Source organism: Hydrogenophaga sp. T2, from assembly GCF_049843535.1.
GTDB classification, from domain to species: Bacteria; Pseudomonadota; Gammaproteobacteria; order Burkholderiales; family Burkholderiaceae_C; genus Hydrogenophaga; species Hydrogenophaga crocea.
The window spans coordinates 1-224,132 of record NZ_JBBHZJ010000002.1; the positions used below are offsets into that span (position 1 = coordinate 1).

The window sequence follows — 224,132 nt, forward strand, 5'->3', positions numbered from 1 at the left end:
CCCTCGGGCGACACCGCGCAGCTGGGCCGGGCGGCCGCCGCCCGACCCAACTGTGCTCCCCCGGAAGCCCCCATGAATTTCCAGCAACTGCGTTCGGTTCGCGAGGCGGTGCGTTGCGGCTTCAACCTCACCGAGGTGGCCGCCATGCTCTACACCTCACAGCCGGGCGTGAGCCGGCAGATCCGCGAGCTCGAGGACGAGCTCGGCATCACCATCTTCGCGCGCGCCGGCAAACGGCTCACCGGCCTGACCGAGCCGGGCCGGGTGCTCATGCCCATCGTGGAGCGGCTGCTGCAAGAGGCCGACAACCTGCGGGTGGTGGGGCGCGAGTTCGTCGACCGCGCCGAGGGCACGCTCTCGATCGCGGCCACGCACTCGCAGGCGCGTTACGCGCTGCCGCACGCGGTGAGGGACTTCCGCCAGCACTACCCCCAGGTCACGCTTAACCTGCACCAGGGCTCGCCCAAGCAGGTGGCCGAGATGCTGCTCGGCGGCGAGGCCGACATCGGCATCGCCACCGAGGCGCTCGCGGGCTACCCGCAACTCGTGACCCTGCCCTGCTACCGCTGGACGCACAGCATCGTGGTGCCGCACGACCACCCGCTGCTGCAGGACGGGCCGCCGAGCCTGGAGCGGCTGGCCGCCTTCCCCATCATCACCTACGACCGCGGCTACACCGGCCGCTCGCACATCGACGACGCGTTCGCGCGCGCGGGCCTGCGGCCCGACGTGGTCATCACCGCCATGGACGCCGACGTGATCAAGACCTATGTGGAGCTGGGCATGGGGGTGGGCATCGTGGCCTCGATCGCGGTCGATCCCGAGCGCGACCGCCCCTTGCAGGCGATCGATGCGCGCCACTTGTTCGAGATCAACGTGACCCGGCTCGCGGTGCGCCGCGGCAGCCTGCTGCGCGGCTACGCATTCGCCTTCATCGAAAACTTCGCGCCCAGCCTCACCCGCGCGGTGATCGAGGACGCGCTGGCGCTGGCGACCACCAGCGCCGAAGCCCTGGCCGAGGCCTGAGACGCCGGGCCGCCGAGGCCGGCGCCCCGCATCCGATCAGAGGGCGTGGGCGCGCTGCAAGGCCCCAAACACCTGGGCGCGCACCGCCGAGAGCGACGGGTCGGCGCGATCGCGCGGCCGGTCCACCCCGACCCCGATCGTTTCGCGCAAGGTGCCGGGGTTGGCCTCGAGCACCAGCACCCGATCGCTCAGGAAGACCGCCTCGTCGATGTCGTGCGTGACCAGCAGCAAGGTGATGCCGTGCAGCCGGGCCACCTGGATCAGCAGTTCCTGCAGCTTCATGCGGGTGAACGCGTCCACCGCCGAGAAGGGTTCGTCGAGCAGCAGCACGCGCGGGCGCCGGAACAGGCCGCGCGCAATGGCCACGCGCTGCGCCTGGCCCCCCGAGAGCTGCTTGGGCAAGGCGTCCTCCAGGCCACTCAGACCCACCTCTTGCAACAGGCCCAAGGCGCGTTCGCGCGCCGCGGGCGTGGGATGTTCGATGCCGAAGGACACGTTGTGCGCCACCGTCAACCAGGGGAACAGCCGGGGCTCCTGGAAGATGAAGCCCACCTCCTGGCGCAGGCCCGTGACGCGCTGACCGTCCAGCACGATCTCGCCCTGGTAGTCGCGCTCCAGGCCGGCCAGGATGCGCAGCAAGGTGCTTTTGCCGCAGCCGCTGGCCCCCACCAGGCTCACGACCTCGCCGGCCTCCAGGGCCAGGTGGATTGGGGCGAGCACGTGCTTGTCGCCGAAATGTTTCGATCGGATGCTGGCGTCGAGAACGGTCGTCATGCGAAGGCTCAGGTCAAAGGGGTTCAGTGGCGGCTGTCGAGGGTGTCGCGCCAGCGCAGCAGGCGCGTCTCGAGCCACCGCATGCCGGTGTCGCTGATCTGCCCCAGCACCGCCAGCAGCACGATCGCGGCCAGCACGATGTCGGCGCGGCCGGTCTCGCGGCCGTCGGTCAGCAGGTAGCCCAGCCCCTTGGTCGCGGCGATCAGCTCGGCCGCCACCATGAACATCCAGGCCAGGCTGAGGCCGTTTCTGAGGCCGGTCATCACGGGCGGCAAGGCGGCCGGAAAGAGCACCCGCCGAACCAGCGCCACCGGGCGCAGGCCCGCGATCTGCCCGACCTCGACCAGCTTGCGGTCGACGTCGCGAAAGCCGCTCGAGACGCCCATGTACACCGGAAAGAAAGCGCCGATGGCGATGAGCGTCACCTTGGAGGCCTCGTCGATGCCCAGCCACAGCAGCAACAGCGGCACCCAGGCCAGCGAAGGAATGGCGCGCAGGGCCTGAAAACTCGGGTCGATCAAGGCCTCGACGTGCCGGGACAGCCCGACCGCCGCCCCCGCGACGAGCCCCAGCCCGGCGCCCAGGGCAAAGCCCAGCCCCACCCGACCGCTGCTGGCCAGCACATGGCGGGTCAGCCCCTCGGCCCCGAACTCGACCAAGGTTCGCGCCACGTCGCTGGGCGCGGGCAGCAGGTTCGGGCTGACCCAGCCGGCGCGCACAGCGAGTTCACCCAGCGCCAGCAGCAGGACCGGTGGAATCAGCCCGAGCCAGCGGCGCCAGGCGATCGGCTTTGGCGGGACGACCGGCTGGCCCGCCGACCAATCGTCGAGCGGGTCCAGCCGATTGGGGCGTGCGAGGGATGGCGGCGTTGCCGACATGCCGGTCTCAGCCCTGGGCGGCCGCCGTGAGGCCTTGCGCGAACCGGGTGTTCACCAGGCCGTTGATGGCCTGCGACAGGTCGGTGCCGGGGCGCACCAGCGCCTCTTCGCGCAGGATGGGGGCTGCCGCCTGCAGCGCCTTGATGTGCTCCTGGGACGGCTGGGGCCGGCTCAGGTCGGTGCGCAGCTTCAGCTGCAACAAGGCCACCTGGAGGCTCACCTTGGCCTCTTCGGACACGATGCGCGCGGCCTCGGTGGTGTTGGCCAGGATCCACTTGCGTGCGCGCTCATAGCCGGCAATGACGCGCCGGGTTTCGTTCGGTCGCGTGGCCAGGAAGTCCTCGCGGACGTTGAGAAAGCCGTAGGTGTTGAACGCGACATTGCGGTAGAGCAGGCGCGCCCCGCTGTCGAGTTCGGCCGACGCCATGATGGGGTCCAGGCCCGCCCAGGCATCGACGCGGCCTTGCTCGAGTGCGGCCCGTCCATCGGCGTGCTGCAGGGCCACGTGCTCGATGTCGGTCCGCTTCAGGCCCACGGTCTGCAAGGCACGCAGCAAGAAGAGGTAGGGGTCGGTGCCCTTGGTCGCGGCGATCTTCTTGCCCTTGAGGTCGGCCAGGGTCTTGATCGGCGAGTCCTTGGGAACGACCAGGGCGGTCCATTCCGGGCGCGAGAAGATGTAGGGCGCGGTGATCGGGTTGCCGTTGGCTTTGGCCAGCAGGGCCGCGAGACCGGCGGACGACCCGATGTCGATGCTGTTGCCGTTGAGGTACTCGAGTGCGCGGTTGCTGCCCGCGCTGAAGACCCACTTGACCGCCACCCCGTCTTTCTTGAAGTCCTCCTCCAGCCAGCCAAAGCGGCGCAGCACCAGGCTCGACGGCGAGTAGTAGGCGTAGTCCAGGCGCAGCTCCTTGAGCGGATCGGCCGCGCGGGCCAGGGGTGGCAGCATCCAGGCGGAGCCGGCCGCGGCCGATGCCTTCATGAGGGTTCTGCGGTTGAGGGTCATGAGACGTCCGATGGAAAGAAGTGGAGATCGGTAGCGTCCTTCAACCGCCGCGCCGTCACAAGGAAGCGATTCGCATAAACAAAATCGCCAACGCGAAGACGCGAAGGCGCGCGCCTCAGAACAGGCCCGAGGTGGGCGGTTCGGCGCCGGTCAGCTGGTGCGCGCCCACCACCGCCCCCTTCCAGTGGCGCGGGTTGTGGTTGGCCACGGTGCGCGCGTTGCGCCAATGCCGGTCCAGGTTGTGCTCGCGCGACGTGGCCGACGCGCTCCCGAGGTCGAACACCAGTTCGCCCGCCTTCAGCGCGGCCGCGATGGCGCCAACCTGGGCCTGCGCCACATCGATCGAGGCCTGGGTAAGGCGCTCGGCGGACAGCCCATCGGCCCAGGCCTCGTCGATGCTGCGCGCCGCCGCCATCACCACCGCATCGGCTGTGTAGGCCTGCGCCGCGATCTCGCCGATGGTCCATTGCACGTAGGGGTCGTCGACCGAACGGGCCGCCGAGCTGTGCCGGATCGGACGCGCATGGTGCTGCACGAACCGCGTGCCGTCCTGGAGCGCGTTGTGCGCAATGCCCGCTTCGATCGCCGCGAGGTAGAGCTGGTAGAACGGGGGAATCGGCGAGCGGCGGTCGCGGTGCATCGGCAGGTGCCGGCGCTCGCCGTCCTCCACCCGCACGTCGCTGTAGCGGGTCGTGCCACTGGCCGTCAGGCGCTGCCCCATGGCATCGAAATCGTCCACCAGGTCGAGCCCCTCGCGATCGCGCGGCACCACGAACGCCACCTCGACACCCGCCTCGTCGAGGGCGAAGGTCGACACCCAGTCGGCGTACAGCGCGCCCGTGCTGTAGTACTTGGTGCCGTTGGCAATCCAGTGGTCGCCCGACCGGCGAAGGGTGGCCTTGACCTCCCCGTTGGGACCGCCGCGCTCCCAGCCCGCGTTGCCCACCAGATCGCCCGCGAGCACGCGCGGGTACCAGCGCGCATGTTCGTCGGCCGCGGGGCTCAGGCGCAGCGTTTCCACGAAACCGAAGGCCGGCCGCAGCGCCTGGGCGATGTTCGAATCCACCGACGCCAGGTCGATCACGAACCGGATGACCTCGGCAACGGACGCGCCGGGGCCCCCATGCTCGCGCGGCACCCGCCAGGTGAGCAGGCCGGCCTCGGCCAGCTGGCGAATCTGCAGAAAGGGCAGTTGCCGCTCGCGTTCCCGCCGGGCCGAGCCCTCGCCGATCGCGGGCAGCACATCCAGGGCCCGTTGCCGCAGCGAGGCCGGGTCGCTCGCCGGCGTGGCCGCTTGCCGGGCGGGCACGAACGCGGGCCAGTCACGCGGTGAGTTCATGGGCCACCTCCTCGTCGATTTGCAGCGCCTCGCTGAACCGGTTGAAGAACCCGCAGAGGGTGATCCTCAGCGTGAGCTCGACGATCTGCGCCTCGCTGAAGACCGCCCGCAGCGCCACGAAGAGCCGCTCGGGCACCCGCTGGGGACGCTCCCAGGCCTCCACCGCATAGGCCACCACCAGCTTGTCCACCTCGTCCAGTTCGGGGTGGTCGGCAAACGCGGGCAGCCGGTCGACACCGTCCGCGCTCAGGCCCTCGACGATCAGGAACGGCTTGTGGTGCCCGACGCAGTAGTGGCAGGCGTTGAGCTTCGAGACCGTGACGATGGCCAACTCGAGGTAGCGCTTGGGCAGCGTGGCCGCCGCGCGCAACTCCATCAGCATCGGCATGAGGTGTCGCAGCGCCGCGGGCACGTGGGCGATCACCGCCACCTGGTTGGCGAACGGACCGTAGTCGCGCGCGTACTGGGTGTAGATGGATCGAAGGTCGGACGGAAGTTCGTCGGGGAGGATGTTCTTGACGCGTGCCATGGGGGGGGGTTCCGGTGGGTTCAGGCGGCCATCGCCTCGTCGGGCACCGCCATCGACGGCACGGCCGCCAACAAGGTGCGGGTGTAGGGGTGCTGGGGCGCGCTCCAGATGCGGTGCCGGTCGCCCGACTCCACGATCTGACCGGCCTGCATCACCAGCACGCGGTCGGCCAGAAAGCGCACCACCGACAGGTCGTGGGAAATAAGCAGGTAGGCGAGGCCGAGCTCGCTTTGCAGATCGACCAGCAGGTTCAGGATCTGGGCCTGCACCGACACATCCAGCGCCGACACCGGCTCGTCGCAGACCACCAGGGCGGGCTCGAGCACCAGGGCCCGCGCGATGGCGATGCGCTGGCGCTGCCCGCCCGAGAACTGGTGCGGATGGCGCTGCAGCGCGGCGCGGGGCAGCCCGACCTGATCGAGGATGGTGAGCACCCGCTGGATGCGGCGGTGCGCGTGGTGCTCGCCGTGGATGACCAGCGCCGACTCGAGGATCTGCTGCACCGTGTGGCGCGGATTGAGCGATGCGTACGGGTCCTGGAAGACCATCTGGATGCGCCGGCGTCTGGGCCGCAACGCGGCGCGGTCCAGGTGGGCGATGTCCTCGTTGTCCAGCAGGATGCGGCCCGCGGTGGGCTCGAGCAGGCGCACCAGGGTTTTGGACAAGGTCGACTTGCCGCAACCCGACTCGCCGACCAGGCCCAGGGTTTCGCCCGCGTGGATGTCGAAGGACACCCCGCGCACCGCGTGCACCGGCCCTTCCCGGCTGTCGTGCACCGTGTGCAGGTCTTGCACCGACAGCAGCGGCCCGGCGGCTGGCGCGTTGCGCGGCTTCCAGGGCCGCGCCGTGGCCTCGCGCAGGCTGAAGACCGGCTGGCCATCGGCGTCCACGCCGTGCCGGATCTCGGGCAGGGTGTGGGTGCGCCCGGACAGCACCTGATCGATCTGCAGCGAGGCCCCCATCAGGCCCCGGGTGTAGTCGTGCTGCGGGTGGCGAAACAGCTGCCGGACCGGCGCCTGCTCCACCGCACGACCAGCGAACATCACGGCGACGCGGTCGGCCCATTGCGCCACCAGCCCCAGGTCGTGGGTGATCAGCAGCATCCCCATGTGGAACTCGCGCTGCAGGTCACCCAGCAGCGCCAGGATCTCGGCCTGGATGGTCACATCCAGCGCGGTGGTGGGTTCGTCCGCGATCAGCAGCTTGGGCTGCCCGGCCACGGCCATGGCGATCATGACGCGCTGGCGCTGCCCGCCGCTGAGCTGGTGGGGATGGTCGCGCATGCGCCGACGCGGCTCGGGCAGCCGGACCAGCGCCAGCAGCGCTTCGGCGCGCGCGGTGGCGGCCTTGCGCGACAGCGGTTGGTGGAGCCGTATCGCTTCGACCAGCTGCTCCCCCACGGTGAGAACCGGGTTGAGCGAGGTCATCGGCTCCTGAAAGACCATGGCGGCCGCGCCGCCGCGAACCCGCTGCAGCGCGGGCTCCGGCAACGCCAGCAGGTTCTGGCCATCCAGCCACACCTCGCCGCTCAAGCGGGCCGAGGGCGGCAGCAAACGCAGCAGCGACAGCGCGGTGGTGGACTTGCCGCACCCCGATTCGCCGACCAGCGCCAGCGTTTCGCCGGCGTCGATCGTCAGGGAGAGCCCGTCGACCGCGCGCTGATCGCCGAACGACACATGGAGGTCCCGGACCTCGAGCAGGTGCCCCATGGTGTGCCCCTCCTCAGCGCTGGGCGCGGGGGTCGAGCAAGTCGCCCAGCCCATCGCCCAGCAGGTTCAGTCCGAGCACGGTCAGCACGATCGCAATGCCCGGCACCGTCGCCACGTACCAATCGGTGCGCAATACCTCGCGGCCGGCACCCACCAGGTTGCCCCAGCTCGCCACGTTCGGATCGCCCAGGCCCAGGAAGGCCAGGCTGGATTCGGTCAGGATCGCGGTGGCCACCATCAGCGAGCTGCTCACCAGGACGGGCGTGAGCACGTTCGGCAGGATCTCGCGGAACACGATCCGGGCATCGCTGGCGCCCAGCGCCACGGCCGCCTGCACCATTTCGCTGTGCCGGAGCTTGAGCACCTCCGCCCGAACCAGGCGCGCCAGGCCAGGCCAGGACGTGATGCCGATGGCCAGGGCGATGTGGGTCAGCGTGGGTTGAAGCACCGCCACGATCGCCAGCGCGAAAAGGAACGAGGGCACGGTCTGGAAGAACTCGGTGAGCCGCATCAGCACGGCGTCGATCCAGCCGCCGTGGTAGCCGCCGATCACGCCGCCGAGCACCCCGAGCGCCACCGCGATCGCGGTGGCCACCAGGGCCACGACCAGCGACGCCCGCGCACCGTGAAAGATGCCAGCCGCCAGATCGCGGCCCAGCATGTCGGTGCCCAGCGGATGCGCCGCATCGGTGAACGGCCGCAGAAAAGGCGTGCCCACCATGTCGAGCGGATCGCCAGGAAACAAGGCGCCGGCGCTGAGCGCCATCAGTGTGATCAGGGCGAGCAGCACGGCGCCCGCCAGGGCCGAGGGCGACCGCACGCGCCAGGTGGGGGGAGAGCGATGAACAAGCGCTTGCAAGGAACTCATGAACGTGTCCGGATCCGCGGATCCAGCCGGGTGTAGAGAAAATCGACCAGCGCGTTGGTGGCGATGACCACCACCGAACTGCACAACAGAATGCCCAGCAGCAGGTTGAAGTCGCGCTGGGCCAGCGACTCGAAGGCCAGGCGCCCGAGGCCCGGCCAAGAGAACACGGTTTCCACCAGCACCGCGCCGCCCACGACCGAGCCGATCTGCACGCCCAGCACGGTCAGCACGGGCAGCAGCGCGTTGCGCAGCACGTGGTTCAACAGCACCCGCGTCGGGCCCGCGCCTTTGGCCACGGCCGTGCGAACGAAGTCCTGCCGCCGCACGTCGATCAGGCTGGCGCGCGTCAGGCGCACATACACGGCCATGTAGAACAGCCCCAGCGTCACGGCGGGCAACACCAGGTGGTGCGCCACGTCCAGCACGTGGGCCCAACCGGTGTGCTGCTCGCCCAGGCTCACCATGCCGCCCACGGGAAACCACCCGAGCACGACCGAGAAGACCACGATCAGCATGAGCCCGATCCAGAACAGGGGCGTGGCAAAGAAAAGCAGCGCCAATCCGGATATGAGGGCGTCCGGCCAGCGGCCAGCCCGGTGGGCCGCCAGCACACCGAGCACCACGCCCGACACCAGTGCAAAACCGATCGCGGCCCCCATGAGCAGCAAGGTGGCGGGCAGGCGCTGGGCGATCAGGTCCAGCACCGGCAGGCCGTGCCGAAACGAATGCCCCAGGTTGAGTTGTGCCAGGTTCAGCAGGTAGGCACCGAACTGGTGGAGCAGGGGCTGATCAAGCCCGAACTGCTCGCGCAGCGCCGCGATGTACGCCGGCGAGGCCGAGCCGGCCTCGCTGGCGATCACCTGGGCCACGTCACCCGGTGCCAGCCTCAGCAGAAAGAAGTTGAGGACCGCCAGGCCCAGCACCGTGCCCGCCAGGCGGGCCAAGTGCCGCGGGAACGCCCTCATGGCTGTTTGTCGAACCAGGCGTTCTTGAGCGTGCCGTAGCTCTGGTCCACGCTGGCCACGGCGCCCTTGAGGTTGGCGGCGTGCACGGTGAAGAATTCGATCTCGATCAGGGGAATCGAGGGCAGCTCGGTCTGCACCTTGGCCTGCAGTTCCTTGAAGAGGCGAACGCGTTCGGCCGGATCGCCCGAGCTTTGTGCCTGCTCGATCAGCTTGCGGGCGGCGGGATCGCGGTAGCCCGAGGCGTTGGTCCAGGGAATGCTCTTGCCGATCAGGTCCGGCCAGTAGGCGCGGGTCACGCCGACCGAGGGATCGGCGAAGCCCGCGAACCAGACGATCGAAATGTCGAAGTCGCGGTCACCGTACACGCGCTTGGTGTAGGTGGCGGTGTCCTGCGAGCGCACGTTGGCCTCAATGCCCACGCGCTTGAGCGCCTGCTTGAAGTACTCGGCGGTGCGCTTGTAGTCGTCGCCGTAGGGCAGATAGTCGATGTCGATGCGCAGCCGCACGCCGTCGCTGCCCCGCTTGAGGCCGGCGGCGTCGAGCAGGGCCTCGGCCTTCTTCGGGTCGTGCGCGTACTGCGGCACCGCCGGGTTGTGAAAGGCCGTCAAAGTCGAGCTCACCGGGCTGATGGCGGGCTTGCCGAAGCCGTACCAGACCACCTTGCTGATGGTGTTGCGGTCGATCGCGTGCGCAATCGCCTGGCGCACCCGGACGTCCTTGAAATGCGGCTTGTCGATGTTGAGGTCGGCGAACAGCCAGGGCGACAGCCACGCGTAGCCGCGGCGCTCGATCTTCAGGTTGGGCAGCTTGCCCAGGCGCTCGGCGTCGCGCAGCGGCACCGGCGAGAAAGGCCCGTACTGGACCTCACCGCTTTCCAGGGCCGCAGCGCGCGCACCCGCGTCGGGGATCACCTTGAAGATGATGCGATCGAGATAGGGCTTGCCCTTGTCCCAATAGTCCGGATTGCGCTCGACGGTGATGTAGTTGCCCTTGCTCCACTCCTTGAACACAAACGCCCCGGTGCCCACCGGCTTGTTGTTGTAGGGGTTCGTGAGCACGTCGGTGCCCTCGTAGAGGTGCTTGGGCAGCACCTGGGCACCATTGCTGTTAAGCGAGCTCAGGATGGCCAGCGACGGCTCGGAAAAGCGCAGGACAACGGTGTGCGCGTCCGGCGTTTCCACGGCCGTGATCTTCTGATACAGGATCTGGTTGCGCGCGTGGATCTTCTGCCACACGTTCTCGACGGTCCATTTCACGTCCGCCGAGGTGAACGGCTTGCCGTCGTGCCATTTCACGCCTTCACGCAGCTTCAGCGTGATGGTCTTGCCGTCGGCCGACACATCCCAGCGCGTTGCGAGCGCGGGCTTGAGCTTGAAGTCGTTGTCGTACTCGATCAGGCCATCGAACACGTTGGCGCTGAAGAAGCCGGTGGGTGCGGCGGTGTTCAACGCCGACGTCAAGACCACCGGCTCCGGTTGAATGATCGACGTGAGCGTGCCCCCGGCGACCTGCGCCGCGGCCGGGTGGGCCAGCGCCGCCAGGGTCCAACCGATCAGGGCGATCCGGGAAAGGAGTTTGGTTTGCATGGAAGAACGTGCCACGAAAGCGGTGTTGGAAAGGCCGCGAATCTAGGTGGCGCTCCCCGCCGGCCCAACGAAGATTTCTGCATATCCAAACCCGAACTGGGCGCTTCGCGCTACGCCGCCGCATCCCCAGCATTCGGGGTGCCGGCAGCGTCGCGCACCGCTGCGAGCACCGCCACCGCGTTTCGCGACACCGCGGCTTTTTGTCCCCCGCCCCGCCCCCATGCCGTCCCCGAAGAAACACATCCTGCTCAACGCGTTCAACATGAACTGCGTGGGCCACATCAACCACGGCCTGTGGACGCATCCGCGCGACCGCTCGGCCGAGTACCACACGCTCGCCTACTGGACCGATCTGGCCAAGACGCTCGAGCGCGGCCTGTTCGACGGCCTGTTCATCGCCGACATCGTGGGCGTCTACGACGTCTACCAGGACAACGTGGACACAACGCTGCGCGAGTCCATTCAGTTGCCGGTGAACGACCCGCTGATGCTCGTCTCGGCCATGGCGGCGGTCACCCGGCACCTGGGCTTTGGCGTGACGGTGAACCTCACCTACGAGCAGCCCTACCTGCTCGCCCGCCGCTTCTCCACGCTCGACCACCTGACGCAGGGCCGCATCGGCTGGAACATCGTCACCGGCTACCTGGACAGCGCGGCGCGCGCCATGGGCCTGTCGCAGCAACTGCCGCACGACGAGCGCTACGACCGTGCCGACGAATACCTGGAGGTGCTCTACAAGCTGTGGGAAGGGGGCTGGGACGACGGCGCGGCGCGGCGCGACAAGCAGGCGCGCGTGTTCGTCGACCCCGAGCGCGTGCGCAAGATCGTGCACCACGGCCGCCACTACCACGTGGAGGGCTACCACCTGGCCGAGCCCTCGCCGCAGCGCACGCCGGTGCTGTTCCAGGCCGGCAGTTCGGGCCGGGGCCAGCGCTTCGCCGCGCGGCACGCCGAATGCGTGTTCATCTCGCCGCCCAACAAGGAGGCCGCGCGCAAGTCCGTCGCCGCGCTGCGCGAGCAGCTGGTGCAGGCGGGCCGCCGGCCAGACGATGTCAAGGTCTTCGTCGGCGCGGCCGTCGTGCCCGGACGCACCCAGGCCGAGGCCCGGGAGAAGTACGCCGACTACCGCCAGTACGCCAGCCGCGAAGCGGGCCTGGCGCACTTCGCGGCCAGCACCGGCGTCGACTTCGGGCGGTACGACCTGGATGCGCCGGTGGACTACTCGCCCGGCAACGCCATCGAATCGGCCTCGAAGACCGCGCAGCAGCACGGCTGGACCCGGCGCAAGCTGCTCGACCTGTTCGAACTGGGCGGCCGCTACCCGGCCATCGTGGGCGATGCGCAACAGGTCGCCGACGAACTGCAGTCGTGGATCACCGAAACCGGCGTCGACGGTTTCAACCTGAGCCGCACCGTGGTGCCCGAGAGCTACGAGGACTTCATCGACCTGGTGATCCCCGAGCTGCAGGACCGCGGTCTCTACAAGACCGCCCACCCCGAGGGCACGCTGCGCCAGCGGCTGTTCGGCGAAGGCGATCGGCTGCCCGCGCGCCACGCCGGGGCGCGGTTCCGCCCCGCGCCCGACCCGCACCCGCTGGCGCCCGCGGGCGGGCGGGCTTAACGCCCCGCCGACGGCCCTTATTCGCTTTCTGCACAAGCAAGCGCAAGAACGGTCGTTGGCCAGCGCCCCCGGTGGCCCAACACTCGGCGCATGTTTCTTGTCGAGCTTCCCCCCGAGTCCGAGGCCTTCGATGTCCGCCCCCTGAGCCCCGCGCTGGGCGCCGAGGTGGTGGGCCTTGATCTCGCGCAGCCCCTGTCCGACGCCGCGTTCGCGCGGCTGCACCGGGCCCACCTTGATCACCACGTGCTGGTGTTCCGCGATCAGCGCATCACGCCCGCGCAGCAGGTGGCCTTCAGCGCGCGCTGGGGCCCGCTGCAGCGGCACGTGCTGCACCAGTTCGCCCTGCCCGAGCAGCCCGAGGTGCTGATCGTCTCCAACATCAAGGAGAACGGCCGCCCCATCGGCCTGGGCGACGCGGGCGTGTTCTGGCATTCCGACCTGTCCTACAAGGAGCGGCCCAGCCTGGGCTCGTTCCTGCACGCGCAGGAGCTGCCCGCGGAAGGCGGCGACACGCTGTTCGCCAACCAGCACCGCGCCTTCGAGGCGCTGCCCGCCGACCTCCGCGAGCAGGTGCTGGGCCGGCGCGCCGAGCACAGCTACCTCAAGCAATACAAGGCCTTGCAGGCGCGAAGCCCCTGGCGGCCCGACCTGTCGGCCGAGCAGGTGGCGGCCGTGCCGCCCGCGGTGCACCCCATCGTTCGCACGCACCCCGAATCGCGGCGGCCCGCGCTGTTCGTCAGCGAGCACTTCACCACGCGCGTGGTGGGCCTGCCCGACAGCGAAAGCGAGGCCCTGTTGCAGCGCCTGTACGCGCACAGCACCCAGGAACGCTTCGTGTACCGCCACCAATGGCGCGACGGCGACCTGGTGTTCTGGGACAACCGCTCGGTGCTGCACCTGGCCGCGGGCTGCCCCGAGCACCTGCGCCGGCGGCTCTACCGCACCACGATCGAGGGCGACGTGCCCGTTTGATGAAGAACCTGTGTCCTTACCCTGGAGTTGATGGCATGTCCCGTTTCACCTGGTCCCGCTGGATCACCGCCACCGGCCTTGCGCTGGCCGCCACCCTGCCCTTGTCGGCCCACGCCGAGGGCCGCATCCGCATCGCGCAGCAGTTCGGTGTGGTCTACCTGTTGCTCAACGTGGCGCAAGAGCAGAAGTTCATCGAGAAGGCCGGCGAGAAGCTCGGCCAGCCGGTGCAGGTCGAGTTCGTTCGCCTGTCGGGCGGCAGCGCCGTGAACGACGCGCTGCTGTCGGGCCAGATCGACATCGCCGGCGCCGGCGTGGGCCCGCTGCTCACCATCTGGGACCGCACCAAGGACCGCCAGAACGTCAAGGGCGTGGCCTCGCTGGGCAATTTCCCGTACTACCTGGTGTCGAACAACCCGGCCGTCAAGACCATCGCCGACTTCACCGACAAGGACCGCATCGCGCTGCCCGCGGTCGGCGTGTCGGTGCAGTCGCGGGTGCTGCAGCTGGCCTCGGCCCAGCGCTGGGGCGCCGAGCACTACAACCGCCTCGACAAGCTGCAGGTCGCGGTGCCGCACCCCGACGCCACCGCCGCGATCATCAAGGGCGGCACCGAGATCACCGGCCACTTCGGCAACCCGCCGTTCCAGGAACAGTCGCTCGCGGCCAACCCGAACGCGCGCATCGTGCTCAAGAGCTACGACGTGCTCGGCGGCCCGTCGTCGGCCACGGTGCTCTACGCCACCGAGAAGTTCCGCAAGGACAACCCCAAGACCTACCGCGCCTTCACCGACGCGCTGGCCGAGTCGGCGCGCTTCATCCAGGCCAACCCCGAGGCCGCGGCCGACATCTACCTGCGCGTGAACCAGGGCCAGCTCGACCGCAATCTGTTGCTGTCCATCATCAAGAGCCCCGAGGTGCAGTTCCAGCTCGCGCCGCAGAACACCTACAAGCTCGCCGAGTTCATGCACCAGGTGGGCGCGATCAAGAACAAGCCCGCGTCGGCGCGCGAGTACTTCTTCGACGATCCGCACAACGCGGCCGCCAACTGAAGGACCCGGGTCATGGTTGCGCCCCACGCCACGCACGCCTTCTTCGGCACCCCGGTGCAGGAGCTGCTGCGCGAACCGGTGGTCGCGCCGCGACCCGCCAGTGTCACGCGGCCGGGCACCCCGGCCCCGGCGCTGCTCGGCGTCGATGGGGTGTCGCTCGAATACACCACCGGCCGCCACGTGGTGCGCGCCACGCACCGGGTCAGCCTTTCGGTGCACGAGGGTGAGCGCTACGTGCTGCTCGGGCCCTCGGGTTGCGGCAAGAGCACACTGCTCAAGGCCGCGGCCGGTTTCATCGCACCGCGTGAAGGCTGCATCACGCTCGACGGCGTGCCGGTGCGCGGGCCCGGTCCCGACCGCATCGTGGTGTTCCAGGAGTTCGACCAGCTGCCCCCCTGGAAGACCGTGCTCGACAACGTGCTGTTCCCGCTGCAGGTGAGCCGGCGCCTGCCGGCCGAAGCCGCGCGCGAGCGCGCGCTGTCGGTGCTGCGCCGCGTGGGCCTGGGCGATTTCCTGCACGCCTTCCCGCACCAGCTTTCGGGCGGCATGAAGCAGCGCGTCGCCATCGCGCGCGCGCTCGCCATGCAGCCCCGGGTGCTGCTCATGGACGAGCCCTTCGCCTCGCTGGACGCACTCACCCGCCGGCGCATGCAAGAAGAGCTGCTGGCCCTGTGGGAAGAAATCCGCTTCACCCTGCTGTTCGTCACGCACTCGATCGAGGAGGCGCTGGTGATCGGCAGCCGCGTGGGGGTGCTGACCCCGCACCCAGGCCGGCTGCGCGCCGAGGTGCAGGCCCAGGCCTTCGGCCTGGACAGCGCGGGCAGCCCGGCATTCCAGGAAACCGTGCAGCACATCCATGGGCTGCTGTTCGACGAATCGGCCCCATGACCACCACCCTGCACGCCCTGCCCCCGCTGACCGACACGCCGGCCGAGCGCCCCCTGCCCTGGACAACTCGCCTCTGGGGCCAGGGCTGGCTGCGCAAAGGCCTGGTGCTGATCGCGCTCGCGCTGCTGTGGGAAACCCTCGCGCGCTGGCAGGACAACGACCTGCTGTTGCCCACCTTTACCCAGACCGTGCGTGCCTTCGCCGACGGGCTGGCGAGTGGCGAGCTGTTGTTGCGCGCTCGGCTGTCTTTGAGTGTGCTGCTGCAAGGCTATGCGCTGGGCGTGGTCGCGGCATTCGTCCTGAGCTCGCTGGCGGTCTCCACGCAGATCGGGCGCGACCTGCTGGGCACCCTCACCGCGATGTTCAACCCCCTGCCCGCCATTGCCCTGCTGCCGCTGGCCCTGCTGTGGTTCGGGCTGGGCAATGGCAGCCTGGTGTTCGTGCTGGTGCACTCGGTGCTGTGGCCGCTGGCGCTGGCCACCTACTCGGGCTTCGAGGCAGTGCCGCAGACGCTGCGCATGGCCGGGCGCAACTATGGTTTGCGCGGACCGCGATATGTGTGGCACATCCTCGTGCCCTCGGCACTGCCCGCCATCCTGTCGGGCCTGAAGATCGGTTGGGCCTTTGCCTGGCGCACCCTGATCGCGGCCGAGCTGGTGTTCGGCGTCTCCTCGGGCCGCGGCGGCCTGGGCTGGTACGTGTTCCAGAACCGCAACGAGCTCTACACCGACAAGGTCTTTGCCGGCCTGGCCATGGTGGTGCTGATCGGCCTGCTGGTCGAGAACGTGGTGTTCCAGACCGTTGAACGGCTCACGGTGCGGCGCTGGGGCATCCTGCGCTGACACCGGCCAGCGCCGTTGTTCGGCGGGCTCTCATATGCATAGGCGAATGCCTTCGTTGGCCGGCGCCCGTCGCGACCCTAGCATGGCTTGACCCGAGGCGTGTTGAGCGTCGGGTCCGGCCGGTGCCGATGGAACGGGCCCTGGTGGTCTCCTGGGGTGGGGTGGCACCGGCCGGCTTTTTTTTGGCTCATATCTTTCTTTCATGAGATCAGGAAAAAACGGTGGTTCGTGAAAGTGAGCCGCGCTTCTACAGTGCCCCGCGAGGCATGAACGCTCTAACCCCAACCAGGACGACCCCATGACAACCGACGTCGAATCTCCGCTCGAAACCCTGCAGCACATCCACGCCCAGGCCCGCGCCCAGGGTCTGCCGCACGCCGGTGGCGTGCCTCCCGCCCTGGCCTGGGACCTGCACCAGGCCGGCCATGCCCTGCTGGTGGATGTGCGCAGTGGCGAAGAACGCCACTTCGTGGGCCACGTGCCCGGCAGCCTGCACGTGGCCTGGGCCACCGGCACCGCGCTCACCCGCAACCCGCGGTTCCTGCGCGAGCTCGAAACCAAGGCCGGTCGCAAGCAGCAGCCGCTGCTCTTGCTGTGTCGCAGCGGCAAGCGCTCGGCCGCCGCCGCCCAAGCGGCCACCCAGGCCGGTTTCACGCAGGTCTACAACGTGCTCGAGGGCTTCGAGGGCGAGATCGACGCGCAGCAGCAGCGCGGCCACCAGGACGGCTGGCGCCACCACGGCCTGCCCTGGGTCCAGGACTGACCGGGGACCGCACCATGGGCGCAACACCCCCGATCCCTTTCGACGCCACCGACGCCTTCGACCTCGGCACGGTGGTCGGTGACCTCGCGGAAGCGCGCCGCCGCTGGCGCGTGGCGCGCGGCCGGCCGCTTGAGCCCGGGGGACGCGAGCTGCCCTCGCGCGACGAGCTCGCGCGTGTCGTCGGGCAACTGCGCGGCGCGCTGTTTCCGATGCGGCTGGGCCCGCCCGACCTGCGCCAGGAAAGCGAAGACTTCTACGTCGGCCACACCCTCGACGTGGCGCTGCACGCGCTGCAAGGCCAGGTGCTGCTGGCGTTGCAACACCAGGACCGCGAGCAGCGGCCCGACGAGACCGCCTTGCGCGCCCGCGCCACCGCGCTGGTGCGCGATTTCGCGCATGACCTGCCGGCCATCCGAACCCTGCTCGACAGCGACGTGGTGGCCGCGTTCGAGGGCGACCCCGCGGCGCGCTCGGTCGACGAGGTGCTGCTGTGCTACCCGGGCGTGCACGCCATGATCCACCACCGCATCGCGCACCGCCTGCACGTGCTGGGCGTGCCGCTGATCGCGCGCATCGTGGCCGAGATCGCGCACGGCGAGACGGGCATCGACATCCACCCGGGCGCGCGCATCGGCGCGGGTTTCTTCATCGACCACGGCACCGGCGTGGTGATTGGCGAGACCGCGGTCATCGGCCAGCGCGTGCGCGTCTACCAGGCCGTCACACTGGGCGCCAAGCGCTTCCCGGTGGAGGCCAACGGCCACCTCGCCAAGGGTCTTGCGCGCCACCCGGTGGTCGAAGACGACGTGGTCATCTACGCCGGCGCCACCGTGCTTGGCCGCGTGACCATCGGCCGCGGCGCCACCATCGGCGGCAACCTCTGGGTCACGCACGACGTGGCCCCAGGCTCCCACCTCACCCAGGCCCGCTCGCGCGAAAACGGCGCGGCCGGCTGACGGCCCTCCTTCCGATCCCTTCCCTGTCCACACGGAGCCTTCATGTCCGACACGCACGCATCCGCCCAGCTGGCGCTGGGCGACAACGCCGCACGCCAACTCGCCAACGCCACCAAGACCGCGCCCACGCTGGCAACCATCAGCCCGCGCTGGCTCACCCTGCTGCTGCAGTGGCTGCCGGTTGAGGCGGGCATCTACCGCCTCAACCAGGTGAAGAACCCGCAGGACGTGCAGGTGCTGTGCGCGCAGCGCGACGAAAGCGAGCTGCCCACCACCTTCGTGGACTACGACGAGAAGCCGCGCGAGTACTTCCTCAACGCGGTGTCCACCGTGCTCGATGTGCACACCCGCGTGAGCGACCTCTACAGCAGCCCGCACGACCAGATCAAGGAGCAGCTGCGCCTGACGATCGAAACGATCAAGGAGAAGCAGGAAAGCGAGCTCATCAACAACCCCGACTACGGCCTGCTCGCCAGCGTGCACCCCGATCAGATCGTGTACCCGCTGACCGGTGCGCCCACGCCCGATGACCTCGACGAACTGCTGACCAAGGTGTGGAAGGAGCCGGCGTTCTTCCTGACCCACCCGCTGGTGATCGCGGCCTTCGGCCGCGAGTGCACGCGCCGCGGCGTGCCGCCGCCCACCGTGAGCCTCTTCGGCTCGCAGTTCCTCACCTGGCGCGGCGTGCCGCTGATTCCCAGCGACAAGGTGCCCGTGGCCGATGGCAAGAGCAAGATCCTGCTGCTGCGCGTGGGCGAGAAGCGCCAGGGCGTCGTGGGCCTGTACCAGCCTGGTCTGCCGGGCGAACAGAGCCCGGGCCTGTCGGTGCGCTTCATGGGCATCAACCGCAACGCGATCGCCTCGTACCTGATTTCGCTCTACTGCTCGCTCGCGGTCCAGACGCCCGACGCGCTCGCGGTGCTCGACGAGGTGGAGATCGGCAAGTACCACGACTACCCCAACACCTACAAATGAGGCGCGCCTGAGCCATGGCCCTGCCGAAAACCCCCGTGCCCACGCCACCGCCCGGCCTGCCCGATCCGGCCACGCTGGCGCAACTGGCCAATGCCTTCTTCCGCTCCACGCCCGGCCAGCAGGCCGCGCCCGACTCGCCCAGCGCGCCCGCCAACGCCGCGGCCTCGGCACCCAAGCTGGTGCCGCACGCCCAGGCACCGAATGGCCTGCCCGACCACGCGCTGACCGCTGCGCCGGGCGTCGACGGCCGGCTCGGCGGGCACGCGCTGGGCATTCCCGAGGTGCCCCGGGCCGTGCCCACGGCCCATCCACCGGTCACCGCGCCAGCGCCCGCGGGCGGCTACTACTTTCTTGAGGCCACGCCCAAGCCCACGACCACGCCGGTGCCCGCCGCCGGCTTCTACTTCCTCGACCTCCCCGCGCACGAACCGCGGTCGGCCACCGGACCGGCTTTCGAGCGCACGTCGTTCGACGTGCACGCGGTGCGTCGCGACTTTTCCATCCTGCAAGAGCGGGTGAACGGCCGGCCCCTGGTGTGGTTCGACAACGCCGCCACCACGCACAAGCCGCAGGCTGTCATCGACCGCATCGCCCACTTCTACCGGCACGAGAACTCCAACATCCACCGCGCCGCGCACGAGCTTGCCGCACGCGCCACCGACGCCTACGAAGAGGCGCGCGAAACCGTGCGCCGCTTCATCGGCGCGGCCTCCGCCGATGAGGTGGTGTTCGTTCGCGGCACCACCGAGGCCATCAACCTGGTGGCCAAGAGCTGGGGCGTGCGGCACGTGGGGGCGGGCGACGAGATCGTGGTCTCGCACCTCGAGCACCACGCCAACATCGTGCCCTGGCAACAGCTGGCGGCCCAGGTCGGCGCGCGGCTGCGGGTGATTCCGGTGGACGACACCGGCCAGGTGATCCTGGAAGCGTACGAACGCCTGCTGGGGCCACGCACCCGCCTGGTGGCGGTTACGCAAGTGAGCAACGCGCTGGGCACGGTGGTGCCGGTGCAGGCGATCGTGGCGCTGGCCAAGGCGCGCGGCATCACCACGCTGGTCGACGGCGCGCAATCGGTGAGCCACCTGCGCGTGGACGTGCGCACGCTGGGCGCCGACTTCTTCGTGTTTTCGGGCCACAAGGTCTTTGGCCCCACCGGCATCGGCGCGCTGTACGGGCGGCGCGAGGTGCTCGACAGCATGCCGCCCTGGCAGGGCGGCGGCAACATGATCGCCGACGTCACCTTTGAGAAGACCGTGTACCACGGCCCGCCCACGCGTTTCGAGGCCGGCACCGGCAACATCGCCGACGCGGTGGGCCTGGGCGCCGCGCTGCGCTACGTGGAGCGCATTGGCATCGAAGCCATCGGCGCCTACGAACACGCGCTGCTGGACTACGCCACCGAGCAGCTCCGGCCCATCCCGGGCGTGCGCCTGGTGGGCACGGCGGCGCACAAGGCCAGTGTGCTGTCCTTCGTGCTCGCGGGGCACAGCACCGAAGAGGTGGGCTGCGCGCTCAATGCCGAGGGCATTGCCGTGCGCACCGGTCACCACTGCGCGCAACCCATCCTGCGCCGCTTCGGGCTCGAGGCCACGGTGCGGCCATCGCTGGCGTTCTACAACACCACCGAAGAGGTCGACCGCTTCATCGCGGTGGTGCGCCGGCTCGCGGGTCAAGGCCCGCGCTGAACGCGGCACGGGCTCAGCCCGTGTCGCCGTCCAGCAGCTCCTCGCCCAGCTCGGCCAACAGCCGTTCGATCAGGGCGGGCGCACGCGGCAGGGCGGCCGGCAACCGCTGGCCGGTGGCGCGCGGGAACCAGCCGCGGCCGCCCGCGGTGAATCGGCGCACCTCGATCGGCCCCGGGCCGCTGGCGTCCACCGCGTGGGGCACACCGGCCGGCAGGTACAGGCCGTCGCCCGCCTCGAGCAGCAGGCCCGCCGGGCCTTCGGGCGCGCACAACCACACCAGCACCACGCCGTGGTGCACCAGCAGGCCACCCGCTTCTTCGCTCACGATCTCGCGGCGGGCCACGTCGGGCAGGCGCGGCACCAGCCGCTGCATCTCCTCGCTGCTGCCGACGCCCAGCCAGCGGCGCAGCAGCGCCGGCTTCACCTGCGGCCCCCAACGCACGCCGCGCGCCTCGGCCACGGCGCAGGCCTGATCGGTGCAAGAAGACAGGCCGAGCAATCGGCCCTGCGGATCGAAGGTGGCGATGGCGGACATGGTGGGCCTCCCGGCGGTTGTTGGACTGTCAGGCGCCCTCGGCCGCGGCCGCGGCCGCGGCCTGGCCGCTCCAGCGGGCGTGCAAGGCGCGCGCCAGCCAGTCGAGCGCAAATCCCAGGGCACCGATGACCACGATCGCGGCCATCAGCTCGTCGTAGGCGAGGCGGTCGCGCGTGTCGAGCACGAAATAGCCCAGCCCCGCGGACACGCCCAGCATCTCGGCCGGCACCAGCACGATCCAGATCACGCCGATGGCCAGCCGCACACCGGTGAGGATGTCGGCCGTGATGCCGGGCAGCACCACGCGCCACACCGTTTCGCTGCGCGTGGCCGACAGGCTGCGCGCCAGCAGCAACCAGTGCGGATCGAGCAGGGCCACACCGCTTGCGGTGTTGAGCATGACGGGCCAGACCGCGGCGAACGCCAGCAGAAAGTACACCGGCGCATCGCCCACGCCCAGCACCATCACCGCGATCGGCATCCAGCTCAGGGGCGAGACCATGCGCAGGAACTGGAACAGCGCCGAGGTCCCGCGCGCGAAGCGCCGCGACAGGCCCACCAGCACCCCCAGCGGCACGCCGCAGACCAGCGCCAGCGCCAAGCCCACCGCCACGCGCTTGAGGCTATGCAGCACATGCCAGCCCAGCTGCGAATCGCCCGCCAGGCGCCACAGCGCCTGCGCGGTGGCATCGGGCGCGAAGGCCGACGCGATGGGCGTGCGCAATTGCAGCCAGGCCGTGGCCGCCCACCACAGGGGCAGCACCAGCAGCAGGCCGGCCAGCGGCAGCCCCAAGCGCTTCATGCGCCGAACACCTCGCGCCGCTGCAGGTCGGCGGGCAGGCCGAACACCTGTGGGCCACCCACGGCCTGGATCGCCCGGCGCACGAAGCGGTCATCGACCAGGTCGCCGGCCACAAAGCGCGGCTCGAGCGCCTGCAGGAAACCGGTGTCGCCCTCCACGCGCGTTTCGCGGACCGCCCGGACCAGCGCCTCGGTGTAGCTGGGGAATGGGTAGGGCTGAAAGTCGATGCGCCGCTGGCGCCAATCCTTGTGGCGCACCACGCCGCTCGCTTCGTAACCCGCGTAGTCGGACGCGGCCAGCACCTTGATGAGGGTTTGCAGTGGGTGCGGCGTGTAGCGCTGCTCGCTCGCGTTGGACAACAGGCGCGCGGTGTCGAGCTGGTTCTGGCGCGTGTGCAGCTGGGCCTTGACGATGGCGTTGGTCACGCGCTGGGCCCACTCGGGCCGCTCGCTGGTGTCGCGCTCGGCAAGGAAGGTGATGCAGCACGCGTGGTTCTTCCACAGATCGCCCGAGAAACGCAGCACCCGGCCCACGCCCGCGATCTCGGCCGCGGCGTTGAACGGATCGGCCACGATGAAGCCCGCGATGGCCTGCGTGGCCAGGGCCGAGACCATTTCGGCCGGCGGCAGCACGATCAGGTTGACCTGGCGGGCCGCGATGCTGCTGCCGCGCGGGCGCGTCACCGGCTCCAGCCCCGCGTCGCGCAACAGGCGCTGCACCAGGATGTTGTGGATCGAGTACCAGAACGGCACCGCCACGGTCTGCCCGCCGAGGTCTTCGACGCGCCGGATCGCCGGCGCCACCGTGAGCGCCGAACCGTTCACGTGGTTCCAGGCCACGATCTTGGCGGGGAACTTCGAGCCGTAGCGCACCCAGAGCGCCGCGGGCGTGAGCAGGTGGATGACGTTCACCTGGCCCGACACGAACGCCTCCACGATTTGCGCCCAGCTGCGGAACATGCGCGGGGCCTCGGCCTTCAGCCCCTCGGCCTCGAACAGCTGGCGCCCATGCGCCACCAGCAGCGGCGTCGCGTCGGTGATGGGCAGGTAGCCGATGCGCACCGGCTGGTCGTCGCCCTTGAAGGCCTGGGCCCGCGCATCGCCGGCGGCCAGCAGCGGCGCGGCCAGACCCGCGGTGCTCAGAGCCGAAAGGCGAAGCAGGTCGCGCCGGGTGAAGCCGCAACCGCAAGCGGGGGTGGCGCACAGGTGGGTGTAGCGTAGGGTGTCGTTCATGGGTCGATCGGCCAGCGGCGTCAAGGGATCAGGGCGGGCGCATGCCCGTGGTGGAGCGCGGCAAGGATGTCGTCCCGCAGGGCGGCGGTGGCGGCGCCATCGCGCCCAGAGCCGCGCGGGTGAGGGGCACGCACCTGCCACTCGCGCAGCAGCCGTGCCGGCTCGCCGGGCGCGGGCGGGCCCATAAGCAGGATGCGGTCGGCCACACGAATTGCTTCGTCGATGTCGTGGGTGACCAGCAGCGCCGCGGTGTGCCAGCGGTGCACGAGCTCGACCAGCAGCGCCTGCATCTGGGTTCGGGTGACGGCGTCGAGCGCCGAGAACGGTTCATCGGCCAGCAGCAGCACGGGTTCGCGCGCGAGCGCCCGCGCCAGCGCCACGCGCTGCGCCATGCCACCCGACAGTTGCGATGGCCACAGCGACTGGCGTTGCCCGAGGCCGACCGCGTCGAGCGCCGCGTCCACACGCGCGCGGCGCACCGCCTGGGGCAGGTGCGGCTGGTGGCGGAAGTCCAGCCCGAAGCCCACGTTGCGGGCCACGTCCAGCCACGGCAGCAGGCCAGGCTGCTGAAACAGCACCGCCGATCGCGGGTGTGGCGCAAGCAGCGGTTCGCCCAGGAAGCGAACCGCGCCGGTGGTGGGCGGCGCCAGGCCGGCGAGCGCACGCAGCAGGGTGGACTTGCCGCAACCGCTGCTGCCCAGCAGCACCACGATCTCGCGCGCCCGCACGCCCAGCGACACGCCCTCGAACACCGACGCCTGCGCTCCGTAGGCGTGCCCAAGTGCCTCGCCCTGCAGCACCAGCGGGGCCGCAGCGCCGGCAGGCGCGGTGGACAGCGTGAGTCTCATGCGCCACTGATCTCCGCCGGCACCGCGGCGCGGTCGCGGGCCAGGGCGGCGGCGCGCTTGTCGAGCTCGGCCTGCAATTGGGTCAGGCTGGGCGTGACGATGGGCAGGAACGCGGCCTCGCGCCAGCGCCGCGCAAAGCCCAGCGGCGCATCGCTGTGGTAGGCGCGCCCGCCACTGGCCTGTAGCTCGAGCTGCACCGCGGCCAGCGCCAGGTGCGCCAGTGCGATGCGGTGCTCGAAAAGCGGCACCGGCTGGGCGGCGAACTGGCCGGTCTGCAGGCCCTGCTTGAGCCCGGCAACGGCCTCGGCGAGGCCGTGCTCGACGCGCGCCAGCGGCTCGCGCAGCACCGAGCGCGCAGGACCGCCTTGCGCGCGCGCCGCCGCGAGCGAGGCGCGCGCCAGGCCCACGGACAAACCGCATTGCAGCGCCAGGAACGCCGGGCGCACGGCGGGCAGCCACGCGCGTGCGTCGGGCGCGATCAGGTCGGCCTCGCCCAAGGTCAGCCGCGTGAGGCGCACCGAAGCGGTGTTGCTGCCGCGCAGCGCGATGAGGTCCAGATCGTCGCTGCGTTGCAGGCCCGCGCGGTCCGACGGCAGGGCCGCAATAAAGGCTGGACCGCTGTCGCGTCGCTCCACCGCCACCGCAAGGAGGAAGCCCTGGGGCCGCAGGTTGGTGGCCCAGGGCACCTGACCATCGAGCCGGTGCAAGGCTGCGCCCGTGGGCTGCGGCTCCGGCGTGGCCTGCACCTGCAGGGCCTCGAGGCCCGAGAGGAACTTCATGGCATTGGACAGACCGGTGGCCCCGGCCACCTCGCCCGCCAGCAAGCGGGGCAGCCACAAGGCGCGCAGCGCGGCGTTGGGGCTTTGCAGCAGGTACTCGATGCTGGCGCGCTGGCCCCAGAACACGAAGGCCGCGGTGAGCGAATGCGCGGCCACCGAGGCGATGGCCTCCATCGCGTCGCCGGTGGTGCCCCCATCACCACCGTGTTCGCGCGGCACCCCCACCCGCAACACGCCGCTGCGGCCCAACGCAGGCACCACCTGAGCGGCCAGCGAGGCGTCGTGGTCCAGCACGTCGGCCTGCGCCAGTAACGGCAGCAGGGCCTCAGGCGGCGTGGGGTTCATCGCTGTGCTCCGCGCGCAGCACGCCGGCTCGGTAGGCCTGCAGTTGCGGGTTCACCGGGCTCTGGGCCAGACTGTTGGCAAAGTTGCACAAGCTGGCCAGGCTCACGCCCAGCACCACCTCGAGCGCCTGCTCTTGGTCAAAACCCACGGACAGGAAGGCCTGCAAGGCCCCGTCGGGCACCGCGCCACGGTGTTCGATCACCGCCTGCGTGAAGGCCTGCACCGCGTCCAGCCGCGCATTGCCCGTGGCCGCCACACGCTGCAAGGCCACCACCGACGCAGCGTCCAGACCGGCCTTGCGCAAGGCCACCGCGCTGTGGCCGGCGACGCAGAAGTCGCAACCGTGCAGCTGCGCGGCGGTGATCTGCACCACCTCGCGCTCGGCCAGCGTGAGGCTGGCGCGCGCGTTGATCGCACCGAGCGTGAAGTAGGCCTCGAGCGCGAGCGGCGCGTTCGCGAGAACCCCGATCAGGTTGGGCAGGTAGCCGTTGTGGCGAACGGATTGCTCGATCCAGGGTTGGCTGGCGGGGGGGGCGGATTCGGCGGTGTGCAGGGTGAGTCGGGTCATGGTGTCGGTCGATCCGACCCGTGCGGGGGATCGGACGCCGCCCCGCACCTTAGGCAGGTCGACGCCTTAACCCAAGCGAGAAATCCGCATATGCAAATTTGACGGGGGATGCACGATGAGCTTTGACAACCATGCTGCCGCGCAACTGCAGGGCTGGACCCGTCGCGCGACAGGAAACTGAATGGTCGCCACTCAGGCCGCCCCACCGCGGGCCCTTACCCTCCGGACAAGAGCGGGGAGCGAGATATGGGTACCTGCTAGCGACTGCGAAAGCTGAATCAGCACTATTCAGCGGCAAGTGCCCCCTGCGGTTCCCCCCTGCGGTTCCCCTATCGGGAACCGCAGGGCCCAACAACGACAAGCCGTCGACTCAGACCAAGACTAGGAAAGCACAACGCAGGCAGCCAAAGGCGACACGACCCATGGCGAACGCGCGGATCCTCGCTGCCGGCACAACGAGCACGGCCAAACCAGCTGGCTGCCTCATACCTCATCAAAGTTGCATCCGAGCCCACTTCCGATGAGCCATCCATCAGTTCATCGGTGGCCGTACTCTGATGGGGTACGCCTGGGCACCCGACTACCCGGCTATCGCTACGCAAGGCCAGTGGACCTGCTTGCCAACTGCCACCGCGATACCTCCTCTCTAAAACGCGCGTGCGCGCGTGCGCGCGCGCTTTTTTTTAAAGGCTGGCGAAAAGCGAGTGCTCAATTGCTACCACAGCGAAATTCTCGATGCATCACAACCAGCGACTCGAGTGTGCACATGCCCCTGAGACGGGTTCGGCGTAGCCTAGGACCACCGCCAGCGAGTCTGGAGCCCCTGCAGTGCAGGGGCTTTTTGTTGGGCGAACGCTAGGCGTGGTGCGGGGTTGCGAGGGGCTGGGAGATCTCTCTCGGCTCTCAAAAGTACCGGGAGTGGCCCTCTTGGGCGGGCCACGAGAGGTTTTCTCTCAAATCCGGGATTCGGCCGATCCCAATAGGTCCGGATCGACAGGTCTGCCAACGATGTGAACTCGCCCGAGTCAAGGCTGGTTCGACCGCGCAACCAAGCATCGGTCAGCCCAACGCATCCGTTTCCTTGGGCCACGGGACGCGCCAGCATGCTGAAGCTAAGGCAGCGCGCCATAGTCCGCACTGCAGCGGTTGCTGCCGGTCGATAGTCAGCTCTAAGTGGGCGCCAAGTACCCCGTTGCAGTCGTTCTTCCACGAAACGACTAGAGCGAAATCTTGCCGGGGGCTGGGGTGTGGCTAGACTGCCGCTATCGGCCAGGAGCAGGCGGTGGGGTACTTCCGGAGCGGACGCTCAACGTTTGAGCTGAGGGGCCGGCACCTGGATGGCGCTTGGCCCGCCAATCGGATGACGATATCGAGCGCTTCGAGGGCCGAGTGCCATTCCGGTGGAGGTCCCGCTCCAGCGAAGGGTTAGGCGTCGCCTCACGGGAGTGAGCGAATCCAGCTTCGTAAGTGCGCCACGGACTTCCACCAGCTCTCTGGGCTGCTGCCGGTTTCACAGAGACCTTGTTAAGGTGACTGCGACTTGAGTACCAAGCGTCCTAGGCGTCAAGCACCAGAACACTAGATCTGCATCGAGAGACGCAGATCATCATGGATTTGTTCGCCGCACGTTCGCTTTCGGTAAGGATGCTGTCGAGGTGTTCCACTTCGCCCGCAAGAACGCGCGTTTCGCAAGCGCCGCAAAGCCCCTCGCGGCAACTGTGATCGGGCGATAGTCCTGCCTCCAGCATGGCGTCCAGCACCGAGCAGTCGGCACGTACCTCAATACGCCGCGTGCTGCGACGCAATTCCAGGGTGAAGGTCGTGGGCTCGGTCGACGCGGTCAGTGTCGGCACAGCCGCGAAGCGTTCGATATGCGCGTTAGGCAACTCCAGCACTTCGCAAGCCGACAGGAAGGCGTCCAACATCGGACCGGGTCCGCAGGCGTAGAAGTGGCTGTGTTTGGCAAACGGACGCAGCCGTTCGCGCAGGTCCGGGGGCCCACCCGCCTCGTCGTCGAAATGCCAGTGCACGCGCAGCGTGGGCGAGGCTAGCTCGTTCAGGCGCTCTAGGAAGGCCGCATCTGCGCGCGAGCGCGCGCAGTAAACAAGGTCAGCCGAACGCCCTGAGGCAGACAGGCGGTCGAGCATGCACAGGATGGGCGTGATGCCGATTCCGCCGGCCACGAACACCGAATGCGCGGCCGAATCGTGCAGAGGAAAGTTGTTGCGCGGTGCCGAGATCGTTAGCAGTTGCCCCACGCGCAACTGCTCATGCACGAAAACTGAACCGCCGCGGCTCTTGCGGTCCTTGAGCACGCCGACCACGTAACGCCCGGTCTCACCGGCCGGGTTCAGCAGCGAGTAACTGCGCACTAGGCCGTTGTCCAGGTGTAGGTCGATGTGCGCACCAGGCGCGTGCGGCGGGAACACCACCCCCGCGTGCTCGGGGCGCAGTTCGACGCTCACCACGTCGCGCGCCTCGTAACGCAGGCAATGGACGCGGGCCTTGAGGGTGGCAGTCGTCATCGCCTATCCCTCACATGATGTGAAGGCCGCCATCCACCATCAGCGTGGTGCCGGTGATGAAGGAACCCTCGCCTGAGGCGAGCCACAGGATCGGCCAGGCAATCTCCTCAGGGCGCGCCCAGCGTCCTATGAGCGAGGTGTCCTTGCGTTCGGTGCTGAGCTGTTCCACGCTCTTGCCCGCCGCCGAAGCGCGGCCCACGTGAAAATCGGTCAACGTGGATCCCGGGCATACCGCATTGACGCGCACACCGTGCGCCGATTCCTCGAACGCCAAGGTGCGTGTGAAGGCCAGTTGTGCGGCCTTGGTGGCGTCGTACAGCGCCATGCCCCTGCGGCCGGTGACAGCGTAGCAGGAGGACACGTTGACGATGGCGCCCGCGCCCGAGCGGCGCAGCGCCGGCAGCGCGGCCTGGCAGTAGTTGGACATGCCCGCCAGGTTCACCGACACGATGGCCTGCCAGTCGGCGGGCGACACCTCGGCCGCCGGCAGGTAGTTGCGCATGGCGGCGTTGTTCACCAGCACGTCCAGCGCGCCCCAATCGTCCAGGCAGTGGGCCACTGCGGCCTGCGCTCGCGCCGGGTCCGACACGTCGGCCGCGACACACAACAGGCGCGCCTCGGGCTGCGCTTCGAGGATCGCCGCGCGCGTGCGCTCCAGCGCCTGCGCGTCAGCGTCCACCATCGCCACCGCCGCGCCCTCGCGGCAGAACAGGGCGGAGGCGGCCGCGCCGATGCCGGCGCCCCCGCCCGTGATCATGGCCACGCGGCCGGCCAGTCGCAACGATGCCATGCCTGTCCTCAATCCAGCTTGATGCCGTTGTCCTTGATGACCTTGCCCCAGCGCGTGATCTCAGACGAGATCCAGGCGCTGAACTCGCGCGGCGTGCCGGCCACCACCTCGAACTCCATCTCGTGCAGGCGGGCCAGGATGTCGGGCGACTTCAGGATCTTCACCATCTCTTCGTTGTAGCGCTTGATGATGTGCGGCGGCGTACCCGCCGGCGCGAGGAAGCCGATCCACGAAGTGGCCTCGAAGTCCTTCAGACCCGACTCCGCCAGCGTGGGCACATCGGGCGTGCTGGGGAATCGCTTCAGGCCAGTGCTGGCCAGCAAGCGCAGCTTGCCTTCCTTGACGAAGCCCTGCACGTTGCCCGGCACGAAGAAGCCGGTCTGCACCATGCCGGCCACCAGGTCGGACACCGCGGGTGCGGCGCCCCGGTAGGGGATGTGCGTGATGTTGAAGCCGGCCTCCGACTTCATCATCTCCATCGTCAGGTGCGAGGCGCTGCCCACCGAGACCGAGCCGTAGTTCAACTTCTGCGGGTTCGTCTTGGCGGTTGCGATGAATTCCTTGACGCTGGTGATGCCCGTGGCCGGGTTCACCACCAGATACTGGGGCGACTTCACCGCCAGCGTGATGGGCGCCAGGTCCTTCATCGGGTCGTAGGGCATCTTGTTGAAGAGGCTCACGTTGATGGCCAGCGGCCCGTTGTAGCCCACCAGCAGGTGGTGGCCGTCGGGCGCGGAGCGCACGATGTCCAGCGCGCCGATGTTGCCGCCCGCGCCACCCTTGTTCTCCACCACGAAGGGCTGGCCGAACACCTCCTGCAGCTTGGGCGCCACCAGGCGGGCGAGCACGTCGTTGGTGCTGCCCACGATGGGCACCATGATGCGCACCGGCTTGATGGGCTTCCAGTCGGCCGCGCTCTGAGCCCACGAGGGGCTGGCGGCGGCCACACCCAGCAGGGCGGCGGCGAGAAGGGATCGGCGTGGGAACATGTCTTGTCTCCTATGGTTGGTGTGTGTGGCCGGCTCAGGCCCTTACAGAGTGAAAACCGGCTTCTCGATGCTGTTGGCCAGATGCTCTTTGGCCCACTCGACGGGGTTCTGCTCCTTGGGCAGCAGGACGCCGGCGGGCCGCACCCGCTGCTGGCTGGCGTCCAGCGCAGGAGGAGTGATCCCCTGTTCAATTCCCGTTGCGGCTTCTGCCAGCATGCGACGCGCCATCACGATGGCCTTGTCGGTGGGCAGCAGTTGCTCGGCCTCGTGGTTCTGGATCGGGCCCATGCTTTCCTGCAGGGAGTAGTCCTGCGCGGAGAAGCCGAACACGCCGCTGTACGAACGCTTCTCGCGCTGCGCCACACGGTCCATCAGGTAGTCGTTGTCGCGATTGGCCTTGGGGACGAAACTACCCGGGGCCTCGTACTCCACGTGGATGCCCTGACCTGCCTCCATGGCCGAACGCTCTTCGTCGGTCAGCGGACGGAAGGGCTGCCAGTTGATGCTCCACGCCCAGCAATGGTGGTCGTCGATGGGGACCCACACGTGGCCACCCAGTGCGTGCTCGCCGAAAGGCGCGATCAGCGTGAACCAGGGGAACAGCCACTGCGTGACGCGCCAGTAGTAGGAGTCGGGCTCGCCATTGCGACGGCCGAACAGACCCAGGCCGTATGGCGTTTTTTCGATCTCGAACACCACGTTGCCATCGGCCTTGATGTAGTCGAGCGCCTTCACGCCCTGGTGCATCGGGTCGGTGTCCACCTCGTAGCGGTGCACGTAGGACACGTGCGCGGTGTCGATGCCACCTTCCATCGCCTGCAGCCAGTTGCTGTATTGCAGCCGCTTGGACACGTACACGTGGCTCTCGGGCAGTGTGCACCACTCGATTTCGGGCGGGGCGGGCTGGTGCTCGGCTGGACCCATGTACGCCCAGACAATGCCGCCGCGCTCCACGCAGGGATAGCCCTTGATGTGCATGCGCGCGCACGACTGGGGCGAAGACGGGACGTCCACGCACTTGCCGTCGCCGTCGAATTTGACGCCGTGGTACGCGCAACGAATGCCGTTTTCTTCGTTGCGACCGAAGTACAGCGATACGCCACGGTGCGAGCAGAACTCACTGATCAGGCAGGCGCGGCCCTCCGTGTTGCGAAAGGCCAGCAGCTTTTCGCCCAGCAGTTGCACGCGTACCTGCGGTCCGTCGGCTTCGGCGATTTCCCTCGATGCGAGCGCGGGCACCCAGTAACGGCGCAGCAGTTCGCCCATGCGGGTGCCAGGACCCACGCGGGTCAGGGTCTCCGACATTTCCTTGTTCATTGCTTGTGTCTCCACATGAAATATGTCCTCCTGATGGACAGTTGATTCATTATGTGGACACACTTGATCTATGTCAACAGCCAGACATCATGTCCATCAGATGGACATATCGATTCCGTAAGATCGACAATCGCCGGTTGTCAGGAGCACAAAGCATGGAAACGGCTGAAAAAGCAGGGGAAGGTGTCCGCGCGGTGGACAGGGCGCTGGACATCCTGATGGCATTCACGGCAACCGACCACCGGCTAACGGCTGGGGAACTGGCCCGGCGCGTGAACCTGAGTCGCCCCACGCTGTACCGACTGCTGCGCACGCTGGAGCACAAGGGCTTCATCGTCTCGTCGGGTGAGCCGCAGCGATTCGAGCTCGGCCCATCGGTGGCCAATCTGGCGCACGTGTGGGGAGCGGGCTTGGACATCGCCAGCGTGGCGCAGCCCATGATGCGCCGGCTTTGGGAAGCAACGGGTGAGACGGTATCTCTATTGGTCCATCAAGGCCGCAGCCGCACTTGTGTTGCCGAGTTGCCAAGTGCGCAGCCTTTGAGTTTCAAGCGCGGAGTTGGGTACAGCACAGACGTGACCCTGGGCGCCAGCGGCCGCGTGATCCTAGCGCACACAGCCTTGCCCGAGGTGTATCTGGAGGACAAGGGTGCAACCCAGTTTGACGTTGCGAGCTATCTCAAGCAGCTCGCGGCCATACGAGAACGGGGATACGAGATAAGTCGTGATGAACTGATACAGGGTGCCGTGGCCGTCGCTGTGCCCTATTTCGACAGCAACGGACGTGTAAAAGGGTCTCTTGCCGTCTTTGGCCCCAGCGTTCGAATGGACGCACAGCGCGTCGATGCTTGTGTGACCTTGCTGAAGGAGGAAGGTGCGAAACTTTCTGCGGCCCTGGGCTACGCTGACAAAGTGCCAATCAGACGGCAAGGCTGATCGAAGCGGCCAACAGTGCGAGTTGCGACACCTGCGACCACTCGAACAGACTGCTTCTCCCCTAGATTCACGACAGTCCCACCATCAATGCACAACTGCTCGCGAACATCGGCAGCCGCCGCCAACCGTGCTGGCGGGACTACACGCTGATGCGGCCGATTAGCGCCTGACGGTCGCCTGGATCGGCTGATTTACCCTCGGCGACCACTTGACCACGTTCGATCAGATAGTGCCGCGTAGTCAGGTTCAACGCGCGATGCACGTTCTGCTCGACAAGCACTATTGGTGTCCCTTCATGGGCCAGCTTGCCGATCAGCTCGAATATCTCGTCGACGATCATCGGCGCTAGCCCCTCTGTGGGTTCGTCGATAAGCAGGAGGCGCGGAGCGCCCGCCAGCACACGCGCGATCGCCAGCATCTGCTGCTCGCCACCTGACAAGGTGGTACCCATCTGGCGCCGCCGTTCGGCCAGCCGGGGGAATCGCTGGTAGGTGTCGTCGAGGCGCCGACGGGATTCGGCCCGGCTGCGCGATGGGCACTGCATCTGGCCCAGTCGCAGGTTCTCTTCCACGGTGAGTCCGGGAAAGATGCGCCGGTCCTCGGGCACCAGGCCGATACCGCGGCGGCAGATCTGATCGGCACTGACGCCGTCGAGACGCTCGCCATCGAACAGCACCTGTCCGCTCGACGGAGAAAGCCAACCCGCAATGGTCTTGATCACGGTGGTCTTGCCCACGCCGTTGCGTCCGAACAGGCCGATCACCTCGCCCTTGCCCACGCGCAGGTCAATGCCTTGCAGCACGTGGCTCAGACCGTAGTGGGTATGAACGCCTTTGAGTTCGAGCATCAGTGCTTCTCCCCGAAGTAGGCGGCCTGCACCGCCGGATTGGCGCGCACCTCGGCCGGTGGGCCCTCGGCCAGCTTCTGACCCTGGTGCATCACGACCACGTGGTCCGACAACTGCATCACCAGATCGACGTCGTGTTCGACGAGCAGGATGGACAGCCCGTGGTCACGCGACAGGCCCCGGATCAGGGACTCGGTTTCGCGGGTGTCGGTGTGGCTCATGCCCTGGGTGGGCTCGTCGAGCAGCAGCATGCGCGGTCGCGAGGCCAACGACACCGCGATCTCCAGACGTCTTTGTTCGCCATGCGACAGGTAGCCGGCCAGCTCGTCGGCCTTGGCGCGCAGCTCGAACTGACCGAGAAGCTCGTCGACCCGGTGCGAGGCGATGGTGCTGCGCACCAGTGGCCGGAACAGGCCGCGGCCACGCTCCAGAAACTGTGCGGCCAGGCGAAGGTTCTCGCGAACCGTCAGATCGAAGAACAGGTTGGTGATCTGGAAAGAACGCGACAGCCCGTTGGCCAGTAGCTGGTGCGGTGCCTGGCTGGTGACGTCCCGGCCATCGAAGCGCACGCTGCCGGCCGTGGGGCGGATGGCACCGCTGATGAGGTTGAACAGGCTGCTTTTGCCTGCCCCGTTGGGCCCGATGACCGCGGTGATGCGGCCGGGCTGGGCCTCGAAGCTCACGTCGTGCACGGCCTTCAAAGCGCCGAACTGCACGCTCAGGCCCTGAACCGAGAGGATGGCGCTCATGGGCGGATCTCCTTGCGCGGGTGGCGGCGGTCCAGCCAGCGCTGCAGTGCCGGCGTGGCATAGCCGATCAAGCCGCGTGGCATCACGATGACGACGATCACGAACATCACGCCAATGACGATGTGGTGATGCGCGGTGAAGGACCCCACCACCGAGCGCAGACCGGTGAGGATGGCCGAGCCGTAGAGCGGCCCAATCAAGGTTCCGGTCCCACCGACGATGACGTTGATGACCGCATTGCCCGAGACCTGGAAGAACATCAGTTCGGGCGAAACGAACCCGCGCAGCATGGGGTAGAGCGCGCCGCTCGTACCCGCGATGCAGGCGGCCCCCACGAAGGCGCCCAACTTGTAGCGCCAGGGGTCGACCCCGAGAAAGCCCACGCGGTGCTCGTTGGTGCGGATGGCATCGAGCTGGCGGCCCGCTGGGGTGTCCATCAGGTAACGCAGTCCGATGTAGATCGCGCCGATGAACGCCAGCACCAGCAGGAAGAATCCTTCGGGCGTGCCCGAGTTCAGGCCGGGGATCACCGTGGCTGCGGGCACGCCGATGATGCCGTCGGAGGCCCCAAGCTCGCGCATGTTGTAGATCACCTTGGACAGCACCTGCGCCATGCCGAAGCTGATGAGCGCGAAATAGACCCCCTTGGAACGTATGGCAATCAGGCCACCGATGAGGCCGGCCACCATGCTGAACGCCAGCGCGCTGGCCATGGCCAGCCACAGGGAGTCGCTCCAATGCTTGAGCACCAGTGCCGACACGTACGCGCCCAGGCCGAAGAACAAGGCTTGTCCCAGCGGGAGCAATCCGACGCGACCCAGCAGCAGGTCCACCGACAGCGCCAGACCACCAAAGATCAGGGCCTCCGTGGCCAGGCGCAGGTAGAACACGTCGTCCAGGGCGAGCGCGGTGGCGCCGAACACCAGGGCCCCGGCAAAGAACAGGATGGCCAGCCATGACGCGGCGGAGCGTCGCCGTGCCGGGGGAGCCAGGGCGTCCATGGCCTTGCGCCCCGAGGCGATCGCGGAAGGAGATGCGGGTGTGGTCATCTCAAGCGCTCCCGAGTTTTCCGAACAGCCCTTGCGGACGCCACATCAGCACCAGCACCATGATCCCGAACAGCAGCGGATCGCTCCACACCGGCGAGATGTAGAGGCTGGAGATGGACTGCACCTGCGTGAGCAGCAGACCGGCCAGCACAGCGCCCTTGATGGAGCCCATGCCGCCGATGATCACCACGCTGAAGGCGATGAGTACGAAGTCGCGCCCCATGGTGGGGAACACCGAATAGATCGGCGCGAGCAGCACGCCCGCAATGCCCGCCAGCGCCACACCGAAGGCAAAGGTCGCGGCATAGACGCGGTGCACCGGCACGCCGAGCGAAGCGCTCATGTGACGGTCGTACGCGGCAGCTCTCACCACCGCGCCCACCGACGTGCGGAACACCAGCAGCCAGACGGCGGCGATCAGCGCGCCGCCGAACAGCATCACGAACAGGCGGTAGTTGGGAAAGAACAAACCCACCATCTCGGTGGCGCCGCTGATGGGCGCCTCCATGCGCAGCGGGTTGGCGCCGAAGACGATCTTGAGCGCGTCTTCGAGCACCACCGCCACGCCGAAAGTAAGCAGCAGGGTCAGCGTGTGGCGGTCCTTGCTGTGGAACACGCGCTGGATCAGGCCACGTTCGGTGGCGTAACCCAACACTGCCATCAGCAGCGGCGTGAGGGCAAGCGCCCACCAGAACGACAGCCCTAGGCCCAACAGGGCCACGGCCAGGTAGGCACCGATGGCGTAGAACTCGCCGTGCGCCATGTTGATGACATCCAGCAATCCGAAAATGATCGTCAGGCCCAGGGCCATCAACGCCACGGCCACGCCGATGGAAAGGCCATTGATCATCTGCGGTGCCAGCACGAACTGCAGCCACTCCAGGGCGTTGCTCATGGTGTTGGGCTCCAGGCGTTGATCAGAAGCGGTTGCAGACGTCGGGACCGATCGCCGCGTCCGCCTTGACCTGCCCCACGAGTTCGAACTTGCCGCCATTCACACGCATGGCATACATGTCCTGCATGGCCTGGTGGTCGCCGGCGCGCATCGTCTTGGTGCCCTGCGGCGTGCTCCATTGCAGGCCCCGCATCGCGGTGCGGACCTTGTCGGTGTCGGTGCTGCCGGCTTTTTCGACCGCGGCCTTGTAGAAGAACAGCACGCCGTAGCTGTCGGCGCCGTACAGGTCGGGCGCAGACTTGTTGGCCGCTTCGAAGTCGGCCACGAACTTGCGGTTCTCGGGTGAGTCGATGCTGGTGGCATAGCCGACGCCGGTCACGAAGCCGTCAGCGGCCTTGCCGATGGCGGGCAGGTTCTGCGAGGTCACCGTGCCAGAGGCGCCCACCACCTGCACGTTGCGGCTGATGCCGAACTCGGCCATCTGCGAAAACAGGCGCACCGTGTCGTTGCCCGCCACCGACGTGTAGATGACCGCCGGACGGGCCGAGCGCATCTGGCCGAAGAAGGGTGAGTAGTCCTTGTTGTCGAGCGGTGCGAACACCTCGCCGACCGACTTCGATCCCTTGGCCTCGGCGGCAGACTTGAAGGCGGCCACCGTGCTGCGACCCATCTCGTAGTCCGGTCCGAGGTAGAACACGTTGGCGTTGGGTTTGGTGCCCGCGACCCAGTCGGCCAGCGCGGCCGATTGCATGCCCGCCCTCGCGTTGACGCGGAACACATTGGGCGAGCACTTGTCGCCGGTGATCGAGTCCGCGAACGACACGGTGGTCGCGATCAGGCGGCCGTTGCGCTCGGCGAGCTGGCCCACGGCCAGGGTGGATCCGCTGTTCACGGTGCCGGTGAGGAAGTCGACCTTGTTCACCTGGAACAGCTTCTCGGCTTTCTGCACGGCCACGGCGGGGTTGGCCTCCTCGTCTTCGTAGATCAGTTCCAGCGGACGCCCGGCCACGCCACCGGCGGCGTTGATCTGGCGCGCGGCCAGGTCCAGCCCCCACTTCACCTGCTGGCCGATGCCGGCGTAGGTGCCCGACAGCGGCGTGACCACGCCGATGCGGATGGGCTGCGCCTGTGCCAGGGTGTTGCCGGCAAAACCGGCCAGGGCGAGCGCCAGCGGAAGGGATGCGGTGCGAAGGGTGGTGGTGTTCATGTCTGTCTCCTCAGGTGGGGTGGTGGTGGCGGCGGGGAAATCAGGTGCCGTTGAAACGAGGGCGGCGCTTGTCGTGGAAGGCTTCCACGCCTTCACGGAAGTCGTTCGAGCTGCGCAGGCGCGAGTAGCAATGCCCTTCGAGCTCGATGGCGATCGACAGGGGCGAGTCCTCGGTGTCGTTGAGCAGCTTCTTGGCGGTACGCTGGGCCAGCGGCGAGAAGCCGCGCAGTTCGTCGACCAGCGCGTCGGTGGCGGCCTCGAGTTCGGCGTCGGGCACGCACTCGGTGGCCACGCCCCAGTCGCAGGCCTGGGGACCGGCGATGCGGCGGCTGCGCATCACGATGTCCTTGGTGCGCGTGATGCCGACCATCTTCTGCAGCCGGGCCGAGCCGCCCGAACCGGGGATCTGCCCCAGCTTCTGTTCCGGCAGCGCGTACAGCGTGGTCGGCGTGACCAGGCGGAAATCGCAGGCCAGGGAGATCTCGAAACCGACGCCGAAGCAATAGCCGCGTGCGGCAGCGATCACCGGTTTGCTGCAGCGGGCTGGTGCGGCCACGTTCCAGGCCAGCTTGCTCACGTGCTCGGGCGAGGCCTCGAGAAAGCCCTTGATGTTGCCGCCGCTGGAGAAGTGTTCGCCTTCGGCTCGCAGCACGATCACGCGCACGTCGTCGTTGGCGTCCAGGGCTTCGAAGGTAATGCGCAACTGCTCGCGCTGCGTCATCGAGATGACGTTGAACGGCGGTCGACAGAGCACGATGTCGGCGCGCTGGCGCGCGGGGTCGATCTCGACGCGGTAGCCGTCGAACGCAGCACTCAGGGTGAGCGCGGGGTGTTTCAGGTCATTGAGTTGCATGGCGTCCTTGCGGGGGGTGGGAGAAACGAAAGGGAGGCAGCCGTCAGGCCGGTGGCACGGCGGGCAGCGGTGGGGGCGCGGCGTCGAACTCGCCGGCCACCAGCTTGCGGCGCAGCACCTTGCCCACGGGCGACTTGGGGATCTCGCGCACGAACACGTACTCGCGCGGGCGCTTGAAGTTCACGAGGTCGGAGGCGCGGCAATGCGCGTCCAGCGATTCGGCGGCCACGTTGTCGCGCGCCTTCACGAAGGCCACCACACGTTGGCCCCAGCGCTCGTCCTTGAGTCCGGCCACCGCCACTTCATCCACCGACGGGTGCAGCGAAAGCACGGATTCGATGTCGACGGGCGAGATGTTCTCGCCGCCGCTGATGATCATGTCGTCCACACGGCCGGTGACGAACAAATCGCCTTCTTCGTCGACATAGCCGGTGTCACCGGTGAAGTACCAGCCGTCGCGCAGGCTGCGCGCATTGGCCTCGGGGCGGTTGTGGTAGCCCTCGAATGCTTCGTCGCTGAGCAGGTCGGCCACGATCTGGCCCTCCTCGAGCGGTGCAGCCACATGCTGCGGGTTCTTCGAGTCGAGCTTGATCACCCGCAGGCGGGTGTTGATGCCCGCGCGGCCGGCCGACCCGGGCTTGCCCACGGCGTTCTGGTTGATCGAGAAGGTGTAGATCTCGCTGCTGCCGTAGTGATTCACGAACAGCTCTGGCTGGAAGGCCTGCTGCAGGCGCAGCAGCAACGCGTCGTGCATGGGCGCGCCGGCGAAACCGAGCTTGCGCACCGATTGCGTGTCGGTGCGCTTGAAATCGGGGTGCGAGAGCAGGTCGTGATAGAGCGTGGGGACGAGGTAGAGATGGCTCACGCGCTCGGCTTCGATCGCGCGCAGCGCGGCCGCGGCGTCGAAGCGGGGCATGCAGACGAAACGGCCATCCACCAGTGCCATGGTGAGCAGCGACCGCACGCCCATGGTGTGGTAGAGCGGCATGACGCCAAGCGTGCGTTCGCCGTAGCCATAGCGGTTCTGCGCCACGTGCGCCAGGGCGGCCACGCGCTCCGCGCGCTGCCGGCGCGGCACGCCCTTGGGCGCTCCGGTCGTACCCGACGTGTACAGCATGAGGGATAGGTCTTCGGCCCGCGCCAAGGGCGTCGGATCGGCAAGCTCGGCGAAGGCTTGTGCAAAGCGGGGGTCGTCGCCGGCCACATCCCCAACGGTGATGCGCACCACGGCCCGTGCCAGCAGCGACTGCGAGACCGCCTCCTGCGACACCGCTTCGTACACCAGCAGTTTCGCGCCCGAGTCGCCCAGCGCGTAATCGATCTCCTCCGGCTTGGCGCGCCAGTTGAGTGGCGTCATCACCAGGCCGGCAAACTGGCAGGCCCAGTGCAGCGTGGCGGCCTCGTGCCGGTTCTGCAGCACCCCGAGGACGTGATCTCCCGGGCGCAGGCCCAAGGCCGCCAGACCGCGTTGCACGCCACCGATGGCACGCGCCCATTCAAACCAACTCAGGCGCAGGGCGCCATCGACCAGTGCGGTGGCTGCGGCCGCGCGGTCCACGCTTTGCAGGAAGGTGCGTCCGAGATCAAGCACGGGCCACCTCCATCACGGCGTTGACGATCGGCGTGTAGCCGGTGCAGCGGCACAGGTGCCCGCTGAGCATGTCGCGCACCGCGGCCTCGTCGGGCACCTGGCCGTTGGCGCGCTGGCGCTGCAGCCAGTCGGCGCTGGACATGAGGATGCCCGCGGTGCAGAAGCCGCACTGCAGCGCATGGTGGCGCTTGAAGGCGGCCTTGAGTGCGTCCAGCACCGCGTCGTTGCCGCCGGGGTTCTCCACGGTGTCGACCTGGCGTCCGTCCACCTGGACCGCCAGCGTCAGGCAGGCACGGGCGGCCACGCCGTCGATGCGCACCGTGCAGGCGCCGCAGACACCGTGCTCGCAGCCCACGTGGGTGCCGGTGGCACCGAGTTCATGGCGCAGGAAATCGCTGAGCAGCAGCCGCGGTCGGGCCTGACCGCTGCGCGTGCGGCCATTGAGGGTGAGGCGCACCGTGTGCAAGGCCTCGCGCTCGAGAACGGGGTGGTTCATGCAGGTCTCCGTGCTTGCTGGATGGCCTGTCGCGCCAGACGGCGCAGCAGGTGGCGGCGCGTGGCCGCGCTGGCGTGGGCGTCATCACGAACGTCGAGCGACCACGCGAGTTCGTTCAGGGCATCGTCGAGCGCGTCATCGGCCAACGGCGGCAATTCGACGGCGTGCGGCCGGTCACCCAGGCCGCCCACCGCCACCCGCATGCCTTGTGCATGGGCGATCGCCGCGACCGCGCACAGCGCGAAATCGCCGTGGCGGCGGGCGTGCTCCGCAAACCCGAAGGACTGACCTGCGGCGGGGCGCGGGAAACTCACCGCTTCGATGAGTTCGTCGGCCCGGCGCACGGTGCTCAGCAGGCCGGTGAAGAAGTCGTTGGCAGCCACTTGGCGGCGGCCGCGTGCGCTTCGCAGGTGCACCGTGCCCTGCAAGGCCACCAGGCACAGCGGCAGCTCGGCCGACGGGTCGGCGTGCGCGATAGAGCCGCACACCGTACCGCGGTTGCGGATCTGGACGTGCGAGATGTGCGGGATCGCCAGCGCCAGTAGCGGTGGCACATCGGGATGGGCCTGCAACTGCGCTTGCGTGACGGCCGCGCCGATGCGCAATACGCCGGGCTCCACCGCGATGGACGCCAGCTCGGCGCTACGCGAGATGTCGATCAACAGCGCGGGCTGGGCCAGCCGCATGTTGAGCACGGCCATCAAGGACTGACCTCCGGCCAGGATGCGTGCGCCTTCGCCATGGCGCTGCAGCAGCTCGGCGGCGACGGCAGCGCTGTCGGCGCGCACGTAGTCGAACGCCGCGGGCTTCATGCCTTGACTCCCAGGCGCTGCAGCAAGCGGCGCCACCAGGCCACCGGCGCGGCATCGCCGCCCGCGGCCTGACGCCCTAGCGATTCGAAGAGCTGCGCCACGATCACGCGCGCCGCGCCCTCCAGCATGCGGCTGCCCACCATGGCCACCTTGCCACCCACCTGGGCGCGGTAGTCGTAGTGCAGCAAGGTGCCACCGGCCGTGGCTTCCAGCCGCACCAGGCCATCGCCCGCTCCCGTGCCCAGGCTGGAGCTGCCGCTGCCGGCCAGCCGCAGCCGGTGCGGCGCCTCGATGTCGGAGAGCGTGATGCGCGCTTCGTAGCGCGCCTTGATCAGCCCGATGCCCACCGTCACATCGGCCCGGTAGCGGTTCTCGCCATCGGCCTGCAGTGCGTGGCAACCCGGGATGACGCGGGCCAGCGCCGCGGGGTCGAGCAGCACGGCAAAGACGCGCTCGGGCGGTGCGGCAATGGCCACCGTGCCTTGCGCGGCAAGCGACAGACCGTCGCCCGCCGCAACCGACGCGGGGACAGGCGCCTTCGGGTGGCGCGGCGCGGGGTCGGCCGTCTGCAAGTGACGGAGCACGCGATCGGGCGTGAGCGGCAGTCGGATGTCGGCGACGTCGCGCAGCGGACGCAGCGCGTCCGCGAAGGCATTGGCGACGCAGGGCGGCGTGCTCATGTTGTTGCCTTCGCCCAGGCCTTTCGCGCCCAACGGCGTGAAGGGGCTCGGTGTCTCCAGGTGCACGATCACCGGATCGGGTGTCTCGCACGTGGTGGGCATCAGGTAATCCGCCAGCGTGCCGCTCTGGAAGCTGCCGTCGGCGCCGTAGCGGATCTCCTCAAGCAGGGCGGCGCCCAGTCCCTGCGCAAAGGCACCGCGGATCTGGCCGTCGGCCAGCGCCGGGTTGAGCAGACGCCCGGCGTCGTGCGCCGTGATGTAGCGGTCCACACGCACCGCCCCGGTGTCGGGGTCGATCTCCAGGCCGCAGACGTCGAACACGAACCCATAGGCGGCCGAGGTGTTGACGCGGTCCTGGGAGTCGGGCGCGCGCAGGGTCTCGGGCGTCCAGAAGGCGGTCTCGCGCAGACCCGGTGTCTCGCCCGCCGGCAGCAGCGCAGGGGCCCAGTGCGGACTGGCAGCCAGTCGCGTGAACGACTGGGTTTGCGCTGGCTGTCGGCGGTTGAACACCTTGCCGCCCTCGAAGCCGATGTCGGCGCAGTCGCAACCCCAACCCGCGGCGGCGATGCGCGCCAGCTTGTCGCGCAGGCGCTGCGCGGCCAGGTGCACCGTGCCGGCCACGGCGCCGGCGAAGCGGCTGCTGTAGTTGCCCGCGGCCACGCTCCAGGCGTCCTTGGCGGTGTCGAACTCCACGTTGACGACCACCTGGGTCGGGTGCAGGCCCAACACGTCCGCCACCACCTGGGCGCACACCGTCATGTGGCCCTGGCCTGCGGGGGCGGAGGCGATGGTCACGTTGACGCCACCCAGCAGGTCGATGGCGACGGTGGCGCTGGCGATGGCGCCGTTCTTGGGCCCGGCCTTGGCGCGCTGTTCGGCCGTCAGCACGGTGCTGATGTAGCCCATGTTCGACACCGACGGTTCGACGATGGCGGCCACGCCGATGCCGTAGAGCCGGCCCGCGGCCCGCGCCGCGCGCTGACGCTCGCCGAGTTGCCGGGCATGGGCTTCGGCCATGGCCATGTGGGTCAGGCGCGCGTAGTCGCCGGAGTCGAGCACCGCGCCGGCGGCCGCGGTGTAGGGAAAGGCGTCGGCCGGCACGTAGTTGCGCAGGCGCAGCTGCACTGGGTCGATGGCCAGTTCGACCGCGATGCGGTCCATCAGCCGCTCCAGCGCGTAGTACACCTGTGGCCCACCGAAGCCACGCACCAGGCCGGTGGGGGTCTTGTTGGTCACGACCACGCGGTTGCGGACCGCCAAGTGCTCGATGGCGTAGGCGCCGGTGAGCGCGCCGTGCATGCGGTAGAAGGTGGCGGGTTCGGGTGCGCGCAGGTAGGCGCCCACCTCGTCGGCCTGGTCGTAGCGCAGCGCCAGCAAGCGGCCCTCGGGCGTGACGGCGGCCTCGATGGTGGTCAGCCTCGCGGTGGCAGAGGTGGCCGCGCTCAGGTGCTCCAGGCGGTCCTCGACCCACTTCACCGGCGCACCCGCCTTGCGAGAGGCCAGGCACATCAGCACCACGTACGGGAACACCGCCTGCTTGACGCCGAAGCTGCCCCCCGAATCGCGGGGCACGCGATGGCGCAGCTTGTTGCCAGGCACCTTCAGGGCCATAGCCATCACCGCGTGCAGCGAGAACGGCCCCATGAAGTTCGAGAGCACGTCGTAGCCCTCGTCGCCAGGCAGGTGCTCGGCGATCACCACACCGCATTCGATGGGCGGGCAGCTGTTGCGCGGGTAGTGCACGGTGGTGCGAACGGTGCGCACGCCGGGTTGGGCAAAGGCCGACCCGGGGTCGCCGTAACAGAACTCCCGGTCCGACACCACGTTGCTGCCCACCGCCTCGTGCAGCGGCAAAGCGCCGTCCTGCAACGCACGTTCGATGTCCATCACCACCGGCAGGGGCTCGTACTCGACACGCAGCAGATCGAGCGCGTCCTCGGCGATGTAGCGGTCCTCGGCCACCACCACGGCGACCGGTTCGCCCACGTGGCGCACGCGGTCCACAGCGAGGGCCCAGTGCTGCATTGGCTGCTTGACACCCACCACGAAGGGCTGGGCCCAGGCCTGCACGTCGGCGCCGGTGAGCACGGCGCGCACGCCGTGCAGGGCGAGTGCCGCTTGCGTGTGGATGCCGAGCAGCCGGGCGTGCGGATGGGGAGAACGCAGGACCGCCGCGTGCAGCGTGCCCGGGCGTGTGCCCAGGTCATCGGCGTAGGCGCCGCGACCGTTCAGCAGGGCATCGTCTTCCAGCCGCTCCATGCGCTGGCCGACCCAGGCCTGCCGGGCGGCACCCACCAGTGAAGGTTCTGCGTGCAAGCTTGTCTCCTGTGCCGACGTAGCGGCTGCAGTTCATGTGCAGCGCCAGTGTCAGGAGGCAGGAGGTGCGCGCGTTATCGCCAGCGTCGGGCGAATGACCGGCCGATCTGCCGGCTGTCCAAAAAGTCTGGTGACTTTGCGGACACGCTCAGATCACGTGCGAGCGTGGGCCGGCCGGCGGCTCGAACAGGTTGACCTTGCGGCGGTAGTCACTGGGCGTGATACCCAGGTGCGCGCGAAAGAAGCGCGAGAAATGGCTGGGCGCGGAGAAGCCGAGTTCGTGCGAGACATCGCCCACCGGTTCCTGGCTGCGGGTGAGCCGCTGCACCGCCGCCTCGAAACGCAGCACATTGGCGTAGACCAGCGGCGTCACGCGCGTGTCGCGCTGGAACAGCGTGAAGAAGTGGGCGCGCGACAGACCGGTGGCGGCGGCCAGTCCGTCGACGTCGAGTTCGCGCGCCACATCCTGGCGCATGAGGGCGATGGCGTGGCGGATGCGGGGGTCCATGGCCACCGGCGGTTTGCTGCGCAGCAGGCTGGCCAGATCGCGCCAGCCCGAATAGCTCTCGACCACGGCGATGATGAGATTGAACAGCAGATCCTCCAGGCGTCCGGGAGAGACCTCATCGTCCCACCAGAGTTCGAGCACGAACTCCTCCACCATCTTGCGGGTGGCTTCGGTGAGTCGTACGCAGGGTTCGGGAAAGAAGCGCGGATGGCCGGACAGTGCCAATGAGCGCTGCAGCTCGGCCAGCCAGCCGGGCTCGATGTAGAGCGCCAGGATCAGCGTGCGCGCACCGGGAGGCGCTTCGTGTTCGTAGGCGTGGTGTTCCCAGGCGTTGACGAGCACGGCGGTGTCGTCCGTGAGCGGTGCGCGCTCTCCCCGCACGCTGAAGGCGCTGTCGGCACCGCCCGCCTTGATCAGGATGTGGCAATGATGATGGGCGTGCCCCACCAGCGGTGCGTCCATGTCTAGTAGAGCAACCCTGCCGAAACGCCCCTGGAAGATCTTGATGGCTGAGGACAAGTTCGAACTCCTGGACCGAACGATACCGGGATCTCTGGTCACTGAACAGGTGCCGTCGACAGGGACATCCGGGTGGTTTCCCAGGGTGAGCGACCCCGGTAAGCGCAATGCAGGAACTTGTACATGTGCTCCACCGAACGGGGCTGATTGCGAGGCCCTGAGCGAAGCGCGCTATGCGCCCACCCCATTGTTGAAGTCCCCTCGAATTCCTGAGCCAGTCAGAAGTAGAGGTTGGGGAACAGTTTGACACGGTACTCGACCGGTGGGATTCGGCCGAGGGACTCATGGGGGCGCTGGTGGTTGTAGCGATGCAGCCAATCGACCGTCATGTCACGTACTTCCTGCAGTGACTCGAAGACGTAGCAATCGAGCACCTCGGTGCGGTAGGTCTTGTTGAATCGCTCGACGTAGGCATTCTGCGTGGGTTTGCCGGGTTGGATGTGCTGCATGGCGATGCCCTTGCTCTGAGCCCACTGGGCCAAGGCATTGGCGATGAACTCCGTGAACCGCCCCGGGATTTGAGAAGGCTCATTTCTCCGAGAGGATTGGGCCATGAACAAGAAGTCGAACAAGTTCTCACCCGAAGTGCGCGAGCGCGCGGTGCGCGTGGTGCAGTAGCACCGTGGCGGGTACACGTCGCTGTGGGCGGCCACTGAATCGGCTCTTCCTCATGGGCTCCTCGCAGGTTGGGAGCCATCTTCCTGGAAACTGTTGGACTGAAGAAACCGGGCAGGTCACCCTCTCCGGTTCCTGCACCGGGAACCGCAGAGGCCCAACAACGACAGGCGATCGCTTTGGACCAAGAAAGGGAAATGCACAACGCAGATGACCAAAGGCTGCACGTACCCACGCACGCACAACCGCGTCAGCCGCAACCCAGAAAGGAGCAGCCCCGGCAACCAAACCGCTGCGAACAACTTGGAGCAGAAATTCGGCCTTTCCCGTGCAAGACGCGCGCGTGCGCGCGCGCACTTCTTTGAAGGGTTTCCAGCATTCGCACTGGAGTTGCCATCGACACCCAAACCGCTGAGAACGGTTCGCTCCGACCTACCCCCACCGCCAGCGAGTCTGGAGCCCCTGCGTTGCAGGGGCTTTTTCATTGGGCGATCCAGGCGGCGCACATGCCGGCCTCGACCTGCGTGACCGCCCCTCGGCGCACCGACGAATCGGATGCTGCGTCACATTCACGCCGTCCCTTACATTCGCGCCGATGAAGGTCCTGCTGATCGATGATCATCCGCTCTTTGGCTTCGGGTTTGCCCAGGCCTTGAGCCAAGGCGCGTCCGGCATCGAAGTGCTCACGGCGCCGACCATCCAGGACGGTCTGGTCCAGGCTGCGGCACAGCCGGACCTCGACATCGTGCTGATCGACTACCGCCTGGGCGACACCGACGGCCTTGCCGGGCTGCGGCACTTCGGTGATCGCTTTCCCCTGGTTGCGCGCGTGCTGATCTCCGGCGATGAAGACCCTGTGCTGGCGCAGCGCGCGCGGGCGGCCGGCGCCAGCGGCTTCCTGGGCAAGTCCAGTTCCCTACAGGGGCTGCTGGCGGCGTTGCAGCGCGTGGCCGACGGCGAGGCCGTGTTCGACAACGACACCCGGCGCGCCACCGCCGGGGCCGGGCCCACCGCGCGGCAGATGGAGGTGCTGGCCCTGCTGGCCCAAGGCCAGCCCAACAAACGCATTGCACTGGAGCTGGGCATTGCCGAGCGCACGGTGAAGCTGCACGTCACGGCGCTGCTGGAGACCTTGGGGGCGCGCAACCGAACCCACCTGCTGGTGCGGGCACGCGAGCAGGGGCTGTTGTAGATGCTGTGGCCGCGCGTGCGTGTCTGGCTCGAGGGGCTCGAGAGCGAGCAGATCGACCATCTGTTTCGATTCACCTCCCTGACCTCGTTGATGACGACCTTGGGGGCCCTGATCCTGTACGGGGCGTTCCGAAGCGGTGAAGGGTTCGACGCGGCCGATGGCTGGATGCTCGCTTTCGTGTTCGTCGGCGTGGCGCGCATGGCCGGCGCACGCCGCTACCACCGGCTGCGGCCGGCGCGCGATCGCCTCCACCGCTGGGCCGCCTGGGCGTTCGGCACCATCCTGCTGCAGGGCGTGTTGCTCGGTTCCTTGAGCCTGATCTGGTTGCAGCCGGCGACGCCGGAGGTCGAGTCGCTGTTGCACATCGTCGCGGCAACGATCGTCATCGGCGCGACGGTGCCCCTGCCGCCGTTCTACCCGGTGCTGGTCGCGTTCGTGGTCTGCGTGATGGGGCCCTTGGCCTTGCGCGATTTGTGGATTGCTGGCACGTACCACCTCACGCTGGCCGCGCTGGTGGTGGCCACCAGCCTGTACACCTTGCAGGGCGGGCGCCAGCAGGCCCGGGCGCTGGCTCAAGCGCAGGCCGAACGGCGCAAGAACGCCGCGTTGATCGAGGCCTTGCGGCGGGAGAACCAGCGCGCCGAGCAGGCCCAGGACGCGAAGACGCGCTTTTTCGCCGCGGCCAACCACGACCTGCGGCAGCCCCTGCATGCCATGGGTTTGCTCGCGCACACGCTGAACGAGAACGGTGCAGCAGCGCGCTCCGAAGACGTGCCCGCGCGCCTGGTGGAATGCGTGGACAGCATGGCGCAGATCGTGGACGAATTGATCGAACTGGCGCAGGTGGATGCCGCCGCCGTGGTGCCCCGGCTCGAAGCGTTCGCGCTCGATGCGCTGCTGCGCGAGGTGGCGCGCACCCATGCGCTGCAGGCCACGCACAAAGGCCTGCAGCTGCAAGTCGACAGCAGTGCCCTGACGGTGCGCAGCGACCGCCGCCTGGTCGCCCGCGTGCTGGCCAATCTGCTGTCCAACGCCTTGCGCTACACGCCACAGGGCATGGTGCGCCTGGCCTCGCGGGTGCAGGGCGATCGCGTCGAGGTCATCGTGCAGGACAGCGGTATCGGCATTGCCGAGCACGAACTGTCGCGCATCTTTGAAGAGTTCTACCAGGTGGGTAATCCGGCGCGAGACCGGCGGCTGGGCGTGGGGCTGGGTCTGGCCACGGTCAAGCGCCTGAGCGATCTGCTCGATCTGCGCGTGCAGGTGCAGTCCACGCCCGGGCAGGGCAGCGTGTTCCGCATCACGCTGCCGCTGTGCGATGCAACGCCATCCCCCATCGCCGCGCCGGCCATGCCGCAGGACACCCCGCTGACGCGGCGCCGTGTGCTGGTGGTTGAAGACGACGCCGACTCGCGCGCGGCCTTGACGGGCCTGCTCTCTGCCTGGGGTTGCGATGTGCGTTCGGCACAAGACGTGGCCCGCACACGGCAGCACCTGGCCGATGGCTTCCAGCCCGAAGCGGTGCTGGCCGACCTGCGGCTCGCGGGCGGCGACAGCGGCGTCGATGCGGTGATCGCGGTGCGTGCCTGGCTCGGCAAGGAATTGCCTGCGCTGGTGCTTACCGGCGACAGGGGCGACAGGGGCGACGCGCAAGCACAACGCGCCGAAGCCGCAGGCGTGAGGCTGTTGGCCAAGCCCGTCAAAGCGGTGCAGTTGCGCGCCTTCCTGGGCCAGGTCTTCGGCGCCTAGCGGCAGCGCCGGGCACCTGCCCTTTTGGGCTATTCAAGCGGGGTTGCCCGCTGCCTAACATCGAGCCGATCCCCGCAACAACCACAGGTGACGACCCGAATGGCTCAAATCACATCCCTCGCATTGGCATTGGTCATGCTCACGTCGCTGAGCGGCTGCGGCAGCATCGCTGCCTCGACCAACAGCCTTTCCGACGAACGCCTGAAGTCTGAAGCGGCGGGCGTGCTCGCCATGTCGCCCGACCAACTGGCGCTGCTCGACCGCCGCACGGAAGGCACCAACACCTTCTACGCCGTCAAGGCGCGCGATGGCAAGGAATACACCTGCATCATCAACGGCGGCAACCTGCTGAGCTTCGGCATGACGAATCCGCCCAATTGCAAACGCAAGGGCAGCTGAGCCCGCAAGGCGGCACAAGCCTGGCCGAGGAGCAAGCCATGCCAGAACGCGCGCAAGCCCGCACCGAGCCATCCTTCGAACGCATGGCCCGTGCCGCCCGCCGGGCTGGCGGCATGCTCGGCGCGCTGGTGCTGACCTGCCTCGCAGGCAGCGCCCTTGCTGCGTCGGATCCGGCATTGCCCGAGGGCAACACCAAGGTGGTCACCAAGTCGCGCCTGGGTGTGTGGATGCTGCGTGAAGACCCTGCCCAGCCGCGCATGAACTGTTCGGTGAAGTTCGTTTCATCGAGCAAGAACCCACCGGGGCTCACCATACTGGGGCCGACGCAGAAGTCGGCCCATGCCGTGATCCTCTTCAGCGGAAGCGACATCCCCGTGTCCAGCGCGGTGCAAGACGTGCAGGTCGAACTGGTGCAGCAAGACCTGCCACCCACGCGCCTGCCGGCCAAGCAGTTTCCGCGGCAAGCGGGTTCGCCGGACGGCGTGCTGGCCGTCCCCGTGGGCGACATCCGGCAAACCCTGAAGTCGATGCGGGACCGCGAAAACAACATGCAACTGCGCATGGAGAGCACCTCGGTCTTTTCCCTGGACTACGACGGTCTGGCATTGGCCCGCAACGCCATGCTCGACTGCATGGAGGGCCGGACATTCGCAGGACAGTCGCTCAAGGAAGCGACGGCGGAGATCCGCCCGCTGGGCACGTCCGTCATCAAAGGGCAGGCTTACTTCAAGGGTGCTTTGCTGGCCGCCAAGAAGTACCCACCCAAGGGCAGCCAGGCGGTGGGCCTGATCTGGATGACCGACGAATTCAAGGCCTGGTACGAGCAGGTCAAGCGCGATCAGAAAATGCCCAAGCAGATTCCCCAGGCCATCCTGAAGCATTTCATGCGCACCAAAATCCTGGACGACAAGGGCAGCTTCGTGTTCACCAACATGCCGCCCGGGGAATACCTGCTGATCACCGACTTCTCCTACGAGCGCACCCGCAACCAGGAAGAAGTGATCGGCCGCACGGACGTGTACACCGCGGGCGGCCGCTACATCGGCTCGAACAACCAGATCACGGTCAACACCTATGCCTTCCAGGAAGGCGTGACTTTCGAGAAGCGCGTCGTCGTGCCCGCCGATGGCCAGACGATCGAAGTGTCGCTGGACAAGTCCTGCCTCATGGGCTGTTGAACCGCGCGTCGCGCGCTGGCGCCTGCGGCGAGGCCCGCACGGCCCCGATACCCGATCAGCGCCCGGGGTGATCCCGCGCGCCACATCCACTCCGTCTCCCGGCGCGTATCCCGTGGGCCGAGCCCGGCACCCACAAACCAGGAGACAGCCATGACACTCAAGCCCGCATCCCTTGCGAAAGGATGCCTGTTGATGGCGGTGGCCAGCGCCGCCATCGCATCGAGCCACCGAGAGGCCCCGTTCATCACCACCAGCCCGAAGGTGGACGGCACCGACTTCTACATGTTCCGCAGCTACGAAGGCGTGGCCGCGGACGGCACCGGCGGTCGATCCGATTACGTGACCATGATCGCGAACTACCAGCCCCTGCAAGGCCCGTACGGCGGGCCCAACTACTTCTCGATGGACCCGAACGCGCTGTACGAGATCCACATCGACAACAACGGCGACGCGCGCGAAGACATCACCTTCCAGTTCCGCTTCAAGAACAACCTCAAGGGCACGCCGCTGTCCATCGGCAACACCTCGGTGCCGATCCCGCTGATCCAGTCGGGCACGGTCGCGGCCGTCAACGACGCCAGCCTCAACCTCGCCGAGACCTACAGCCTCACGGTGGTGCGCGGCGACCGTCGCAAGGGCGCTGCCCAGGTGGTGGCCGCGTCGCTGCCCAAGCCGGTCGACTACATCGGCCAGAAAACGCTGGGCGATGCCGCGGCCTACAAGGCCTACGCCGACAAGCACATCCACACCGTCACCATCCCCGGTTGCGCCATGCCGGCGCGGGTGTTCGTGGGCCAGCGGCAAGAGGGCTTCGCGGTCAACCTCGGCCGCATCTTCGACCTCGTCGATGCCCCGGCCGAGGTGCTGCTCAACCCCGCGCTCAAGGACGCCGAGGGCGCCAACGGCAACCACTACATCCAGAAGCAGAACGTGACCTCGCTCGCCCTCGAGGTGCACCGCAGCTGCCTCACCGCGGGCGGTGAAACGGTCATCGGCGGCTGGACCACGGCCAGCCTGCGCCAGGCCCGATTGCTCAATGGCGCGCCGCCCTCGGGCCACCAGGCCAGCGAGAAGGCCGGTGGCGCCTGGACCCAGGTTTCGCGCCTGGGCAACCCGCTGGTCAATGAGGTGGTGATCGGCCTGCCGGACAAGGACAAGTTCAACGCCTCGGCGCCCAAGGACGACGGCCAGTTCCTGGCCTACGTGAGCAACCCCACGCTGCCCGCGCTGCTCGGCCAGGTGCTGGTAGGCAACCCCGCCGGCGTGGCCCCCACCAACCTGCCGCGCACCGACCTGCTCACCACCTTCCTCACCGGCATCACCGGTGTGAACAAGCCGGCCACCGTGGCGCCGTCGGAAATGCTGCGGCTCAACACCGCCGTGCCGCCGGTGCCGTTCGCCAACCAGAACCGCCTGGGCGTGGCCGGCAATGCGCTCAACACCGACCCCAACAAGGTGAACGACAACGCCGGCTTCCCCAACGGCCGCCGGCCCAAGGACGACGTGGTCGACATCGCGCTGGTGGCCATGCTCGGCGGCCTGTGCGTGATCAACGGCGACAACAACGCGCTGGGGCTCAACGGCGTGCCGGGTGTGCCGTCGCTGGTCTCGGCCTGCCGGCCGTCGAGCGTGCCGCTGGGCGCGCAATCGGCCAACGTGCACGACGCGGTGGACCAGGCGGTGGTGCCCTTCCTGCCCGGCTTCCCGTACCTCAACACGCCCAACCCGGGCTCGATGAAGCTGCAGTGAGCGCGGCGGCACACCAAGGAAGTTCCATGCGACACATTCCCTTGAAACCCGCGCTCGGCCTCGTGCTGGCCGGTGCCCTGCTGAGCGGCTGCGGTGGCGGCGGTGGCGACGCCCCGCCCGCTGCGCCGCCGGCGCAGGCCGCCATGCCCTTCATGGGCAACTCGGTGCAGTCCCTGCTGCAGTACATGAACCGCCTGATCGCCCAGACCAGCGAAACCAGCACGCCCGAGCCGGTGGACAACCAGCCGCTGCCGGTGGACGACACCGTCTGAGCGGCGCCCGGTCCGTCAACCCCACGGGGACCGGCGCGGCCACGCGCCGGTCCCCCCTTCACATGAAACCGCTGCTCATCACCGCGGCCCTGCTCTGGGCGCACACGGCCTTCGCGCACGAGTTCTGGCTGATGCCCGAGCGCTTCTCGCCCGCGCCGCGCGCGCCGGTCGAGGTGGCGCTTCGGGTGGGCGAACACTTCGTGGGCGATCCGGTGGGTTTCGGGCGCCCCATCGCCGAGGCGCTGCGCGTCTTCGGCGCCGGCACCGAACAGGTGCTCACGCCGCTGTTGCCCGCCGATCTCGGCCAGGACCGCGTGGCCCTGGCCTTCGAGAAGCCGGGCACCCAGCTGATCGCGCTCGACACCCAGGCGTTCAGCGTCACCCTGGCGCCCGACACCTTCAACGCCTACCTGCGCGAGGAGGGGCTGGACCACGTGCTCGCGCAACGCCAGGCCAGGCCCGCCGACGCCTCACCGGTGCGCGAGCGCTACCGCCGCCACGTCAAGACGCTGCTGCGCGTGGGCGGCCGCAGCGACGACACCCACCGGCGCACCATCGGCCAGACCCTGGAGATCGTGCCGATCGCCAACCCGCTCACGCTGGCGCCCGGCCAGGCGCTTTCGATGCAGGTCCTGTTCGAGGGGCGGCCGCTCGGGCAGGCGCTGCTCAGGGCCTGGCACCAGCGCGGCGGGCAACTGACGGTGCTGCGCACCCGCACGGACACCCGCGGCCAGGCATCGCTGGCCTTGCCCTGGCGCGGCGTGTGGATGGTCAGCGTCGTGCACATGGTGCCGTCCACCGACCCCGCGCGGTTCGATTGGGACAGCCACTGGGGCAACCTGACCTTCGAGACCGCGCCGCCGGCCCGCCCCCGGGGCCCGGGCGGTCCTGCCCGATAGGGCCGCGATCGCTCAAGCCTTGGCCCGCGGCTTCATGCGAAAGCCGATGCCCATGCGGTTGATGGCGTTCATGGCGGCGATGGTGAGGGTCAGGTCCACCAGGTCCTTCTCGCCGAACACGGCCAGTGCGGCCGCGTACGCGTCGTCGCTGGCATGCGTCTCGGCGATGCGCGTCACCGCCTCGGACCACGCCAAGGCCGCGCGCTCCTGCGCCGAAAAGAGGTATTGCGCCTCGTGCCAGACCGGCACGAGCACCAGCTTGTCCACGGACATGCCTTCGGCGAGCAGGTCACGGGTGTGGATGTCGATGCAATGCGCACAGCCGTTGATCTGCGACACCCGAAGGAAGACCAGATGCGTCAGTGCACTCGGCAGGCGGGTGCCCCGGGTGACGAAGTGGTGCAGCGCGCCAACCGCTTTTGCACTTTCGGGAGACGATTGGAACCAGACAGCGCGATCCATGAAACAGCGTCCTTTGAAGTCGTTGATGGGCAGAGGTCGTTTCGGCCTCTGCCCACAAGACGTTTGACGCGCAAGCCCTGTGACACGAGCGGGCAACCCGCTCTCGACACACAGCCGTTCAGCGCAGCGCCAGGGCCTTGCCGATCTCGGTGACCAGGCCAGCGGCCGTCACCTCATCCAGTCCTGCGGCGAGCACATGGGCCTTCCCCGCGGCCTCCACCTCCACCCGGTACGCGACCTCGGCCAGCGCGCGCCGGCCCGCGAGCCCCATCGCCACACCGGTGGGCAGGCCGCGCGCGGCGTCGTAGACGATCTCGGCGCCGCCCGCGAACTTGTTCCTGATGCGCAGGCGGTGGATGTCGTCCTTGCGCAAGAGAGCGCCCTCCGTCTCGATGCCTTGCGGACCCACGCGCAGGCTGCGCGGGCCCGCGGGCTTGCCCCCCCGGTGGTCCTTGAGCAAGGTGAGCCAGGCCAGCGCTGCGAACACCCAACCCACCACCCACAGGTAGGCCACGCCACTGCCCACCACGCCGGCACCCAGCACGATCGAGAGACCCGCGGGAAACCACAGCGTCGGGGGCGCTGCGGGCAACACCGTGAGCCGCGTCCACTCGCCGTCGGCCTGCATGAGGTACTCGGCCGTCTTCTTCGAAGCGGCGCGCAAGCGCCTGTAGGCCGACCACAGCAGGATGGCGGCGAACGCGTACTTCACGGCCGCTTCACCGGCGGACCGCGGGCTGGACAGCAGCAGAAACCACAGGCCCGCCAGACCGAGCACGAAGCCAGCGATGCGATTCATGGCGATCCTTCTCGTCGGTGGTGATCCTCATCCGGCACAGGGCGGCACCCGCGGGTCATCGCCGGCACAGCTTCACCGGCCCCAGCCCCTGGCAACCGCGGCGCTGCGTTTCCACGCTGCACAGCAGGTCGTAGGCCGCCCCCTTCCATGCCCACACCGGTTCGCAAAACCCCGCGGTGCCGATGCGAAGGTCCTGCCATCCCTGGCTGCGCGTGGGCAAGGGCGTGACGCTCGCGCCCGGAAAGCCGAGCTGCTGCGTGTAGCGCCCCTGCGCGTTCTTGACGAACAGGAACACCGATGAACCGGTGTGGCCCGAGGTGCAGCCATTGCCCGCGATCACCAGCACCTCGGGCACGCCGTCGCTGTTGAGGTCGAGCACCTGGGTCTCGTGCGCGATCTCGCCGCAATCGGGCGCCACCAGGGCCTTGCCGCCCGGGGCCACGCGGTAGTCGAGCAGTCGGAAGATGGCCTGCTGGTCGGCCGCGGGCAGGCGCTCGGCCACGCCGGCGAACAGCAGGCGCGGCCCCGCGGCGGGTTGGGCCCACACCGCCACCGCGGCGACGAGGCAGCCCAGGGCCAGCCAGCACGAACGCGCGTTCATGGCCGCTCAGAGCTTGGGCGCGGCGCCGCGCGACAACCGGGCCTTCACGGCCTCCTGCCGCTGCTGCTCCACCCAGTCACGGGCCTTCTGGTGCGTGCCGGCCCAGGCACCGTAGTCCACCAGCCGCACCATGAGGCCGTGCACCGGGTCACCGGACAGGCTCGCGGCCGCGGCCAGCCCGCAGGTGGACGGATCGCGCGGCACATAACCCTTCGCCTGACCGCGCTGGAGGCTGCTCAGGATGTCCGACGCCTCGCCCACGCCGATCACCGTGGTGTTGGGCGTACCGCGCCAGCACATGGGTTTGCCGGGCTCGCCCCACACCTGGTTGAGGGTGCTGTTGCTCTTGCCGCTGGTGGTGGGCGGGCCGTAGCGCTGCGCCAGCTGGGCACCGAGCTGGGCCTGCGTGGGCGGGGCCTTGAGGCTCATCTGCCGCGTCATGCCCAGCACGCGCGACGCGCTGGGCGGCGGCGCGAAATAGAGCCGGAAATCCTCGCGGCCCTGGGCGTCGTCGAAGGTCACCCACAGCTCGTACAGGTAGGGCTCGGTGTTGAGTTGCTGCACACCATCGCTGTAGCTGTAGGTCATGTTGCGCTTCTGCACGCGCATGCCGGGCCGGTGGGCCTTGAGCACGGCCATGGCCTCGGCTTCGGTCATGCCCGGGCGCAGGCCCACGATGTCGAACGATGGCTGGGCGGCGGCGGGCTGGCTCAGCGCGGCGGCCAGGGCCAGCAGCGCGGCCGACGCCGCCCGGGTGGCGGTGTGACGCATATCGACTCCCCTCGGATGTGGTGCGCGCATGCTAGGCCGCGCGCCGGCGCGCGGCACCTCCCAAATGGGAGGTGGTCCCTCGGCCTCAGTGCGGATGCAGCGGCGTGGCCAGTTCGCGCTGGAGCCGCGCAATCAGCTCGGCCTGCCGGTGCACGCCGGTCTTGACGAACACCCCTTTGAGCCGCGTGCGCGCACTGCCGTAGGTGAGACCCAGGCGGTCAGCGGCATCGCGCAGGCTGAGGCCATCGAGCAGCGCTTCCGCCAGTCGGGCTTCGGCGGGCGTGAGCCCATGGGCGTGCCGCAGCCAGTCGGCGCGCGAGGGCGGCGGGTCGTGGTCGGTGCCCGACAGCGCCAGCAGCACGCAAGGCCGGGCCGCGTGGTCCGACGACAGCGGCAAGGCCAGCCCGGCGGCCTGCACGCGCAGGGGCAATCCGCCACCGGTGCGCGGGAGCACCAGGGTGTCGGGGGACAGGGTCGGTGCGCCAGGCCGCGGTGCCTGCCCCTGCAACAGCGCGGCAAACACCGCCCGCGCGGCGGGGTGGGCTGGCACCACGCGACCCTGCCGGTACCCCAGGGCGTCGCCCCGCGCCAGGACCTGCAGGGCGGCCCGGTTGCCATGCACCAACGTGCCATCCGGCGTCACGATCAGCACGCCGCCTTGAAGGCTGTCGAGCGCACCCGCGAGCTGATCGCGGCGCAGGGCCGCCGCACCCAGCCGCTCGCGGATGCGCAGCGCGCGCACGAAGTGCGCGCTGAGGCGTTCGAACAGGCGCACCTCGCGCGCATCGAACGTGGGCAGGTCCGGTGCGCGCAGCAGCGTCACGTTGGCTATGCCGCTGCGTTCGGTGGTGAGGGTGTTGCCCAGGCTGTAGCGAAAGCCCTGCGGTCGCATCCACTCGTGGTAGTAGGCGGATCGGTACAACACGCCGCGCTCGCGGGTGTAGGCGTCGAGCCGCTCGTTGGTGCGCACCATGCCGAGCCGGTGCAGCGCCTCGGAGTGCACGTTCCAGGGGTTGTCGGGCGCGAAGTACAAGCCGTCGAAGCAGGCCATCCAGTGCGGCGTGATGCCCGCGAGATGCGCCTGCGTGAGCCGGCGGGTGTCGAAATCGAGCACATAGAAGGTCTCGGCTTCGGTGCGGAAACAGACCTTGAGCTGCGCGAGCACCGAAGGCCAATGCAGCGGGTCGAGCGCGGCGTCGTAGATGGCCGAGGTGAGGGCGTCAACCGCGGGCGGGTTCATGGCGTCGGTGCAGTCGCGTCGGGTGGGTCCGCAGCAGCCGGGCCGAACACCCCGCGCCCGGGTTCACGCAACAGGCTGAAGTGGCGCACCCACCCCTCGCCTACCCAGGGGGCGACGCCCATGGTGTGCGCCCGCCGATCGCGGCAGTACAGGGCTTTGGTGCCCCGGTGCATGAGGGCAGCGGGTCGGGTCATTGTGGGGATCGGATCGATTCCGGAGCAGGGCTCAGTTTTCCACACGGCAACGACAGAGGCAATCCGCATCGCCGCGGGCATCCGGGCGACACACGTCTGTTCGCAAGCGCACAGACCCCGGGCCTGCGCGGCCGTAGAAATGGGCCACAGGAGCAAGACCGGCGGCGTCGCGCTCTGCTTTCGCCAGGAGACCCGCATGAATCCGCCTGCCACGCGTTCGCCCACCTGGGCCACCACATCTTCTTGCGAGCCCTCCGAGTCCCTGCCCATGGAGCTGGAGGGCCTGGGCGAGCACATTCATCAATGCACGGCGCTGTTCCGCCCTTGGCAGACCTTGCTCAGCGCAGCACGCTCGATGCGGGGCGCCGTGGCTGCGCGCGCGATCACCGTGATCTGCGTGATCGCCGCCGCGGGCGCAATCGGGTGGGTTTTCATTTGACCGACCCCATGGCGCGCTGGCGTCAACCCTGGATGCCTGCCGGGCTGTTGCGTGTGCTGGAGATCGACCCCGGGCCGCCGCTGGCGCCCTTGCGCATGGAGATCTTCGGCGCCGAACGGCTGCGCCAGCACGCGGCAAGCCTGGGGCAGGTGCACCGCCTTCAATCCTCTGGCGCCGCCAGGGGCAGTTTTCATCCCAGACTGCACAACAACGTGCGCGCGCTGCGCGCGGCGCACGCCTACCTGAGCGCCCAGACCCGCGACGGCCAGGACCAGGGGCCGGTGGCCGAGTGGATGCTGGACAACTTCCACCTCATCGAGGCCCAGATGGAGGTCATCCGCGAGGGCCTTCCCGCGCACTTTTACCGGTCTTTGCCGTTGCTGTGCGACGCGCCGCTGGCCGGGTTGCCCCGCATCTACAGCCTTGCCTGGTCGTTCGTGGGCCACACCGACAGCGCCTTCGACGAGGGCCTGCTGCTGACGTTCCTGCAGGCCTATCAGGATGTGCGCGAACTCGGCCAAGGCGAACTCTGGGCCTTGCCCACCACACTGCGCATCGTGATGCTGGAGAACCTGCGGCGCCTGAGCGATCGCATGGTCGGCCACCTGGCCGCGCGTGAAATGGCCTCGCACTGCGCCCAGCGCCTGCAGGGGCTGACCTTGCCCGTGGTGCAGCAACTGGCTGCACGCATGGCTTCGCGCGGCGTGGGCCGCGTGTTCCAGATGCACCTGCTGCAGCGCCTGGCGGGCCAGCCGCTCGCCGCGGAGCCCGAGCGCGTGCGGGAATGGTTGGTGCTGGCCTTGCCCGATCTGCCGACGCTGCTGGATCAAGTGCACGCCGAGCAGGCGGCAGACCTGCTGAGCGTTGGCAACGCGGTGTCTGCCCTGCGCCTCATCGGCGCAGCCGACTGGTCCGATCTGGTGGCCCGCAGCAGCCGCGTGATGGCGTTGTTGATGACCGCGCCGGTGTTTGCCGCCGAAGACGAGGCCACGCGCAACACCACCCTGCACGGCATCGAGCGGCTGGCCGTCGCCAGTGGCGAACCCGAGTCTGTGGTGGCGCGAGTGCTGTTGCTCGCCATGGAGCGCGCCCCCGGCGATGCCGATGACCCCCGGCACCTGGCCGTGCACTGGTTGCATGGCGACGGACAGATCGAACTGCGCAAGTCGCTCGGCCTGCCGGCGGGCTTGCGCGCGCGTTGGCGCCGCCTGCCACGGCCGTCGGCAACGCAGGTGTACCTGGTTGCGCTGGCTGCGGGCACGCTGGCGCTGACCAGCTGGCTGCTGCACCGCTGGGCGGCGGTGGACGCGGTGGCGCTGATCGGATGGAACGCCGTGCTGCTTGGCTTGCCCGCTTCCGAGGTCGTGTCGGTCGTGTTGAGCCGGCTGGTGAGCGAATCGGTCAAGCCGGCGCATGTGCCGCGCCTTGGCCTGCCCGACGGCATCCCCGCGCAGGCGCGTGTGCTGGTGGCCATCCCCGCCATGCTCAGCGATGTCGCAACCATCGACGGCCTCGCGCATCGCCTGCGCCTGCACTACCTGGCGAATCCGGAAGCCTGCGCGCAGTTCGCGCTGCTGAGTGACTGGAACGATGCCGCCACCGCAAGCGCGCCTGGCGACCGGGAACTGCTTCAACACGCGCAGGACCGCGTGGCCGCGCTCAACCGTGAACACCCGGCCATCGAAGGCGATGTGCCGCGCTTCCTGCTGCTGCATCGGGACCGCTGCTGGAGCGACACGCAGCGCTGCTGGCTGGGCCACGAGCGCAAGCGCGGCAAGTTGCAGGCGCTCGTGGCCAGGCTGGCCACCGGCGGACCGGGGCCATTCCTGCCACTGGGTGATCTCTCGCGAACGGCGCCGCACACGCGCTACCTGCTCACGCTCGACAGCGACACCTGGCTGCCCCCCGGGCGCCTGCGCGCGCTCGTGGGCGTGGCGGAGCACCCCGCCAACCGGCCGCAGCTCGACGCCGATCGGCGCCGGGTATGCCGAGGCTACGGGATCATCCAGCCACGTCTCGTGGCACCGCTGCCCAGCGCCCGGCACAACAGCTTCTGGCAATGGCTTGGCCAGGCACGGCAGGGGCTCGACCCCTACAGCGCCATGGCGTCGGACCTCTACCAGGACGTGTGGGGCGAAGGCAGCTTCACCGGCAAGGGCTTGCTGCACGTGGCCACGGTGCATGCGGTGCTGGGCGATCGCCTGCCCGGCGAGGCGGTGCTCAGCCACGATCTGCTCGAGGGGGCGCTGGTGCGTTGCGCGGTGGTGAGCGACATCGTGCTGCTCGAGCCCGAACCCGAACACGCCGATGCCGCGTCCGCGCGCCTGCACCGCTGGATGCGCGGCGACTGGCAACTGCTGCCCATGCTGCTGGCGCCACGCGCCTGGCCGATGGCGGGCATCAGCCGCTGGAAACTCGCCGACAACCTGCGTCGAACGCTGGTGGCACCGGCCTCGCTCGCGCTGCTGCTGCTCGCGATGACCGGTCAGGGTCTGAGCCTGCCCGTTGCGCTGGCGCTGGTGCTGGCGGCACACAGCGCCGGCCCCGCCATGGCCGCGCTGTCGGCCTGGGTTCCCCATCGGCTGGATCGCTTCAACATCCGCTTCGTGACGCTGGCGACAGCGGACCTGTGGCGCACGGCGCTGGCCGGCCTGTGGGCGCTGTCGCAGTTGCCGGCGCAGGCGCTCAGCGCGGCCGACGCCGCGTTGCGCACCGTGTACCGGCTCACGGCGAGCCGGCGGCACCTTCTCGAGTGGTCCACCAGCGCCGCCCACCAGTCGGGCCTGCACAGCGGGATGCGCGGCACGCTGAGACGCCAGCGCATGCCACTGGCCCTGGCGCTGTTGATGGCAGCCGGTGTGGTGGGAATCGCACCCGGGTCCGGCCTGTTGGCACTGGCCCTGGCGGGGCTCTGGGTCGCCGCGCCGCTGCTGTCGTGGCTGGCGCACCGGCCCTGGCCGCTGCGCCCGGCCTTGAAGGCCGACGACCGGGCTTTCCTGCTCGGCGTGGCGCGCGACACCTGGGCGCTGTTCGAGCACAGCGTGGATGCGCGCAACCACCACCTGCCGCCCGACAACCTGCAGACGGATCCGGTCGAGACGGTGGCGCACCGCACTTCGCCCACCAACATCGGCCTGTACCTGTTGAGCGTGTGCTGCGCCCGCGCCTTCGGCTGGATCGGCACCCAGGAACTGATCGACCGCATGCAGGCGACGCTGACCACCCTGCACCGCATGGAGCGCCACCGCGGCCACTTCCTGAACTGGTACGACACCGAGACACTGCAGCCGCTGCTGCCACGCTACGTGTCCACCGTGGACAGCGGCAACCTGAGCGCGCACCTGCTCGCGGTGGCACGGGCCTGCCTGGAGCGTGCCGACGATCCGGCCAGGGACGTGGCGGACGGTCCGGTCGATCCCGCCACCGGCATCGCGCCGCCCGCTGCATCACCGGCGGGCTGGCGCGATCGCCTGCGCGAGCTGGCTGGCGAATGCCAGCGGCTGGCCTGGGCCCCCGCCTTCGGCTTCCTCCACCATCCGCGGCGGCGCCTGCTGCACATCGGCTATCGCGTCGACGACGGTGCGCTGGACCCCTCGCTGTACGACTTGCTGGCCTCCGAGGCGCGCACCACCAGCCTGCTGGCCATTGCCCGGGGCGATGTGCCGCTGCGGCACTGGGCTGCGCTGGGCCGCCCCTGGTTCGCGTCGGGCCGGCATGCGGTGCTGAGCTCGTGGTCGGGCTCGATGTTCGAGTACCTCATGCCGTTGCTGGTGAACGAGCCGCCAAGGGGCAGCGCCTTGCACGAGGCCTTTGCCTCGGCGGTGCGCGAGCAGCGCGCCTTCGCGCGCGGCCTGGGTCTGGCCTGGGGCATGTCGGAATGCGCGCACGCCGGGCGCGACACGACGCTGGCCTACCAGTACGCGCCGCAGGGGGTGCCGCACCTGGCCTTGCGCCGCACACCCGCCAACGAATGCGTGGTGGCACCCTACGCCAGTGTGCTGGCGGCGCAGGTCGACGCCGCCTCGGCCTGCCGCAACCTGCGCGCGCTGGCCGCACTCGGCGCCCGCGGACGATTCGGATTCATCGAGGCGGTGGACCACACGCCCGCGCGCCAGGTGCACGGCAGTGCCTTCACCCTGGTGAGCACGTTCATGGCCCACCACCAGGGCATGAGCCTGGCCGCGCTGGCCAACGTCCTGCTCGACGGTGCGGTGCAGCGCTGGGGCATGGCCGAGCCAAGGCTGCAGGCTTTGTCGGCGCTTCTTCACGAACAGGCACCGCGGGAAATGCACGCGGGCGGGCCGGCGCGCGCTGCGACCTCGCCGCGCAGCCTGCGCAGCGCCGAGCACAGCCGCCCCATCACCCCGGGGGGTCGGGCCATACCGCCCACGCACCTGCTGGGCAACGGCCGCTACACCGTGGCCCTGCGCCCCAACGGCGCCGGCTGGAGCCGCTGGAGCACGATCGGCATTTCACGCTGGCGCGATGACGCCCTGCGCGACGAACACGGCAGCTTCCTCTACCTGCGCGCCAGCGCCGATGCCGTGCCGGTCTCGCTCACCAGCCATCCCGCGCCTGACGATGCCGCGCGCTACACCTGCGAGTTCCACGCCGACCGCGTGGGCTTCAGCGCCGAATGGCCGGGCCTGCACGCGCACACCACGGTGTGGGTCAGCCCGGAAGACGACGTCGAGCTGCGCAAGGTGGTGCTCTCCAATCCGGGCGGGCAGGCGCAGGAGGTCGAGCTGATCTCGGCACTGGAGATCGCGCTGGCCGATCCCGCCGCCGACGAGGCCCATCCGGCATTCTCCAACCTGTTCGTGCGCGCCGACTGGTTGCCCGCGCAACAGGCGGTGCGTTTCGAGCGCACACCGCGGCGCGACGCCGAGCCCGGCGCACTGGCGGCGCACTTCGTGGCCAGCGTTCAGGGCGAGCTGCTGCAATTGCGCTGCCAGAGCGACCGCCTGCACTGGCGCGGACGCCTGCACCCCGCCAGCCACCCCCTGGCGCACCTGCGTCCGGCACCCGCTGATGCCTGCGCGCTCGACACCGGGCTCGACCCGGTGGCCGCGCTCGGGCTCACGCTGCGCCTGCCACCGGGCGGCCACGCCTGCGTGGTGTTTGCCACCGCCGCCAGCGACGCAGCCAGCACGCTCGCCGCGCTGATCGACAAGTACCGCGAGCCGGGCTACGTGGCGCGCTCCTCGGTGATGTCGGCCACGCTCGCGGCCATCGCAAGCCCTCCGCACCGGCCCCATGCGGACTACCTGCCGGCGATGCAGGCGCTCACCACCGCGCTGGTGCTCACGCTGGCGCCGACGCGGGCCCCGCCGGGTCAGGCCCATGTGATCGATCGCCGCGCCTTGTGGCCGCTGGGGCTGTCTGGCGAACGGCCGATCGTGCTGGTGGATGCGGCCACGCGCCAGGGCCTGGGCCTGTTGCGCCTGCTGGCCGGCATGCTGGGCACGTGGGCCCGTGCCGGTGTGGGCTGCGATCTGGTGGTGATCAGCCTGGAGGCCCACTCCTATGACATGCCCTTGCAGCGCGAACTCTTGCGCCTGCGCGAGCAGCACCTGCAGGCCCCGGCGCAACACGTCGGGGCGCAGGGCACGGGCCTGCATGTCTGGCGGGCCGACGAACTCTTGCCCGCGCAGCGGGCCACGCTGCGCGCATTGGCACGGGTGGTGCTGCTGGCCGATGGTCAGCCGCTGCTGCACCAGGTGCGCGACTGGTGCCTCGCACACGAACCCGAGGCGACCCCGGGCTGGCGCGACGGGAACGGCGAGCCGACGCCTTTGGCCGTGCGGTGGCTGGCGCGCGCACCCCGCCAGGCAGCGGGCGGCTTCGATGCGGATGGCCGTCGCTACCGCATCGAGCTCGACAACGCGGCACACACGCCGCGCCCGTGGGTCAACGTGCTGGCCAACCCGGGGTTCGGCACGCTGGTGTCCGAAAGCGGGGGCGGCAACACCTGGGCACGCAACAGCCGGCTGCACCAGTTGACGGTGTGGGCCAACGACCCGGTGGCCGACACGCCATCGGAATGGTTCTGGCTGCAGGACCGCCAGAGCCGGGCGGCGTGGAGCCTGACGCCCTCGGCCTGGGGTCACGGGAAGGCCCCGTACCGCGTGACCCACACCCAGGGCCTGACCACCATGGAGCACGCCGCCGACGGGCTGCGGGTGACGATGCACTGCTGCGTGGACCGCGACAGCGCCATCAAGCAGGTGCGCGTCACCGTCACCAACCAGGGGCCGCGCAAACGCCACCTGCGCTTGCTGGTGATGGTGGAGTGGCTGCTGGGCGAGCGGCGTGCCGACCGCGCCACGCTGCACACGGGTGCCCACCACGGCGAGGGGCCGGGCACACCACTGCTGGGGTTGTTCTGCACACAACAACGGGTGGACAACACGCAAGCGCATGCACAGGGCGGGCCCAGCGCTTTCCTGGCCGAGGTGCCTCACGGCCAGCACGAAGGTTCCACGCATGACGACGGCCTCGACTGGACCTGCGACCGCCGCGCCTTCTTCGACAGTGCCGGCCGCATCGCGCTGCCGCGCCACCTGGGTCGAGCGCACGGCAGTGTCGACCCGTGCGCCGCGCACGCGCGGCTTCTCACGGTGCGCCCCGGCGCCACGCTGCAGCAGACCTATCTGATCGGCCATGCCGAGCACATGGATGCGGCCCTGGCCTTGCTGGGCGAGGCGCGCGCCGTTGACCCGCTGCGGCGTGAACAGGCGGTGCGCGAGCGCTGGGACGTGCTGCTCGGCGCCAGCGAAGTGCACACCCCCGACCCCTTGTTCGACGCACTCGTCAACCGCTGGCTGCTCTACCAGACCGTGTCCTCGCGCCTGTGGGCCAAGGCCGGCTTCTACCAGGCCGGGGGCGCCACCGGCTTTCGTGACCAGTTGCAGGACACCATGGCCCTGGCGTGGGCCGAGCCAGCCTTGCTGCGCGAGCAGATCTTGCGCTGTGCAGCGCACCAGTTCGAAGCCGGCGACGTGCAGCACTGGTGGCACGAACCCGGTGGGGCGGGTGTTCGCACGCACTTCTCGGATGACCGGCTCTGGCTGCCCTGGGCCTGCGCGCACCACCTGCGCACCACGGGCGACAGCAGCGTGCTCGATGAGCCAGTGCCGTTCCTGGTGGCGCCCGAGCTGCCCCTGGAGGCGGAAGACGCCTACGACACGCCGCGCGTGAGCGCGCAGCAGGCCAGCGTGTACGAGCACGCCGCCCGAGCCATCGACCACAGCCTGCGCACCGGCATGCACGGTCTGCCGCTCATGGGGACGGGCGACTGGAACGACGGCATGAACCGCGTCGGCCACGGCGGGCGTGGCGAATCGGTGTGGCTGGCCTGGTTCCTGTGTGCCATCACCGAGCCCTGGATCGCGCTGGCGCGCAAACACGGCGACAACGAACGCGCACAGCGCTGGGCGCTGGCCCGCGCCGGCTGGGCCGAGGCGCTGCAGGGCCCGGCCTGGGATGGCGCCTGGTACCGGCGCGCCTTCTTCGACGACGGCAGCCCGCTGGGCGCGCAGGGCATGCCCGAGGCGCGCATCGATCTCATTGCGCAGGCCTGGGCGGTGCTGTCGGGCCAGGCGCCGCCCGAGCGCCAGCGCCTGGCGATGGCGGCCGCGCGGGCCCAATTGCACGATGCGCCGGCCGGCTTGATGCGCCTGCTCACGCCGCCACTGCGGCACGCGGCGCCATCGGCCGGCTACATCCAGGCCTACCCGCCCGGTGTGCGCGAAAACGGTGGCCAGTACGCGCACGCCGCGGTGTGGGCGCTGATGGCGTCCGCCCGGCTGGTGCATGAAGGCGAAGGCCCCATCGACCCGACCACGCCGCCGGGCGGCCCCGACCTGCATGGCCAGACGGCGCGCGATCGCGTCTATGCGGACTTCTGCGAACTCAGCCCGGCGCACCGCGCAGCCCATCCGGTGTGGGGGCCGCTGTACGGCCTGGAGCCCTACGCGATGGCGGCAGACGTCTACAGCGAAGCGCCTTGGCGGGGCCGCGGTGGATGGAGTTGGTACACCGGGGCGGCCGGGTGGATGCACCGCGCAGCCATCGAGTCGATCTTCGGACTGCAAATCGCCGGTGACGAACTCTGGTTCGAGCCCTGCCTGCCCGGCGCGTGGCCGCGGGCGCGGCTCACGCTGCGGCGCGGGCAACGCCGCCTGCACTTTCTGCTGCACCGGGGCGATGCCACCACCACCGATGGCCCGGCCATGGGCATCGGCGCGCGGCTGCGCTGGCGCGACCTCCCCGATGGGATCGAATCGCGGTTCAGCATCCGGCTCGACTGAACGGCGGTGCGGTGCGCCCGTGCCGCGCGCGGGGTGTCAACGGGTGCCGGTGACGTCCACCTCCACGCGGCGGTCGGGCTGCAGACAGGCGATGCGCTGCGCCCGCGCCAGTGCGTCCGGGCAGGCGCCGGACGCCGTCACGGGCTGACGCTCGCCCATGCCGCGGGCCCCCACGCGGGCCGGGTCGAGGCCGAGCCCGTCGACCAGGTAGGACTTGACGCGCTCCGCACGCCGGCTCGACAGCGCCTGGTTGTGGTCGTTCGAGCCCATGCGGTCGGTGTGTCCGATCACCCGGACCGATTCATAGGCCGTGCCTTTGAGTTCACGGCCGAAGTCGTCGAGCGCGGTCTTGCCTTCGGGGCGCAGGGCCGCAGCGCCGAAGCCGAACAGCGTCTCGGCGGCGAAGCGCGTGCGCTGTGGCGCGGGGGGTGGGGTCGGTGCCGGTTCGGGCGGCGCCAGCACCGGCGCGGGGGCCGGAGCCGGTGCCGGGGCTTGGGCCACCACCAGCGGCATCGGGGCCGCCGGTGCTGCGGCAGCCGCCCGCATCGGCGCGTAGCGGCCGAACGGGAACACGACGCTGATCGTCGCCGTGTCCATGTCGCGCCCGTGGCCGGCCAGGGTGCCTGCAGGCGCGGTGTTCGCGCTGAAGTCGGTCTCGCCGAGGTTGAAGTAGCCCCCTTCCAGGGCCAGGTTGCGGTTGAACTGGTGGCCGCCGAAGAGCTTGTACGACCGGTCACTGTTGTCGCGGGAGACGCCCGTGGTGCTCACGCCAGGCGTGCGATCGGGACGCGCGCCTGGGCCGGTGGTGGGGTGCGGGTGTGTGACAGCGAATGACGGGGGTTCATGGAATGTCTTGTGGGGATGAGGGGTGCGGCGCTGCGGTTGCAGCCATGCCCTTGTAGGCACTGCGGCGATCGCAGTCGGTGCGCTGGCAGACAAAAGAACAGGCCCAAAAGAACAGGCCCGCCCCCACCGATCCGGTGGCTGTGTGCGCTGGGGCACAGACCGGCGCCTTGGCATCGGCCACGCTGCGCCTTCCCTCAACACGGACACAGGAACCCGCCATGAACTACCAGGACCAGGATACATACGGCATGTACAACGCGCAGAAGGAAGACGGCCCCGGGCCACAGCTCATGGGCGCCAACACGCTCAACGGCAATGAGGTGCGCAACCGCCGCGGGGAAGACCTGGGCGACATCAAGGAAATCATGCTGGACATGCACAACGGCAGCGTGGCCTATGCCGTGCTCTCGTTCGGCGGCTTCATGGGCGTGGGCAACAAGCTTTTCGCCGTTCCCTGGAGCGCGCTCAAGCTGGACACCAGCAACAAATGCTTCGTGCTCGATGTCGAGAAGGACAAGCTCGGCAATGCGCCCGGCTTCGACAAGGACCATTGGCCCGACATGGCCGATGCCACCTGGGCGCAGGGCATCAACCGCTTCTATGGCCAGACGCCACGCTCGGCGCAGCACCGCTGAGACGGGCTGTGTGCGCTGTCGTACAGACGGGCACGTGCAGCCTTCGCAGAATGCTTTCGTGCTCCGCCGATTCCGGCGTCGACATCACCGAAAGGCCCCCATGAAAACCCATCACCGTTTCTCGGCCCTGCTGCTGCTGGCCATCGCATTTGGCGGACTGACGGCCTGCGGCTCCACCCCGACGAGCTCCAGCACCGGCCAATACCTGGACGACACCGCCATCACCGCCAAAGTCAAGACAGCGATCTTCAACGACGCGAGCCTGAAGTCGGCAGAGATCAACGTCGAGACGTTCAAGGGCACCGTGCAGCTCAGCGGATTTGTCGGCACACAGGCCGACATCAGCCACGCGGTCAAGCTCGCGCAGGGCATCGAAGGCGTGCGCGCCGTCAAGAACGACATGCGCCTGAAGTAACCCCCGCACAGGCCCCTTGCGGGGCTGGACAACGCCCCACCCTCACCGGCAACCCGATCGAACGCAGGACGCGGTGCACGCGGCCTCGTCCCTCCACCCCCCATGAAAGCCCCCCATGAAGCCCTACTCCTCTGAACCCTCTCGCGATCCGACGCTCCCGCCCGTCACCGAGTTCGCACAAGCCGCCCCCGAGCCGTCATTGCCCAACGGCGCTGCCCGCTTGGCCAGCGATGTCAAGGATGTCGGCCTTCAGGGCGGACAGGCCATCCAGCGCCTGGTGCACGACACCGGCGACCTGGCCGCTCAAGGGGCCAAGAGCGTGCGCAGCAGCGCCCACGAATTGCGCGAGCGGTCGATGCAGCTTCGCGAGGCGGCCGCTTCGTACGTGCGGCATGAACCGGTGAAGTCCGTGCTCTTGGCCGCTGCCGCCGGCGCCGCCCTCATGGGTCTGGTGACCCTGCTCGGTCGCGCCATCGCACGCTGAGCAAAGCGCCGCCCGGCTGTGTGACGTCCATCAAGGAACCGCAATGCTCTACACCGTCGCCGTCGTTCTGTTGCTGCTGTGGGTGCTGGGTCTGGTCACGGCCACCACCCTGGGCGGCTTCATCCACATCCTGCTGGTGGTTGCCATCGTCATGGTCCTGCTGCGCGTGATCAGCGGCCGCGGCCCCTTCTGAACCCGCCCCGATCGGCGTGACGGTTCGATCCCGCACATACCGAGACGGCACAAGGGCGTAAGCTGCGCATTTGCCAGATTCCGGACACCGCAGGAGCACGACATGGAAAGTGCCGTGGATCGATATGCCAGCGACCTGCTGGCCGCCTTGCCGTTTGCCGAGTGGGAGCGCCTGTCGCCGTTCCTTGAGCCCGTGGACCTCCCGCTGGGTGCGGTGCTTTACGAGTCGGGTGTGTCCATGAGCCACGTCTACTTTCCCACCTCTGCGATCGTGTCGTTGCTCTACGTGCTGGAAGACGGTTCCTCGGCCGAGATCGCGGTGGTGGGCCGTGAGGGTGTGGTGGGCGTGGCGCTCTTCATGGGCGGCGAGACCACGCCCAGCCGGGCGGTGGTGCAAAGCGCGGGCGCTGGGTACCGGTTGCGGGCACCGATCATCAAGGAGGCCTTCGGCCGCGCCGGGCCGGTGATGCACTTGCTGCTTCGGTACACGCAGGCCCTGATCACGCAGATGGCGCAAACGGCCGTGTGCAACCGCCACCACTCGCTCGATCAGCAGCTGTGCCGCTGGTTGCTGCTCAGCCTGGACTGCCTGAAGACGAACGACCTGGTGATGACGCAGGAGCTCATTGCCAACATGCTCGGCGTGCGGCGCGAGGGCGTCACCGAGGCCGCACTCAAGCTGCAGCGTGGCGGCTTCATCAGCTACGCGCGTGGGCATATCAAGGTGCTTGACCGCCCTGGCCTGGAGCAGCGCGTGTGCGAGTGTTACGGGGTGGTCAAGCGCGAATACGACCGCTTGCTGCCCCACCGCATGGGCATTTGACCATGCCCCTCATCGACAACCAGATCGCCATGCGCTTGCTTCCGAGCACGCGCTTTCGGTTACAGGAACGCTGTGAGCGTGTCGAGATGTCTGCCTCGGCCCCGCAGGGCGAGCGCGGCCGCGCCTTGCAGCACGCCATCTTTCTCGCCTCGGGATTCGTCGCCCTGGTGATTGAGTCCAGCGGGCATCCGGCGCTGGAGGTGGGCATGGTCGGCCGCGAGGGGGTGATCGGCGCGGAGTTGGTGCTGGGGACCATGAGGGCGCCATGGCGCGTCAAGGTTATTGGCGCAGGCGAAGGGTGGCGCATCGATGCGGTGGCGCTTCGCGAGGTCAGCGCCACCCACCCGGACCTGCAGCGCTTGTTGCATGGCACCGTGCTGGTCCGCTTGCACCAGCAGGCCCTGTGGTTGGCCTGCGACCGTTTCCACTCGACCGCGTCCCGCGTGGCGCGTTGGATGCTGATGACGCTGGATCGCGTGCAAGGCGGGCATTTCCACATGACGCACGAGTTCCTGGCGCAGATGCTCGGCGTGCGGCGCGTGAGTGTCACGCTGGCGGCCAACGGGCTTCAGCGCGATGGTGTGATCACCTACCGCCGGGGTGATGTCCGCGTGCTGGACCGCGAGCGGCTGCTGGCGTGTGCATGCAGCTGCTACGAGACCGATCGTCGCCTGCTGCGCACGATGGTGCGCGACTATGTTCGCCAGCCAACAGACCGGCCGGCCTGAACCGCGCACATTGCGAGGGTGGACCTGCATCGCGCACATCTGAACAGGTTTCGATTCACCGCAAGAGCCCGCGAACCAGGCCCACCCCACACCGCTCGGTCGCCCTTTTGGAAGCACGCCCATGACCCCATTGCCCCCCCCGTTGGACATCGTCGCTGTACGCAAGCAGGCTCGGCTCCACCCCGAAAGCGGTGCGGTCACCGTGGGCTACGGCGCCGATCGCAATCGCGTGCTGGAGATGCTGAGCGATGCGCTGGCCACCGAGCTGGTCTGCATGCTTCGTTATCGGCGCCATCACTTCATGGCCCAGGGCATTCAGGCCGCCGAACTCTCGCGCGAGTTCCTCGCGCATTCGAACGAAGAGCTCAGGCACGCGGACCTGCTGGCCTCGCGCATCGTGCAGCTGGGCGGCGAGCCCGACTTCTCGCCCGAATTCCTGCTGCACCGAAGCCACGCCGAGTATGTGCACGTCGCCCGCTTGCCCGACATGGTGCTCGAGAACCTCGTGGCAGAGCGCATTGCTATCGACGCCTACCGCCACTTCATCGCCTGCCTGGGCAACGACGACCCGACCACACGGGGCTTGCTCGAATCGATCCTGGCGGTGGAAGAACAACACGCCGACGAGTTGGCCAGCCAGCACCAGAGCCTGGCCTCGCGAGGCATGTCCATGCGCCGGCAGTCCAACGAAGTGTGCGAGACGTGAGGCCCATGCGCGCGGCCGCGCGGCCGCGTGCATGGGATCACCAGCGCAGCAGCCGCGGCCCCAGCAGCGCCCCGAGCGCGCCGCTGAGCAGCATGCCCAGCGTGTACCAGAGCGCGACGAAGGGCAGCGCGAGTTCGGTGCACGACAGCGCATAGCCCAGCGCCCCGAGGCTGCCCGCGAACAGGCCGGCGGCCGCGCCGGCCAGCACCGGTCGCGTCGGCGCGAGCCCGCGCAGGGCCCAGAAGGCCGCGGCCAGGGCCGGCAGCGACAAGGCCATCACGTTGAGCGAGCAGCGCGTCCACGAATGCCCCAGCAGGCCCGGCAGGCGGCTCGCCGCCGGGCTCGCGAGCCAGCCCGCGAGGCCCACGAGCACGGCCGCCGCGAGCACGGCCGCCACCGCCAGCAGTGGCCCGCGCCAGCGGGGCACGGGCCGGCTCAGGCGCATCACCAGCCAGCCGGTGCTCACACCCATGGCGCCCGCGTAGACGATCTTGAACCAGGGGGCGACCTCGCGGTACAGGCCGGCCGGGATCAGGCCCAGCAGCCAGGCCGCGAGCGCGCTGCTGGCCAGCAGACCGAGCACCGCGCCGGGCCACAGGCGGCGCCAGGCCTGCGCCCGCGGCGCCGGGCCCGCGCCTTGCGCGAGCAGAAGAATCAGGTCATCGGTTTTCATGGGCGTTGGTTTCCGGTGTCGTCGGCGCGTTCACGATCGGCGCACCCGATCGGCCAGCCGCTTGAGGCCACGGTGCACCTGCACCTTGATCGCCGATTCGCTGGCGCCCGTGCGCACCGACACCTCGGCGACCGACAAGCCTTCGATCTTCGTCAGCACGATGGCCTCGCGCTGCGCCGCCGGCAGGTCGGCCAGCAACTGGCCCAGGTCGCGCTGCGCGCCTTCGTCGTGCGTGGCGGCCACGAGCTGCGCACCGTCCACATCGTCGATCGGGTCGTGCAAGGCGTCCTGCCGGCCGCGCCGGCGCCAGAGGTCGATCAGCTTGTGGCGCGCGATCGCGAGCATCCAGGCCGTCACGGGCACCTGCGGATCGTAGGAGCCGCGCTGCAGGTGCAGCGCGAGCAGGGTTTCCTGCACCAGGTCCTCGAGTTCGTCGGGCAGCGACACCATGCGCCGGCGCAGGTGCTGGCGCAGCCGCGTGGCCATGCGCTGCAGGGCTTCGCGGTAGGCCGCTTCGTCACCGGCCTGGGCGCGCAGCCACAGCGGGCGCAGCGCGTTCTCGAATTCGTCGGGGGCGGCACTCAATCGGGGGCGGGCGTGGCAGGGGGCCGGCGCATTGTCGGGCGGCGGCGCCGGCCAGGCAAATGCGGCCACGCGGGCCGAGGTCTCAAACGCCATGGTCGCGCACCGCCCGGGCCAGCACGTGGTCGACCGAGCACCGCCCCGGCCCGCGCAGCACCAGCATGAGCAGCACCGCGGCCCACAGCCCGTGGATCGGCCAGGCCCCCGGGTAGACCAGCAGCTGGATCACCGCCGTCATGCCCAGCAGCCCGAGCGCCGACAGGCGCGTGGCCAAGCCGAGCAGCAGCGCGACCGGCAGCAGGTGCTCGGCCCACGCGGCCATCAGCGCGGCCGCCTCGGGCGGCAGCAGCGGCAGCGCGTACTCGTCGCGGAACAGACCGACGGCCTGCGGCGCCAGGTGCGGCCAGCCCCACTCGAACACGCCGTCCACCAGGTCGACCGCAAAGCCCTCGACCTTGGTCTGGCCCGAACGCCAGAACGTCGCGGCGATCGAGATCCGCGCCAGCAGCGCGAGCAGATCGCCAGGCCAGCGCGCCGCTTCGGCGCGCGCCTGCCAGCGCCCGGTGAACACGAACAGGCGATGGGTCAGCGTCGGCTTCATGGAAGGTCTCCGGGCGGTGCATGCCCCGCGATGGCGCGGTGGCGGATCAACAGGGCGAGGCAGGCCGCGAGGTCGACGCCCGCGGCCGGCGCGGCCACCGCGGCCTCACCCAATGTCTGTCCCTGGGCCAGCCGCTCGACGAAGGCGGCCGCGGGTGCGTCCAGGCGCAGCACCAGCACCGCGCCGTCCTGCGCGTCGTCGCGCAACACCAGCGCGGCGTCGGCCTGCTCATGCACGGCCAGGTCCGCGGGCGGCCCGGCGCCCTGGTGGGCGGCCCACAGGTCCACCACGGCCCAGCCGAAGCGCAGCACCTGGCACGACGGGTGCAACGTGAAGCGCGTCCGCGCCAGCCGCTCGGGCTGCGCGCACAGCGCTGCGAATTCAAGCGCATCCGACGCAGGCGCATCGGCCGCGGTCCAGGCGATCGCGCGGGCGCGCTCGAGCCGCGCGAGATCGGCCAGCCAGGGCCAGGCCGAGCGGGCGTGCGGGTGCGCGCGCACCCAGGCATCGAAGCCCTGGCCCCATTGCGACAGCACCGGCGAGCGCGGCGGGTCGTCGTTCACATAGGCTTTGGCGAGGGCATCGAAGGCCTCGGCGCCCAGCGCCTGGCGGCACACGGGCAGCGTGTCGCCCAGCGCCTGCACCAGGCCCGCCACAAAGGTGTTGCGGTGCACGTTGAAGCGGGTCCGCACGTCGGAGCCGTTCCACGCGCACAGGCCCGGTGGCGGCGGCCCCCCGGGCGCGCGCAGCGCGGCGGCAAAGGCCGACAGCAGCGCGCTCACGGCGTCACCCCGTCGGGCACAGGCAGCGCCGCCATCAGCGCCTGGGCCCGACCGGCCTCGGCGCTCAGGCGCGCCAGCGGGGGCACGTCCTGGTCGCGTTCAATCAGCGTGGGCACCGGGCCCAGCAGCGCGATGGCCTGCCGGTAGAGCGACCAGACCGCTTCGGCCACGGGCGCGCCGTGGCTGTCGATCAGCAGCGGCGCGCCCTGCGCATCGGCATCCACCGCATGGCCCGCGAGATGGATCTCGCCCACCGCGCCCGCGGGCAGGGCGCGGACCAGCCGCTCGATGAAATCCGCCGCGTCCTGCCCCTGGTTGACGGCGCTCACGTGGGCGTTGTTCACGTCGAGCAGCACGCCGCAGCCGGTGCGCCGCACGACCTCGGCCAGGAAACCGGCCTCGTCCATCGTGGAACGCGCATAGGCCAGGTAGGTGCTCGGGTTCTCGAGCAGCAGCGGGCGCCGCAGGCGCGTCTGCACCCGGTCGATGTGCGCGCAGACGCGGTGCAGCGTGGGCCGGTCGTAGGGCAGCGGCAGCAGGTCGTTGAACCAGAGACCGCCGTGGCCCGACCAGGCCAGGTGCTCGGAGAACCAGCGCGGCTCGTGGCGCTGCAGCACGCGCGCGAGCCGGTCCAGGTGCTGTTCGCAGGGCGGCTGCGCGCCGCCGATGGACAGGCCCACGCCGTGCACCGACAGCGGCAGCCGCTCGCGCAAGCGGTCGAGCCGGCTCAGGCGCGGCCCGCCGTCGACCATGAGGTTCTCGGCGTGCACCTCGACGAAGCCCACAGCCGCCGCGCCGGCCTCACCCTGCAGCAAGGGCAGCACGTGCTCGTCCTTCAGGCCGATGCCGGCCAGCGGCTGCGCGTTCATGGGCGTGTCGCGGCGTGCGGGGCGCGCGGCCTCAGGCCTTCTTCTCTTTGAACGCCTCGAGTTGACCGAAGCCCGTGGGCGAGGTCTTGGACACGGTCTTGGTGCAGGTGCCCTTGGCCACCTTGGACCAGGCATTGCCCTGGTGGTCCATGCGCGAGGTGCCCGCGCAGGTGGTGCCGGGGCCGGCGGCGCAGTCGTTCTTGCCTTTGAGGGCGACGCCGAAGCACTTCTCGGTGTCGGCGGCGGCCTGGGCATGGGCCGCGGGCGCGGCCGCGATCAGCAGGGCGGTGCCGAGCGCCAGGGCAAGGCCGGACGCGATCGTGGAGGTGACGGGGGTGGTCATGGGACGGGCTCCTGAAGGTGGCCAAGATCGGCCGTTGGGGGCGTCGGGCCGCGTGCCAGGGGCGGCGCGGGCCGGACGTAGAGCCAGTCGCTGGGGCGCGCGCAAAGGTTACAGGCCCGACCAAAAAAAACCGCAGGCGACACCGCGGCGCGTGCGATGCGGTGCGATGCCGCAATTGGGCCGTGTTTCTCATGCTTTTCGCGTTTTGCATCGCGCGCTATGCAAACGATAGTGCTCGCTCCCATCCACCACTGCCACCCCACCCATGCGCGCTCCCGCCGCACCCCTGTTCCGTCCGCTCCGCCACGCCCTCTCGTTCCTGGCCCTGGGCAGCAGCCTGCTGCTCGCGGCCTGCGGCTCGGGCGGCTCCACACCCGATGCCGGCAGCGCCGGCAACAGCGCCCCGCCCGCGCCCACGTTCAGCGTGGCCGGCCGCGTCAGCGGCCTCACGGGCGCGGGCCTCATGCTTTCGCTCAATGGCGGCGCGCCGCTGGCCCTGTCGGCCGACGGCGGCTTCAGCTTTCCCACCGAGGTGAACGCGCGCTACGCCGTCACCGTGGCCGCGCAGCCCGCGGGCCAGACCTGCACCGTGAGCAACGCCACCGGCGCCAGCCGCGACACCGACGTGGCCCAGGTGCGCGTGAACTGCTCGGCCACCACCCACACCGTGGGCGGCAGCGTGAGCGGTCTCGCGGGCGGGCGATCGCTGGTGCTGCGCAACAACGGAGCCGACCCGATCACCGTCTCGGCCAACGGCGCCTACGCCTTCGCCACCCGCGTGGCGCGCAATGGCGGCTACGCGGTGTCGGTGGACACCCAGCCCACCGGCCAGACCTGCACCGTGAGCAACGCCACCGGCGACGGCGTGCTCGCCAACGTGGGCAACGTGAACGTGTTGTGCGCGGCCAGCAGCCATGGCGTGGGCGGCAGCGTGGCCGGCCTGGCCGCGGGCGCCACGGTCACGCTGCTCAACAACGGCAGCGACGCCACCGTGGTCGCGGCCAACGGCCCCTACGCCTTCGCCACGCGCGTGGCCGACCAGGGCGGCTACGCCGTCACCGTGGGCACGCAGCCCGCGGGCCAGACCTGCACCGTGGCCAACGCCCAGGGCAGCGGCCTCGCGGCCGACGTGGGCAACGTGAACGTGCAGTGCAGCGCCACGGTGCACACCATCGGCGGCACGCTCAGCGGCCTGCTCGCGAACCAGCAGGTCACGCTCTACAACAACGGCGCCGACCCGCTCACGCTCACCGCCAACGGCGCGTTCCAGTTCGCCACGCCGATCGCCGCGCAGACCGGGTACGCGGTGACGCAGGGCGCGGCCAGCCGGGGCGTGGGCTGCACGGTGGGCAACGGCAGCGGCAGCAACGCCACGGCCGACGTGGGCAACGTGGCCGTAGCCTGCACGACCACGGCGCTGTCCTTCGTCTACGTCACCGACTACAACAACGACCGCATCCTGGGCTACAGCATGGACCGCCTCACCGGCGCGCGCACCGCCCTGCCGGGCTCGCCGTACGCGGCGGGCGACAACAACCGCTGGCTCACGCTGCACCCCAACCAGGCCTTCTTCTACAGCGCCAACCTGGGCAGCAGCAACGTCTCGGCCTACACGGTCAACGCCAGCACCGGCGCGCTCACGCCGGTGGCGGGCAGCCCCTTCGCGTCGGGCAGCCAGCCCACGTCGATCCAGGTCACGCCCGACGGCCGCTTCGCCTACACCGCCAACAGCCAGGGCGGCAACGTGAGCGGCTTCCGCATCGACCAGACCACCGGCGCCCTCACGCCGTTGCCGGGCAGCCCCTACGCGGCCGGCAACATCCCGACCAAGATCGCGATCACGCCCAACAGCCGCTTCCTGTACGTGACCAACCAGAACGGGCAGAACCTCTCGGCCTACCGCATCGACGCCACCACCGGCGCGCTCACCGAGGTGGCGGGCAGCCCCTACCCGCTGGCCGGCCAGCCCTACGGCATCGGCGTGCACCCCTCGGGCAACTTCGTCTACCCGGTGGTCTACCAGGCCAAGCTGCACGCCTTGCGCATCGACCCCACCACGGGCGAACTCACCGACCTGCAGCCCGGCGGCTATGGCAGCAGCGGCTCCGACTGGGAGTGGCTGTCGTTCACCACCAACGGCGCGGGCACCGTGGGCTACGTGGCGACCAACCAGGGCATCCGCGCCTTCGACATCGACACCACCACGGGAGCGCTCACGGCCCGCGCCGGCTTCGCGCACGCGGGCCGCTACGAGTACCTGACCACCAACCCCGAAGGCGACCACCTGTACGCGGCCGACTTCCACGCGATCTACACGCACATGCTCGACATCGATCCCGCCAACGGCAACCTCACGCCCTTCAGCGGCAGCGCGGTGCCGGTCGATGCGCGGCCCTACAACCTGGTCGTGATCGAGCGCTGAGGCGGGGGGCGCGCGCACCGCGCGCGCCCGGGCTGTGCGACCATTGCGCGCGGTGCGCTGCGCATCGGCCCGTCACATCCCGCCATGACCTACCTGCTCGCCCTCGACCAGGGCACCTCCAGCTCCCGCAGCATCCTGTTCCACCGCGACGGCCACGCCGTGGCCATGGCCCAGCGCGAGCTGCCGCAGATCTTTCCGCGCCCCGGCTGGGTCGAGCACGACCCGATGGAGATCTGGAACGCGCAGCTCGCCACCGCGCGCGAGGCACTGGCCAAGGCCGGTGTCGACGCCGCGCAGGTGCAGGCCATCGGCATCACCAACCAGCGCGAAACCACGCTGCTGTGGGACCGCCGCACGGGGCGCCCGCTGCACCACGCCCTGGTCTGGCAGGACCGGCGCAGCGAGCCGCTGTGCGCCCGGCTGCGCGATGAAGGCCACGCCCCGACGATCCAGGCCAAGACCGGCCTGGTGGTCGACGCCTACTTCTCGGCCACCAAACTGCGCTGGCTGCTCGACCACGTGGACGGCGCGCGCGCCGCCGCCGAGCGCGGCGAGCTCGCCTTCGGCACCGTGGACAGCTGGCTCATCTGGCAGCTCACGGGCGGCCGCGTGCACGCCACCGACGTGAGCAACGCCTCGCGCACCATGCTGTTCAACGTGCACGACAACACCTGGGACGCCGAGCTGCTGCAACTGCTGCAGATCCCGCCCTCGCTGCTGCCGCGCGTGCAGCCCTCGAGCAGCGCCTTTGCCGAGACCGACCCCGCGCTCTTCGGCCGCGCGCTGCCGATCTGCGGCGTGGCGGGCGACCAGCAATCGGCCCTGTTCGGCCAGGCCTGCTTCTCGGCCGGCATGGCCAAGAACACCTACGGCACGGGCTGCTTCCTGCTCATGCACACGGGCGAGCGCTTCCAGCCCTCGCACAACGGGCTGGTGGTGACCAGCGCGGCGCAGACCTCGGCCACGCCGCAGTACGCCATGGAGGGCAGCGTGTTCGTGGGCGGCGCGGTGGTGCAGTGGCTGCGCGACGGTCTCAAAGCCATCGAGGGCAGCGCGCAGGTGCAGGCCCTGGCCGAGAGCGTGCCCGACGCCGGCGGCGTGATGCTGGTGCCGGCCTTCACCGGCCTGGGCGCGCCCTACTGGAACGCCGACGCCCGGGGCACCATCACCGGCCTCACGCGCGGCACCACGCTGGCCCACATCGCGCGCGCCGCCCTGGAGAGCATCGCCTTCCAGAGCGCCGCCCTGCTCACGGCCATGAGCCGCGACGTGCAGGCCGCGGGCGGCGCGCCCGTGGCCGAACTGCGCGTGGACGGGGGCGCGGCCGTGAACGACCTGCTGATGCAGTTCCAGGCCGATCTGCTGGGCATTCCCGTGGTGCGCCCCGCCGTCACCGAAACCACGGCCCTGGGCGCGGCCTACCTCGCGGGCCTGGCCTGCGGCGTGTACGCCGGCACCGACGAACTCTCGGCCCAGTGGCGCGCCGAGCGCCGCTTCGAGCCCGCCATGGACCGCGCCCGCGCCGCCGAGGCCATGGCGCGCTGGGAACGCGCGGTGCGGCAGACGGTGCAGGACTGAGCGGCGCGCGCGCCGTCAGCGCCCTCAGCGCCGTCAGCGCCGCAGGTCACGCGCGCAGCGAAAGCCGATGTAGACCACCGCCGTGTCGGCCGGCTTGGTCTGCACGAGGCTGTCGCGCATCGGCTCGGCGCCGTACCACCACGAGCCGCCGCGCGTGCGCTGTTCGGGCCCGCGGCCGCTGTCCACCCACTCCCACACGTTGCCGCCCATGTCGTACAGGCCGTTCACGCCCAGGGCCGAGGTGGCCACCGGCGCGTGCCCGCGACCGCGCGAGGTGACGGCGTTGCCCACGCTCGCGGTCGGCCCGCAGTCGCCCAGGCAGTTGGCGCCCAGCGGGCGCTCGCCCGTGGGATAGGGGTAGGTGCGCCCGGTGCTGAAGCCCGGCGGCGGGCTGGCGCGGCGCTCGGTGTAGGCGGCCTCGCCCCACTCGGCGTCGGTGGGCAGGCGCTTGCCGGCCCAGCGGCAGTAGGCGGCCGCTTCGGCGTGCGTGACATGCACCGCGGGCTCGTTGGGCTGCGCGGGCGTGCCGAAGGGGGCGCGCCAGGTCCAGCCCGCGCGCTGCTGCCAGCCGCCTTCGTAGGTGCTGCCGCCGCCCGCGCGCTCGGCCGCGGTCACGGTGCCCGTGGCCTCGGCGAAGGCGCGGAACTGGCCCACGGTCACTTCGGTGCGGTCGATCTCGAAGCGGCCCACGGGCTGCATGGGAGCGGTCGGGGTCTGCGCCTGGGCCTGGGCCGCCAGCAGCAGCGCGGGCCCGAGCAGCCGGAAAAAACGGTTCATGGCGGTGCGGGTTCGGCCGGGAAACGGCGCGCATGGTGCCACAGCCGCACAAGCAATTCCGTTGATTCAAAAGGGTTTTGAAAAAATTTGTTCAAGACAAACCGGCTTTGTCCGACATCCCAGGACACCCCCCCTTCAGGAGACCTCGATGCGACAGAACCTGCCGGTGACGCAGCGCGAATTCCCCTTCCCCGCGGACGCCACCCTGCTGTCCACCACGGACGAGCACAGCCACGTGCGTTACGCCAACGAGTCCTTCCTGGCCGTGAGCGGCTTCACGCGCGAAGAGCTCATGGGCCAGCCGCACAACGTGGTGCGCCACCCCGACATGCCGCGCGAGGCCTTCGCCGACATGTGGGCCACGCTCAAGGCGGGGCAAAGCTGGACCGCGCTGGTGAAGAACCGGCGCAAGGACGGCGACCATTACTGGGTGCGCGCCAACGCCACGCCCATCGTGCGCAACGGCCAGCTCGCGGGTTACATGTCGGTGCGCACCAAGCCCGAGCCGGCCGAGGTGAAGGCCGCCGAAGCGGTGTACGCACGCTTCGTGGCGGGCACGCAGGGCCGGCTGGCCTTTCGCAAGGGCCTCATCGTGCACCGGGGCCTGATGGCCTGGCGCTCCTGGGGCCAGGTGGCCTCGCTGCGCACCCGGGTCTACGGCCCCATGGCCTTGATCGCGCTGTTCGCGGTCGCCGAGGCGGTCTGGAACGGCGATGGCATGGCGGGTCAGGTCTCGGCCGGCCTGATCGCCCTGGGCTTCGCGGCGCTCGCCGGCTGGATCGAGGCGCAGGTGGTTCGGCCCTTGCGCGCGGTGGTGCAGCAGGCCCAGGCGGTGGCCGCGGGCCAGCCCACGCGCAGCGCCGCGCTCGACCGCGTCGACGAGATCGGCCTGCTGCAGCGCACGGTGAACCAGGCGGGCCTGAACCTGCGCGCGCTGCTCGACGACGTGTCGGCCCAAGTGGGCGGCATGACGGCGGTGAGCCGCGAGATCGCCAGCGGCAACCAGGACCTGAGCGGGCGCACCGAGCAGGCCGCGTCCAGCCTGCAGCAAACCGCGGCCTCCATGGAGCAGATGACCGGCACGGTCAACAACACCAGCCAGACCGCGCACGAAGCGGCGCGCAAGGCGGCCAGCGCCAGCGAGGCGGCCAGCGAAGGCGGCCGCATCGTGGGCGACGTGGTGGGCACCATGGGCGAGATCAGCGCCAGCGCGCGCCGCATCAGCGACATCATCGGCGTGATCGACGGCATCGCCTTCCAGACCAACATCCTCGCGCTCAACGCGGCGGTGGAAGCGGCACGCGCCGGTGAACAGGGCCGCGGCTTCGCCGTGGTGGCGGGCGAGGTGCGCAACCTCGCGCAGCGCAGCGCCACGGCGGCCAAGGAAATCAAGCAGCTCATCACCGAGAGCACCGACCGCGTCGACGGCGGCGCCGCGCTCGCCGAGCGCGCGGGCCAGGCCATGGAATCCATCCTGCGCGAGACGCGCACGGTGGCCCAGATGATCGAGGCCATCAGCCGCGCGGCCGGCGAGCAGACCAGCGGCATCGGCCAGGTGAGCAGCGCGGTGAGCCAGCTCGACCAGATGACGCAGCAGAACGCCGCGCTGGTGGAGCAGTCGCGCAGTGCCTCGGCCTCGCTGAGCCAGCGCGCCGAGCGCCTGGCCGAAGCCATCGGCGTGTTCCGCTGAAGCGGGCCCGCGCCCAATAGCCGAGCGCCGGCAGGCGCGGTGCGCCTTGCTTACCATGCCGCCGCGCCGCACCGTGCGCGCCTGCACACCGCCCCATGAACACCCCGTCCGACAAGCTCCCCGTTGCCGTGTCCTGGCTCGGCCACGGCGGCCTGCTGCCCTTCGTGGCGCTGGCCCTGGCCGCCTGGCTGCTGCCCGTGTGGCGCGCGCCCGCGCTGCACGCGCTGCTGGCCTACGGCGCGGTGATCCTGAGCTTCGTGGGGGCGCTGCACTGGGGCCTGGCCATGGCCCAGCCCGGGCTCGACGGGCGCTGGCGCCAGCGCGCTTTCGTCTGGAGCGTGGTGCCCTCGCTGATCGGCTGGGCCGCGATCGCCTGGCCCGCGCTGCCGGCCGCCGCGGGCGCGATCGTGCTCGCGGGCGGCTTTCTCCTGCACCTGCAGCAAGACCATGCCCTGGCGCGCGCCACCGCCCTGCCCGGCTGGTACCTGCCCTTGCGCCGCCGGCTCACGCTGATCGCGGTGGCCAGCCTCGCCGCGGGCGCGCTCGCGGCCCAGGCCGCGGGCTGAGCGCGCCGGACCGGCTCAGGGCTTCTGCGGCGCGGGCGTGGCCGGGGCGGGTGCGGCCGCCGTCACCGGCGAGCCCGCGGCCGCGGCGCGCGCCATGGCCTCGCCCAGCGGCCCGGCCAGCTCGGGGTGGGCCTTGAGCATGGGCGCGCCGTAGAGCGGCTTGTACGCGCCCTGGTGGCAGGTCGCGCAGTTGAGCTTGGCCACGTCGCCGTTCACGCCGCGCCGCTCGATCGGGAAGGTGTCGGTGAGCGGCTCGAGGTACTTCGTGTTGAGCGACTGCGCCATGCGGATGCCGTGCCACGCGGTCTGGCGCGGCGGCGTGCTCTCGGACCACTCGCCGAAGGCGCGGCTGTTGTGGCAGTAGGTGCAGTTCACGCCCAGCGAGGCCGACATGTGCATCATCAGGCTGTAGGTGTGCTCGGCCTGCTTGGTGGAGCTGCGGTTGCCGTGGGGCAAGGCGGTGGTGCCCGCCACGCGGATCGGCTGCTGCTGCAGCAGGTAAGGCGAGAGCGCATCACCGGGCAGCGAGGCCAGGCCGACCTGCGGCGCCGGCTGGTTCTGCCCGGCGCTGCTGCCGGCCATGCGCGCGGCCTGCTTGTCGGCCGGGGGCGTGAACCACACCTGCGCCGGCACCGGCTGGCCGCGGTGGCAGGTGTAGCAGGTCACGCCGGTCTCGGCCACGTGCGACTTCCAGTTGGCGTTGATGTCCTGCGTCATCTGCAGCATGCGCCGCGCCACCACCTTGGTGTACTTCGCGTCGGAGGCGAAGTTGCCGTCGTTCGAATGGCAGTAGTTGCAGCCGCCCTCGGGTGCGACCCAGCCGGTCATGGCCACCATGAGCCGGGTGAAGTTGCCCACATCGAGGTCGCCCAGCACCTTCACGTTCTGGTACACCGCGCCCGCCAGCGGCGCGCCCGGCACCGCGGGCACCGCAGGCGCATCGGCCGGTGGCTGGTTGGCCGGGATCTGCGCGGCCAGCGTGCGCGGGTTGTAGACCTGCACCATGCCGGTCCCGCGCGCGCCGCGCTGCACGGTGTCGATGGGGGGGCGTTCGCAGGCCGCCAGCAGCAGGGCCACCAGCACCAGGCAGGTCACGCCGGCACGGCGCCCCAGGGTTCGCAGCGACGGGCTCATGGCTTGACTCCTTGCAACAGGGCGGGATCGGCCACCGCCGGGAAGGCCGCCGGGTAGCCCGGCGCCACGCCGTGCTTGACGGCCCAGAGGAACCAGTTGTCCACCACGGTGCCGGTGAGCAGGATGCCGATGCCCCCGCACAGCGGGCACAGCACCGCGAACCACCAGGCCCAGCGGTGGATGGATTCCATGGTGGCGTTGAAACCCATGGTCCAGCGCCAGAACAGGGCCGCGCGTTCGCTGGCGGTGCCGCGGTCCACGATCTGTTCGATCTCGCGCTCGCCGCCGAAGCGGCTCACCGCGAGGATGGTCGCGCCGTGCATGGCGAACAGCAGCGTCGCGCCGTACAGGAAGGCGATCGACAGCATGTGGAAGGGGTTGTAGAACAGGTTGCCGTAGCGGATCGAGAAGGCCGCGGTCCAGTCCAGGTGCGGGAAGATGCCGAAGGGCACGGCCTCGCCCCAGCTGCCCATGAGCAGCGGGCGGATGAAGCCCAGCACCAGGTAGAGCCAGATCGCCGCGGCGAAGGCCCAGGCCACGTGCGTGCCCATGCCGAGCGCGCGCGCGCGGCGGTACATGCGCACCCACCACAGCAGCACCGACAGCGTGAGGAAGAAGCCCGCCATCAGCCACCACCCGCCCTCGTTGAGCGGTGGTATCGACAGGCCGTAGGCCGGCGATGGCGGCTCCAGCGCCAGCCAGGGCAGGCGGCGCACGAACTCGATCGGGTCCCAGTTGACCGAGGCCCACATGTTCAGGCCGATGATCTCCAGCGCGATGAAGCCGCAGATCAGCGAGGCCAGGCCGAACCAGCCCAGGTAGATCGGGCCGAGCTGCGCATCGCCGAGGCGGCCCAGCAGGTGCACGTGGATCGGCGGACCTTCGCGCTCGGCCTGCCCCCGGTCCACCGGAATGCCCGGGTACGAGGGCGCATCGACCTGCACGCGCGTGAAGAGGTTGAGGTACTCGGTGGCCATGCTCGTCTCCTCGGGTTGTCGTTGTTCAGCGCCACACCGGCAGGTTCAGCCACCAGGTCCACCACTCGGGCCAGCCACGGCTCCAGAACGGTCCGCTGATGACGATGCACACCGCGCTCCAGAAGCCCGCCGACAGCGCGAGGAACAGGCCCAGGCGGTGAACGCCGAGCGTGCCGATCGAGTAGCCGATGGTGTCGCGGAAGAAGGTGTTCTCGTGCTCCGGCGTCTTCACCGGTTCACCGGGCGCGGGGTTGGTGGCCGAGAGGATCAGCGCCCCGTGCAGCGACAGCGCGAAGGTGGTGGCGAAGAAGAAGCTCACCGCCAGCATGTGCGCCGGGTTGTAGTGGAAGTGCAGGTACTGATAGCCCGTGTTCGAGACCCAGTCGAGGTGGCTCATGATCCCGTAGGGAAAGCCGTGGCCCCAGGCGCCGAGCAGCACCGGGCGCACCACCACCAGCGTGAAGTACGCGAGGATGGCGAACGAAAACGCCACGGGCACGTGCAGCCCCATGCCGAGTTTTCGGCAGATCTCGACCTCGCGCAGCGCCCATGAGCCGAAGGCGCCGAGCGCACACACGGTGATGAGCTGCCACAGCCCGCCCTCCATGAGCGGGGCCATGCCCAGGCCGTACTTGAGGTCGGGCGGGGCGATGTTGATCTGCCACAGGTTCCAGGTGGGACCCTGCGAGGCGCCCCACACGATCAGCAGCGTGCCGACGACGCTGAAGAAGATCGTGGTGACACCGAAGAAGCCGACGTAGAACGGACCGACCCAGAAGTCGAACAGGTCACCCCCGAGCAAGGTGCCACCGCGCACGCGGTACTTTCTTTCAAAGCTGAGCATGGACATGGTCGCTCTCCATTCGCGAACCGGGCAGCCGCCCGTGCCGGCGGGGAAACCGGGCGGGCGGGCCGGGCACAAGGCACCGGACACCGCCCACCCGCGGTGGCGCTTACTTCGAAGCGGTGGCCGCCCCCGGCATCGGGGCGTTCTGCGACACCGTGGTCTTCTTGGCCGGCCCTTCGAGCCAGTTGAAGCGGTCGGTGCTGAGCAGGATGAAGTGAATCACCAGGGCCAGCGCGAACAGGAACGTGAACAGGGCCACGAGGGTTCTGCGCGGGTCGAACAGGGTCCAGAGTCGCCACATGACGTGTCTCCTCAGGCGCTGATGGCCACGGCCGTGTAGGCGGCGGCCACGTTCTTGATGTCTTCGAACAGCATCGCATAGCCGTTCACGCTCGGCAGCCAGGGCCGCCACTGCCACGCCAGGAAGTGCGCGACGATGGCAACCAGCGTGAAGACGATGAAGCTGGTGACGAAGATGCCATGGAACTCTCTGGCCTCACTGTCCGTGAGTCCGGACAGCGAACCACCTCTGCTATCAGACATATAACGTTCTCCTTGAATGCCTTTCGGCCTTGACCGCGAACCGCCCCCGCGGAAGAGGGTCGCCGCCCCGGATGGCGCGACTGAGGGGGCAACCGGCGGCGCCGGTTGCACAGACGGAGGGGCGGTGCGCGTTCATGCACCGGCCCCTGTGAGCAAGGCCGCACGCGAGCGCTGCACGCGCTCGGCGGTGATGCTGGGTTCGCTGGCCTTCTGGGCGTCGGCCTCGCAGCGGTCGCGCAGGCGTTTGGCGGCCGAGATCTGCACCAGCATGGGTTCCTGGCGCACCAGGCGTTCGAGCAGCGCGCGCGCCTCGTCGTCCCAGGGCCGCGCTTCGGCCGCGGCGCGCGCGGGCGTGGGCTCGCCGGCGTCGAGCGTGGAGCCCAGCGGCAGGATGTGGAACAGCGCGTCGAACAGCGCGTTGCACACCTCCTGCAGCACGTAGGTGGCGCCCGCATAGCCCATGAAGGGCGTGCCCGTGGCACGGCGCACGATGGGCAGCGGGAACGAGGCCGGCACGAAGCTCGCGCGCATCATGGCGCCGCTGTTCTCGGCCAGGTAGATGCGCTCGTTGTAGCTGCCGAACACGATCAGCGGCGAGCGCTCGGCGAGCAGCCTGCGCACCTCGGCGTTGTCGGTCTTGCTGCCGGGCTGGCGCGACACCTGGAAGCGGCACGGCAGGCCGAGCTCGCCCTCGAGGTAGTGGCGCAGGCCGCGCGCGTAGGTCTCGCCGGCCACCACCGCGAAGCCCGCGGTGGCGAAGAAGTCCTGCGTCACCGAGCGCCACAGGTCCCACACCGGCTTGACCGTGCTGTGCTTCTCGCGCTCGATGAAGGGCTCGGGGTCCAGGCCCAGCAATTCGCCCAGCTTGCGCAGGAACTGCGTGGTGCTGTGCAGGCCGATGGGCGCCTGCAGGTAGGGCCGGCCCAGCGCTTCGCACAGCATGCGGCCGAACTCGCGGTACAGGCAGATGTTCACGTCGGCATCGGCCAGGTTCTGCACGTCGGCCAGGTGGCTGCCGAGCGGGAACACCATGTTGATCTCGGCGCCGATGCCTTCGACCAGGCGGCGGATCTCGGCCAGGTCGCTGGGCATGTTGAAGGCGCCGTAGCAGGGGCCGATGAGGTTCACGCGCGGCTTCACGCCGGGCGCGCGCTCGGCGGGCGAAGGCCGCTCGGGCACGTGGCGCAGGCCGTACTCGCTCCAGAGCCAGAACATGGCGCGGTTGGCGCACTGCCATTGGTCTTCATCGATGGTGCGCGGCAGAAAGCGCAGCAGGTTGGTGCCCTGCGGCGTCACGCCGCCACCGATCATCTCGGCGATCGAACCCGTGACCACCACCGCGGGCAGCTCGGGGTCGAGCGCGGCGTGCGCGCGGCGCATCGCACCCTCCGTGCCTTCGCGCCCGAGCTGTTCCTCGGCCAGGCCGGTGACCACGATGGGCAGCTCGTGCGGCGGCAGCGCGTCGGTGTAGTGCAGCACGCTGGTCACGGGCAGGTTCTCGCAGCCCACGGGCCCGTCGATGACGACCTGCAGGCCCTTGATCGCGGTGAACACGTACACGGCGCCCCAGTAGCCGCCGGCACGGTCGTGGTCGAGCACCAGCATCAGATCATCTCCTCGGCCTTGCGGCGGCGTTCGGCCTTGGCCATCAGCCGGCGCTGCTCGGCCTTGAACTCGGGCCGTTCGCGCGGCACGCCCTGCGCGGCTTCCCACACACCGGCCGCGTGGCCGCTGCCGGCCTCGCCGAAGAAGGCCTTCATGCGGTCGAAGCGCGCGCGGCTGGCCACCGCGGCGTTGATCACCTCGGCCAGCGCGCCCGCGCCTGCGGGGCCCAGCAGCGGCCGGGCCGAGATCAGGTTGGTGAAGTACAGCGCGGGCACGCAGGCCTGCTTGGCCGCCTGCACCACGGGCGTGGTGCCGATGGCCAGGTCGGGCTGCCATTCGCGCAGCGCGGCCAGGTCCTGTTCGAGCGAGGCGCGGAACTGCACGTGCACGCCGCGCGCCTGCAGCCACTCGGCATCGGCCGCGTTCCAGGGCGTGCGCGGGCAGGCCGTGCCCACGTAGCGCAGGTCGGCGCCGCTGTCGGCCAGCAGCCGGCCCACGATGAGTTCAGAGCCTTCGTAGCCGCTGAGCGTGATGCGCGCGCGCACCGGGTTGGCCGCGAGCACACCACGCATGGCGCCCAGCATGGCATTGCGCGCCGCGGCGATGCGCTCGGGCGCCACGTTGGCGGCCTCGCCCACCGCGCGCAGCCAGTCCTGCGTGCCGTCCAGGCCCACCGGGGCCGAGCCCACCACGGGCCGGCCCGCGGCCTCGAACTCGCGCACGCTCGCGGTGTAAAAGGGGTGGATCGCGGCCACCACGGTGGCGTCGAGCGCGGCGTAGAGCTCGCGCCATTCGCGCGTGGGCACCACCGGCCCCACGGCCAGGCCCATGGGTTCGAGCATGCGCCCCACCACCATGGGGTCGGCCGGAAACATCTCGCCCAGCAGCGCCACCGTGGGCAGCGCGCCGCGGCCGCCGCGCGGCGCCGCCACCGGGCCGGCCTCGGCCTCGCTGCGCGCGTAGCGCAGCATGGCGCCGGCCAGCACGTCCTTGGCCTCGGCGTGGGTGGGCACGCCAAAGCCCGGCACGTCGATGCCGATCACGCGCACGCCGTTGATCTCCTTGGGCAGCAACTGCAGCGGCACACCGCTGGCGGTGGGCACGCAGAGGTTGATGACCACGATGGCGTCGAGCTTGGCCGGGTCGGCCAGGCCGTGCACCGCCTCGCGGATGTCCTCGAACAGCTTGCCGGTCACCAGCGTCTCGCTGTTGAACGGCACATAGCCCACGCTGCGGCGCGCGCCGTAGAAGTGCGAGGTGAAGGTAAGGCCGTAGACGCAGCATGCCGAGCCGCTGAGCACGGTGGCGGTGCGGCGCATGCGCAGGCCCACGCGCAGCGAACCGAAGGCCGGGCACATGCTCTGCGGCTGGTCGTGCGGGCCGGCGTCGGGCGCCTTGGGGTAGTCGGCCGCGTAGCGCGCGAGCGTCTCGCCCTTGCCGGCGGCGTGGGCCGCGGCCTGCATCTGCTCGCGGCCGTTGTGGCAGCCCGCGCCGTCGCCCGCGAGCGGCGCGGGCGCATCGGCCGGCACGGACCGGATCGGGATGGTGCGGGCGGGGCCGCCGGGCTGGGCGTTGCTCATGGGGCGCTCAGCTTTCGTCGTAGACCACTTCGAGGCTGGGGCGCACCAGGTCCTGGCGGCCGCACATGTCGACGCTGGTGGCGGGTTCGAGCACCACGTCGCGGCCCACGCTGTCGGCGCTGAAGAGGCCAAGCAACTCGTCCTGCGTCTGCGGCTTCGGGCGCCGCGGCGGCGCCTCGGCCACGTTGCGCGCGAGCTCCTCGAACAGCGGGCCCCAGGTGCCGCCGGGCTTGCCGATGATGTCGTAGGCCGCGCTCTTGCGGCGGATGTCGTCGTGCGCGGGAATCGAGGCCAGCACCGGAATGCCGGCGTTCTGCGCGAAGGCCTGGGCCTGGCCGGTCCCGTCGTCCTTGTTGATGACCATGCCGGCCACGCCCACGTTGCCGCCGAGCTTGCGGAAGTACTCGACCGCGCTGCACACGTTGTTGGCCACGTAAAGGCTTTGCAGGTCGTTGCTGCCGACCACGATCACCTTCTGGCACATGTCGCGCGCGATCGGCAGGCCGAAGCCGCCGCACACCACGTCGCCCAGGAAGTCGAGCAGCACGTAGTCGAAGCCCCAGTCGTGAAAGCCCAGCTTCTCCAGCGTCTCGAAGCCGTGGATGATCCCGCGACCGCCGCAGCCGCGGCCCACCTCGGGGCCGCCGAGCTCCATCGCGAACACGCCGTCGCGCTTGAAGCACACGTCGCCGATGGCCACCGCCTCGCCCGCGAGCTTCTTCTTCGAACTGGTCTCGATGATGGTCGGGCAGGCCTTGCCGCCGAACAGCAGGCTGGTGGTGTCGCTCTTGGGGTCGCAGCCGATCAGCAGCACCTTCTTGCCCTGCTGCGCCATCATGTAGCTGAGGTTGGCGAGCGTGAAGCTCTTGCCGATGCCGCCCTTGCCGTAGATCGCGATGATCTGCGTCTCCTTGGTCACCGCGCCGGTGGCCACGGGGTCGGGCTCGATCGCGGCCTCGGCGCGCAGGGCCTCGCGCGGGTGGAACTGCAGCGGCGCCTCACGCGGTGCGGCCAGGGTGCTGACGGAATTCATGGGCAAGCCCTCCAATCGAGAACCATCTTGAGACAGTCCGGGTCACCGAACGCGGTGGCGTAGGCCTGGGGCGCCTCGCCCGCTGCGCGCTGGTGGGTGATCAAGCCGTCGAGATCGAGCCGGCCGCTGTCGACCAGCGCGCGCACCGCGGCCAGGTCGTCGGGCTGCCACTGCGCGGCCACGCGCAGGCGCAGCTCGCGCATGAAGGCCGGCGCGAACTGGAACGACAACGGCTGTTCGTAGAAGCCCGCGAGCACCAGGCCGCCGCCGGGCGCGAGGCGCGCGATCAGCGCGTCGAGCAGACCGGCGTCGCCACTGGCGTCGATCACCGAGCGCAGGCCGCGGCGTTCGTCGGTGGCGGGGTCGACCACCGCGTAGCCCGGCGCGCCGCCGCGCCGCTTCGGATCGGTTTCCCACACCACGGGCTGTGCGCCCTCGAGCAGCGCCAGCCGCGCCAGCAGGCGGCCCAGCGTGCCGTGGCCCACGATCAGGTCCACCGGCTCGGCGCAGGCGCGCAGCGCGTGCAGCGCGGTGGCCGCGAGCGCGAACAGCACGCCGCGCTCGCGCAGGGCGGGGTCGATGCGCAGCGCGCGCGCCGCCGGCAGCACCACGCGCCGCGACGCGCCGCCGAACAGGCCGCGCACGCTGCCGAAGCAGTTGCTGCCCGGCACGAACACCGAGTCGCCCACGCGCAGGCCGGCCTCGGGGCCGGCGTGCACCACCTCGCCCACCGATTCGTAGCCCGGCACCAGCGGGTAGCCCATGCCGGGGAAGGCGGGCATGCGGCCATCCCACAGCAGGCGTTCGGTGCCGGTGCTGATGCCGCTCCAGGCCACCTGCACCGCCACGTCGGCCGCGCCCGGGGCGCACACCCGCAGCGGGTCCAGCCGCAGCGTTCGGGGCTGGTGCAGGACGACGGCAAGGGTGTCGAGTTCGGAGATCACGACGTCATCGTAAGCTGACATTTGTAAATGTCAACTTCTCTTTACACCGACCTCTGAACGGTCGGTCCGAAGGATCGGCTTGTGCGCCCGCAGAACGCGCGCCTGCAGCGGCAGCGCGGTCGGGCATTCGCGCACCGCCTCGAAGCCCGCGGCCGCCAGCAGCTCGCCGATGCGCGCGGCGCTGCGCGTGGCGCCCTGCCCCATGGCCCAGAGGTAGAGATCGAGGTAGGCGTCGGCCATGCCGGCCGCGCCCGCGGTGCCGGCCATGGGCTCGGCCACCAGCAGCACGCCGCCCGGCGCCAGCGCCGCGTGCACGCGGCGCAGCAGCGCGAGCGCCTCGGGGTCGTCGTGGTCGTGCAGCACGCGCACCAGGGTCGCGGTGTCCATGCCTGGGGGCAGCGGATCGCGCAGAAAGTCGCCACCGTGCAGGCGCACGCGCTCGGCCAGGCCGGCCGCGGCCAGCCCGGGCGCGGCGCGCGCCACCACGGCGGGCAGGTCGAACAGGTGCAGCTCGAGAGCGGGCGCGCGTTGCGCCGCGGCCATCAGGAAACGGCCCGAGCCGCCGCCCACGTCGAGCAGCCGTTGCGCCCGCTCGAAAGGGTGGCTGTCGAGCAGCAGCTGCGCCACCAGCGGCTGCGAGGCCGCCATGAGCTCGGTGTAGGCGGACACGCTTGCGCCGTCGAGCGCCTGCGGCTGCGCGTGGCCCGCGTAAGGCCATTGCGCGGCCACGCGCCCGCCGCCGGGCGCGCGCCGCAACAGCGCCAGCGGCTCGGCCAGGTCGGCGTAGAAGGCGCCGTGGTGGCGCACCAGCGCGAGCACCGCGGCATTGCCCACCAGCGGCGCGCCCAGCGGGCCCAGGGCCAGCCGGCCATCGCCGGTGTGCTCGAACAGGCCGATGGCCACGCCCGCGCCGAGCAGGCGCTGCAAGGCGGCGGGGTCGAGCCCGGTCTCGACCGCGAGGCGCCCGGCCGACACCGGGCCCGCGCGCAGCCGCTCGAACAGGTCGAGCTCCACACAGGCGCTCAGCACCTGCGAGTAGACGAAGCCGGCCACCACGTCGAACAGGCGCGCCGCGCTGCGCCGCGCCGCGCGCCGGCCCCACCACGAGGCCATGGCGCGCTCGCGGAACGCGGGGTCGCTCAGGCGCTGGTTGCGCCAACGCCGCCAGGCGTCGCGCCAGCGGAACATGGGCGCGGCGCTCAGGCCGACACGATGGCGCTGAGCGCGGCGCGCTGGCGCAGGGCCTCGGCCATGGATGCGGGGATCAGCCGCTCGGACTCGCCGAGCACGAGCCGGCGCAGGCCCTCGCCGCCCTCGCAGGGGGGGATGGCCTCGGCCGCCTGCGCGATCAGGCCGCGAAAGTGCGCGAGCGCGCCTTCGAGCCCGAGCTGGGTGACCGCGCTCGGCCGGCCCAGGGCCACGTCGCGGCCCACGGGCTTGCCGATCAGCGCCGGGTCGGCCGCGGCGTCGCGGATGTCGTCGGCCACCTGGTAGGCCAGGCCCAGGCCGTCGCCCAGCGCGCGCCAGGGTTCGGGGTCGGCGCCCGCGGCCTGGGCACCGCCCATGGTGGCGGCCACGAACAAGGCCCCGGTCTTGGCGCGCTGGTAATCGGCCAGCACCACGCGCGATTCGGACTCCCAGGCCTGGCCGGCCACGATGCCGCCCGGCGTGCCCACGCCCGCGCCCACGGTGGCCATCAGCCCGGGCAGGCGCAGCGGCGAATGGCAGGCGCCCATGGCCAGGGTCTGGAAGGCGCGCACGATCAGCGCATCGCCCGCGAGCACGGCCAGCGCCGGGCCGTAGGCCCACTGCACCGAGGCGCGGCCGCGGCGCATGTCGGCGTTGTCGAAGCACGGCAGGTCGTCGTGCGCGAGCGAGGCGCAGTGCAGCAGTTCGAGCGCGATGGCGGTCGCGTCGGCCAGCAGCGGGTCGTCCTCGCCGCAGGCCTGCGCCACCGCGAGGCAGATCTGCGGCCGGATGCGCGCGCCGCCCGGGAACACCGCGTGGTGGATCGCGCCCGCGAGCCGCGGCGGACAGCTGCCGTCCTCGCCCAGGGCAATGGCGGCCGCCAGGGACTGCTCGATGCGGGTGATGGCTTTCATGGGGTGCTCCTGGGTTGGTTGTCACGCTTACGTGACACATAATGTGTCATGCAATGTAGACATTCAGGGCCTATCGGTCAATCGATCCAGTCGCCCCGCTCGACCCGCCCGCCCCGCGTCGCGGTGGTGGGTGCGGGCGTGGGCGGCCTCGCGGCGGCGCTGCACCTGGCCGCCAGCGGCGCCGAGGTCTGCGTGCTCGAAGCCGCCGACGCGCCGGGCGGCAAGCTGCAACCGGTGCGCCTGGGCGAACACCTGCTCGACGCCGGGCCCACGGTGCTCACCATGCGCTGGGTGTTCGACGAACTCGCCGCGCTCGCGGGCCAGTCGCTCGAAGACGCCACCGGCCTCACGCGGCTGCCGGTGCTCGCGCGCCACCACTGGCCCGACGGCAGCCGCTTCGACCTGCCCGCCGACCCGGCGGCCGCGCTCGACGCCATCGGCGATTTCGCGGGCGCGGCCGAGGCGCACCGCTACCGCGCCTTCTGCGAGCGCATCCGCGGCGTGCACGACACACTGCTGCACAGCTTCATGGCGGCGCAGCGGCCCACGCCCTGGTCGCTGGCCTGGCGTGTGGCGCGCCAGGGGCCGCACGGGCTGGCGCGCATCGCGCCCTTTCACAGCCTCTGGCACGAACTCGGCCGCCATTTCCACGACCCGCGCCTGCGCCAGCTGTTCGGCCGCTACGCCACTTACTGCGGCGGCTCGCCCCAGCTCGCGCCCGCCACGCTGATGGTGGTGGCGCACGTGGAGCAGCAGGGCGTGTGGTCGCTGCCCGGCGGGCTGTACCGGCTCGCGCAGGTGCTGGTGGGCTGGCTGCGTGCGCGCGCGGTGCCGCTGCGCTGCGGCTGCGCGGTGCGCGCGCTGCACTGGCGCGGCGCGCGTGTGGCCGGTGTGGTGCTCGCGGGCGGCGAGGTGGTGGCCGCCGACCACGTGGTGTTCAACGGCGACGTGTCGGCGCTGCCGGCCGGCCTGCTCGGCGATGGCGCGCGGGGCGCGGCGGCCCCGGTGGCGGCGCACGCGCGTTCGCTCTCGGCCCTCACCTGGACCGCGGTGGTGCCGCGCCAGGCGGCCGATCTGCTGCGCCACAACGTGTACTTCGCGCACGACGGCCCGCGCGAGTTTCAGCAGCTGTTCGGCGAGCGGCGCCTGCCGGCCGACCCCACGATCTACCTCTGCGCGCAGGACCGCGAGGCCGCCACCGGCACGGCCGCGCCGCACGACCGCCTGCTGTGTCTGGTGAACGCGCCCGCGCTCGGCCACGGCGGGCAGGGCCAGCCCGATGCGGCCGCCTTGCGCGCCTGCGAACGCCAGGTGCAGCAGCGCCTGGCCGACGCGGGGCTGGCGATCGCGCTGGGCGGGCCGCGCGAGGGCCTGCTGCGCCGCGGGCCGGCCGAGTTCGCGGCGCGCTACCCCGGCAGCGGCGGCGCGCTCTACGGCCGCGCCCCGCACGGCTGGCGGTCGAGCTTCGCGCGCGCGGCCGCGCGCAGCGCCGTGCCTGGCCTGAGCCTGGCCGGCGGCAGCGTGCACCCGGGCCCGGGCCTGCCCATGGCCGCGCTCTCGGGTCGGCTGGCGGCGCAACGCGCCTGCGAGGCCCTGGGCCTGCCGATGGCGCCAGCGTGATGGGCAGCGATCCCCTCGCCTTCGACGCGCCCGTGCCCGACGGCGGCTACGCCTGGTGGTACCTCGACGCGCTCAGTGAAGACGGCCGCCACGGCCTCACCGCCATCGTCTTCATCGGCAGCGTGTTCTCGCCCTACTACGCCTGGGCGCAGCAGCGCGGGCGCGGCCGGGCGCTGGACCACTGCGCGGTCAACCTCGCGCTCTATGCCGGCCCCGACGCGGGCGCGCCGCGCGGCTGGACCATGACCGAGCGCGGCGCGGGCGCGGTGCGCCAGGGCCGCGATGCGCTGGTCATCGGCCCGAGCGAGATCGCCTGGGACGGGGAGTGGCTGTGCCTGCGCGTGCGCGAGCGCACCGCGCCCTGGGGCCGGCGCATCGAGGGCGAGATCCGCGTGCGGCCGCAGGCCTTGCACGCCACCGACTACCCGCTCGACGCGGCGGGCCGGCACCGCTGGACGCCCATCGCACCCGTGGCGCGCGTGCAGGTGGCGCTGGATGCGCCCGCGCTGCGCTGGCAGGGCCGCGCCTACCTGGACAGCAACCGCGGCGATCGGCCCATCGCGCAGGACCTGCAGCGCTGGGACTGGTCGCGCGCGGCGATCGGCCGCGAGGGCTGCGCGGTGTTCTACGACGCCACGCGGCGCGACGGCAGCCACGCGCAGTGGGCCTTGCGTTTCGGGGGCACGGGTGCCGTGCATCGCGTGGCCGAGCCGCCCCCCATGAGCGGCCTGCCGCGCAGCGCCTGGGGCCTGCGTCGCCGCGCGCGCGCCGACGCCGGCGCGCCGCTGCGCCTGCACCAGCCGCTCGAGGACGGGCCCTTCTACGCCCGCTCAGTGCTGCGCACGCGCCTGCTGGGCTGGCCCGCCGACGCCATCCACGAAACCGTGGACCTGGACCGCTGGCAGCGCCCGCTGGTGCAGGCCATGCTGCCCTTTCGCATGCCGCGCCGCGCCTGAGGCCGGCCCGGTCTCATCGCGGCGGCTCGTCGCCGGGGCGGTCCTCGGCGTCCGCGCGCGCCTGCCGATCGCGTTCGCGCCACTGGCGCAGCTTCCAGAGCTCGTACACGCCCCAGCCCACGGCCACCAGCAGCACGCCGGCCATTTCGAGCGCGATCAGCAGGCCCGAGCTCATGGCGACACCCGCCGTGCCGCGCGCGCCGGCAGGGTCCGCAAGCCCTCGCGGCGCTCGCCGCGTTCGAGCCGCTCGAACAGCAGCAGCAGGCGCTCGGCGCCCGCGGGCGGCTCGCGCGCGGGCAGCGCCACCGCGTCCACCAGACCGCGCACGGCCGGCAGCGGCGCGGCATCGAGCGCGGCCGCCGAGGGCAGCAGCCGCCAGCAGGCCTCGCCGAGCAGCCAGCCCTGGCGCCAGCGCGGCACCACGGCGCGCTGCAGCGCGGCGCGCGGCTCGCGGCGCAGCACCTCGTGGCCAATGGCCGCGTAGAGCAGGCGCGCGGCGTTGATGCCCGGCCGGCAATCGAGCGGCAGCTGCGACACACCGGCCGCCGCGCGCGCGTACAGGCCGTCGGCCACGGCGAGCAGGCGCGCCACCACCGCGTGCAGCGCCGGCCCCGCGTGCGGCGCGCGCAGCCACGCGTCGGGCGCAATGCCCGCCTCGCGCAGCCAGTCCTGCGGCAGGTAGAGCCGGCCCAGGGCCGCGTCCTCGGCCACGTCGCGCGCGATGTTCGACAGCTGCATGGCCACGCCGAGCTCGCAAGCGCGCGCCAGCGCGGCGCGGCTGCGCACGCCCATGAGCAGGGCCATCATCGCACCCACGGTGCCGGCCACGCGCGCGGCGTAGTCGCACAGCGCCTCCAGGCTGTCGTAGCGGCGGCCCTGGGCGTCCCATTCGAAACCCTCGATCAGCGCCTCGGGCAGCGCGCGCGGAATGCCGTGGCGGTGCACCACCGCGGCGAGCGCGCGCTCGGGCAGGGCCATGCCCTCGGTGCCGCGCTGCGGCGCGTCGTAGACGCGGCCCAGGCGGGCGCGCAGCGCGGCCACGGCGCGCGCGGGGTCATCGCCCTGGTCCACCGCGTCGTCGGCCGCGCGGCAGAACGCGTAGAGCGCGCTGGCCGGCGCGCGCACGCGTGCGGGCAGCACCAGCGAGGCCAGGTGGAACGAGCGCGAGCCCGTGCGCAGCGCGGCGCGGCAGGCCGCGAGCGTCGCGCTGTCCCAGTCTTCTTGCGCCGGCGCGCCGGCCCCGCGCACGCGGTTCATGCGGGCGGCACCACGGTGTCGAGCACGCGCGCCGACGACAGCACGCCCGGCAGGCCCGCGCCCGGGTGCGTGCCCGCGCCCACCAGGTACAGGCCATTCACCTCTTCGCTGCGGTTGTGCGGGCGGAACCAGGCGCTTTGCGTGAGCACGGGTTCGAGCCCGAAGGCCGCACCGCGGAACGAGCCCAGGCGGTCCTGGAAATCGAGCGGCGTCATCACGCGCGAGGTCACCACGTTGCGGCTCAGGTCGGGCAGCAGCGTGGCCTCCAGCCGCGCCTGCACACGCTGGCGGAACGGCTCGGCGGCCTGCGTCCAGTCGGTGCCGCTGGCCAGGTGCGGCACCGGCGCGAGGGCGTAGAAGGCCTCGCAGTCCTCCGGGGCCATCGAGGGGTCGGTGGCCGTGGGGCGGTGGAGGTAGATGCTGAAGTCGTCGGCCAGGTGGTGGTGGGTGAAGATGTCGTCGAGCAGGCCGCGGTAGCGCGGGCCGAGCGCGATGGTGTGGTGCGCCACCTCGGGGTAGCGCCGCCGCGTGCCGAAGTACCACACGAACAGGCTCATGGAGTAGCGCGAGCGCTCGATGCGGCGGTCGGTCCAGCGGCGCCGGTGCTCGGGCGCCACGAGTTCGCGGTAGGTGGTGGCCGAATCGGCGTTGGACACCACCACGTCGGCGTGCAGGGTCTCGCCGTCGGCCAGGCGCACGCCGGTGGCGCGCCCGCGCTCCACGCAGATGCGCGCCACCGGCGCCCGGCAGCGCACGCGGTTGCCCTGCCCTTCGATCAGCCGCACCAGGCCCTTCACGAGCTGGCCCGTGCCGCCGAGCGCGTAGTGCACGCCCCAGCGCCGTTCCAGGAAGGCAATGAGGCAATACACCGAGGTGGTGGCGAAGGGGTTGCCGCCCACCAGCAGCGACTGGAAGGTGAGCACCGTGCGCAGCCGCTCATCGCGCACGTAGCGGCTGGCCAGGCCGTGCACCGTGCGGTGGCCCTGCAGCCGCAGCAGCGCAGGCAGCACACGCGCCATGTCGCCGATGCGGTCGAAGGGCACGTGCGCGAGCTGCTCGAAGCCGACGCGGAAGATCGATTCGCTCACGCGCAGGAAGCGCTCGTAGCCGGCCACGTCGGCGGGCGCGAGCCGCGCCACCTCCGCGCGCATGGCCTCGGCGTCGCCTCGGTAGTTGAACACCGTGCCGTCGTCGAAGCGGATGCGGTAGAAGGGATCGACCGGGCGCAGCTGCACGTCGTCGGCCATGCGCTTGCCGCACAGCGCCCACAGCTCCTCGAACAGGAAGGGCGCGGTGATCACCGTGGGCCCGGCGTCGAAGGTGAAGCCCTGCTGGCGGTGCACCAGCGCGCGCCCGCCGGGTTCGTCGAGCCGTTCGAGCACGGTCACGCGGTAGCCGCGCGCGCCCAGCCGCACCGCGGCGGCCAGGCCGCCGAAGCCGCTGCCGATCACGATCGCATGGGGTCGGGTGTCGCCAGGCGGGGCATGAGCGGCGGGGGCGGTGGGTTCCATCGGCATGCGGCCCATGATATAAGTGTCAACACAAACTGACAAACAAGTTTTCAACTTATCGTCCAGTTTGATTGACGCCCAAGTCGACACCCCTGTCGGCCCGGCGTGCCGCCAGGAGACCGTGCATGCCCGCCTTGCTGGAACTGGAGCGACTCGCTTGCGAACGCGGCGGCCGGCGCCTGTTCGGCGGGCTTTCGCTGGTGCTGCACGCGGGCGACCTGCTGCGTGTGCACGGCGCCAACGGCAGCGGCAAGACATCGCTGCTGCGCCTGCTCTGCGGCCTGCAGACGCCCAGCGAAGGCACGGTGCGCTGGCGCGGCCGGCCGCTGCCGCAGGCCCGCGAGCAGATCGGCCAGGAGCAGATCTACCTCGCGCACCGCGCCGCGCTCGCCGACGAACTGAGCCCGCTGGAGAACCTGCGCTGGGCCCAGGCCCTGAGCGGCCAGACCGTGACCAACGAAGCCCTGCGGCAGGCGCTCGACGCCACCGGCGTGCGCGCGCTCGCAGACCGGCCGGTGCGCGCACTTTCCGAAGGTCAGCGCCAGCGCTGCGCGCTCGCGCGCCTGGCCCTGCCGCCGCCGCGCGCGCTGTGGCTGCTCGACGAACCCTTCAACGCGCTCGACGCCGAGGCCAACGGCTGGCTGCGCGAGCGCATCGCGGCGCAGCGGCGCGCGGGCGGCGTGGTGGTGCTCAGCGACCACCAGGGCCTGCCGCACGACGGCGCGCCAGCCATCGAGGTGCGGCTGTGAAACCCAATACCTGGTCCATGGCCCGGCCCACGTCTGCGCCCACGTGTGCGCCCGTGCCCGCGCCCGTGCCGCCCGCCCCCGCCGACAGCCTGGCCGCGCTGCGGCCCATGGCGCTGGCGCTGTGGCGGCGCGAATGGCGGATCGCGCTGCGCCGCCGCAGCGACGTGCTCGGCGTGCCGGTGTTCTTCGCGCTCGTGGCCAGCCTGCTGCCGCTGGCCCTGGGCCCCGCGCCCGCGCTGCTCGAACGCCTGGGCCCGGGCCTGGCCTGGGTGGCGGCGCTGCTCGCGGCCATGCTCTCGCTGCAGCAGCTGTTCGCAAGCGACCACCGCGACGGCACGCTCGACCTGCTGCTGCTCGCGCCCCAGTCGCTGCCGCTGCTGGTGCTGGTGAAGGCGCTCGCGCACTGGACCACCTCGGGCCTGCTGCTCACGGGGGTGGCGCCGCTGCTGGCGCTGCAGTTCGGGCTGTCGCTGCCGGTCACCGGCGTGCTGTGCCTGTCGCTGCTGATCGGCACGCCGCTGCTGAGCCTGATCGGCGCGGTGGGCGCGGCGCTCACCGTGGGCCTGCGCGGCGCGGGCACGCTGGTCACGCTGCTGGTGCTGCCGCTGTGCGTGCCGGTGCTGGTGTTCGGGGCCGGCGCGGCCGAGGCGGCGCAGGCCGGCCTGGACCCCACGGCCCACCTCTCGGTGCTGGGCGCGCTGCTGCTGCTCGGGCTCGCCGGCTGCCCCTGGGCCGCAGCGCAGGCGCTGCGCATCGCCAACGAATGAAGGGAGACCCCATGGCCACCACCCTGCCCTCGGGCACGCCCGCCACCCCGCTCTGGTGGCGCTACGCCTCGCCGCCCGCGGCCTACCGCTTCGCGGGCCGCTGGTGGGCCTTCTTCGCGCTGAGCGCCGTGCTGCTCGCGGGCGCGGGCCTGTACATGGGCTTCGTGGTCGCGCCCACCGACGCGCAGCAGGGCGAGGCCTACCGCATCATCTACGTGCACGTGCCCGCGGCCTGGATGTCCATGCTGATCTACCTCGCGATGGCCGCGTGGTCGGGCCTGGGCCTGGTGCTCAACGCGCGGCTGTCGGCCACCATGGCGCACGCGCTCGCGCCCACCGGCGCGGTCATGACCCTGCTCGCGCTCGTGACCGGTTCGCTCTGGGGCAAACCCACCTGGGGCACCTGGTGGGTGTGGGACGCGCGGCTCACCTCGGAGCTGGTGCTGCTGTTCCTCTACCTGGGGGTGATGTCGCTGCACGCGGCCATCGACGACCCGCGCCGCGCCGACCGCGCGAGCGCCCTGCTCACGCTGGTGGGGGTGGTGAACATCCCCATCATCTATTTCTCGGTGCGCTGGTGGAACACGCTGCACCAGGGCGCGAGCGTGAGCCTGGACAAGCCGCCCAGCATCGCCACACCCATGCTGCTGGGCATGCTGCTGATGGTGGCCGCGTTCTGGTGCTATGCGATCGCGGTGGCGCTGCTGCGCCTGCGCGTGCTGCTGCTCGAACGCGAAGGCCACGCGGCCTGGGCCCAGGCCGACCGGAGGCATTCATGAACACGCTGCACCAGCTCTGGCTGCTCGACGGGCGCGGCCCCTACGTGTGGGGCGCGCTGCTGGCCTGCGCGCTGGCGTTCGCGCTCGAACTGTGGGGCCTGCAACGCCGCCGCCAGGCGCTGGGCCCCGGGCCCGACGCGGGGGACGCGCCATGACGCGGCGCAGCCAACGCCTGATCGTGCTGCTGCTCGGCCTGGGCGCGCTGGGCAGCGCGAGCGCGCTGGTGCTGCGCGCCTTCGGCAGCAACCTGGTGTTTTTCTACAGCCCCACGCAGGTGGCGCAGCGCGCCGCACCGCAGGACCGCGCGTTCCGCATCGGCGGCCTGGTGCAGCAGGGCAGCGTGCAGCGCGAGGGCGGCGCCAGCCTGCTGTTGCGCTTCGAGGTGACCGATGGCGCGCACCGCGTGCCGGTGCGCTACCACGGCCTGCTGCCCGATCTGTTCCAGGAGGGCAAGGGGGTGGTGGCCCAGGGCCGCCTCGGCGCCGACGGCCTGTTCGTGGCCGACCAGGTGCTGGCCAAGCACGACGAGAACTACATGCCGCCCGAAGCGGCCGCCGCGCTCAAGGAGGCGCAGGCGCGATGACCGCCGAGCTCGGCCACTACGCGCTTGCGCTGGCCCTGGCCCTGGCGCTGCTGCAGGGCGTGGCACCGCTGCTGGGCGCGGCGCGCGAACGCCACGCGGCCTGGATGGCATTGGCCGTGCCCGCGGCCTGGCTGCAACTGGCCGCGCTCGCGCTGGCCTACGCCTGCCTCACGCAGGCCTTCATCGACACCGATTTCAGCGTGAAGCTGGTGGCCGAGCACGCGCACACCAGCCTGCCCCTCGTCTACCGCATCACCGCGGTCTGGGGCAACCACGAGGGCTCGATCCTGCTGTGGGCGCTGATCCTCGCGGGCTGGGGCGCGGCCGTGGCCTGGCGCACGCACGCGCTCGACGAAGCGACCCGCGCGCGCGTGCTCGGCGTGATGGGCCTGGTGGGCGCGGGCTTCCTGCTGTTCGTGCTGTTCACCTCCAACCCCTTCGCGCGCCTGGCCGACGCGCCGCTGCAGGGGCGCGACCTGAACCCGCTGCTGCAGGACCCGGGCATGGTGATCCACCCGCCGCTGCTCTACATGGGCTACGTGGGCCTGGTGGTGCCGTTCGCGTTCGCGCTCGCGGCGCTCATGGCGGGCCGGCTCGACGCCGCCTGGGCGCGCGCCTCGCGGCCCTGGACGCTGTGCGCCTGGGCTTTTCTCACGCTGGGCATCGCGCTCGGCAGCTTCTGGGCCTACTACGAGCTCGGCTGGGGTGGCTGGTGGTTCTGGGACCCGGTGGAAAACGCCTCGTTCATGCCCTGGCTGCTGGCCACGGCGCTGCTGCACTCGCTGGCGGTGAGCGAGAAGCGCGGCGCCTTTCGCGCCTGGACCGTGCTGTTGGCCATCGGCGGCTTTTCGCTCTCGCTGCTGGGCACCTTCATCGTGCGCTCGGGCGTGCTGAGCTCGGTGCACGCCTTCGCCACCGACGCCACGCGCGGCCTGTTCATCCTCGCGCTGCTGGCCACGGTCACGGGCGGCTCGCTGGCGCTGTTCGCGGCGCGCTTTCCGGCCGCCGCGCGCGGCGGGCCGGTGGCGCCGCTCTCGCGCGAGGCGCTGCTGCTGGTGAACAACCTGCTGCTGGTGGTGGCCACGGCCGCGGTGCTGCTGGGCACGCTCTACCCGCTGGTGATCGACGCGCTGGGCCTGGGCAAGCTCTCGGTGGGGCCGCCCTACTTCAATGCCGTGTTCCTGCCGCTCATGATGCCGGCGCTGCTGCTCATGGGCGTGGGCCCGCTGGTGCGCTGGCAGCGCGACCGCCTGCCGCGCCTGGCGCAGGCGCTGCGCGGCGTGGTGCTGCTCGCGCTGGCCGCGGCGGCGCTGCTGCCGCTGGCGCTGGCGCGCGTCGAACCCGGCCTGCTGGTGGGCCTCACGCTGGCGCTGTGGATCGCGCTGGCCACGGCCTGGCAGGCCCTGCAGCGCTGGCGCCAGGCGCCGCAGCACGGCGCCTGGGCGCGCCTGCGCGCGCTGCCGGGCGGCCAGCACGCCATGGTGCTGGCCCACCTGGGCGTGGCGGTGTTCGTGGCCGGGGCGACGCTGGTCACGCACGGCCAGCAGGAACGCGACGTGCGCCTGTTGCCCGGCCAGTCGCTCGACCTGGGCGGGCACCGCTACACGCTGAGCGAGGTGGCGGCGCTGCGCGGCCCCAACTACCGCGCCGTGCAGGCCACGGTGGCCGTGACGCGCGCGGGCGAGCCCGTGGCCACGCTGCGGCCGCAGCGCCGCGTGTACGACAGCCTGCGCATGCCCATGACCGAGGTCGCCATCCACCGCCGGCTCTCGCGCGACCTGTACGTGACGCTGGGCGAGCCGCTGGGCGACGGCAGCTGGGCGCTGCGCGTGCACCACAAGCCCTGGGTGAACCTGATCTGGCTCGGCGCCGCGCTGATGGCGCTGGGCGGCGGGGTGGCCGCGGCGGCGCGGCGCGACCGGCGCGCACGCGCCGTGGCCGCCGACCTGCCCGCGCTGCCCGCGCCGGGGGTGGCGCCATGAAGCGCGCCTGGTGGCCGCTGGCCGGCTTCGTGCTGCTGCTGGCGCTGCTCGGTGCGGGCCTGGGCCTGAAGCCGCGCGAGGTGCCGTCGCCGCTGATCGGCCGGCCCGTGCCCGCGTTCGCGCTCGCCACGCTCGAAGACCCCGCGCGCACGCTCGGCCCGGGCGACCTGCCACGCCAGCCGCACCTGATCAACGTCTGGGCCTCGTGGTGCGTGGCCTGCCAGTCCGAGCACCCGCTGCTGGTGGCCTTCGCGCGCGACACCGGCGTGCCCGTGATCGGCCTGAACCACAAGGACGAACCCCAGGCCGCGCGCCGCTGGCTGCAGCGCCACGGCAACCCCTACCGCATGAGCCTGCTCGACCCCCAGGGCGGCTTCGGCATCGACCTGGGCGTGTACGGCGTGCCCGAGACCTACGTGGTCGACGCGCGCGGCGTGATCGTGCACAAGCACGTGGGCATGCTCACGCCCGAGGTGCTGCGCGACACCATCGCACCGCTGCTGGTGCACCCCGACGGCTGAGGGCCTTGCCATGACACACCACCCCACCCTGTCCCGCCCCCTGCTCCCCGCCCTGCGCCGCGCCACCGCCGCGGCCGCGCTGTGCGCCGCCGGCCTCGCGGCCGCGGCCGACCCGGGCTCGATCGAGGCGCGCGCCCAGGCCGTGGCCGAGGAGCTGCGCTGCCTGGTCTGCCAGAACGAAACCGTGGCCGGCTCGACCGCGCCGCTCGCGCTCGATCTGCGCGCCCAGATCCACCAGCAGCTCGCCGCGGGCCGCAGCGAGCGCGAGGTGATGGACTACATGACCGCGCGCTACGGCGACTTCGTGCGCTACCGCCCGCCGGTGGACGCGCGCACCTGGCTGCTCTGGTGGGGCCCGTTCGCGCTGCTCGCGCTCGGCGGCCTGGGGCTGTGGCGGCGGCTGCGCACGGCCGGCGCGGGCGCGCCGGAGGGTGAGGCATGAACGCCCCGGTTGCGCTTGCGCTGCTGGTGCTGGGCCTGAGCGCGGCCGCGCTCACGGCGCTGCTGCTGTGGCCGCTGTGGCAGGCGCGCGTGGCCGCGGCTGCGCGGCCCTCAGCGCTGTGGGCGGTGCCGCTGGTGGCCGTGCTGGTGTACACGATCACGGGCGACCCGCAGGCCGTGGCACGCGCGCCCGGCGACGGCGAGCGCGAGGCGCGCCGCGAAACCGAAGCGCTGGTGGCGCAGCTCAGCGCCACGCTGCAGGGCGAGACGCCCGCGGGCGCGGCCGCGGCCGGCGCGCCCGAGGCCTGGGTCTGGCTGGCCGGCCTGCAGGCCGAACTGCAGCGCTTCGCCGAAGCCGAAGCCGCCTACGGCCGCGCCCTCGCGCTGCGGCCCGACATGCCGCAGTGGCTGGTCGACCGCGCCGATCTGTACCTGGTGGCACACGGCGCGGCCGATGGCGAGGCCGAGCGCCTGGTGTCGCGCGCGCTCGCGCTCGCGCCCGACCACCCCAAGGCGCTCGCGATCGCGGGCGGCCTGGCGCACGACCGCGGCGACACCGCGCAGGCACGCCGGCTCTGGGCGCTCGCGCGCACGCAGGTGCCCGACGACAGCGCCTTCGCGGCCGAGCTCGACCGCAGCCTGGGCGCGACACCCGCCACCGCGGCCGCCGCGGGCGCGCCCACCGCGGTCAGCGGCTCGGTGCGGCTCGCGCCCGACCTGCTCGCGCAGGCGCAGCGCGCCGGCCCGCAGGCGCGCGTGTTCGTGGTGCTGCGCGCCGCGGGCGCGGGCCCGCGCGTGCCGCTCGCGGTGGGCCGGCACGAGGCCGGCGCGCTGCCGCTGCCGTTCTCGCTCGACACCGCCGACGCGATGGCGCCGGGCGGCGGCTGGCAGCCCGGGCAGCGGCTCGAACTGCAGGCCGTGCTGTCACCCAGCGGCGACGCGCGCCCGCAGCCGGGCGACCTCGTGTCGGCACCGCTCGAGGTGCTGGCCGGCACGGGCCCGGTGGCGCTGGTGCTCGACCGCCAGCGGCCCTGAGCGCAGCGGGCCCTGCGCTCAGCGGGTCTTGATTTCAGCGGGCCTTGATTTCAACGGGCCGTGCACTCAGCGGCCTGTGGCGGGCCAGCGCAGCGAGCCCGCGCGCGCGGGCTCGTGCAGCAGCGCGTCCACCGCGGCCACCACGGCCCCGGGGTCTTCCTCGTGCGCGAGGTGGCCGAGCCCGGGCAGCGCGATCAGTGGCAGGCGCACGCCCAGCGGCAGCCGGTGCCACAGGTGGCGCGACTGCCAGGGCGGCACGGTGCGGTCGCCCTCGCCCACCAGCAGCTGCAGCGGCGTGCGCAGCGCCGGCAGGCGCGCCAGCAGCGGCGGCAGCTCCCAGTGGGCCATCATGGCCAGCGTGCTGGCCACGTGCGCGGGCGAGCGCACCAGCCGCGCGTACAGCGCCTGGCCCTCGGCATCGAGCCGCGAGCCTGTGCCCTCGATCAGTTGCCGCACCAGCGCCGGTTGCTGCGCGCGCCGCGCCAGGCCGCGCGTGATCCATTCGCGGCCCGCGATCCAGCGCGCCGACGAGGCCATCACCGGCCACAGCGGCCCGCCCATGGGCAGCAGCGCCGCGTTCAGGCCCAGCACCGCACGCGGCCGCACCGAGGTGTCGAGCGCCATCTGCAGCGCCAGCGCCGCGCCCGCCGAATGGCCCACGATCAGCGCCGGCCGCTGGCCCAGCGTGGCCAGCAGCGCGGCCACCGCGCGCGCCATGCTGGGCAGCGTGAACACCGCGGCGCGGCGCTCGGGTGCGGGCGCGCTGGTGAAGCCGTGGCCCGGCAGGTCGAGCGCGACCACCTCGGCCCGGGGCGCGAGCCGCGGCGCCAGGGCGCGCCACGAATGGGCGGACGCGCCGGTGCCGTGCAGCAGCACCACGCAGGGCGCGCCGCTGTGCGCTGGCGCGGGCCAGTGCTGCACGTGCCAGCGCAGGCCGGCCGCGTCGACGAAGCGGCTGTGCGCGCGGTGCGGCCAGGCCGCCCCGTCGCGCGCCCAGTCGAGTGCGGCCTCGCCCATGGCCGTGCTCAGGCCAGGGCCGCGGCGGCCGGGCGCGCCCGGCGCACCGCGCGCGAGAGCTCGCCCGCGCCCGCGTGCGGCAGTGGCAGGTAGTGCGCGCCCATGGCATCGGCCACGCCGCGCGCGTGTGGGTGCGGCATGGGCGAGGTGTCGATGAGCAGCGCCGCCGCGCCGCAGCCGCGCAGGCGGCGCGCGGCGCACAGGGCGTCGCTGCCCGCCCGCTCGCGGCCCGGCGAACCGTCGGCGGCGATGTTGGCGCGGCCGTCGGTGAGCAGCACGAGCTGCGGCGTTTCACCGCGGCGCTGCAGCGCGCCCAGCAGCTCGCCGGCCTGCGCGAGTGCGGTGGCCAGCGGTGTGCCGCCGCCGCCGGGCAGGCCCGCGAGGCTGCGCTTGGCGCGCGCGAGCGAGCGCGTGGGCGGCAGCAGCAGCTCGGCCCCGGTGCCGCGGAACGCGAGCAGGGCCACGCGGTCGCGCCGCACATAACAGTCGGCCAGCAGCAGCTCGACCGCGCCCTTGGCCTCGGCCAGCCGGTGCAGGGCCGACGAGCCCGAGGCATCGACCACGAACAGCGTGGTGGCCTGCGGCGTCTGGCGGCGGCGGGTCACGTGCAGGTCGTCGGGGCGCACGTGCACGCGCGGACCGGCGGCCGCCGCTGGCGCCTCGCGGCGGCGCAGCGCCTGCCAGGGCGCGGCCGCGCGCAGCGTGTCGATCAGGCTCAGGCGCTGCTGGCCGTCGGGCCGGCCGCGCCGCGCGCCCAGCGGCCGGCCGCGCGCCGACAGGCGCTGCGCGGGGCCGCCCCGGCCCGTGGCGCTGCGCGCGCCGCCGCGGCCGGGCGCGGGGGCCAGGCGCTGCGCGAGCGCGGCGAGCAGGCCCGGGGGCAGGCTGGCGCGCGCGGCGTCGAGCAGGGCCTCGGCCGGAGCGGGGGCGGTGGGATCGGTGGGATCGTCGGCTGCGAGCTCGGGGCTGTCGTGGGGCGAAGCGTTCGCGGGCTCTCGCGCGCCGGCTTCGGGCGCGTGGGGCTCGGGCGATGGCGCCTGCGCCGCTTCGGTCTTGGTCTCGGCTTCGGGCGCGGTCTCGGCCTCGGGCGCGGGCCATTGCGTGGCGCGCGGCAGCAGCACCCAGGCGAGGGCGAGCGCGGCGTGGCGCGTGTGCACCACCGCGGCCCCGTCGAGCGCGGCGGCCGCGCGCGCCACGCGCAGCGCCTGCAGCGGCGCGCGCAGCGAGGCCACGCCCAGCGCCTGCGCGCTCGCGCAGAGTTCGCGCAGCAGCGCCTCGGGCACGGCCACCGTGGGCAGGCGCTCGCGCGCCGCGGCCACGGTCTCGGGTGGCCAGGGCGTGCCGGCGGGCAGGCCGGCGGCGCCGAGTTCGATGTGCAGCGCGAGCCGTTCGGCGAGGCCGGGCGCGCACGCGCCTGCGTGCGGGTCTTCGTCTTCGGTGCGGTCGTCGAGCGCCACCACGGCCAACGACAGCGAGCGCGCGCCCGAATGGCCTTCGCGTTCGAGCGGCAGCTCGCCGGTGTCGAGCACGCGGTGCAGGTGCGCGAGCACGTGCGGGGCCTGGCGCTGCACCGAGGGCAGCAGCAGCACCCCGCCGTGCGCCGCCAGCAGCAGGCCGTCGCGCGCGATCGCGCGGCCCTCGCGCAACGAGGCCGTGAGGTCGAGGCCGCCGAGCAGTTCGGCGTCGCGGATGTGCAGCGGCACGCGGCGCCAGGCGCGGCCCGCGGGCAGCCCGCCGCGCAGCTGGGCGAGCCAGTCGTCGCGATCGGGGCCGGCCGCGGCGCGCAGCCACACGCCGCCCAGGCCCAGCGGGTCCACCGCCATCAGCGCGGCGGCGGTGGCCGCATCGGCCGCGGCGTTCACCTCAGGCCACCGCCAGTTGTTCGTCCACGGCGCGCTGCACGCGCGCGGTGGAGCCCGAGTCGTCCAGCGGGTTGCGGCGCAGCCGGTGGCGCAGGGCCGCGGGCGCCATGCGGCGCAGGTGTTGGCAGGCCACCGCGGCGTCGCCTTCGAGCGCGGCCAGCGCGCGCGCGGCGCGGATCAGCGTGAGGTCGCCGCGCAGGCCGTCGGCGCCGAGCGCCATGCACAGGCGCGAGGCGCTCTGGCGCACCGCGTCGGGCACGTCCACGCCGGCCAGCCGCTCGCGGCCGCGCTGGATGCGCCGGCGCAGCGCCTCGTCTTCGCGCCGCCAGTGGTCGTGGAAGGCCTGCGGGTCGCGCTCGAAGGCATCGCGGCGCTTCACCACCTCCACGCGCGTGTCGAGATCGGTGGGCGTGGTGACCTCGACCGCGAGGCCGAAGCGGTCGAGCAGCTGGGGGCGCAGCTCGCCCTCTTCGGGGTTGCCGCTGCCCACCAGCACGAAGCGCGCGGGGTGGCGCACCGAGAGGCCTTCGCGCTCCACCACGTTCTCGCCCGAGGCGGCCACGTCGATCAGCAGGTCGACCAGGTGGTCGTCGAGCAGGTTCACCTCGTCGATGTAGAGGAAGCCGCGGTGGGCGCGCGCCAGCAGCCCGGGCTCGAAGGCCTTGACGCCCTGCGCGAGCGCGCGCTCGAGGTCGAGCGCGCCGACCACGCGGTCTTCGGTCGCACCCAGCGGCAGGTCGACCACCGGCACGGCCACGCGCGCCACGCGCGGGCGGCCGCTGGCGCGGCGCGCGCTGCATTCATCGCACTGGTGGCGCGGGTCGTCGGGGTCGCAGGCGTAGCGGCAGCCGCTGAGCGCCTTCATGGGCGGCAGCAGCGCGGCGAGCGCGCGCACCGCGGTGGACTTGCCGGTGCCGCGGTCGCCGAGCACCAGCAGACCGCCCAGGCTGGGGTCGATCACGGTGATCAGGATCGCCAGCTTCATTTCGTCCTGCGCGACGATGGCCGAGAAGGGATAGGCGTTGGCCATGCGGTTCACCTAGTGTCAGTTCGATTGGACGATTCTGAACTGTCAATTCAGCTTGTCAACCGGATTCGTCGCCGCCGGTGCGCGAGCGCAGGCCCCAGGCCCACAGGCCGTCGGACGGGATGGGCAGCACCATGAAGACGTGTTCGAGCACCGCGAGCGTGAGCAGCATGGCCGCAAAGGTGTATGAGCTGGCCTCGAAGGGCCCGGTTCCCGGGTGCAGGGCCTGCCACCACAGCGCCACCGCGCCCAGGCCGCCGAGCAGCAGGGAGCCGTGCATGAAGCGATTGCCGCCGCGGCGGAAATAGCTCTGCAGGTAGGCCAGGTGCGGCGGCAGGAACGACTCGGCGAGGTTGCGCACCCCGAGGAACAGGTTGATCTTGGCGCTCTGGCGCATCACGTAGAGCACGCCGTAGGTCCACCAGCCGCTGGGGTTGGGCGCGCCCCAGGTGAGCAGCAGCACGCCCGCGCCCAGCAGCAGCAGGGCGAGCTCGTGGTGCCACACGGTGCGCCAGGCCAGCACCACGCGGCGCCAGCCCCGCGCGCCCGCGGGCAGCGGCTGGCGCCGCGAGCCCGTGACCGCGCCGAGCACGAAGGCCACCTCCTGCCAGGCCCAGACCAGCAGCGCGCCGGTGAAGCCGAGGTAGGCGCCGGTGATGCGCAGGTCGTCGCGCGAGGCGTAGAGGCAGACGAAGCCCAGGAACAGGAAGAAGCTCGCGCCGATCAGCGTCCACTTGAAGGTCCAGCGCGGCAGGCCGTTGAGGTAGAGGATCAGCCCGGTGCTGAACCACCACAGCAGCAGCACGTAGAGCACGGGGTAGACGTGCTGGGTCATGGCAGGGCTCCGGCGCGGCGCGCGCGCTCACCAGGTGGGCGACACGCGCATCTGCTGCGGCAGGGTGTTGGGCACCGTGGGCAGCAGATACAGGCGCGCGAACACCGCGGCCGCGGCCACGCCGCAGCCGGCGCGCACCAGCGCACCGGCCAGGCCGCCGCGCTCGCGCGCGGCCTCGGCGCGCGCGCCCAGGCGGCGCAGCCGCTCCATGCCGGCGCGGAACGCGGGGTGGTCGATGTCGAGCATCAGCGGGAACACCTGGCGCGTGATCTCGGAGGTGATGCGGAACACCTGGTGGTCGTAGGCGGTGGGGTCGAGGCCGAGCGCCTGGTGCAGCGCGGGCCGCGTGTGGTCGCGCACGTACATGGTGGCGAACACCGCGAGCAGGAAGAAGCGGATCCAGCCCTTGTTGAGGCCGCCGAGCAGGCCGGGCTGGGCGCGCATGATCAGCGCGAAGGCCTCGCCGTGGCGGAATTCGTCGTTGCACCAGCGCTCGAACCAGCGAAAGATCGGGTGGAAGCACAGCTCGGGGTGGCGCTCGATCTGGCGGTAGATGGTGATGTAGCGCGCGTAGCCGATCTTCTCGGACAGGTAGGTGGCGTAGAAGATGTACTTGGGCTTGAAGAAGGTCGCCTTCTTGGCCTTGGCCAGGTGGGCCAGGTCGACGCCGATGCCGAAGTCCTTGAGCCACTGGTTGATGAAGCCCGCGTGGCGGCTTTCGTCGCGCGCCATCAGCGCCATCAGCTCCTTGATGTCGCGGTTGGCCACGCGGCGGCGGATCTCGGCGTAGAGCAGGCAGCCCGAGAACTCCGAGGTGCACGAGCTGATGAGGAAGTCGAGGAATTCCTTGTGCAGCTCGGGGTCGAGCGGCACGTGGTTGCCCGCCATGTCCGCGGGACGCTGGAAGTGGTCGGTGTTCGAGTCGGCGCGGAACTCGTCCATCATCGCGTCCCACTCGGCGCGCACGGGCGTCATGTCCAGCCGTTCGAGGGCCTCGAAATCGGTGGTGTAGAAGCGCGGCGTGAGCACCGTGTTCTGCAGCGCGCTGCGCGTGGCTTCGTTGGGGGTGCGGGTGTCGGCGTCCATGCGGTTCTCCTCGTCGCTCATTGCGGGGGCAGCAGCGGCGCGAAGGCCGCGGCGTTGGTGGGCCCGAAGGCCTTGAGGTCGGCGCGCCAGCCGGTGGCCGGGTCGTCGAGCCAGAGTCGGCCGTCGGCGTGCGCCACCAGGTGCACCGCCCGCTCGGGGCCGATGCCGCGGCGCTTGCGCTCGCGCGCCATGCCGCGCAGCGTGCCGCGCAGGAAGCCGTTGCTCTGCGCGGGCACGGTGTGCACGAGCGCGGCGTCGGGCACGCGGCGCACGTCGATGGCGCCGTCGGCGCGGTCGTGGAAGGTGTAGGCGAGCACGGTCGGCGCCGCGGCATCGCGCGCCGCGGGGGGCGCGGGCGCGCGCTCGCTCCAGCGCGACACCGCCACCGCGGCCACCGTGAGCAGCAGCAGAGCACCCAGCGCGAGCAGCGGCCAGGCCGCCAGGCGCGGGGCCGCGATCGCGGGCGGGGCGGCGGGTCGGGCGGACATGGCGGCTCGCTCAGGCCAGGGCGGTGTCGGGTCGGGCGGCGGGCCGCGCCACCGCGGCCGGCGCGGCCGCCAGCGGCGCGAGCGGGCGTTCGGCCAGCGCCTGCGACAGCAGCGCGCCCACGCGCGCGGCGTCGGGGATGCAGCGCAGCGCGGGCTCGGGCCGGCGCACGCACCAGGGCCGCGCATGCGGCCACAGGTGCAGCCAGCCGATGCGCTCGCCCGGCGCGAGCTGCAGCGCGAGGTCGCCGTGGCCGTTCGCGCGCGGCCGCAGGGCCACGCCGTCGACCTGGCGGTGCGGCAGGTTGAAGGTGACGCTGAGCACGATGCCCACGCGCATCACGGTGCGGCGTGTGGTGACGGTGTAGACCGCCGTGCGCGCGCTGAGCCAGGCCAGCACGCCCAGCAGGCCCAGCGCGAGCGCGGCCAGCGGCGTGAGCCAGAGCAGCGCGATCAGGGCCTGCCCCGGGCCGCCGCCGGCCAGGCCGACGTCGAGCGCGCGCCAGCCCAGCAGCAGCGCGAAGTACACCAGCACCTCGCGCACGTGGAACACGTGCCAGGCCAGCGAACGCCAGTCGGGTGCGCCCTGCCACAGCAGCCGCTCGCCCGCGGGCAGCGCCTCGGGCAGGCCGTGCGCGGCCTCGAACTCGTGTTCGTGCTGGCCCGGCGGGGTGTGGCGGTGGCTCACAGCAGCGGCCCCATGCGCTCGGGCGTGGCGTAGAGCGTGCCGGCGCCGTAGTAGGCAACGATGCGCTCCTCTTCGAGCAGGGTGACCGCATCGGGTTTGGCGGTGCCGGGCACGTCCATGAACTGCTCGCCCAGGATGGACTTCACGCGCACGCGGTCGTTGCCGATGCGCGTGAAGTTGATCGGCAGCAGCACGCGGCGCGCGTCGGGCAGCTCGAGCTCGAGGTAGCGGAACAGCATCTCGGCGCGGTCGACCCACAGGTCCACCACATGCCCGCCCACCGCGCCGTCGGCGCCCTGCACCGGCATGCCGCGCGGGTCGGGGTCGTGGCCCGAGACGCCGAAGGCCGCATCGGCGCGCAGCGGCACGATGCGCAGCGTGCCGTCGACCATGAGGTCGGGCTCGTCGGCGCGGTCGGCCCAGGCGCCCGGGCCCACGCCGGCCAGCAGCAGGTTCGCGGCCGTGGGCTGCAGCGGCGCGCCCGGCCAGGGGCCCACGGGCTCGGCCTGCAGGGTCTGCGGCGAGGGCCGGCGGTCGGGCACGGTGCGCGTGCTGCCGTTCTGCAGCCTGAAGGTCTTGGGCTCGGGCATGGGCGGCCAGCCCTGCACCATCACATGGGCCGATCGGTCCGATTCGAGCGGGTATCCCTCGCGCTTGTTCTCGCGGTGCAGGTAGTAGATGAGGCCCGCGAAGAAAGCCCAGAACGCGTAGAGCACGAGCTGGGCCACGTCGATGTAGCCGGTGATGGCGCCTGTTTCCATGAGGGTCTCCTGGGTGAAGTCAGCCGGGCAGTTCGGCAAGGCCAAGCGGTTCGCGCGCGTCGGGGGCGGGTGCGGGGCCGCGGCGAACCAGCGGCCCCACCGCCACCAGCGTGGCGAACAGCAAGGCAATCTCGAGGTGATAGACGAAGCTGTAGCCCACGGCGGGCGTGCTGAGCGCGCTGCCGAGCAGGCCCTGCTGCGCGAGCGCGGACACGGTGTCGCGCAGCGCGCCACCGCCGGCCACGGCCAGGCCGGCCGCGGTGGCCTGCACCGCGCCCCACACGCCGAGCGCGAGGCCGTTGTGCTCGCGCGATTGCAGGCCCATGGCGGCCACCAGCGTGGCCACCGAGAACAGGCCGCCGCCCAGGCCGATGGCGAAGGTGCCGGCGGCGAACAGCAGCGTGGTGTGCAGCGGCTCGGCGAAGATCACCGCGCTCAGGCCGGCCACGCCGAACAGGCAGCCGAAGGAGGCGATGCGGTGTTCGTTGCCGCCGCGGCGCAGCCAGCGCGAGGCCCAGCCGAAGGCGCAGAGCGCGCCCGCGGCCATGACCGCGGTGAGCAGCGAGGTGGCGCCCACCGACAGGCCCAGCACCTGGCCGCCATAGGGCTCGAGCAGCACGTCCTGCATGCTGAAGCCCGCGGTGCCGAGCGCGGTGGCCACCAGCAGGCGGCTCGCGCGCCCGCCCGAGAGCAGCCGCAGCCAGGCCTCGCGCAGGCGCGGCCGGCGTTCACCGGGCGCGGCGCGCGTGGCCTGCGGGCGGCGCGCCTCCTGCTTCCACAGCGCCACCACGTTGAGCACCAGCGTGAGCAGCGCCGCGGCCTGGATCACCTGGATGAGCTTGATGTGGCCGTAGTCGGCCAGCAGCGCGCCGAAGGCCAGCGAGCTCAGGCCCATGCCGAGCAGCAGCATCACGTAGAGCAGCGCCACCACGCGCGGGCGCGAGGCCGGGGGCGCGAGGTCGGTGGCGAGCGCCAGGCCCGCGGTCTGCGTGAGGTGCAGGCCCGCGCCCACCAGCAGGAAGGCCAGCGCGGCGCCGATCTGGCCGTAGAGCTGCGAGCCCGCGAGCTGGCCCTGGCCCGAGAGCACCAGCAGCGCGAAGGGCATGATGGCCAGGCCGCCGAACTGCAGCAGGCTGCCCATCCAGATGTAGGGCACGCGACGCCAGCCCAGGGCCGAGCGGTGGTGGTCCGAGCGAAAGCCCATGAGCGCACGCAGCGGCGCGAACACCAGCGGCAGGCCCACCATCACCGCCACCAGCCAGGCGGGCACACCGAGCTCCACGATCATCACGCGGTTGAGCGTGCCGTTGAGCAGGGCCATGGCCATGCCGACCGTGATCTGGAACAGCGACAGCCGCAGCAGCCGGCCCATGGGCAGGTCGGCGCTGGCGGCGTCGGCGAACGGCAGCCAGCGCGTGCCCAGGCGCAGCCACCAGGGCGGGCGCTTCGGGGGCCGGGCGGCGGGCGTGTTCATGGGGCGCGCCACTCCGTGGCCTGCGAGCGGTAAAAGCCGCTGTCGATGCGCTGGCTGCGTGCGCTGCGCCAGCCGGCCAGCACCGGCTCGGCCTGCGCGAGCGCCTGCAGCGCTTCGTGGCGCACCGGCACGATGGCGGGCGAGCGGTCGCCGCGCGGGAACCACTGGCCGATGGCGTGCATGGCGCGCAGCGCCGGCGTGGACGGCGCGTGGGTGCAGAGGATGGCGCGGCGCGTGCGCGGCGCCAGCCGCGCGAGCGCCTGCACCGCGTCGCGCGCCTCGTAGTGGATCAGCGAGTCCATGGCCACCACGTAGTCGAAGGCGCCGAGTGCGTCGTCGAGCATGTCGCCGCTGAGCCACTGCAGCCGGCCGCCGGCCGCGGCCACACCCGGGTCGTCGGCCACGCGCTCCTGCGCGAGCCGCACCAGGTTGGGCGACAGGTCCACGCCGACCACGTCGGCGCCGCGCCGCGCGGCGGCCAGCGCGAGCGCGCCGGTGCCGCAGCCGGCGTCGAGCAGGCGCAGGCCGTCGAGCCGCGCGGGCAGCCACGACAGCAGGGTCTCGCGCATGCGGTCACGGCCCGCGCGCACGGTGGCGCGCACCCGGCTCACCGGCGCGTCCGAGGTGAGCTGGGCCCAGGCCTGCACCGCGGTGCGGTCGAAGTAGTGGCCGATGCGCCCGCGGCTTTGCTGGTAGGTGGGGCTGTCCATGGCCGTTCCTTCAGTCGTAGCCCAGCAGGTCGAAGATGTCGCGGTCCTTCATGGGCACCGCGGGCAGCGGGTCGCTGCCGCGCCACAGGGCCTCGGCCAGGCGCAGGTACTCGTCCTGCACCGCCTTCACCTCGGGCGAGTCCTCCATCTCGAACAGCGTGGCCTTCTTGAGCCGGCTGCGGCGGATGGCGTCGAGATCGGGAAACCGCGCGGCCAGGCGCAGGCCGGTGCGCGAGGTGTAGCGGTCGATCTGGTCGGTGGCCTGGCTGCGGTTGGCGATCACACCGCCCAGGCGCACGCCGTAGTTCTTCGCCTTCGCGCCGATGGCCTGCACGATGCGGTTCATCGCGAAGATCGAATCGAAGTCGTTGGCGGTGACGATGAGCGCGCGGTCGGCGTGCTGCAGCGGCGCGGCGAAGCCGCCGCACACCACGTCGCCGAGCACGTCGAAGATCACCACGTCGGTGTCGTCGAGCAGGTGGTGCTCCTTGAGCAGCTTCACCGTCTGGCCCACCACGTAACCGCCGCAGCCGGTGCCTGCGGGCGGGCCGCCGGCCTCCACGCACATCACGCCGTTGTAGCCGGGGAACACGAAGTCGTCGACGCGCAGCTCCTCGGGGTGGAAGTCGACCGCTTCGAGCGCGTCGATCACCGTGGGCAGCATCTTCTTGGTGAGCGTGAAGGTGCTGTCGTGCTTGGGGTCGCAGCCGATCTGCAGCACGCGCTTGCCCAGGTGCGAGAACGCGGCCGAGAGGTTGCTCGAGGTCGTGCTCTTGCCGATGCCGCCCTTGCCGTAGATGGCAAAGACCTTGGCGGTGCCGATGCGCACCGCGGGGTCGAGCGCGACCTGCACGCTGCCCTCGCCGTCTTCGTGTGGCGCAGGCGCGCCGCGGGATCGCCGCAAATCGGTGATCGGTATCGAGGTGGTGGTCATCACGCCCTGGCTCCTTCGTAAACGCCTTCGATGCGGTCTTCAAGTTCCTCGCCCGCGCGCTGCAGCGCGTCCAGCATGGCCCCGTCGGGTTGCCAGAAGTGCCGGTCCACCGCCTCGATGAGGCGGTGGGCGATGCGCGCGGACGAGTGCGGGTTGAGCGACGCGAGCCGCTCGCGCATCTCGGGGTCGAGCACAAAGGTGCGGCTGAGCTGTTCGTAGACCCAGGGCTGCACCTGCCCCGTGGTGGCCGACCAGCCCATGGTGTTGGTCATGTGCACTTCGAGCTGGCGCACGCCTTCGTGGCCGTGGGCCAGCATGTCTTCGTACCAGCGCGGGTTGAGCATGCGGGTGCGCGTCTCCAGCGCCACCTGCTCGCCGAGCGAGCGCACGCTGCCGCCGCCGTCGCTGGCACAGGTCTGGTCGCCGATGTAGACCGGCGCCACCGGCGCATGGGCGCCGCGCGCGCGCTGCACCGCGCGGCTCACGCCGCCCAGGGTGTCGAAATAGGTGTCGACCGTGGTCACGCCGAGTTCGACCGAATCGAGGTTCTGGTAGGCCAGCTCGACGCGCGAGAGCACGCCCTGCAGCAGTTGCGGCTGCGCCTGGGGCCGGCCATTGCGACCGTAGGCGAAGCCCTTGCGGCGGGTGAAGGTCTCGGCGAGTTCGTCGGTGCCGTCCCAGCGGCTGCTGTCGACCAGGCTGCTCACGTGCGCGCCGTAGGCGCCCTCGGCGTTGCCGAACACGCGCAGGGCCGCGGTTTCCAGGTCGCCACCGTGCGCGGCCTGGTGGGCGAGCGCGTGGCGGCGGATGGGGTTGAGATCGAGCGGCTCGTCGGCGCTGGCGGCGAGCCAGGCGGCCTCGGCGAGCAGGCGCACCTGCAGCGGCAGCAGGTCGCGGAAGATGCCCGAGAGCGAGATCGCCACGTCCACGCGCGCGCGGCCGAGCTCGGCCAGCGGCACCAGCTCGGCGCCCGCGAGGCGGCCGTAGCCGTCGAAGCGCGGCCGCGCGCCCATGAGGGCGAGCGCCTGGGCGATCGGGCCGCCCTCGCTTTTGAGGTTGTCCGTGCCCCAGAGCACCATGGCGATCGAGGCCGGCAGGCCGTGGCCGTCGGCGCGGTGGCGCTCGAGCAGGCGTTCGGCCTGGCGCGCGCCGTCGCGCATGGCGTAGGCGCTGGGCAGGCGGAAAGGGTCGAAGCCGTGCAGGTTGCGGCCGGTGGGCAGCACCGCGGGCGTGCGCAGCAGGTCGCCACCGGGTGCGGGCCGCACGAAGCGGCCGTCGAGCGCGCGCAGCAGGCCGTCGATCTCGGTGTCTTCGCCGAGCTGGCGGTGCAGCGTGCGCAGCGTGTCGCCCAGGCCCTCGGGCAGCCCGGCGTCGGCGGCCGCGCCGCCGGCCAGCACGGCCTGCAGGCGCACGGCGTCCAGGCGCAGGCCGTGGGAGGCCTCGGCGCTCGCCTGCAGCAGTTCGATCAACTGCGCGGGCGTGGGCACGCGCCCCACCACGTGCAGGCCGTGCGGGATCAGCGTGTATTCGAGTTCGAGCACCTGCGCGGTGAGCGCGCCCATGCGCGCGTCGGCCTGCGCGCCCCAGGGCGGCTCGGCCTCGCACAGGTCGAGCAGCGCGGCCTGCGCCTGCGCCATGGTGGCGAGCTCGGCGCGCTCGGCCTGCGCCTCGGGCTCGGTGCGGCGGTGGCGCTCGACCACCTCTTTCAGATCGACCAGGCCCTTGTAGAGACCGGCCTGCGACACCGGCGGCGTGAGGTGGCTCACCAGCGTGGCGGCGGCGCGGCGCTTGGCCAGCGTGCCTTCCGAGGGGTTGTTGGCCGCGTACAGGTAGACGTTGGGCACGTCGCCGATCAGGCGGTCGGGCCAGCAGCGCGCGCTCAGGCCGCTCTGCTTGCCGGGCATGAATTCGAGCGCGCCGTGGGTGCCGAAGTGCAGCAGCACGTCGGCGCCGAAGTCTTCGCGCAGCCAGCGGTAGAAGGCGCTGAAGGCGTGCGTGGGCGCGAAGCCGCGCTCGAACAGCAGGCGCATCGGGTCGCCCTCGTGGCCGAAGGCGGGCTGCACGCCCACGAACACGTTGCCGAAGCGCTGGCCATAGACGAACAGGCCGCGGCCGTCGGCCTGGTGGCGGCCAGGCGCCGGGCCCCAGTGGGCCTCGATCTCGGCCAGGTGGCGCTCGCGGCGAACGTGCTCGTCGGCCGGGATGTGGTGGAACACATTCACTGGCGTGCCGTGCGCGGCCGCGTTGCCCTCGAGCAGCGCGCGGCGCAGCGCGTCCACGTCGGCGGGCAGCTCCACGGTGTAGCCCTCGCGCTGCATCGCGGCCAGGGTGTTGTGCAGCGACTCGAACACGCCGAGGAAGGCCGCGGTGCCGGTGTTGCCCGCGTTGGGCGGGAAGTTGAAGATCACCACGCCGACCTTGCGCTCGGCGCGGCGGCTGCGCCGCAGATCGACCAGGCGCTGCACGCGCGCGGCCAGCGTGTCGGCGCGCTCCACGTCCACCTGCATGTCGTGGATGCCCGCGGCGGGCTGTGCGGCATCGCCCGCGCTGCGCCCGCCGTAGACCATGGAGCCGGTGGCGCCGTCGAGCTCGGGGATGGCGACCATCATGGTCGACTCCACCGGCATCAGGCCGCGCTCGGAATCGCCCCACTGCTCCAGGGTCTGGAACTCGAGCGCGTTGACCGAGAGGTAGGGCACGTCGAGCCGGGCCAGCGTGTCTTCGGCGCCGCGCGCGTCGTTGTAGGCCGGGCCGCCCACGAGCGAGAAGCCGGTGAGCGAGACCAGCGCGTCGATCGCGGGCCGGCCTTCGTGCATGAAGAAGCGTTCGATCGCGGGCCGGTTGTCCAGGCCCGAGGCGAAGGCCGGCAGCACGCGCAAGCCGCGCGCTTCGAGCGCGGTGATCACGCCGTCGTAGTGGCGCGTATTGCCCGCGAGCAGGTACGAGCGCATGAGCAGCAGGCCCACGGTGCCGCGCTGGCCGGTGCGCGCCACGGGCGGCAGGTCCTGCACGCGCTCGGTGAGGCCGTCGGCCAGGCGCGGGTGGTACAGGCCGACCTCGGGATAGCTGCGCGGCAGGGCCGGCGAGAGCGTGCCGCGCAGGTGGCGGCCCGCGCCGTCGGCGTAGCGGTCGACCAGGTGCAGCACGAGCTGCACGATGTTCTCCTGCGAGCCCGCGAGCCAGTACTGCATGCTCAGGAAATAGGCGCGCACGTCCTGCGCGGTGCCGGGGATGAAACGCAGCAGGCGCGGCAGGTGCTGCAGCATCTTCATCTGGCGCGCGCCCGCGGCGCTGCGCTGGCTGGCCTGGGTGGCGGGATCGGCTGCGGCGGCGTCGCCCTCGCGGTCGCGGCCGCGCAGCTTTTTCAGCAGCGCCATCGGGCCGCTCACGGGCGCGTCCATGCGAAAGCGCCCCATGCGCGTGAGCCGCATCACCTCGCCGGCCGACATCAGGCAGACCATGGCGTCGCACCGGTCGCGGCGCGCACGCAGCGCGGGCAGCACCGGCAGGAAATGGTCTTCCATGAACAGCATGGTGACCACCACGATGTCGGCGCGCGCGATGTCGTCGAGGCAGGCCTGCAGGGCCTGCGGGTCGTTGCCGAACACCGAGGTGGTGTGCACGCCCAGGCGCAGGCCGGGCACGCGCCGTTGCAGCTCGGCGTCGGCGCGCAGGGCCGCGTGCGCGAGGTGGCTGTCCATGGTGACCAGCACCACGCGCGGGGCGGGCACGGACGGCTCAGCGGGCGAAGTGCGCTTTGGCATCGTAGAGCGTCTCCAGCGTGATCGTCGCGATGCCGCGCTCGCGCGCGTACAGCTCGGTGTTGCGCCGCGCCTTGGGCCGCACGAAGAACGGCACCTTGCGCAGCTCGCGCTCGGCCTCGGCGCCCCAGTGCGGGGTGTTGGCGGCTTCGGCGGCCACGGCCAGCGGCGCCACGGCCTCGGGCGCGAGCGCTTCGGGCGCCGGGCTGGCGCCACCGCCCAGGTGCGACGGCGCGGCGTCGGGGTGGAACTCGTGGTCCTCGCGGAACATGCCGATCAGGTGCTCCTCCAGGCCCATCATCAGCGGGTGCACCCAGGTGTCGAACAGCACGTTCGCGCCTTCCATGCCCATCTGCGGCGCGTAGCGGGCCGGAAAGTCCTGCACGTGCACGGGCGCCGAGATCACGGCGCAGGGCACGCGCAGGCGCTTGGCGATGTGGCGCTCCATCTGCGTGCCCAGCACCAGGTCGGGCTGCAGCGCGGCGATGCGCGCCTCGACCTCGAGGTAGTCGTCGGTGATCAGGGCCTCGCAGCCGTGCGCCTCGGCCGCCGCACGCACCTCCCGCGCGAACTCGCGGCTGTAGGTGCCGATGCCGGCGACCTCGAAGCCCATTTCCTGCGCGGCCACGCGCGCGGCGGCCACCGCGTGGGTGGCGTCGCCGAAGATGAACACGCGCTTGCGGTGCAGGTAGTTGGCGTCGACCGAGCGCGCGTACCAGCGCGCGCGCGAGGTGGTCTCGGCGCGCACCGCGGTGGCGTCCACACCGGCCAGCGTGGCCAGTTCATCGATGAAGTCGAGCGTCGCGCCATGGCCGATGGGCACGGTGCGCGTGGCCGGCTGGCCGAAGCTGCGCTGCAGCCAGGCCGCCGCGGTGCCCGCGATCTCGGGGTAGAGCACCACGTTGAAGTCGGCGTCGGCGATGCGCGCGAGATCGTCCACGCCGGCCCGCTCGGGCGCCACGAGGTTGACGGTGATGCCCAGCGCCTCGATGAGGCGGCGCACCTCGACCAGATCGTCGCGGTGGCGAAAGCCCAGCGCACACGGGCCGAGGATGTTGCAGCGCGGGCCGGGGCTGCGCTCGGCCGGTGTGAGCGGGCGCGCGAGGGCGCGCACCACGCGGTAGAAGGTTTCGGCCGCGCCCCAGTTCTCCTTGCGCTGGTACGAGGGCAGTTCGAGCGGGATCACGGGCACGGGCAGGCCCATGGCCTGCGCGAGCCCGCCCGGGTCGTCCTGGATCAGCTCGGCGGTGCACGAAGCGCCCACCAGCAGGGCCTTGGGCGCGAAGCGGCGCACCGCCTCGCGCGCGGCGGTCTGGAACAGCGCGGCGGTGTCGCCGCCGAGGTCGCGCGCCTGGAAGGTGGTGTAGGTCACGGGCGGGCGCTGCTCGCGCCGCTCGATCATGGTGAACAGCAGGTCGGCGTAGGTGTCGCCCTGCGGCGCGTGCAGCACGTAGTGCACGTCGCGCAGCGCCGTGGCCACGCGCATCGCACCGACGTGCGGCGGTCCTTCGTAGGTCCAGAGCGTGAGCTGCATGGTCAGGCCGCGAGCCGGCGCGCGCGCTCGAGCGGGCGCACGAACAGGCCGGCGAGATCGGCCGCCTGTTCGAAGCCCTGGATGGGGGAGAAGACGAGCTCGATCGACCACTTGGTGCTCAGGCCGCGGGCCTCGAGCGGGTTGGCCAGGCCGAGGCCGCAGACGGTGAGGTCGGGCCGCGCGGCCAGGCAGCGGTCGAGCTGGCGCTCCACGTCCTGGCCTTCGACGATGCGCGTGTGCGCGGGCAGGCGTTCGAGCTCGGCCGCCAGGTGCGCGCGGTGCAGGTAGGGCGTGCCGACCTCGATCAGGTCCATGCCCATTTCGCGCGACAGGAAGCGCGCCAGCGGCAGTTCGAGCTGCGAGTCGGGGAAGAAGAACACGCTGCGGCCTTCGAGCGTGGGGCGCAGCGCGGCGAGCGCGCGCTGCGCGCGTTCGCGCGCCGGCTGCAGCACGGCCTCGATGCGCTCGTCGGCCACGCCGCAGGCGCGCGCGCCGGCACGCAGCCAGTCGGCCGTGCCTTCGACGCCGAGCGGGAACGGCGCGGGCAGGCGCTGCACGCCGCGCGCTTCGAGCGCGCGCGCGGTGTCGGCGAGAAAGGGCTGCGCGAGCAGCATGCGCGTGTTGGGGCCGATGGCGGGCATCTCGCGCGCGCGCCGCGGCGGGAAGAAGCGCACCGGGCCCGTGCCCATGGCCTCGAACAGGCGGCGGAACTGGTCCTCGACCACGTCGGCCAGCGTGCCGACCACCAGCAGTTCGGCCGGCGCGGAGGGCGGCAGCGCGGGCAGCTGCGGGGCCAGGGCCGCGAGGCAGCTGTCTTCGCCCTGGGTGAAGGTGGTCTCGATGCCGCTGCCGCTGAAGTCCACCACGCGCACCGCGGGCGCATGGCGCGTGTTGAGGCGCTGCGCGGCGCGCGAGAGGTCGAGCTTGATGACTTCCGACGGGCAGGAGCCGACCAGGAACAGCAGCCGGATGTCGGGCCGGCGCTCGAGCAGGCGGTTGACCACGCGGTCGATCTCGTCGTTGGCGTCGGCCAGGCCCGCAAGGTCGCGGTCGTCGATGATGGCCGTGCCGAAACGCGGTTCGGCAAAGATCATCACGCCCGCGGCCGACTGGATCAGGTGCGCGCAGGTGCGCGAGCCCACCACGAGGAAGAAGGCGTCCTGGATGCGGCGGTGCATCCAGATGATGGCGGTCAGGCCGCAGAACACCTCGCGCTGGCCGCGCTCCTGGATCACGGCGGGCGGGGCGTCGCAGGCCGCGGCCTCGCGGATCGGGATCACGCGCGCGTCCATGGCGCCTCCCGGTTCGCGGTGGCGGGCGCGGCGTGGCGCACTTCCTGCAGCCGCGCGGCGCGCAGCTTGAGCAGGAACTGCGTGGCGTTCACCACATAGGCCGCATAGGCCGCCAGCGCCACACCCATGAGCGTGTGCGGCGCCGTGGCGCCCTGCCACAGCAGCACCAGGTAGAGCGTGTGCAGCGCCAGCACCAGCATGCTGAACACGTCCTCCCAGAAGAAGGCCGGCGCGAACAGGTAGCGGCCGAAGACCACCTTCTCCCAGAGGCAGCCCGTGACCATGATGGTGTAGAGCACCAGGGTCTTGAGCACCACCGAGGCATGCGCCCAGGCCAGGCCCTCGCCGGTGGCGAGAAAGCGCAGCACCAGCCCGAGGCTGACCGCGAACACCAGGAACTGCAGGGGCGCGAGCACGCCCTGCACCAGGGTCCAGCGCGTGGCGTCGCGCCGCGCGCGCTGCTCCGGGGTGTAGAGCGCCGGCAGGGGGGTGAAGGCCACGTTCGGGTGCATGCGACCCAATCTAGCCGTGACGCCCCAAAGTGTCAACTGATATTGACGTCATCTCAGATTGACACCTAACATGTCACCCACGGGACCATCGCGCTCATCGCCCGGCTTTGACGGCAGACGCCGAGGAGCGTAGAAGCACGGTTGGTGCCCGGGGAGACAAACCGGTGGCCGGTGGGCACCGGTGGGACGACTGGCCCGCACTGAACGCGCCCTCCTTTGGCCCTGGTCAAAGGTTCGTGCCTCAGCGATGCGCTTTCGCGGCGAGAGGACACAACCAATGATCATGTTGAGCACCCCCGAACCTGCACACGCCGCGCCTGTGGCGATCGGCCAAGGCCATGCGAGCGTGCTGAGCCAGACGCTCAACCGCAGCATCATTCCGCGGCTGATCGAGGCACACCGCCCGCACCCGTCCGCCCCGCCCGCCGAAGCCCTCTCCGAGCCTGCGATCACGGCCTTCGCCCGCCTGCTGCTCGCACCCGACCCCGCCCCCGCCTTCGAGCACATCGAGGTCCAGCGCCGCCGCGGCCTGTCGATCGAATCGCTCTACCTCGACCTGGTCACACCCGCCGCGCGCCTGCTCGGTGAGTGGTGGGAGGTGGACGAGTGCAGCTTCACCGACGTGACGCTGGGCGCGGGCCGGCTGCAGCACCTGCTGCGCGACCACAGCCTCTCGCGCGACCTTGCGCTGCAGCCCGTGGGCGATGGCCGCCGCGTGCTGCTCGCGCCGGCACCGCGCGAGCAGCATTCGCTGGGCCTGCTCATGGTGGCCGAGTTCTTCCGCCACGCGGGCTGGGACGTGCACGGCGGCCCCACCGAAGCCGGCAGCGACCCGGTGCGCTCGGTGGGCCGGCACTGGTACGACCTGGTGGGCTTCTCGCTCGCGGCCGAGGTGCACGCCGAGGCCCTGCAGCGCACCATCGCGCAGGTGCGCAGTGCCTCGCGCAACCCGCGCATCGGCATCCTCGTGGGCGGCGCGGCCTTCCACGCCCGGCCCACGCTGCACGGCGCGCTGGGCGCCGACCTCGCGCTCGCGGACGCCGCGCAGGCACCAGCGCTCGCGCTGCGCTTTCTCCAGCAATTGCCACGTTAAACTGCCGCGGGTGAACGCACCGGAATCCGACTACCTGTCTCGAAAGACCCGAATGTCCAAGGGGCTCCCGGCGAAAAGCGCCAAGCGCTTCTCCAAGCCTCAGGCCTTTCTGTCGGATCTCGACGCCCGCACCGTGGCCGAACTGCTCGGCGCGGCCAGCGACCTGGTGCTGCTGCTCGATGAAAAAGGCGTGGTGCGCGACGCCGCGCTCGGCCAGTCCGGTCTGCCCGAGGCCCTGGTCACGGCCTGGGTCGGTCAGGCCTGGCGCGACACCGTCACGGTCGAAAGCCAGCCCAAGGTCGACGACCTGCTGCGCCTCGCGCTCGACGGCCAGACCGACGCCAAGCCACGCCAGATCAACCACCCCCAGAGCGGCGAAACCGATCTGCCGCTCGATTGCGTGATCGTGCCCCTGCCCGCGCGCGGCAACCGCAAGGGCCGCCCCGCCGTGGTGTTCTGCCGCGACCTGCGCGGCCCGGCCGCGGTGCAGCAGCGCCTGGTGAGCGCGCAGGCCTCGATGGAACGCGACTACTGGCAACTGCGCCAGGTGGAGAACCGCCACCGCCTGCTGTTCCAGACCGCGAGCGACGCGCTGCTGATCCTCGACGCCGATTCGCTCAAGCTGCAGGACGCCAACACCGCGGCCCACCAGCTGTTCGGCGAGGCCCTGCAACGCAGCAGCTGGCGCCTGGCCGACGGCGTGGAAGCCGCCAGCCGCACGGCCCTGCAGGCGCTGCTCGCGCAGCTGCAGGCCACGGGCAAGTCGGAGGCGCGGCGCGTGCGCCTGGTGGGCCGCAGCAAGCCGGTCGATCTGCAGGGCCACCTGATCCGCCAGGGCGCCAGCGGCCAGCTCGTGCTGCGCGTGCTGTTCAACGGCGCCGGTGCGCCCACCGAAGACCCGCGCCGCGAACGCCTGGCGCAACTGGCCGAGCTCTCGCCCGACGCCTTCGTGGTCACGGGCCCCGACGGCCTGGTGCAGGCCGCCAACCGCGCCTTCCTCGATCTGGTGCAACTGCCCACCGAAGAACGCGTCACGGGCCAGTCGCTCGAACGCTGGTTCGAGCGCGGCGGGCTCGACCTCAACGTGCTCATGTCCAACCTGCGCCAGCGCGGCGAGGTGCGCCTGTACGCCACGCGGCTGCGCACCGAGTACGGCGCGGGCATCGACGTCGAGATTTCGGCCGCGGCCGCGGGCGGCGAGCTGCCCGCCATGGGCTTCGCCATCCGCGACATCGGCCGCCGCCTGGCCGCCGAGCCCGTGGCCGGCGGCCGCGAGCTGCCGCGCTCGGCCGACCAGATGACCGAGCTCGTGGGCCGCGTGCCGTTGCGCGAGATCGTGCGCGAAACCACCGACCTGATCGAGCAGCTGTGCATCGAGGCCGCGCTGGCGCTCACCAACGACAACCGGGCCTCGGCGGCGGAAATGCTGGGGCTCTCGCGCCAGAGCCTGTACGTCAAGCTGCGCCGCTTCGGGCTCGCCGATGGCGGCGAGTGAGCCGGCGGCCGGCTCGCTCGCCCAGCGGCTGCGCACGCAAACGGCCGGCGCCCACCGCGAGGCCGAGCGCACGCCCCTGATGCAGGCGCTGATCGCCGGGCGCGCGGGCCGGGCGCTCTATGGCCGGCTGCTGCAGCAACTGCTGCTCGTGTACGAAGCCCTGGAGCCGCGCGTGGCCGCGCGCGGCCAGCACCCCTGGCTGGCTGGCGCCTGGTCGCCGGCGCTGGCGCGGCGGCAGGCCCTGCGCGCCGACCTCACGGCCTTCGGCCTGGGCCCGGCAGCGCCGCTGCCGGCCACGGCCGCCTACGTCGAGCGCCTCGCCGCCATCGACGGCGCATCGCCACAGCCGCACGCGCGGCTGCTGGCCCACGTCTACGTGCGCCACCTCGGCGACCTGAGCGGCGGGCAGATCCTGCAGCGCGTGCTGGCGCGCGCCTTCGCGGGCCACGGGTCGGCCACGCCCGCCGCGGGCTTGAGCTTCTACGACTTCGGCAGCGCCGAGCAGCGCGACGCGCTGGCGCAGCGCCTGCGCACCGCACTGGCCGCGCTGCCGGCCGAGGGCGCCGAGGCCGATGCCGCGGTGGACGAAGCGCTGTGGGCCTTCGAGCAGCACCTGCGGCTGTTCGACGCGCTCGGCGCGCCGGCCTGATTCAGCCCAGGCGGCGCAGGCGGTCGTAGAGCTGGGTGGCGCGCCGCGTCGAGGCGTCGACCTCTTCGAGCAGGCGGCCCACGATGGCGAGCGAGCCCGCGTCGGCCACGTCCATGGCCGCCATGTGCGCGCTTGCGAGCATGGCGCCCAGCAGGGGGTCGGGCACGCCACCGCCCTCGGGCGTGGGCGCCGCATCGCCCGGGCGCTGCAGGCTGCGCTCGAGCAGGGCATTGAGGCGTTCGCGCGCGTCGCTGGCGCGGCGCGCGTCGCCGAGGTCGTCGAACACCAGGAAGTGGCCGAGCACGCCGCCATCGCGCCCCGGCACCACCTCGATGCGCAGCGAGACCTCGACACCCGGGCCAGACCCGGCACCGAGCCGCCAGGCCTGGCTGTGCGCGCGGCGCTCAACGGCCAGGCGCTGCAGGTGGGCCAGCAGCTGCGGGACGTCGCCGAGCACGGGCGCGAGCTCGTGCAGGTGGCGCGCAGGCAGCGGCGCATGGCCGGCCATCTCGAACAGGCTGGGGCTGGCAAACAGCACCTGCAGGCGGTCGTCGAGCAGCAGCAGGGCCTTGCTCACCTCGGCCACGCGGCCGCGCGTCTGGCGCAGCTGCTGCTCGGCGATCAGCAGCCGCACGCAGTTCACCTGCACGATGATGTCGGCCAGCGAACGGCCGAAGGCGCGCGCGAGCGCCTTCTCACCCTCGGACCAGGGGCGCGCGGTGTCGCGCACGATCTCGGACCAGGCCGCAAACGAGCGCCGCGGCGACAGCGTGAGCGGGTCGTTGCCCACCACGGGCTTGTGCGGGTCGCCAGCCCAGGTGATGCTTTGCAGCTGCTCCTTGCGCAGCCACACCAGCAGGTCGCCGGGCGAGGCCGACAGCGGCACCGCGAGCACCCCGGCCGCGTGCGGCGTGAGGCTCGCGAGCTCGGGCGCGGCGCGCGCGACCGAGGTGCAGCTGAACAGGCCGTCGTCGCAGCCGCCGTGGGCCACGCGGTCCTGCACCCACTGCAGCAGGCGGCGCAGCTCGGGGGTGGAAGGCACCTCGCCCGCCGTGAGCATTTCGCCGTCGCAGTACAGCGCGGCGCCGTCGGCATCCACCGGCTGCAGCAGCGCCGCGGGGTTGCGAAACAGCGCCATGCGCCAGTCGCCTTCGCTCGAAGTGGCCTCGATCAGGCGCTGCTCGAGCCGGCGCACCTGGATCGCCACCTGGGCGTGCGCGTAGCTTTCGATCGCGGTGATGCGCGTGGCCACGAGCTCGCCGAGCAGTTCGATGGCGGCCCACAGCGGCGCGCTCAGGCGGCGCGGCTGGTAATGGTGGCAGGCCACCAGGCCCCAGAGCCCGCCATCGCGCACCAGCGACACCACCAGCGTGGCCGTGACGCCCATGTTGCGCAGGTACTGCAGGTGCAGCGGCGACATGCTGCGCAGCCGGCAGTGCGACATGTCGAGCTCGCCGCCGAGCTCGGGCACGGCGCGCGGCACGAGGTCGGCCGCGGTCGCGTTCACGTCGACCAGCACGCGCACGCGGTTGAGCAGGTACAGGTCGCGCGCGCGCTGCGGGATGTCGCTGGCCGGGTAGTGGTGGCCCATGAGCGATTCGAGCCGCGGGTCGCGCGCCTCGGCCACCACCTTGCCGTGGCCATCGGGGTCGAAGCGGTAGACCATGACGCGGTCGTAGCCGGTGAGGTCGCGCAGGCGCCGCACCACGGCGTCGCAGAGCGTGCCCACGCTGGTGGCCGCACTCAGGCGCGCCACCGACTCGCCCAGGTGCTGCATGAGCAGATCGGGCGGCAGCTCGGCGCATTCGATGACCGCGTCCGCGCCGCCGGCGATCGGGCGCGGCTCGAGTTCGAGCACGCGGCAGCCCTGGCGGTCGTGCACGGTGGCCAGGAAGGGCAACTCGCGGCCGTTCACCGCGAGCGCGCAGGCCTGCGGCAGCGTCGCGGGTTCGGGCAGCGGCTCGGGGAAGGCGGTGTTCACCGCGTCGGCCAGCCCGGCGTCGAGCGCTGCCAGCGGCTGGCCCAGCAGGGCGTCGAACGGGCGGCCCAGCAAGGCAGCGGTGTTGCCGCTGGCCTGCACGATGCGCAGCGCCGGGCCGTGCAGCGTGAGCAGCACCCCATGCGGCTGTATGCACCCCGCAAGGTGGATCAGCTCGCGCTCGCAGTTGCTGAGGTCGGCATCCCCGAACGCCGGCTCTTCGTTCAAGTCAGGGTGTCTCCGGAAGGGGCGGAACGCCGCCGGGCAAGCCGCCGATGCGCTGTTCTGAAACGCCCAGCAGGCGCGCGGCCGCGGCGGGGTCTTCGTGCGCGCGCTCCAGGGCCAGGCCGATGAAATGCCGTTCGATCAGGGAGGCCGCCTCGCGCATGAGCTCGGGCAGCGGCAGCTCGCCCACCTGGCCCGCGAGCGCGGTGAGCGCGCTCTGCAGGGCCTCGCCGCTGGCGGCACCCGCAGGCCCCAGGCGGCCGACGGACCAGCCGATGCACTCCATGTCGCCCTCGGACAGCAGCGAGGCCGACAGCTCGACAGGGAGGGCGCGCGCGTCGGCCGCGAGCAGCCGTGCGGGTTCGCGCACGGCCATGCCGCTGCGGCGCACGCGGCGGATCAGTGCGTCGAGCCCGTCCCCGGCGACCTCGAACCAATCGGCCAGGTGCCGGCCCTTCACGTCGCGCTCGTCGCCGAGGGTCAGCAGGCGCAGCAGGGCCGCGTTGGCCATGAGCGCGTGGCCGGCCGAATCCGTCACCAGCACCGCCTCGGCCGCGCCTTCGCCCAGCCGGGCCAGGGTCTGGTGGAGCTGGGCCGCGGTCCCGGGCTGCTCGGCCAGGCGCACGCGCGCCAACAGCAGCGCCCGGCCCTCGCCAGGCAGGGGCGTAAGCGCGAGGCTGGCCGGCGTGCTGTGGTTGATCAGGCGGATGCGGATCTCGGCGGCCTGGGCCGTGTGCAGCACCGTCACGGCGAGGTCGTCGACGGCCTGGCGGTGCGTTTGCAGCAGAAAGCCCGAGAGCGCGTGCCCCACGAGGTGCTCGGCCGGCGTGCCGAACAGGTCGATCGCCGCGGCATTGGCCTCGGTGATGCGGCGCTCGGCGGCGTCGATCAGCAGCACGGCATCGCTGGCCACCTGGTGCAGCAGGCGGTGGCGCGCCTCGGCCTGGCGCGCCTGCCAGTAGCCGCGCTCCATGTCGCGCTGGGCTTCGAGGAAGCGCTGCTGGATGGCGCCGATGGCGCGCAGGTCGCGGCCCACGGCCAGCACCGGGCCGTCCTGGCCCAGGCGCACCGCGGTGTAGGCCACGGCCACGCTCGCGCCTTCGTCGAGCGGGTGGCTGAGCTCGCGGCGGCGCGCGAGGCCGGTGCGGGCCACCTCGGTGAGCAGCTGGTCGACCTTGGCGCGTGTGTCGGGCGAGACGGTGTCGACCCAGCGGCGGCCGACCCAGCTGCGGGCCCCGGGCAGCATGGCCTCGTCGCCGCCGTGGCGGCCCTGGGCCACGGTGCGGATCACGCCCTGCTCATCCATCACGAGCGCGATGTCGCTGGCCAGGGTGACGAACGCCTGCGCGAGTTCAGGGGCCCAAGGGGACAGGGGCCCGAGATCCGGCGCGGACAGGTTCGAGGGATTCATGCGCGGTGCAAGCGGGTGGGCGACCAGGGTCAGGGAACAAGCCTGTGAGTCTAGTCGCATGCCGGAGTTCAATGCGACATGTCCTTGGTGTCAATATCAATTGACACTCCGGTGTGTCCACTTGAGAATGAACCATGGCCGCCCCCTCGCTGTCCACCGTTGCCGAGCTGTTCAAGCCCATCACCTGGTTCCCGCCCATGTGGGCCTTTGCCTGCGGTGTGGTGGCCTCGGGCGCAGCGCTCTATGGCCGCTGGACGCCCGCGGTGATCGGCGTGCTGCTGGCCGGCCCGCTGGTGTGCGCCACGAGCCAGGCCGTCAACGACTGGTTCGACCGCCACGTCGACGCGATCAACGAGCCGCAGCGCCCCATCCCCTCGGGCCGCATGCCCGGCCGCTGGGGCCTGTACCTCGCGCTGCTGTGGACCCTGCTCTCGCTCGCGGTGGCGAGCGCGCTCGGCCCCTGGGGCTTCGGGGCCACGGTGCTGGCCCTGGCGCTGGCCTGGGCCTACAGCGCGCCGCCGCTGCGGCTCAAGGCCAACGGCTGGTGGGGCAACGCGGCCTGCGGCTTCAGCTACGAAGGCATCGCCTGGGTGACCGGCGCGGCCGTGATGGCCGGCGGCGAAATGCCCGACCTGCGCACGCTGGCGCTGGCCGCGCTCTACAGCCTGGGGGCGCACGGCATCATGACGCTCAACGACTTCAAGGCCATCGAAGGCGACCGGCGCACCGGCATCCGTTCGCTGCCGGTGCAGCTCGGCGTGACGGGCGCGGCGCGCACCGCCTGCGGTTTCATGCTGCTGCCGCAGGCGGGCGTGGTGGCGCTGCTGCTGGCCTGGCAGCAGACCGGGCACGCCGCGGCGGTGCTCGGGCTCATGGGCCTGCAGGCGCTGCTCATGCGCCGCTTCCTGCAGGCACCGCTCGAACGCGCGCGCTGGTACAGCGGCGTGGGCGTGCCGGTCTTCGTGGCGGGCATGATGGTCAGCGCCTTCGCGCTGCGGGGGGCGGTCTGATGCACACGAGCGCCACCTTCGGCTGGGGCCGCGTGGCGCGGCTGGGGCTGGTGCAGGCCTGCATCGGCGCGGTGGTGGTGCTCACCACGTCCACGCTCAACCGCGTGATGGTGGTGGAGCTCGCCCTGCCCGCCGTGCTGCCCGGCCTGCTGGTGGCGCTGCACTACGCGGTGCAGTTCGTGCGCCCGCGCATGGGCCACGGTACCGACCTGGGTGGCCGCCACACGCCCTGGATCCGCGGCGGCATGGCGGTGCTGGCCAGCGGAGGCTTTCTGGCCGCGCTGGCCACGGTGTGGATGGCGAGCGCACCCGTGGCCGGCCTGCTGCTCGCGGTGCTGGCCTTTGCGCTGGTGGGCGTGGGCGTGAGCGCCGCCGGCACCGCGCTGCTGGTGCTGCTCACGCGGCGTGTGCCCGCGCCGCGCCGCGCCGCCTCGGCCACGCTGGTGTGGCTCATGATGATCGTGGGCTTTGCGCTCACCGCGGGCCTGGCGGGCCGCTGGCTCGAGCCCTTCACGCCCGAGCGGCTGCTGGCCGTGAGTGCCGGCGTGAGCCTGCTCGCGCTGCTCGGCACGCTGCTGGCGCTGCACCGGATCGAAGACGGCCCGGGCCCGAATGCCGGCGGCGCCACCGCGGCGGCGCCGTTTCGCGAGACCCTGCGCGAGGTCTGGGCCGAGCCGGTGGCGCGCCGCTTCACGGTTTTCGTGTTCGTGTCCATGCTCGCGTTCAGCGCGCAGGACCTGATCCTCGAGCCCTTCGCGGGCCTCGTGCACGGCTACTCGCCGGGCCGCTCCACGCAGCTGTCGGGCGTGCAGCACGGCGGCGTGCTGCTGGGCATGCTGCTGGTGGCCGGCTGCACGCTGCTGGCGGCGCGCTGGCCGGCGCGCCGCTGGCTCGCGCCCCTGGCCTCGCTGCGCGGCTGGGCCGTGGGCGGCTGCCTGGCCTCGGCGCTGGCCCTGCTCGCGCTGGCCGCCTCGGGGCCCTGGCCGCAGGCCTGGCCGCTCGCGCCCTGCGTGTTCGCGCTCGGCGTGGCCAACGGCGCGTTTTCCATCGGCGCCATCGGTTCGATGATGCGGCTGGCCAGCGAAGGCCGGGCCGCGCGCGAGGGCGTGCGCATGGGGCTGTGGGGCGCGGCCCAGGCCATCGCCTTCGGCCTGGGCGGCGTGCTCGGCACGGCCGCGAGCGACCTCGCGCGCTGGCTCATCGGCAGCCCCGGCCCGGCCTACGGTTTCGTGTTCGCGCTGGAGGCGGCGCTGTTCCTCGCGTCGGCCGCCCTGGCGTGGCGCATCGCTTCGCCGGCGGCCCGCCCGGCGCCACACGGGCCCCTGTGGGCCGGGGCAGGATCGCCATGAACGCACGCGTGCACATCGAAGCCGACACCGCCCGCGAGGCCGGCACCTGGGACGCCGTGGTGGTGGGCGGCGGCCCCGCGGGCGCCACGGCCGCGCGGCTGCTCGCGCAGCGCGGCCAGCGCGTGCTGCTGCTCGAGCGCGGCGGACGCATCAAGCCCTGCGGCGGCGCGATCCCGCCGCGGCTGATCCGCGACTTCGACATCCCCGATACACAGCTGGTGGCGCGGGCACGGCAGGCGCGCATGATCGCGCCGAGCACGAAGCGCGTGGACATCCCGATCGACAACGGCTTCGTCGGCATGGTCGACCGCCACCGCTTCGACCCCTGGTTGCGCGAGCGCGCGGCGCACAGCGGCGCGCAGCTGCGCGCCGGCAACTTCGTGCGGCTCACGCGCGACGCCGACGGCCTGAGCGTGGTGCACTACCGGGCCGACGCCGGCACGCTGCACGCGGTGCGCACGCGCGCCGTGATCGGCGCCGACGGCGCGCGCTCGGGCGTGGCGCTGCAGGCCGTGCCCGGCGCCGAGCGCGGCCGCTTCGTGTTCGCGTACCACGAGATCCTGCGCACGCCGGCGCCGGCCGCCGCGCCGGGCCACGATCCGCAGCGCTGCGACGTGTACTACCAGGGCGACATCTCGCCCGATTTCTACGGCTGGGTGTTCCCGCACGGCGACACGCTGAGCGTGGGCACGGGCAGCGCCGACAAGGGCTTCTCGCTGCGCCAGGCCGTGACCGCGCTGCGCGCGCGCGCCGGCATGGGCGCGGCCGAGGTGCTGCGCCGCGAAGGCGCACCCATTCCCATGAAGCCGCTGCCGCGCTGGGACAACGGGCGCGACGTGGTGCTGGCCGGCGATGCCGCGGGCGTGGTGGCACCGGCCTCGGGCGAGGGCATCTACTACGCCATGCTGGGCGGCCAGCTCGCGGCCGAGGCGGTGCTGGAACTGCTGGCCACGGGCAAGCCGCGCGCGCTGCGCCAGGCGCGCCGGCGCTTCATGGCCGAGCACGGCCGCGTGTTCCAGGTGCTGGGGCTCATGCAGTGGTTCTGGTACGGCAGCGAGCAGCGCCGCGAACGTTTCGTGAAGATCTGCGAAGACAAGGACGTGCAGCAGCTCACCTTCGAGTCGTACATGAACAAGACCCTGAGCCGCCGCCGCCCGCTCGCTCAGCTGCGCATCTTCCTCAAGGACACGGCCCACCTGCTGGGCCTGGCGCGCCTGTGAACGCCTGGAGCGGCCTGAGCGCCTCGCACGCCGTCTGGCTGGCCCTGGCGGTGGTGGCGCTGGAGCTGCTGCTGCGGCTGTGGCGCTGGGGCTTCGGCCCGCGCCGCAGCGGTCAGGCCACCGCGGTCTGGCACGCCGGCGCGGGCCTGGCCCTGCTGCTGGCCCTGCTCGAGGCCACCAGCGACGCGCGCACCCCGGCCATCCTGCTGTGGCTGGCGCTGGGTGGTGCGCTGCACGCCGCGGCCTGCCTGCCGGGCCTGCGACAAGTGGATACAAGATGAACGCGCTCGGGAAACCGCGGGCCCGGCGCGGCGCCGCAAGGGCGGCGCGATGATTCCGGTGCGGTCCTCGAAGTGGCGGGCGGCTTCGTCCGAAGGGCTTTCTCCCGCCACGGCCGCCATGGTGTTCACAAGCCCTTTCGCTGGTCCCCCTTCAAGAGGCACAACATGTCCACCCCACGACGCCGCACTTTCATGATCCAGGTCGCCACCGGCTCGGCCGCCCTCGCCCTCGCGCGGGTCGCCCAGGCCCAGGCCGCGCCCATGGTGGCCGAAACCGACGCCCAGGCACAGGCCCTGGGCTACGCCGCCGACACCACCAAGGTCAGCAAGGCCAAGTTCCCCAAGCACGAGAACAGCCAGCAGTGCAGCGGCTGCCAGCTCTACACCGGCAAGGCCGGCGACGCCGGCGGCCCCTGCGCGCTGTTCCCGGGCAAGAGCGTGTCCGCCAAGGGCTGGTGCAGCGCCTGGGTCAAGAAGGCCTGATGCCGGCGCGTCGGGACTAACCCGCAAATCGTCACGTTTGCGTCACGAAGTGACGCCCGACGCGCCCAATGTGGCGGGTCTCTCAATCCCGAGGAGACCCGCCCATGAAACGCCCGCCGACCCTGCCGCGGCCCGCCACCCTGTTGCCGCTGGTGCTGGCGGGTGCGCTGGCCGCCTGCTCGTCGCTGCCGTCCGGCCCTTCAGGCACGGCCGGCGGCAGCGCCACCATCGTGCGCACCGCCCACGGCGTGCCGCACATCACCGCGCCCGACCTCGAAACCCTGGCCTTCGGCGTGGCCTACGCGCAGGCGCAGGACAACGTGTGCCAGACCGCCGACCACCTGCTCACCGTGCGCGGTGAGCGCTCGCTGTTCTTCGGCGAGAAGGGCACCGGCATCCTGGGCGTGCGCACCCTGCCCAACCCGGTGATCGACGCCTTCGTCGCCGCCCACATGGACGACGCCGCGCTCACGCGCCTGTGGGCCGCGTCCAGCCCGGCCGGCCAGGCCCAGGCGCGCGGCTACGTGGCCGGCTACAACCGCTTCCTGCAGGACCATGCCGGCAAGCTGCCCGCGGCCTGCAACGGCCAGCCCTGGGTGCGGCCCATGGCGCTCACCGACTACTACCGCGCCACCGAGGCCATCCAGGTGCAGGCCGGCGCGGGCGCGCTGGCCGACGCCATCCTGGGCGCGGCCCCGCCCAAGGCCGAGGCCGCACCGGCGCGCACCGGTGCCGCGCCGGCCGCGCCCGACGCCGCCCGGCTCGCCGAACAGGTGGCCGGCGCCCAGGCCTACCTGCGCGAGGCCGGCCTGTTCGAATCGCCGCTGGGCTCCAACGCCTGGGCCTTCGGCAAGGACACCACCGCCAACGGCCGCGGCATGCTGCTGGGCAACCCGCACTTCCCCTGGGTGGGGCCGAGCCGCTTCTACCAGATGCACCTCACCGTGCCGGGCCAGTTCGACGTGATGGGCGCGAGCATCGGCCTGGCCGCGCTGGTGCAGATCGGCTTCAACCGCGACGTGGCCTGGTCGCACACCGTGTCCACCGGCAAGCGCTTCACGCTGCACGAGCTCGCGCTGGTGCCCGGCCAGCCCACGCGCTACCTGCTGGACGGCCAGCCGCGCGACATGGTGGCCAAGGCGGTGCGCTACCGCGTCAAGGGCGAGGACGGCCAGGTGAGCGAGAAGACGCACACCGTGTGGAACACGCACTACGGGCCGGTGCTCGCCATCCCGCGCGCGGGCCTGAACTGGACCGCCGAGCGCGCCTACGCGCTGCAGGACGCCAACGCCGGCGGCCTGCGCAGCACCGAAACCTACCTGGGCTTTGCGCGCGCGCGCAGCGTCGACGACCTGCGCCAGGCGCTGGGCAACCTGGGCACGCCCTGGGTCAACACCATCGCGGCCGACCGCCACGGCCAGGCCTTCTACGCCGACATGAGCGTGGTGCCCGACGTGGACGCCGCGCAGCTGCAGCGCTGCGCCCCGAGCCGCGCGGCCGCGGCCGTGCTGCCGGCCGCGGGCCTGGTGGTGCTCGACGGCTCGCGCAGCGACTGCAACTGGAAGAAGGACCCGGCCTCGCCCGTGCCCGGCCTCACGCCGCCCGCGCGCCTGGCCGCGGTGAAGCGGACCGACTGGGTGCACAACAGCAACGACAGCTTCTTCTACACCCACCCCGCGGTGAGCTGGCCCGCGATCTCGCCGCTGGTGGGCGACGACGTGCTGCGCCGCCCGCGCACGCGCTCGGGGCTGATCGAGATCCCCGAGATGATCGGCAAGGGCAAGGTCACGCTCACGGGCATTCAGGCCCAGCTGTTCGAGAACCGCAACCTCATGGCGCGTCTGGTGCTGCCCGACCTGCTCGAGGGCTGCAAGGCGCTCGCCAACCCCGCGGCCGACCTGCGCGAGGGCTGCGCCGCGCTGCAGGCCTTTGCCCGCGGCGGCTACCGCAACGACGCCAGCGCGCGCGGCGCCCACCTGTTCCGCGAGTTCTGGCGCACGGCGAGCACCCTGCCCGGCGTGTACCGCGTGCCCTACGACAAGGCGCGCCCGGTGGACACGCCCAGCGGCCTGCGCCTGGCCGACGCGGCGACCGCGGCCAAGGTGTGGGACGCGCTGGCCGGCGCGGTGAAGAAGGTGCGCGACGCCGGCTTCGCACCGGATGCCGAGCTCGGCGCGGTGCAGCGCGCGGTGTTCAGCGACGCGGCGATCCCGGTGCACGGCGGCGACGAGATCGAGGGCACGCTCAACAACATCGGCGACCGCGCGCGCCCGGGCATCTCGCCGCGCGGCCTGCGCATCGACTACGGCACCAGCTACGTGCAGACCGTGACCTTCGACGAGCGCGGCCCGGTGGCCCAGGCCCTGCTCACCTACGGCCAGAGCACCAACCCCGCCTCGCCGCACCAGACCGACCAGCTGCGCCTGTACGCGGCCAAGCAGTGGCCCACGCTGCCCTTCCACCCCGAAGACGTGGCGCGCGAGCGCGTGGGCGAGCCGCTGGTGCTCAAGCGCTGATCGGGCGCCGGCTGGGGGACACTACGGCCATGTCCGACACGACCGCTTCCGCCCCCCAGCCGCCCCTGCCGCCCGCCGCGCTCGCGGGCCTCAAGGTGATCGAACTCGGCCAGCTCATCGCCGGCCCCTTCGCCGCCAAGACCCTGGCCGATTTCGGCGCCGAGGTGATCAAGGTGGAGGCGCCCGGCACGGGCGACCCGCTGCGCCAGTGGCGCCTGCTCAAGGACGGCACCTCGGTCTGGTGGCAGGTGCAGTCGCGCAACAAGCGCTCGCTCGCGCTCGACCTGCGCCAGCCCGAGGCGCAGGACGTGGTGCGCCGGCTCGCGCAGGAGGCCGACGTGCTGATCGAGAACTTCCGCCCCGGCGCCATGGAAGGCTGGGGCCTCGGACCCGATGAGCTGCTGGCGCTCAACCCGCGGCTGATCGTGCTGCGCATCAGCGGCTACGGCCAGAGCGGCCCCTACCGCGAACGCCCGGGCTTCGGCGTGGTGGCCGAGGCCATGGGCGGGCTGCGCCACCTCACGGGCGAGCCCGGGCGCACGCCGGTGCGCGTGGGCGTGAGCATCGGCGACACGCTGGCCGCGCTGCACGGCGTGATCGGCATCCTGCTCGCGCTGCAGCACCGCCACGCGAGCGGGCGCGGCCAGGTGATCGACGTGGCGCTCTACGAAGCGGTGTTCAACTGCATGGAGAGCCTGCTGCCCGAGTACAGCGCCTTCGGTGCGGTGCGCGGGCCCGCGGGCAGTGCGCTGCCGGGCATCGCGCCCACCAACGCCTACCGCTGCCGCGACGGCGGCTACGCGATCATCGCGGGCAATGGCGACAGCATCTTCCGCCGCCTCATGAAGGTGATCGGCCGCGACGACCTCGCGGCCGACCCCGCGCTGGCCGACAACGCGGGCCGCGTCAAGCGCGTGGACGAACTCGACGCGGCCATCGGCGACTGGGCCGCCGAGCGCAGCGTCGACGAGGTGCTCGCCGCGCTCGATGGCGCCGCGGTGCCTGCGGGCCGCATCTACACCATCGCCGACATCGCGGCCGATCCGCACTACCAGGCGCGCGGCATGCTGCAGCAGATCCGCCTGGACGACGGCAGCGCCCTCACGGTGCCGGGCATCGTGCCCAAGCTCTCGGCCACGCCCGGCGGGCACCGCCGCAACGCGCCCGCGCTGGGCCAGGACAGCGACGCGGTGCTGCGCGAGATCGGCCTGAGCGACGCGCAGATACGGGCCTTGAAGGACCGCGGCATCGTGCAGTGAGGCGGGCTCAGTCCACCATGCGCTGCGCCACGAACTCGCGCAGGATGGCCATCACCGGCGCTTCGCTGCGGCCGGCCAGCGTCACATAGGCGAAGCGCGCCGTGGCGCGCAGCGCCGGGCGCACCGGCAGCACCGCGAGCGCGCCCGCGGCCATGCGCTCGCGCGCCGTGGCCAGCACACCCAGCAACACGGTGTCGGTGCGCTCGACCACGTCGATCATGCTTTCCACGTCGTCGCATTCGAGCGTGACGATGCGGGCCGGCAGGGCGCGCCCGCCGTACTGCGCCGCGAGCTGGCGCGCCACCTCGTGCGACAGCGGCGTGGACGCGATCGGGTAACGCAGCACGTCGTCGAGCGTGACCGTGCGCTGCGCGAGCAGCGGGTGCCCCGCGCGCACGATCCAGCCGCCCTGCATCTCGGCCACGGGCTCGATGTTGAGATCGGGCTCGGGCGGCACCGCGCGCATGTCCACGATCAGCGCGTCGAGCTCGCGCGTGCGCAGCTTCACGAGCTGCAGCTCGGTGGGCGCGCGCACGACGCGCACGCGCACCTGCGGGTGGTGCTGCGCCATGTGGCACATCAGCGGCGTCATCAGCAGGGCGCCCGGCCCCGAGCCCAGGCCCACGCGAACCGCGCCCGCATTGGCCTGTCGCATCAGCTCGGCGCCGCGGCGCAGCTCCGAGGCCTCGAGCACGATGCGCCGCGCGCGCTCCACCACCTGACGGCCCAGCGGCGTGAGCTCGTTGCGCTTGCCCACACGGTCCAGCAGCCGCCCGCTCACCTCGTCCTCGAGCGACTGGATGCTGCGGCTCAGTGCCGATTGCGTGAGGTGCAGCCGCTCGGCCGCGCGGCTGAACGAGCCGGTTTCGGCCACGGCCAGGAAGTGTTCGAGGTGGCGGATGTTCATGCGGGGCCCCGGTCAAGCGAATGCGCTTCTTGAATCATTATCAAGAAAATAATGCATTGGACACATGGTAGGGCGCTGCCTAGCATGCCGCTCACCTGCTCATCGGACAGGCAACCCGCCCACACCCCCCACCGCCATGACCGCCTGCAAACGCACCTTCCTCCGCCGCACCGCGGCCGTTCTGGCCGGCCTCGCGCTGACCGGCGCCGCCCTCGCCCAGACCTTCCCCTCGCGCCCCGTGACGCTGCTCGTGCCCTACCCGGCCGGTGGTGTGTCCGACGTGATCGCGCGCACCCTGAGCGGCACGCTGGCCAGGCACCTGGGCCAGCCCGTGGTGGTGGAGAACCTGGGCGGCGCCAGCGGCGGCATCGCGGCGCAGAAGCTGCTCAACAGCCCGGCCGACGGCCATGTGATCTTCCAGGGCTCGCCCAACGAACTGGTGCTCGCGCCGCTCTCGGCCTCGGCGCTCAAGTACAAGAGCGAAGACTTCCGCCTGGTGCAGATGATCACTGTGAACCCGATGGCGGTGTTCGCGCGCAAGGACCTGCCCGCGAACAACGGCGACGAGTTGCTGGCCTTCGCCCGCAAGAGCGCGGCCGAGGGCCGGCCCCTGACCTTCGCCAGCGTGGGCCCGGGCTCCATGTACCACCTGCTCGGCGAGCACCTGGCCAAGCTCACCGGCATCGCCATGACCCACGTGCCCTACAAGGGCAGCGCGCCCGCGTTCCAGGACATCATGGGCAGCCAGGTCGACTTCTTCATCACGCCCTACGGCAAGGGGCAGATCGGCATGGTCAGCGAGGGCAAGCTCAAGGTGGTGGGCGTGCTCTCGGCCGAACCCCAGGACGCGTTCAGGAACGCCGCGCCGCTGAGCGCCTCGCCCGGGCTCAAGGGCTTCGTGTTCGACACCTGGTCGGGCTACTTCGTGCGCAAGGACACGCCCGAGCCCGTCGTGCAGGCGCTGCACAAGGCGCTCAGCGAGGTCGCCAACGACCCCGAGATCCGCGCCGCGCTCGAAGCCCAGGCCATGGTGGTTCCGCGCCCGCAGCCGCTCGCGGCCGTGGCCCGGGTGTACGCGGACAACACGGAGAAGTACCGCGCCATCGCCAAGTCCATCCACCTGCAGGCGCAGTGATGGCGGCCGTCGCAGAGGCCGGCGCGCCCTACCTCGCGCAGGCGATGTCGGCGCGCATCGGCGAGTTCATCCGCCTGCGCCGCGACATCCACGCCCACCCCGAGCTCGCGTTCCAGGAGCACCGCACCGCGGCCCTGGTGGCCGACAAGCTGCGCGCCTGGGGCTACACCGTGCACACCGGCATCGGCGGCACCGGTGTGGTGGGCGTGCTGCGGCGCGGCCAGGGCACACGCCGCCTGGGCATTCGCGCCGACATGGACGCGCTGCCCATCGCCGAAGCCCCGGGCCGCGAATGGGGCAGCCGGCGCGCGGGCCTGATGCACGCCTGCGGCCACGACGGCCACACCGCGACGCTGCTCGCGGCGGCGCGCTTCATCGCCGAAGACCTGGACTTCGACGGCACGCTGCACCTGATCTTCCAGCCCGCCGAAGAAGGTGCGGCGGGCGCGCAGGCCATGATGCGCGACGGCCTGTTCGAGCGCTTTCCCTGCGACGCGGTGTACGCGCTGCACAACATCCCCGGCATCGAGGCCGGCCACTTCCACTTCCGCACCGGGGCCAGCATGGCTTCGAGCGACAACGTCACCATCCGGCTGCAGGGCGTGGGCGGTCACGGCGCGATGCCGCAGACCACCGCCGACACCGTGGTGGCCGCGGCGGCCGTCGTCACCGCGCTGCAGACCGTGGTCTCGCGCAACGTGGACCCGCTGCACAGTGCGGTGGTCACGGTGGGCGCGCTGCACGCGGGCCAGGCCAACAACGTGATTCCCGAGGAGGCCACGCTCGAGCTCAGCGTGCGCGCGCTCGACCGCGAAGTGCGCGCGCTGCTGCGCGAGCGCATCACCGAACTGGTGCAGCTGCAGGCCGCGAGCTTCAAGGTGAAGGCCCTGATCGACTGGCGCGAGGGCTATCCCGTGCTCGTGAACACGCCCGCCGAAACCCGGCTCGCCGCCGGGTTGGCGCGCGAGCTGTTCGGCGCAGCGCGCGTGAACACCGAGGCCGCGCCGCTCACCGCGAGCGAAGACTTCGCCTTCATGCTCGAAGCCGTGCCCGGCTGCTACGTGTTCGTGGGCAACGGCGGCCCCGGCACGCCGGGCGCCTGCTCGGTGCACAACCCGGGCTACGACTTCAACGACGCGATCATCGAACCCGGCGCGCAACTGTGGACACGGTTGGTGGCCGATTACCTGAAGGCGTCTGGCTGATCTCACGCGCACCGCATTTCCCCGCACGGACCGGGAGAGCCCGCGCCCCCCGGCGCGGCGCCGAAGGAGCAACCGCCCCGGAAACTCTCAGGCCCCAGGACCGGCCCGTGCGCTCAACACTCTGAAGAGTTGCCGCGCTTCGTCAGCCGGCACACCGAAGGAGCAAGCCCCGCCGCGGCCCGCGCGCAGGGTGAATCTCTCAGGTACCGGACAGAGGGGGCGCAGACCGCGCGGTTGCGCGGTCTGCCCACATCCTCGTCCGACGCCTGGAGCGCATCCATGAAATCCTTTGCCGTCATCGGTGGTGGCATCACCGGCATCACCACCGCCTACGCCCTGGCCCGCCGCGGCTTCGCCGTCACGCTCTTCGAGCGGCACCGCTACGCCGCGATGGAGACCTCGTTCGCCAACGGCGGCCAGCTCTCGGCCTCGAACGCCGAGACCTGGACCCATCCCTCCACCCTGCTCAAGGGCCTCAAGTGGATGCTGCGCCAGGACGCACCGCTGCTCGTGAACCCGCGGCCGGGCTGGCACAAGCTGTCTTGGTTCGCGGAATTCATCGCCAGCATCCCGCGCTACGAGGCCAACACCATCGAGACCACGCGGCTGGCGATCGCCGCGCGCGCGCACCTGTTCGACTGGGCCGAGCGCGAGGGCATCGACTTCGACCACCGCCGCGAAGGCATCCTGCACATCTACCGCGACCGCCAGGGCTTCGAACACGCAGGCCGCGTGTCGCGCCTGCTCGCCGCAGGCGGCCTGCAGCGCCGCGCCGTGACGCCCGAGGAGATGCGCGCCATCGAGCCCACGCTGGCCGGCACCTACCACGGCGGCTACTACACCGAAAGCGATTCCACCGGCGACATCCACCGCTTCACGCAAGGCCTGGCCGCGGCCTGCGAGCGCCTGGGCGTGCGCACCGTGTACGGCCGCGAGGTGCGTTCGCTGCGCAGCGACGACCGCCGCGCCACGGTGACGCTGGCCGGCGAACACGGCCACGAGGAACACGCCTTCGACGCGCTCGTGGTCTGCGCGGGCGTGAACAGCCGCGCGCTCGCGGCGCAGCTCGGCGATCGCATCAACGTGTACCCGGTCAAGGGCTATTCGATCACGGTGAACCTCACCGACGAGGCCAGCCGCGCCGCCGCGCCCACGGTGAGCCTGCTCGACGACGAGACCAAACTCGTGACCAGCCGCCTCGGCCCCGACCGCTTCCGCGTGGCGGGCACGGCCGAGTTCAACGGCTTCAACCGCGACATCCGCGCCGACCGCATCCGCCCGCTGGTGGACTGGGTGCAGCAATGCTTCCCCGGCGTGAGCACGCGCCAGGTGGTGCCCTGGGCCGGCCTGCGGCCCATGATGCCGGACATGATGCCGCGCGTGGGCCGCGGCCGCCGCGCCAACGTGTTCTACAACACCGGCCACGGCCACCTGGGCTGGACGCTCAGCGCGGCCACGGCCGACCTGCTGGGCGAGCTCGTGAGCGGCAGCGCGCGCGCGGGCGGGCGGCCGCTGGCGCACCCGCTCGAGCCGGCGCGGCGCGCGGGCTGAGGCCACGCAGACCTGCAACAATGCGCCGGTGAAAAAGGTCGCCATCGTCCAGTCCAACTACATCCCCTGGAAGGGCTACTTCGACCTCATCGCCTCGGTCGACGAGTTCGTGCTGTACGACGACATGCAGTACACGCGGCGCGACTGGCGCAACCGCAACCGCATCAAGACACCGCAGGGCCCGCAGTGGCTCACGGTGCCGGTGCGGGCGAGCGGGCGCTACCACCAGGCCATCCGCGAGACCGAGATCGACGGCACCGAATGGGCCGCCGACCACTGGCGCGCGCTCACGCTCAACTACCGGCGCGCGCCGCACTTCGAGGCCATCGCGGCCTGGCTCGAGCCGATCTACCTCGGCGCGCCGCACACGCACCTGTCGGCGCTCAACCGGCAACTGATCGAGGCCGTGTGCGCCTACCTGGGCATCACCACCGTGCTGCGCAACTCGTGGGACTACACGCTGGCCGAGGGCAAGAGCGAGCGCCTGGCCGACCTGGTGCGCCAGGCCGGCGGCACCGACTACGTGTCGGGCCCGGCCGCGCGCGACTACCTCGACGAGGCCGTGTTCACCGAACGCGGCCTGCGCGTGCACTGGTTCGACTACGGCGGCTACCCCGCCTACCCCCAGCTCTGGGGCGATTTCGTGCACGAGCTCAGCGTGCTCGACCTGCTGTTCCACTGCGGGCCACAATCGGCCCGTCACATGAAGCACGTGCCCCATGACCGCTCCTGACCTGCTGGCCCCGCTGGCCGGCTACTACGCCGACAAGATCGCGCGCCACGGCCAGACGCCGCAGGGCGTGGACTGGAACGGCGAGCAGGGCCAGTGGCTGCGCTTCGAGCAGTTGCTGCGCGTGGCCGACGGCCTGGCTGCGCCTTCGATCAACGACCTGGGCTGCGGCTACGGCGCGCTGCTCGACTTCCTGGTGGCGCGCGGCCGTGAGGCCGACTACCTGGGCGTGGACGTGGCCGCGCCCATGGTGGCCGCGGCGCGCGAGCGCCACGCGGGCCGCGCGAACGCGCGCTTCATCGAGGCCGCGCGGCCCGACCGCGTGGCCGACGTGGGCCTGGCCAGCGGCATCTTCAGCGTGCGCCTGAACACGCCCGACGAGGCCTGGTTCGAGCACATCGTGGCCACGCTCGACGTGCTGCACGAAACCAGCCGCGCGGGCTTCGCCTTCAACTGCCTCACCAGCTATTCCGACGCCGACAAGATGCGGCCCGACCTTTACTACGCCGACCCCTGCCGCCTGTTCGACCTCTGCAAGCGCCGCTATTCGCGCCAGGTCGCGCTGCTGCACGACTACGGGCTGTGGGAGTTCACCCTCATCGTGCGCCAATGAAGCCCACCCCCCTCATTGCCTTCGTCGACCACGAAATTGGCCACCGCCTGCTGCAGCGGCTGATCGACGAGCACGCGCGGGGCGGCATTGCGCTGGTGGCCGTGGTGACCACGCAGGACAACGGCCAGCGCTGGTGGCCCGGCGTGGCCGGGCTGTGCAAGGCCGCGGGCCTGCCGCTGCACCGCTTCGGCCCCGGCCTGCAACCGCACGATCTGCCCGAGGCCGAGCTGCACCTGCTGCTGAGCTGGAAGCACCTGATGCCCGCGCCCTGGCTCGCGCGGCCGCGGCGCGGCACCCTCAACCTGCACTACAGCCTGCTGCCCGCGCACCGCGGCGCCTACCCGGTGAACTGGGCCCTGATCCAGGGCGACCGCCGCACCGGCGTGAGCCTGCACTGGGTGGACGAACGCGTGGACCACGGCCCCCTGCTGCTGCAGCGCGCCCTCGACATCGCGCCCGGCGACACCGCGCGCAGCCTGCAGCGCCGGCTCGACGACCTCGCCGCGAGCGCCTTCGACGAGCTGCTGCCCTGGCTGCGCGACCCGGCGCAGCCCGCGCCCACGGCCACGGCCGACGCGCCGGCCAGCTACCACAGCGCGGCCGATTTCGCGGCCGGCGCCGCACTCGACCCCGACAGCACCTGGCGCGCGGGCGACCTGATCAACCTGCTGCGCGGCCGCAGCTTCCTGCCCGACAGCCGCCTGCTGCACCTCACCGACCCGGCCACCGGCCGCCGCGTGTACCTGCGCCTCGAGCTCGAGGACGAGGCCGCACCGCCGCCCGCCGAACCGCCGAACTGACGGGTTTCCGCCCCGTTTCTCCGCGCCTGCGCCGCGGGGGCGCTGCCTACACTGCCTGCCAGTGCTTTGTCCACCCGTGGCACCCGGCAACCCATGGACCGCTCCCCCCTGCTCGTCTTCACCACCGGCCGCAACTGCGCGGCCTACGTGGAGGACAACATCCGCTCGATCGCGCGCCAGACGCTCGCGAACGCGCACGTGCTGTTCGTGGACGACGCCTCCGACGACGGCACCGACCGCATCGCCCAGGCCGCGCTGCAGCGCTGGCTGCCCGGGCGCCACCACTTCGTGCGCAACCCCGAACGCATGGGCAAGGCCCACAACGCCAGCGTGCACCTGCGCGCGCTCGCGCCCGGCTACGAGGCCGTGGCCGTGGTCGACGCCGACGACCTGCTGATCGACATCACCGTGCTCGAACAGCTCGTGCGCGCCTACCAGCAGGGCGAGGACGTGGTGTGGACCAACTACCTGAGCGACCAGGGCCGCTTCGGCGAGAACGGCCCGCTCAACCGCTACGTGCCGCCGCGCCAGCAGCCCTGGCTCAGCAGCCACCTCTTCAGCTTCCGCGCCGCGCTGCTCGCGCGCGTGCCGCACGGCCATTTCCAGTACCCCGACGGCCGCTGGCTCGACGCCGCCTGCGACCTGGCCATCGCCTACCCCATGCTCGACCAGACGCGGCGCTGGCGCTACCTGCCGGTGCGCGCCTACTGCTACACCGAGAGCAACCCGGGCTCGCACCACCGGCTCGCGGGCGAGGCGCAGAGCCTGTCGTCGCCCAGGCAGCGCGAATGCGCGCGCATCGTGCTCGCCAAGCGGCCGCTGCCGCGCATCGACGAGCCCGAGGCCGACGGCCTGCACGCCACGCCCGCGGTCCCCGCGCCGGCCGAGGCCGCCGCCTCGCCCTGGACCGCCGCGCGCCTGGCGCTGGCCGTGCCCGCGCTGCTGCGCGAACTGCCGGCCAGCACGCTGGAGGCGCTCGACCCCGAACTGCTCTGGGACTGGTGGCAGTGGCTGGACACGCACCGCGGCGCGCGTGTGCTCGCGCTGGGCGACGACGCCCACACGCAGGCGCTGGCGCTGCTGGTGCAGGCCGCGGACGGCGAGGCGCTGGCGCTGCGCGGCGGCGACGGCCCCGGCCACGCGCCCTGGACCGACGTGGCCTTCGACGCCCACCACACGCGCCTGCCCGCGCTCGACGGCCTGGGCGGTGCGCTCTTCGACGCCGTGCACCTGGCCCCCAACGCCTGGGACGGCCCGCGTGCGCCCGTGGTGGCGCTGGCCGCGCTCGCGCCGCAGCTGCGGCTCGATCAACCGCGCCTGGTGTTCGCGGGCCTGCACCCGGCCCGGCTCGACGCCGCCGCCGCGCAGATCGCGGCCCTGGTGCCCGAACTGCCCGCGCGCGCCGCGGGTGCGGGCGCCGACGCGCTGGTGGTCGAGGCCTGCGCCGCCCCCGCGGAGGCGACGGGATGAGCGCCGCCGTCGAGACCCGCGCCGCGCGCACGGTGCACCTCATGGTGCCCGACAAATTCATTGCGCCCTTCGTCGACTTCGTGCTGCGCCACTTCGACGCAAGCGAACACCGCTTCTGCCTGCTCGGCGCGCCGCGCAGCGACTTCGGTCTGCGCGCCGACCAGCCGCTCGACTGGATCGCCGGCGAACACGACGAGCCGCGCCTGCTGCAGGCGCTGTTCGCGGCCGAGCGCATCGTGATCCACGGCCTGTGGTCCGAGCGCGTGCTGCGCCTGCTCTACGCCCTGCCCTCGCTGGCGCGCAAGAGCCACTGGGTGATCTGGGGCGGCGACCTCTACGACGCGCAGTGGCAGGCCCGCACGCCGGGCCACGAACAGAACGAGGCGCTGCGCCGCGCCGTCATCACCCAGCTCGGCGGCGCGGTGGGCCTGCCCGGCGACATGGACGTGGCGCACGAGCGCTACGGCTTTCGCGGCGAGCGCCTGGTCTGCTTCACCTACCCGTCCAACCTCGCGAGCAGCGCGCCGCTGGCGCCGCGCGAACCCGGGCCGCTGCGCATCCTGGTGGGCAACTCGGCCACCGAGAGCAACTGCCACCTCGAGGTGTTCGCGCGCCTCACGCGCCACTGGCAACCGGGCATGGAAGTGCACTGCCCGCTCGCCTACGGCGACCCGGCCTACCGCGATCTCGTGATCGCCAACGGCCGCGGCCAGTTCGGCGCCGACTTCCACGCCATCACCACGCTGATGCCGCTGGCCGACTACAACGCCTTCCTCGGCCGCATCGACGCCGCCGTGCTGCACCACAACCGGCAACAGGGCCTGGGCAACGCCGTGACGCTGCTGAGCCTGGGCAAGAAGGTGTATGCGCGGCCCGAGCAAAGCCACAGCCGCCAGCTCGCCAGCCTGGGCGTGCGCCTGTTCACCCTGGCCGAATTCAACGCCGAACCGCTCGACGAGGCCACGCGCGCGCACAACGCCGCGCTGCTGCGCGAGCACCACAGCGAGGCGCGCCTGGTGCAAGGCCTGGCCGCGCTGTTCGCCCCGAGGAGCCCCGCATGATCACGCCGCAGAACATCGGCCCGCACCCGCTGCGCCCCGTGCCGCCAAAACGCCCGCCCGCCGCCCTGCCCGCCGCGCTGCCCGCGGGCCTGCCCACGGCCCTGGCCGCGCCCGCGCCCATCCCCTTCAACAAGCCCTACCTGCACGGTCGCGAGCTGGTCTACATCGCGGAGGCCGTGGCCTCGGGCAAGATCTCGGGCGACGGCCTGTTCACCCAGCGCTGCCACGCCTTCTTCGAGCAGCGCTACGGCTTTCACAAGGCGCTGATGACGACCTCGTGCACCGACGCGCTCGAACTCGCGGCGCTGCTGCTCGACATCCGCGAGGGCGACGAGGTGATCGTGCCCTCGTTCACCTTCGTCTCCACCGCCAACGCCTTCGCGCTGCGCGGCGCGCGCATCGTGTTCGCCGACAGCGAGGCCCACAACCCCAACCTCGACGTGGCGCACGTCGAGGCGCTGATCACGCCGCGCACGCGCGCCATCGTGCCGGTGCACTACGCGGGCATGGCCTGCGACATGGACCCGCTGCTCGAGCTCTGTGCGCGCCATGGCATCGCGCTGGTGGAAGACGCGGCGCAGGCCATCGATTCGTTCTACAAGGGCCGCGCGCTGGGCGGCATCGGCAGCCTGGGCGCGTTCTCGTTTCACGAGACCAAGAACGTGATCGCGGGCGAAGGCGGGCTGCTGGCCATCAACGACCCGGCGCTGGTGGCGCGCGCCGAGATCCTGCGCGAAAAGGGCACCAACCGCAGCGCCTTCTTCCGCGGCGAGATCGACAAGTACGGCTGGGTCGACGTGGGCTCGTCCTTCCTGCCCTCCGACATCGTGTCGGCCTACCTCTACGCGCAGCTTGAGGTGCTCGACCAGATCCAGCTGCGGCGCAAGGCACTGTGGCAGCGCTACTGGGACCAGCTGGCCGGGGTGTTGCCGCACCACGGCGTGGAGGTGCCGTACGTGCCGCGCTGGGCGACCAACAACGGCCACCTGTTCTACGTGGTGTGCCGTTCACTGGAGCACCGCGACACGGTGATCGCGGCGCTGCGCCAGGCGGGCATTCACGCGGTGTTCCACTACCAGTCGCTGCACAGCAGCGCCTACTTCCACGACCGCCACGACGGGCGTGCGCTGCCGCATTGCGATCGCTTTGCGAATTGTCTGGTGCGGCTGCCGCTGTACGTGGAGATGAGCGACGCGCAGTGCGACCGGGTGTGCGAGGCGCTGCTGGACGTGTTGCGGCAGCACTGACTTTTCAGATGCCTTTCGCGCGGGGCACCTCGCGCACGCGCGCGGTCGCATCGAGTGCCCATGAGGTTGGCGGTGATCGGTGTCCGGCGCAGCGAAATAAAGGGGGAGGACGGCACAGCCGTCCGGAGGACATTCGCGGAGCCGGACACCGGTCGGCGACAACCGGCTCGGTCGGCGAAAAGACGAACCCTCAAGCCGCCTGCAGTTTTTCCAGGCCGCCGAGATACGGCCGCAACGCCACCGGCACGTTCACGCTGCCATCGGCGTTCTGGTGGTTCTCCAGCACCGCCACCAGCGCCCGCCCCACCGCCAGCCCCGAGCCGTTGAGCGTGTGCACCAGTTCGTTCTTGCCCTGCGCGTTCTTGAAACGCGCCTGCATGCGCCGCGCCTGGAAGGCCTCGCAGTTCGAGCAGCTCGAAATCTCGCGGTAGGTGTTCTGCGCCGGCACCCACACCTCGAGGTCGTAGGTCTTGGCCGCGCCGAAACCCATGTCGCCCGTGCACAGCGCAACCACGCGGTAGGGCAGCTCCAGTTTCTGCAGCACCGCCTCGGCATGGCCCACCATCTGCTCGAGCGCTTCGTAGCTCTTCTCCGGGTGCGTGATCTGCACCATCTCGACCTTGTCGAACTGGTGCTGGCGGATCAGGCCGCGCGTGTCGCGGCCCGCGCTGCCGGCTTCCGAGCGGAAGCAGGGGCTGTGCGCGGTGAGCTTGATCGGCAGATCGCTCTCGGCGAGCACGCGCTCGCGCACGGTGTTGGTGAGCGAGATCTCCGAGGTGGAGATCAGGTACTGCTCGGCGGCACTTTCATCGCCACCACGCAGCACCCAGAACATGTCTTCCTTGAACTTGGGCAGTTGGCCCGTGCCCTCGAGCACCTCGCGGTTGACGATGTAGGGCGTGTAGCACTCGGTGTAGCCGTGCGCCTCGGTCTGCAGGTCGAGCATGAACTGCGCGAGCGCGCGGTGCAGCCGCGCCACCGGGCCGCGCAGGAAGGAAAAACGCGAGCCCGAGAGCAGCGCGCCGGTGTCGAAATCGAGGCCCAGCGGCGCGCCGATGTCCACGTGGTCGCGCACCGGGAAATCGAAGGCGCGCGGGCCCTTGCCGTCCGGACTCCAGCGCCGCACCTCGACGTTGCCGCTCTCGTCGGCGCCCACGGGCACGCTCTCGTGCGGCAGGTTGGGCACGGCCATGAGCAGGGCCTGCAGCTCGGCCTGGATCACGTCGAGCCGCGCGGCGCCGGCGTCGAGCTCGGTCTTGATCGCACCCACCTGCGCCATCACGGCGTCGGCCTCGGCGTGCTGGCCCTTGCCCTTGAGCATGCCGATCTGCTTGGACAGGCTGTTGCGCTGCGACTGCAGTTCTTCGGTGCGCGTCTGCAGCGCCTTGCGCTCGGCCTCGAGCGCGCGGTAGGCGGCTTCGTCGAGGAAAGGCTGCGGGTTCTTGCGGGTGTTCAGGCGCGCGACGACGGCGTCGAGGTCTTTGCGCAGTTGGACGATGTCGAGCATGGGGTGTGCAGAAAAAGAATCAGGCGGCGGGTGCGTCGGGCGTGTCGAGCTTGAGGCCCTTGGGCAGCGGGAACTTCACGGTCTCGGTCAGGCCGTCCATGGAGCGCACCGAGATCGCGCCCAGGGCCCGCAGGCGGTCGATCACCTGCTGCACCAGCACCTCGGGCGCCGAGGCGCCCGCCGTGAGCCCCACGCGGGCCTTGCCCTCGAACCATTCGGGGCGCAGTTCGTCGGCGCTGTCGACCATGTGGCCCGGCGTGCCGAGCTTGGCCGCGAGCTCGCGCAGGCGGTTGCTGTTGGAGCTCGTGGGGCTGCCCACCACGATCACCACATCGACCTGCGCGCTCAGCAGCTTGACCGCGTCCTGGCGGTTCTGCGTGGCGTAGCAGATGTCCTGCTGCTTGGGCTCGCGCACCTTGGGGAATCGCGCCTTCACCGCGGCCAGGATCTCGGCCGCGTCGTCCACCGAGAGCGTGGTCTGCGTGACCACCGCCAGCCGCTCGGTCTGCCCCGGCGTCACACGCGCCACGTCGGCCACGTCTTCGACCAGGTGGATGCCGCTGTCGAGCTGGCCCATGGTGCCTTCGACCTCGGGGTGGCCCTTGTGGCCGATCATGATGAACTCGTAGCCCTCGCGGTGCAGCTTGGCCACCTCCACGTGCACCTTGGTCACCAGCGGGCAGGTGGCGTCGAAGATGCGGAAGCCGCGCCGCTCGGCCTCGTTCTGCACCGCCTTGCTCACGCCGTGCGCCGAGAACACCAGCGTGGCGCCGGGCGGCACGTCGGCAAGGTCTTCGATGAACACCGCGCCCTTGCCCTTGAGGTCGTTGACCACGTAGGTGTTGTGCACGATCTCGTGGCGCACATAGATGGGCGCGCCGAACTTGGCGAGCGCGTGTTCGACGATGTCGATGGCGCGGTCGACGCCGGCGCAGAAGCCGCGCGGCTCGGCGAGGACGACTTCGTTGAGCGCCATCACAGCACCCCGATGAGTTGCACCTCGAAGCGCACGGGCTGGCCGGCGAGCGGGTGGTTGAAGTCGAACAGCACCGCGCCGTCGGCGCGCACCTCGCGCACCGCGCCGGCGTACTGGCCGGTGCCGTCGGGCGTGGGGAACTGCACCACGTCGCCCACGGCGTACTGCTCGTGCGGGTCGCCCAGTTCGTTGAGCAGCTTGCGCGCCACCCATTGCTGCATCTCGGGCTGGCGCTCGCCGAAGGCCTCGCCCGCGGCGAGCTCGATCACGGTGCGCGTGCCTTCCTCGAGCCCGAGCAGGCGCTGCTCGATGGCGGGCGAGAGCTCGCCCTGGCCCAGGCTGAGCGTGGCGGGCTGGCCGCTGAAGGTGTCGATGATGACCTGGCCCTGCGCATCGCTCATGCGGTAGTGCAGGGTGAGGAAGGAGCCGGGCTGGACTTGGGGCATGGTGAGGCGGTGGCGCCCCGGGCCGGCGGGCGGCGCGGGGGAATGCACCCCGGGGGATGCGTGAACCGCGTATTGTAGAAACTGGCCGGTTCAGGGAGAAAACCCATGCAAAGCCCCCCGCCGGTCGGTCTCAAATGTCTGCCCGCCGCGTGCCGCCCGCGCGAGAAGCTGCTCGGCCTGGGCGCGCCAGCGCTGAGCGATGCCGAGCTGATCGCGGTGCTGCTGCGCACCGGGCTGCCGGGCAAGCACGTGCTGCAGCTCGCCCAGGAACTGCTCGATGCACTCGGCGGGGTGGCCGGCCTGCTGCACGCCGACGCGGCGGCGCTCAAGCCGGTGAAGGGCCTGGGGCCTTCCAAGCGCGCCCTGATCATGGCGGTGATGGAGCTGGCCCGCCGCGCGCTGGCGCAACCGCTCAAGACGCGCTCGGTGCTCAACGACCCCAAGGCCGCCACCGATTTCCTGCGCCTGCAGATCGGCGACCGGCCGCACGAGGTGTTCGCGCTCATGCTGCTCGACAGCCAGCACCGGCTGATCGCCTTCGAGGAACTGTTCCGCGGCACGGTGAACCAGGCCAGCGTCTACCCGCGCGAGGTGGTGCTGCGTGCCCTGCACCACCAGGCCGCGGCCGTGCTGCTGGCGCACAACCACCCGAGCGGCCTGGCCGAGCCCTCGCCGGCCGACATCGCGCTCACGCGCAACCTGCGCGACGCGCTGGCGCTGGTGGGCGTGCGCGTGCTCGACCACATCGTGGTCACGCGCGAGCGCGGCGCGTCCTTCGCCGAGCTGGGCCTGCTCTGAGCCCCTGCTCCGAGCGTCCCGAGCGTCGCACTGGGATGCCCGCCCGGCCCGACAATGCCGGGCATGAAGGTCAACGCGCTCAGCGAACTGAAGTCGATCCGCAACGCCCTGGCCGAGCGCCGCGCGCGCGAGATCGCCGAACGCGAGGCCGAGCGGCAGGCCGCGGCGCGGCGCGAACGCGAGCGCCGGCTGTTCGAGATCGCGGTGGGCCCGGTGCAGCGCCTGCGTGCCCACGGCCGCAGCGAGCAGCGCCGCCCGCTGCCCGAGCCCAGGCCGGTGCAGCGCGAACGCGACGAAGCCGCGGTGATGCGCGAGGCGCTGTCGGACGAGTTCGACGTGGAAACCCTGCTGCACACCGACGAACAACTGAGCTACCGCCGCCCCGGCCTGGGCGCCGACGTGGTGCGCAAGCTGCGAGAGGGCCGCTGGGCGATCCAGGCCGCGGTCGACCTGCACGGCCTGCGCACCGACGAGGCGCGCGAGGCGCTGGGCCGCTTCGTGCACGACAGCCACCGCCTGGGCCTGCGCTGCGTGCGCGTGGTGCACGGCAAGGGCCTGGGCTCGCCCGGGCGCACGCCGGTGCTCAAGGGCCGGGTGCTGCGCTGGCTGGTGCAGAAGAAGGAAGTGATGGCCTTCGTGCAGGCGCGTCCGGCCGAGGGCGGCGCGGGCGCGCTGGTCGTGCTGCTGCGCCCCGTGTGACGGCGGCCACGCGCGGCCCGGCCAGCCGCCGACAGGTCAGACAGCCGTCACGTGAAACGGGCATGATTCGCGCCCATGTTCGATACCCCCCACCCCACCGACTGGCCGCGCCGGCGCTGGCTGCTCGGCATGGGCGCGCTCGCCCTGGGCGGCTGCGCCAGCGCGCCGACAGCCGACGAGCCCGAGCGACTCGCGCAGTCCGCCTGGGCGCGTGCCACCACGCTCGACGGCGTGCAGGCCAGCGGCCCCTGGGTGCACCGGCGCTACGGCAACCGCCAGCCCACGCTCTACGAAGCCAGCGAGCGCGAAGGCCGCCCCGCCCTGCATGCGCGCAGCGTGTCGGGCAACAGCACGCTGCGCCTGCCGCTGCAGCCCGCGGCGCTGGCGCCGGGCGCGCGGCTGCAGTTCTCGTGGTGGGTGCCGGCGCTGCTGCCGCACGCCGACCTCAGGAGCGCCGAGGCCGACGACGCGGTGGCGCGCATCATCCTCACCTTCGACGGCGACCGCGCCAGCTGGTCGCGCCGCGACCACATGCTGTCCGAGCTCGCGCAGCTCGTCACGGGCGAACCCATGCCCTACGCCACGCTGATCTACGTGTGGGACGACCGCTACCCCGTGGGCAGCGTGATCGACAACCCGCACACGCGGCGCATCCGCAAGCTGGTGGTGCAAAGCGGCACCGAGCGGCTGGGCCGTTGGGTGGACCACGACCGCGACGTGCACGACGATTTCCGGCTCGCCTTCGGCCATGCGCCCGGCGCGCTCACCGGCCTGGGCCTGATGACCGACAGCAACAACACGCGCGTGGACACCGAGGCCTGGTACGGCCCGCTCGCGCTGCGCGGCGGCCTCACCGCGGCCGCGCGCTGACACGCAGGGCGCGGGCGTTCAGCCCGGGCTGTTGCGCATCCAGTCGGCGGTCTGGAAGAAGCTGTTCTTCAGCCGCGCGCGCAGCGCCGCATCGACGCCGGTTTCGCCCATGGCCTGGTCCATGCAGGCCAGCCACTGGTCGCGCTCCTGGATGCCGATGGCGAAGGGCATGTGGCGCATGCGCAGGCGCGGGTGGCCGAAGCGCGACTGGTAGTGGTCGGGCCCGCCGAGCCAGCCGCACAGGAACCAGAACAGCTTGTCGCGCGCGCCGTCGAGCGTGCTGCCGTGGGCCGCGCGCAGCTCGCGGTAGCCGGGCTCGAGGTCCATGAGGTCGTAGAAGCGGTCGACCAGGGCGCGCACGCGCGCCTCGCCGCCGATCCACTCGAACGGGGTGTCGAACGGGGGTTTTTCTTCGATGTTCAAACGCTTGCCTTGCGCAGGGTTTCGATCACGGGGGTGCGCAAGACGCTGCGCAACCCCCACCAGCCCGCGGCCAGCGCGAGCACCGCGCCCGCGGCCGCGCCGGCCAGCGGCACCAGCGGCGAAGCGGTCCAGTCGAACTCGAAGGCGTAGCGCGCGAGCGCCCAGCCCACCACCGCGGCGACCACCGACGCGAGGAAGCCCGCGAGCAGGCCCACGCCCAGCAGTTCGATGCGCTGCACCTGTCGCAGCAGCCGAGAGCTCGCGCCCACCGCGCGCAGGATCGCGAACTCGCGCTCGCGCTCGGTGCGGGTGGCCGTGACGGCCGCGAGCAGCACCACCAAACCGGCCGCGAGCGTGAAGGCGAACAGGAACTCGACCGCCGCGATCACCTGGCCCAGCACGCGCTGCACCTGCGCGATGGTCTGCGTGAGGTCGACATTGGTGATGTTGGGGAATGCGCGCACCAGCGCGTTGTCGAAGCCCGCGGCCTCGGGCGCGCGGTAGGCGCTGATGTAGGTCAGCGGCACGTCGGGCAGCTGCGCCACCGGGAAGATGACGAAGAAGTTCACGCGCATCGAAGCCCAGTCGACCTTGCGCAGGCTGGTGATGCGCCGCTCCACGGTCTGGCCCGCGATGTCGAAGCCCAGCCGGTCGCCGAGCTTCAGGCCCAGCTCCTTGGCCAGGCCCTCTTCCACGCTCAGTCCGTCGGCCTCTTCGGGCGTCCAGCGGCCCGCGATCACGGGGTTGTGGTCGGGCGGTTCGGCCGCGTTCGAGAGGTTGAACTCGCGGTCCACCAGGCGCTGCGCACGGTCGGTGGCGAAGTCTTCGGGCACCACGCTGCGGCCGTTCACGCTCACCAGGCGGCCGCGGATCATGGGGTACCAGTCGTAGCGGTTCACGCCGGCCTGGCGCAGCGCGGCCTGAAAGGGTTCGGCCTGCTCGGGCTGCACGTTGATGACGAAGCGGTTGGGCGCATCGGGCGGCGTGGCCGCGCGCCAGCTCTGGATCAGGTCGGTGCGCAGCAGCACCAGCAGCACCAGTGCGAGCAGGCCGACCGAAAGCGCGCTGATCTGCACCACCGCGAACACCGGGCGCGCCGACACCTGGCGCGTGGCCATCACGAGCGCGCGCGGCGCGGTGCTTTCGTTGACGCTGGCGCGCAGCAGCCGCACCGCGCCGTAGCCGATGGCGGCGAACACCGCGACCGCGGCCGCGAAGCCGCCCACTGCGATGCCGCCGAGCACCAGGTCGCGGCTGGCCGCGAGCAGCAGCGCCGCAAAACCCGCCACGCCCAGGCCCAGCACCGCGAGCGTGGCCGCCTTGGGCTGGCCCACGTCGCGGCGGATCACGCGCAGCGGCGGCACCTTGGCCAGTTGCAGCACCGGCGGCAGGCCGAAGGCCATCATGAGCGTGAGGCCCATGCCCAGGCCCAGCAGCACGGGCGCGAGTGTGGGCGCGGGCAGGCTGGACTCGACCAGGCCCGCGAGCAGCAGCACGAAGACGTGGTGCACGGCCCAGCCCAGCAACACGCCGAGCGCGCTCGCGAACAGGCCGGTGAGCGCGAACTCGACGCAGTAGGCGCGCGCCATGGTGGCCTGCGACAGCCCCAGCACGCGCAGCATGGCGCAGTCGTCCAGGTGGCGCTGCGCGAAGCCGCGCGCCGCGATCGCCACCGCCACCGCGCACAGCAGCGCGGCCAGCAGGGCCACGAGGTTAAGGAATTTCTCGGCGCGCGCGAGCGTCTGCTCCATCTGCGGCTGCCCGCCCTGCAGCGATTCGAGCCTCACGCCGCGCACGGCGGGGTCTTCGATCGTGCGCTGCACCCAGCGGCTGAAGTCGGCCACGCGCGCATCGGACCCGGCCACCGCGAGGCGGTAGACGATGCGGCTCGCGGGCTGCACCAGGCCGGTGGCGGGCAGGTCGTCGGCGTGGATCATCACGCGCGGCGCGAAGGTGAGAAAGCCCGCGCCGCGGTCGGGTTCGGCCGTGAGCAACCGCCCGATGGTGAAGCTCGCATCGCCGAGCAGCAGCGGCTGGCCCATCTGCAGGCCCAGTTGCGCGAGCAGCGCGGCGTCGACCCAGGCGGTGCCGCGCGCGGGGATGTCGCACGTGGGCGCGTCGGGCGCGCCCGGGGCGTCGGCCACGCGCAGGCTGCCGCGCAGGGGATAGCCCGCGCCCACGGCCTTGAGCGCCACCAGCCGGGCGCTGCCGCCCTCTTCGGCGCGCGCGCGGCCCATGGTGGGGAAGTTGAGCGAGAGCGTGGTGTCCAGGCCGAGCTCGCGCGCGCGGGCGTCAAAGCGCGCGTCGGGCGCCTTGTCGGCCACCACCACGGCGTCGCCGCCGATGAGCGCGCGCGCGTCGCGCGCCAGGCCGCCCTGCAGGCGGTCGGCGAAAAAGCCCACGGCCGTGAGCGCGGCCACCGCCAGCGTCACCGCGATCACCAGCAGCCGCAGCTCGCCGGCGCGCCAGTCGCGGCGCAGCGAGGTCCAGCCCAGGGACCAGGAACGCACGGGCAGCGGGGCGGGGGTGGCGGTCATGGAGGGCTTGGAGCGCGCGGCGCGCGCCGGGTTCACTTGGTGCCGAAGATGCGGTCGCCCGCGTCGCCCAGGCCCGGCACGATGTAGCCGTGCTCGTTGAGGCCGCGGTCGATCGCCGGGGTGTACACCGGCACGTCGGGGTGGGCGTCGTGGAAGGTCTTGAGGCCTTCGGGGCAGGTCACCAGGCAGACGAAGCGGATCGAGCGCGGGTTCGTCTTCTTGAGCCGGTCCACCGCGGCCACGGCCGAATTGCCGGTGGCCAGCATGGGGTCGAGCACGATCACGTCGCGCTCGTGCATGTCCTGCGGCATCTTGAAGTAGTACTCCACCGCCTGCAGCGTGGCCGGGTCGCGGTACAGGCCGATGTGGCCCACGCGCGCCCCCGGGATCACCTGCAGCATGCCGTCGAGGAAACCGTTGCCCGCGCGCAGGATGGACGCCAGCACGATCTTCTTGCCGTCGATCACGCGTGACCTCATGGGCTCCAGCGGGGTCTCGATGTCGATCTCCTGCATGGGCATGTCGCGCGTGAGCTCGTAGGCAAGCAAGGCGCTGAGTTCGTGCACCAGCTCGCGGAAGCTCTTGGTGCTGGTGTCCTTGCGGCGCATCAGCGTGAGCTTGTGCTGGACCAGGGGGTGGGAGATGACGTGGACGTCGCGGGCCATGGCGGAATCGGAAAAGTGAAACACCCCGGCCAGTACCGGGTTGACCCGAGTTTAGGGGGTGTTTTGCGGAGCCGCGCCGGCCCCGGGGCATCAGCGCCGTTCGGGCGCGGGCGGCGGCACCGCGTCCCACAGCAGGCGCTGCGGGTTCGCGTAGCAGAGGAAGTGCTTGTTGGTGGCCCGGCCCACGGCGCACAGGCCCACACGCTGCGCCACCTGCAGGCCCATCTGGGTGATGCCGCTGCGCGAGACCACCGCGGCCACGCCCATCTGCGCGCTCTTGATGACCATCTCGCTGGTGAGGCGGCCGGTGGTGTAGAAGACCTTGTCGAGCTGCGGCGCAGCACGATCCGGCGCCGGGCCGCCCCAAGCCGGATCAGCCCCCTCGGGGGGCAGCGACCCGCGCAGCGGCGGAGCGTGGGGGCCCTCGTTCAAGGCCATCCAGCCGGCGATGGTGTCGACCGCGTTGTGGCGGCCCACGTCTTCCACGAACAGCGCCAGCTCGGTGCCGCGGAACAGCGCGCAGGCGTGCACCGAACCGGCCGACTTGTAGGTGCTCTCTTTGAGGCGGATCGCATCGACGATGGCATAGAGCTGCGACTGGCGCAGCACGCCGGGCGGCAGTTCGACGCGGTCGAGGTCGTCCATGAGCCCGCCGAACACGCTGCCCTGGCCACAGCCGGTGGTGACCACGCGGCGCGCGGTGCGCTCCTCGATGCGGTCTATGCCCTCGCGCGTTTTCACGCTCACGGCGTTCACGTCCCAGTCGACAGTGACCGATTCGATCGCGTCGACCGACGCCACCAGCCGCTGGTTCAGCAGATAGCCCAGCGTGAGCCATTCGGGGTGCGCGCCCAGGGTCATGAGCGTCACGAGTTCGCGCTTGTCCACGTAGACCGTGAGGTCGCGCTCGGCGGGAATGTGGATGCGGCGGGTCTGGCCGTGTTCGTCCACGGCGTCGATCGACTCGGTCAGCGGGGCCTGCGCCGCGGTCAGTTGGGGCAATCGCATGGATCGAGACTAATGCAAAAAGAAAGGGCCGCCACCCCGAAGGGTGCGGCCCTGGCTCGCCCGGCGCGCCGGGCGCAGCCGGATCAGGGCTTCTTGGGCGTGGGCGCGCCCGCGGGGGCCTGCTGGCTCGGCGGGGAGACGGCCGGCGCGGCGGGCGAATGCGCGCCCGCGGCCTCGGCGGGCTTGGGCGGCACGTAGGCGAACGGGCCCGGGTCGGTGCAGGCCGGAGCGTTCGCCGAGGGCTGCTTGCCCGCGCCCGCGGTGGTCTTGAAGTGGTTGGCCGCGGCCTTGTCCATGGACTTGCACAGCTTGTAGGCGTCGACCTTCGCGGTGTGCGCGGCCTTGGCCTTGGCCTCGTCGGCCTTGGCCGCGGCTTCGGGCGTGAGCGGGGCCGGTGCGGGCAGCTTGGCCTGCGCGCCGAAGGCCAGGCCCGTGAGGGCGGCGGCGATCAGGAGGTGTTTCTTCGGGAACATGCGGTTCGTCTCCAATGGATCAGGCCTTGGCGGGCTGGCCCGCGGCGTCGGGCTTGGCGGCCGAGCGCTGCGCGGGGATCTTGCCGGCCTTGATGTCGTCGTACCAGAGCTCGTGGTGCTCCTTGGCCCAGGTCTCGTCGACATAGCCGGTCTTCATGGCGCTGTAGGCGCCACGCATGCCCAGCGTGCCCATGTAGATGTGGCCGAGGAACATGGCCATCATGAGCACGGCCGCGCTCGCGTGGATCATGTGGGCCACCTGCATGTTGGCGCGGGTGAACTCCACCGAGGGCACGAGCTTGTCGAGGAACAGGCCCGAGCCGGCCACGATGAGGCCGAGCAGGAACACGCCGCCCCAGAACAGCACCTTCTCGCCGGCGTTGAAGCGGTGCGAGGGCACCTCGGCGCCACCGAACAGGCCACCGGCCTTGAGCAGCCACTGCAGGTCTTCCTTGCTCGGCAGGTTGTCGCGCACGAACACGAGGAACACCACGATCAGCGAGACCACGAACAGCGGGCCCACGAAGTTGTGCACGTTCTTGAGCGCGTAGGTGAGCCAGCCGAACAGCGTGCTGCCGATGATGGGCAACAGGAAGAACTTGCCGAAGGCCATCACGACACCCGAGATGCCCAGTGCCACGAAGGCGATGGCGTTCACCCAGTGCGCCGCGCGCTCGAAGTAGGTGAAGCGCTCGATCTTGCGGCCGGTTTCGGCGCCGTGCAGTTCGATCGTGCCCTTGGTGAAATAGAACAGGGCCAGCGCCACCAGGGCGATCAGCAGCAGCGAGCCGCCGTAGGGAATGATCCAGTTGTTGCGCACCTGGCGCCAGGCCTCACCCGCGGTGGTGAGGTTGGAACCCGGGTACTTCACGAAGCCCTGGATCAGGTTGCCGAACTCGGGGTACGGCAGCATGGTCGAGCCCGTGACGCCACCGCTGACCTCGCGCCACACGGGCGCGTTGTTGCCGGGTTGCACCTGGCGGCGCTCGGCGTTGGTCTGGTTGGCGTAGTTCGGGTCCTTGTCGGCGTCGGGGCGGACCTCGAAGATGTTCTGGCCCTTGATGCCGCCGCCCTGGGCGGGCGCAGCCTGCTGCGGGGCCGGGTCGTCGGCGGGATCGACCTTGAGCGTCTGGGCCGAAGCCCAGCCGGCTGCTAGGCCGAGCACCGCGGCCAGCGCCCAGGCCCGAAGGCCGGAGCGCCCGCGCGAAGTCGCTTGGGTGTGCATGGGCTGGCCTTTACTTCTGCTGCGCGCCGACGCGCGTGTAATCGTTCTGACCGTACTGCGCGCGCGCCTTGAGCTGCTGTTCCCAGCTGTTCTTGTCGCCCGCGGTCCAGCCGGACTGCACGTACTGGCTCTTGATCGTCACGCCGGTGTAGGGCGCGGGGTCCTGCTTGACGCCGTTGGCGTTGAGCGCCTGCGGCTTTTCGCCGCAGGCCGCCAGGCCCAGCACGGCCGCGATCGCGAGGGAGGTGAGGGTCAGGCGCTTGATCACGATTTCTGTCCTTGTGCGGTGCCGTAGGCGGTGCCCCAACCCCACACTTCGGCGCCTTTGCCGCGCGTGAGGACCCGGTTGCGGAAGATGTCGGCCACGACGTCGCCGTCGCCGGCGAGCAGGGCCTTGGTCGAGCACATCTCGGCGCAGGCGGGCAGCTTGCCTTCGGCCAGGCGGTTGCGGCCGTACTTCACGAACTCGTTCTGGCTGCCGTGGGCCTCGGGGCCACCGGCGCAGAAGGTGCACTTGTCCATCTTGCCGCGCACGCCGAAGGTGCCCTGCGAGGGGAACTGCGGTGCGCCGAACGGGCAGGCGTAGGAGCAGTAGCCGCAGCCGATGCACACGTCCTTGTCGTGCAGCACCACACCTTCTTCGGTGCGGTAGAAGCAGTTCACGGGGCACACCGCCATGCAGGGCGCGTCGCTGCAGTGCATGCAGGCCACCGAGATCGACTTCTCGCCGGGCACGCCGTCGTTGAGCGTGATCACGCGGCGGCGGTTCACGCCCCAGGGCACTTCGTGTTCGTTCTTGCAGGCGGTCACGCAGCCGTTGCACTCGATGCAACGCTCGGCGTCGCAGATGAATTTCATTCGGGCCATGGTGTTCTCCTGCCTTATGCCTTCTCGACGTTGCAGATGGTCGTCTTGGTTTCCTGCATCATCGTCACGATGTCGTAGCCGTAGGTCGTGGCCGTGTTCACGGCTTCACCGCGCACCACCGGGTACGCGCCGTCGGGGTAGTAGGGCTTCATGTCGGCGCCCTGCCAGTGGCCCGAGAAGTGGAACGGCAGCCACACGGTGTCGGGACCCACGCGCTCGGTCACGAGCGCCATCACCTTGATGCGCGCGCCGGTCGGCGTGGTCACCCACACCTGCTCGCCCTGGCGCACCCCGCGCTCGGTGGCGGTCTTGGGGTTGATCTCGACGAACATGTTCTGCTGCAGCTCGGCCAGCCAGGGGTTCGAGCGCGTTTCCTCGCCACCGCCCTCGTACTCGACCAGGCGGCCCGAGGTCATGATGAGCGGGTACTTCTCGTGCATCTTCTCCTCCACGTTCTTCGCCTGCAGCGACTTGTAGAGGATGGGCAGACGCCAGCGGTTCTTCTGGTCGTCGTGGCTCGGGTACTTGGCGATGAGGTCGGGGCGCGTGCCGTAGACCGGCTCGCGGTGCTGCGGGATCGCGTCGGGGAAGTTCCACACCACGGCGCGCGCCTTGGCGTTGCCGAAGGGGTGGCAGCCGTGCTTCATGGCCACGCGGATGATCGCGCCCGTGGGGTCGGTCTTCCAGTTCTTGCCCTCGGCGGCCTTCTGCTCGGCCTCGCTCAGGTCGCCCCACCAGCCCAGCTTCTTGAGCAGCACGTGGTCGAACTCGGGGTAGCCGGTGGTGATCTCGGCGCCCAGCGAGTGCGAGCCGTCTTCAGCCAGCAGGCTCACGCCCTCGCGCTCGACGCCGAAGTTCGCGCGGAAGTTGCCGCCGCCGTCCATGACGTGTTTGGAGGTGTCGTACAGGTTCGGCGAACCCGGGTGCTTGATCTCGGGCGTGCCGTAGCAGGGCCAGGGCAGACCGAAGTAGTCACCGCTCATGTCGTAGCCGGTTTCCTTGTCGACCACCTTGCCCTTGGCCTTGAGCGTCTTGACGTCGAAGGCGCCCATGTTGCGCATGTGGGCCTTGAGGCGCTCGGGGCTCTGGCCGGTGTAGCCGATGGTCCAGACCGACTTGTTGATCTCGCGCAGGATGTCTTCGGGCACGGGCTCGTCGCGGCCCTTGACCTTCTGCATCTTGTAGTTCTTGACGAGCTGTTCCGCGAAGCCGAGCTTCTGCGCGAACTCGTACATGATCATGTGGTCGCTGCGGCTGTCCCACAGCGGGTCGATCACCTTCTCGCGCCACTGGAGCGAGCGGTTGGACGCGGTGCACGAACCGCTGGTCTCGAACTGCGTGGCCGCGGGCAGCAGGTAAACCTCGCGGTTGGGGTTGATGCTGTCGCTGGGCATGGCCGCCATCGAGGCGGTGGCCGAGGGATAGGGATCGATGACGACCAGCAGGTCGAGCGCGTCCATGGCCTTCTTCATTTCCAGGCCGCGCGTCTGCGAGTTCGGCGCATGGCCCCAGAAGAACACGCCGCGGATGTTCGGGCCCTGGTCGATCAGCTCGTTCTTCTCGAGCACGCCGTCGATCCAGCGCGACACGGTGATGCCCGATTTCTCCATCTGGCCTTCGGCGTACTGCGACTTGATCCAGTCGTAGTCCACGCCCCAGACGTTGGCGAAGTGCTTCCACGAACCGGCCGCGATGCCGTAGTAGCCGGGCAGCGAGTCGGGGTTGGGGCCGACGTCGGTCGCGCCCTGCACGTTGTCGTGACCGCGGAAGATGTTGGTGCCGCCGCCGCTCTTGCCCACGTTGCCGAGGGCGAGTTGCAGGATGCACGAGGCGCGCACCATGGCGTTGCCGATGGTGTGCTGCGTCTGGCCCATGCACCACACGATGGTGCCGGGGCTGTTTTCGTGCAGCATCTTCGCGACCTTGAAGACCTGCGCCTCTTTCACGCCGCAGGCCTCTTCAACCTTCTCGGGCGTCCACTTGGCCATCACGTCGGCCTTGACGGCCTCCATGCCGTACACGCGGTCGGCGATGTACTTCTTGTCTTCCCAGCCGTTCTTGAAGATGTGGTACAGCACGCCGAACAGGAACGGGATGTCCGAGCCCGAGCGGATGCGCACGTATTCATCGGCCTTGGCCGCGGTGCGCGTGAAGCGCGGGTCGACCACGATCATCTTGCAGCCGGTTTCCTTGGCATGCAGCATGTGCAGCATGGACACCGGGTGCGCTTCGGCCGCGTTCGAGCCGATGTACAGAGCGACCTTGCTGTTCTGCATGTCGTTGTACGAGTTGGTCATCGCACCGTAGCCCCAGGTGTTCGCCACACCGGCCACCGTGGTGGAGTGGCAGATGCGCGCCTGGTGGTCGCAGTTGTTGGTGCCCCAGAAGCTCACGAACTTGCGCAGCAGGTAGGCCTGTTCGTTGTTGTGCTTGGACGAGCCCACGAAGTAGACCGAGTCCGGGCCGCTGGCTTCGCGCAGGGCCTTCATCTTCTTGACGATGGCGTCGTAGGCCTCGTCCCAGCTGATGCGCTGGTACTTGCCGTTCACGAGCTTCATCGGGTAGCGCAGGCGGTACTCGCCGTGGCCGTGCTCGCGCAGGGCCGCGCCCTTGGCGCAGTGCGCGCCGAGGTTGATCGGCGAGTCGAACACCGGCTCCTGTCGCACCCACACGCCGTTCTCGACGATGGCGTCGGACGCGCAGCCCACCGAGCAGTGGGTGCACACCGTGCGCTTGACTTCGATCTTGCCGGTGCCGTCGATGGAGCCACCGGTGGCGGCCCTGGCCTTCTTCACCAGCGTGAGCTGGGTGGCGGCCAGGCCCACGCCCAGGCCCAGGCCCGAGCGGCGCAGGAAGGCGCGCCGGTCCATGGTGGGCAGCGCGGCGGCCAGGCCGCGCTGCAGGTTGTGCACGAAGGTGGAGTGCGCGCGCGAAACGGCACCACCGGCGGTCGGGGTCTTTTTGGTCAGCAGCATGGGGATCTCCGCGGTCGTGGCGCGATCAGAGACGGGCGGTCTGGTAGTAATGCTTGATGTGGTCGCTCAGCGCGTAACCACCGCCACGCTCGGGCGCGGGCTTGGGTTCGGCGGCGGTGGCGGCTTCGGGCGCGGCGCCGCGGGGCAGCACCGTGGCTGCAGCGGCCAGCGCACCCACCGTGGTGGCGCCGGCGAACACGGTTCGGCGGCTCAGACGGGTCTGGGGCTGACCGTCGCGGGGGGTGTTTTTCATGCATGTCTCCGGAAAACGCGCAGGCCCGCACACCACGTGTGGGCGCTTTGCATACCCGGAATCTACTGCGCCCCCCCGGGTGGTGCAACCGCTTGTCACCGCTGCGCGTCTTCGTTGCAGAGCAGCACGGCGTCGCTTGACAAAAGCCTCCTGCGCGCCGCACCGCTGCTCCGCATTTCATAGCCAGAAGCGTGCCAGCCGCATGCTTGAGAACGGCTCTCAGGCACGGGGTGAATCGGGCCGTCGGTCCGGGCTTACCCGCAGAACTTTGGACTTCGATATGGGGCCGACGGGTCAGTCTGTCGCACCGCCCCGCGACAACTTGTCGCGCCGTGCGACACGGTGCGCGGCGCGCGCGGCCCACCGGGGCCGTCGGGTTTGCGCCAATGCCTGAGTGATTCGCTCGGCCTCGTTCCTAGAATGCCGCCGGTGGACACGACAACAACAACCCCTGCCGCCCCCGAACGACCGCTCGAAGGCTGGCCCGACTGGTCCATCCTGGTGGTGGACGACGAGCAGGGCATGCTCAATTTCCTGGTCAAGACGCTGGCCCCGCGCTGCCACTTCGTGATGAGCGCAACCAGCGCCGAAGAAGGCGCCGAATGGCTGCGCGGCCACCGCGTCGACCTGGTGGTGCTCGACATCTCGCTGCCCGGCAAGAGCGGCGTGGAATGGCTCAAGGAGCTGCGCGAACAGGGTTTCACCGGCGAGGTCATCCTCATCACCGCCTTCGCCGACCTGGACACCGCGATCGAGGCGCTGCGCGCGGGCGCGTCGGACTTCATCCTCAAGCCGTTTCGCGTGCCGCAGATCCTCAACGCCATCAAGCAGTGCCACGAGCGCGCCCTGCTGCGGCGCGAAAACTTCGTGCTGCGCCGCGCCATCGCGGGCGCGCCCATCCACCGCGCCGCGCTGGTGGGCGAGTCGCCCGCGATCCGCGCGCTGCGCGCTTCGCTCGAACGCGTGGCCGCGGTCGACAGCACGGTGCTGCTGCAGGGCGAATCGGGCACCGGCAAGGAACTGGTGGCGCGCGAGCTGCATGCGCGCAGCGCGCGCGCCAGCGGCCCCTTCGTGCCGGTGAACTGCGCGGCCGTGTCGCCCGAGCTGATCGAGAGCGAGCTGTTCGGCCACGCGCGCGGCGCGTTCACGGGCGCCACCCGTGCGCGCGACGGCCTGTTCCACTACGCGCGCGGCGGCACGCTCTTTCTCGACGAAATCGCCGAGCTGCCCCTGCCGATCCAGGCCACGCTGCTGCGCGCGATCGAAGACCTGAAGATCCGCCCCGTGGGCAGCGAGCAGTTGGTGCCGGTGAACCTGCGCATCGTCGCGGCCACGCACCGCTCGCTCAGCGCCGAGGTGGCCGCGGGCCGCTTCCGCAAAGACCTCTATTTCCGGCTGCAGGTGGTCGAGCTCACGCTGCCGCCGCTGCGCGAACACAAGCAGGACATCCCCGCGCTGGTCGCGCACTTCATGGCGCAGCTCGCGCCCGCGCTGGGCGCCGAGCCGCTGCGCATCAGCGACCAGGAAATGGACTTCCTCGCGCAGTACGACTGGCCTGGCAACGTGCGCGAGTTGCGCAACCTCATCGAGCGCTCGCTCATCCTGGGCAACCTCAACGTGTCGGCGCTCTATCCGGGCACGCCCGCCGCGCTGCCCGAGGGCCGGCCGATCGACCTGCACTCGCTCGAGAAGATGCACATCCTCTCGGTGCTCGAATCGGTGCACGGCGACAAGACCCGCGCCGCACAACTGCTCGGCGTGTCGCGGCGAACGCTCGAGCGCCGCGTGGCCGAATGGGGCCAGGCTTGAGGTTGCTGCGCACGCCCCGGTGGCTCGCCACCTCGGTGCGCAACAAGCTGCTGGCCATGGCCTTGCTGCCGCTGCTGGTGGCGTTCCCCTTGCTCGTGGCGGCGCTGGCCATCTGGAGCAACCAGGCCTACGACCGCCTGCTCATCACCAAGGTGCGCAGCGACCTCGCGGTGGCCCAGGGCTATTTCGACCAGGTACTGATCGAGGTGGGCTCGGGCACGCTGGGCGTGGCCGACTCGCGCGCGCTTGCCGACGCGCTGCGCGACCAGGGCAGCGGCGCGGCGGCCCTGCTCGATGCGCACCTGCGCGCCGAGCGCGAACGGCTCAACCTCGACTTCCTGGTGCTCTACGACCGGGAAGGCCGCGTGATCGCGCGCGGCGCCCTGCCCCAGGCGCCCGGCGCCGCGACCGCGGCCGGCACGCCGCTGCTCGGTCGCCTCGCGGGCGAACGCGCCGCGCCGCGCGATCGCGCCAAGGCCGCGCTGCGCGTGCTCTCCAACACCGAGCTGCGCAGCCTCGCGCCGCACCTGGCGCAGCGCCTGGACATCCCGCTCGTGGCCACGCGCAACGCCGCGCCCAGCGAGCGCCGCACCGAAGACCGCGCCATGGTCGCGCTGGCCACGCAGCCCGTGCTCGATGGCCAGGGCCGCACGCTGGGCGTGATCAGCGGCGGCCTGCTGCTCAACCAGAACCTCGACTTCATCGACCACATCAACCGCATCGTCTACCCCGCGGGCTCACTGCCTTTCGACAGTCAGGGCACGGCCACGCTGTTCCTCGACGACGTGCGCATCACCACCAACGTGCGGCTGTTCCAGGATCGGCGCGCGATCGGCACGCGCGTGTCGCAGGCGGTGCGCGAGACCGTGCTCGGCGAAGGCCGCACCTGGCTCGACCTGGCCTTCGTGGTCAACGACTGGTACGTGTCGGCCTACCAGCCGCTGCTCGATGCGGGCGGCGAGCGCATCGGCATGCTCTACGTGGGCTTCACCGAGGCGCCCTTTCGCTTCATGCGCTACGCCATGCTCGCGCTCATCGGCCTGATCTTCGGCGCGGTGATGGCGGCCTCGGCCTGGTTCTCGCTGCGCTGGGCGCGCAGCATCTTCGAGCCGGTGCAGCAGATGAACCTCACCATGCAGCGCGTGGAGCTCGGTGACGGCCAGGCGCGCGTGGGCACGCTGCGCGCGCGCGACGAACTCGGCGCGCTCGCGGGCCACCTCGACCAGCTGCTCGACGCCATCGACGACAAGACCGCCGCGCTGCAGCGCTGGGCCAACGAGCTCGACCACAAAGTGGCCGAGCGCACGCAGGAGCTGCAGGCCAGCAACGCCTCGCTGCGCCAGGCGCAGCAGCAGCTGGTCAAGAGCGAGAAGCTCGCCGCCATCGGCCAGCTCACGGCCAGCATCGCGCACGAGATCAACAACCCGATCGCGGTGATGCAGGGCAACCTCGACCTGATGCGCGACATGCTCGGCCCGCAGAGCGAGGCCGTGCGCAGCGAACTCGCGCTGATCGACCAGCAGATCGAGCGCATGCGCATCATCGTCACGCAGCTGCTGCAGTACGCGCGGCCCACCGAGTACGCGGGCTACGTGGACACGCTCGACCTCAACCGCACGGTGGACGATTGCCTGGTGCTGGTGGGCCACCTGCTCGCCAAGACCCGCATCGCCATCGAACGCGATGCGCAGGCCACGCAGCGCGTGGGCATCAACCGGCAGGAGCTGCAGCAGGTCATCATCAACCTGCTGATCAACGCGATCCAGGCCATGCCCGAGGGCGGCGTGTTGCGCCTGCGCACACGCGACACCGACAACGGCGCCGAGTTGCAGGTGATCGACAGCGGCAGCGGCCTGACGCCGGTCACGCTCGAACGTCTGTTCAGGCCCTTCTTCACCACGAAGAACGACGGCAACGGTCTCGGCCTCTGGATCAGCCAGGGCCTGGTCGAGCGCTACGGCGGCCACATCGCCGCGGCCAACCGCAGCGACGGCGCGCAGGGCGCGGTCTTCACCGTGACGCTGTTCACCGAGCCGCAGGCGCCGGCCGCCCCATCGACCCACGACGGCCGACCCGGCGCGCGCTGAACGAACGAACGGCCAGGGGCCACGGCCTACGCCGGTGTTAGGCCCCGGCCGCCCGATGCATGCCAGGGCTTAAGGCATGAGGCGAATGGTGGATGGCGGCGGCTTGTTCTTGAATGAATCACCCGAATTCTTCAAGGACCCCACCATGAAATTCCTGCGTTCGATCTGCAGTGGCGCGCTTGCGTTCCTTGTGGCCGCTGCCCTCACGGCGTGCGGCGGCACGGGCGGTGCAGGCGGCCCGGGGGCGGGCAACGGTGGCGGCGGCTCGACCGTCGACCCGCCAGCAGCGCTGATGCTGGCGGCGGGCGCCTACAGCGTCAAAAGCCTGCGCTTCAGCTGGGCGCCTGTGGACAGCCTCGTCACCTACAAGCTGCTCGAATCGATCAAGGGCGATGGCAACTACACCGTGGTGGCCGACAACCTGCCCGCCAACAGCACCGAGTACACATTCCAGGCCTTCCTGCCCCCGCGCGTGAACGCGCGCTACATCCTGCAGGCCTGCAACAGCGGGGGTTGCACCGATTCGCAGCCGGTGGCGCTCCTGCTGCCGCTCAACGGCGCCATCGGCTACGTGAAGGCCTCGAACACGCGCACCAACGACGAGTTCGGCACCTCGGTGGCGCTGTCGGCCGACGGCAACACGCTGGCGGTGGGCACACCGCTCGAAGACGACAGCGCCTCCGGCATCAACCAGGCCAACAACGACGACGCTGCGCCCAGCAGCGGCGCGGTGTACGTGTATGCGCGCGACGGTCAATCGTGGGTGCAGCAGGCCTACGTGAAGGCCGGCAAGTCCGAAGCCGGCGATCGCTTCGGCAACAGCGTGGCCCTCTCGGCGGATGGCCAGGTGCTCGTGGTGGGGGCGCCCGGCGAATCCAGCTCGCGCGCGGGCATCAACCAACCCGACACCGAGGCCGGCGAACCCAACAGCGGTGCCGTGTACGTGTTCGCCCGCAGCAACGCCAGCTGGACGCAGAAAGCCTTCATCAAAGCCTTCAACGGCGCCGCCAACCACGCCTTCGGCAGCAGCGTGGCGGTCTCGGCCGATGGCAGCACGGTGGCCACCGGCGCACCGGGTGAGGGCAGCAACTTCACCGGCGTGTTCACCATCAGCGTCGCGCCCGCCGGCAACGTCGGCGCGCCATCGAGCGGCGCGGTCTACACCTACCGTTCCATCAATGCCGTCTGGACCACGGGGCTCTACATCAAAGCCTCCAACACCGGGGCCAACGACCGCTTCGGCACCCACCTCGCCCTGAGCGGCGACGGCCAGACCCTGGCGGTCGGCGCCCCGGGCGAAGCCAGCAGCGCGCAAGGCCTCAACGGCGCCCAGGGCGACAACGCGGCGCCGAACAGCGGCGCAGCCTATGTCTTCACGCACGTCGACGCCGTGTCGCCCGTCGACCCGGACATGCAGCAGACGGCCTATGTGAAGCCGTCCACCACCACCGCGGGCGATGCCTTCGGCGCGGTGGTCGCACTCTCGCACGACGGCGCGACGCTGGCCATCAGCGCCCCGCAGGAGGGCGCGGGCGGTGACGCGAGCGGCGCGGCCTACGTCTTCGCCCGCGGCGCGGGCAACAGCTGGAGCCAGAGCGCTTACCTCAAGGCCTTCAACCCCGGCGCGCTCGACCTGTTCGGCTTCAGCCTCGCGCTCTCGCCCGACGGCAACACGCTGGCCGTGGGTGCGCAGCAGGAAGACGGCGATGCGATCGGCCTCACGGACCCGCCGGCCGACAACAACAACGCCGCCGGCAGCGGTGCGACCTATGTGTTTGTTCGCGGAAACGCGGGCTGGAGCCAGCAGGCGTATGTGAAGGCGCCCCATGCCGGCCCCGGCAACCGGTTCGGCGGCAGTCTGGCATTGGCGCAAGACAGCAACGGGATGGCCACCCTGGCGGTGGGCGCCACCGGTGAGAACAGTGGCGCCACGGGGGTGGGCGGCGACCAGGGCCGCACCGACGCGCTCAACAGCGGCGCGGTCTACCTGTACTGACCTGACGCCGCGCGGCCCCCATCCCGCCACCACAAACCCCAACCGAGCCAGGTCCTTGCCATGAACACCTTTCGCTCGGCCTTGAACGGCCTGTTCACTCTCGCAGTCGTGTGCACCCTCACGGGGTGCGGCGGTGGCGGTGGCGGTTTCGTGGCCGAAGACCTCGGACCGCCACCGGGCAAACCCGTGCTCACGCTCACGCTGCAAGGCATCAAGGGCCTGCATTTCAGCTGGACCGCGGTGAGCGGTGAGCCGCGCTACACGCTGCTCGAATCGCCCCAGGGCGACGGCCCGTACACCGCGCTGGCGAGCGACCTGCCCACGGACACCACGCAGCACGACCGGCTGGTGTTCCTGCCCACCCACATCAACGCGCGCTACCTCCTCAGGGCCTGCAACCGCGGCGGCTGCACCGATTCGGTCCCGGTGGCGGCCTCGGATTCGCTCAACACAGCCATCGGGTACGTGAAGGCGTCGAACACGGCCGCGAACCAGGTGTTCGGCTTCAGCGTGGCCTTGTCGGCCGATGGCGGCACCCTGGCCGTGGGCGCGCCCTACGAAAGCGACAGCGGCTCGGGCATCGACCAGCCGAACCACGACAGCAACGCCCCGTTCAGCGGCGCGGTCTATGTGTACGTGCGCGATGGCACGGCCTGGGCGCAGCAGGCCTATGTGAAGGCCGCGGTCACGGAGGCCTTCGACTACTTCGGCACCAGCGTGGCGCTCTCGGGCGATGGCGGCCGGCTCGCCGTCGGGGCGATCGGCGAATCCAGTTCGCGCCTGGGCATCAACCAGAGCGACACCGAGTCCGGCACGCGCAACAGCGGCGCGGTGTATGTGTTCTCGCGCAGCGCCGGCGCCTGGACGCAAGACGCCTTCATCAAGACCTACAACAGCGAAACCGGCAACGCCTTCGGCAGCAGCGTGGCGCTCTCGGCCGACGGCAACACCCTGGCCGCGGGCGCCCCGGGCGAAAGCAGCAACCACGCCGGCGTCTTCGACGCGCACCTGGGTCCCAACCCGAACCTCGGCGCACCTCAGAGTGGTGCGGTCTACACCTTCGCCTACCAGAGCAATGTCTGGAACCCGGCCATCTACATCAAGCCCTCGAACACGGGCGCCAACGACCGCTTCGGCACCACCGTGGCCTTGAGCGCCGATGGCCTGAGCCTGGCCGTCGGCGCACCAGGCGAAGACAGCGGCGCGAGCGGCATCAACGGCACACAGACCGACGAATCGGCGCTGGACAGCGGCGCCGTCTACCTCTTTGGCGACGGCGGCACCAACGCTTCGGGCTTCCCCCTGGGCACGGTGCAGACCGCCTACATCAAGGCGTCCAATGCCCACACCACCGACGCCTTCGGCACCAGCGTGTCGCTCTCGCTCGACGGCACCGCGCTGGCCGTGGGTGCGCCGGGTGAAGGCAGCAACGTGCCCAGCAGCGGCGCCGCCTATGTTTTCGTGCGCGCCGCCAACGCGTGGCGCCAGCTGGCGCTCGTGAAGGCGTCCAACGCCGGTGAGTCGGACGTCTTTGGCGTTGCTGTCGCGCTGTCTGCCGACGGCCGCACGCTGGCCGTCGGCGCGCGTGGCGAAGACAGCGATGCGCTGGGCCTGGCGGATCCGGCGGTCGACAACGACAACGCCCCCAGCAGGGGCGCGGCCTATGTCTTCGAGCGCGAGGGGGACGCTTGGCGCCAGCGGGCGCAGGTGAAGCCGAGCAACGCCATCGAAGACGGCGGCCGCTTCGGCAACAACCTGGCGCTGGCGCAGGACAGCCAGGGCCTGCTCACCCTGGCCGTCGGCGCGATCGGGGAAAGCAGCAGCGCCACCGGCGTGGGCGGCGACCAGAGCCTGACCGATGCCCCCGCCAGCGGCGCGGTCTACCTGTACTGACGCCCGCAAGGGCCGCGTTCGCAGCCCCGGGCGCCCCGCTCAGGGCTGCGGGCCGTCGTAGCCTTCGACGATCACCAGGTCGATCACCGACACCGGCGTGCGCAGCGCCACCGCGGCCTGGTAGCCGGGCGATTCGTAGCAGGCCTTGGCCTGCTCGAACGAGGGGAACTCGATCACCACATTGCGGCTGCGGCTGCTGCCTTCGGGGCACTCGAAGCGGCCGCCGCGCACGAGGAACTTCGCGCCGTAGGCGTGCAGCGGCTCGGCGTTGGCCGCGATGTAGGCCTTGTAGCGCTCGACGTCGTCCACGTCCACGCGCGCCACCCAGTAAGCCTTGGGCATGTCGTGTCTCCTGAGGTCAGACCAGCATGTCGAAACCCTGGGCCTCGACGCCGATGAAAGCGTTGGTGAAGCCCGCGAGCGCCGCGTAGAAGCGCGCCTTCGGGTGGGCGGCCAGCGCGTCGCACATCTGCGGCACCCAGGTCTGCACGTGGGCCGCGAAGAAGGCGCGCTGGCGCGTGAGGTTGGCCACGGCCACGTCGTCGCCCGCGATCAGGTAGCGCATGACCTCACACACGTAGGCCACGTGGTCCTCGGTCTCGGGCATGGACTCGTCGCGCGCCAGGCCGAGTTCGGCGAGGTCGCTGCGCAGTTGCGCCAGCGGTTTTTCGTTGAGGAAGCCGCTCAGGTAGTGCGAGCCGAACAGCATCACCTCGGGCTTGCCGACGCCGCCGAAGAGCTCGTCGAACTCGCTGACCACCTGCGGGTCGCTGAGCTCGCGCGCCGCGGCCACCACGCCGCGCCACGATTCTTCAAGGAAGGCGCCGGCCGCAGGCGCTTCGGTGACGGCCACGCGCAGCTGCGACATCAGCTCGGCCGACGGCGGCGCGTAGTACAGCGCGGCCAGCAGGCCATAGACCTCGGCCCGCGCGGTCTCTTCGTCGAGCGTGGAGGAAACGGGGATGCGCTCCATCATGGCAAGGGCTTTCAGAGATCGTTGATGCGGGTTTCGCCCGGGTTGGAATAGATGTCCACGACGCGGCAGTCGCCGCACATCTTGAGGCGCTCGAGCGCTTCGCCCTGGAACATGGCGTGGCCCGAGAGCTTGGACAGCATGAGCTCCACGCCCTTGAGCGTGCCGAAAGGTTTGCCGCAGCGCACGCAGCCATAGGGCTGGGCTTCGTTGAGCACGCGCGGCTGCTTGCGCTGCTCGCTGAGCAGCAGGCGCGGCGCGAGCGTGATCGCGTCTTCGGGGCAGGTGGTGGCGCACAGGCCGCACTGCACGCAGTTCTTCTCGACGAAGCGCAGCTGCGGGCGCTCGGCGTTGTCGAGCAGCGCGCTCGCGGGGCAGGCGCTCACGCAGCTCAGGCACAGCGTGCAGCGGTCCTTGTCCACGTTCACCGCGCCGAACGGCGAGGCCGCGGGCAGCGCAATCGCCTCGGCGCTGCGCGCGAGCGCCGCGCTGTCCTGCAGCAGGTGGTCGAGCGCGAGTTCGAGCGTGGCGCGTTTGTCGGCCTGCACCGCGAAGCCCGCGCGGCGCTTGACGCCCTGCGCGGGCGGCGAGGCGAGTTGCACGTCGAGCGTGGTCGCGTCGCGCGCGCGCACCAGGCGGAAATGGGTACCGCTGTAACCCAGGCCGTTCACCAGCGCCTGGGCCACGGCCATCTGCCCGCCGAGCGCGTCGAGGTACTGCGGCGCTTCTTCGTCGGTCACCAGCACCCACACCTGCGAGGCGCCGTAGGCGAAGGCGCTGAGCCACAGATCGAGGCCCACCGAGGCGGTGTGCCACAGCGGCAGCGGGATCACGCGCGCGGGCACGCCCTTGACAGCCTTGGGCCGCAGCTGCGCCTCGCGGCCCAGCGCGTCGATCAGCGCGCTGCCCGCGCCCTGGCTGTGCAGCAGCAGCGCCGCGTCCTGGCCGCCGGCCTTGGCGTAGGTGGCGAGCACGGTGCGCAACTTGGCGCCCTGCTCGGCCGCGCGCGGGTAGGCGTAGCTCAGCGCGCCCGTGGGGCACACGGTGGTGCAGGCGCCGCAGCCCACGCACAGGTTGGGGTTCACCGCGATCTGCTGGCGCTCGACCTCGCTGCGGATGGCGAGCGCCGAGCACACCTGCACGCAGGCGTCGCAACCCACGGTCTCGTTGCGGCCGTGTGCGCACAGCTTCTGCTTGTACTGGAAGAACTTGGGTTTCTCGAATTCACCCACCAGCTCGCGCAAGCGCAGCACGGCCGCGAGGCCGGCCTCGCTGTGCAGGCCTTGCGGCAGGTGGAAGTAGCCCTGCGGGGGCGCGTGCTGCGCGAAGGCCGGTTGCGCGCGCAGGTCGACCACGATGTCGAAGCGCTCGCGCTGATCGGAAGCCTCGCGCTGGAAGTTGATCGCGCCCACGGCCTCGCAGGCCTGCACGCAGGCGCGGTGGCTCTGGCACTTGTCCAGATCGATCTGGTAATCGAGCCCGATCGCGCCTTCGGGGCAGGCCGCGACGCAGGCGTTGCAGCGCGTGCACAGGTCGAGGTCGATCGGGTTGGCCTTGCGCCAGACCGCATCGAAGGCACCGAGCCAGCCGCCGAGCGAGACCAGTTCGCCGCTCTGCACCGGCCAGGTGTGGGCCTGCTGGCCGCGGCCGCCCTGGGCCAGCACGGTCACGTCGAGCACGTCGGCCACGCGCGCGGCCAGGGCCTCGGCGGCATCGAGCGCGCCAATGATCAGCGCGCGGCCCGCGCTGGTGTAGGTGACGGTGGGCACCGGCTCGGGATCGGGCAGGCGCGCCGCCGCCAGCAGCGCGGCCATCTTGGGCGTGGCGGCCCGGGCCTCGCGGCCCCAGCCGCCGGTTTCGCGCAGGTTCACGAAGCGGATCGGCCGCACGTCCAGCGCCACCGCGCCCTCGGTCTGTTCGGACAGTTCGTTGAAGAGCCGGCTTTCCTGGGTGCAGGCCACCACCAGGTCGTCGCTGCTGCGGCAGGCGCGCTGGAAAGCGGGCGCGTCGCGCCGGCACAGCGTGGTGTGCGCGCTCAGGTCTTCATCCAGTGCCGCGCCCAGGGCCTTGGGGTCCAGGGGCATGGTCTGGTTGCAATTGCAGATCAGCGTGGTCATCGTGGGACGGGGTCGGGTTGCCCTCGGGGGGGCTGGGGGTGGCGGCGGTGGGCCCGCCGTCCGTGGGGGCCGTCGGGGCGGCGGGCGCCTCGGCCTTTTTTTCGTCGGGGTCGTCGACGAGCTTGAGGAATTTCGCGCCCACCATCATGGCCAGTTCGGCCTTGGACAGCGGGCTGGGTTTGCTGTAGTCGTCGATGTAGATGTCCAGCCCGTCCATCACGTTGAAGTGCGGATCGGCGAACAGCTTTTTCACCGCGGCGTTGCGCACGTCGCTGCTCACGTCCTTGGCGACGAAACGGCTGAAGTCGGATTCGGGCGTGAGCCGGGCCACGTCGTCGAGCGTGGGCGCGGGCGGGGCCGGCTCGCGCGCGGCCGGCGGCTCGGGCGCGGCCAGCGGGGCCGGTGCGACCACGGGCGCGGGCGCCGCCACCGGCGCGGCCCGGGCGACCACAGGCTCGGGCGGCAGCGCCTGGCCGCTGCGCGCGGCCTCTTTGCGGCGCGACCAGCGCGAGAAGAAGTTGCCGTCGTCCTGTGCCATGGTCATTGGCCTGCGCCGCCACGGCGCAGCTTGTCGGTGGACACGCGCACCGGCTGGCCGAAGCGGTCGGTGAGCGGGCGAAAGCTCTCGGGGCGCTTGCGCTTCTTGGGCTCGGGCACGTAGGTGGCGTCGACGAAGCCGCGCATCCAGTCGACCACCTCCTCGGGCGCGGGCACCTGGTCCACGCGCTCCTGGGCGTCGAGCCAGCGGCCGGCGTCGTGGTAGCTCAGCGACGCGGCCTGCGGCACGGCCACCGGCTCGCCGTCGAGCAGCCGGGATTCGTCGGGCCGCCACAGCACCCAGAAGCAGGGCTGCGGGCTCTCGAGGTTGAGGTAGTAGCCTTCGGCGTCGTCGCGGAACAGCTCGACCCGAAAGCGCGGGTACAGCCAGTGGCTGCTGCCCTCGGGGGCCTGCGCGGCATCGATGGGTTCGACGGCCTGCGGCTCGTGGTGTTCGTCGCGCGCGAGCAGCGCGGTTTCATCGGGGCCGGCGTGCAGCATCACGTCGGCCAGCACCCAGCGCCAGGGCTGCCAGCGCGCCATGGCGCCGGCCACGGGCTCGCGCCGCATCACGACATCGACCTCGATCGCGGGCCGGTGTCGTGCGGGCAGGGACGTGTGGTTGGCGTGCATAAGAAGGCGGGACTTTACGCCATCGTCCCGCCCCTGCCCCGGGCCGGGGCCGCATGCCCCGACGACCCGCTAAGGCTCAGTAGGTCTCGAGGTGCAGCCGGCCTTCGCGCTGCAGTGCAGCACCCACGGTTTCCCAATCGAGCCCGGCCTGGGTGGCGATGTCGCGCAGCGCGAGCACCACGCCCTCTTCCATGCTCTTCAGGCCGCACACATAGAAGTGCGCGTTCGGGTCCTTGAGCAGGGCGGCGACGTCGGCCGCGCGCTCGCGCAGCGCGTCCTGCACGTACTTCTTGGGCTGGCCCGGCGTGCGGCTGAAGGCGAGGTTGATGTCGATGAAGTCCTTGGGCAGGTTCTGCAGCGGGCCGAAGTACGGCAGTTCCTGCTGCGTGCGCGCGCCGAAGAACAGCATGAGCTTGCCGCCCTCGAACTTGCCCGAGGCGCGCAGGCGCCGGCGCCACTCGGTCATGGCGCGCATGGGGGCCGAACCGGTGCCGGTGCAGATCATCACGATGTGGCTGCGCGGGTGGTTGGGCATGAGGAAGCTCGCGCCGAACGGCCCGATCACCTCGACCTTGTCGCCCACCTGCAGGTCGCACATGTAGTTGCTGGCCACGCCGCGCACCGGCTTGCCCGAGTGGTCCTCGAGCACGCGCTTGATGGTGAGCGAGAGGTTGTTGTGGCCCGCGCGCTCGCCGTTGCGCGGGCTCGCGATGCTGTACTGGCGCGCGTGGTGCGGCCGGCCTTTTTCATCGACACCGGGCGGGATCACGCCGATGCTCTGCCCCTCGAGCACGGGGAAGGGCATGCTGCCGAAATCGAGCACGATGTGGTGCGTGTCGTACTCGGTGCCCACCTCGGTCACGCGCAGGTTGCCCACCACGGTGGCCGTGACGGTCTTCTGTGCGGCCTTGGGGCCGTAGAGGTTGGTGAACGCGTGGGCGGCCGACCAGGGCGGCAGCGTGGCACCGTAGCGGGTGCTGATGAACTTGTCTTCGGTGGCCGCGGGCGCGGGGCTCGCGGGGGCCGGCGCCGCGGCGGGCGCGGCCTCGGCGACGCCCGCGGCCGCGAGTTCCTCCGCGGGCAGTTCGGCGGGCAGGGACTCCCAGCCGAACTGGTCCTCGATGGAGTACGCGCGCGCCTTGGGCATGGTGCGCCAGTTGTCGATCGAGCCCGTGGGGCACGGCGGCACGCAGGCCATGCACAGGTTGCACTTGTCCGCATCGACGACGTAGTTGTTCGCGTCGTGCGTGATCGCACCCACGGGGCAGGTCGCCTCGCAGGTGTTGCACCGGATGCAGATCTCCGGATCGATCAGGTGCTGCTGGATGACAGCGAGTTCAACGGGCGCATTCATGGGAGGTCAGCCGAAACGGACGTATTCGAAGTCGACGGGTTGGCGGTTGATGCCCATGACCGGCGGTGCGATCCAGTTGGCGAACTTGCCCGGCTCGACCACGCGGCCCATGAGCGAGGCCACGAAGGCGCGATCTTCCGCGGTCGGCAGCCATTCGTCCACCTTGGCGTTCCATTCCGACTCGCTGACCACGCGGCCCTCGGGCGACACCTTCACGCCCGCGAGCGTGCCGATGTTGCGGTGGAAGGCCTTGTGCGGCACCTTGAGGCGGTGCGGCAGACCGGCCTTCTCGATCAGCTTGTTCCAGCGCTCCACGCCGGCCATCGAGTCCTTGATGTAGTCGTCGCGCAGCACTTCGTTGAGCGCGTTGAGCATGGGGACTTCCTTCTCCACCAGCTGGCCGCCCTGCACGTCGAGCACCTTGTAGGTCTGGCCCTTGAGCTTGTGGTCGTCGCTGCGCTTGCCTTCTTCGTAGCGGCCCTTGAGGCCCGAGCTGTAGAAGATGGCGGCGTTGCTCGACTGGTCGGCGCCGAACAGGTCGATGGTGACCGAGTAGTGGAAGTTCAGGTAGCGCTGGATGGTGGGCAGGTCGATCACGCCGGCCGCGCGCAGCTTGGCGGGGTCGTCGGTCTTGAGCTCGTTCATCACCTGGCAGGTGCGCGTGATCACGCGGCCCACGCCCGACTCGCCCACGAACATGTGGTGCGCTTCTTCGGTCAGCATGAACTTGGTCGTGCGGGCCAGCGGATCGAACGCGGATTCGGCCAGCGCGCAGAGCTGGAACTTGCCGTCGCGGTCGGTGAAGTAGGTGAACATGAAGAAGCTCAGCCAGTCGGGCGTCTTCTCGTTGAAGGCCTCGAGGATGCGCGGGTTGTCGGCGTCGCCGCTGTTGCGCTCGAGCAGGGCCTCGGCTTCTTCGCGGCCGTCGCGGCCGAAGTACTTGTGCAGCAGGTAGACCATGGCCCACAGGTGGCGGCCTTCTTCCACGTTCACCTGGAACAGGTTGCGCAGGTCGTACTGGCTGGGCGCGGTCAGGCCCAGGTGGCGCTGCTGTTCGACCGAGGCGGGCTCGGTGTCGCCCTGGGTCACGATGATGCGGCGCAGGTTGGCGCGGTGTTCGCCAGGCACGTCCTGCCAGGCGGCCTCGCCCATGTGGTCGCCGAAGTGGATCTTGCGGTCGGCGTCACCGGGGTTGAGGAAGATGCCCCAGCGGTAGTCGGGCATCTTCACGTGGCCGAACTGGGCCCAGCCCTGCGGGTCCACGCTGACCGCGGTGCGCAGGTAAACGTCGAAGTTCTGCGAGCCCTCGGGGCCCATGTCCTGCCACCACTGCAGGTAGTTGGGTTGCCAGTGCTCGAGCGCGCGCTGCAGCGTGCGGTCTTCAGAAAGGTTGACGTTGTTGGGAATCTTCTCGCTGTAGTTGATGGCGGACATCGCGGTTCTCCTGCGGGTTTCCTGTCGGTGGACTGACCTGCGGTTGCGGCTGGCTCCACCGGAGAACCCACCGCACAACGTTGGTTGATCAGACGCGGTTGAAATCGAACTGGGCCTTGTCGCCCTTGCCGTAGACCTTGAGCGCGCCCTTGTCGCCGACGGCGTTGGGGCGGATGAAGATCCAGTTCTGCCAGGCGGTGAGACGGCCGAAGATGCGCGTGAGCATGTTTTCCTTCTGCGCGAAACGCAGGTTGGCCTCGAGGCCGGTGAGCGCGTCGGGCGACATGGCGGCGCGTTCCTCGATCGCGATGCGTACCTCGTCGGCCCAGTCGATGTCGTCGGGCGAGGAGGTGACCAGGCCGAGTTCGAGCGCAGCGTCGGCGTCGAGCGCCTTGCCCACCGCGGCGCGCACGGCTTCCATGGCCGGGGTCTCTTCGTAGAAGCGGCGCTGCAGGCGCGACTGGCCGTTCACCATGGGCAGCAGGCCCAGGTTGAACTCGCCCAGCGTGATGCGCGGCGCCTTGGCTTCGTCGTCGGGCAGCGCGAGCATGTAGGTGCGGTCGGCGCAGAAGGCCAGCTCGGCCAGCGAGCCCGCGAAGCACGAGCCCTGCTCGATCAGCGCGAACAGGCTGCGCGAGGACACGTCCAGGCGCGCGAAGGTGCGGCGCAGCATGCCGATGGTTTCGCGCACGAACCAGTGGTTCTGGTGGCGCAGCAGCGTGGCGTCGCTGGCCAGCACGGCGGCGGCGTCGCCCTCGGTCTTGATCAGCCAGGTGCCGACGTCGAGCTCGTTGGTGCGCAGGTTGAGGATCGCGTCGTCGAGTTCGCGCGCCATCTGCAGCGGCCACCACGAGGCGCCGGCGGCTTCGATGCCGGCGATGTCGGTGGGTTGCGCGGTCTTGGGCGCCTTCACGGTCAGCGTCGCGGTGCGCTTGGCGCGGTCGATGGCCACGCTCACGTTCGCGTATTCGATGCCGTCGGCGCTGTCGGTGCGCTGCACGCGCGGCAGGGCCACGCCCTGGGCATTGGCGGGGCGGTCGCTCTGCGCGGCCAGGGCCTCGGCGCGCTCTTTCACATGGGCCGCGAACTGCTGCGGCTTGGCGATCGAGTCGACCAGGCGCCAGTCGACGGCCTTCTTGCCGCGCACGCCTTCGCTGGTGGTGCAGAAGATGTCGGCGAGGTCGTGGCGCACGTGGCGCTTGTCGGTCACGCGGGTGAGGCCGCCGGTGCCGGGCAGCACGCCCAGCAGCGGCACCTCGGGCAGGCTCACGGCGCTGCTGCGGTCATCGACCAGCACGATCTCGTCGCAGGCCAGGGCCAGTTCGTAGCCGCCGCCGGCGCAGGCGCCGTTGAGGGCCGCGATGAACTTCAGGCCGCTGTGCTGGGACGAGTCTTCGATGCCGTTGCGCGTTTCATTGGTGAACTTGCAGAAGTTCACCTTCCAGGCGTGGCTGGAGAGGCCGAGCATGAAGATGTTGGCGCCCGAGCAGAACACGCGGTCCTTGAGGCTGGTGACCACCACGCTGCGCACCTGCGGGTGCTCGAAGCGGATGCGGTTGAGCGCGTCGTGCAGCTCGATGTCCACGCCCAGGTCGTAGCTGTTGAGCTTGAGCTTGTAGCCGGGGCGCAGGCCGCCGTCTTCGTCGATGTTGATGGACAGCGTGGCGATGGCGCCATCGACGCTGAGTTTCCAGTGGCGGTACTGGCCGGGTTCGGTGCGGTAGTCGACGGGGGCGGGCTGGCTCATGACGGTCTCCTCGGGGGCTGGGGAGGCAGCGGCACTGGAATGCCGTTGCCTTGAACGTGACCGGAATAATATTGCATGTCTTGCGGCAACGTCAATGCACTTTTGTGCATGTTTCGACCGCCGGTCGGTTTTGTTCAGCCCGACACCAGCGCGCGGACCTCGTCGCGCAGGGCCTGGAAGGCCGCGTCCACGCTGCCGTAGGCGCTGGTGTTGAAGTGCAACTCTGCCTTGGAATAGAAAGCCGAGCGCCCCGCGAGGATGCGCTTGAGGTCTTCCATGGCCTCGCGGCTCGCGGCCATGGGCCGCATGTCGCCCTGCGCCGCCACGCGGCCCATGTGGTCGGCCGGATCGGCCTGCAGCCACACGGTGGTGCAGTGCGCGAGCAGCAGGTTGAAGTTGGCCGCGTCCGACACCAGGCCACCGGGCGTGGCGATCACCACCTCGGGGTAGATCTGGATCGCCTCCTCGAGCGCACGGCGCTCGTAGCGCCGGTAGGCCGGCGTGCCGTACAGCGCGTGGATCTCCTCGATGCTGCAGCCGGCGAACTTCTCGATCTCGCGGCTGAGCTCGATGAAGGCGTAGCCCAGGTCGTCGGCCAGGCGCTGGCCCAGCGTGGACTTGCCCGCACCGCGCAGGCCGATGAGCGCGATGCGCGTGCGCCGCGTGGCGTCGGTGTCGGCCTGGCCCTGGCCCAGCGCGCTGCCGATGGCCATGCGCACGCGGCGCAGGTCGGCCTCGGGGCGACCGGCCAACATCTCGCGGATCAGCAGCCACTCCGGTGAGCTGGTGCTCACGTCACCGATGAGTTCGGCGAGCGGGCACTGCAGCGCCTCGGCCACCTGCAACAGCACCAGGATGGACGCGTTGCCCGTGCCGTACTCGAGGTTGGCGAGGTGGCGCTCGGACACGTCGGCCGCGATCGCCACCGCCTTGCGCGTCATGCCGCGGCGCGAGCGCAGCGTGCGCACGCGCTCGCCCAGCGACACCAGGAATGGATGGCGGTCTTCTTCGACCGGCACGGTCGGGCTGGGGGCGGCTTCGGCGTCCATGGGGGGAGGCGGTGTGAGGGACTCGGGGATGTCCGGGCTTGCCAAATGGCAGAACATGCACTTTAATGCAGGTTCGCGAGCACGCAAGATAGTGCACTTTATCGCTTCAACGGCCCCAACACCAGCCCGGATTTCAGCCCCGCCATGAGCCAGACCCCCCTCCTGCCCAACATCGTCGCCGGTCAAGCCCAATCGGGCCAAGGCGCGGGCACGCCCCTGTTCGACCCGGTGCTCGGCACCGAACTCGTGCGCGTGAGCCGCGACGGCCTGGACGTGGCGAGCGCCTTCCGCTTCGCGCGCGAACAGGGCGGCGCCGCGCTGCGCGCCCTGACCTACCGCGAACGCGCCGGCCTGCTGGCCGCTGTGGTGCAGGTGCTGCAGGCCAAACGCGACGACTACTACGCGATCGCCACCGCCAACTCGGGCACGGTCACGCGCGACTCCGCGGTCGACATCGACGGCGGCATCTTCACGCTCGGCCAGTACGCCAAGTGGGGCGAGAAACTGGGCGATGCGCGCGCCCTGCTCGACGGCGGCCGCATCCGCCTGGGCAAGGACGAAGGCTTTCAGGCCCAGCACCTCCTCTCGCCCACGCGCGGTCTGGCGCTGTTCATCAACGCCTTCAACTTCCCGAGCTGGGGCCTGTGGGAAAAAGCCGCGCCCGCGCTGCTGTCGGGCGTGCCCGTGGTGGTCAAGCCCGGCACGCCCACGGCCTGGCTCACGCAGCGCATGGTGCAGGACGTGGTCGAGGCCGGTGTGCTGCCCGCGGGCGCGCTGTCGGTGATCTGCGGCTCGTCGCACGGCCTGCTCGACGCGCTCGAACCCTTCGACGTGCTGTCCTTCACCGGCTCGGCCGACACCGCCGCGCTGATCCGCGGCCACGACGCCGTGGCCAAGCGCTCGGTGCGCGTGAACATCGAGGCCGACAGCCTCAACAGCGCCCTGCTCGACCCCACGGCCACCGCCGACAGCGAAGCCTTCAAGCTGTTCGTCAACGAGGTCGCGCGCGAGATGACGGTCAAGAGCGGGCAGAAGTGCACCGCGATCCGCCGCGCCTTCGTGCCGCGCGCGCTGTACCAGGCCGCCGCCGACGCGATCGGCGCCAAGCTCGCCAAGACCACCGTGGGCAACCCGCGCAACGAAGCCGTGCGCATGGGCGCGCTGGTGAGCCGCGCGCAGTTCGACAGCGTGCGCGAAGGCCTGGCGCAACTGCTCACCGAAGCCCAGGCGCTGTACGACGGCCGCGGCCAGGCCCTGGTCGACGCCGACCCCGCCGTGGCCGCCTGCGCCCAACCCGTGCTGCTCGGCACCACCGACCCGGCGGCCGCGCGCGTGCTGCACGACGTGGAGGTGTTCGGCCCCGTGGCCACCCTGATGCCCTACGACAGCGAGGCCCAGGCCTATGAGCTGATCCGCCGTGGCCAGGGCTCGCTCGTGGCTTCGGTCTACAGCGCCGACCCGGCTTTCACCGCGCGCGCCGCGCTCGAGCTCGCCGACAGCCACGGCCGCGTGCACGCGATCTCGCCGGAGGTCGCGCAGTCGCAGACCGGCCATGGCAACGTGATGCCGCATTCGCTGCACGGCGGCCCGGGCCGCGCGGGCGGCGGCGAAGAGCTGGGCGGCCTGCGCGCGCTCGGCTTCTACCACCGCCGCAGCGCGGTGCAGGCGCACACCGGTGCGCTCGACGCGCTCGCCGCCAGCGCCACGCCGCTGGCCTTCTGAGCCCGCGCCCGCACACCCACAAGACCCGAGGAGACAAGCCATGACCGCCCCCACCGTGGCCGCGCCGCCGGCGCGCTTCAACTTCGCGCGCCACCTGATCGAGCGCAATGCAGCCCGCGCGGCCAAGACCGCGCTCATCGACGATCAGGGCCGCCTGAGCTACGGCGAACTCGCCGACGCCGTGGCCCGCTTCGGCGCGGCGCTGCGCCAGCTCGGCCTGCGGCGCGAGGAGCGCGTGCTGCTGCTCGCGCACGACAGCAGCGATTGGGTGGTGGCCTTCCTGGGCGCGTTGCACGCGGGCGTGGTGCCGGTGGCCATCAACACCCTGCTGCCCGCCAAGGACATCGCCTACATGCTCGGCGACAGCCGCGCGCAAGCGGCCATCGTCTCGGGCGCGCTGCTGCCCACGCTGCAAGAGGCCATGGCCCAGGGCGGCCATGAGGTGCAGCACCTGATCGTCTCGCGCGGCAGCGCCCTGCCCGCCGGCGCGCACGCCCTCGACGCGCTCGTGAAAGCCGCGCCACCCGCGACCCCCGCCGACACGCATGCCGACGAGCCCGCGTTCTGGCTCTACTCGAGCGGCTCCACCGGCGCGCCCAAGGGCACGGTGCACAGCCAGGCCAACCTCTACTGGACCGCCGAGCTCTATGGCCGCGGCGTGCTGCAGCTGCGCGAGAGCGACACGGTGTTCTCGGCCGCCAAGCTGTTCTTCGCCTATGGCCTGGGCAATGCGCTGAGCTTTCCGCTCAGCGTGGGGGCGAGCGTGGTGCTGATGGCCGAGCGGCCCACGCCGCAGGCCTGCTTCCAGCGCATGACGCAGCACCAGCCCACCGTGTTCTGCGGCGCGCCCACGGGTTACGGCGGCATGCTCGCCAGCCCCGACCTGCCCGCCAGGAGCGCGGTGGCGCTGCGTCTGTGCTCCTCGGCGGGCGAGGCCCTGCCGCAGGACATCGGTGAACGCTGGACGCGTCACTTCGGCGTCGAGATCATCGACGGCATCGGCTCCACCGAGATGCTGCACATCTTCCTGTCCAACGTGCCCGGCCAGGTGCGCTACGGCACCACGGGCTTCCCGGTGCCGGGCTATGCGGTGGAGCTGCGCGGCGAAGACGGCCAGCCCGTGGCCACGAACCCCGACGGCTCGTCGGAGATCGGCGACCTCTACATCCAGGGCCCGAGCGCCGCGCTCATGTACTGGAACAACCGCAGCAAGAGCCGCGACACCTTCCAGGGCGGCTGGACCAAGAGCGGCGACAAGTACCTGCGCAACGCCGACGGCACCTACACCTACGCGGGCCGCAACGACGACATGCTCAAGGTCAGCGGCATCTACGTGAGCCCCTTCGAGGTGGAGGCCACACTGGTGCAACACCCGGCGGTGCTCGAGGCCGCGGTGATCGGCAAGGAGGACAGCGACGGCCTGACCAAGACCAAGGCCTACGTGGTGCTCAAGGCCGGCCAGCAGGCCAGTGCGGCCGATCTCCAGGCCTTCGTGAAGGAGCGCCTGGCGCCCTACAAGTACCCGCGCTTCATCGAGTTCCTCGACGAACTGCCCAAGACCGCCACCGGCAAGATCCAGCGCTTCCGGCTGCGCGAGCGCGAGAAGGCGGCGGGCTGAGCGCGCTCAGCCGATCTCCAGCGCGGTGAGCGCGTACTGGCGTGGCAGGTCGATGCGCGGCGCCGGCCCGCGGTACATGCGCGCGGTGGGAAAGCCCGCCACCATGCCCTGCCGCTCGGCCAGCGCAATGGCTTCGCGGTTGGGTTCGGGAATGTCGAGGTAGACCGGCTCGCGCAGCACCACGCAGCCCAGCAGCGCATCGAGCAGGGCCTCGGCGATGCCGGGCGTGTCGGCGCAGAGCGGGCCGATCTTGTGGCCATTGGCGCAGGCACGCACCACGCCATAGCCCTTGAGCCGCCCGTCCTGCCACCAGCCCAGCGCCATGCCGTAGCGCTGCTGGATCCAGGCCTGCAGGAAGACCGGGCGTGGTTCGGGGTGGAAGGCGCGGTCGTACACGGCCAGCGCCTCGAACGGGATCGCCGTGAGCTTGACGATGCGCGGGTCGCGCGGCTGGGGGCTGCGGCCCACGGCCTGGTAGCGCCGGTTGTGCCAGGCCAGGTCGAAGCCGCTGCGGCGGTAGTTGTGCTGCTGCTCGACCACGCCGTCGAGCCCCACGATGCAGCCGCGCAGGTGCTCGAGTGCGGCCTTCCAGACCGCCATGCCCAACCCCCGGCCGCGCAGGTCGGGCCGCACGATGTACAGGCCCACGAAACCGTAGCTGGTGCCGTAGCGCAGGCCGCTGATGGTGGCCGCGGGCTGGCCGTCGAGGCTGGCCATGAAATGGCCGCGCACGTCGATGGGGTGGAAGATGTCGCCGTCGTGGCGACCGGGATTCCAGCCCTCTTCTTCGGCCCAGCGCAGGGCGGTGCCGAGCTGGGTGCGGTTCATGCGCTGGATCTGGTGGGGGGGCGTGTGCTTCACGGGAGGCCTCCTGCTGCGTCGGAAGCCCCGATGACACCGCAGTCCCCCCCGCGCCTTCCATACCCCCCGGGAGGTATTCGCACCCCCGTGGAAACACCGAGCCCGACGGGCCCGGGGTTGGCCTTCGCGGACTCAGGTGTCCTTGGAGATCTTGATGCTCGGGAACTTCGACGAGAAGTCCTTGGCCTTGGCCGCGATCTTGATGGCCACCTGGCGCGCCACGCCCTTGTAGAGGCCGGCGATCTCGCCATCGGGGTCGGCCACCACGGTGGGCATGCCGCTGTCGGCCTGCACGCGGATGCTCATGTTGAGCGGCAGCGCGCCGAGGTAGTCCATGCCGTACTCGGCCGCCATGTTCTTGCCGCCGTCGGCGCCGAAGATGTGCTCGACGTGGCCGCACTTCTCGCACACGTGCACGGCCATGTTCTCGACGATGCCCAGGATGGGCACGCCCACCTTCTCGAACATCTTGATGCCCTTGCGCGCGTCGAGCAGCGCGATGTCCTGCGGCGTGGTCACGATGACCGCGCCCGTGAGCGGCACGCGCTGCGACAGCGTGAGCTGGATGTCGCCGGTGCCCGGCGGCATGTCGACGATCAGGTAGTCGAGCTCTTTCCAGTTGGTCTGGCGCAGCAGCTGCTCGAGCGCCTGCGTGGCCATGGGCCCGCGCCAGATCATGGCCTCGTCGCGGTCGATCAGGAAACCGATCGAGATGCACTGGATGCCGTAGTTCTCGAGCGGCTCCATGGTCTGGCCGTCGGCACTCTCGGGGCGGCCTTCGATGCCCAGCATCATGGGCTGGCTCGGGCCGTAGATGTCGGCGTCGAGCACGCCCACGCGCGCGCCTTCGGCGGCCAGCGCCAGCGCGAGGTTGACCGCGGTGGTGCTCTTGCCCACACCGCCTTTGCCCGAGGCCACGGCGATGATGTTCTTGACGTTGGGCATGAGCTGCACGCCGCGCTGCACCGCGTGCGCGATGACCTTGGTGCTCAGGTTGACCGAGACGTTCTCGACGCCGGGCACACCGCGCGCGGCCGCGATCAGGGCCTTGCGCAGCGCGGGCATCTGGCTCTTGGCGGGATAGCCCAGCTCGACGTCGAAGGCCACGTCACCGTCGTTGACCTGCAGGTTCTTGAGCGCCTTGGTGGTCACGAAGTCGCGCCCGGTGTTCGGGTCCTGCACGGCCTGCAAGGCTTGCAGCAGGGCTTGTTGGTCGACGGACATGGGGAAATGGCTCCAGGGGAAAGTGGGGTTGTCTGCGCCGGGCCGGGGTGCGGTGGCGGGGCGGTGCTCTGCGGCGGCGCAGAGTCTACCGTCCGGGGGCGGGGGGCGGGATTCACACAAGCGGCGTGCGGTCATCGGCCCACCTAAAATCGCCGGTTCCCCTGAAGAAAGCCCCGCCATGAGCCCGCGCCGCCTGTTCGTCACCACCGCCCTGCCCTACGCCAACGGCCACTTCCACATCGGCCACATCATGGAATACATCCAGGCCGACATCTGGGTGCGGTTCCAGCGCATGCAGGGCCACCAGGTGCATTTCGTCTGCGCCGACGACGCGCACGGCGCGCCGATCATGATTGCGGCCGACAAGGCGGGCAAGACGCCGCAGCAGTTCGTGGCCGACATCGCCGCGGGCCGCAAGCCCTACCTCGACGGCTTTCACATCGGCTTCGACAACTGGCACAGCACCGACGCGCCCGAGAACCACGAGCTCGCGCAGCAGATCTACAAAGACCTGAAAGCCGCCGGCCTGATCGAGACGCGCACCATCGAACAGTTCTTCGACCCCGAGAAGAACATGTTCCTGCCCGACCGCTTCATCAAGGGCGAGTGCCCCAACTGCCACGCCAAAGACCAGTACGGCGACAACTGCGAGGTCTGCGGCAAGGTCTACAGCCCGACTGACCTGATCAACCCCTACTCGGCGCTCTCGGGCGCCAAGCCGGTGCTCAAGCACTCCGAGCATTTCTTCTTCAAGCTCTCCGACCCGCGCTGCCTGGCCTTCCTCAAGCAGTGGACCACGAGCGGCGCGGTGCAGCCCGAAGTGCTCAACAAGATCAGCGAGTGGATCGCGCCCGACGAGAACGGCCAGACCAAGCTCGGCGACTGGGACATTTCGCGCGACGCGCCCTATTTCGGCATTGAAATCCCCGACGCGCCGGGCAAGTACTTCTACGTCTGGCTCGACGCGCCCGTGGGCTACCTGGCCTCGCTCAAGAACTGGCTGGGCAAGCAGGGCATGGACTACGCCGCCTTCATGGCCGACCCGGCGACCGAGCAGTTCCACTTCATCGGCAAGGACATCATCACCTTCCACACGCTGTTCTGGCCGGCCATGCTGCACTTCAGCGGCCGCAAGACGCCCAACGCGGTGTTCGTGCACGGCTTCCTCACCGTGAACAACGGCGAGAAGATGAGCAAGAGCCGCGGCACCGGGCTCGACCCGCTCAAGTACCTGCAGCTCGGCATGAACCCCGAGTGGCTGCGCTACTACCTGGCCGCCAAGCTCAGCGCGCGCAACGAAGACATCGACTTCAACCGCGAAGATTTCCTGCTGCGCGTCAACAGCGACCTGATCGGCAAGTTCATCAACATCGCGAGCCGCGCGGCGGGCTTCATCGCCAAGCGCTTCGAGGGCCGGCTCGGCGCGGCCTCGGCCGACGGTGCCGCGCTGCTGCAAGCGCTGCAGGCGCGCGCCGAGGCCGTGGCCACGCTGTTCGACACGCGCGAGTACGGCAAGGCGCTGCGCGAGGTCATGGCGCTGGCCGATCAGGTCAACGCCTACGTCGACCAGAACAAGCCCTGGGAGCTCGCCAAGCAGGAGGGCCAGGACGCGCGGCTGCACGACGTGTGCAGCACCTGCATCGAGGCCTTCCGCCTGCTCACGCTCTACCTCAAGCCCGTGCTGCCCGCCCTGGCCGCGCAGGTCGAGGCTTTCCTGCGGGTGGCGCCCATGCAGTGGGCCGACGCCGCCCGCCTGCTCGGCGCGGGCCACGCCATCCAGCCCTACCAGCACCTGATGCAGCGCGTGGACGTGAAGCAGCTCGACGCCCTGTTCGAGCCGCCGCCCGCGCCCGTGGAGGCCGCGCCCGTGCCCGGTGGCGAGCCGATCGCCGACACCATCACCATCGACGACTTCGCCAAGATCGACCTGCGCATCGCGCAGATCGTCGAGTGCGAGCGCGTGGAAGGTTCGACCAAGCTGCTGCGCCTCACGCTCGACGTGGGCGAGGGCAAGACCCGCAACGTCTTCAGCGGCATCGCCAGCGCCTACCAGCCCGAGCAGCTCAAGGGCAAGCTCACCGTGCTGGTGGCCAACCTGGCGCCGCGCAAGATGAAGTTCGGCGTGAGCGAAGGCATGGTGCTGGCCGCGAGCCACGCCGACGAAAAAGCCGCGCCCGGCATCTACGTGCTCGAGCCCGGCCCGGGCGCGCAGCCGGGCATGCGGGTGCGCTGATCAGCGCTTCTGCAGATCCGGGTCGGGCATGGTCCCGGTCTTGATCACGCGCAGGTCGCGGTTGAAGGCCACGCTGAAGAGCATGGGCTCGGTGCCGCCCTTGGGCTGGAAGCGCCAGTCCTGGTGTGTCTCGCCGCTCAGGGCGTAGGTCTGCACCTTTCGCGGCTTGCCCAGCAGGCGGCGCACCTGCTCCATGGCCATGCCCGGTTGCACCTGGGCGAAGGTTTCTTCATTGAGCACCTGCGCCACCTTCACCAGCACGCCGTCGGCGCCGATGGTGATCATGTAGTTCACCACGCCCTCGGGCTGGCGGTTGTACTCGTAGACCTGCGCGCCATCGGCGCCGTCCCACACCGCTTCGGGCTGGCCGAATTTCTCGCGCACGTCGGCCTCGGTGGACACGCCGGGTTCGAGCTCGGCGATGTTCTGCAGGTCGCAGGCGCCCACGAAACCCACCGCGGCCAGGGTGGCGGTGATCAAACGGCCCAGGCGCCACCAGGCGCTGCGCGTGTCGGCTCGGCTCATGCGGTCTCCAATGGTCTCGGGCGGCCAGTGTAGGCCGGCACCCGGGGCTGCGCGTTGCCATCGGTAACATGCGGGGCATGACCGGCCTGCCCCCGCTCGCCCCGTTCCGCCCGCGCCTGCTCGCCGTGCTGCGCGGCTACGACAGGGCGCGCTTCGGCCGCGACCTGGGCGCCGGGGTCACGGTGGGCATCGTGGCGCTGCCGCTGGCCATGGCCTTCGCCATCGCGAGCGGCCTGCCGCCCCAGGCCGGGCTGTGGACGGCCATCATCGGCGGCCTGCTGGTGGCCATGCTCGGCGGCACCTCGGTGCAGATCGCCGGGCCCGCGGGCGCGTTCATCGTCATCGTCTACGGCATCGTCGAGCGCTACGGCGTGGCCAACCTGCTGATCGCCACCGCGAGCGCGGGCGTGTTGCTGTTCCTGCTCGGCCTGTTCCGCCTGGGCGCGCTGGTGCGCTACGTGCCCGTGAGCGTGGTGATCGGCTTCACCAACGGCATCGCGGTGCTGATCGCGTTCTCGCAGCTGCGCGACCTGCTGGGCCTGCAGGTCGACAAGATGCCCGCGAGCTTTTTCGGGCAGATGCGCGTGCTGGCCACGCACGCCGGCGGCATCAACCCCTGGGCGCTCGCGCTGGGCACGCTGTGCGTGCTGGGCCTGGTGCTGTGGCCGCGCCTGTGGGCCATGGACTCGCGCTTTCGCCGCCGCATCGAGCGGCTCGACGTGCCCGGTGCGCTGCGCGCGACCTCGCGCATTCCGGGCCCGGTGGTGGCGCTGGTGACGCTGTCGCTGCTGGCCTGGGCGCTGGAGCTGCCGGTGGAGACCATCGGCACGCGCTTCGGCGGTATTCCCCAGGGCCTGCCCGCGTTCGCCTTGCCCGATTTTTCGTGGGAAACCGTGCGACTGCTGGTCACGCCCACGCTCACCATCGCGCTGCTCGGCGCGGTGGAGTCGCTGTTGTGCGCGCGCGTGGCCGACCAGCTCAGCACCACGCCCAAGCACGACCCGAACCAGGAGCTCATGGCCCAGGGCGTGGCCAACCTCGTGGTGCCCTTCTTCGGCGGCATGCCGGTCACGGGCACCATCGCGCGCACCGTCACCAACATCCGCGCCGGCGCAGGCTCGCCGGTGGCGGGCATGGTGCACTCGGCCACGCTGGCGCTGGTGGTGCTGGTGGCCGCGCCGCTGGCCTTCCACATCCCGCTCGCGGTGCTCGCGGGCGTGCTGCTGTTCGTGGCCTGGAACATGGGCGAATGGCGCGAGTTCGCGCGGCTGCGGCACTTCAGCAACCACTACCGGCTCATGCTGCTGAGCACCTTCGCCGTCACCATCGTGTTCGACCTCACGGTGGCCGTGGAGCTGGGTCTGGTGCTGGCCGTGGTGCTGTTCGTGCGGCGCCAGCAGGCGCTATTCCGGGTGGAGCCCGTGGTGAGCGCCGAGGGGCGCCAGACCTGGCGCCTGTATGGCTCGCTGTTCTTCGGCAACGTCACCCGCATCGACCCGCTGATCGCGGCCGCCGAGGCCAGCCCGGGCCCGCTGCACCTCACGCTGGACGCGCAGTTGCTGGTGTCGCTCGACACCACCGGCCTGGACGCGCTCGAGCAGTTGCGCAAGGCCCTGGGGAGGCGCGGCGGGCGGCTGGAGCTCACGGGTCTGCAGCCGCAACCGGCCTCGCTGATCCAGCGCTCGGGCTTCGCGGCCCGGCTGGCCGAGGGCACCGAGGGGTCGGGGCACGGCCGGTAAAATCGCGGGTTTCCTGTTCCGGACGCCCCGCCATGTCCTTCTTCCGCCGCCCCGACTACCGCTCCGAGACCACCGAGTTCATCGACCAGCTCAAGGCCAGCAAGCCCGGCCTGGAACAGCGCCAGCGCGAGGGCCGCAACCTGCTGTGGGACAAGACCATCGACCGCGAATTCGCGGCCGAAGCCCAGGCGGCCCGCGTGGCGCAGAAGCCCTACGTCTACCAGACCGAGCCTGGCTTGAAGTGAGCCAGGAGCCCGCGCCGTCCCTCGACGAGGCCCCCCAGGGCCTGGACGAGGTGCTGCCCAGTGTGGTCGACGGCGTGGCGCTTGCGCGGCTCTACGGCGAGCCGCTGTTCAAGCTGCCGCAGGACCTCTACATCCCGCCCGACGCGCTGCGCGTCTTCCTCGAGGCCTTCGAGGGCCCGCTGGACCTGCTGCTCTACCTGATCCGCAAGCAGAACTTCAACATCCTCGACATCCCGATGGCGGGGGTGACGCGCCAGTACCTCACCTACGTCGAGGAAATCCGCGCACACAACCTCGAACTCGCGGCCGAGTACCTGCTGATGGCCGCGATGCTGATCGAGATCAAGTCGCGCATGCTGCTGCCGCCCAAGAAAACGGCCGAGGGCGAAGAGGCCGAAGACCCGCGCGCCGAACTCGTGCGCCGCCTGCTCGAGTACGAGCAGATGAAGCTCGCGGCGCAGCGCCTGACCGAGGTGCCGCAGTACGGGCGCGACTTCCTGCGCGCCCAGGTCTACGTGGAGCAGGCCCTGGTGCCGCGCTTCCCCGACGTCAACCCCATCGACCTGCAGAGCGCCTGGCGCGACATCCTCAAGCGCGCCAAGCTCGTGCAGCACCACAAGATCAGCCGCGAAGAGCTCTCGGTGCGCGAGCACATGAGCATCGTGCTGCGCCAGTTGCAGGGGCGCCAGTTCGTCGAGTTCGGCGAGCTGTTCGACGTCAGCCGCGGCCAGCCCGTGCTGGTCGTGACCTTCATTGCCATGCTCGAGCTCGCCAAGGAAACCCTGATCGAGCTCACCCAGGCCGAGGCCTTCGCACCAATCTACGTGCGCCTCGCCTACACCCCCGCATCATGAGCCTCCAACACTTCGACGTCCTGGTCATCGGCAGCGGCCTCGCCGGGCTCAGCACGGCCCTGCACCTGTCGGCCACGCACCGCGTGGCCGTGATCACCAAACGCGCGCTGCTCGACGGCTCGAGCAACTGGGCGCAGGGCGGCATCGCCGCGGTGCTCGCCGAGGGTGACAGCTACGCCTCGCACGTGGAAGACACGCTGGTGGCCGGCGCCGGCCTGAGCGACCGCGAGGCCACCGAGTTCACGGTGGAGAACGCGCCCGCGGCCATCGCCTGGCTGCGCGAGCTCGGTGTGCCGTTTTCCACCGAAGCCGGTGAACTGCACCTCACGCGCGAAGGCGGCCACAGCCACCGGCGCATCGTGCACGCGGCCGACGCCACGGGTGCCGCGGTGCAGGCCACGCTGGTCGAGCGCGTGCGCCGCACGCCCAACATACAGATCTTCGAGCACCACATGCTGGTCGATCTGATCACCGACCGCCGCGTGCCCGGGGCCAGCCAGGAGCGCCGCTGCTTCGGCGCCTACGTGCTCGACACCGTGGCCGACGAGGTCGTGACCTTCTCGGCGCGGCACACCGTGCTTGCCACGGGCGGCGCGGGCAAGGTCTACCTGTACACCACCAACCCCGACACCGCCACGGGCGACGGCATCGCCGCGGCCTGGCGCGCGGGCTGCCAGGTGGCGAACATGGAGTTCATCCAGTTCCACCCCACCTGCCTGTACCATCCGCACGCCAAGAGCTTCCTGATCACCGAGGCGGTGCGCGGCGAGGGCGGCCTGCTCAAGCTGCCGCCGCACCTGGGTGGCCACCGCTTCATGCCCGACCACGACCCGCGCGCCGAGCTCGCGCCGCGCGACGTGGTGGCGCGCGCGATCGACCACGAGATGAAGAAGCACGGTCTCGACTGCGTGCACCTGGACATCTCGCACCAGAGCCCCGAGTTCCTGCGCGAGCACTTCCCCAACATCCTCGCGCGCTGCGCCGAGCTCGGCATCGACATCACGAAAGAGCCCATTCCCGTGGTGCCGGCCGCGCACTACACCTGCGGCGGCGTGGTGACCGACCTCGACGGCCGCACCGAGATCGCGGGCCTGTATGCGGTGGGCGAGACCACCTGCACCGGCCTGCACGGCGCCAACCGGCTCGCGAGCAACTCGCTCGTGGAGTGCATGGTGTTCGCCCAGGCCGCGGTGGGCGCCATCCGCGGCACGCCTGCGCCGCAGCCGCCCGCACTGCCCGAGTGGGACGACAGCCGCGTGACCGACGCCGACGAGATGGTGGTGATCTCGCACAACTGGGACGAATTGCGCCGCTTCATGTGGGACTACGTGGGCATCGTGCGCACCAACAAGCGTCTGGAGCGCGCGGCACACCGCATCACGCTGCTGCAGCGCGAAATCCACGAGTTCTACGCGCAGTTCCACGTCACGCGCGACCTGCTCGAGCTGCGCAACCTGGTGCAGGTGGCCGATTTGATCGTGATGTCGGCCATGCTCCGGCACGAAAGCCGCGGCCTGCACTTCAGCCGCGACTACCCGGGGCTGCTGCCCGAGGCGAAGCCGACGATTCTGGTGCCGCCGGCGCGGTGATTGGCGCCTCGGTTTGGCCGGTTCATTCGGCCGGTGTCGAGCGCGCCTGAGCAGGCATCCAAGTCTTCAATCGGCGATCTGGTAGCTGCCGTCTGCCTGGCGCCAGGCCACGCCGGCGGGACATTCATCGTCAAAGAACCACCAGTAGAAATCTTCATAGCCAGATTTCTTTTCACTCTCAGGAAACGCCCGCCGGAACATCTCCACCTGTTCGTCGATTGGAGACTCATAGAACACGCCGTTCTTGTGCAGCTTGATGTGGCCTTCGCGTAGGAGGCGTTCCAACAGCCAAAAAAAGGACTGACTCCTCGATTCGAAGTCGCCAATCAATGCCTGCGGAACATTTGTCCAACCGCGATGCAATGGAGCGAGTAACTCCCATAAGGCATCTAGGCTTGAACCATTGCACTTTTCGACCGCAAGGCGATGAAGTTGTTGGGTAGCGAGCATCATTGAAACTTCAGTTCGTATTTGGGGAGCTCGTTCCGACGAGCCAACGGACCAAGTACATCCACCGTCCACCGACTCACATTACTGCTGGAGACCGAGCGCACATTGATCGTCGTGCCATCTGCAAGCGTGGCTGACCATCGACCCTCAAGAGGAACGCCATTTCGCATCACCGGCTGAACTGGCGCCCCGCCCGCCAACTCCTTCGCATACCCAAACACCTGCGTCTCCAGTTGCGCGTCAGTCAAGCCGCTGGTGTCAAACGTTTTGGTGGTGCCAGCGGGGTTGGTGGTGGCAGCGTAGCGCGTTCCCGCCAGGGTAACGCTGTTGTCGGCCTGCTGTTTGTCAAACAGATCCACCAGTTCGCCCATGCGCCGCTCTTGCTGCAGCGCCGCTTTCTGCTGAGCCACGGCTTTGAGGGTGGCGCTCAGCTCCTGCGCCGCAGCTTTCTCCGACGCACTGAGCGTTCGCCCCAGCTGTTGCCCCAGCGACTCGGTTAATGACGCTGGTGTGATCGCGCCCGAGGCTATGCCCGCCGCTGTGTCGGCCGTGATCAGGCCGAGCTGCACCGCCTTGTCGGGGTTGACCAGGGCCCAGGTCAACAGCGCAGGGCTGGTCCCCGCCAGCGCGATCAGCGATGCGCCAGCGCCAGCGCCCAGCGTCAAGTTGGTCAACACCTCCCGCTGTCGGTCGTCCCGTGCCAAACCTGCCGCGATCGCCTGCGCCCCCGGCAGCTTCAAGCCGTTGTCGATGTAGAAGTCGGCCAGCGCGGGCAGGCTGTCTGCGTACATCTGCATCGCAGCCTTCTGATCGGGCGTGGCATAGAACATGTAGCCTGGACCGCTGTTGCCGCTCGAAGGCAACATGCCTTTGGCCTGCGATAGAAAGGCGCTGGCAGACGCATCCCACTCGCCTTCAACACCGAACTGCACCTGTCGATAGGCCTGTTGCGCCAGCCGCCGCTGCGCCTCTTCTTCGCTGATGCCTTGCTGCGCGGCGTAGCGGCGGGCGTTGTCTTTGATCCATTGCGTCTCGCTCGGATGCAACTGCCGGTTGTTCAAGTCCGCGCCAAACGCGGCGCCCCCTGTTGCCATGCCTCCGGTGACCCCAGCGGTCAGGCCCACGCCAGCGGCCACGCCCAGGCCCGAGATGCCTTTGGCCACATTGGCGTCCATGCCTGCGCTTTCCAACGCACGCTGCATCTGGTCCTGAAGGTCGTTGAGCGCCGGTGCCGTCAGGCTGGCCGCGCCGGCACCCGCGGCCGCGCCCGCCCCGCCTGCGATGCCAGCGATCACCGCGTGCCCTGCCGCGCGGTACGCGCCGCCTTCGTCCCACTGCTCGGCCTCGGCCAGCAGTCGGGCGCGGGCCGGGTCGTTCGCGTCCAGTTGGGCCGCCTGTTGCTTCTTTTGATCGCGCTGCTGGTCCGCCAGGTCGCCCCAGCCCTTGGCCAGCACAGGCATGGCGTTTTGCGTGATGGCCACCTGCGCCTGAACTTCGGTCCTGACCTTGTTCTTGTCGAAGATCGGCGCGATGCCGCTTTCGGCATCGCCGGTTCGCGCCTGCGGGTTGCCCGCGATGCCTGAGATGGCGGCCTGGGTGGTGCTGCGGGCTTCGCCCTGGTCACTGCCCCAGCCCACGCCGCCGGGGCGCTTCACTTCCTTGAGCGGCTGACCGTCTGGCCCGACCACTGGCGTCCCGTCGCGGTGCTTTTGGTCCTCCACGCTCACGCCCGCACTCACACCCCAGCCTTCGGCCTTGAAGCGCGCCGTGTTCTGCACGTCCTGCAGTTCGGCCCCGCCTTCGCTCTCAAAGCGGTTCCTGCCGGCCTCCACCGCCGCCTGGGTGCTGGTGATGGCGCCGCCGTTCAGCGTGGTCTTGCCCTTGACGTGGACGTCGAAGCCGCCGTTGCCCGCGCGCAGGCCGCTCTGCTCGCCGACGCTGGCGTAGTCGCTGTCGATGCGGGTGCCGCTGGCGCTGAGCGAGCCCCCGGTGACCGCGCCGGCGCCGAAGCTCACGCTGCCGCCCGCTTGCTGGCTGCGTTCCCGGTAGCGCAGGTGGTCCTGCGGGCTGTCGATGCGCAGGTCGCCGCCGATGTCGGCCTGCACCCGCTCGGCGCTCACCACCGCACCGGCCAAGGTCGTGTCGCCGCCCGATTCGATGACCACCTGCTGGCCCGCCTCCACATGGCTGTTGCGGTGGGTGAGCATCTCGCCTTCGGCATGGCCCTTGCCCGCGCTCGCACTGGCGGTGATGCCGAAACCCGCACCCCCGCCGCCCAGCGCAAAGCCGACGCCGACGCTGGCCGACTGGTTGCGGCTGTCGGTGCGCTCGTGCACCGTGTTTTCGGCCGCGCGCAGCTCGACATCGCCGTCGGCCTTGAGCCGCGCGGTCGTGCCCGCGCGGATGTCGCTGCCGCGCACGACGATGTCGCTGTCCGCACCCGCGCCGCTGGCAATCAGGTTCACCCGCCCGCCCGCGCTCACGCGGCTGGCTTGCGCGGTCTGTGCGCTGCCTTCGGTGGTGCTCTGGCTGCTCGAGCCGCCGATGCTGATGTTCAGGCTGATGCCCGAGGCCCCGCCGCCCGCGGCCTGCGACGCCGCGCTCACGGCCTGCGCGGTCTGCAGCCCGGCCGTGGCCACGCCCAGGGCCTGCATGCGCCGGTCGTCGGTCTTGCCGATGCCTTCCACGCTGTCGGCCACACCCTGCATGGCCTCGACGACCGCGCCGCTCACACCGATCGAGATGCCGCCCTGGCGCGCCTTGTCCTGCTGCCAACGCTGTTCGGTGGTGGTGGTGTCGGTGATGGCGATGGAGCGGGCGCGCACATCGATGTCGCCCGCACCGGTCAACACGTCGGAGCCGCTCTGCTCGTAGGCGCCCCCGGCCCGGATGTCGACGTTGCCGGCAATCGCCCCCAGGGTGCTGCCCGCGGCCCCGGTGCCGTTGCTGCGCTGCTCGCGGCTCTGCTGCTCGCTGCCCAGCGTGACGCCGGCGTTGCCGCCGAACACGCCATGGGTCGTTTCTTCGTTGAAGCGCTCGTGGCGCTCGGTGGTGGCCTGGCTGGTCACGCGCACATCGCGCCCGGCACCGACCTGCAGGTTCTCGTCCGCCACCACGTCAGAGCCTTGCACGCGCACGTCGCGCCCGGCGTTCAGGCTCACCTGTCGGCCACCCAGGGCGCTGCCCTGGGCCTGGGTGTGGGCGTCGAGCCGGCGGGTTTCGGTGCTGGTTGCGCCCATGAAATCGCCGTCGCTGGCGTGCAGGCCGTGCGCCACCTCGTAGCGCGCTTCGCCCGCGGCGATGTTCAGGTCGCGCCCGGCATCCACCTGCAGATCGCCGTCGGCCTGCACCTGGGCCGCGCGCAGGTTCGCGTCGCGGCCGGCCGACAGCGCGACGGTCTTGCCGCCCACCACGGTGCCCGCCTCGGCGCTGCGGGCCACCCGGCCGTAGTTGCGCTCGTCGCGCGTGGCATCGAGGTTCTCGTGGGTGTCGACGGTGCCCAGGCTCAGGTCGCGCCCGGCCTGCAGGCCCACCCGGTCGCCCTGCACGGCCGCGGCGTTCAGGGCCAGGTCGCGGCCGGCCTGGGCCAGCAGCACACCCGCTTCGCCCGTCACCTGCAGCCGGGCCACCCGGTCGCGCAGCGCCACCTGCCCATCGGCGCTCGCGCTGGTGGTGCTGCTCACCTGCAGGTCGCGCCCGGCCTCCACCACCAGGGCATCGCGGGCCGTGAGCGCACCGCCGTCGACGGCGATGTCCTGCATGGTGCGCACGGCCGTGATGCCCTGGCTGCCGATGCGCCCGCTGCTGCGCACGCCTTGCGCGTCGATGAGCACCAGGTCGCGGCCGGCCACCGTGCCGCCGTTGACGAGCTCGCCGCTCAGATCGAGCTGCACCGTCTGGCCGGCCAGCAGCGCGCCCTCGGGCGAGAGATCGCCCGCGCGCGGCCGCAGGTACACGCGCGGCACCAGCGCGGTGGCGGTGCGCCCGTCGGGCAGCGTGACGGTCTGGGCTTCGAGCCAGACGATGTCGCTGGTGAGCGCGGCCACCTGCCCGGCGCTGAGCGCGATGCCGGGGCGCAGTTCGTGCGCCTGCGCAAAGGTGGCGCCGGCCTCGAGCAGCGCGCGGTACTGCGCTTCGTCGTCGTCGAAGCCGTCCAGCCGGCGCTGACCGGTGCGGGTGCCGATCTGCTCGCCGACCAGCCGTTGCTCGATGAAGCCATCGCCCAGGCGCGGGGCCAGCGCATGGGCGTCCAGGCCGAGCAGCGCGAGCTGCAGGCCGGCGTCGAGCCACTGGCGCCGGTCGGTGAAGCGGGGATCGGTTTCGTAGAGATGGCCCGCCGCCGAATCGGCCACCGGCGCGAACAGCGCGCTGCCGAGGTCGATCGGCAACGCGGTGGGGGCATCGGGCGCGGCCTGCGCGACGCGGCCCACCGGGGCCTTGAGGGTGGTCGGCAGCGACTGGTCGACCGGGGTGGCCACCCAGCCGAACTCGGTGTCGCATTCGATCGCATTGCAGGTGTGGTCGACGACGCCCCAGGTGAGGGCGGTGCCCAGGCGCGTGATGCGGGCGGACACCTCGGTGGCCCGGTTGTCCACGCTCACGCCCGGCAGCCGCAAGGCCCCGCCCGCGACGATGGCGCTGTCCTGGTTCAGCAATGGCCCGCCCACGTCCAGGCGCATCTGCCCGCCCGCGAGGATCTGCCCGGGCTCGCTGTGCAGGGTGCGCAGCGCCGGCCGGCGCTCCACCACGGTTTGCTGGATGTCGAACGGCAGCAGCTCGCTGTTGATGGCGGCGCGCAGCGCGGCGAGCTTCTCGCCCAGCGCCACCCACGGCGCGGCCTGGGCCTGCCACTCGGCCAGCGCCTTCGGGTCGACCGTCTGGTTCCAGGGCGTGTCGCTGCCCTGAGGCGGCCGGGGCATGGGGCCGGGGGGCCCGCCCGCGGGCGGCGTCACGTCCAGCGCGGCCCAGATCGGGTCGTCGCGGGTGTAGGCAAACCGGGCGTCCTGCCACACCTGCCCCTCGCTGTCGCCACTGCCGACGCTCACCCAGCCCGCGGCCTCGAACGGTTCGGGGCCGTGGTACCAGGTGCTGTAGACCGGGTCGGCCCAGGCGCTGCCCTTGCGCAGGATCCAGGCGCGGCCCTGGCGGGTGTAGTCGTCACCGCCCGACAGGCCGTAGGGCTTGACCGCCATCCACGCCACCGCTTGCGCGTCGACCTCGCCGGCGGGCGTGAAGTACAGCGTGCGGCCCACCCCCTCGCCCTCGATGACCTCGGTCTGCAGGTGGTCGTTGGCATTGAGCAGGCTGCCCGCGCGGACATCGAGATCGCCCAGGGCCTCGATGCGCGCCGAACGGTTCTCGAGCCGGCCCGTGGTCAGGGCCATGTCGCCGCCGCTGAGCAGCAGCGCGCCGCGCCGGTTGCTGATGCGCTCCTGCGCGTCGATGGTGAGCGGGCCGCGCGCCGCGATGACCGCGCCTTCGCCGTTGTCGAGCACGCCGGTGCGGATCGCCACCGCGCCCCCGAGCACCTGGCCGCGGTTGTCCACGCGGGCCGTGTCGATGTCGACCGTGTCACCGCCCAGCACCGTGCCGGTGTTGACGAGCTGCCCGTCGGCGCGCAGTTGCAGCCGGCCCTGGGCGTTGAGCGCGCCCCGGTTGTTCACGCCCAGCCCGGCCTCGGTGCCGCGCAGGTAGATGTGCCGCGCGTACATGCCACCGATGGCCGCCACATCGAGCAGGAAGTCGGGCGCCGCGCCGGTGGCGGCCAGGGCTTGCGCCGTGGCCGCATCGCCCGAGGCCAGGGCCCGCACCGCGTTGCTGCCGGTGACCACCGTGAGCCGGTTCGCCCACAGGCCGCCATTGACGGCCATGGCCCGGGCCAGGATGCGGGCGTGGTCGGCGCTGCTGAGGTCCAGCCCCAGCTCGCCGATGGACACGCTGCCGCCGGTGACGCGAAACGCCTCGAGCGCGCCATCGGTGATGACCGGTGTGCCGGTGACGAGGGTGACGCCCTGCGCATTGATGAACCGGCCGCCGTTGACGCTCAGGCCGGCCGGGTTGGCCACCACCACCTCGGCCCGCTGCCCCGCCACCTCGATCGGCCCGTTGAGATAGCTGGGGTTCTGCGAATTGACCTGGTTGACGATGACGCGGGCGGGCGCATTGCCCAGCCAGGGGTTGCCCGGCACCCAGCCGGCGAGCTGGGTGTTGGAAGCACTCGACCCGTTGTTGAGGACCACCCCGCCCGGGCCGATGTCGAACTGGCTGTAGCGGTTGAACGAGACCCCGCTCGCACTCGGCGTCTGGATGTTGACCAGGGGCACGCCGTTGGCGGCGCCGAGCACGGTGGGCCGCTGGTGCCCGGGGGCGCTGCGGTCGACCAGGATCTGGGCGTGGAGCGCGGCCCCGGCGGACAGCAGGAGCGCAAGCAGAAGGCGGCGAGGCGGCGTCGGGTTCATGGGGCGTGCGGATGGCGATGGGGACAAGGGCGATTCAGAACGCGGCGCTCAGGCTGAAGCCGGCGGTGGCGCTGGATGTGCGAAACGTGGCGGGCCGCTGGAGCGGCCAGCCGAGGAAGAGGTCGTAGGCGCAAGGGCCGGCGCTGCCGCGCAGGCCGACCACCGCGCCCGTGAGGCGGCGCCCGCTCATCCAGCGGGTCGATGGGCCACCGACGCGGCCGTGGTCCAGGCCCAGGTAGGCCTCGTGCGGCGAGGCACCGAGCGACAGACCAAGCTCGTTGCGCAGCAGCACCCCGCGATCGCCGGACAGGCTGGTTTCGCCGTCGAAGCCGCGCACGGTGTAGCGCCCGCCGATGGCGAAGCGGTCGGGCGCGGGCAAGGCGGTGCCGTTGTGCTGGGCGCGCAGCGTGGTCTGCACGCGGCCGCGCAGGCCGGCGGCCCGCCATGGCGCCTGCAGGCTGGTGTCCAGCGTGGTCACGCGCAGGCGCGAGGTGCCTTCGCCATCGCTCTGCTCGGGGGCCGGCAAGGCGTTGAACGCCGCGGTTCCGCGCCGGTGCGACAGCTGCAGGTCCAGCGTGGCGCTGGCGAACGCCTGGCGGTGGAAGAGGCCCAGCTCCCAACCCCCGGTGGCGCGGCGCTGGGGCTCCACCTCGGTGCCGTCGATGGCGGTGTCGGCGCGCCGGGCCCAGGCCTTCACGGCCATGCCGGTCTTGCCCCGGGCATCGCGGCGCAGCAGCCGCGTGAGGCTGAGCTCGGCGTTGTCGCTGGTGCCGCTGTAGACGAAGTTCTCGAACGGGCCCGCCACGTTCTGGTGGTACTGGCTGTGCGCGGCGGTGAAGCCCAGCAGCCAGTAGCCCCAGGGCAGCGAGTAGTGCGCCGTGTGGCCGTTGTTGCCGCGGATGCCCGGCTCGCCGCCGCCCAGGTCGTGGTTGAGCGTGAGGTAGAACAGGTCGTTGAGCGTCAGGCCATGGTCGACGCTGAGCGTGAGGCTGGCCATGTAGCGGCCGGTGGCCCGGGAGCCGCTGTCGTCGATCGACGCGTTCAGCCGCCAGGGTTTCGCCTGCTGCCAGACGATGCGCAGATCGCTCGCGGACGCATCGTCGGCGGGCTCGATGAAGACCTCGCTCGCCACGCTGGGCAATCGCCGGAAGTTCTCCAGGCCCTGCTCGATGTCGCGCAGGTTGAGGACATCGCCCGGGCGCATCGGCAAGGCATTGCGCAGCGTGGCGCGCGGGCTGGTGCCTGCGGCGAAACGCAGGGCATGCAGCCGACCGGGCAGCACGCTCAGCACCAGCCGACCGGGCCCGAGGTCTTGCGGCCCGACCAGCACCCGGGTGGTCACGTACCCCTCGCGCACCAGCGCGCGCTGCGCACGCTCGACCGCCACCGTGATGCCTTGCGCCCCCAGGCACCGGCCGATGGCGGGATCGGGGCCGGAGACGATGTCGTCGAGCACGAAGCCGAAGCGCTCGGCATCGCCACCGGCGAGCCCCACCGAGCGGATCACCACGCAGGGTGCTTCGGCCTCAGGCCAATCGAGCGCAGGCAGCGCGAGGTCGGGCCGCTGGGGTGCGTCTGCGCGCGGTTGCAGCAGCTCGCGCTGCTGGCGGGCGCGCTCGTCGATGCGGCGCTGCTCGGCCTCGGCGCGCTCGGCGGCGGCCGGCGGGCTGGCGAGCGCGCCCTGCAGTGCGGCGAACAGGCCCAGGCACACGCCGATGCGAACGCCAATGCGCGGGGCGAATGGCCAAGCGGAAAACACGAAGCGGAACAGGCGCACGGCAAGGGAGCAAGCGGAACAAGCCGCGCATTACATGCGTTGCGCCGGGCCACAACGGGCGGGGGGTATGGGTGGGCCGCAAGGTGCGCCCAGGGCGCGGCGGCGCGTGCCCGGCCGGGTCAGCCCTGAGCGGCGATCACCGCAGGCAGCCAGCCGCGCAGGCTGTTCAAGAACGCGATCTCGCGCGCCTCATGCAGGCGCTCGCGCGGCAGCACCGCTTCGCGCACGCGGCCTTCGGCCAGCGCCACCTGCCGCCCGATGCCGGGCAGCAGCCCGCCGTCCAGCGCGGGCGTGAGCCAGCCCTCGCCCTCGAAGCGCAGCGCGACGTTGCCGCGCGTGCACTCGGTGAGCTCGCCGTCGTCGTTCCACAGCAGCGTGTCGAACACGCCGGGCGCGGCCTGTTCGGCGGCTTCGTAGGGCGCGCGCCGTGTGGTCTTGTGGCGCACGAAGGGCGAGTGCGCCGCGAGGAAGGGCCGCTCGGCCAGCACCAGGCGCACCGGCAGCGGCGTACCGGCCAGGGCGTGGGCGGTGGCCACGATGCGGCCGTCGCGCGCGCCCAGCACACGCACGCGCCAGAGGCCGGCGGGGTGCGCGCTGGCCACGGCCCGCAGCGCCTGCGCCCAGGCGGCCGCGGTCCAGGCGAAACCGAAGTGGCGCGCCGAGGCCGCCATGCGTTCGCGGTGCAGCGCCTCGTGGCGCCAGTGGCCGCCGTCGAGCGCGAGCGTTTCCAGCAGTTCGAAGGGCTCGGCCGCGCGCTGCGCGAAGGCCGCCTTGTGCTGCCATTCGCGCCATTCGCTGCGCGCGAGCGAACCGGCCGTGATGCCGCTGCCCACGCCCAGCGACAGTTCGCGGCCGCGCACGGCCACGGTGCGGATGCCCACGTTGAAGGTGGCGCCGCCGCCGGGCCGCAGCACGCCCACCGCGCCGCAGTACACGCCACGCGCGCTGTCTTCGTGCTGAACGATGCGGCGCATGGCCTGGCGCTTGGGCGCGCCCGTGACCGAGCCGCAGGGGAACAGCGCCTGCAGCAGATCGAACAGCCGCGTGCCAGGGCGCGTGCGCGCGCGCACGTCGGAGGTCATCTGCCAGACCGTGGGCAGGGCCCGCGCCTCGAACAGCGCGGGCACCTGCACCGAGCCCGGCCGCGCCACGCGCGAGAGGTCGTTGCGCAGCAGGTCGACCACCATCACGTTCTCGGCGCGTTCCTTGGGGCTGGCCTGGAGCTGCGCGGCCAGCGCCGCGTCGTCGGCCGCGTCGCGGCCGCGCGGCGCGGTGCCCTTCATGGGGCGCGTGAGCACGTGCTCGCGGTCCCAGTCGAAGAACAGCTCGGGCGAGGCGCTGAGCACCTGCTGCGCGCCCGCGTCAACGAACACCGCCCAGTCGGCAGGCTGCTCGCGCCGCAGCGCCTCGAACAGCGCGAGCGCACTGCCCTGCTGCAAGGTGCCGGCCCAGCGCGTGGTGAGGTTGGCCTGGTAGAGCTCGCCGTGTGCGATGGCCTGCAGCAGCGCCTGCACGTGGGCGTCGAAGGCAGCGCGCTCGGTGGGCGTGTCGGCCCAGGCGGCGCGCGGGGCGGGGTCATTGCCGGCAGCGGGCGCGGGACCGTCCAGCGGCGCGTCGTGCACGCCGAACCAGGCCAGCGGGCCCTGGGGCGCGTGCGTGGGCAAGGCGGCGTCGAACGCGCCCGCGGCCTCGTAGGCGAGCCAGCCCACCACCCAGGCGCCGGCCTGTGCGGCGGCCTCGGCGGCGTCGATCACCGCACGCACCTCGCCCAGGTGCGAGGCCTGCAGCACGGCGCGCGGGGCGCCGAAGTCGAGGTGGAGCGGGCCGTGGCCCGCGAGCCCGCTGGCCGCGAAGGCCAGCCGCGCGTGCACGCGCGGGGCCGGCATGGGGATCAGGCCGCGCCGATGTCGGGCACCAGCGCGCCGGCGTCGCGGCCCGCCTTGTGCGCGGCGGTGAAGGCCAGCATGCGGTCGATGGGCAGGCGCGCGCGCGGGATCAGCGCCGGGTCGACCTCGATGCGGTTGAGGCCCTTCTCGAGCACCTCGGCCACGCCGGCCAGGCCGTTCATGGCCATCCAGGGGCAGTGCGCGCAGCTCTTGCAGGTGGCGCTGTTGCCCGCGGTGGGCGCTTCGATGAACAGCTTGCCCGGGTTCTGCTGGCGCAGCATGTGCATCATGCCCTTGTCGGTGGCGACGATGAACTCGGGCGCGTCGAGCTCTTTCGCGGCCTTGAGGATGGCCGAGGTCGAGCCCACGGCATCGGCCAGCGCCACCACCTCGGCCGGGCTCTCGGGGTGCACCAGCACCTTGGCCTTCGGGTGTTCCTTCTTGAGCGCTTCGAGCTCGAAGGCCTTGAACTCGTCGTGCACGATGCACGAGCCGTTCCACATCAGCAAGTCGGCGCCGGTCTCGCGCTGGATGTAGCCGCCCAGGTGCTTGTCGGGCGCCCACAGGATCTTGTGGCCCTTGTCCTTGAGCGCGCGCACGATGTCGAGCGCGCAGCTGCTGGTCACCAGCCAGTCGGCGCGCGCCTTCACGGCCGCGCTGGTGTTGGCGTAGACCACCACGGTGCGGTCGGGGTGGGCGTCGCAGAAGGCGCTGAACTCGCCGATGGGGCAGCCGAGGTCGAGCGAGCAGTTGGCGTCGAGGTCGGGCATGAGCACGGTCTTCTCGGGGCTCAGGATCTTGGCCGTCTCGCCCATGAAGCGCACGCCCGAGACCACCAGCGTGCTGGCCGCGTGGTCGCGGCCGAAGCGCGCCATTTCGAGCGAGTCGCTCACGATGCCGCCGGTTTCGATCGCGAGGTCTTGCAGGTCGGGGTGCACGTAGTAGTGCGACACCATGACCGCGTTGCGTTCCTTGAGCAGCCGCTTGATGCGCTCCTTGAGCTCGGCGCGCTGCTTCGGACCGGGCTCCACGGGCACGCGCGCCCAGGCGTGCTGCGTGGGGCAGGCGGGCTGTTCGTATTCGACGTCGATGATGCCGGTGGCTTGGCTCATGGGGTGCCTCAGAGCGCTTCGAAGCGCATGGAGAAATCGATGGCCTTCACGTCTTTGGTGAGGGCGCCGATGGAGATGCGGTCCACGCCGGTTTCTGCAAGGGCGCGCACGGTGGACAGGTTGACGCCGCCGGAGATCTCGAGGATGGCGCGGCCGGCGTTGCGGCGCACCGCCTCGTGCAGCGTGGCAAGGTCCATGTTGTCGAGCAGCACCATGGTGGCGCCGCAGGCCAGGGCCTCGTCGAGCTGCGCCAGGGTTTCCACCTCGATCTCGACGAAGCGCGCCGCGGGCGCGGTCTCGCGCACCCGTTGCAGCACCGCGGCCACGCCGCCGGCCGCGGCGATGTGGTTCTCCTTGATGAGCACCGCGTCGAACAGGCCGATGCGGTGGTTCACGCCACCGCCGGTCTTCACCGCGTACTTCTGCGCCAGCCGCAGGCCGGGCAGGGTCTTGCGCGTGTCCACGATGGCCGCGCGCGTGCCCGCCACGGCGGCCACGTAGACCGCGGTCTGCGTGGCCACGGCCGACAGCAGTTGCAGGAAGTTCAGCGCCGTGCGCTCGGCCGTCAGCAGCGGCTGCGCGCGGCCTTCGATGGAGAGCACGGTCTGATCGGCCTCGCAGCGCGCGCCCTCGGCCACGTGCCAGCGCAGGCGGGCCTGCGGATCGAGCGCGCGCACCGCGGCCTCGACCCAGGGCTGGCCGCAGACGATCGCGCTCTCGCGCGCCAGGATGCGCGCACGCGCCGGGCGCTGCGGATCCACCAGCGCAGCGGTGAGATCGCCCGTGGCCACGTCTTCGGCCAGGGCCCGCGCCACGTCCTGCGCGGCCAGCGCGGCGAGGTCGGCGGCGTCGAATTCGGAGAGGTGTTTCATCGTGGGAAAGGGCTGGGCACCTTCATGGTGCGATGCACTATAGTCCGCCATTCTCGTTCACCGCCCGGCCCGGCACCGGTCCCAGACATGAGCAACCCCACCTCCGCCACGCCGTACGGCACCTTGCCCACCGCGTCGCCGTTGCCCGCGCGCAAGCCCGTGAGCCTGCCCCGCCTGGCCGAGATGCGCGAGCGCGGCGAGAAGATCACCATGCTCACCGCCTACGACGCGACCTTCGCGGCCGTGGCCGATGCCGCGGGCGTGGAATGCCTGCTGGTGGGCGACTCGCTCGGCATGGTCTGCCAGGGCCTGGCCAGCACCTCGGGCGTCACGCTCGAGACCATGGCCTACCACGTGGAAAGCGTGGCGCGCGGCCTGCGCCGCGTGCAGGGCACGGCCTGGCTGCTGGGCGACCTGCCCTTCGGCAGCTACCACGAATCGAAAGAGCAGGCCATGCGCAGCGCCGCCGCACTCGTGCACGCGGGCGCACACATGGTCAAGCTCGAAGGCGGCGGCTGGACCGCCGAGACCGTGCGCTTCCTCGTGGAGCGCGGCATTCCGGTCTGCGCGCACCTGGGCCTCACGCCGCAGACGGTGCACGCGCTGGGCGGCTACCGCGTGCAGGGCCGCGGCGACCAGGCCGCGCTCACGCTCAAGCGCCACGCGCTCGAACTGCAGGACGCTGGCGCCACCATGCTGGTGCTCGAGATGGTCCCCGCGGCGCTCGCCACCGAGATCACGCAGCAGCTGCCGCACTGCCACACCATCGGCATCGGCGCGGGCAAGGGCACCGCGGGCCAGGTGCTCGTGATGCACGACATGCTGGGCGTGAACCTCGGCAAGAACCCGAAGTTCGTGCGCAACTTCATGGACGGCGCCGGCTCGGTGCGCGAGGCCATGAGCAACTACGTGCGGGCCGTGAAAGACGGCTCCTTCCCCGACGACTCCCTGCACGCCTGGTGAGCGTCCCGGCACGGCCGGTCTTCCCTTCGTTTCCATGAAACTCGTCCACACCATCGCCGACCTGCGCGACGCGCTCCGGCCGTACGACTCGCCCGCCCTGGTGCCCACCATGGGCAACCTGCACGCCGGCCACCTCGCGCTCGTCAAGGCCGCCAAGGCGCGCGGCGACGTCACCGTCGCGAGCATCTTCGTCAACCGCCTGCAGTTCGCGCCCCACGAAGACTTCGACACCTACCCGCGCACCCTCGAGGCCGATTGCGAGAAACTGCAGGCCACGGGCTGCGACCTGGTGTTCGCGCCCAGCGAGCGCGAGATGTACCCCGAGCCCCAGGGCTACAAGGTGCAGCCGCCCGCCGACCTCGCCGACCTCCTCGAAGGGCACTTCCGCCCGGGCTTCTTCACCGGCGTGTGCACCGTCGTGATGAAGCTGTTCCAGTGCGTGTTCAGCGAGGCCAAGGGCCCGCGCACCGCGGTCTTCGGCCTCAAGGACTACCAGCAGCAGCTCGTGATCCGGCGCATGGTGAAGCAGTTCGCCATGCCGATCGACATCGTGGCCGGCGCCACCGAGCGCGCGCCCGACGGCCTGGCGCTGAGCTCGCGCAACGGCTACCTGAGCGAGACCGAGCGCGCCGAGGCGGTGCAGCTCTCGCTCGCGCTGCGCGCGCTGGGCCGCGACGCCCTGGCCGCGGCCGACGGCCTGGAGCGCCACCTGCCGGCGCTCGAGGCACGTGCCATGCAGGCGCTGGCCGCGCGCGGCTGGCAACCCGATTACCTCACGGTGCGCCGCCGCGACGACCTGCAGCCGCCCAAGGCCGGCGATGCGCTGGTGGTGCTGGGCGCGGCGCGCCTGGGCAGCACGCGCCTGATCGACAACCTCGAGATCTGAGCGCGCCTCAGGCGCCTTCGCTCTTGGGATCGCGCCCCATGAGCATGGCCACGGCCTGAGCGGGCCGCAGCCGGCCTTCGAGCAGGGCCACCACGGCCTCGGTGATCGGCATGTCCACACCGAGCTGGCGCGCGCGCTGCGCCACGGTGCGCGCGCTGTAGACGCCTTCGGCCACGTGGCCCAGCGAGGCCACGGCCTGCTCCAGCGTCTGCCCGCGCGCGAGCAGCAGGCCCACCTGCCGGTTGCGCGACAGATCGCCGGTGGCCGTGAGCACCAGGTCGCCCAGGCCCGACAGGCCCATGAAGGTATCGGGCCGCGCGCCCAGCGCCAGGCCCAGGCGCGTGATCTCGGCCAGGCCGCGCGTGATCAGTGCGGCGCGCGCGTTCAGGCCCAGGTCGAGGCCGTCGCACAAACCCGTGGCGATGGCCAGCACGTTCTTCACCGCACCGCCCACCTCCACGCCGGCCACGTCGTCGTTGGCGTACACGCGCAGCGTGGGACCGTGGAAGGCGGCCACCAGGGCGTCGCGCACGGCGGCGTGCGCGCTCGCGGCAACCAGCGCCGTGGGCTGGCCGCGCGCGACCTCGAGCGCGAAGCTCGGGCCGCTGAGCACGCCGGTGCGCAGCGCGGGGGCGACCCGGGCGGCGATTTCATGGCCGAGCAGGCCGGGCTGGTCGTCGGCGGGGGCGCGCTCGAAGCCTTTGCACAGCCAGGCCACGGGCGCCTGCAAACCGCGCAGGGCCGTGAGCCATTCGCGCAGGGCGGCCATGGGCGTGCCGATCACCACCAGGTCGGCGCTGGCGGCCAGGGCCAGGGCGTCGCCGCTGGTGACCTGCAAGGTGTCGGGCAGCGCCTGGCCGGGCAGGTAGCGCGGGTTCTCGCGCCGCGCCGCCAGGGTCGCGGCCTGGGCGGGGTCGCGTGCCCACAGCGTCACACGGGCCGCGCCGTGGCGCGCGGCGCCGATGGCCAGGGCCGTGCCCCAGGCGCCGGCGCCCAGCACCACGGTGTGCGGCGTTGGCGCAAGCGTCATGCGCGAACGCTCAGGTGATGATGCGCGGGGCTTCGGCCGTGTCCTGGCCGGCCTGCTGCTGCTCGTACATGGCCTGGAAGTTGATCTCGGCCAGATGCACGGGCGGGAAGCCGCCACGCTGGATCAGGTCGGCCACATTGCCGCGCAGGTACGGGTAGACGATCTGCGGGCAGGCGATGCCCATGATCGGCGCCATCTGGTCTTCGGGCAGGTTGCGGATCTCGAAGATGCCGGCCTGCTTGCACTCGACCAGGAACACCGTCTTGTCCTTGATCTTGGTGGTCACGGTGGCGGTCACGCGCACCTCGTACACGCCCTCGGCCACGGGCTGGGCGTCCACCCCGAGCTGGATGTCGACCGTGGGCTGCTCCTGCTCGAGCAGGATGGCCGGCGAATTGGGCTGCTCCAGCGAAGCCTCCTTGAGGTAGATGCGCTGGATCTGGAAGACGGGGGTGTCGGTGTCGGCCATGGTGCGTCTCGGGTGTCGGGAATGAAAAAGCCCGCTGGGGTCGTTCCCTCAGCGGGCACAGCGGCGGATTATGTCAGCCGCGGATGGCGGGCCGGCGTCAGGCCGCGGCCAGCAGCGGTGCGAGACCGCCGCGAGCGTCGAGCGCGTGCAGGTCGTCGCAGCCGCCCACGTGGGTGTCGCCGATGAAGATCTGCGGCACGCTGGTGCGCCCGGTGAGCTGGGTCATGCGCGAGCGCAGTTCGGGCTGGCCGTCGACCACGATCTCTTCGTAGTCGCTCACGCCGCGGGCCTGCAGCAGGGCCTTGGCGCGGTGGCAGTACGGGCAGTAGTCGCTGGAGTAGATGGTGACTTTGCGGGACATGCGGGCGTCTGGAGAAAAACCGGAGCCGCGATGTTCAGGCTTTTTCGACCGGCAGGTTGGCCGTGCGCCAGGCACCCATGCCGCCGGTCAGGGAATGGGCCTTCTCGTAGCCGAGCTTTTTGGCCACGGCCACGCCCTTGTTGGCGCGCGCGCCGTTCGGGCAGACGAAGATCAGCGTGCTGTTCTTGTTCTTCACCGCGGTGGGCAGCTTGGCCTCGAGCTCGTCGAGCCCGATGTGCTTCGCACCGACGATGTGGCCGGCGGCGAAGGTCTCGGCGTCGGAGACATCGATCACGACCGCCTTCTCGCGGTTCATGAGCATCACCGCGTCGTTGGCGTTGAGGGTGCCCGCGCGGCCCCCGGCCTTGACGGCGGGCCACAGCAGCATGCCGCCCGAGGCGATGGCCACGGCGATCAGGGTCCAGTTGTCGATGAAGAAGCTCACGTGTGCACCTTGGCGAATCAGCAAAGCCCGGGATTTTAGAATGCGCGGTTTGCCGCCCTGCCCCATCAACCCCGAATCCTGCGCGCCATGTACAAGCTCGTCCTGATCCGCCACGGCGAATCCACCTGGAACCTCGAAAACCGCTTCACCGGCTGGACCGACGTGGACCTCACGCCCACCGGCGTGAGCCAGGCCCTGTCGGCGGGCCAGTTGCTCAAGGCCGAGGGCTACGACTTCGACGTCGCCTACACCAGCGTGCTCAAGCGCGCCATCCACACGCTCTGGCACGTGCTCGATGCCATGGACCGCACCTGGCTGCCGGTGGTGAAGAGCTGGCGCCTGAACGAGCGCCACTACGGCGCCCTGCAGGGCCTGAACAAGGCCGACATGGCCGCCCAGTACGGCGACGAGCAGGTGCTGGTCTGGCGCCGCAGCTACGACACGCCGCCGCCGGCCCTGGAGCCGAGCGACCCGCGCAGCGAGCGCAACGACCGCCGCTATGCCCGCCTCAAGCCCGAGGACATCCCGCTGACCGAATGCCTCAAGGACACCGTGGCCCGCGTGATTCCCTTCTGGACCGAGGCGCTCGCGCCCGCGATCCAGTCGGGCAAGCGCGTGGTGGTGGCCGCGCACGGCAACAGCATCCGCGCGCTCGTGAAGTACCTCGACGGCATCTCCGATGCCGACATCGTGGGCCTGAACATCCCCAACGGCATTCCGCTGGTGTACGAGCTCGACGCCGACCTCAAGCCGATCCGCCGCTATTACCTGGGCGATGCGGAAGCCGCGGCCCGGGCCGCGGCGGCCGTGGCCGCCCAGGGCAAGGCCTGATCGGCGGCGTCCGGCCGGACCGGACGGACGTCACGCCCATCGGGAAAACGCGGCCTCCGGGATGGGGAACCCCTGCAGTGGGCCATCCTCCAAGGTGTATATTGGCCCAGCGTGGGTTTGTGGACCCGCGCGCGTTCTCGCAAAGGTGTTTTCCATGACGAACCAGGTCGCTTCCAGGCTCAAGATCGTTGGCTGGGTGGCCATCGGCGCGGTGGCCGGCGCTCTCACCACCGTGCAACTGCAGGCCGTGGCGCGCAACACGCTGGCGCCGCTGCCGCTTGAAGAACTGCAACAGCTGTCGGCCGTGTTCGGCATGGTCAAGACCGACTACGTCGAGCCGGTCGACGAGAAGAAGCTGATCTCCGAGGCCATCTCGGGCATGGTGGCCAGTCTCGACCCGCACTCGCAGTACTTCGACAAGAAGTCGTTCAAGGAATTCCGCGAAGGCACGAGCGGCCGCTTCGTGGGCGTGGGCATCGAGATCACCATGGAAGACGGCCTGGTCAAGGTGGTCTCGCCGATCGAAGACTCGCCCGCCTTCCGCGCCGGTCTCAAGAGCGGCGACCTGATCACCAAGATCGACGACACCACCGTCAAGGGCCTGAGCATCAACGAGGCCGTCAAGCTCATGCGCGGCGAGCCGCGCACCAAAGTGCTGCTCACGGTGCTGCGCAAGGACGAAGACCGCAGCTTCAGCGTGACCATCACGCGCGAAGAGATCAAGACCGTGAGCGTCAAGTCGCGCACCCTCGAACCCGGTTACGCCTGGGTGCGGGTGTCGCAGTTCCAGGAGCGCACCACCGATGACTTCGCGCGCAAGCTCGAAGACATCTACAAGGCCGACCCCAAGCTCAAGGGCCTGGTGCTCGACCTGCGCAACGACCCTGGCGGCCTGCTCGACGCCGCGGTGGCGCTGTCGGCCGTGTTCCTGCCCGAGAACGTGACCGTGGTGTCCACCAACGGCCAGCTCGAAGAGAGCAAGTTCGTCTACAAAGCCGCGCCCCAGCACTACCTGCGCCGCGGCGGCAACGACCCGGTGCGCCGCCTCACCGAGGCCACGGGCGGCATCTACAAGCGCATCCCGCTGGTGGTGCTGGTCAACGAAGGCTCGGCCTCGGCCAGCGAGATCGTGGCCGGCGCGCTGCAGGACCACAAGCGCGCCACCATCATGGGCAGCCAGACCTTCGGCAAGGGCTCGGTGCAGACGGTGCGCCCGCTCGGCCCCGACACCGGCCTCAAGCTCACCACTGCCCGCTACTACACCCCCTCGGGCGTGTCGATCCAGGGCAAGGGCATCGTGCCCGACGTGATGGTCGATGAAACGCCCGACGGCAACCTGTTCGCGGCGCTGCGCACCCGCGAAGCCGACCTCAACAACAGCCTGGGCGCCTCGCCGCACGGCCCCATGACCGACGCCCAGCGCGAGGCCGAGCAAAAGCGCGACGAGGCGCGCGAGGCCGCGCGCAAGAAGCTCGAGGAAGAAGCCAAGAAGAACCCGGGCCAGCGCCTGGTGCCGGAGTTCGGCAGCGACAAGGACTTCCAGGTGCAGCAGGCGCTCAACCAGCTCAAGGGCCGTCCGGTGCTGGTGAGCAAGTCGCAGACCGTGCGCCCCGAAGAGAAGAAGGAAAACTGATGGCCGCGGGGCCCCGGCCCTGCCCGCCATTCCACCGGCGCGAAAACGCGTGAACGACGCCCAGCTGCTGCGCTACTCGCGCCACATCCTGCTCGACGAACTCGGCGTGGAAGGCCAGGACAGGCTCCTGGCCTCACACGCGCTCGTGATCGGTGCGGGCGGCCTCGGCTCGCCGGTGGCGCTGTACCTGGGCAGCGCGGGTGTGGGCCGCCTGACCGTGGTCGACCACGACACGGTCGACGAAACCAACCTGCAGCGCCAGATCGCGCACAAGCTCGCGGGCGTGGGGCGGCCCAAGGCCGAATCGGTGCGTGAGGCGATTGCCGCCATCAACCCCGACGTGCAGGTGACGCCGCTGGTGCAGCGCGCCGATGCCGCCCTGCTCGACGCGCTCGTGCCCACGGCCGACGTGGTGATCGACTGCAGCGACAACTTCACCACGCGCCACGCCATCAACCGCGCCTGCGTGACGCACCGCAAGCCGCTGGTCTCGGGCGCGGCGATCCGGTTCGATGGCCAGCTCGGCGTGTACGACGCGGGCCAGCCCGAGGCGCCCTGCTACGCCTGCGTGTTCCCCGAGGACAGCGGCGTCGAAGAGGTGCGCTGCGCCACCATGGGCGTGTTCGCGCCGCTGGTGGGCATCGTCGGCACGCTGCAGGCGGCCGAGGCGCTCAAGCTGCTCAGCGGCATGGGCTCGCGCCTGGTGGGGCGGCTGCTCATGATCGAAGGCCGCGACCTGGCCTTCAACGAGATCGCGCTGCCGCGCCAGCCCGGCTGCCCGGTCTGCGGATCAACGGGGCACTGACAGCCCGTTGGGCGGGTTTTCGCAGGGGCCGTGTCGGCGGCGGAAATCGCGCGGCGGCTCGGGGTCGGCGTGCCCGAACAGGCCGCGCGCGGCGCGGCGCGCCGCCGCTTCTTCGTTCAGGTAGGGACCGCTGCCGCGCCACTGGTGGGCCCAGGCATGGCCGGTGCGCACCAGCCAGCGGTTCAGGTCTTCGCCCTGCAGCTGCAGGCGCACGATGGCGCGGCCGTAGGCGTCGTGCGCGCGCTGCTCCACCTGCACCGTGCGGCCCAGCACCCGCTCGGCCAGGGCGTCGCGCGCCGCCAGCCCGCCCGCCTGGCAGATCTCGGGCGCATCGATGTCGTCGAGCCGCAGCTTGCGCCAGCGCCCGCCATCGGCGGGCTGCACCCAGAGCGTGTCGCCGTCGAACACGCGCACCACGCGCGCGTCGTAGCGCTCGGGCCCGTCGGCCCGGGCCGCCAGCGGCGCGCACCCGGCGAGCAAGGCAGCCAGGAGGCAGGCGCCGCCGCGCAAGCGCGGCCGCTCAGCCCTTGCGGCCACCCATCACCAGCAACACCACGCCCACGGCGATGGCGCCGATGCCGGCCCACACCGGCACGTTCACGGTTTCTTTCTGCTTGACCGACAGCTCCACCGGGCCGAGCTTCACGGCCTCGGTGTTCTTCGTGTAGCTGAAGCTGCCCATCACCAGGCCGATGACCCCGGCCACGATGAGAACGACACCGACCACTTTGGCGAAATTCATGTCAGGCCTCCATCCAGTTTGTAGATGGCTCCGATGATGCACCAGCCGGCTCAGCGGTAGCGCGCGGCCGTGATGAACTGGCCGAAGCTTTCGCACCACACGATCACCGTGTTGAAGCGCGCGGGATCGACACCGGCCGGCAGCTCGACGATGAAGTTGTCGAAGGTCTTCACGTCGCCCACGCGCTGCATCTGCGGCTTCAGGCGCTCGAACTCGGCCTCGGTCTCGATGAACACCGGCGAGAGGTAGAGCTTGTAGTCGGGGCCGGGCGCCAGCCGCCCCTGCAGCACCACGCGCGTCGCGCTCACGCTCACCGTGCCCTCGCCCCAGTGCAACGCGTCGCTGTCTTTCAGGTCGCGCCGGAACCTGCCCGTGTGCGTGGCCCCCTGCGCGGCCGCGGCCACGGCCTGCCCGTCGGGCGCGGGCGGGGCGATCAGCAGCGGCAGGGTGTAGATGCCCGCAGCGAACCCCAGGCCCAGCACCGCGAGGTGCGAGACGGTGAGCAGCGCGGCGCGGCGCATGGCAGACCTCAGCCCTGGGCGTCGATGGCGCGCAGGCCCGCCACCGTGAAGAGCACGGCCTGTGCGGCCTCGGCACCCTTGGTGCCGAAGTGCTGCTGCAGGAACTTGCGGTGCTCCACGTGTTCGTGGAAGTGGTGTGGCGCCTGCACCGCGCAGATCACCGGCACGCCGGTCTGCAGTTGCACCTGCATGAGGGCCTGCACCACGCTCGCGGCGACGAAGTCGTGGCGGTACACACCGCCGTCGACCACCAGCGCACTGCCCACCACGGCGGCGTAGCGGCCCGACTGCGCGAGGCGCTGTGCGTGCAGCGGGATCTCGAACGCGCCCGCGACGTCGAACACGTCGATGGCCTCGGGCCCGAAACCCGCGCGTGCCATCTCGGCGAAGAAGGCATCGCGCGAGCGCTGCACGATGTCGGCGTGCCACGAGGCCTCGACGAAAGCGAAGCGCAGCTCGCGCGGCAGGCGGGGCAGTTCTGGCGGGGTGGGGGCTTGCTGGGGCATGGCGGCATTGTAGGAATCAGGCGCTGACGATCCAGCCCTCGAGCGGGTCGGCTTCGGGCAGCCCCCAGCGCGGGTGGCCCGCCTGGTGCTGGTGGCAGGCCCAGGCGGCCTGCAGCAGGCACAGCACCGCGTCCAGGCTGTCGCCGCTGGCATCGGCGGCCAGCGCGTCGGCCTGGGCGTGGCTGAGTTTGAGGCGCAGGCCCGCGGCCTGCAGCAGCGGCGCCTGGCCGTTCTCCAGCGCATTGATCAGCGTTCGGCGCGCGATCAGGCGCTCGGGCGTCTGCTTGGCCTTGTCGTCGCTCTTGTAGCTGGCGGCGCCGAGCACGCTGCGCGCGAGCAGACCCGGGTAGGCCTCGAGCGCCACGCGCGCCGGGTCGCCCGCGTGCAGGCCAGGCAGGCTCACACCCGCCTGCAGCAGGCGCGGCACCCCCGCGTGCAGCATGAAGGCCACGGGCGGGTTCACCCATTTCATGCTCGGGCTCGAGCCTGCGGGCGTGTCGGTGGCGCGGTGCGCGAACTTGCCGCCCACGGGCCGGGCGCTGCAGAACGCGGCGAAGGTGTCGCGGATGGCCACGCGCGACAGGCCCGCGTAGTGCGCCATGCAGGCGGCCCAGTCGGTGGGCCAGCCCAGGGTTTCGACCAGCTCGCGCGGCAGGCCGAAGGGCAGGTCGAAGCCGCCCACCCAGGGGCCGGGGGCGCTCAGGCGCGCCGACCAGGCGTCCAGCGAGTCGAAGCGCTCGATGGCATCGAGCACCACGCGGCCGCGGTCGCTGCGGCCCACGGCGAGCACCACGGGCTTGCGGCGAGTGGGCGCGCTCGTGAAATCACAGCCCAGGAGTTGCCACGTCATGATCGGATCAGGCCAGGCCGAGCGCCACCACGCCCAGCGCGATGCAGACCGCACCCACCAGGCGCAGCGCGCGGTCGCCTTCGCGCAGCAGGTGGCCGCCGATCAGGGCGGCGAACAGCATGGAGACCTCGCGCGCGGGCGCCACGTGCGACAGCGGCGCGCGCTGCATGGCGAACAGCACCAGCACGTAGGCGATGGGGCTGAACACCGCCACCAGCAGCGCGTGTTTCCATTGCAGGCGCCACAGCCGCAGCGCCTCGGGGCGGTCGCGCAGCACCACGGGCAGGAACAGCACCACGCGCACCAGGTTGCCCATGTAGTCGACCAGGATGGGCGACATCAGCAGCACCTTCACGGCATAACCGTCGACCACCGAATAGCCCGCGATGAAGACCCCGGTGAGCGCGCCGTAGGCGATGCCCTTGTGCACGCGCTCGCGCGCCGCCGGGTCGTGCGCGGCGCGCCACAGGCCCGGGCCGCCCGCGATCAGAAACACGCCCCCGACAACGGCCAGCAGGCCCAGCGCGCCCAGGCCGCTCAGCGATTCGCCGAGGAACAGCACCGCGACCAGCGCCGTGACCAGCGGCCCGCTGCCACGCGCCAGCGGGTAGACCACGGTGAGGTCGGCGCGCCGGTAGCCCCGCAGCAGGGTGATGAAATAGAAGACGTGGATCACGCCGCTGGCCACCACCATGGCCCATTCGATCGCACCCCACTGCCCCACCACGCCGCGCGCGAACCACAGGCCCACGGGCAGCCATACCAGGGCCACCAGCACCGAGGAAAAGAAGGCGAAGCGCGCGTCGCCGCCGGCGTGCTTGGCGGCGATGTTCCAGCCGGCGTGGATCAGGCCGGCCAGCAGGATGAGCAGGAAGGCGTCGACCGGCATCGCGCCCGGCGCGGGTCAGGCCTTCCGCCGGGCCGCCCCAAGGGAGGCCTGCGCCCCCTCGGGGGGCAGCGACGACACGAAGTGCGGAGCGTGGGGGCCCACGTTCACGCGCGGCCGATGATGCTCGCCGTGGCCATCAGCTCTTCGAGCAGCGCGAGCGAGACCGCGCCCGACACCGCGTAGGGATCGAACTCGGGGCGCTCGGAGTACTTGAGCACGATGGAGGTGTTGAGCTTGGCCAGGTTCACCTGGCCCATGGTCCAGCCGCCGAAGCGGCGCTCGGTGATTTCCTGGTAGTGCAGCAGCACCACGTCGGTGTGGCGCTTGTCGGCCACGATGTGGTTGTAGAGCGTGTTCACCGCGGCGCGGCCGCCCTCGATGGCCTGCAGGAAGATGCCCCCGCCGTAGCACAGCACACCGGTGATGCCGTTGGACACGTTGTGGTGGCGGGATTGGTCGAGGATGCTTTCGATGGCCCGCGCGTCCTTGTCGGTGGCACGGCTGACGTAGAGCAGGCGGACGAGCATGGTGGTGTCCCGGGATTCGGCGGGGTTCAGCGGGGAACGAGGGCAAGGAATTCGCGGCGCAGGTTGGCGTCTTTGAGGAACACGCCGCGCATGACCGAGTTGATCATCTTGCTGTCCATGTCCTTCACGCCGCGCCAGGCCATGCAGTAGTGGCTGGCTTCCATTACCAGCGCCAGGCCGTCGGGCTGGGTCTTTTCCTGGATCAGGTCGGCGAGCTGGATCACGGCCTCTTCCTGGATCTGCGGGCGGCCCATGATCCACTCGGCCAGGCGCGCGTACTTGGACAGGCCGATGACGTTGGTGTGCTCGTTGGGCATCACGCCGATCCACAGCCGGCCGATCACCGGGCAGAAGTGGTGGCTGCAGGCGCTGCGCACCGTGATCGGGCCCACGATCATGAGCTCGTTGAGGTGCTCGGCGTTGGGGAATTCGGTGACCGACGGACCCTTGATGTAGCGGCCCGCGAAGACCTCCTTGAGGTACATCTTGGCCACGCGGCGCGCGGTGTCGCCGGTGTTGTGGTCGCTCTCGGTGTCGATCACCATCGACTCGAGCACGCCCTGCATCTTCTGCGTGACCTCGTCGAGCAGCTGCTCGAGCTCGCCGGGCTGGATGAACTCGGCGATGTTGTCGTTGGAGTGGAAGCGGTGGCGCGCGGCCTTGAGCCGCTCGCGGATCTTCACGGAGACGGGCACGCCCTCTTCATCGCCGCGGGGCGCGGGGCCGGGGGACTGGTCGGGGTCGGTCTTCATGAGCATGGGCGATGCTATCACCCGCCCCTTCAGGCCCGGTGTTTCAGGGGGCATTCGGGCCCGGCGCGAGCAGGGCCTCGAGGTCGGCCAGGGTGTTGGCCTCGTGCAGCGGCTTGTCTTCGCGCAGGCGCAGCATGCGCGGGAAGCGCAGCGCCACACCGCTCTTGTGGCGCGGGCTGCGCGCGATGCCTTCGAAGGCCAGCTCGAACACCAGGGTGGGCCGCACACTGCGCACCGGGCCGAATTTTTCGAGCGTGGTCTGGCGGATCACCGCGTCGACCGCGCGGAATTCGGCGTCGGTGAGGCCCGAGTAGGCCTTGGTGAAGGCCACGAGCTGCAGGCCCTCGGGGTCGGCCGGGCGGCGCTCGGCGATGGCCTGCACCACGGCCTGCGCTTCGGCGGCGTCGCGCGGCCGGCGGTTCCAGACCGCGAAGGTGTAGTCGGTGTAGACCGAGGCGCGGCGGCCGTGGCCGGCCTGGGCGTAGATCAGCACGCCGTCCACGGTGAGCGGGTCGATCTTCCACTTCCACCAGGCCAGCCGCTCGCCCTCGCCCGCGCGTTTGACGCGGCCCGTGCCGTAGGCGCTCTCGCGGTGCTTGAGCATCAGGCCCTCGACGCCGAGTTCGCGCGAGCGCGCGCGCTGCGCCGCGAGCGTGGCCCAGTCACCGGCCTGGACCAGCGGCGACAGCGGCAGCGGCGGCACCCGCCCGGCCGCGAAGGCCTCGAGCGCGGCGCGGCGCGTGTGCTGGGGCAGCGCGCGCTGATCGCGGCCCTGGTCTTCGAGCAGGTCGTAGGCGATGAAGCCCACGGGCGCGGCCGCGAGCACCTTGGGGCCCAGGGTCTTGCGGCCGATGCGCTGCTGCAGCAGCGCGAAGGGTGCGGGCCGGCCCGCATGGTCAGCGCCCGCGAGCGGCTCGCCCTGCGCGTCCCAGGCCAGGATCTCGCCGTCGACCACGGTGCCGTCGGGCCAGCCCGCGGCCAGCCGCACGAGCTCGGGGAAGCGATCGGTCATGAGCTCTTCGCCGCGCGACCAGACCCAGACCTGGCCTGCGCGCTTGACGATCTGGCCGCGGATGCCATCGAACTTCCATTCGGCCAGCCAGTCGCGCGCCTCGCCCAGCGCGAGCGCCGGGTCGCCCGCGAGCGGGTGCGCGAGGAAGAAGGGGTGGGGCTGGCTGGGCTCGCGCGCTTCGGCCCGGTCGGCGTCGGCCGGCGCCACCAGGGCCTGCCAGGCGGCGGCCGTGGGCGCGCGCTTGCTGTCGGTGTAGCCCATCATGCGGGCCGCCACGAGCTTGGCGTCCAGCCCCGCGTGCTCGGCGATGGCGCGCTGCACCAGCAGCTTGCTCACGCCCACGCGGAAACCGCCACCGACCAGCTTGACCAGCAGGAAGCGGCCCATGGCGTCGAGCTCGCGCCACCAGGCCGTGAGCGCCTCGGCCACGCGGGCCTCGTCGGCGCCGCGCAGCGGCAGCAGGCGCTGCTGCATCCAGCCGTCCAGGCCCAGGTCGGGCGCGGGCGCGCTGGGCGCGGGCAGCACCAGCGAAATGGTTTCGGCGAGGTCGCCCACCGCCTGGTAGCTGGCCTCGAACAGCCATTCGGGCAGGCCCGAGGCCTGCAGCGCCACGGCCTTGAGCTGCGCGGTGCGGATCAGCTGGCGCGGCTTGCCGCCGGCCAGGAAGTACACGGCCCAGGCCGCGTCTTCGGCCGGCGCCTCGCGCAGGTAGCGCACCAGCGCGGCCACCTTGTCGTTGGTGGCGGTGCTGGCGTCGAGCTCGGCGAACAGGGCGGCAAAGCGCTTCATGGGCGATCCGGCGCCGAGCCGCCCCAAGCCGGATCAGCCCCCTCGGGGGGCAGCGACGACACGAAGTGCGGAGCGTGGGGGCTCATGCCTCGTCGCCGTACTCGGTCTCGAAGGACTCGGCCTGCAGGCCCTGCTCCTGCAGGTAACGCACCAGCACCGGCACGCTGCCGTGCGTGACGATCACGCGCTCGGCCCCGCTGGCGCCGATGGCCGAAAGCAGGCCGGGCCAGTCGGCGTGGTCGCTGAGCACGAAGCCGCGGTCCTGGCCGCCGCGGCGGCGCCAGCCGCGGATCTGCATCCAGCCGCTGGCGAAGGCGTCGCTGACGTCGCCGAAGCGGCGGATCCAGGGCGTGCCCACGGCGCTGCCCGGGCACAGCACCAGCGCGCGCTGCAACGTGGCCTTGTCGCTCACCTCGGTGACCAGCCGGGTCTCGGGCAACGGCACACCCGCTGCGCGGTACGCGCGGTTGAGCGGCTCGACCGCGCCGTGGCACACGATGGGGCCGATGGAGGCGTCGACGTTGGCCAGGATGCGCTGCGCCTTGCCCAGGCTGTAGCACTGCAGCACGCTCGCGCGGCCGGCCTCGGCGTTGCGCGCCCACCAGGTGTTGATCTCCGCGAACAGCTCGGCGTCGGGCCGCCAGCGGTAAATCGGCAGGCCGAAGGTGGATTCGGTGATGAAGGTGTGGCAGCACACGGGCTCGAAGGGCGCGCAGGTGCGGTCGGGCACGGCGCCCGCGGGCGTGGTGCGGTAATCGCCGCTGGCCACCCACACGCGGCCTTCGTGTTCCACACGCACCTGGGCCGACCCCAGCACATGGCCCGCGGGGTGCAGCGAGATGCGCACCCCGTTGTGCACCACGGCCTCGCCATAGGCCAGGGTCTGCAGCGCGATGCCCTCGCCCAGGCGCGAACGCAGCAGCCCTTCGCCGGGTGCAGCGGCAAGGTAGTGGCCGTGGCCGGGCCGCGCGTGGTCGGCGTGCGCGTGGGTGATCACCGCGCGGTCCACGCGGCGCCAGGGGTCGATGTGGAAATCGCCGGGCGGGCAGTACAGGCCCTCGGGGCGCTGGACGATCAGGTCCATGGCCGGCCTCAGTAGCGGTGCCCGGTGAGGAACAGCAGCGTGCGCATGATGCCGAAGGCCATGCGGTCGAGCAGCCGGTCGTGCCAGCGCCGCGCGTTGAGCGCGGCCGCGTCCACCGGCGTGCTGCGGTGGCACACGATGTCGTCGAGGCAGTCGTGCAGCAGCGCGCCGAAGCGGCGGTCGATGGTGACCACGTTGGCCTCGCGCGCGAGCAACAGCGACAGCGGGTCGAGGTTGGTCGAGCCCACGGTGGCCCAGCGCTGGTCGATCACCGCCACCTTGGCGTGCAGCGCGCTCGGCGCGTACTCGCAGACCTCGATGCCCGCGTTGACCAGGCGCTTGAACACCGGCCGCGCCGCGCGGTACTGGAAGAAGTTCTCGTAGCGCCCCTGCAGCAGCAGCCGCACACGCACGCCGCGCTCGCGCGCCTTGAACAAGGCCTTGCGCAGCTTGCGGCCCGGGATGAAGTAGGCGTTGGCGATGATGATGTGCGCGCGCGCGTCGCCGATGGCCTTGAGGTAGGCGCGCTCGATGTCGTGGCGGTGCGAGACGTTGTCGCGCAGCAGCAGCGCGGCGCGCGCGTCGTCCACGCCCACGAGCGAGCTGCCGGCGTCCGTGTCTTCTTCGCCGGCCAGGCCGCGCGCGCGCGCTTCGAGCTTGCGCAGCAGCTTGGAAAAGTCGCCCACGGGGCTGGAGCCGCGCAGCGCGCTCCAGGCCGCGGCGAAGGCGCGCTGGCGCACCTCGCGCGTGGCCTGCATGCGCCACCAGAGCTGCTCCATGGTGGCGACCATGTCGGCCACCAGCGGGCCGGCCACGCGCAGCGCGTAATCGAGTCGCGGCTCGTCGAGCCGGCCCAGGGCCACGTCGTCGCGGTCGTCGATGAGGTTGATGCCGCCGCAGAAACCCACCGTGCCGTCGACCACGCAGAGCTTGCGGTGCAGGCGGCGCCAGCGGCTGGGCAGCAGCAGGCCCAGGCGGCCCAGTGGCGCGTAGATGCGCCACTGCACGCCGGCGGCGTCGAAGCGGCGGGCCCACGCCTCAGGCACCGCGGGCGTGCCCACGCCGTCGACCACCAGGCGCACCGCGACGCCGCGGCGGGCCGCTCGTTCGAGCGCCTCGGCGACCTGCAGCGCCGAGCCCGCGAACTCGAAGATGTAGGTTTCCAGGTGCACCACCTGGCGCGCCGTGTCCATGGCCTCGACCAGGGCCGGAAACAGCTCGTCGCCCCCGCGCAGCAGCAGCAGCTGATGGCCCTCCTGCAGGTTCGAATGCCCGTGTCTCACGCCGCGAGTTCCAGGTCCGCGATCAGGGGCAGGTGGTCGGACATGCGCCGCCAGGCCATGCCGTGCGGCACGTGCGCCGACACGGGGCGCAGGCCGCGCGCGAAGATGCGGTCGAGGTGCAGCAGCGGCAGGCGCGAGGGATAGGTGGGCAGCCGGATGCCCTCGAAGGTGTGCAGGTCCAGCGCGGCCATGGGCTTGAGCAGCTGCGCGCTCCAGTCGTTGAAATCGCCCGCCACCACCAGCGGGGCATCGGGCGGCACCTCGCGGGCAATGAACTGGCCCAGGCGCTGCACCTGCCGTTCGCGGCTCGCGTGGATCAGCCCCAGGTGCACCACCACCACGTGCACGCCCACGCCCTCGACCAGCAGCTGCGCGTGCAGCAGGCCGCGCTGCTCGAAGCGGTGGTCGGACACGTCGGCATGGCCCACGCTGATCACCGGCCAGCGCGAGAGCAGCGCGTTGCCATGCTCGCCGTGCCGCGTGACCGCGTTGGTGCGGTAGACCGATTCGTAGCCCTCGGGCGAGAGGTAGCCGGCCTGGTCGAGTTCGGGCCAGCGCGTGAAGTAGCGTTCGAACTTGCGGTGGTGGCTGCGCACCTCCTGCAGGCAGACGATGTCGGCGTCGAACTGCTCGACCGCGTGCGCGAGGTTGTGGATTTCGAGCCGGCGCGCCGGCCCCAGGCCCTGCACGCCCTTGTGGATGTTGTACGTGGCCACGCGCACGATGCTCATGCGCGGAATGATCGCACGCACCGCCCGCCCCTTGGGCGCCGGGGGGCGGTCAGTGCAGGGGCGGCTGCAGGCTGATGGTGACGTGGGTCAGGCGCGTCTCGCTCCGGCCCTGGTCCAGGTAGGCAAAGGCCTCGCGGCCGACGAAGCCGGGCAGCGGGTGGTAGGCGAAGCCGCCGCCCTCGGTGAGCCGCACGCGCTCGCGCAGACCGCCCGGGGCCGCGGCCCAGCCGGGCGCACCCGCCGGTTCGATCAGCACCAGGGCATCGTCTTCGTCCTGCAGCCAGTCTTGTGCGGGGCGCTGGTGCACGCCGAGCGTCACGCGGCGGCAGGCGCCGTCGCCGAGCCGCCACTCGAAGACCGCGACCTGCAGCCCCGGGCGCCGCGGATCGGGCCGGAAGCGCAGCACGTCGCCGCGCACCAGGCGCATGCGCCCGGCCGAGATCCAGGGCAGTGAGAGCAGGTGCGGGTCGTCGCGCGCGGCGGCCGAGGCGGATTCGGGCATCGTGAGCATGGCCGGTCTCCATCCGGTGAGGACGTGCCAGCGTGCGCGCGCACTGCCCGGCAAGGCGCGCCCAGGGGCACAACGGCGCCGCTGTCCGGGTGGGTGGCACGGTCCTACTGCCTTCGAAGGCCGCCGAGCCGCGGCAACCAGCCGATGGCCTCGGCATTGGAGGGCGAAA

204 protein-coding genes, 1 pseudogene and 1 riboswitch (1 of these 206 running past the window's edge) are annotated in these 224,132 nt (G+C 71.1%); of the genes and pseudogenes, 80 read left to right on the forward strand and 125 right to left on the reverse strand.

From position 1 onward, the window contains the following. Positions 1-72 precede the first annotated feature (72 nt). The gene (locus tag WDZ95_RS03585; protein WP_425776266.1) at positions 73-1,026 is read left to right on the forward strand and encodes a CysB family HTH-type transcriptional regulator; all 954 of its coding nucleotides are present in this window, start codon (positions 73-75) and stop codon (positions 1,024-1,026) included. 36 nt (positions 1,027-1,062) lie between these two features. Here the strand turns inward: WDZ95_RS03585 and WDZ95_RS03590 are convergent, their stop codons facing one another. The 9 genes from WDZ95_RS03590 to WDZ95_RS03630 all read right to left on the reverse strand — a co-directional run bounded on the left by WDZ95_RS03590 (position 1,063) and on the right by WDZ95_RS03630 (position 10,677). Next, a complete protein-coding gene (locus tag WDZ95_RS03590) occupies positions 1,063-1,800 on the reverse strand; it encodes an ABC transporter ATP-binding protein (RefSeq protein ID WP_425776268.1) in 738 nt (245 codons plus the stop codon). 23 nt (positions 1,801-1,823) lie between these two features. Continuing rightward, positions 1,824-2,678 carry an ABC transporter permease gene (locus tag WDZ95_RS03595; protein WP_425776270.1) on the reverse strand — a complete coding sequence of 285 codons (855 nt, stop codon included), beginning with the start codon at positions 2,676-2,678 and terminating at the stop codon, positions 1,824-1,826. 7 nt (positions 2,679-2,685) lie between these two features. Continuing rightward, complete coding sequence (locus tag WDZ95_RS03600; RefSeq protein WP_287470118.1) at positions 2,686-3,681, reverse strand: aliphatic sulfonate ABC transporter substrate-binding protein; 996 nt, start codon at positions 3,679-3,681, stop codon at positions 2,686-2,688. Positions 3,682-3,796: 115 nt separating this feature from the next. Beyond that, the gene (locus WDZ95_RS03605; RefSeq protein ID WP_425776273.1) at positions 3,797-5,020 is read right to left on the reverse strand and encodes an acyl-CoA dehydrogenase family protein; all 1,224 of its coding nucleotides are present in this window, start codon (positions 5,018-5,020) and stop codon (positions 3,797-3,799) included. Next, a complete protein-coding gene (locus tag WDZ95_RS03610) occupies positions 5,004-5,549 on the reverse strand; it encodes a carboxymuconolactone decarboxylase family protein (protein ID WP_287470121.1) in 546 nt (181 codons plus the stop codon). The genes WDZ95_RS03605 and WDZ95_RS03610 overlap by 17 nt, the downstream gene beginning before the upstream one ends. Positions 5,550-5,569: 20 nt before the next feature. After that, positions 5,570-7,258, reverse strand: coding sequence for an ABC transporter ATP-binding protein (locus tag WDZ95_RS03615; protein ID WP_425776275.1), 1,689 nt, complete (start codon positions 7,256-7,258; stop codon positions 5,570-5,572). A gap of 13 nt (positions 7,259-7,271) precedes the next feature. Continuing rightward, a complete protein-coding gene (locus tag WDZ95_RS03620; protein WP_425776277.1) occupies positions 7,272-8,126 on the reverse strand; it encodes an ABC transporter permease in 855 nt (284 codons plus the stop codon). After that, positions 8,123-9,091 (reverse strand): ABC transporter permease, encoded by a 969-nt coding sequence (locus tag WDZ95_RS03625; RefSeq protein ID WP_425776279.1) that lies wholly within the window; start codon positions 9,089-9,091, stop codon positions 8,123-8,125. Before WDZ95_RS03625 ends, WDZ95_RS03620 begins: the two co-directional genes overlap by 4 nt. Beyond that, on the reverse strand, positions 9,088-10,677 hold the full coding sequence (locus WDZ95_RS03630; RefSeq protein WP_425776281.1) for an ABC transporter substrate-binding protein: 1,590 nt from the start codon (positions 10,675-10,677) through the stop codon (positions 9,088-9,090). The genes WDZ95_RS03625 and WDZ95_RS03630 overlap by 4 nt, the downstream gene beginning before the upstream one ends. 220 nt (positions 10,678-10,897) lie before the next feature. On the opposite strand from WDZ95_RS03630, the gene WDZ95_RS03635 reads away from it, so the two are divergent. From WDZ95_RS03635 to WDZ95_RS03675, 9 genes are all read left to right on the forward strand, one after another. After that, complete coding sequence (locus WDZ95_RS03635; protein WP_425776283.1) at positions 10,898-12,298, forward strand: LLM class flavin-dependent oxidoreductase; 1,401 nt, start codon at positions 10,898-10,900, stop codon at positions 12,296-12,298. Between the two features lie 90 nt (positions 12,299-12,388). Beyond that, on the forward strand, positions 12,389-13,270 hold the full coding sequence (locus WDZ95_RS03640) for a TauD/TfdA dioxygenase family protein (RefSeq protein WP_287470130.1): 882 nt from the start codon (positions 12,389-12,391) through the stop codon (positions 13,268-13,270). A 35-nt stretch (positions 13,271-13,305) separates the two neighbouring features. Further along, on the forward strand, positions 13,306-14,319 hold the full coding sequence (locus tag WDZ95_RS03645; protein ID WP_287470131.1) for an ABC transporter substrate-binding protein: 1,014 nt from the start codon (positions 13,306-13,308) through the stop codon (positions 14,317-14,319). A 12-nt stretch (positions 14,320-14,331) separates the two neighbouring features. Beyond that, entirely contained in the window at positions 14,332-15,207 is an 876-nt protein-coding gene (locus WDZ95_RS03650) for an ABC transporter ATP-binding protein (protein ID WP_425776286.1), read from the forward strand. Further along, complete coding sequence (locus WDZ95_RS03655; RefSeq protein WP_287470133.1) at positions 15,204-16,049, forward strand: ABC transporter permease; 846 nt, start codon at positions 15,204-15,206, stop codon at positions 16,047-16,049. Before WDZ95_RS03650 ends, WDZ95_RS03655 begins: the two co-directional genes overlap by 4 nt. Positions 16,050-16,347: 298 nt before the next feature. Further along, positions 16,348-16,812 carry a rhodanese-like domain-containing protein gene (locus WDZ95_RS03660; RefSeq protein WP_425776288.1) on the forward strand — a complete coding sequence of 155 codons (465 nt, stop codon included), beginning with the start codon at positions 16,348-16,350 and terminating at the stop codon, positions 16,810-16,812. Between the two features lie 14 nt (positions 16,813-16,826). Further along, positions 16,827-17,768, forward strand: a complete 942-nt coding sequence (epsC, locus tag WDZ95_RS03665) for a serine O-acetyltransferase EpsC (RefSeq protein WP_425776289.1) — start codon at positions 16,827-16,829, stop codon at positions 17,766-17,768. Between the two features lie 42 nt (positions 17,769-17,810). Further along, entirely contained in the window at positions 17,811-18,743 is a 933-nt protein-coding gene (locus tag WDZ95_RS03670) for a family 2A encapsulin nanocompartment shell protein (protein ID WP_287470137.1), read from the forward strand. A 14-nt stretch (positions 18,744-18,757) separates the two neighbouring features. Further along, a complete protein-coding gene (locus WDZ95_RS03675) occupies positions 18,758-20,428 on the forward strand; it encodes a family 2A encapsulin nanocompartment cargo protein cysteine desulfurase (protein ID WP_425776291.1) in 1,671 nt (556 codons plus the stop codon). A 13-nt stretch (positions 20,429-20,441) separates the two neighbouring features. Here the strand turns inward: WDZ95_RS03675 and WDZ95_RS03680 are convergent, their stop codons facing one another. The 10 genes from WDZ95_RS03680 to WDZ95_RS03725 form a co-directional block, all read right to left on the reverse strand. Further along, a complete protein-coding gene (locus WDZ95_RS03680) occupies positions 20,442-20,963 on the reverse strand; it encodes a hypothetical protein (protein ID WP_287470139.1) in 522 nt (173 codons plus the stop codon). A 28-nt stretch (positions 20,964-20,991) separates the two neighbouring features. Continuing rightward, positions 20,992-21,765, reverse strand: a complete 774-nt coding sequence (locus WDZ95_RS03685) for an ABC transporter permease (protein ID WP_425776293.1) — start codon at positions 21,763-21,765, stop codon at positions 20,992-20,994. Then, entirely contained in the window at positions 21,762-22,997 is a 1,236-nt protein-coding gene (locus WDZ95_RS03690; protein WP_425776295.1) for an ABC transporter substrate-binding protein, read from the reverse strand. Before WDZ95_RS03690 ends, WDZ95_RS03685 begins: the two co-directional genes overlap by 4 nt. Before the next feature lie 20 nt (positions 22,998-23,017). Next, positions 23,018-23,845, reverse strand: coding sequence for an ABC transporter ATP-binding protein (locus WDZ95_RS03695; RefSeq protein WP_425776297.1), 828 nt, complete (start codon positions 23,843-23,845; stop codon positions 23,018-23,020). Next, positions 23,842-24,969, reverse strand: coding sequence for an acyl-CoA dehydrogenase family protein (locus WDZ95_RS03700; RefSeq protein WP_425776299.1), 1,128 nt, complete (start codon positions 24,967-24,969; stop codon positions 23,842-23,844). The genes WDZ95_RS03695 and WDZ95_RS03700 overlap by 4 nt, the downstream gene beginning before the upstream one ends. Continuing rightward, on the reverse strand, positions 24,950-25,537 hold the full coding sequence (locus WDZ95_RS03705) for a carboxymuconolactone decarboxylase family protein (protein ID WP_425776301.1): 588 nt from the start codon (positions 25,535-25,537) through the stop codon (positions 24,950-24,952). The genes WDZ95_RS03700 and WDZ95_RS03705 overlap by 20 nt, the downstream gene beginning before the upstream one ends. Positions 25,538-27,093: 1,556 nt before the next feature. After that, positions 27,094-28,062, reverse strand: a complete 969-nt coding sequence (locus WDZ95_RS03710; RefSeq protein ID WP_166223250.1) for a PDR/VanB family oxidoreductase — start codon at positions 28,060-28,062, stop codon at positions 27,094-27,096. Positions 28,063-28,072: 10 nt separating this feature from the next. Continuing rightward, the gene (locus tag WDZ95_RS03715) at positions 28,073-28,852 is read right to left on the reverse strand and encodes an SDR family NAD(P)-dependent oxidoreductase (protein WP_166223248.1); all 780 of its coding nucleotides are present in this window, start codon (positions 28,850-28,852) and stop codon (positions 28,073-28,075) included. Between the two features lie 8 nt (positions 28,853-28,860). Continuing rightward, the gene (locus WDZ95_RS03720) at positions 28,861-29,841 is read right to left on the reverse strand and encodes a Bug family tripartite tricarboxylate transporter substrate binding protein (RefSeq protein ID WP_425776303.1); all 981 of its coding nucleotides are present in this window, start codon (positions 29,839-29,841) and stop codon (positions 28,861-28,863) included. A 42-nt stretch (positions 29,842-29,883) separates the two neighbouring features. After that, positions 29,884-31,158: an aromatic ring-hydroxylating dioxygenase subunit alpha gene (locus WDZ95_RS03725; protein WP_166223242.1), complete on the reverse strand. Its 1,275-nt coding sequence runs from the start codon at positions 31,156-31,158 to the stop codon at positions 29,884-29,886. A gap of 155 nt (positions 31,159-31,313) precedes the next feature. Between WDZ95_RS03725 and WDZ95_RS03730 the strand changes: the two genes are divergently transcribed. Then, entirely contained in the window at positions 31,314-32,093 is a 780-nt protein-coding gene (locus WDZ95_RS03730; protein ID WP_166223239.1) for an IclR family transcriptional regulator, read from the forward strand. Between the two features lie 139 nt (positions 32,094-32,232). On the opposite strand, the gene WDZ95_RS03735 is transcribed toward WDZ95_RS03730, so the two are convergent. The 12 genes and pseudogenes from WDZ95_RS03735 to WDZ95_RS03790 form a co-directional block, all read right to left on the reverse strand. Further along, a complete protein-coding gene (locus WDZ95_RS03735) occupies positions 32,233-32,940 on the reverse strand; it encodes an ABC transporter ATP-binding protein (protein WP_166223236.1) in 708 nt (235 codons plus the stop codon). Continuing rightward, positions 32,940-33,689: an ABC transporter ATP-binding protein gene (locus WDZ95_RS03740; RefSeq protein ID WP_166223233.1), complete on the reverse strand. Its 750-nt coding sequence runs from the start codon at positions 33,687-33,689 to the stop codon at positions 32,940-32,942. The genes WDZ95_RS03735 and WDZ95_RS03740 overlap by 1 nt, the downstream gene beginning before the upstream one ends. Continuing rightward, positions 33,686-34,738: a branched-chain amino acid ABC transporter permease gene (locus WDZ95_RS03745; protein WP_425776306.1), complete on the reverse strand. Its 1,053-nt coding sequence runs from the start codon at positions 34,736-34,738 to the stop codon at positions 33,686-33,688. Before WDZ95_RS03745 ends, WDZ95_RS03740 begins: the two co-directional genes overlap by 4 nt. A 1-nt stretch (position 34,739) precedes the next feature. Then, entirely contained in the window at positions 34,740-35,633 is an 894-nt protein-coding gene (locus tag WDZ95_RS03750; protein WP_166223230.1) for a branched-chain amino acid ABC transporter permease, read from the reverse strand. Positions 35,634-35,655: 22 nt separating this feature from the next. After that, on the reverse strand, positions 35,656-36,840 hold the full coding sequence (locus WDZ95_RS03755) for an ABC transporter substrate-binding protein (protein WP_166223227.1): 1,185 nt from the start codon (positions 36,838-36,840) through the stop codon (positions 35,656-35,658). Positions 36,841-36,880: 40 nt separating this feature from the next. Further along, positions 36,881-37,693: an enoyl-CoA hydratase/isomerase family protein gene (locus WDZ95_RS03760; protein WP_166223224.1), complete on the reverse strand. Its 813-nt coding sequence runs from the start codon at positions 37,691-37,693 to the stop codon at positions 36,881-36,883. Between the two features lie 43 nt (positions 37,694-37,736). Further along, the gene (locus WDZ95_RS03765; RefSeq protein WP_166223221.1) at positions 37,737-39,284 is read right to left on the reverse strand and encodes an AMP-binding protein; all 1,548 of its coding nucleotides are present in this window, start codon (positions 39,282-39,284) and stop codon (positions 37,737-37,739) included. Next, complete coding sequence (locus WDZ95_RS03770; protein ID WP_425776309.1) at positions 39,277-39,780, reverse strand: (2Fe-2S)-binding protein; 504 nt, start codon at positions 39,778-39,780, stop codon at positions 39,277-39,279. Before WDZ95_RS03770 ends, WDZ95_RS03765 begins: the two co-directional genes overlap by 8 nt. Beyond that, complete coding sequence (locus WDZ95_RS03775) at positions 39,777-40,592, reverse strand: FAD binding domain-containing protein (protein ID WP_166223213.1); 816 nt, start codon at positions 40,590-40,592, stop codon at positions 39,777-39,779. The genes WDZ95_RS03770 and WDZ95_RS03775 overlap by 4 nt, the downstream gene beginning before the upstream one ends. Then, positions 40,589-43,531 carry a xanthine dehydrogenase family protein molybdopterin-binding subunit gene (locus WDZ95_RS03780; RefSeq protein ID WP_425777251.1) on the reverse strand — a complete coding sequence of 981 codons (2,943 nt, stop codon included), beginning with the start codon at positions 43,529-43,531 and terminating at the stop codon, positions 40,589-40,591. The genes WDZ95_RS03775 and WDZ95_RS03780 overlap by 4 nt, the downstream gene beginning before the upstream one ends. Positions 43,532-43,736: 205 nt before the next feature. Continuing rightward, positions 43,737-44,558, reverse strand: a complete 822-nt coding sequence (locus tag WDZ95_RS03785; protein ID WP_425776311.1) for a helix-turn-helix domain-containing protein — start codon at positions 44,556-44,558, stop codon at positions 43,737-43,739. A 275-nt stretch (positions 44,559-44,833) separates the two neighbouring features. Further along, a pseudogene (locus WDZ95_RS03790) lies at positions 44,834-45,115 on the reverse strand (integrase core domain-containing protein); the annotation flags it as partial. Positions 45,116-45,825: 710 nt separating this feature from the next. Between WDZ95_RS03790 and WDZ95_RS03795 the strand changes: the two are divergent. The 7 genes from WDZ95_RS03795 to WDZ95_RS03825 all read left to right on the forward strand — a co-directional run bounded on the left by WDZ95_RS03795 (position 45,826) and on the right by WDZ95_RS03825 (position 52,668). Beyond that, positions 45,826-46,422 carry a LuxR C-terminal-related transcriptional regulator gene (locus WDZ95_RS03795; RefSeq protein WP_166222907.1) on the forward strand — a complete coding sequence of 199 codons (597 nt, stop codon included), beginning with the start codon at positions 45,826-45,828 and terminating at the stop codon, positions 46,420-46,422. Between the two features lie 90 nt (positions 46,423-46,512). After that, positions 46,513-48,171, forward strand: coding sequence for a hybrid sensor histidine kinase/response regulator (locus WDZ95_RS03800; RefSeq protein ID WP_425776313.1), 1,659 nt, complete (start codon positions 46,513-46,515; stop codon positions 48,169-48,171). Between the two features lie 135 nt (positions 48,172-48,306). Beyond that, positions 48,307-48,570: a hypothetical protein gene (locus WDZ95_RS03805; protein WP_205710694.1), complete on the forward strand. Its 264-nt coding sequence runs from the start codon at positions 48,307-48,309 to the stop codon at positions 48,568-48,570. A 38-nt stretch (positions 48,571-48,608) separates the two neighbouring features. Further along, positions 48,609-49,748 (forward strand): hypothetical protein, encoded by a 1,140-nt coding sequence (locus tag WDZ95_RS03810; protein WP_287468364.1) that lies wholly within the window; start codon positions 48,609-48,611, stop codon positions 49,746-49,748. A gap of 150 nt (positions 49,749-49,898) precedes the next feature. Continuing rightward, positions 49,899-51,497 carry a DUF4331 domain-containing protein gene (locus tag WDZ95_RS03815; protein ID WP_425776315.1) on the forward strand — a complete coding sequence of 533 codons (1,599 nt, stop codon included), beginning with the start codon at positions 49,899-49,901 and terminating at the stop codon, positions 51,495-51,497. 26 nt (positions 51,498-51,523) lie between these two features. After that, the gene (locus WDZ95_RS03820) at positions 51,524-51,769 is read left to right on the forward strand and encodes a hypothetical protein (RefSeq protein WP_287468366.1); all 246 of its coding nucleotides are present in this window, start codon (positions 51,524-51,526) and stop codon (positions 51,767-51,769) included. A 62-nt stretch (positions 51,770-51,831) separates the two neighbouring features. Then, positions 51,832-52,668: a DUF4198 domain-containing protein gene (locus WDZ95_RS03825; protein WP_425776317.1), complete on the forward strand. Its 837-nt coding sequence runs from the start codon at positions 51,832-51,834 to the stop codon at positions 52,666-52,668. A 12-nt stretch (positions 52,669-52,680) separates the two neighbouring features. Here WDZ95_RS03825 and WDZ95_RS03830 read toward each other — a convergent pair whose 3' ends face one another. The 5 genes from WDZ95_RS03830 to WDZ95_RS03850 form a co-directional block, all read right to left on the reverse strand. Next, positions 52,681-53,130, reverse strand: coding sequence for a carboxymuconolactone decarboxylase family protein (locus WDZ95_RS03830; protein ID WP_425776319.1), 450 nt, complete (start codon positions 53,128-53,130; stop codon positions 52,681-52,683). Positions 53,131-53,248: 118 nt separating this feature from the next. Beyond that, positions 53,249-53,929: a hypothetical protein gene (locus WDZ95_RS03835; RefSeq protein ID WP_425776320.1), complete on the reverse strand. Its 681-nt coding sequence runs from the start codon at positions 53,927-53,929 to the stop codon at positions 53,249-53,251. Positions 53,930-53,984: 55 nt separating this feature from the next. After that, positions 53,985-54,530, reverse strand: coding sequence for a hypothetical protein (locus WDZ95_RS03840; RefSeq protein WP_425776322.1), 546 nt, complete (start codon positions 54,528-54,530; stop codon positions 53,985-53,987). A gap of 6 nt (positions 54,531-54,536) precedes the next feature. Then, entirely contained in the window at positions 54,537-55,301 is a 765-nt protein-coding gene (locus WDZ95_RS03845) for a hypothetical protein (protein WP_425776323.1), read from the reverse strand. Between the two features lie 85 nt (positions 55,302-55,386). Continuing rightward, positions 55,387-56,541 (reverse strand): helix-turn-helix transcriptional regulator, encoded by a 1,155-nt coding sequence (locus WDZ95_RS03850; RefSeq protein WP_425776325.1) that lies wholly within the window; start codon positions 56,539-56,541, stop codon positions 55,387-55,389. A 390-nt stretch (positions 56,542-56,931) separates the two neighbouring features. Here WDZ95_RS03850 and WDZ95_RS03855 point away from each other — a divergent pair, with 390 nt between their 5' ends. Both WDZ95_RS03855 and WDZ95_RS03860 read left to right on the forward strand, forming a co-directional pair. After that, entirely contained in the window at positions 56,932-57,174 is a 243-nt protein-coding gene (locus WDZ95_RS03855; RefSeq protein WP_425776327.1) for a hypothetical protein, read from the forward strand. Between the two features lie 8 nt (positions 57,175-57,182). Further along, on the forward strand, positions 57,183-65,486 hold the full coding sequence (locus WDZ95_RS03860; protein ID WP_425776329.1) for a GH36-type glycosyl hydrolase domain-containing protein: 8,304 nt from the start codon (positions 57,183-57,185) through the stop codon (positions 65,484-65,486). A gap of 36 nt (positions 65,487-65,522) precedes the next feature. Here the strand turns inward: WDZ95_RS03860 and WDZ95_RS03865 are convergent, their stop codons facing one another. Further along, positions 65,523-66,254: an OmpA family protein gene (locus WDZ95_RS03865; protein ID WP_425776331.1), complete on the reverse strand. Its 732-nt coding sequence runs from the start codon at positions 66,252-66,254 to the stop codon at positions 65,523-65,525. Between the two features lie 296 nt (positions 66,255-66,550). On the opposite strand from WDZ95_RS03865, the gene WDZ95_RS03870 reads away from it, so the two are divergent. From WDZ95_RS03870 to WDZ95_RS03900, 7 genes are all read left to right on the forward strand, one after another. Then, on the forward strand, positions 66,551-66,967 hold the full coding sequence (locus tag WDZ95_RS03870; protein ID WP_425776333.1) for a PRC-barrel domain-containing protein: 417 nt from the start codon (positions 66,551-66,553) through the stop codon (positions 66,965-66,967). Between the two features lie 100 nt (positions 66,968-67,067). After that, complete coding sequence (locus WDZ95_RS03875) at positions 67,068-67,382, forward strand: BON domain-containing protein (protein WP_425776335.1); 315 nt, start codon at positions 67,068-67,070, stop codon at positions 67,380-67,382. A gap of 115 nt (positions 67,383-67,497) precedes the next feature. Further along, positions 67,498-67,866, forward strand: coding sequence for a hypothetical protein (locus WDZ95_RS03880; RefSeq protein ID WP_425776336.1), 369 nt, complete (start codon positions 67,498-67,500; stop codon positions 67,864-67,866). Positions 67,867-67,909: 43 nt separating this feature from the next. Beyond that, entirely contained in the window at positions 67,910-68,059 is a 150-nt protein-coding gene (locus WDZ95_RS03885) for a lmo0937 family membrane protein (protein ID WP_425776338.1), read from the forward strand. Positions 68,060-68,161: 102 nt separating this feature from the next. Continuing rightward, positions 68,162-68,881 carry a Crp/Fnr family transcriptional regulator gene (locus WDZ95_RS03890; RefSeq protein ID WP_425776340.1) on the forward strand — a complete coding sequence of 240 codons (720 nt, stop codon included), beginning with the start codon at positions 68,162-68,164 and terminating at the stop codon, positions 68,879-68,881. A 2-nt stretch (positions 68,882-68,883) separates the two neighbouring features. Further along, the gene (locus WDZ95_RS03895) at positions 68,884-69,609 is read left to right on the forward strand and encodes a Crp/Fnr family transcriptional regulator (protein WP_425776342.1); all 726 of its coding nucleotides are present in this window, start codon (positions 68,884-68,886) and stop codon (positions 69,607-69,609) included. Positions 69,610-69,730: 121 nt separating this feature from the next. Next, the gene (locus tag WDZ95_RS03900) at positions 69,731-70,315 is read left to right on the forward strand and encodes a ferritin-like domain-containing protein (RefSeq protein ID WP_425776343.1); all 585 of its coding nucleotides are present in this window, start codon (positions 69,731-69,733) and stop codon (positions 70,313-70,315) included. Between the two features lie 37 nt (positions 70,316-70,352). Here the strand turns inward: WDZ95_RS03900 and WDZ95_RS03905 are convergent, their stop codons facing one another. The 6 genes from WDZ95_RS03905 to WDZ95_RS03930 form a co-directional block, all read right to left on the reverse strand. Beyond that, on the reverse strand, positions 70,353-70,988 hold the full coding sequence (locus WDZ95_RS03905) for an NrsF family protein (RefSeq protein WP_425776345.1): 636 nt from the start codon (positions 70,986-70,988) through the stop codon (positions 70,353-70,355). A gap of 30 nt (positions 70,989-71,018) precedes the next feature. Then, entirely contained in the window at positions 71,019-71,573 is a 555-nt protein-coding gene (locus tag WDZ95_RS03910) for a sigma-70 family RNA polymerase sigma factor (RefSeq protein ID WP_425776347.1), read from the reverse strand. Positions 71,574-71,655: 82 nt separating this feature from the next. After that, positions 71,656-72,171, reverse strand: coding sequence for a DoxX family protein (locus tag WDZ95_RS03915; protein WP_425776348.1), 516 nt, complete (start codon positions 72,169-72,171; stop codon positions 71,656-71,658). Continuing rightward, positions 72,168-72,953 carry a putative DNA-binding domain-containing protein gene (locus tag WDZ95_RS03920; protein WP_425776350.1) on the reverse strand — a complete coding sequence of 262 codons (786 nt, stop codon included), beginning with the start codon at positions 72,951-72,953 and terminating at the stop codon, positions 72,168-72,170. The genes WDZ95_RS03915 and WDZ95_RS03920 overlap by 4 nt, the downstream gene beginning before the upstream one ends. Continuing rightward, positions 72,950-73,822, reverse strand: a complete 873-nt coding sequence (locus WDZ95_RS03925) for a DUF692 domain-containing protein (RefSeq protein ID WP_425776352.1) — start codon at positions 73,820-73,822, stop codon at positions 72,950-72,952. Before WDZ95_RS03925 ends, WDZ95_RS03920 begins: the two co-directional genes overlap by 4 nt. Positions 73,823-73,853: 31 nt before the next feature. Then, complete coding sequence (locus WDZ95_RS03930; protein WP_425776354.1) at positions 73,854-74,165, reverse strand: DUF2282 domain-containing protein; 312 nt, start codon at positions 74,163-74,165, stop codon at positions 73,854-73,856. A gap of 265 nt (positions 74,166-74,430) precedes the next feature. Between WDZ95_RS03930 and WDZ95_RS03935 the strand changes: the two genes are divergently transcribed. After that, the gene (locus tag WDZ95_RS03935; RefSeq protein WP_425776355.1) at positions 74,431-76,587 is read left to right on the forward strand and encodes a lactonase family protein; all 2,157 of its coding nucleotides are present in this window, start codon (positions 74,431-74,433) and stop codon (positions 76,585-76,587) included. Between the two features lie 84 nt (positions 76,588-76,671). Continuing rightward, entirely contained in the window at positions 76,672-78,165 is a 1,494-nt protein-coding gene (glpK, locus tag WDZ95_RS03940) for a glycerol kinase GlpK (protein ID WP_425776357.1), read from the forward strand. Positions 78,166-78,198: 33 nt separating this feature from the next. On the opposite strand, the gene WDZ95_RS03945 is transcribed toward glpK, so the two are convergent. Then, on the reverse strand, positions 78,199-78,942 hold the full coding sequence (locus WDZ95_RS03945) for a formylglycine-generating enzyme family protein (protein ID WP_425776359.1): 744 nt from the start codon (positions 78,940-78,942) through the stop codon (positions 78,199-78,201). A gap of 148 nt (positions 78,943-79,090) precedes the next feature. Between WDZ95_RS03945 and WDZ95_RS03950 the strand changes: the two genes are divergently transcribed. Continuing rightward, positions 79,091-80,632 carry a methyl-accepting chemotaxis protein gene (locus WDZ95_RS03950; RefSeq protein WP_425776360.1) on the forward strand — a complete coding sequence of 514 codons (1,542 nt, stop codon included), beginning with the start codon at positions 79,091-79,093 and terminating at the stop codon, positions 80,630-80,632. Positions 80,633-80,727: 95 nt separating this feature from the next. Next, positions 80,728-81,198, forward strand: a complete 471-nt coding sequence (locus WDZ95_RS03955) for a DUF3429 domain-containing protein (protein ID WP_425776362.1) — start codon at positions 80,728-80,730, stop codon at positions 81,196-81,198. A gap of 15 nt (positions 81,199-81,213) precedes the next feature. Here the strand turns inward: WDZ95_RS03955 and pufC are convergent, their stop codons facing one another. The 11 genes from pufC to WDZ95_RS04010 all read right to left on the reverse strand — a co-directional run bounded on the left by pufC (position 81,214) and on the right by WDZ95_RS04010 (position 91,963). Beyond that, the gene (gene pufC / locus WDZ95_RS03960) at positions 81,214-82,332 is read right to left on the reverse strand and encodes a photosynthetic reaction center cytochrome PufC (protein ID WP_425776364.1); all 1,119 of its coding nucleotides are present in this window, start codon (positions 82,330-82,332) and stop codon (positions 81,214-81,216) included. Next, on the reverse strand, positions 82,329-83,309 hold the full coding sequence (pufM, locus tag WDZ95_RS03965) for a photosynthetic reaction center subunit M (protein WP_425776366.1): 981 nt from the start codon (positions 83,307-83,309) through the stop codon (positions 82,329-82,331). Before pufM ends, pufC begins: the two co-directional genes overlap by 4 nt. Positions 83,310-83,334: 25 nt before the next feature. After that, positions 83,335-84,159 carry a photosynthetic reaction center subunit L gene (pufL, locus tag WDZ95_RS03970; protein ID WP_425776368.1) on the reverse strand — a complete coding sequence of 275 codons (825 nt, stop codon included), beginning with the start codon at positions 84,157-84,159 and terminating at the stop codon, positions 83,335-83,337. A 103-nt stretch (positions 84,160-84,262) separates the two neighbouring features. Beyond that, a complete protein-coding gene (pufA, locus tag WDZ95_RS03975; protein WP_166222812.1) occupies positions 84,263-84,457 on the reverse strand; it encodes a light-harvesting antenna LH1, alpha subunit in 195 nt (64 codons plus the stop codon). An 11-nt stretch (positions 84,458-84,468) separates the two neighbouring features. Beyond that, a complete protein-coding gene (gene pufB, locus WDZ95_RS03980) occupies positions 84,469-84,699 on the reverse strand; it encodes a light-harvesting antenna LH1, beta subunit (protein WP_166222809.1) in 231 nt (76 codons plus the stop codon). A gap of 132 nt (positions 84,700-84,831) precedes the next feature. Beyond that, positions 84,832-86,304 (reverse strand): chlorophyllide a reductase subunit Z, encoded by a 1,473-nt coding sequence (bchZ, locus tag WDZ95_RS03985; RefSeq protein WP_425776370.1) that lies wholly within the window; start codon positions 86,302-86,304, stop codon positions 84,832-84,834. Next, a complete protein-coding gene (bchY, locus tag WDZ95_RS03990) occupies positions 86,304-87,884 on the reverse strand; it encodes a chlorophyllide a reductase subunit Y (protein ID WP_425776372.1) in 1,581 nt (526 codons plus the stop codon). Before bchY ends, bchZ begins: the two co-directional genes overlap by 1 nt. Positions 87,885-87,891: 7 nt before the next feature. Further along, positions 87,892-88,917, reverse strand: coding sequence for a chlorophyllide a reductase iron protein subunit X (locus WDZ95_RS03995; protein ID WP_425776374.1), 1,026 nt, complete (start codon positions 88,915-88,917; stop codon positions 87,892-87,894). After that, a complete protein-coding gene (gene bchC, locus WDZ95_RS04000) occupies positions 88,914-89,882 on the reverse strand; it encodes a chlorophyll synthesis pathway protein BchC (protein WP_425776376.1) in 969 nt (322 codons plus the stop codon). Before bchC ends, WDZ95_RS03995 begins: the two co-directional genes overlap by 4 nt. Positions 89,883-89,891: 9 nt before the next feature. Then, positions 89,892-91,049 (reverse strand): methyltransferase, encoded by a 1,158-nt coding sequence (locus WDZ95_RS04005; protein WP_425776378.1) that lies wholly within the window; start codon positions 91,047-91,049, stop codon positions 89,892-89,894. Positions 91,050-91,060: 11 nt separating this feature from the next. After that, positions 91,061-91,963 carry a polyprenyl synthetase family protein gene (locus WDZ95_RS04010; RefSeq protein WP_425776380.1) on the reverse strand — a complete coding sequence of 301 codons (903 nt, stop codon included), beginning with the start codon at positions 91,961-91,963 and terminating at the stop codon, positions 91,061-91,063. A 48-nt stretch (positions 91,964-92,011) separates the two neighbouring features. On the opposite strand from WDZ95_RS04010, the gene crtD reads away from it, so the two are divergent. Together crtD and WDZ95_RS04020 are read left to right on the forward strand one after the other, a co-directional pair. Next, positions 92,012-93,583: a 1-hydroxycarotenoid 3,4-desaturase CrtD gene (crtD, locus tag WDZ95_RS04015; RefSeq protein ID WP_425776382.1), complete on the forward strand. Its 1,572-nt coding sequence runs from the start codon at positions 92,012-92,014 to the stop codon at positions 93,581-93,583. Continuing rightward, the gene (locus WDZ95_RS04020; protein WP_166222788.1) at positions 93,583-94,539 is read left to right on the forward strand and encodes a carotenoid 1,2-hydratase; all 957 of its coding nucleotides are present in this window, start codon (positions 93,583-93,585) and stop codon (positions 94,537-94,539) included. Before crtD ends, WDZ95_RS04020 begins: the two co-directional genes overlap by 1 nt. A gap of 13 nt (positions 94,540-94,552) precedes the next feature. Here WDZ95_RS04020 and WDZ95_RS04025 read toward each other — a convergent pair whose 3' ends face one another. The 3 genes from WDZ95_RS04025 to WDZ95_RS04035 are packed head-to-tail and all read right to left on the reverse strand — an operon-like array spanning position 94,553 to position 97,307. Then, positions 94,553-94,714, reverse strand: a complete 162-nt coding sequence (locus WDZ95_RS04025; protein WP_166222785.1) for a hypothetical protein — start codon at positions 94,712-94,714, stop codon at positions 94,553-94,555. Further along, on the reverse strand, positions 94,711-95,796 hold the full coding sequence (locus tag WDZ95_RS04030; protein WP_425776385.1) for a phytoene/squalene synthase family protein: 1,086 nt from the start codon (positions 95,794-95,796) through the stop codon (positions 94,711-94,713). Before WDZ95_RS04030 ends, WDZ95_RS04025 begins: the two co-directional genes overlap by 4 nt. Continuing rightward, positions 95,793-97,307 carry a phytoene desaturase gene (locus tag WDZ95_RS04035; RefSeq protein WP_425776387.1) on the reverse strand — a complete coding sequence of 505 codons (1,515 nt, stop codon included), beginning with the start codon at positions 97,305-97,307 and terminating at the stop codon, positions 95,793-95,795. Before WDZ95_RS04035 ends, WDZ95_RS04030 begins: the two co-directional genes overlap by 4 nt. A 125-nt stretch (positions 97,308-97,432) precedes the next feature. On the opposite strand from WDZ95_RS04035, the gene ccmA reads away from it, so the two are divergent. The 9 genes from ccmA to WDZ95_RS04080 all read left to right on the forward strand — a co-directional run bounded on the left by ccmA (position 97,433) and on the right by WDZ95_RS04080 (position 104,164). Continuing rightward, positions 97,433-98,056, forward strand: a complete 624-nt coding sequence (gene ccmA / locus WDZ95_RS04040) for a cytochrome c biogenesis heme-transporting ATPase CcmA (RefSeq protein WP_425776389.1) — start codon at positions 97,433-97,435, stop codon at positions 98,054-98,056. A gap of 98 nt (positions 98,057-98,154) precedes the next feature. Next, positions 98,155-98,823 (forward strand): heme exporter protein CcmB, encoded by a 669-nt coding sequence (ccmB, locus tag WDZ95_RS04045; protein ID WP_425777253.1) that lies wholly within the window; start codon positions 98,155-98,157, stop codon positions 98,821-98,823. Between the two features lie 11 nt (positions 98,824-98,834). Beyond that, positions 98,835-99,602 (forward strand): heme ABC transporter permease, encoded by a 768-nt coding sequence (locus WDZ95_RS04050; RefSeq protein ID WP_425776391.1) that lies wholly within the window; start codon positions 98,835-98,837, stop codon positions 99,600-99,602. After that, positions 99,599-99,757, forward strand: coding sequence for a heme exporter protein CcmD (locus WDZ95_RS04055; protein ID WP_425776393.1), 159 nt, complete (start codon positions 99,599-99,601; stop codon positions 99,755-99,757). The genes WDZ95_RS04050 and WDZ95_RS04055 overlap by 4 nt, the downstream gene beginning before the upstream one ends. Continuing rightward, entirely contained in the window at positions 99,754-100,185 is a 432-nt protein-coding gene (gene ccmE / locus WDZ95_RS04060; protein WP_425776395.1) for a cytochrome c maturation protein CcmE, read from the forward strand. The genes WDZ95_RS04055 and ccmE overlap by 4 nt, the downstream gene beginning before the upstream one ends. Beyond that, positions 100,182-102,167, forward strand: coding sequence for a heme lyase CcmF/NrfE family subunit (locus WDZ95_RS04065; RefSeq protein ID WP_425776396.1), 1,986 nt, complete (start codon positions 100,182-100,184; stop codon positions 102,165-102,167). The genes ccmE and WDZ95_RS04065 overlap by 4 nt, the downstream gene beginning before the upstream one ends. Next, positions 102,164-102,688 carry a DsbE family thiol:disulfide interchange protein gene (locus WDZ95_RS04070; protein WP_425776398.1) on the forward strand — a complete coding sequence of 175 codons (525 nt, stop codon included), beginning with the start codon at positions 102,164-102,166 and terminating at the stop codon, positions 102,686-102,688. Before WDZ95_RS04065 ends, WDZ95_RS04070 begins: the two co-directional genes overlap by 4 nt. Before the next feature lie 10 nt (positions 102,689-102,698). Next, a complete protein-coding gene (locus WDZ95_RS04075) occupies positions 102,699-103,130 on the forward strand; it encodes a cytochrome c-type biogenesis protein (RefSeq protein ID WP_425776400.1) in 432 nt (143 codons plus the stop codon). Then, positions 103,127-104,164 (forward strand): tetratricopeptide repeat protein, encoded by a 1,038-nt coding sequence (locus WDZ95_RS04080; protein WP_425776402.1) that lies wholly within the window; start codon positions 103,127-103,129, stop codon positions 104,162-104,164. Before WDZ95_RS04075 ends, WDZ95_RS04080 begins: the two co-directional genes overlap by 4 nt. 66 nt (positions 104,165-104,230) lie before the next feature. Here WDZ95_RS04080 and bchO read toward each other — a convergent pair whose 3' ends face one another. The 15 genes from bchO to bchF are packed head-to-tail and all read right to left on the reverse strand — an operon-like array spanning position 104,231 to position 122,139. After that, positions 104,231-105,181: an alpha/beta fold hydrolase BchO gene (gene bchO / locus WDZ95_RS04085; protein WP_425776404.1), complete on the reverse strand. Its 951-nt coding sequence runs from the start codon at positions 105,179-105,181 to the stop codon at positions 104,231-104,233. An 8-nt stretch (positions 105,182-105,189) separates the two neighbouring features. Next, on the reverse strand, positions 105,190-107,040 hold the full coding sequence (locus WDZ95_RS04090; protein WP_425776406.1) for a magnesium chelatase subunit D: 1,851 nt from the start codon (positions 107,038-107,040) through the stop codon (positions 105,190-105,192). Between the two features lies 1 nt (position 107,041). Then, positions 107,042-108,070 carry a magnesium chelatase ATPase subunit I gene (bchI, locus tag WDZ95_RS04095; RefSeq protein ID WP_425776408.1) on the reverse strand — a complete coding sequence of 343 codons (1,029 nt, stop codon included), beginning with the start codon at positions 108,068-108,070 and terminating at the stop codon, positions 107,042-107,044. A 55-nt stretch (positions 108,071-108,125) separates the two neighbouring features. Further along, positions 108,126-108,902 carry a putative photosynthetic complex assembly protein PuhE gene (puhE, locus tag WDZ95_RS04100; protein WP_425776410.1) on the reverse strand — a complete coding sequence of 259 codons (777 nt, stop codon included), beginning with the start codon at positions 108,900-108,902 and terminating at the stop codon, positions 108,126-108,128. 27 nt (positions 108,903-108,929) lie between these two features. Next, a complete protein-coding gene (gene acsF, locus WDZ95_RS04105) occupies positions 108,930-109,988 on the reverse strand; it encodes a magnesium-protoporphyrin IX monomethyl ester (oxidative) cyclase (RefSeq protein ID WP_425776412.1) in 1,059 nt (352 codons plus the stop codon). A gap of 17 nt (positions 109,989-110,005) precedes the next feature. Continuing rightward, a complete protein-coding gene (puhC, locus tag WDZ95_RS04110) occupies positions 110,006-110,476 on the reverse strand; it encodes a photosynthetic complex assembly protein PuhC (RefSeq protein ID WP_425776414.1) in 471 nt (156 codons plus the stop codon). 10 nt (positions 110,477-110,486) lie between these two features. Further along, entirely contained in the window at positions 110,487-111,161 is a 675-nt protein-coding gene (puhB, locus tag WDZ95_RS04115) for a photosynthetic complex putative assembly protein PuhB (RefSeq protein WP_425776416.1), read from the reverse strand. Beyond that, the gene (gene puhA, locus WDZ95_RS04120) at positions 111,158-111,922 is read right to left on the reverse strand and encodes a photosynthetic reaction center subunit H (RefSeq protein ID WP_425776418.1); all 765 of its coding nucleotides are present in this window, start codon (positions 111,920-111,922) and stop codon (positions 111,158-111,160) included. Before puhA ends, puhB begins: the two co-directional genes overlap by 4 nt. A gap of 19 nt (positions 111,923-111,941) precedes the next feature. Next, positions 111,942-113,396 (reverse strand): BCD family MFS transporter, encoded by a 1,455-nt coding sequence (locus WDZ95_RS04125; protein WP_425776420.1) that lies wholly within the window; start codon positions 113,394-113,396, stop codon positions 111,942-111,944. Beyond that, complete coding sequence (bchM, locus tag WDZ95_RS04130) at positions 113,393-114,106, reverse strand: magnesium protoporphyrin IX methyltransferase (RefSeq protein ID WP_425776422.1); 714 nt, start codon at positions 114,104-114,106, stop codon at positions 113,393-113,395. The genes WDZ95_RS04125 and bchM overlap by 4 nt, the downstream gene beginning before the upstream one ends. 10 nt (positions 114,107-114,116) lie before the next feature. Beyond that, positions 114,117-115,043 carry a ferredoxin:protochlorophyllide reductase (ATP-dependent) iron-sulfur ATP-binding protein gene (bchL, locus tag WDZ95_RS04135; protein WP_425776424.1) on the reverse strand — a complete coding sequence of 309 codons (927 nt, stop codon included), beginning with the start codon at positions 115,041-115,043 and terminating at the stop codon, positions 114,117-114,119. Then, positions 115,040-118,771 carry a magnesium chelatase subunit H gene (locus tag WDZ95_RS04140; protein ID WP_425776426.1) on the reverse strand — a complete coding sequence of 1,244 codons (3,732 nt, stop codon included), beginning with the start codon at positions 118,769-118,771 and terminating at the stop codon, positions 115,040-115,042. Before WDZ95_RS04140 ends, bchL begins: the two co-directional genes overlap by 4 nt. 7 nt (positions 118,772-118,778) lie before the next feature. Further along, positions 118,779-120,335 (reverse strand): ferredoxin:protochlorophyllide reductase (ATP-dependent) subunit B, encoded by a 1,557-nt coding sequence (bchB, locus tag WDZ95_RS04145; RefSeq protein ID WP_425776428.1) that lies wholly within the window; start codon positions 120,333-120,335, stop codon positions 118,779-118,781. A 2-nt stretch (positions 120,336-120,337) separates the two neighbouring features. Continuing rightward, positions 120,338-121,627, reverse strand: a complete 1,290-nt coding sequence (locus WDZ95_RS04150; RefSeq protein ID WP_425776430.1) for a ferredoxin:protochlorophyllide reductase (ATP-dependent) subunit N — start codon at positions 121,625-121,627, stop codon at positions 120,338-120,340. Continuing rightward, the gene (gene bchF / locus WDZ95_RS04155) at positions 121,612-122,139 is read right to left on the reverse strand and encodes a 2-vinyl bacteriochlorophyllide hydratase (RefSeq protein WP_425776432.1); all 528 of its coding nucleotides are present in this window, start codon (positions 122,137-122,139) and stop codon (positions 121,612-121,614) included. Before bchF ends, WDZ95_RS04150 begins: the two co-directional genes overlap by 16 nt. Positions 122,140-122,416: 277 nt before the next feature. Between bchF and WDZ95_RS04160 the strand changes: the two genes are divergently transcribed. From WDZ95_RS04160 to WDZ95_RS04170, 3 genes are read left to right on the forward strand one after another with little or no spacing between them, the layout of a single operon-like run. Then, the gene (locus tag WDZ95_RS04160; protein ID WP_425776434.1) at positions 122,417-123,232 is read left to right on the forward strand and encodes a cobalamin B12-binding domain-containing protein; all 816 of its coding nucleotides are present in this window, start codon (positions 122,417-122,419) and stop codon (positions 123,230-123,232) included. A 52-nt stretch (positions 123,233-123,284) separates the two neighbouring features. Further along, the gene (gene ppsR / locus WDZ95_RS04165; protein WP_425776436.1) at positions 123,285-124,727 is read left to right on the forward strand and encodes a transcriptional regulator PpsR; all 1,443 of its coding nucleotides are present in this window, start codon (positions 123,285-123,287) and stop codon (positions 124,725-124,727) included. Beyond that, entirely contained in the window at positions 124,714-125,376 is a 663-nt protein-coding gene (locus tag WDZ95_RS04170) for a biliverdin-producing heme oxygenase (RefSeq protein WP_166230755.1), read from the forward strand. Before ppsR ends, WDZ95_RS04170 begins: the two co-directional genes overlap by 14 nt. Position 125,377: 1 nt before the next feature. Here WDZ95_RS04170 and WDZ95_RS04175 read toward each other — a convergent pair whose 3' ends face one another. Together WDZ95_RS04175 and WDZ95_RS04180 are read right to left on the reverse strand one after the other, a co-directional pair. Then, the gene (locus WDZ95_RS04175) at positions 125,378-127,582 is read right to left on the reverse strand and encodes a GAF domain-containing protein (protein WP_425776439.1); all 2,205 of its coding nucleotides are present in this window, start codon (positions 127,580-127,582) and stop codon (positions 125,378-125,380) included. 1 nt (position 127,583) lies between these two features. Beyond that, positions 127,584-128,990, reverse strand: a complete 1,407-nt coding sequence (locus WDZ95_RS04180; protein ID WP_425776441.1) for a PAS domain-containing protein — start codon at positions 128,988-128,990, stop codon at positions 127,584-127,586. 134 nt (positions 128,991-129,124) lie between these two features. Here WDZ95_RS04180 and chlG point away from each other — a divergent pair, with 134 nt between their 5' ends. The 7 genes from chlG to WDZ95_RS04215 all read left to right on the forward strand — a co-directional run bounded on the left by chlG (position 129,125) and on the right by WDZ95_RS04215 (position 137,108). Continuing rightward, positions 129,125-130,000: a chlorophyll synthase ChlG gene (gene chlG / locus WDZ95_RS04185; protein WP_166230746.1), complete on the forward strand. Its 876-nt coding sequence runs from the start codon at positions 129,125-129,127 to the stop codon at positions 129,998-130,000. Beyond that, entirely contained in the window at positions 130,000-131,349 is a 1,350-nt protein-coding gene (locus tag WDZ95_RS04190; protein ID WP_425776444.1) for a BCD family MFS transporter, read from the forward strand. The genes chlG and WDZ95_RS04190 overlap by 1 nt, the downstream gene beginning before the upstream one ends. Further along, the gene (locus WDZ95_RS04195; protein WP_425776446.1) at positions 131,346-132,569 is read left to right on the forward strand and encodes a geranylgeranyl diphosphate reductase; all 1,224 of its coding nucleotides are present in this window, start codon (positions 131,346-131,348) and stop codon (positions 132,567-132,569) included. The genes WDZ95_RS04190 and WDZ95_RS04195 overlap by 4 nt, the downstream gene beginning before the upstream one ends. Further along, positions 132,566-132,850: a hypothetical protein gene (locus WDZ95_RS04200; protein WP_425776448.1), complete on the forward strand. Its 285-nt coding sequence runs from the start codon at positions 132,566-132,568 to the stop codon at positions 132,848-132,850. Before WDZ95_RS04195 ends, WDZ95_RS04200 begins: the two co-directional genes overlap by 4 nt. Positions 132,851-133,015: 165 nt before the next feature. Continuing rightward, positions 133,016-133,333: a high-potential iron-sulfur protein gene (locus WDZ95_RS04205; RefSeq protein WP_166230734.1), complete on the forward strand. Its 318-nt coding sequence runs from the start codon at positions 133,016-133,018 to the stop codon at positions 133,331-133,333. Between the two features lie 104 nt (positions 133,334-133,437). After that, a complete protein-coding gene (locus WDZ95_RS04210) occupies positions 133,438-135,849 on the forward strand; it encodes a penicillin acylase family protein (protein ID WP_425776450.1) in 2,412 nt (803 codons plus the stop codon). Positions 135,850-135,878: 29 nt separating this feature from the next. Continuing rightward, the gene (locus tag WDZ95_RS04215) at positions 135,879-137,108 is read left to right on the forward strand and encodes a CaiB/BaiF CoA transferase family protein (RefSeq protein ID WP_166230728.1); all 1,230 of its coding nucleotides are present in this window, start codon (positions 135,879-135,881) and stop codon (positions 137,106-137,108) included. 7 nt (positions 137,109-137,115) lie between these two features. Here WDZ95_RS04215 and WDZ95_RS04220 read toward each other — a convergent pair whose 3' ends face one another. Continuing rightward, positions 137,116-138,015 carry a LysR family transcriptional regulator gene (locus WDZ95_RS04220; RefSeq protein WP_166230726.1) on the reverse strand — a complete coding sequence of 300 codons (900 nt, stop codon included), beginning with the start codon at positions 138,013-138,015 and terminating at the stop codon, positions 137,116-137,118. A 136-nt stretch (positions 138,016-138,151) separates the two neighbouring features. Between WDZ95_RS04220 and WDZ95_RS04225 the strand changes: the two genes are divergently transcribed. The 9 genes from WDZ95_RS04225 to rffA all read left to right on the forward strand — a co-directional run bounded on the left by WDZ95_RS04225 (position 138,152) and on the right by rffA (position 147,827). After that, positions 138,152-139,150, forward strand: a complete 999-nt coding sequence (locus tag WDZ95_RS04225; protein ID WP_425776453.1) for a Bug family tripartite tricarboxylate transporter substrate binding protein — start codon at positions 138,152-138,154, stop codon at positions 139,148-139,150. Further along, positions 139,150-140,355 carry a M20 aminoacylase family protein gene (locus tag WDZ95_RS04230; protein ID WP_425776455.1) on the forward strand — a complete coding sequence of 402 codons (1,206 nt, stop codon included), beginning with the start codon at positions 139,150-139,152 and terminating at the stop codon, positions 140,353-140,355. Before WDZ95_RS04225 ends, WDZ95_RS04230 begins: the two co-directional genes overlap by 1 nt. Positions 140,356-140,466: 111 nt before the next feature. Continuing rightward, a riboswitch (glycine riboswitch) is annotated at positions 140,467-140,579 on the forward strand. Positions 140,580-140,634: 55 nt separating this feature from the next. Next, on the forward strand, positions 140,635-141,906 hold the full coding sequence (locus WDZ95_RS04235) for a D-amino acid dehydrogenase (protein WP_166230717.1): 1,272 nt from the start codon (positions 140,635-140,637) through the stop codon (positions 141,904-141,906). Positions 141,907-141,934: 28 nt separating this feature from the next. Beyond that, complete coding sequence (locus WDZ95_RS04240) at positions 141,935-142,639, forward strand: WbqC family protein (protein ID WP_425776457.1); 705 nt, start codon at positions 141,935-141,937, stop codon at positions 142,637-142,639. Then, the gene (locus WDZ95_RS04245; RefSeq protein ID WP_166230711.1) at positions 142,626-143,249 is read left to right on the forward strand and encodes a class I SAM-dependent methyltransferase; all 624 of its coding nucleotides are present in this window, start codon (positions 142,626-142,628) and stop codon (positions 143,247-143,249) included. The genes WDZ95_RS04240 and WDZ95_RS04245 overlap by 14 nt, the downstream gene beginning before the upstream one ends. Then, on the forward strand, positions 143,246-144,049 hold the full coding sequence (locus WDZ95_RS04250) for a formyltransferase family protein (RefSeq protein ID WP_166230708.1): 804 nt from the start codon (positions 143,246-143,248) through the stop codon (positions 144,047-144,049). Before WDZ95_RS04245 ends, WDZ95_RS04250 begins: the two co-directional genes overlap by 4 nt. A gap of 93 nt (positions 144,050-144,142) precedes the next feature. Next, positions 144,143-145,519 carry a glycosyltransferase family 2 protein gene (locus tag WDZ95_RS04255; protein ID WP_425776460.1) on the forward strand — a complete coding sequence of 459 codons (1,377 nt, stop codon included), beginning with the start codon at positions 144,143-144,145 and terminating at the stop codon, positions 145,517-145,519. Beyond that, positions 145,516-146,580, forward strand: a complete 1,065-nt coding sequence (locus tag WDZ95_RS04260; protein WP_425776462.1) for a TDP-N-acetylfucosamine:lipid II N-acetylfucosaminyltransferase — start codon at positions 145,516-145,518, stop codon at positions 146,578-146,580. The genes WDZ95_RS04255 and WDZ95_RS04260 overlap by 4 nt, the downstream gene beginning before the upstream one ends. Continuing rightward, entirely contained in the window at positions 146,577-147,827 is a 1,251-nt protein-coding gene (gene rffA, locus WDZ95_RS04265) for a dTDP-4-amino-4,6-dideoxygalactose transaminase (RefSeq protein WP_425776464.1), read from the forward strand. Before WDZ95_RS04260 ends, rffA begins: the two co-directional genes overlap by 4 nt. 190 nt (positions 147,828-148,017) lie before the next feature. On the opposite strand, the gene serS is transcribed toward rffA, so the two are convergent. From serS to WDZ95_RS04280, 3 genes are read right to left on the reverse strand one after another with little or no spacing between them, the layout of a single operon-like run. Beyond that, positions 148,018-149,334 carry a serine--tRNA ligase gene (gene serS / locus WDZ95_RS04270; RefSeq protein ID WP_287468427.1) on the reverse strand — a complete coding sequence of 439 codons (1,317 nt, stop codon included), beginning with the start codon at positions 149,332-149,334 and terminating at the stop codon, positions 148,018-148,020. 19 nt (positions 149,335-149,353) lie between these two features. Beyond that, positions 149,354-150,310, reverse strand: a complete 957-nt coding sequence (ispH, locus tag WDZ95_RS04275) for a 4-hydroxy-3-methylbut-2-enyl diphosphate reductase (RefSeq protein WP_166230696.1) — start codon at positions 150,308-150,310, stop codon at positions 149,354-149,356. Next, positions 150,310-150,756, reverse strand: a complete 447-nt coding sequence (locus tag WDZ95_RS04280) for an FKBP-type peptidyl-prolyl cis-trans isomerase (protein WP_166230693.1) — start codon at positions 150,754-150,756, stop codon at positions 150,310-150,312. Before WDZ95_RS04280 ends, ispH begins: the two co-directional genes overlap by 1 nt. Positions 150,757-150,861: 105 nt before the next feature. Here WDZ95_RS04280 and radC point away from each other — a divergent pair, with 105 nt between their 5' ends. From radC to WDZ95_RS04295, 3 genes are all read left to right on the forward strand, one after another. Further along, entirely contained in the window at positions 150,862-151,554 is a 693-nt protein-coding gene (gene radC, locus WDZ95_RS04285) for a RadC family protein (RefSeq protein ID WP_166230690.1), read from the forward strand. Between the two features lie 54 nt (positions 151,555-151,608). Further along, on the forward strand, positions 151,609-152,253 hold the full coding sequence (locus tag WDZ95_RS04290) for a Smr/MutS family protein (protein WP_166230687.1): 645 nt from the start codon (positions 151,609-151,611) through the stop codon (positions 152,251-152,253). A 75-nt stretch (positions 152,254-152,328) separates the two neighbouring features. Beyond that, on the forward strand, positions 152,329-153,123 hold the full coding sequence (locus WDZ95_RS04295) for a DUF3047 domain-containing protein (protein WP_425776468.1): 795 nt from the start codon (positions 152,329-152,331) through the stop codon (positions 153,121-153,123). Between the two features lie 18 nt (positions 153,124-153,141). Here WDZ95_RS04295 and WDZ95_RS04300 read toward each other — a convergent pair whose 3' ends face one another. The 10 genes from WDZ95_RS04300 to WDZ95_RS04345 all read right to left on the reverse strand — a co-directional run bounded on the left by WDZ95_RS04300 (position 153,142) and on the right by WDZ95_RS04345 (position 163,549). Next, positions 153,142-153,546, reverse strand: a complete 405-nt coding sequence (locus WDZ95_RS04300; RefSeq protein ID WP_166230682.1) for a group II truncated hemoglobin — start codon at positions 153,544-153,546, stop codon at positions 153,142-153,144. Next, on the reverse strand, positions 153,543-156,083 hold the full coding sequence (locus tag WDZ95_RS04305; protein WP_425776471.1) for an ABC transporter permease: 2,541 nt from the start codon (positions 156,081-156,083) through the stop codon (positions 153,543-153,545). Before WDZ95_RS04305 ends, WDZ95_RS04300 begins: the two co-directional genes overlap by 4 nt. Before the next feature lie 32 nt (positions 156,084-156,115). Continuing rightward, positions 156,116-156,748: a uracil phosphoribosyltransferase gene (upp, locus tag WDZ95_RS04310; RefSeq protein WP_425776473.1), complete on the reverse strand. Its 633-nt coding sequence runs from the start codon at positions 156,746-156,748 to the stop codon at positions 156,116-156,118. A gap of 90 nt (positions 156,749-156,838) precedes the next feature. Beyond that, positions 156,839-157,756 carry a formate dehydrogenase accessory sulfurtransferase FdhD gene (locus WDZ95_RS04315; RefSeq protein WP_425776475.1) on the reverse strand — a complete coding sequence of 306 codons (918 nt, stop codon included), beginning with the start codon at positions 157,754-157,756 and terminating at the stop codon, positions 156,839-156,841. Positions 157,757-157,839: 83 nt separating this feature from the next. Further along, the gene (locus WDZ95_RS04320) at positions 157,840-158,229 is read right to left on the reverse strand and encodes a hypothetical protein (RefSeq protein WP_425776477.1); all 390 of its coding nucleotides are present in this window, start codon (positions 158,227-158,229) and stop codon (positions 157,840-157,842) included. A 19-nt stretch (positions 158,230-158,248) separates the two neighbouring features. After that, positions 158,249-159,454 (reverse strand): formate dehydrogenase subunit gamma, encoded by a 1,206-nt coding sequence (locus WDZ95_RS04325; protein WP_425776479.1) that lies wholly within the window; start codon positions 159,452-159,454, stop codon positions 158,249-158,251. A gap of 10 nt (positions 159,455-159,464) precedes the next feature. After that, positions 159,465-159,722, reverse strand: coding sequence for a hypothetical protein (locus tag WDZ95_RS04330; protein ID WP_166230664.1), 258 nt, complete (start codon positions 159,720-159,722; stop codon positions 159,465-159,467). Beyond that, complete coding sequence (gene fdh3B / locus WDZ95_RS04335; protein ID WP_166230662.1) at positions 159,719-160,321, reverse strand: formate dehydrogenase FDH3 subunit beta; 603 nt, start codon at positions 160,319-160,321, stop codon at positions 159,719-159,721. Before fdh3B ends, WDZ95_RS04330 begins: the two co-directional genes overlap by 4 nt. 14 nt (positions 160,322-160,335) lie before the next feature. Beyond that, positions 160,336-163,296, reverse strand: a complete 2,961-nt coding sequence (locus tag WDZ95_RS04340; protein ID WP_425776481.1) for a formate dehydrogenase subunit alpha — start codon at positions 163,294-163,296, stop codon at positions 160,336-160,338. A gap of 25 nt (positions 163,297-163,321) precedes the next feature. Then, positions 163,322-163,549 carry a formate dehydrogenase gene (locus WDZ95_RS04345; RefSeq protein ID WP_425776483.1) on the reverse strand — a complete coding sequence of 76 codons (228 nt, stop codon included), beginning with the start codon at positions 163,547-163,549 and terminating at the stop codon, positions 163,322-163,324. A 420-nt stretch (positions 163,550-163,969) separates the two neighbouring features. Here WDZ95_RS04345 and WDZ95_RS04350 point away from each other — a divergent pair, with 420 nt between their 5' ends. The 4 genes from WDZ95_RS04350 (at position 163,970) to WDZ95_RS04365 (ending at position 171,334) form a co-directional block, all read left to right on the forward strand. Then, positions 163,970-165,358: a sigma-54-dependent transcriptional regulator gene (locus tag WDZ95_RS04350; RefSeq protein WP_425776485.1), complete on the forward strand. Its 1,389-nt coding sequence runs from the start codon at positions 163,970-163,972 to the stop codon at positions 165,356-165,358. After that, entirely contained in the window at positions 165,355-167,445 is a 2,091-nt protein-coding gene (locus WDZ95_RS04355; RefSeq protein WP_425776487.1) for a sensor histidine kinase, read from the forward strand. Before WDZ95_RS04350 ends, WDZ95_RS04355 begins: the two co-directional genes overlap by 4 nt. 145 nt (positions 167,446-167,590) lie before the next feature. Beyond that, the gene (locus tag WDZ95_RS04360) at positions 167,591-169,441 is read left to right on the forward strand and encodes an FG-GAP repeat protein (protein ID WP_425776489.1); all 1,851 of its coding nucleotides are present in this window, start codon (positions 167,591-167,593) and stop codon (positions 169,439-169,441) included. Between the two features lie 60 nt (positions 169,442-169,501). Then, positions 169,502-171,334: an FG-GAP repeat protein gene (locus WDZ95_RS04365; protein ID WP_425776491.1), complete on the forward strand. Its 1,833-nt coding sequence runs from the start codon at positions 169,502-169,504 to the stop codon at positions 171,332-171,334. 39 nt (positions 171,335-171,373) lie between these two features. Here the strand turns inward: WDZ95_RS04365 and WDZ95_RS04370 are convergent, their stop codons facing one another. The 9 genes from WDZ95_RS04370 to WDZ95_RS04410 all read right to left on the reverse strand — a co-directional run bounded on the left by WDZ95_RS04370 (position 171,374) and on the right by WDZ95_RS04410 (position 181,178). Then, a complete protein-coding gene (locus WDZ95_RS04370; RefSeq protein ID WP_425776493.1) occupies positions 171,374-171,676 on the reverse strand; it encodes a DUF1330 domain-containing protein in 303 nt (100 codons plus the stop codon). A gap of 16 nt (positions 171,677-171,692) precedes the next feature. After that, positions 171,693-172,310: a TorD/DmsD family molecular chaperone gene (locus tag WDZ95_RS04375; protein WP_425776495.1), complete on the reverse strand. Its 618-nt coding sequence runs from the start codon at positions 172,308-172,310 to the stop codon at positions 171,693-171,695. An 11-nt stretch (positions 172,311-172,321) separates the two neighbouring features. Beyond that, positions 172,322-174,424 carry a 4Fe-4S binding protein gene (locus WDZ95_RS04380; protein ID WP_425776497.1) on the reverse strand — a complete coding sequence of 701 codons (2,103 nt, stop codon included), beginning with the start codon at positions 174,422-174,424 and terminating at the stop codon, positions 172,322-172,324. Beyond that, entirely contained in the window at positions 174,351-174,962 is a 612-nt protein-coding gene (locus WDZ95_RS04385) for a DUF3306 domain-containing protein (RefSeq protein ID WP_425776499.1), read from the reverse strand. The genes WDZ95_RS04380 and WDZ95_RS04385 overlap by 74 nt, the downstream gene beginning before the upstream one ends. 2 nt (positions 174,963-174,964) lie before the next feature. Continuing rightward, a complete protein-coding gene (locus WDZ95_RS04390; protein ID WP_425776501.1) occupies positions 174,965-175,594 on the reverse strand; it encodes a DUF3305 domain-containing protein in 630 nt (209 codons plus the stop codon). Positions 175,595-175,670: 76 nt separating this feature from the next. Next, positions 175,671-176,948 carry a benzoyl-CoA 2,3-epoxidase subunit BoxA gene (gene boxA / locus WDZ95_RS04395; RefSeq protein WP_425776503.1) on the reverse strand — a complete coding sequence of 426 codons (1,278 nt, stop codon included), beginning with the start codon at positions 176,946-176,948 and terminating at the stop codon, positions 175,671-175,673. Between the two features lie 6 nt (positions 176,949-176,954). Beyond that, on the reverse strand, positions 176,955-178,382 hold the full coding sequence (boxB, locus tag WDZ95_RS04400) for a benzoyl-CoA 2,3-epoxidase subunit BoxB (protein ID WP_166230640.1): 1,428 nt from the start codon (positions 178,380-178,382) through the stop codon (positions 176,955-176,957). Positions 178,383-178,470: 88 nt separating this feature from the next. After that, positions 178,471-180,129, reverse strand: coding sequence for a 2,3-epoxybenzoyl-CoA dihydrolase (gene boxC / locus WDZ95_RS04405; protein ID WP_425776506.1), 1,659 nt, complete (start codon positions 180,127-180,129; stop codon positions 178,471-178,473). Positions 180,130-180,263: 134 nt separating this feature from the next. Beyond that, positions 180,264-181,178, reverse strand: a complete 915-nt coding sequence (locus WDZ95_RS04410; protein WP_425776508.1) for a helix-turn-helix transcriptional regulator — start codon at positions 181,176-181,178, stop codon at positions 180,264-180,266. 144 nt (positions 181,179-181,322) lie between these two features. On the opposite strand from WDZ95_RS04410, the gene WDZ95_RS04415 reads away from it, so the two are divergent. Together WDZ95_RS04415 and WDZ95_RS04420 are read left to right on the forward strand one after the other, a co-directional pair. Further along, positions 181,323-182,900, forward strand: a complete 1,578-nt coding sequence (locus WDZ95_RS04415; protein ID WP_425776510.1) for a 3,4-dehydroadipyl-CoA semialdehyde dehydrogenase — start codon at positions 181,323-181,325, stop codon at positions 182,898-182,900. A 40-nt stretch (positions 182,901-182,940) separates the two neighbouring features. Further along, positions 182,941-184,518 carry a benzoate-CoA ligase family protein gene (locus tag WDZ95_RS04420; protein WP_425776512.1) on the forward strand — a complete coding sequence of 526 codons (1,578 nt, stop codon included), beginning with the start codon at positions 182,941-182,943 and terminating at the stop codon, positions 184,516-184,518. Positions 184,519-184,524: 6 nt separating this feature from the next. On the opposite strand, the gene WDZ95_RS04425 is transcribed toward WDZ95_RS04420, so the two are convergent. After that, positions 184,525-185,379 carry a GNAT family N-acetyltransferase gene (locus WDZ95_RS04425; protein WP_425776514.1) on the reverse strand — a complete coding sequence of 285 codons (855 nt, stop codon included), beginning with the start codon at positions 185,377-185,379 and terminating at the stop codon, positions 184,525-184,527. A gap of 132 nt (positions 185,380-185,511) precedes the next feature. Next, a complete protein-coding gene (apbC, locus tag WDZ95_RS04430; RefSeq protein ID WP_166230631.1) occupies positions 185,512-186,603 on the reverse strand; it encodes an iron-sulfur cluster carrier protein ApbC in 1,092 nt (363 codons plus the stop codon). 178 nt (positions 186,604-186,781) lie between these two features. Here apbC and metG point away from each other — a divergent pair, with 178 nt between their 5' ends. Further along, entirely contained in the window at positions 186,782-188,836 is a 2,055-nt protein-coding gene (metG, locus tag WDZ95_RS04435; RefSeq protein ID WP_425776516.1) for a methionine--tRNA ligase, read from the forward strand. On the opposite strand, the gene bamE is transcribed toward metG, so the two are convergent. Further along, a complete protein-coding gene (gene bamE, locus WDZ95_RS04440; RefSeq protein ID WP_287467987.1) occupies positions 188,837-189,361 on the reverse strand; it encodes an outer membrane protein assembly factor BamE domain-containing protein in 525 nt (174 codons plus the stop codon). A gap of 77 nt (positions 189,362-189,438) precedes the next feature. Here bamE and WDZ95_RS04445 point away from each other — a divergent pair, with 77 nt between their 5' ends. The 4 genes from WDZ95_RS04445 to nadB are packed head-to-tail and all read left to right on the forward strand — an operon-like array spanning position 189,439 to position 193,788. Beyond that, positions 189,439-191,100, forward strand: a complete 1,662-nt coding sequence (locus tag WDZ95_RS04445) for a SulP family inorganic anion transporter (protein ID WP_166230627.1) — start codon at positions 189,439-189,441, stop codon at positions 191,098-191,100. A gap of 32 nt (positions 191,101-191,132) precedes the next feature. After that, positions 191,133-191,345 (forward strand): DUF3460 family protein, encoded by a 213-nt coding sequence (locus tag WDZ95_RS04450; RefSeq protein WP_166230625.1) that lies wholly within the window; start codon positions 191,133-191,135, stop codon positions 191,343-191,345. Beyond that, positions 191,342-192,199 carry a segregation and condensation protein A gene (locus WDZ95_RS04455; protein ID WP_166230623.1) on the forward strand — a complete coding sequence of 286 codons (858 nt, stop codon included), beginning with the start codon at positions 191,342-191,344 and terminating at the stop codon, positions 192,197-192,199. The genes WDZ95_RS04450 and WDZ95_RS04455 overlap by 4 nt, the downstream gene beginning before the upstream one ends. Continuing rightward, complete coding sequence (gene nadB, locus WDZ95_RS04460; protein WP_166230621.1) at positions 192,196-193,788, forward strand: L-aspartate oxidase; 1,593 nt, start codon at positions 192,196-192,198, stop codon at positions 193,786-193,788. The genes WDZ95_RS04455 and nadB overlap by 4 nt, the downstream gene beginning before the upstream one ends. 66 nt (positions 193,789-193,854) lie before the next feature. Here the strand turns inward: nadB and WDZ95_RS04465 are convergent, their stop codons facing one another. The 6 genes from WDZ95_RS04465 to nadC form a co-directional block, all read right to left on the reverse strand. Next, positions 193,855-194,238, reverse strand: a complete 384-nt coding sequence (locus WDZ95_RS04465; RefSeq protein WP_425776520.1) for a DUF596 domain-containing protein — start codon at positions 194,236-194,238, stop codon at positions 193,855-193,857. Beyond that, a complete protein-coding gene (locus WDZ95_RS04470) occupies positions 194,238-200,696 on the reverse strand; it encodes a hemagglutinin repeat-containing protein (protein ID WP_425776522.1) in 6,459 nt (2,152 codons plus the stop codon). The genes WDZ95_RS04465 and WDZ95_RS04470 overlap by 1 nt, the downstream gene beginning before the upstream one ends. Positions 200,697-200,730: 34 nt before the next feature. Next, positions 200,731-202,473 carry a ShlB/FhaC/HecB family hemolysin secretion/activation protein gene (locus WDZ95_RS04475; RefSeq protein WP_425776524.1) on the reverse strand — a complete coding sequence of 581 codons (1,743 nt, stop codon included), beginning with the start codon at positions 202,471-202,473 and terminating at the stop codon, positions 200,731-200,733. 119 nt (positions 202,474-202,592) lie between these two features. Further along, positions 202,593-204,359 (reverse strand): aminodeoxychorismate synthase component I, encoded by a 1,767-nt coding sequence (gene pabB, locus WDZ95_RS04480; protein WP_425776526.1) that lies wholly within the window; start codon positions 204,357-204,359, stop codon positions 202,593-202,595. A 5-nt stretch (positions 204,360-204,364) separates the two neighbouring features. After that, positions 204,365-205,471 carry a quinolinate synthase NadA gene (gene nadA, locus WDZ95_RS04485; protein WP_425776528.1) on the reverse strand — a complete coding sequence of 369 codons (1,107 nt, stop codon included), beginning with the start codon at positions 205,469-205,471 and terminating at the stop codon, positions 204,365-204,367. Between the two features lie 8 nt (positions 205,472-205,479). Then, complete coding sequence (gene nadC / locus WDZ95_RS04490; protein ID WP_425776530.1) at positions 205,480-206,343, reverse strand: carboxylating nicotinate-nucleotide diphosphorylase; 864 nt, start codon at positions 206,341-206,343, stop codon at positions 205,480-205,482. Between the two features lie 87 nt (positions 206,344-206,430). Between nadC and panB the strand changes: the two genes are divergently transcribed. Both panB and panC read left to right on the forward strand, forming a co-directional pair. Continuing rightward, the gene (gene panB / locus WDZ95_RS04495; RefSeq protein ID WP_166230599.1) at positions 206,431-207,306 is read left to right on the forward strand and encodes a 3-methyl-2-oxobutanoate hydroxymethyltransferase; all 876 of its coding nucleotides are present in this window, start codon (positions 206,431-206,433) and stop codon (positions 207,304-207,306) included. A 34-nt stretch (positions 207,307-207,340) separates the two neighbouring features. Further along, positions 207,341-208,192, forward strand: coding sequence for a pantoate--beta-alanine ligase (panC, locus tag WDZ95_RS04500; RefSeq protein ID WP_425776532.1), 852 nt, complete (start codon positions 207,341-207,343; stop codon positions 208,190-208,192). 7 nt (positions 208,193-208,199) lie between these two features. On the opposite strand, the gene WDZ95_RS04505 is transcribed toward panC, so the two are convergent. The 4 genes from WDZ95_RS04505 to WDZ95_RS04520 all read right to left on the reverse strand — a co-directional run bounded on the left by WDZ95_RS04505 (position 208,200) and on the right by WDZ95_RS04520 (position 210,497). Further along, complete coding sequence (locus tag WDZ95_RS04505; RefSeq protein ID WP_425776534.1) at positions 208,200-209,222, reverse strand: NAD(P)H-dependent glycerol-3-phosphate dehydrogenase; 1,023 nt, start codon at positions 209,220-209,222, stop codon at positions 208,200-208,202. A 10-nt stretch (positions 209,223-209,232) separates the two neighbouring features. Beyond that, positions 209,233-209,691: a protein-export chaperone SecB gene (secB, locus tag WDZ95_RS04510; protein WP_166230593.1), complete on the reverse strand. Its 459-nt coding sequence runs from the start codon at positions 209,689-209,691 to the stop codon at positions 209,233-209,235. A gap of 97 nt (positions 209,692-209,788) precedes the next feature. Next, the gene (gene grxC / locus WDZ95_RS04515) at positions 209,789-210,052 is read right to left on the reverse strand and encodes a glutaredoxin 3 (protein ID WP_287467996.1); all 264 of its coding nucleotides are present in this window, start codon (positions 210,050-210,052) and stop codon (positions 209,789-209,791) included. Positions 210,053-210,086: 34 nt separating this feature from the next. Continuing rightward, positions 210,087-210,497, reverse strand: coding sequence for a rhodanese-like domain-containing protein (locus tag WDZ95_RS04520; RefSeq protein ID WP_166230589.1), 411 nt, complete (start codon positions 210,495-210,497; stop codon positions 210,087-210,089). Between the two features lie 87 nt (positions 210,498-210,584). On the opposite strand from WDZ95_RS04520, the gene gpmA reads away from it, so the two are divergent. The 3 genes from gpmA to WDZ95_RS04535 all read left to right on the forward strand — a co-directional run bounded on the left by gpmA (position 210,585) and on the right by WDZ95_RS04535 (position 213,766). After that, positions 210,585-211,328, forward strand: coding sequence for a 2,3-diphosphoglycerate-dependent phosphoglycerate mutase (gpmA, locus tag WDZ95_RS04525; protein WP_166230587.1), 744 nt, complete (start codon positions 210,585-210,587; stop codon positions 211,326-211,328). A gap of 154 nt (positions 211,329-211,482) precedes the next feature. After that, positions 211,483-212,961, forward strand: coding sequence for a S41 family peptidase (locus tag WDZ95_RS04530; protein WP_166230585.1), 1,479 nt, complete (start codon positions 211,483-211,485; stop codon positions 212,959-212,961). Between the two features lie 49 nt (positions 212,962-213,010). Next, on the forward strand, positions 213,011-213,766 hold the full coding sequence (locus WDZ95_RS04535; RefSeq protein WP_425776537.1) for a HesA/MoeB/ThiF family protein: 756 nt from the start codon (positions 213,011-213,013) through the stop codon (positions 213,764-213,766). On the opposite strand, the gene WDZ95_RS04540 is transcribed toward WDZ95_RS04535, so the two are convergent. From WDZ95_RS04540 to nudB, 14 genes are all read right to left on the reverse strand, one after another. Further along, positions 213,752-214,246, reverse strand: a complete 495-nt coding sequence (locus WDZ95_RS04540) for a thermonuclease family protein (RefSeq protein WP_425776539.1) — start codon at positions 214,244-214,246, stop codon at positions 213,752-213,754. The two genes, WDZ95_RS04535 and WDZ95_RS04540, sit on opposite strands and share 15 nt — an antisense overlap. A gap of 40 nt (positions 214,247-214,286) precedes the next feature. Continuing rightward, on the reverse strand, positions 214,287-214,508 hold the full coding sequence (locus WDZ95_RS04545; protein ID WP_166230579.1) for a hypothetical protein: 222 nt from the start codon (positions 214,506-214,508) through the stop codon (positions 214,287-214,289). Positions 214,509-214,558: 50 nt separating this feature from the next. Continuing rightward, positions 214,559-215,029: a DM13 domain-containing protein gene (locus tag WDZ95_RS04550; protein WP_425776541.1), complete on the reverse strand. Its 471-nt coding sequence runs from the start codon at positions 215,027-215,029 to the stop codon at positions 214,559-214,561. Positions 215,030-215,037: 8 nt separating this feature from the next. Continuing rightward, entirely contained in the window at positions 215,038-215,535 is a 498-nt protein-coding gene (locus tag WDZ95_RS04555; protein WP_166230575.1) for a 6,7-dimethyl-8-ribityllumazine synthase, read from the reverse strand. A gap of 16 nt (positions 215,536-215,551) precedes the next feature. Next, positions 215,552-216,385 carry a DUF429 domain-containing protein gene (locus WDZ95_RS04560; protein WP_425776543.1) on the reverse strand — a complete coding sequence of 278 codons (834 nt, stop codon included), beginning with the start codon at positions 216,383-216,385 and terminating at the stop codon, positions 215,552-215,554. Between the two features lie 7 nt (positions 216,386-216,392). Next, positions 216,393-217,274, reverse strand: a complete 882-nt coding sequence (locus WDZ95_RS04565; RefSeq protein ID WP_425776545.1) for an EamA family transporter — start codon at positions 217,272-217,274, stop codon at positions 216,393-216,395. A 104-nt stretch (positions 217,275-217,378) separates the two neighbouring features. Next, positions 217,379-217,801 carry a BLUF domain-containing protein gene (locus WDZ95_RS04570; RefSeq protein WP_166230569.1) on the reverse strand — a complete coding sequence of 141 codons (423 nt, stop codon included), beginning with the start codon at positions 217,799-217,801 and terminating at the stop codon, positions 217,379-217,381. A gap of 26 nt (positions 217,802-217,827) precedes the next feature. After that, a complete protein-coding gene (gene folE / locus WDZ95_RS04575) occupies positions 217,828-218,559 on the reverse strand; it encodes a GTP cyclohydrolase I (RefSeq protein ID WP_425776547.1) in 732 nt (243 codons plus the stop codon). A 37-nt stretch (positions 218,560-218,596) separates the two neighbouring features. Next, positions 218,597-220,354, reverse strand: coding sequence for an ATP-dependent DNA ligase (locus WDZ95_RS04580; protein ID WP_425776549.1), 1,758 nt, complete (start codon positions 220,352-220,354; stop codon positions 218,597-218,599). Positions 220,355-220,436: 82 nt separating this feature from the next. Continuing rightward, positions 220,437-221,438: a ligase-associated DNA damage response exonuclease gene (locus tag WDZ95_RS04585; protein ID WP_425776551.1), complete on the reverse strand. Its 1,002-nt coding sequence runs from the start codon at positions 221,436-221,438 to the stop codon at positions 220,437-220,439. Between the two features lie 8 nt (positions 221,439-221,446). Beyond that, a complete protein-coding gene (gene clsB, locus WDZ95_RS04590) occupies positions 221,447-222,721 on the reverse strand; it encodes a cardiolipin synthase ClsB (protein ID WP_425776553.1) in 1,275 nt (424 codons plus the stop codon). Continuing rightward, a complete protein-coding gene (locus WDZ95_RS04595; protein WP_166230563.1) occupies positions 222,718-223,452 on the reverse strand; it encodes an endonuclease/exonuclease/phosphatase family protein in 735 nt (244 codons plus the stop codon). Before WDZ95_RS04595 ends, clsB begins: the two co-directional genes overlap by 4 nt. 49 nt (positions 223,453-223,501) lie before the next feature. After that, positions 223,502-223,963 (reverse strand): hypothetical protein, encoded by a 462-nt coding sequence (locus tag WDZ95_RS04600; protein ID WP_425776555.1) that lies wholly within the window; start codon positions 223,961-223,963, stop codon positions 223,502-223,504. Between the two features lie 104 nt (positions 223,964-224,067). Then, positions 224,068-224,132 carry the 3' end of a dihydroneopterin triphosphate diphosphatase gene (gene nudB, locus WDZ95_RS04605; RefSeq protein WP_287468005.1) on the reverse strand. Its footprint extends 412 nt past the window's final position, so only the last 65 of its 477 coding nucleotides appear in the window; its start codon lies beyond the right edge, outside the window — the gene reads right to left on this strand; its stop codon occupies positions 224,068-224,070.

Bases quoted from the DNA above. Each gene is read 5' to 3' on its own strand.
- WDZ95_RS03905 (WP_425776345.1), bottom strand. From the start codon at position 70,988: ATGAAAACCGATGACCTGATTCTTCTGCTCGCGCAAGGCGCGGGCCCG.
- bchF (WP_425776432.1), bottom strand. From the start codon at position 122,139: ATGCACCCGAACGTGGCCTTCACCCCCCTGCCGGCGCTCTACACCCCG.
- WDZ95_RS03635 (WP_425776283.1), top strand. From the start codon at position 10,898: ATGCCGTCCCCGAAGAAACACATCCTGCTCAACGCGTTCAACATGAAC.
- WDZ95_RS03625 (WP_425776279.1), bottom strand. From the start codon at position 9,091: ATGAGGGCGTTCCCGCGGCACTTGGCCCGCCTGGCGGGCACGGTGCTG.
- WDZ95_RS04340 (WP_425776481.1), bottom strand. From the start codon at position 163,296: ATGCTGCTGACCAAAAAGACCCCGACCGCCGGTGGTGCCGTTTCGCGC.
- WDZ95_RS04390 (WP_425776501.1), bottom strand. From the start codon at position 175,594: ATGCACGCCAACCACACGTCCCTGCCCGCACGACACCGGCCCGCGATC.
- nadB (WP_166230621.1), top strand. From the start codon at position 192,196: ATGAGCCTCCAACACTTCGACGTCCTGGTCATCGGCAGCGGCCTCGCC.
- WDZ95_RS04470 (WP_425776522.1), bottom strand. From the start codon at position 200,696: ATGAACCCGACGCCGCCTCGCCGCCTTCTGCTTGCGCTCCTGCTGTCC.
- boxB (WP_166230640.1), bottom strand. From the start codon at position 178,382: ATGTCCGCCATCAACTACAGCGAGAAGATTCCCAACAACGTCAACCTT.
- WDZ95_RS04065 (WP_425776396.1), top strand. From the start codon at position 100,182: ATGACCGCCGAGCTCGGCCACTACGCGCTTGCGCTGGCCCTGGCCCTG.
- ccmE (WP_425776395.1), top strand. From the start codon at position 99,754: ATGACGCGGCGCAGCCAACGCCTGATCGTGCTGCTGCTCGGCCTGGGC.
- WDZ95_RS04180 (WP_425776441.1), bottom strand. From the start codon at position 128,990: ATGAATCCCTCGAACCTGTCCGCGCCGGATCTCGGGCCCCTGTCCCCT.
- WDZ95_RS03605 (WP_425776273.1), bottom strand. From the start codon at position 5,020: ATGAACTCACCGCGTGACTGGCCCGCGTTCGTGCCCGCCCGGCAAGCG.
- WDZ95_RS03925 (WP_425776352.1), bottom strand. From the start codon at position 73,822: ATGAACGCGCAGCCGCTGGCCGGCATCGGCCTGAAGGACGAGCACGTG.
- WDZ95_RS03995 (WP_425776374.1), bottom strand. From the start codon at position 88,917: ATGAATTCCGTCAGCACCCTGGCCGCACCGCGTGAGGCGCCGCTGCAG.
- WDZ95_RS04415 (WP_425776510.1), top strand. From the start codon at position 181,323: ATGAGCCAGACCCCCCTCCTGCCCAACATCGTCGCCGGTCAAGCCCAA.
- WDZ95_RS03825 (WP_425776317.1), top strand. From the start codon at position 51,832: ATGAAACCGCTGCTCATCACCGCGGCCCTGCTCTGGGCGCACACGGCC.
- WDZ95_RS03810 (WP_287468364.1), top strand. From the start codon at position 48,609: ATGCCAGAACGCGCGCAAGCCCGCACCGAGCCATCCTTCGAACGCATG.
- WDZ95_RS03640 (WP_287470130.1), top strand. From the start codon at position 12,389: ATGTTTCTTGTCGAGCTTCCCCCCGAGTCCGAGGCCTTCGATGTCCGC.
- WDZ95_RS04255 (WP_425776460.1), top strand. From the start codon at position 144,143: ATGGACCGCTCCCCCCTGCTCGTCTTCACCACCGGCCGCAACTGCGCG.
- nadC (WP_425776530.1), bottom strand. From the start codon at position 206,343: ATGAAACACCTCTCCGAATTCGACGCCGCCGACCTCGCCGCGCTGGCC.
- WDZ95_RS04360 (WP_425776489.1), top strand. From the start codon at position 167,591: ATGAAATTCCTGCGTTCGATCTGCAGTGGCGCGCTTGCGTTCCTTGTG.
- WDZ95_RS04505 (WP_425776534.1), bottom strand. From the start codon at position 209,222: ATGACGCTTGCGCCAACGCCGCACACCGTGGTGCTGGGCGCCGGCGCC.
- WDZ95_RS03650 (WP_425776286.1), top strand. From the start codon at position 14,332: ATGGTTGCGCCCCACGCCACGCACGCCTTCTTCGGCACCCCGGTGCAG.
- WDZ95_RS03835 (WP_425776320.1), bottom strand. From the start codon at position 53,929: ATGAATCGCATCGCTGGCTTCGTGCTCGGTCTGGCGGGCCTGTGGTTT.
- WDZ95_RS03860 (WP_425776329.1), top strand. From the start codon at position 57,183: ATGGCGCGCTGGCGTCAACCCTGGATGCCTGCCGGGCTGTTGCGTGTG.
- WDZ95_RS04025 (WP_166222785.1), bottom strand. From the start codon at position 94,714: ATGAGCTCGGGCCTGCTGATCGCGCTCGAAATGGCCGGCGTGCTGCTG.
- WDZ95_RS03845 (WP_425776323.1), bottom strand. From the start codon at position 55,301: ATGCGTCACACCGCCACCCGGGCGGCGTCGGCCGCGCTGCTGGCCCTG.
- WDZ95_RS04420 (WP_425776512.1), top strand. From the start codon at position 182,941: ATGACCGCCCCCACCGTGGCCGCGCCGCCGGCGCGCTTCAACTTCGCG.
- WDZ95_RS03955 (WP_425776362.1), top strand. From the start codon at position 80,728: ATGAACACCCCGTCCGACAAGCTCCCCGTTGCCGTGTCCTGGCTCGGC.
- WDZ95_RS03935 (WP_425776355.1), top strand. From the start codon at position 74,431: ATGCGCGCTCCCGCCGCACCCCTGTTCCGTCCGCTCCGCCACGCCCTC.
- ispH (WP_166230696.1), bottom strand. From the start codon at position 150,310: ATGGCGCTCAACGAAGTCGTCCTCGCCGAGCCGCGCGGCTTCTGCGCC.
- WDZ95_RS03800 (WP_425776313.1), top strand. From the start codon at position 46,513: ATGACGACCTTGGGGGCCCTGATCCTGTACGGGGCGTTCCGAAGCGGT.
- WDZ95_RS04595 (WP_166230563.1), bottom strand. From the start codon at position 223,452: ATGAGCATCGTGCGCGTGGCCACGTACAACATCCACAAGGGCGTGCAG.
- fdh3B (WP_166230662.1), bottom strand. From the start codon at position 160,321: ATGGCCCGAATGAAATTCATCTGCGACGCCGAGCGTTGCATCGAGTGC.
- folE (WP_425776547.1), bottom strand. From the start codon at position 218,559: ATGCTCATGAAGACCGACCCCGACCAGTCCCCCGGCCCCGCGCCCCGC.
- bchI (WP_425776408.1), bottom strand. From the start codon at position 108,070: ATGGCCAACGCCTATCCCTTCTCGGCCATCGTCGCGCAGGACGAAATG.
- WDZ95_RS04600 (WP_425776555.1), bottom strand. From the start codon at position 223,963: ATGCTCACGATGCCCGAATCCGCCTCGGCCGCCGCGCGCGACGACCCG.
- WDZ95_RS03750 (WP_166223230.1), bottom strand. From the start codon at position 35,633: ATGAGCAACGCCCTGGAGTGGCTGCAGTTCGTGCTGGCACCGCAGATG.
- WDZ95_RS03585 (WP_425776266.1), top strand. From the start codon at position 73: ATGAATTTCCAGCAACTGCGTTCGGTTCGCGAGGCGGTGCGTTGCGGC.
- WDZ95_RS03820 (WP_287468366.1), top strand. From the start codon at position 51,524: ATGCGACACATTCCCTTGAAACCCGCGCTCGGCCTCGTGCTGGCCGGT.
- WDZ95_RS03670 (WP_287470137.1), top strand. From the start codon at position 17,811: ATGTCCGACACGCACGCATCCGCCCAGCTGGCGCTGGGCGACAACGCC.
- serS (WP_287468427.1), bottom strand. From the start codon at position 149,334: ATGCTCGACATCGTCCAACTGCGCAAAGACCTCGACGCCGTCGTCGCG.
- WDZ95_RS03770 (WP_425776309.1), bottom strand. From the start codon at position 39,780: ATGAACCACCCCGTTCTCGAGCGCGAGGCCTTGCACACGGTGCGCCTC.
- metG (WP_425776516.1), top strand. From the start codon at position 186,782: ATGAGCCCGCGCCGCCTGTTCGTCACCACCGCCCTGCCCTACGCCAAC.
- pufL (WP_425776368.1), bottom strand. From the start codon at position 84,159: ATGTCCATGCTCAGCTTTGAAAGAAAGTACCGCGTGCGCGGTGGCACC.
- WDZ95_RS04580 (WP_425776549.1), bottom strand. From the start codon at position 220,354: ATGAAGCGCTTTGCCGCCCTGTTCGCCGAGCTCGACGCCAGCACCGCC.
- WDZ95_RS04555 (WP_166230575.1), bottom strand. From the start codon at position 215,535: ATGCCCCAGCAAGCCCCCACCCCGCCAGAACTGCCCCGCCTGCCGCGC.
- pufC (WP_425776364.1), bottom strand. From the start codon at position 82,332: ATGAGCCCGTCGCTGCGAACCCTGGGGCGCCGTGCCGGCGTGACCTGC.
- WDZ95_RS03685 (WP_425776293.1), bottom strand. From the start codon at position 21,765: ATGAAGCGCTTGGGGCTGCCGCTGGCCGGCCTGCTGCTGGTGCTGCCC.
- WDZ95_RS03795 (WP_166222907.1), top strand. From the start codon at position 45,826: ATGAAGGTCCTGCTGATCGATGATCATCCGCTCTTTGGCTTCGGGTTT.
- ppsR (WP_425776436.1), top strand. From the start codon at position 123,285: ATGTCCAAGGGGCTCCCGGCGAAAAGCGCCAAGCGCTTCTCCAAGCCT.
- WDZ95_RS03590 (WP_425776268.1), bottom strand. From the start codon at position 1,800: ATGACGACCGTTCTCGACGCCAGCATCCGATCGAAACATTTCGGCGAC.
- pufB (WP_166222809.1), bottom strand. From the start codon at position 84,699: ATGTCTGATAGCAGAGGTGGTTCGCTGTCCGGACTCACGGACAGTGAG.
- WDZ95_RS03735 (WP_166223236.1), bottom strand. From the start codon at position 32,940: ATGCTCGAACTCAAAGGCGTTCATACCCACTACGGTCTGAGCCACGTG.
- WDZ95_RS03690 (WP_425776295.1), bottom strand. From the start codon at position 22,997: ATGAACGACACCCTACGCTACACCCACCTGTGCGCCACCCCCGCTTGC.
- WDZ95_RS03760 (WP_166223224.1), bottom strand. From the start codon at position 37,693: ATGCAACTCAATGACCTGAAACACCCCGCGCTCACCCTGAGTGCTGCG.
- WDZ95_RS03600 (WP_287470118.1), bottom strand. From the start codon at position 3,681: ATGACCCTCAACCGCAGAACCCTCATGAAGGCATCGGCCGCGGCCGGC.
- secB (WP_166230593.1), bottom strand. From the start codon at position 209,691: ATGGCCGACACCGACACCCCCGTCTTCCAGATCCAGCGCATCTACCTC.
- WDZ95_RS04585 (WP_425776551.1), bottom strand. From the start codon at position 221,438: ATGGACCTGATCGTCCAGCGCCCCGAGGGCCTGTACTGCCCGCCCGGC.
- pufA (WP_166222812.1), bottom strand. From the start codon at position 84,457: ATGTGGCGACTCTGGACCCTGTTCGACCCGCGCAGAACCCTCGTGGCC.
- WDZ95_RS03620 (WP_425776277.1), bottom strand. From the start codon at position 8,126: ATGAGTTCCTTGCAAGCGCTTGTTCATCGCTCTCCCCCCACCTGGCGC.
- WDZ95_RS04305 (WP_425776471.1), bottom strand. From the start codon at position 156,083: ATGACCGCCACCCCCGCCCCGCTGCCCGTGCGTTCCTGGTCCCTGGGC.
- WDZ95_RS03715 (WP_166223248.1), bottom strand. From the start codon at position 28,852: ATGGCATCGTTGCGACTGGCCGGCCGCGTGGCCATGATCACGGGCGGG.
- WDZ95_RS04020 (WP_166222788.1), top strand. From the start codon at position 93,583: ATGGGCAGCGATCCCCTCGCCTTCGACGCGCCCGTGCCCGACGGCGGC.
- WDZ95_RS03780 (WP_425777251.1), bottom strand. From the start codon at position 43,531: ATGGAGCGGCTGGAAGACGATGCCCTGCTGAACGGTCGCGGCGCCTAC.
- WDZ95_RS04220 (WP_166230726.1), bottom strand. From the start codon at position 138,015: ATGAACATCCGCCACCTCGAACACTTCCTGGCCGTGGCCGAAACCGGC.
- WDZ95_RS04325 (WP_425776479.1), bottom strand. From the start codon at position 159,454: ATGCACACCCAAGCGACTTCGCGCGGGCGCTCCGGCCTTCGGGCCTGG.
- WDZ95_RS04320 (WP_425776477.1), bottom strand. From the start codon at position 158,229: ATGTTCCCGAAGAAACACCTCCTGATCGCCGCCGCCCTCACGGGCCTG.
- puhC (WP_425776414.1), bottom strand. From the start codon at position 110,476: ATGTCCGCCCGACCCGCCGCCCCGCCCGCGATCGCGGCCCCGCGCCTG.
- WDZ95_RS03645 (WP_287470131.1), top strand. From the start codon at position 13,306: ATGTCCCGTTTCACCTGGTCCCGCTGGATCACCGCCACCGGCCTTGCG.
- WDZ95_RS03730 (WP_166223239.1), top strand. From the start codon at position 31,314: ATGGAAACGGCTGAAAAAGCAGGGGAAGGTGTCCGCGCGGTGGACAGG.
- WDZ95_RS04385 (WP_425776499.1), bottom strand. From the start codon at position 174,962: ATGGCACAGGACGACGGCAACTTCTTCTCGCGCTGGTCGCGCCGCAAA.
- pabB (WP_425776526.1), bottom strand. From the start codon at position 204,359: ATGCCGGCCCCGCGCGTGCACGCGCGGCTGGCCTTCGCGGCCAGCGGG.
- WDZ95_RS03855 (WP_425776327.1), top strand. From the start codon at position 56,932: ATGAATCCGCCTGCCACGCGTTCGCCCACCTGGGCCACCACATCTTCT.
- WDZ95_RS04075 (WP_425776400.1), top strand. From the start codon at position 102,699: ATGACACACCACCCCACCCTGTCCCGCCCCCTGCTCCCCGCCCTGCGC.
- WDZ95_RS04295 (WP_425776468.1), top strand. From the start codon at position 152,329: ATGTTCGATACCCCCCACCCCACCGACTGGCCGCGCCGGCGCTGGCTG.
- WDZ95_RS03755 (WP_166223227.1), bottom strand. From the start codon at position 36,840: ATGAACACCACCACCCTTCGCACCGCATCCCTTCCGCTGGCGCTCGCC.
- WDZ95_RS03660 (WP_425776288.1), top strand. From the start codon at position 16,348: ATGACAACCGACGTCGAATCTCCGCTCGAAACCCTGCAGCACATCCAC.
- pufM (WP_425776366.1), bottom strand. From the start codon at position 83,309: ATGGCCACCGAGTACCTCAACCTCTTCACGCGCGTGCAGGTCGATGCG.
- grxC (WP_287467996.1), bottom strand. From the start codon at position 210,052: ATGTCCCGCAAAGTCACCATCTACTCCAGCGACTACTGCCCGTACTGC.
- WDZ95_RS04550 (WP_425776541.1), bottom strand. From the start codon at position 215,029: ATGCGCCGCGCCGCGCTGCTCACCGTCTCGCACCTCGCGGTGCTGGGC.
- WDZ95_RS04260 (WP_425776462.1), top strand. From the start codon at position 145,516: ATGAGCGCCGCCGTCGAGACCCGCGCCGCGCGCACGGTGCACCTCATG.
- WDZ95_RS04190 (WP_425776444.1), top strand. From the start codon at position 130,000: ATGCACACGAGCGCCACCTTCGGCTGGGGCCGCGTGGCGCGGCTGGGG.
- apbC (WP_166230631.1), bottom strand. From the start codon at position 186,603: ATGTCCGTCGACCAACAAGCCCTGCTGCAAGCCTTGCAGGCCGTGCAG.
- WDZ95_RS04210 (WP_425776450.1), top strand. From the start codon at position 133,438: ATGAAACGCCCGCCGACCCTGCCGCGGCCCGCCACCCTGTTGCCGCTG.
- WDZ95_RS03870 (WP_425776333.1), top strand. From the start codon at position 66,551: ATGAACTACCAGGACCAGGATACATACGGCATGTACAACGCGCAGAAG.
- WDZ95_RS04465 (WP_425776520.1), bottom strand. From the start codon at position 194,238: ATGCTCGCTACCCAACAACTTCATCGCCTTGCGGTCGAAAAGTGCAAT.
- WDZ95_RS03610 (WP_287470121.1), bottom strand. From the start codon at position 5,549: ATGGCACGCGTCAAGAACATCCTCCCCGACGAACTTCCGTCCGACCTT.
- bchB (WP_425776428.1), bottom strand. From the start codon at position 120,335: ATGCAGCTCACGCTCTGGACCTACGAAGGACCGCCGCACGTCGGTGCG.
- WDZ95_RS04160 (WP_425776434.1), top strand. From the start codon at position 122,417: ATGATCATGTTGAGCACCCCCGAACCTGCACACGCCGCGCCTGTGGCG.
- WDZ95_RS03785 (WP_425776311.1), bottom strand. From the start codon at position 44,558: ATGGACGCACCGCTGGTGGGGCACGCCCATCATCATTGCCACATCCTG.
- acsF (WP_425776412.1), bottom strand. From the start codon at position 109,988: ATGGACGCCGACACCCGCACCCCCAACGAAGCCACGCGCAGCGCGCTG.
- bchM (WP_425776422.1), bottom strand. From the start codon at position 114,106: ATGGACAGCCCCACCTACCAGCAAAGCCGCGGGCGCATCGGCCACTAC.
- WDZ95_RS03805 (WP_205710694.1), top strand. From the start codon at position 48,307: ATGCTCACGTCGCTGAGCGGCTGCGGCAGCATCGCTGCCTCGACCAAC.
- WDZ95_RS04225 (WP_425776453.1), top strand. From the start codon at position 138,152: ATGACCGCCTGCAAACGCACCTTCCTCCGCCGCACCGCGGCCGTTCTG.
- WDZ95_RS03680 (WP_287470139.1), bottom strand. From the start codon at position 20,963: ATGTCCGCCATCGCCACCTTCGATCCGCAGGGCCGATTGCTCGGCCTG.
- WDZ95_RS04560 (WP_425776543.1), bottom strand. From the start codon at position 216,385: ATGACGTGGCAACTCCTGGGCTGTGATTTCACGAGCGCGCCCACTCGC.
- WDZ95_RS04245 (WP_166230711.1), top strand. From the start codon at position 142,626: ATGACCGCTCCTGACCTGCTGGCCCCGCTGGCCGGCTACTACGCCGAC.
- bchC (WP_425776376.1), bottom strand. From the start codon at position 89,882: ATGTCAGCTTACGATGACGTCGTGATCTCCGAACTCGACACCCTTGCC.
- WDZ95_RS03595 (WP_425776270.1), bottom strand. From the start codon at position 2,678: ATGTCGGCAACGCCGCCATCCCTCGCACGCCCCAATCGGCTGGACCCG.
- WDZ95_RS03740 (WP_166223233.1), bottom strand. From the start codon at position 33,689: ATGAGCGCCATCCTCTCGGTTCAGGGCCTGAGCGTGCAGTTCGGCGCT.
- WDZ95_RS03725 (WP_166223242.1), bottom strand. From the start codon at position 31,158: ATGAACAAGGAAATGTCGGAGACCCTGACCCGCGTGGGTCCTGGCACC.
- WDZ95_RS03945 (WP_425776359.1), bottom strand. From the start codon at position 78,942: ATGAACCGTTTTTTCCGGCTGCTCGGGCCCGCGCTGCTGCTGGCGGCC.
- WDZ95_RS03695 (WP_425776297.1), bottom strand. From the start codon at position 23,845: ATGAGACTCACGCTGTCCACCGCGCCTGCCGGCGCTGCGGCCCCGCTG.
- WDZ95_RS03655 (WP_287470133.1), top strand. From the start codon at position 15,204: ATGACCACCACCCTGCACGCCCTGCCCCCGCTGACCGACACGCCGGCC.
- WDZ95_RS04005 (WP_425776378.1), bottom strand. From the start codon at position 91,049: ATGTTCCGCTGGCGCGACGCCTGGCGGCGTTGGCGCAACCAGCGCCTG.
- WDZ95_RS04235 (WP_166230717.1), top strand. From the start codon at position 140,635: ATGAAATCCTTTGCCGTCATCGGTGGTGGCATCACCGGCATCACCACC.
- gpmA (WP_166230587.1), top strand. From the start codon at position 210,585: ATGTACAAGCTCGTCCTGATCCGCCACGGCGAATCCACCTGGAACCTC.
- WDZ95_RS04450 (WP_166230625.1), top strand. From the start codon at position 191,133: ATGTCCTTCTTCCGCCGCCCCGACTACCGCTCCGAGACCACCGAGTTC.
- glpK (WP_425776357.1), top strand. From the start codon at position 76,672: ATGACCTACCTGCTCGCCCTCGACCAGGGCACCTCCAGCTCCCGCAGC.
- WDZ95_RS03885 (WP_425776338.1), top strand. From the start codon at position 67,910: ATGCTCTACACCGTCGCCGTCGTTCTGTTGCTGCTGTGGGTGCTGGGT.
- boxC (WP_425776506.1), bottom strand. From the start codon at position 180,129: ATGAGCCAGCCCGCCCCCGTCGACTACCGCACCGAACCCGGCCAGTAC.
- WDZ95_RS03880 (WP_425776336.1), top strand. From the start codon at position 67,498: ATGAAGCCCTACTCCTCTGAACCCTCTCGCGATCCGACGCTCCCGCCC.
- chlG (WP_166230746.1), top strand. From the start codon at position 129,125: ATGGCCGCCCCCTCGCTGTCCACCGTTGCCGAGCTGTTCAAGCCCATC.
- WDZ95_RS04280 (WP_166230693.1), bottom strand. From the start codon at position 150,756: ATGCCCCAAGTCCAGCCCGGCTCCTTCCTCACCCTGCACTACCGCATG.
- ccmA (WP_425776389.1), top strand. From the start codon at position 97,433: ATGCCCGCCTTGCTGGAACTGGAGCGACTCGCTTGCGAACGCGGCGGC.
- WDZ95_RS03830 (WP_425776319.1), bottom strand. From the start codon at position 53,130: ATGGATCGCGCTGTCTGGTTCCAATCGTCTCCCGAAAGTGCAAAAGCG.
- WDZ95_RS03630 (WP_425776281.1), bottom strand. From the start codon at position 10,677: ATGCAAACCAAACTCCTTTCCCGGATCGCCCTGATCGGTTGGACCCTG.
- WDZ95_RS04170 (WP_166230755.1), top strand. From the start codon at position 124,714: ATGGCGGCGAGTGAGCCGGCGGCCGGCTCGCTCGCCCAGCGGCTGCGC.
- WDZ95_RS04375 (WP_425776495.1), bottom strand. From the start codon at position 172,310: ATGATGGAGCGCATCCCCGTTTCCTCCACGCTCGACGAAGAGACCGCG.
- upp (WP_425776473.1), bottom strand. From the start codon at position 156,748: ATGGCCCGCGACGTCCACGTCATCTCCCACCCCCTGGTCCAGCACAAG.
- WDZ95_RS04365 (WP_425776491.1), top strand. From the start codon at position 169,502: ATGAACACCTTTCGCTCGGCCTTGAACGGCCTGTTCACTCTCGCAGTC.
- radC (WP_166230690.1), top strand. From the start codon at position 150,862: ATGCAAAGCCCCCCGCCGGTCGGTCTCAAATGTCTGCCCGCCGCGTGC.
- rffA (WP_425776464.1), top strand. From the start codon at position 146,577: ATGATCACGCCGCAGAACATCGGCCCGCACCCGCTGCGCCCCGTGCCG.
- WDZ95_RS04055 (WP_425776393.1), top strand. From the start codon at position 99,599: ATGAACACGCTGCACCAGCTCTGGCTGCTCGACGGGCGCGGCCCCTAC.
- WDZ95_RS04410 (WP_425776508.1), bottom strand. From the start codon at position 181,178: ATGGACGCCGAAGCCGCCCCCAGCCCGACCGTGCCGGTCGAAGAAGAC.
- WDZ95_RS04290 (WP_166230687.1), top strand. From the start codon at position 151,609: ATGCCGGGCATGAAGGTCAACGCGCTCAGCGAACTGAAGTCGATCCGC.
- WDZ95_RS03700 (WP_425776299.1), bottom strand. From the start codon at position 24,969: ATGAACCCCACGCCGCCTGAGGCCCTGCTGCCGTTACTGGCGCAGGCC.
- WDZ95_RS04315 (WP_425776475.1), bottom strand. From the start codon at position 157,756: ATGCGATTGCCCCAACTGACCGCGGCGCAGGCCCCGCTGACCGAGTCG.
- WDZ95_RS04035 (WP_425776387.1), bottom strand. From the start codon at position 97,307: ATGGAACCCACCGCCCCCGCCGCTCATGCCCCGCCTGGCGACACCCGA.
- WDZ95_RS04250 (WP_166230708.1), top strand. From the start codon at position 143,246: ATGAAGCCCACCCCCCTCATTGCCTTCGTCGACCACGAAATTGGCCAC.
- WDZ95_RS03930 (WP_425776354.1), bottom strand. From the start codon at position 74,165: ATGACCACCCCCGTCACCTCCACGATCGCGTCCGGCCTTGCCCTGGCG.
- WDZ95_RS03720 (WP_425776303.1), bottom strand. From the start codon at position 29,841: ATGTTCCCACGCCGATCCCTTCTCGCCGCCGCCCTGCTGGGTGTGGCC.
- WDZ95_RS04205 (WP_166230734.1), top strand. From the start codon at position 133,016: ATGTCCACCCCACGACGCCGCACTTTCATGATCCAGGTCGCCACCGGC.
- WDZ95_RS03900 (WP_425776343.1), top strand. From the start codon at position 69,731: ATGACCCCATTGCCCCCCCCGTTGGACATCGTCGCTGTACGCAAGCAG.
- puhA (WP_425776418.1), bottom strand. From the start codon at position 111,922: ATGGAAACAGGCGCCATCACCGGCTACATCGACGTGGCCCAGCTCGTG.
- crtD (WP_425776382.1), top strand. From the start codon at position 92,012: ATGCAATGTAGACATTCAGGGCCTATCGGTCAATCGATCCAGTCGCCC.
- WDZ95_RS03875 (WP_425776335.1), top strand. From the start codon at position 67,068: ATGAAAACCCATCACCGTTTCTCGGCCCTGCTGCTGCTGGCCATCGCA.
- WDZ95_RS03815 (WP_425776315.1), top strand. From the start codon at position 49,899: ATGACACTCAAGCCCGCATCCCTTGCGAAAGGATGCCTGTTGATGGCG.
- WDZ95_RS04195 (WP_425776446.1), top strand. From the start codon at position 131,346: ATGAACGCACGCGTGCACATCGAAGCCGACACCGCCCGCGAGGCCGGC.
- WDZ95_RS04370 (WP_425776493.1), bottom strand. From the start codon at position 171,676: ATGCCCAAGGCTTACTGGGTGGCGCGCGTGGACGTGGACGACGTCGAG.
- WDZ95_RS04230 (WP_425776455.1), top strand. From the start codon at position 139,150: ATGGCGGCCGTCGCAGAGGCCGGCGCGCCCTACCTCGCGCAGGCGATG.
- puhE (WP_425776410.1), bottom strand. From the start codon at position 108,902: ATGACCCAGCACGTCTACCCCGTGCTCTACGTGCTGCTGCTGTGGTGG.
- panC (WP_425776532.1), top strand. From the start codon at position 207,341: ATGAAACTCGTCCACACCATCGCCGACCTGCGCGACGCGCTCCGGCCG.
- WDZ95_RS03950 (WP_425776360.1), top strand. From the start codon at position 79,091: ATGCGACAGAACCTGCCGGTGACGCAGCGCGAATTCCCCTTCCCCGCG.
- WDZ95_RS04080 (WP_425776402.1), top strand. From the start codon at position 103,127: ATGAACGCCCCGGTTGCGCTTGCGCTGCTGGTGCTGGGCCTGAGCGCG.
- WDZ95_RS03895 (WP_425776342.1), top strand. From the start codon at position 68,884: ATGCCCCTCATCGACAACCAGATCGCCATGCGCTTGCTTCCGAGCACG.
- WDZ95_RS04565 (WP_425776545.1), bottom strand. From the start codon at position 217,274: ATGCCGGTCGACGCCTTCCTGCTCATCCTGCTGGCCGGCCTGATCCAC.
- WDZ95_RS03745 (WP_425776306.1), bottom strand. From the start codon at position 34,738: ATGACCACACCCGCATCTCCTTCCGCGATCGCCTCGGGGCGCAAGGCC.
- boxA (WP_425776503.1), bottom strand. From the start codon at position 176,948: ATGAATGCGCCCGTTGAACTCGCTGTCATCCAGCAGCACCTGATCGAT.
- epsC (WP_425776289.1), top strand. From the start codon at position 16,827: ATGGGCGCAACACCCCCGATCCCTTTCGACGCCACCGACGCCTTCGAC.
- WDZ95_RS03705 (WP_425776301.1), bottom strand. From the start codon at position 25,537: ATGACCCGACTCACCCTGCACACCGCCGAATCCGCCCCCCCCGCCAGC.
- WDZ95_RS04345 (WP_425776483.1), bottom strand. From the start codon at position 163,549: ATGAAAAACACCCCCCGCGACGGTCAGCCCCAGACCCGTCTGAGCCGC.
- bchY (WP_425776372.1), bottom strand. From the start codon at position 87,884: ATGAGCAACGCCCAGCCCGGCGGCCCCGCCCGCACCATCCCGATCCGG.
- WDZ95_RS04150 (WP_425776430.1), bottom strand. From the start codon at position 121,627: ATGGACGCGCGCGTGATCCCGATCCGCGAGGCCGCGGCCTGCGACGCC.
- WDZ95_RS04215 (WP_166230728.1), top strand. From the start codon at position 135,879: ATGTCCGACACGACCGCTTCCGCCCCCCAGCCGCCCCTGCCGCCCGCC.
- WDZ95_RS03615 (WP_425776275.1), bottom strand. From the start codon at position 7,258: ATGGGGCACCTGCTCGAGGTCCGGGACCTCCATGTGTCGTTCGGCGAT.
- WDZ95_RS04050 (WP_425776391.1), top strand. From the start codon at position 98,835: ATGGCCACCACCCTGCCCTCGGGCACGCCCGCCACCCCGCTCTGGTGG.
- WDZ95_RS04570 (WP_166230569.1), bottom strand. From the start codon at position 217,801: ATGCTCGTCCGCCTGCTCTACGTCAGCCGTGCCACCGACAAGGACGCG.
- WDZ95_RS04445 (WP_166230627.1), top strand. From the start codon at position 189,439: ATGACCGGCCTGCCCCCGCTCGCCCCGTTCCGCCCGCGCCTGCTCGCC.
- WDZ95_RS04380 (WP_425776497.1), bottom strand. From the start codon at position 174,424: ATGACCACGCTGATCTGCAATTGCAACCAGACCATGCCCCTGGACCCC.
- WDZ95_RS04125 (WP_425776420.1), bottom strand. From the start codon at position 113,396: ATGAACACGCCCGCCGCCCGGCCCCCGAAGCGCCCGCCCTGGTGGCTG.
- WDZ95_RS04010 (WP_425776380.1), bottom strand. From the start codon at position 91,963: ATGAAAGCCATCACCCGCATCGAGCAGTCCCTGGCGGCCGCCATTGCC.
- nadA (WP_425776528.1), bottom strand. From the start codon at position 205,471: ATGAGCCAAGCCACCGGCATCATCGACGTCGAATACGAACAGCCCGCC.
- bchZ (WP_425776370.1), bottom strand. From the start codon at position 86,304: ATGCTGGTGCTCGACCACGACCGTGCCGGCGGCTACTGGGGCGCCGTG.
- bamE (WP_287467987.1), bottom strand. From the start codon at position 189,361: ATGAGCCGAGCCGACACGCGCAGCGCCTGGTGGCGCCTGGGCCGTTTG.
- WDZ95_RS03775 (WP_166223213.1), bottom strand. From the start codon at position 40,592: ATGAAGCCCGCGGCGTTCGACTACGTGCGCGCCGACAGCGCTGCCGTC.
- WDZ95_RS03890 (WP_425776340.1), top strand. From the start codon at position 68,162: ATGGAAAGTGCCGTGGATCGATATGCCAGCGACCTGCTGGCCGCCTTG.
- WDZ95_RS03850 (WP_425776325.1), bottom strand. From the start codon at position 56,541: ATGAACCCGCCCGCGGTTGACGCCCTCACCTCGGCCATCTACGACGCC.
- WDZ95_RS04030 (WP_425776385.1), bottom strand. From the start codon at position 95,796: ATGAACCGCGTGCGCGGGGCCGGCGCGCCGGCGCAAGAAGACTGGGAC.
- WDZ95_RS03675 (WP_425776291.1), top strand. From the start codon at position 18,758: ATGGCCCTGCCGAAAACCCCCGTGCCCACGCCACCGCCCGGCCTGCCC.
- WDZ95_RS04350 (WP_425776485.1), top strand. From the start codon at position 163,970: ATGCCGCCGGTGGACACGACAACAACAACCCCTGCCGCCCCCGAACGA.
- bchO (WP_425776404.1), bottom strand. From the start codon at position 105,181: ATGGGCGAGGCCGCACTCGACTGGGCGCGCGACGGGGCGGCCTGGCCG.
- WDZ95_RS03840 (WP_425776322.1), bottom strand. From the start codon at position 54,530: ATGAACGCGCGTTCGTGCTGGCTGGCCCTGGGCTGCCTCGTCGCCGCG.
- panB (WP_166230599.1), top strand. From the start codon at position 206,431: ATGAGCAACCCCACCTCCGCCACGCCGTACGGCACCTTGCCCACCGCG.
- WDZ95_RS03915 (WP_425776348.1), bottom strand. From the start codon at position 72,171: ATGAAGCCGACGCTGACCCATCGCCTGTTCGTGTTCACCGGGCGCTGG.
- WDZ95_RS04530 (WP_166230585.1), top strand. From the start codon at position 211,483: ATGACGAACCAGGTCGCTTCCAGGCTCAAGATCGTTGGCTGGGTGGCC.
- WDZ95_RS04070 (WP_425776398.1), top strand. From the start codon at position 102,164: ATGAAGCGCGCCTGGTGGCCGCTGGCCGGCTTCGTGCTGCTGCTGGCG.
- WDZ95_RS03710 (WP_166223250.1), bottom strand. From the start codon at position 28,062: ATGACGACTGCCACCCTCAAGGCCCGCGTCCATTGCCTGCGTTACGAG.
- WDZ95_RS04545 (WP_166230579.1), bottom strand. From the start codon at position 214,508: ATGAATTTCGCCAAAGTGGTCGGTGTCGTTCTCATCGTGGCCGGGGTC.